The following is a 227,338-nucleotide window of genomic DNA, read 5'->3' on the forward strand; positions in this document are numbered from 1 at the left end:
GAACGGTATGTACTCCGCCCAGCCCTTCTTGCTCAACACCTCGGTGATCGCCGCGGTCAACGTAGTCTTGCCGTGGTCCACGTGCCCTATCGTACCAACGTTCACGTGCGGCTTGTCCCGCTTGAATACCTCTTTAGCCATTTTCGTTAGCGCTCCTGCTCGTGTTCCCTAAAGTTTTGCCATCTTAAAAACATCAACCGCGCCGCGCCTTTTCCAAAACGCTAAAAGAACAGCGCGCCACCACTCCGAAACATATCTGGAGCCCAAGATGGGGATTGAACCCATGACCTCTTCCTTACCAAGGAAGTGCTCTACCACTGAGCTACTTGGGCGCTATCGCTTTACCGTTAACTCCGCTTTTATGGAGCGGGAAACGGGACTCGAACCCGCGACCCTCAGCTTGGAAGGCTGATGCTCTACCAACTGAGCTATTCCCGCCCCGGCTTCAAAGCCCATCTTATATATGGTGGGGAGGGAAGGATTCGAACCTTCGAAGGCTGAGCCGGCAGATTTACAGTCTGCTCCCTTTGACCGCTCGGGAACCTCCCCGCACCAAATCCTTCTATATAAAACCCTGGCCCGCCCGGACCTGAAAAACCTTAACTGGAGCCGGCGAAGGGACTCGAACCCCCGACCGGCTGATTACAAATCAGCTGCTCTACCAACTGAGCTACGCCGGCATGGCAATTTTTAAGCCAATTTAAAAAGTAAACGTGTAATTTATAATTATTGGACTTTAAAGTCAATAAACAAAATTGATTTTTTATATTAGCCCGGGCAGGGCGATTGCCGAGCCTTGAGAGGGTTTTGGCATGACAGGTGGTGTTTTCCTTCCACACCCGGCCGCCAGCATAATAACCGCCAGCGCCACCATGGCCGCAATCGCCGGAAAACCCGCAGGTTTCACCATTTTTTCATCTCCCGACCTATCTCCTTGAGCCGGGCCGAAATCCGCCGCCGGGCGGCGCCACCGGGAGTGTTTTTACCGTCCGCCGAGTTCTGGGGGGTTATCTTCCCGGGTTTTATCCCAAGCAGGCGCCGGTCTATGGCTGAAAGTTCCCTGATGTCCAGCCCGCCGAAATCCACCCCTTTTTCCACGCATGCCCGCACAAGCCGGCCTACTATCTCGTGGGCGTCGCGGAATGGAACGCCTTTCATCACCAGCCTGTCGGCCACGTCCACGGCCGTCATGTAACCCTCACCAGCCCGTTTGGAAAGTTTAGCGGTGTCCACTTTTAGGGCCGATATGATGTCCGCCATCAGCTCCAGCATGATCACCAGCTGGTCGAACGAGTCGAACACCGGCTCCTTGTCTTCCTGGAGGTCTTTGTTATACGCCAGGGGCAGGCCTTTCATGGTGGTGAGCAGGGATACAAGGTTGCCCGCCAGCCTGCCGGTTTTGCCACGGACCAGCTCCGGCACGTCCGGGTTTTTCTTCTGCGGCATTATTGAAGAACCGGTGCAGAAGGCGTCCGGAAGCTCCATCACCCCAAACTCGTTGGTGGTGAAAATTATAAGCTCCTCGGAAATCCGGGACAGATGAACGCCGGTCATGGAGCAGGCGAAAAGGAACTCCGCTACGAAATCCCTGTCTCCCACCGCGTCCAGACTGTTTTTGGAGATGGAGTCGAACCCCAGTTTTTTCGCCACCCATTCCCTGTCTATGGGGAAATTGGTTCCTGCCAGCGCCGCAGAACCCAGGGGAAGCACGTTTATCCGCTTCCGCATATCTATAAATCGTTCGGCGTCGCGCCCCAGCATCTCGAAATATGCCAGGAACCAGTGGGCCAGCCTGATGGGCTGGGCGGGCTGGAGATGGGTGTAGGCTGGCGCGATGGTGTCCAGATGCTCCACGGCCTTGTTGTAAAGTGATTTCTGGAGACGCCGGATCTGGGCGATGGTCTCGTCCACCGAGTCCCGCATGAACAGCCGGAACGCCGTGGCCACCTGGTCGTTCCTGGACCTGGCGGTATGAAGCCTTCCACCGGCAGGGCCTATGATGGTTTTCAACCGCCGTTCCACGGCCATGTGGATGTCTTCGTCGGCATCGTCGAACTTGAAGGAGCCGGAGGTTATTTCAAGCTCAATTTTCTTCAGGCCGGTCACGATGGCGGCGGCGTCTTTTTTAGGTATTATCCCCTGGCGGCCCAGCATTTCGGCGTGGGCCAGGCTCCCGGCGATATCGTGGCGGTACAGCCGCCGGTCGAACCCCAGGCTGGCGTTGAATTTTTCCACCAGCGGATGGGTGGGTTCCGTAAACCTGCCGGACCAGGCTTTCTTTTTGTTCAACGCCCCCCTCCATCGTCAAAAAGATTTAGTATATCCTTTATTGTTCGTGATTTGCAAGAAAAGCTAGGGCATATGGGAGAGGGCGGCCCGAAGGGCCGGATGAGGGGGCATATAGTTGATATTTGCATTTTTTCACCCTCCCAAGGCCCTTCTCATCAATGGAGGGGCCTAAGCAGAGAAAACCATGGCCTGCGACCACGGGAAATCGGAAAATCGGCCGCATTAATCCTTCACACGAAAATCAGCCACAACAAAACCGAAGAGATGGCGAAATCTATCTCGTATTGGCAGAGTGGAAGACTTTACGTTGATTTGTTATAGCAGGCCCCCTTCCCTTATCCGCTAAACGTTGACGGATCGTAGTTTAAATCATTGGGGTATATGGCGAAGTAGTCCATCAATATTACGGAGCCACCCCAGGCGCGTATACCGATGTCTCCGGTGGCTATGGCCGTTCCCGCCGAATCCAATAACACTGTTTCCACAAGATACGGCTGGGTTTCCGATCCCTGGCCTGCGGTTATCTCTTCCAGGCCAAGATAGATTGAAGCCATGTTTTGATAAACATATATGTAAACCGTCCGCCACAACCCCGTCCAGTTGCCGTTGCCCCAGCGCCAGCCATTCAGCGCCGTCAACCCTGTGCGGTTCTCCGGGCAGAAGAAGGGATATGTGGTATCCGGATTTTGCGAATTGAAAACCTCACATCCCGTGGCACAGGTTTCGCTCCCCATGAAAACCTTGCGGGTGAGTAACATGCCCGCGCCGTCGTTCCCGAACACGGCAGAAAATGTGTCGCACGGGGCGATGTAACCAATGTTCATGTCGTATTGCCAGATATAGCCTGTAAGGCCGCCCAAATCCACCAGGTTGGGGTCGGCTTGGGACGGGTAGGAGGCGCGGAAATAAAGCCCGAACCCGGCGCCGGAAACCAGCTTGACCCTGGTCTTGATAAAATAGTTCTGATACCCCGCCTGGTCCGGCGCAATGTTTATCCCCTGCCGGGCGAAACAGCCCGCGGCGGACTGGCATTGGGCATAGGCGCAAGGGTCGCCCGCGCCAAGGGTGTTCAACTTGAAACACGCGGCGGTGTGGATTAATAAGCGGGTGTCACCCTGAGCCGTTATTTTCAATATACTCGCTATCCCGCCCGGTTCGGAGGGGTGGGTAATTAAGTTTAAAGTGTCTCCGCCGGACTGTGTCGTAACCGTGGCGTATGGGGTCACCACCGCATGGGCGGCGGAAGCCTGGCCGGTTTCATAATAGGTGTCCATGACATCCGTGTCTGGCTGGTCGAAGCTGTCCATAAAATACGGAGCGGAGCCTCCAGCGGGTATGGTAAGGCTGGTGGATACGGTACGGGAGAAATTGCCATCACCGGCGGCCCACCGGCCCGTGGATGTGATGGTGACGATATCATCGGTTTGGGGGTTACTGTCGGCGTCCACATAAACCGCGGTCAGAGAAAATTCCGGCCCATTCTGGCCAAGACGCATTGTGGTTCCGTCCAGGTTTTCTATAATCTGGCGGTTCGACGTGGTGTAACCCGAAACCCTCTGGCGGAACCATTCCAGCCCCGACTGGGCGGCATAAAACGCGGTCACGCTCCGCCCCGTGTCCGCCGGGGGGGCGAAGGAGGCGGAGGAAACCATAAGCGCCGCCAACCCAAGCGAGGTTATCCCCGCCATGATGATCACCACCAGCAATGCGGACATGCCCCGGTTCCCCCGCCCCGGTTTCATCTGATAACCTCGCGCCAGTTCAAATCCCTTGTTCCCGGCGGGAACACGGAGGTTTCCATCACGGCTTGGGCTCCGTTCTTTTCGCGGGTGATGGAGATTGTGAAGTGGCGAAGCTCCGGGGAATCGTCGCTGGCGGTCACGCTAAAAGATGTTACGTTGTCTGTCAAAACCACGGGGCCGGACTGGGCGGTGGTTCTGTAAAGCGCCCGGTAGGCCTGATTGAGGTTGAATGTTACAACTGCGGACTTGTCCACGCACGCTACGCAATCCATGGCGGAGGGGCGGTTAATCGTCAGGGTAGAAGATGATGCGCCCCGGGCCGGTGAAGAGACAGCCTCGCCGCCGGGAGCCTGTGGCGCGGCGGATTGTAGCTCTCTGGATATGCGTTCTAGCGCGGCTCCGGTCTCCTCCGAAATGTTGTTTTCCAGCGCGGCGGATAAATATAATCCCAGCGCATTTGAAAAATAGCCGGAAACGCCAAGCCCGATAAAGCCCAGAATAGCCATCGTCACAACCAGTTCAACCAGCGTGTAACCTTTAGCGGGGCGGGAGCGGTTCAGTAAGCGCATCAATCAAACTCCGCCAGCCGTTTTCAGGAAGGTTAGTGTGTATGTATCCCCGTCAGGCGACGAAGTAATGGTGACGGTCACCAATACGAACCCATCGGCGCAGGCGGGGTCTTGCGTCGCAAGGTCACTTGATAAACAGGTGAACGAACGGGTGGCTCTATAAGTAACGCCGTCCATAACCTTGTCGGGCATGGCGACAGGAGAGGTGGCGGCCAGGGACACCGCTTGCTGGCTCCATTGGGTTGGCGTAAGGCCCGCAAAATCCCTGGCGACAAGCTCCGCCTGCTGGCGGGCCAGGTTGGCCAGAGCGGCGCGTTTATAAAACCATTTGGAGCCCGTGGCGCGGGAGGCTGTCATCAAAGGCGCGCCGAGCGCCATTGCCGCGATGGAGATAACCATGACCGTCATGACGATCTCCACAAGGGTGGCGCCGCTTTTGTTCCGAATCATTGCGCCGAGGTCATCCCTGTATATCCGGCCACGGATACGGTTTTGGAGCCTTCGCCGGAAATTATCGTTACCTGGGCTGGCGACAAGGGTTCACCAAGCGAGTTGAAGGTTACGGAGACCGTGGTGTTGATATAAACTCCGCCACCCAGCGGGGAAAGATCACGTTCATTCCCGCCGGAGCCGTCCGCCGCCGCATCATAAGTGTAAGAGCGGTTTCCGTTTATGAATTGGAGGGAGCGGGACACGCCCCGGTTCATGGCGGACACTTGCGTATGACGTATATCCGCTTTCATCACCTCCACGGCTTCGTGAAGGCTCAATCCGCCGTTGGAAAACAATGGCGCCGCGGCCACCGCAAGGATAAACGCTATTGAAAGCGCCGCCACAAGCTCCACCAGCGTAAAACCACGGGTATGGCGAAATGGCCGCATAATGATGGCGATGTCCGTTTGTTTCCGCAAATATACTTACCCAGGCCCGCCCAGGCAATAGCCTTTACGGGTGGAAGGCTTTTTTTGGATATGCGCCCGCGGCATGACGGTATAATTGACCCCATGTTCAGGTTGATATGGGCTACGGTTTCAGTCATCGTCATTCTATTGTCCTCCGGACCCGCCTATTGCCAGAAGGTTGTGGAAGTGTTCGAGATTTATTACGGGCAGGCGGGCGACATGGCCGGGGCGGTGAAACTAGTGTTGAGCCCGGAGGGGAAGATGTCGGTGGACGAGTCGTCCAACATCATTATAGTTAACGACCGTCCCGTCAATGTGGAAGAGGCCCGCAAGCTGATAAAGAGGCTGGACAGGGCGCCGAAGAACATAAGGATAGAAGTGGAGTTTTTCGAGGAAGAGCGGATAAACTCTTTGGGGCTTAATCTGCAATGGCGCGTGGAGGGGGCGGGATTTGCCGTGGCCACTATCCCGGCGCCAGGTTCGCCGGGAGCGCAAGTGGATGTCCACCAGCTGTTAAAGAACGCGCGATCCACGAAAAAACAGTTTCTACGGGTAATGGAGAACCAGACGGGCCGGATATTCGTGGGGGAAAGCGTCCCCTTTGCCGGTTATCTTGTCCGGTATGGTTATATAGAGAAGGACGTGACATTTAAGAATGCTGGCACAAGCTTCGTTGCGCGGGCGAAAACCATAACTGGCGGAAAGATAGCCTTAAGCCTGGAGCCGGAGGTAAGCTCTTACGATGGTGGTAATAATAGCTTTACCGTTAAAAACGCCGCCACCATGATCGTTCTGGACGATCCTGGCTCGGTAGCGCTGGGTGGTGTGGATAGCGTGGAAGAATCGTTTGGCGGCTCGTTTCTGCAATCGGCTGGCGGGCGGGAGGCCAATTCAAGGTTTGTAATGGTAATCACTGTCCAAAGCGAGAAATGATGTATATAGGGCGACAATGCGGGCGTTGATCACCGGAGTTTCCGGGTTCGTGGGAGCGCATCTGGCTCGTTTGCTGGCGCGGGAACCGGGAACGGAGGTGTTCGGCGTTTACCGCGATAATCCGCCAGCGTCAACGGTTCCGGGCCGGCATTTCAAGGTGTCGCTGGAGAATCCTGAAGAGGTGGCCGGTTTAATAAAAGAAGTGGCCCCGGATGGGATATATCATCTTGCGGCGGTGTCCTTCCCCGGAGACGCGGCGCTGGACAGGGTGAACGCATATAAGAGTAATTTCATGACCGGCGTGAACCTGCTGGAGGCGGCGGCCACGCATAGCCCGAAAGTAAGATTTTTATACACCAGCAGTTCGGAGGTTTACGGGCTTGTCCGGCCCGAGGAAAACCCGCTGGCGGAAACCCGGGAGGCGCGGCCGGTTAGCGCATACGCCGTTTCCAAATACTGTCTGGAGCTGGTTTGCCGTCAGTACGCGGCCAACCCAGGCCTGGCGGTGATGATAGCGAGACCCTTCAACCATACCGGGCCGGGCCAGCGGGGAAAATTCGTTGCGCCGGAATTCGCCATGCAAATCGCCCGTATAGAGGCGGGAAAAGCCGAGCCTGTGATCCGCACCGGCAACCTGGATTCGCAACGGGATTTTACGGACGCGCGGGACGTGGTGGAAGCGTATGTAAAAATCCTGCGCCAGGGGGAAAGGGGAGAAACGTATAACGTATGCTCCGGCGGCGCTGTGACCGTGGAGTGGATTTATAAAACTCTGGTTGGATTATCTCAAACACCCCAAATCAGGCATGAACTGGACATGGGTAAGGCCCGCCCCTCCGAAAACCCTGCTATTTTCGGCTCCCGTGAAAAGTTGGAAAAACTGTGCGGCTGGCGCCCAGCCATACCACTAGAGCGGACATTGCGGGATTTACTGGAAGACTGCCGAAGACGCGTGGGTGAGGAAGGTTGACCGGCTATCATCGGCAAATTGCCATCATAATGGCCTTATAGGCTAAATTCCCTTGTTCGTGAAAGGCTTAACAGGTATCATTTGAGATTCTTTTTATCTTGAGAACAAGGGAGTATCTCGAAAAATGGCGGCCGTTATAAATGCCGGGTCAGTCCGCGTAGGGTATTTAATAATATACGATAAACAGCTGTGGCGCGTAATGGCCACGGAGCATGTTAAGCCCGGCAAGGGCGGGGCCTACGCCCAGTTGAAACTGCGCAATGTCCTTCAAGGTAACCAGACAGAGGTGAGGCTCCGCACAGAAGAGAAAGTGGAACGCGCCGCGCTAGAACAGCACGAGATGGAATACCTGTATGAGGATCCGGCTGGCTTCTGCTTCATGAACACCGAAAGCTACGAGCAGGTGTTCTTTTCAAAAGACGATCTGGCCGGGGTTCTGGAATATCTTCTGCCCAACACCAGGGTGCAGGTGGAATATTATGACGGAAAGGCCATTGGCGTAACTCCCCCCAGGATGGTGGAGCTTAGGGTGGTGGAAACCGAGCCTTCGTTGAAAACCGCCACCATCACAAGCACGCCCAAACCGGCGAAACTGGAGACGGGGCTTATCGTGCAGGTTCCGCAGTTTGTGGAGGTGGGCGAGAAAATCCGGGTGGACACCACCGAGGGAAAATACATGGAGCGGGTGAAATAGCTCCAGCCGGTATATTGCCATGAGTGATTTACTCGATTGCATTAATACAAAAAAAGCCGTCCTGGTTTGCGCCATGGCGGCTTTTTTATTTTCGGCTACGGGCGCGGCCCCCTCGGCCTTTGCCGGGCCCTCTATAAAAGTTACGCCCGCAAAACATGACCTGGGGAAAATAAATGAGGGCGACAAGGTATCACGCCGGTTCACCATAACCAACGAGGGGAACGAAACCCTGGTGGTGAAGGACGTAATCCCTTCATGCGGGTGCACAACGTCGCAGATAGACTCTAAAAATATCGGTCCGGGAGAGTCTTCCGGCGTGACGATTGTTTTCGATTCGGCGTTGCGTCCGGGGCCGTTCACCAAACAGGTGACAATTCTATCCAACGACGAGGCCCGGCCAAAGGTGGACGCGCTGATAACCGGCGAGGTTGTAAGAGCCCCGGCCCCCAGGGTAACGCTGGAGCCTTCGCTTGTCCGGCTAAACAAAGCGCCGCCGGAAAGCGTGGTGGAAGCCTGGTTCAACGTGCGAAACGACGGTTCGAAGGAACTGGTGGTGACAGGGGTTTATCTTAAGAAAGGGGTTTACGCTGTTGGAGCGCCGGTGCGGGAAAAAGCTCCAGTGGAGGCGTTCACGCTGGCTCCTGGCGGGCAGAAACCCATAATGTTACCGGTTAAAACCCCGGCCAAGGGCTTTATCCGGCTGGAGTATCAGGTTGAAACCAACGACCCCCGGATTCCAATGGCCACTTTGATCATTACCGGCGAGGTGGAAACGCCAAAGAAGTGAGCCGCGTCTTGCGGGTAAAAAAGGTTATTTCACAGGCCCCATGGCAACTCTTGGCGGTTATGCTATAATTTCCCTTCCTCAAAGGAAATGCGGGTGTAGCTCAGTTGGTAGAGCATCAGCTTCCCAAGCTGAGGGTCGCGGGTTCGAGCCCCGTCGCCCGCTCCAAAAATAAATCCCTTACAGTAATTCAGATTCCCAAATAGTTGTCGCAATCACCATTTGCCGTTTCCCCCAGGTTGCTAACCTCAATCTCGCTTCCCCGGGTCGCGTATTTCAGTCTCGCTTCCCCGAGGTCACCGTTTAACCGCGTCCCCGAGGTCGCTGACCTCGGTCTTTAAGAAATCCGTGGTCGGGCGACCACGGGGAAGCATTGGGCGACGTTGGCATCCGCGCCTGGGCCGGTTCGGTGATGTGAATGGATTACTTCGCTATTTATCCGAACGATTTGAACTACGACCCGGCCACTTTTAGCGGGTGATGTGGTGAATGTCAGGGCGAGCGAGTTATGGCGAGCTTGCCGAGCCACGAACCATGACATTCCCTCTGTCCGAGGTGGAAAACATCTCGCGGAGCGCCATTTGTCATCCCGGCCAAGCGTAGCGCGAGCCGGGATCAGAGACTCAACGGGGAATAGACGATGCCCCGATGCCTGGTCAAGCCCGGCATGACAATGTTCCCACTATTGGGGATATTCTTACCGCTTCACCGTGGTCGCCCGACCACGGATTCCTGTCGCTACTGTCGTTGTTTAAAGATGACCGGGGTCAGGCGACCCCGGTGAAGCGCAAAGAGGACATGGGGTCAGGTCTTGAAACTTGATATTTTTTCATCCAGTCAACGTTATTCAACCATATCTTTAATAACGTTATTAGCCTAATAAACCTTGCGGATTCAATCCCTCTCCACCTTTAGTTTCAAAAAGTGGGTGGCGCAGGAGATGCACGGGTCGTAATTCCTTATGGCCTGTTCCAACTGCCAGGTAAGCTTGTCTTCCGGCAGGTCCAGATATTTTGAGGTGTAGTCCGCCAAGTCCTGCTCGATTATCCGCTGGTTCTGGGAGGTGGGGGGCACTATCTTGGCCTCTTGTATTATTCCCTTATCGTCCAGCCTGTAACGGTGCCAGCAGATTCCCCGGGGCGCTTCGGAACAGCCGCAACCGGATCCGGCTTTGGGGATCAGCTCCACATGCGGTTTGGCGGGGCGCTCGTAATTTTCTATTATGCGAATGGCCTCCTCCACGGCGAACAGGGTTTCCACAGCCCTCACAACAATGCTCTTGAACGGATTGTGCACCGTTTCGCCCAGCCCAGCCTGCCTTGCCGCATCCTGCGCAACTTGCGGTAGCCTGTCGAAATTCAGGTTGTACCGGGCCATAGGGCCAACAAAATATGCCCCGCGCCCCTTGATGAACGAACGGAGCGCGTTGGAATGGGCCACGTGCTCCTCCTCGAAATGGTTCTCGTATTCGTTCAGGGCTATGTCTATCCCCTTGCTGGAGACCAGCCGCCCCTCGTTGAACGGATATTCGTCCGGATGCCGCATGCTCACATACTCGTATTCCCGCTCGAACTCCGGAAAGTTCAGCGACCCGGTGAACTTCACCGTTTGAACAGCCCCGTCCCGCGCCCATTTCAGCTTCTCCAGCAGAGGCTCCAACTCTTTTCGTTCGGGGACGCGGTAGAACCCGCCCACCCGCACGTTTACAGGATGGATCTCCCGCCCGCCAAGGGTTTGCACAATCTCGTTGCCAACCTTTTTCAGTTTCAGCGCCAGCTCCACCGCATCCCGATGGTCTTTGGCCATGTGGATGGCGCTCTGGTATCCAAGGAAATCCGGCAGGTGAAGCATGTATATGTGCAGGATGTGGCTTTCTATCCACTCGCCGCAATAGATTAGCCGCCGCAACGCCCGCAATTGACCCTCCACCTTCACCCCCAGGGCCGACTCCATGGCATGGACGGAACTCATCTGGTATGCGATGGGGCATATGCCGCAGATTCTGGCCGTGATGTCCGGCGCGTCGGTGAAAGCCCTGCCGCGCAGAAACGCCTCGAAAAACCGGGGCGGCTCGTATATGGTAAGCTTCACGCTGGCCACCTTGCCGCCGGTGACCTTTACATACATGGCGCCCTCCCCCTCCACCCGGGCCAGGGCGTCCACCTTAATCTTCATGGCTTTTTCTTTCATGGGCCTCACTCTCCTTGCGGAAAGCCTCGGAATTCGCGTTGAACCCGCGATAGGCGCGGATTATCCCGTCATCGTCCATCCCAAGGGTTTTCCACTGCCCGCTAACCGACGCCGTGTTGGGCGTTTCCATGGGGCCGAAACATCCGTAACAGCCCCGGTTGAACGACGGGCATAAAACCCCGCATCCGGTTTGCGTAACCGGCCCCATGCAGGGCGTGCCATGCCCCGCCATGACGCAAACATAGTTCTTTCGTTTGCAGTCCACGCACAGGCTGTATGTGGGTATGTTGGGCCGTCTGCCGAACAGGTATGCGCTTATGGTCTCCACCAGCTGGGTCTTGCTTATGGGGCATCCGCGTAATTCAAAATCCACCGGCACATGGTCGGCGATGGCCGTTGAGCGGGAAAGGGTGGAGATATAATCCGGCCGGGCGTACACGATGTTGGTGTACTCCTTCACGTTGGCGAAGTTCCGCAACGCCTGGATGCCCCCCGCCGTGGCGCAGGCGCCGATGGTCACTAAAAACTTCGACTGGCGGCGAACCTTGTGGATGCGTTCCTCATCGTGGGGGGTGGTTATGGAGCCTTCCACCAGAGCCAGGTCGTAAGGGCCTTTGATCACCTCGCGGGAGGCTTCAAGGAAATTGGCTATGTCTATGGCCCCGGCCACTGCCAGAAGCTCGTCCTCGCAATCCAGCAATGACAGCTGGCACCCGTCGCAGGAGGCGAACTTGAACACCCCCAGTTTTTTCTTCGCGGTTCTGGCCATGGCTCACACCTCCCGTTTTGTAAATATGTGGGAGACTTCCGAGTACCGGAACACAGGGCCGTTCTTGCAAACAAAATGGGGGCCGAACTGGCAGAACCCGCAAAGCCCCACGCCGCACCGCATGCTCCGCTCCATGCTCACCATTATGTTCCCGGCGGCCACCTGGCGCCGCGCAAGCTCCATCACGGTGTAACGCATCATTATTTCCGGCCCGCAAACAAAAGCCATGGTGTGCAGGGGGTCGAACCGCGCCTTGCCGATAAGCCTCGTCACCACCCCCACTTCCCCTTTCCAGCCATTACCGCCCCGGTCCACCGTCACTAATACATCCATGCCGGAGCGCCATTGCTCAAGCTCCTTCGTATAGAGGATGTCCTGGGCGGACCTTGCCCCATACAACAGTGTCACTTTCCCGTATTTTTCCCGGTTGGCCAGCACGTGATAAATGGCCGGGCGGAGCGGGGCCAGCGCTATGCCTCCGGCTATTATCAATACGTCATGCCCCTCGGCGTCTTTTACAGGCCAGCCGTTCCCGAATGGGCCGCGCAGACCCAGATAGTCCCCTTTTTTCAGGTCACGCATGACGTTGGTCACCGCCCCCACGGCGCGCACGGTGTGGATGATATCCGAATTTTCCGCCGGGTCGCCGCTTATGGATATGGGGACCTCCCCCACGCCGAAAACGTAAAGCATGTTGAACTGGCCGGGGCTGAATTTGGGCGGCCCGCCGCCGTTGCGGGCTGGAGCCACGCTTAAGCTGAACGTATCGTAAGTCTCCACCCACGTCTTTTTGATGACGTAAGGCTCCGGAGTCATAATGTCGCTCATTATCCCCTCTCGTTTGGCGCCCGGAAGCGCTGTCAGGCTTTCATCGCTTTGGCGCCACCGTAAAGATCCAGAAGCTGGATGTTGGCGGCGTGCAGGCTGTCCCAAAGTATGTGTGAGAACCGCTTGAACAACTCATACCCCAGGTCGTGGTCAGCCTCGCATTTGGTCCTTAAACATTTGCCGTCCAGGGCGATGGCGCGGGTAAGCTCCATGGCGCGGCCATCGAACATCCAGCGGTATGGCGGAATGAGCCACGACCAGCCCGCTATGTCCCCCTCGGATAGGGTCTGGATGATGATTGGCCCCTTATTGGGGCTGTTCAGCTCCAGCGACACCCTCCCCTGGCGGATAAGGAAGAACTGGTTGGCTTCCTCCCCCTCCCGGAAGATGTAATCCCCGGCGTTGAACCGCACGTTGGAGGCGCAACCGGTAAGAAGCTCCAGATGCTCCTTCTTCAGGCCTTGCAGAAACTGGCTTTGAGTGAGTATCGTTTCCAGCGAGCGAATCATGGCTTTATAGCCCCCCCCTGATTTTATTTGTCTCCGGAACCGTGGGCGCCAGCCGTTGAGCTTGCCCGGATGGCGGCGGCCTCTTCGGTAATGTCTATCCCCACAGGGCACCAGGTTATGCACCGGCCGCATCCCACGCACCCCGACGAGCCGAACTGGTCATGCCACGCGGCCAGCTTGTGTATCATCCATTGCCGGTACCTGCCAAGATGGGTCTGCCTTACGCTCCCGCCGTGGATGTACGAAAAATCCTTTTCAAAACAGGAGTCCCACTTCTTCCACCGCTCGGCCTTTTGGCCGGAAAGGTCCGTCACATCCTCCACGCCTGAACAGAAGCAGGTTGGGCACACCATCGTGCAGTTCGCGCAGGCCAGGCATCTTTCCGCCACCTCGTTCCAGCGCTTGTTCTCGTAACTGCCGTAGAGAAGCTCCTTGATGCCTGTGGTGTCCAGCTTTCTTCCCATCTTTTGCCCGGCGGCTTTCATCAGGGTTTCAGCTTCCTGCCTTTCCTGATCGCCCAGAGGGGAGCCGGGCAACCCGGACAAGATCACCTTCCCCATCTCCGACCCGGACAAGGCCACGAAATAATGAACGCCAGGCTTTAACACTTCCGTCAGGCAGATGTCGTAAAACCCTGTGGCGGCGGGGCCTGTATTCATGGAGGCGCAAAAGCATGTTCCGCATGGAGCCGTGCAGTTGACGGCGATTATCAAAACGTTCTCCCGCCGGGCCTGATAGGCCTTGTCGGCGAATTCGCCGCCGAAAAATATCTTGTCCTGGATTTTAAGGGCGGCCAGTTCGCACGGGCGAACGCCTATGAGGGCAAGCTTCGTTGCGGGCGGCTTTTCTTCAACAACCTTAAAACCCGCGCCATCCATGACGGCGGTAAAAAGTTTTGACCTGGGCGGGTTAAAGTATTTTTTCCATGATTGGGGGCTTGTGCCGTAACCGAAGATGGCATCGTCGTCCCGTTTAGCCAGGCGGTACCGGCCCGGCTCCTGCGCATCCCCCATGCCCACGGGCATGTCCTCCGTGGAGCCGATTTCATCATAAACGATCGCGCCGTCTCGAATGGTGGGGCCTAAAGCGGCGTAACCCGCATGGCGCAGGAAACTGAGAAGGGCGTTAAAACCTTTTATGTCGATCTTAAACATACCGCCTCCAGAACCGGATTCTCTCACAGTCCATAGACTACCCTCCCCTTTGAACAACAGGCCGAGGCGCCACTTTAAGGTGGCGGCGATCAACAAAAGCTCGTCTTCATTTTATTACTAAAAGTCACAATGCAAAGCTATTTATTGATTAAGTTTAAATTAGGAAATGAGCGTAACCATTGCAACAGCCATCGCTGGGTGAATAAAAGTTTATAACTGTTATAAACCATCTGGAACCGCGGTTCGGGTTATGCTAGTATTAAGTTTGAAGTGGGGGGAAATCATTGGGGTGCGCCACCCCGTTTGGAGAAAGTAATGAACTCTGACGATATCGATGTATCCAAACCGGTTGAAATAGCCGAGAACATCTGGTGGATCGGCTTCAACGATAAAAACGCCGGCTTCCATTGCAATCCCTATCTTATGATTGACGGTGATGAGGCAGTGGTGTTCGATCCGGGCTCCATCCCCCATTTCCCCGTGGTTTTATCCAAGCTGTGCAAGCTGGTTTCGTTCAACCAGATATCCAACATCATCGTGACACATCAGGATCCAGACCTGTGCGCCTCCATACCCAGGTTTGAGGAGCTTATTTACGGAACCGAGGGGCAGTGCAACGTGGTGGCCCATTCCCGCGCCACAATCCTCATCGCCCATTACGGCGTAAGGTCGGAGTTTTACAATATAGACCAGCACGACTGGAAGCTCACGCTAAAGTCCGGCAGGGAGTTGAAGTTCATCTTCACCCCCTATCTGCATTTCCCCGGCGCTTACATGACATACGACGCCAATAGCAAAATCCTTTTCTCTGGCGACCTGTTTGGCGGCTTCTCTTTCGATTGGAGCCTTTACGCCAACGAGTACTACATGGAGGCCATGAAAGCGTTCCACGAAAACTACATGCCCTCCAACCAGATATTGCGCCACGCCATGAACAAGCTGGACAACCTGGATATCAAGATGATCGCCTCGCAACATGGCTCAATCATCAACAAAGATATACGCAAATATATCGATGCGCTCAAGAACCTTGATTGTGGTGATTACATCTTCTCTAGCGCCGGAGACTGAACGTGAGCTATAAAATCCTTATTGACCTGGTCATCCAGAGGGAGATGGGCATAATTGGCCGCCATAAAACCCTGGAGGTCGTGAAAGATGTGGGCATTTCCACCGATGACACAGGTGAAACGTTGGAAAACGACCATACTTTTCAAATCAATGACCTTGAAAAGCTGATGACCCGGTTCAATGAAAAATACGGCCCGGTGGCTGTGATGGGATGCAAAATAGCCGTCGCCAGGAAAGCCAGGGAACAAAGCCTGCAACTGCCGCCGATTCTACGATAAACCGGTTTTATTTTTTCTCCCGTCTTCCCGTTCCACTTCTCCGGCATTGTTGGACACTGTAACAATCCCTGACATTTTCAAAATACCCTCCAACTAATTGGAAAGATACTCCTGGTCAAACTGGCTATCTTTTCTTGACTATCTTTTCCGATAGCTTGGAAGCGATATCCGCTGGCATGGCTGAAAGCACCCGGGCGGCGTTACGCTCTTTCATGGCCGAAATTACACGGACGGCGATGGCGGGATCCAGTTGCTGGATGAGAGCGGCGGCGTTTTCCGGGGCCATAGAGGAATAAGTCTTGGCAAGTTTCTGGACGGAGGTCTCCTCCAGGTCACCCCTCTGTTTTATAAGGTCGTCTATCTTGGCCTGGGTGGCCTGCAGTTCAGATATCTGCTTGTCCAGATCTGTCTGCAGGGCGTTGAGCCGCTCCTCTTTCTGTTTTAACTCCTCTTCCTTGGCGTCCAGCGTCTTCTGGCGTTTTTCCACCTCCTGAAGGATTTCAATATCCAGCGCCCCTTCCTCTATTTTTTTTGGTTTGGGCGCGCCGCCGGTTTGCAGGGTGGATTCTTTTCCATTGGCGGTTTCTTCAGCGGCTGTGGGCTGGGTCTGGGCCTCGGCGGCGCCGGGCAGGGTGAACCAGTTCAAGACGTACATGATGGCTACCACCTTTATCGTGATGGCCACCACCGCCAGCGCCAGTAACTTTTTTTTGCGTGTCATGTTTTTCCCGCCGTCTTTTTACGGCCTATGCTCCTGGATTATAGCCCCTGGAGAACCGCATAAGCGCCATCTCGTCGGCGCCTATCCTCTCCTTCCGGGACTCTTCCGCGTCATACCGTTCCCATTCCCGCTCCCGGTGGGCCTCGATGATCTTCTTCTTCTTCACCGCCTCGATGAGCTTTTGACGCTCCATGTCCACTATCTGCAAGGCCTGTTCCGCCTGTTCGCTCTCATACTTGATGTCGGTTTTGACGCCTTTCATGTACGAGTCGTAAAAAATCAGCATTCCCGCGTCCGGGGCGGTTTGCATCATATGGGTTACTTCCCCCATCACCGCGGACTTCTCATGTTCCATGTGGTCGATTTTCTCAAGCTCTTCATAATACCGGCGGTTAGCCTCGGCCAATCCCCGCTTCCGCTCGTCTTCGAGGGTTTTTCGATACCTCAGGAGTGGCTCCAGCCTGTATCTGAACATTTCCGGTATCCTACGCCAGGATGTTCTTCATGGCTTCCACGCAAGCGGGAAGCGGCGAGGACTCTTCGATCCTCTGCTTAAGGAACGTGGTCATGGCGTCTATCTTCGCCAGGGCCAGGTCTATCCTTTTATTCGAACCGGCCACATAAGCGCCGATGTTAATCAGGTCTTCGGCCTCCCGGTAGGTGGCGTATAGCTCCCTGAACCTTATGGCCAGTTGCTGGTGTTGCTGGGAGGTAACATCCACCATGACGCGGCTTATGGATGAAAGCACGTCCACCGCGGGGTAATGCCCCAGCGAAGCCAGACGGCGCGATAGCACTATATGGCCGTCCAGTATGGCCCTGGAGGCGTCGGATATGGGTTCTGAAATGTCGTCTCCCTCGATAAGCACCGTGTAAAGGCCGGTTATGGAGCCCGGCCCGTCGCACGTGCCGGCCCGCTCCAGAAGACGGGGCAAGGCGGCGAACACGGATGGGGTATAACCCTTGGTGGCCGGCGGCTCACCCACGGAAAGGCCGATTTCCCGCTGGGCCATGGAGAAACGGGTTAGCGAGTCCATCATCAACAGGACGTTTTTACCCTGGTCGCGGAAATATTCGGCGATGGCGGTGGCCACATAAGCCCCGCGCAAACGGATGAGCGGCGGGTTGTCGGAGGTGGCCACCACCACAACGCTCCGTTTCATACCCTCCTCACCCAGGTTTTTCTCTATGAACTCCCGAACCTCACGCCCCCGCTCACCTATGAGGGCTATCACGTTTATGTCGGCGTTGGTGTATTTGGCCATCATTCCCAGCAGGACGGATTTACCCACGCCGGTTCCGGCCATGATGCCTATCCTTTGCCCCATGCCCACGGTGAGCAGGCCGTTTATGGAGCGCAATCCCAAATCCAAAGGTTGTGAAATCCTGCGCCGCAAAAGGGGGTTGATGGGATCGGCGTAAAGGGAGCGCTCCTCTTTGCAAAGCAGGGGGCCCAAGCTGTCCACCGGCTGGCCCATGGAGTTTAGCACCCGGCCCAGCACATTGTTATCCACCTTGAAATTGGCGGTCTCGCTACGCACGGCTATGTGGCATCCCGGCGAGATTCCGCGCAGTTCCCCCAAGGGCATCATCAAAATCCTGTTGCCGGAAAAACCCACCACCTCGGCGCTTATGGGCTCGCCCCCTTCTTTGGGAAATATGTCGCACACGCCGCCGATGGAAAGGTCCGGCCCTATTCCCTCCACCACAAGGCCCACCACCCTGGCAACTTTGCCGGAAACCTTAATGGGGCGGCTTTTGGCTATGGCCTCGTTAAACCTGGTGAAATCCAGCTTAACCATTTTCTATTTTGCTCTCTTCTATGGCCCTAAGCAGGCTTTCCCGCATTGACTCCAGCTGGGTTTCCACCCTGGCGTCTATGGAGCCTATGTTGGTCTCCAGCATGCATCCGCCACGGGTTATCAGCGGGTCGCCCTTGAAGGTCACCTTGTCTATGTCTTCCACTTCTTTACCCAGTTCCGGCCTGAACTTTTCGGCTTCGGCCATGTCCTGGGGATTGATGTGGATAATCATATCTTCCCTGGCCTGCAGTTTTCGCACGGCGCTACGGATAACGTTCCTGATTAAAGCGGGATTTTTCTCGATCTCGTTACCCAGAGCCGCGGCGGCCACGTTTATCACAAGGTGGGCCATTTCCTCCTCGGCCTGCCCGTAAAAAACATCCCGGGCCGTCATAAGTTCTTTTACCAGGCTTTGGAACGTGGTCATCACCGGATCGGCGGCTTTCAAGCCTGCGGTGTATCCATCTTTGTGGCCCTGGGTATAGCCTTCGTTCCGCGCCTGGTCCCGGATAACTCCGGCCTGGGCCCGGGCGGCGCTGACTATTTCTTCCGCCTCGTCCATGGAGCGGCGCAGGATTTCGTCCCGGCGAAGCCCTCCTTTGTAATCAAAATCGAATCCGCCCGGAATGAACTCCGGCGGTCCGGTGGGGGCTTCTTTGTCTGGCACAAACTCCGCCGTTTTGCGGAAGGCCTCCACCTCGCTGGCCTTTGTGAAGTCCGCCAGCTGGAAGTTCCTGGCCTGTTTGGCGGCCTCGCCTTTGTATATCCTAGACAAGCTCTTCGCCTCCTCCGGCCAGCACCACCTTGCCCTCTTCCTCCAGCCGTTTTACCACCCGCAGGATGGACTGCTGGGCCTTCTCCACTTCCGACAGCCGGACAGGCGGCATCGTTTCCAGGTCTTCCTTCATCATCAAGGCCGCGCGTTCGGACATGTTGGCGAAAATCTTGTCCTTCAGCTTCTCGCTGGTGGTTTTCATGGCTACCAACAGCTCGTTCTGGTCTATCTCCTTGAGGATGGTCTGCATGCCGCGGTCGTCGATCTTTATCATATCCTCGAACACGAACATCCTCTGCCTTATGCCTTCGGCCAGCTCCGGGTTGAGCGCCTCTATCTCCGACAGCACGTTTACTTCCGTGGCGTGGTCCATGCTGTTTATTATTTCCGCCACCGACTCCAGGCCGCCCAGCTGGCTTCCTTCCATGGCTCCCGTGGTGCGGAACTCGTGGGCCAGCGCCTCGTCCAGCTCTTTTATGACGCCCGGCGGTATGCGCTCCAGCGTGGCGATGCGGTAAGTGACTTCCGACTGGAACTTCTCAGGCAGTTCTTTTATAACCAAAGCGGCGTGTTGAGGATCCAGATGGGCCAGGATTATGGCGCACGTCTGCGGATGCTCGTTACGCAGGAAAGATGCCACCGTCTTAGGATCCAGATGGCGCACCGCTTCCAGGCCGCCGCCAACGTTCTCCTCCTCACCGGCGGTCACCCTGTCCAGTATCTCCCCTACCTTCTTGGGATCCAGGGCGCTTTCCAGGACCTTCCGCAGGTACTCGCGCCCGCCCGAGGCGTAACCGCCCCGGCCCGACTCGATAAGATCCACGAACTCCTCCACGATATTGTTGAGAAGCTCGTTGGACACACTGGTCATGGTGCTCATGTACATGGAGACTTTCTGAATCTCGTTCTCGTCCATCTCGGCGAGAATTTTTGACGCCAGGTCGTCACCCACGGCGATGAGCAGGGCCGCCGCCTTCTCGGGACCCGACAGGTTTTTTCTTTCTGGACCGGCCATGGCTTTATATTCCTGTTTTCAACCTATAGTGATTAACGCCGCGATTTCAGCCATTCGCGGAGCATTTCCGCGGATGATTTCGGGTTTTCCATGATCATCTGGCGGATTTTCGCCCGGTAATCCGTTTCTTCTTCGACCCCCGGTTTTATCCCCATCCGGGCTTCCATCTGCTGGACTGTTTGCGGGAAGGCCCTCAGCTCTTCCATCTCCCGGCTGGTGGCGGTTATCCAACCCAGCACCGGCCGGATCATGAAGAGGAACACTATCAACACCAACGCCCCTATCCCTACATATTTTAATATGTCCATCATGGGCAGTCCAGATACCGCGGCTTCCTCCTCCAGCCCGGCCTCGGCGCGGGAAGTGTCGAACGGGGCTGACTGGACCGTAACAGCGTCCCCCCGGGCGGCATCCACACCGGCGGCGGTCTTTATAAGCTCTGAAAGCTGACTCAGTTCTTCGTCAGTACGCGGCTGGTATTCCTTTTCGCCAGGCTGGCCGCCTTCTTTAGTGGCGTATTTCCCATCTACAATCAATGCGATAGAAAGTTTCTTGATGGCCCCAACCGGATCAACCGAATGGGAAACCACCTCGTTTATCTCATAATTCACCGTTTCCTGGGTAGCTGTGCTTGAGGGTGGCGTTCCCGCCGTCATCTGGGCCTCTTCACCCCCCGGTACGTTACTGGCCACCCCGGGTACACCCACCGGCGACTGGGCGCCTACGGATTTATTCTCGCTTCTCTGTTCGCTCCGGGCCACCTGGCTGTTGGGGTCGAACTTTTTCTCGGTGCGCTCGGTCTTGGTGAAGTCAATCTCCGCGCTCACCCGGGTGACGGCTTTTCCATACCCCACCACGTTTTCGATCATGCTGGTGATGCGTTTCTCCAGGTCTTTCTCAACATTGGTTTTATAGTCCAGCTGGGTGGACGATAGCCGGGCCGCCTCGTCGGAGGTTTCGCCGCCGAAAAGAAGCCTGCCGTTCACGTCCACCACCGTCACGTTTTCGGGTTTCAATCCTTCCACCGATGAGGCCACCAGGTGGGCGATGCCCATCACCTGCTCCTTGTTAAGCCCGTGGCTTGTGGCCAGCTGAAGGATGACGGAAGCGGTGGGCTCCTCTTTGTCCTTGGTGAAAAGTTTTTTCTCGGGCAACGCTATATGCACCCGGCAAGACCTTACTTCTTTGAACCGGCCTATGGTGCGGGCCAGTTCGCCCTGAAGGGCGCGTTTGAAATTGAGTTTCTGCACGAAATCTGTCATGCCGAAGGTGGTTTTGTCGAATATCTCAAATCCAACGCCGCCGCCCACTGGCAAGCCCTCGGAAGCCAGTTTAAGCCTCTGTTCATGCACCATTTCGGAGGGCACCATTATGGCCGTGCCGTCGGACATGAGCTGATAGGGAATCTGCGCCTCCGACAGTTTCTGGGTTATGGCCCCGGAGTCCTCATGCGACAGGCCGGAGAAAAGCACCTGGTAGTCCGGCTTCTTGGAGAGGTAGGCCGCCCCCAATATGCCCCCCAGCGCCAGCACAGCCACCATCGCCATGGCCGCTTTCCTGGATGCGGGAAGACTCTTGTTGGCTTCCAGCAACTGGGCCCAGACTTTTTTCAGAAACTCTACCATTTATTCCTCCCGCCTCTATTACTCACTGGCTTCATCTTTCAGTTCAACCGGTTTATCTGTTATCTCTGGCCTATCTCAAGAGCCCGCTGGGCCATGGTCTTGGCGGTGTTCACCGCCGTGGCGTTGGCCTCGAACGAACGGGACGCGTTTACCATGTCCAGCATTTCCTCCATGACGTTTACGTTGGGCATGGCCACGTATCCATTTTCGTCGGCGTCTGGATGGGATGGGTCGAACACCATCTTGGGCTGGCTTTTGTCCGACTTTATCTCCACCACCTGCGCTTCGCGGATGGCGCCGTCCAGAGCCTGGCCGAACCCTCCCTCCGCCACGGGAACGGCGGAAGCCACCACCATCTTCTTTTGATAGGGCCCCCCTTCGGGCGTCCGGGTGGTGTTGATGTTGGCGAGGTTGCTGGATATCACGTTCATCCTGGTCCTCTGGAGGCTCATGCCGCTTGAGCTTATTTTCATGGCAGTCATCAGGTCCATGGCTTATCTCTCCTTATCTTCCGGCGCTTTGCAGGACGCTTGTCACGCCGGACAATTTTTTGTTGAGCGCCGCTATCATGGTTTCGTATTCCATCCGGGCCGACACCAGATTGTTCATCTCCTGGTCCGGGTTTACTGTGTTTCCATCCAGCCTGGCGCCCTCTACAACCTGGGTTATCTCGGGCTGGACGCCATTGATTCCTTTGCCCATCAACGGGTAATGCCTGGGGTTGGTTCCGGTCATGCCGAAATCTTTGCCCATGGCCGCCGCCAGGTTTTTTTCGAACTCCACGTTTACCGCTTTGTATCCAGGGGTTTCGGCGTTGGCGATATTGGCAGCCACGGAGTTGACACGGGTAACGGTCAAATCCAGCCCCCGCTGGAGATAACCCAACTCTTTTATTTTTAAAAAGTCGCCCATTTGCCAAACCCGCTGTAAATCAATAGTCAAAATCCCGGCATGCGCCGGCTTGCCGTAAAATTAAGCAATCCATGTGCCAATTGAATCCACATTCATACAATCAACCCATCTACAAGGTGGGCTTCTATTGGCGCATCACCTTATTTTTCCGCTGGATATGTATAATTTAGCGGCAATGGCATTGAAGCATTGCGCGGCGCATCGAACGAAAAATAATCCCAAATTCATTAGGCAGGCTTTTCAGCGACGGAATTTTGACAGGGATAGCTGTTTAGAATCGCCAAGCCCTTCTAAAATTGGCGGGAAACCATATGTTATAATCTTCTAATTTAAGCGTTTTCCACGAAATATGATTTTCAGCCTTTTCGGTAAGAAAAAAACTCCACCAGCCCCGGCACAACCAGAGCCGGTTCCGCAAACACCGGTTGTAACAAGCGCTCCCGAAACCACCGGCAAAGGATTGTTTGGCGGGCTTTTCAAGGGTCTTGCCAAAACAAGGCAGGGGCTTGCCCGGGGTTTCGAACGGCTAATAGGAGCCCACGCCAAGCTGGATGACGAGTTTATGGATGACCTGGAGGAAGTGCTTCTGGCCTCCGACATCGGGGTGGACATCACGAACCGCATCGTTTCAGACCTGCGGCGGGACGTGAAAAAGAACCTGCTCAAGAACACCGCCGAGGTGGTGGAATTCATCAAAAAAGAGCTTATCGCCATTATCAAGCAGGACATCTTCGACCAGGGCTCCGATTCCGATGAGAAACCAAGGGTGATTCTGGTTGTTGGTGTGAACGGCTCCGGAAAGACCACCACCATAGGCAAACTCACCGCCAAATTCACCGGCGAGGGGAAATCCGTGATTCTGGCCGCCGCGGACACTTTCAGGGCCGCCGCCATAGACCAGCTGGAGGAATGGGCGCGCCGCTCCAACGCGGACATTGTCCGCCACAACCCTGGGGCGGACCCTTCCGCCGTGGTGTTCGACGCCATCCGCGCCGCCCGGGCCCGGAACCGCGACGTTTTGATCGTGGACACCGCCGGAAGGCTTCACAACAAGGCCAACCTGATGGAAGAACTTAAGAAGGTGCGGCGGGTAATCGAGCGGGAAATGCCCGGCGCCCCTCACGAAACCCTGCTGGTGCTGGACGCCACCACCGGCCAGAACGCCGTGAACCAGGCCACCGTTTTCCATTCGGCGGCGCCACTCACCGGGCTGGCGCTGACCAAACTGGACGGAACCGCCAAGGGGGGCGTGGTGATAAACATCATGGAGCAGTTGAAGGTGCCGGTGAAACTTATCGGCGTGGGGGAAGGGATTGAAGACCTGCGCCCCTTCGACCCGCAGGAGTTTATAGACGCCGTTTTTGCTACTTCGGAACTGAAAGAGGTGGGGGCGTAATTTGCTGTCACCCCGTGCCTGCCGAGGGGCTCCCGCCTTGGCATACAAGGTTATGGTTCAACAGGCTTAATCCAGCCTTGACATGAACCATAGAATTTCACCATGACAAATGCAGGGAAGGATTCCGGGTGAGAATATCCCCAATAGTGGGAACATTGTCATGCCGGGCTTGACCCGGCATCGAGGCTTCGTACATTCCCCGTTGAGGCCCTGATCCCGGCTCGCGCTACGCTTGGCCGGGATGACAAATGGAGCACCGCGAGTTTATCGAAGGGTGACATGGAACGAGCCGCAATAAAATGTTGCGCTTCACCGGGGTCGCTGACCCAATTCCCGTGGTCGGGCGGGGCTGTTCCCCAAACCGTTTCCCGCAATGTCACCCCGGCCAAGCGAAGCGCGAGCCGGGGCCACGACCTTATATGTATTTGAAAAAAGGGCCTGATCCCGGGTCTCCGCTTGCGCTACGCTTGGCCGGGACGACATCGCTGAAACGGCGCTAAACTATTTGGGCAACAGCCCGGGGCGACCACTGGGAAGCGGTCAAGGTCATTGTTCGGCAATTTCACCATGGCAGGCTCACCCCGCCTATTCCTCCTGGATAGAACTTATGTAATAACCGTGCGAGTCCAGCTTTAGTTTCGTAAGACCCGGATGCTCCTTCTCCAGCCGCGCCAGTTCCTGTTTGGTCAACTTCATCATGTCATCCATATCGGCCAGCTCTTTCTGCTGGGCCCGGACCTGGTCCGCCAAAGCCTGGTTTTCCATTAAAAGCCCGTTATAGGCTATGGCCTGAGCAATGGTGGACTTTAACTCGTACTCCTCCCAGGGTTTGGAAATGAACCGGTATATCTCCGCCTCGTTGATGGCGCCAACCAGCTCTTCCCGGTCGGTATAACCGCTAAGGATAAGGCGGGCGGCGTTGGGCTGTCTTTGCTTGAAGGCGGCCAGGAATTTAACGCCGTTCATTTCCGGCATCCGGTAGTCGGACAAGACGAGATCGAACGTGGCCTCGTTGGCCCTTTCCAGCGCCTTGAAGGGGGAGTCGAAGGTTTCCACCTCGTAATCCTCCGCCAGCGACCGGCCCAGGGACTTTAAGATGTTCGACTCATCATCAACGACCATTACTCTGTACATATAATGACTATACTCCCATTTATTCAGGAATTATATCACCATCAGGTACCATTATTCTTCCTGACCGCGGGAAGCCAAATCTTGAACCTGGTCCCCCTGTCCGGCTCGCTTTCCACGGTGATATGCCCATCATGCTTGCTCACCACGCTATAGGCCAGCGAAAGGCCAAGCCCGGTGCCCTGCCCCACCGGCTTGGTGGTGAAGAACGGGTCGAATATCCTTTTTAAATGCTCCGGGGGTATGCCGGGGCCGTTGTCTATTATTTCCACCGCCACGCCTTCGTTTTCCATATACGTCTTGATGGTTATCAAACCGTTCTCGGTAATGGCCTGGGCGGCGTTTACGATAATGTTCATGAACACCTGGTTCAACTGCATCGGCATGCATTCCACCAAGGGTATGTCGCCGTATTCCTTTACCACCTTCGCCTTGTACTTTATCTCGTTATTCACGATGTTCAGTGTGCTGTTGAGCCCGGTGTGCAGGTCGTACAACACCCAGGTGGTGTCCGCCGTGTGGGAGAAATCCCGCAGGTCCTGAACAATATATTTGACGCGGTTTATGCCCTCCCGCGATTCGGTCATCAAATCGAAAATGTCGCTCTTTACATATTCCAGCCGCGCCTTGCGTTTTACCTCCTCTAGCCGGTCCAACTCCTCCTTGGGAAGCGCTTTTTCGGCGCCGGCGTATTCGTCCATCACCTTGAAAATGTCCTGAACGTACCTCTCCAGCGAGCCTATATTCGAATATACATACCCGATGGGGTTGTTTATTTCATGGGCCACGCCAGCCGCAAGCTGGCCGATAGACGCCATCTTTTCGGATTGTAGCAGGGCTTCTTCGGCTTCTTTTTGCTTTGTAATGTCTTCCTTGACAGCGACGAAATGGGATATGTTCCCCGCACTGTCACGCACCGGCGATATGATGGCCGCCTCCCAGAAAAGCTCTCCGTTTTTCTTTTTGTTCCTGAATTCCCCCTTCCACACCCGGCCGGTCAATATGGTGTCCCACATTCGCTTATATTCGGACTGGGTGGTATGGCCGGACTTGAGTATCCTTGGATTCTGGCCTATCAGCTCCTCAAGGTTATAACCCGTTATCTCGGTCACCCTGCAGTTTCCGTAAACAATTTTCCCGTCCACATCTGTTATAACAAACGCGGTACTGCTCTGCTCCACCGCCACCATGAGCAGTTTCAGCCGCTCCACGACGCTTTGGCGCTCCAGATGCCCCGATATTATCTCCGCGGCCACTTTCAATAAGCGCGCGTCCTCGGTGGACCACATTCTTGTCTTTTCCGTGTCGTCAAAACCCAGGAAACCGGCCAGCGAGCCGTCCCTTATGGCTATAGGCACCACGAGCAACGACTTTATGTCCTGCGCTTGTAAAACCTTTTTCTCGTCCATGGCCTCAGGCGGCATGGACTCCACATCCTGTATTATTATGGTTTCCCCTCTGTTTAACTTCTCCATCCACCATGGAAGGGTGGAAGTCTCGATACCCCTCAGGTTGGTTATCTGCGGCTCTGTCCCCTCCTTGCACCATTCATGGGTATTGTCCATAACCGATCCCCCATCCCGTATGCTGAATATGTAGGAACGGTTGGCGTCCACCGCCCTGCCGATGATCTCCAGGGCTTTCCCAATGTCCGCTTCTTCACCGGAAGCGAATAAAGCCGAGAATTCGGCTATGGCTTTTTCCAGCTTTAGCATATAGGCTGTGGTCTTTTCGGCCTGGGCTTGTTCGGTAATGTCTATTCCGGCTCCGATTATTACGGCGTTTCTCTCGGATGTGGCTGGGACAACCGTGTTTGACCATGAAATGAGCCGCTTATCCCCATCCTTGGTGAGCCATTGCCCTATATACCGTGAAGGCTTCTGGGTTTCCCTTAAGGCTGTCATCGTCATTTGGGCTTTGGAGATCTCTTCCGGCGGGATAAGCCGTTCCCAAACCTTTTCTCCGGCCAATTCCGCTGATTTATACCCTGTCAGCTTTTCGCAAGCCTTGTTAAAAGTGATTATCCGCCCCTTCTCGTCCATGGCGATTATCAGCGCGGCGGTGATGTCCAGAATGGAGGAGATGTATTTGCTCTCCCCCTTTAGCGTTTTAATGGCCTGTTTGTATTCGGTTATGTCCCGCCCATATACGTTTATGTATGCGTATTCCGGGAAAGGAACAAAAACCAGGGAAAAACTCTTATCATTTATTTCAGTTATAAGTTCCCGGTTTACCCGGGCCCTATACGCCGATAGCGCGGCTTCCCTATAGTCTTCCGGAAGCGCCACCCGATTGGCGCCTTCCCATATCCCCAGCATAAGGCCGCTGGCGGTGTTGGCGTAAAGCACAATCCCGTCCGCGTTCACGCGGAAAACCGGATTCGGGTTCTCCGACGGGAACTTGGCGACACTCATGACGGACTCTTCGGCCATCATCTTTCCGGCGCGGGTTTTCAGGGTTAAAACTCCGAACGCCAAATCCCCGGTCAGCTCCGAAAGAATCTCCATCTCCTTTTCATTAAAAACATTTTCCGCGCCGGAATACAGGGCGATAGCCCCAAGCACATTGCCGTTGTCCCTTAATGGCAGACACACCACGGACTTGTAACCTTGTTTAAGCGACACCACGGCCCATTCCGGGAACCTTGTTTCGGAAATTATGCTGTTGCATATCACCGGCGCCCCGGAACTGACAGCTATCGCTTCCGGGCATGAAACACACCCTTTGGCCATCTCGCCCATGAAACCTGTAAAACATTCCCCCGACGGGCTGGAACATTGGGAAATCCTTATTTGCCCGTTATCGTCCAGTAAAAACGCCCACGCCATTTGATACCCGCCCAGCTTAACGATGAACTCGCAGGTTTTTTGAAGCATCTCCTGCTCGGTGGAGGATCTTATGAGCATCTGGTTGGAGTTTATGACGATCTTGTAAAGGCGGTTTAAAACCTCCACCTCTTGTTGCTCCACTTTAAGGGCCTTTTCATGTTGCCTGATCAACGCGTAAAGCAACAGGGTGACGAACAAAACGAAGGTGGAGTCTTTTAAAATATGGATGGGAACAAACGGGAAAGACATTACATCAACAACCACCACCCACATATAAGCTATGAAGGCGAAAACCAGCACTATAAGGAAGGGGGACAGGGAGGGAAATAAATTGATCATCGCCTTGGCGCTTGATGAATTCTATGGCCTTAATTATATCTAATTTATTGTACCGCATGTTAAGGGAAAAGATTGCCCTGTACCGGTCAAGCCAGGAGCCCATAGTGGGAACATTGTCATGCCGGGCTTGACCCGGCATCGGGGCTTCGTCCATTCCCCGTTGAGTCTCTGATCCCGGCTCGCGCTACACTTGGCCGGGATGACAAATGGCGCACCGCGAGTTTATCGAAGGGTGATATGGAACGAGCCGCAATAAAATGTTGAGCTTCTCCGGGGTCGCCTGACCCCGGTCTTCTCCACTCCGAATAGGAATCCGTGGTCGGGCGACCACGGGGAAGCGTTCACATGGCGGCCACGGGGAAGCGACCATGTGGCGGCCACGGGGAAGCGTAAGAATATCCCCAATAGTGGGAACATTGTCATGCCGGGCTTGACCCGGCATCGGGGCTTCGTCCATTCCCCGTTGAGTCTCTGATCCCGGCTCGCGCTACACTTGGCCGGGATGACAAATGGCGCACCGCGACCCCGTTGAGTCTCTGATCCCGGCTCGCGCTACGCTTGGCCGGGATGACAAATGGCGCACCGCGAGTTTATCGAAGGGTGACATGGAACGAGCCGCAATAAAATGTTGCGCTTCACCGGGATCGGGCGACCACTGGGAAGCATATGTGGCAATGTGGCAGTGCGCCTGTCGTGGCGCCATGCGCCGCCTCGCCCATATCCGCACAGCCGTGCTATTCTTTTAGAACCCGGCGCTTGTCCGGTATTGACCAACTGGAGACAAATTGGGAATGAGCGACCGTATAATCCTGGAAACGCTGGAGACCGAGTGCATCATAGGCATTTTCGACTGGGAAAGGGTAAACCGCCAGCGGGTTACGGTGGACCTTTCGCTGGAATGCGACATCCGTTCAGCCGCCCACAGTGACGACATAAAAGACGCGGTGGATTACAAATCCCTCTCCAAAGATATTATCACCTTCGTCGAAGCCAGCGGCTATAAGCTTATCGAGACGCTGGCCGAACAGATAGCCCGGATATGCCTGGCCAGGGGCGGCGTGAAAAAAGCCACGGTGCGCGTATCCAAACCCGGAGCCGTGCGATCTTCGAAAAACGTTTCCATAGAAATAACCCGGCCTGTGGCGGCTGGAGGGGTTAAAGTGTATTTCGGGATAGGCGCAAACCTGGAGCCGGACAAGAACATCGAAAAAGCGCTGGGCCTGCTTCGCTCAAGGTTCAACGTAACGGCTGTGTCCTCGCGGTACCGCTCCCCTGCCTGGGGGGTGAAAGAGCCGCAACCGGATTACATAAACCTTGCCGTGGCCGCGGAGACCGGGCGGGACCTTTTCGCCACCCGGGCGGAGCTGAAACTTATCGAGGAGCTTTGCGGCAGGGCAAGAAACGGCGACAAGTTCGCGCCGCGAAGCATGGATATAGACCTGATCATGTATGGCGACACGATTGTGAACGAACCGGCGGTGGTTATCCCCCACCCCCACCTTTTAACCCAGCAATTCGTGTATTACCCCATGATGGACATCGCCCCGGACGCGGTTGTGCCCGGCGCCGGGAAACCGTTGCGGGAAATAACGCCCGCCTACGCCCAGGCGGAACTGCCTATAGTGCCTGTGAGTTGAAATGACAATAACTATTAAAAATGCCGCCGGGAAAACGGTGGTCAGCGGGAATGTTTTGTAAGGCGCCGGGTTGTCTTCGTCAAGTCCAGCAATGACCGCAAGGCGTCATTTACCGAGGCTGAATCTGTAAACGCTTTCGCCACATCCGGCTCCAGCATTACAATGTTTGCGCCTTCCTTCAATAGCCGCTTGTCATATTTGCCACGAACGGCCTTGGTATAATCAAAGCTATATTCGGGGCGCAATTCATCGCTGGTTACTTTCCCTTTAGCTTTCATGCCGTCTCCTTTCAAGCGCCGTTGCGGGACGAGCGCTTATTATACGAATGGCGTTACCCCGCTCCGTGTGGGAAACCACCAGTAACCGGCTCTGATTTGAGTACCCGACAGTTATAAACCTTTGCTCATCAATCGAGTGGTCCGGGTCATGAAAAGTCGCCGACAATCCATCATAAAATACTGTCACGGCTTCATCAAACGCTACACGGTGCTTTTTTAGATTTCTCTTCGCTTTGTCCCTGTCCCACTCGAAGATCATGATCAGACTTTATCACAATTCATGGGTTTTTCGCCGAGGCGGGCCGGGCCCTGTGCTGGGCCCATTGCCTTAGGGCCTCTATGTTCTCCGCCATGGTCCTGGACAGGGGCACCGTAAGCTCCATGGCGTGGCTTATGTCGGCGCTTATAAATTCGCGGTTTTCGGCGAAGGCCGTGTGCATCGCCTCCACTATGGCCATTTCTATCTCGGCGCCGGAATAACCTTTGGATTTTGCTACGAGATTGCCGATGTCGAATCCGTCCACCTTGCGTTTGCGTTTTTCAATGTGGATATTGAATATCTGGCCCCGTTCGCTGTCCCCCGGCAGGTCTATAAAAAATATCTCGTCGAACCTGCCTTTCCTCAACAGTTCCGGCGGCAGGTCTTCTATGGAGTTGGCGGTGGCGATTACGAAAACCGGCCGTTTCTTCTCCTGCATCCACGTGAGGAACGTGCCGAATATGCGAGCCGTAACCCCCGCGTCTGTGGCGCCGGAGGATTTGATGCCGGAGAAACCCTTTTCTATTTCATCTATCCAAAGGATCACCGGCGAAAGCGATTCGGCGGTGGCGATGGCCTTGCGGATGTTCTCTTCAGACGAGCCTATGTAAGACGAGAATATGCGCCCCATGTCCAGCCTTAATAGCGGCTGGCTCCACAGGTTGGCCACGGCCTTGGCGGCGAGGCTTTTTCCGCATCCCTGCACGCCCAGCAATAAAAGCCCCTTGGGCATGGGCAGGCCATAGTCCCGCGCCCGTTTGGTGAACGACGATTTACGGTCCACCAGCCATTTCTTTAAATAATCCAGCCCGCCAACGCTGTTCATGTTTTCGGAGGTGTCGAAATACTCCAGCGTTCCGGATTTGCGTATAAGCTGTTTTTTCTCGAAGAGGATAAGCTGTATGTCCCGGGAATCGAACGAATGGTCTGTAAGCAGGCATTTGGAGAAAATCCGGCGGGCCTCCGTCAACGTAAGCCCCATTGCGGCGCTCACCACCGCGTCCTTATCGTCTTCGGTGAGGGACACGGAAAGTTTCGGGTTGCGGGCGGCGAACGCCAGCGCCTCCTCCAGCACGCCGCGGATGTCCGCCCGGCCGGGCATGGGCATATCAATTATCGTTATGTCTTTCTCCAGTTCCGGCGGGGTCTTCAGCGTTGGGGAGAGGATCACCAGGGTTTTTTGCGACCGGGAGAACTCTCGCGCCAGGTCCCTCAATTTTCTAATCACCTGGTCGTTCTCCATGTAATGATGGAAATCTCGCAGGGTGATTATGGAAGACTCGGTGGAGGCCAGGGCCGTATCCAGCGCATCGGTGGCTTTTTTTGCGGGCTGGGCGGAGCCGTCGTCGCTGGTGATGGACCAGAATGACGTTTTTTTGTTCAACTCGGCGGCGATGGAGGCAATCAGTTTTTCCGCCCGCTCCTCCTCGTGGGTAAGCAGGTAAATTATCGGAAACCGGGAGCGGATCAACAGTTTCAGTTCGGTTGCAAGCTCCTGCTCGGACATGGCCCCTCGATTGAAATTGGAATTGTTCCCCGTAGGGGAAGTTTACCAGCGTCTCACAGCTCCAGGTAATCGAAATCGTTTTCCCCGGGCTTTTTTTCTTTCGGGGTGGGCGCGGGCCTGGGTTCCTTTTTCAGCTCGGGTTTAGGCTCCGGCTTCTCCGGCTCGGCCACGGCCACGCCATGACCGGCTCCGTAACAGGACACAACGCCTTTGTCCGTCACGGTAACAATGCGCGACCCGTCCAGGGCCATCTCCACAAACACCACGGGCCGGGCGGATTTAGCGCTCCACAAGTACTCACCCTGCCGGTTCAGCGCGGTCAACTCCCCATCGAACCCAGCGGCGGCTATCAATGCGCCGGATTCATCAACGCCTATGCGGACTACCTGGAAGCCCGGATTTACAGTGGTCAACTGGCTTTCGGCCATATCCACAAAACAGAAGCCCTCCTCTTTCAACGCCAGGTACACCCCCGCCCCCCTGGAGCTTACTTTAAGGTCGAAAATGGTCCTGCCCAGCGAAAGCTCGCTCACCGGGTCGAACTTCGAGTTGTAGTACCCTATCCACCCCAAGGCGCCCGCCACAAAAAACCCACCGGAGCGGGGCGCGAACCGGGCGAAGGCCACCGGCTCCTGAGTGTGCACTATCCTCGCCCGCTCACCACCGGCGCTCATCACGTGGAACCTTCCCTTGTGCGAGGCCACCACCGCCGATTGCCCCCCGGCTTTTACCGCAAGGGTCTTCCCGTCCCGATCCACGAAATGCTCCCATTCAAGCTCCGCGTCACGGGTGATTTTCATCAGCTTGCCCTGGGTGGTCAAAACGTAAATCATGGAACCGTCGGCGGTGATCCTGCTCTCCAGCGGGGCAAAATCCAGCTTGTGGTCCCACACCACGCCACCGTTTGGGTTTATCAGGGCCAGCCGGTCGCGGTTGTCGCTTATCACCACGTCACCGGAATCCCCCGCCAGTGACACAGAGTCCACAGGGCGGCAATGGGTATGCTCCCAGAGTTTTAGAAACTTCACTGAATTTGCGGCCATGGGCGTATTTTATCCCACCGGGGATTTTTAATCAGCCCTTCTTGCTCCGCGCCCGGAACGCGGTTAGACTTAATAGGCGTAAATGGAAAAAATTCGATGACAGGCGTTTTCATAACCTTCGAAGGAATCGAGGGAAGCGGTAAAAGCACCCAGATAAACCTTCTGGCCGACAGGCTTCGGGCCGATGGCTGGCAGGTGGTTGTCACCCGTGAGCCCGGCGGCACCCCTGCGGGTCAGGCATTACGGAAAATCCTGCTGGATCCGGCCACGGGATCGCTTGATTCACTTACCGAACTGTTGCTTTTCTCCGCCGCCCGGCGGGAACTGGTATCCAAAATCATAGCCCCGGCGGTTTCGGCGGGGCAAATCGTATTGTGCGACAGGTTTGCGGACTCCACCGTGGCCTATCAGGGATACGGAAGGGGGATGGACATATCGTCGATCAAATCCATCACACAAATGGTTTGCGGCGATGCTTGGCCGGACAAGACCATTATTCTTGACCTGCCGGTGGAGGATGGTTTGAAACGGGCCTCGGCGCGGTTCGCGGTGGAAGGCCATGCCGAAGCCAGGTTTGAGTACGAAGGGGTTAAATTCCATATCCGGGTGCGCGAGGGATTCCAGAAAATCGCCCAGGCCGAGCCGGAAAGGGTAACGCTGATAGGCGCCACAGGAGACGTAGAGGATGTGGCATTGAGCGTTTATGAAAGTGTAAAGCGAATCCTCCCCGCAAGGAACGCCTGACATGCTTTCGTTGTCGCAAATAGCCGGGCAGGAAGGGGCCGTAAAAATCCTCCAGTCCGCCTTGCCGCCTGGTGAACCAGCTTCGGGCTATCTTTTCACCGGCCCCGAGGGGGTTGGCAAACGCACAACCGCGCTGGCTTTCGCCCGGGCGTTATTGTGCGCGGAGAACGGGAAAGACGCCTGTGGCCATTGCGCCTCGTGCAAAAAAGCCGAAAGCGGCAACCATCCGGACATCATCATGCTGGAGCCGGAAATCCGCGATAAGAAGGTTAAGGAAGAGATTTCCATAGAGCATGTCCGCAAGCTTATCTACCGGCTTGGTTTCAAACCCTACGAATCTTCAAGGCAGGTGGTGATAGTGGAAGGGGCGGAAATGATGAACCTGCCAGCGGCCAACGCCTTTTTGAAAACGCTGGAGGAGCCGCCGGGAAGGACCGTGATAATACTGCTGGCCGTGAACGCTTTCAGGCTTCTTCCCACCATACTGTCCAGGCTCCAGAAGGCCCGGTTCAATCCATTGCCCTTCGAGACCGCCGTGGAGCTTTTCATGCGAAAGCCGGGTGTCACCGTAGAAGAGGCCGGGCGGCTGGCGGCGTTAACCCGGGGCGCGCCGGGCATGGCGGAGGAAGAAAGCATATCGGCGCTGAACCGCCACCGGGCCTATGCGCTGTCGCTGGTAAGCTCTGCCACCAGCCAAGGCTCCACCGCCGATGGGTTTAAAGTGGCTTTCGAGCTGGACAAGGCGGCGGACAAGGCCACTTTCGACAGGACGCTGGAAAGCCTGCTGGAGATAATAAAGGACCTGGCGGCGATAAAAACCACGGGCGGATATGATAAAGTTGTTAATATGGACATTGTGGAGGAACTGAGCCGTTTGGCGGCGCGTCTGCCGCTAAGAAAGCTTTTTACCGCTTACGAGGCCACGCTCGATATTTCCCGGGCACGGCGTCTAAACGTGAATCCGCTTCTGGCGGCCGGCCTCATTCATCATGAAATCAAACTGCGGTAACCGTGAAAGAAAATGACAATGCGGCGGACGGCGTGGCCGTCCCCGAAAAACCTATAGATATGGATAGCGGCTTCGAATTCACCATGGAGCCTTTCTTCGCCTCCGGCGCCGTGACCATGGATCAGGAGCCAGCCAACGCCCGCCCCGCCGGGCCGAGGGAAGAGGCGTATGTAATCGGCGTTATCAACCGGATGGGGGGCAAGGCCGCGGACTATTACTGGAACGGGCTGGACCTGCCTGTGGGGACGAAGTGCATAGCGCAGGGGGAAAACGGGCCGTTTTTCGGCGCCGTCACTTTCGCCAGAAGACCCCTTGGCGCAGTATGCCCAAGGAAAAAACCGGTGGGCAAGATTATCCGCCGCGCCACCGAGGATGACTTTAGCCGGGTTGAATCTCTTATAAAGAAAGAAAAGACGGCCATCAAATATTGCCGTGAGAGGATTTTGGACTGCGACTTGGCAATGAAGCTCACCAAAGCCCATTACACCTTCGACGGGACCAAGGCGGTTTTCTTCTTCACCTCCGAGGGTCGGGTGGATTTCCGCGACCTGGTGAAAGACCTGGCGGCCTTCACCCGCATAAAGGTGGAGATGCGCCAGATTGGGGTGCGCGACGAAGCCAAACTGCTCAACGGGCTGGGCCCATGCGGGGTGGATCTTTGTTGCGCGCGTTTCCTGAACGATTTCGCGCCGGTGTCCATCAGGATGGCCAAGGATCAGAACCTGTCACTTAATCCCGCCAAAATCTCAGGCGTTTGCGGCAGGCTCACCTGTTGTCTGGCTTACGAGCATGAGACATACAAGGAGCTGATGGCCAAAGCGCCCAAGATGAACAAGATGGTGCAGGCCCCCGATGGCAGGATTGGCAGGGTTTACATATTGAACGTTTTACAGGAACGGGTTGGAGTGCTGTTCGAGGACGGCTCCAGGGAAGAATACGGCCTAACCGAGGTTAAACCCGCCCAGAAACCTCACGGCCAGGCTTTCCAAAAACCGGAAGAAAGAACCGCCCCACCCGCAAGAAGAGAGTCGGCGGCGGATAAAACAGCCCCACGGGAACCCGTTCCCATTACGGAAACACAACCCGGAACCGAGCCGGACGAGCGGACTGCCAGGAAAAAACCCAGACGGCGAAAGAAAAAACGGGGCGGCAGAAGCGAGGGTCAGCAACCGGCTGACGGTCAAATGGAACAAAGACCGCCATCGCAAGGCCCGAGGCCGGCCCCCGGCCCTTCCGCCGGTTCCAGCCCCCCAAGCGGGCAAAGCAGGGAGGAGCAGGGCCGCCAGGGTCAGCGCCACTCCGAAAGACGGGACAGGAAATGGTTGAAACGCAGAGAAAGCCAGGGGCCGGAAGAATCTTCCGCCTCCTGACAGCGGTTTTGGCGTTTTCAGCCATAACCTTTGCCATGGCTGGCGCCGCCTACGCGGAAACGGTTTACATCGAAGGCAAGTCGGGTAAGTTCCGCTCGGGCCCTGGCACCAATTACAAGGTGCTATGGGAGGCGCCGCGTTACACTCCCGTGGAGTTTCTCGCAAAATTCCAGAACTGGTACGCCCTGCGCGACAAAGACGGCGACGTGGGCTGGGTTCACGACCAGGTGGTGGCCAAAGGCAAGGCCGCCGTGGTGGTGGCCAAGAAAGCCGACGTGAGAAAAGGGCCGGGCAAGAACAATCCCGTGGTTTTCACCGTGGAGCGGAGGTACCTATTCAAGGCGCTGGAAGAAAAGAAAGACTGGATAAAAGTGGTGGACGCCGATGGTGACGGGGGCTGGATAGCTAAAGAAGCCGTTTGGCTTTCCAGGTAAAAAACCAGCCGCCCGGTCTTTAAAAGTTAATCGGGTTTACCTTGCCGCCCGAGCGTGGATTGTAGCGTTTCACCCGGTTTCTCCCGCTGTGTTTCGCGTCGTATAACGCCTTGTCCGCCATCTCAACCAGTTCACCGCTGGATATCCCCTCTTCCGGCGTAACAGTGGCGAAGCCCACGCTGATAGTGACCGTTGTGGCGATGGTGGAGTAAAGATGGGGTATGCCCATGGCCTCCACCTCCATCCGCATAATTTCCGCCACGGCCACGGCGCCTTCAAGATCGGTCAACGGCAATATAAGGGCGAACTCCTCGCCGCCGTATCGCGCCGCCAGGTCGCTGGAACGTTTGGACTGTTCCTTTATCTTGGCCGCAACCTTTTTAATGCACTCGTCGCCCATCTGGTGCCCATAAGCGTCGTTGTAACGCTTGAAATAATCTATATCTATCATCAGCATGGAAATAGGGTGCCGCTCCCGGATGGCCCGTTTCCATTCGGAAGCCAGTATCTCGTCGAAATGACGCCGGTTGGCCAGCCCCGTAAGCCCGTCCATAACCGAAAGGCGCTCCAGGATGTGGTTGGCGTCCTCAAGCTGTTTGAGCGTCACCTTCAGTTTGCCCTTTTCCTCCTCCAGCTCTTCTAATAGTTTGCGGCTTCTCAGATGGGAGGTTATGCGGGCTATCATCTCCGCCTCGTCGAAGGGTTTGGTGATGAAATCCACCGCGCCTTCGGCGAAGCCGCGCACCACGTCCAGCTTGTTTTTGGATGAGGTGAGCATCAGCACGGGAATCCGGTAAAACTCGTCGTTCTTTTTCAGATTGTTGATGAACTCGAAACCGTCCATCTTCGGCATGTAACAATCGAGCACTATAAGGTCGGGCCTTATCTTTGGCATGGCCTCCCACGCTTCCTGCCCATTCTTCGCCGTATAAACGTTGTAACCGTTCTTCTGGAGGAAATAACGTATTATGTGCCTTGTGGTGTCGCTGTCTTCCACCACCAGTATTTTCTCGGACTTGCGTATCTTCGCCGACTCGCACAGCATCCTGATGAAGGAGTTGAGCAGGCCGGGCGAAAATGGCTTTGAGAAATATTCCACCGCCCCCGCCTCAAACCCCCGAAGGCGCAAATCGTGGGAATCCGACGCGGTGACGAAAATAACCGGGGTTTCAGCGGTCTCCGGGTAGTCCTTAAGCAGGCGGCAGGCCTCCAGCCCGCCCATCACCGGCATTTCCACGTCCATGGTGATGATGTCCGGCTTCTCCCGCCTGGCTATCTCCAGCGCTTTCTCCCCGTTTTCGGCCATTATCAGGTTGCTCCAGGTGTGGAACAACTCTTTGTGGATGGCCATCCTGGCGCCCAGGCTGTCGTCCACAATCAGTATCTTCTCCGGCCTCTTTTCAAATTCCGACCGCTCAATCCTGATAACGGTGTTGATAAGCTCGCTTTCCTTAAGCGGCTTTCTCAGGAAATGGGTGACGCCGGCGTCGAACGCCTGTTGCATTATGTCTTCGTTGAGGTTGCTGGAAAGAAGTATGGAGTATATTCCAGCCGTGGCGGGATTTCCCAACAGGCGTTTGCACAGCTCGTACCCGTTCATGTCCAGCAACACGTTGCTTGTAATGATAATGTCGGGTTTGTATTTGGAGGCCGCCTCCAGCGCGTCAAGGCCGGACTTGGCGTGGGCCACGTCGTAACCATATTTGCGCAACATGCTTTCCAGCAGTTTGCCGATGGTGCCGGACGGGTCGCAAACCAGTATTTTCTCCAGTTTTTTGCGTTTGGCGTTGTAGTTCATCAGCTCGGCGTGAAGCGTATCCTCGTTGATGAACTCCTGGGCTACAAGTATCTCCCCTATCCTCACCTTCCGGCTGGTGCGCAGGTCCAGCAAATATCGAAGTTGAGTGGCGCTTATGTATCCAAGGGAGATGGCCGCCTCCCCGAACATCATGTGTGGATGCCCCTCCATGTAGGAGAGGATTTTTTCCACGTCCAGGTCGTTGAGGTAGTTTTCTTCCCTGGCTATCTGGCCCAGCAAGCGGTTCTTGTTCTGGATGGAAAGGGCCGTTTTGTGCTGTTCAACGGTTATTACTTTCCGTTCCACCAGATAATCGCCGAAACCTTGCGCTTTCATCTCGCCCCAGTAAATGTAGTAGAGCCGATTATTTTCGATTACTGCTTGGTGGTTTTTGTTACAGGCTATTGGCCCAACCGGCAAAGGACCAAAGAAACATTAGAGTAACATCTTTTTGCAAAATACAAGCACGGTTTTTTTCAAAATTACAGGGGTATAGCTCAGGAACAGCCAAATTTATTACCTTCGCTGACGCTACCCGTAAAAGGATGGCCATTTGCGCCCCGGTTCAAGGGTATAAACGGTTTTCACAACCCCCGGCCATGGGTTAAAATCATATATAGGGAAGGGGGGGGCGGAAAATGACGCCCACACAGTTAGGGGAGAAGGAGAAAATTATCCTTCTTAAAGCCGCCCGGGAATCCATCGTAAAGGGATTCAGAGGCGCAGGAACCGAGCCGGTGGCAAATAACCTTGCGCCGTCATTGAAGGAAGCCCGTGGCGCGTTCGTGACGCTCACCATCAAATGTTCCCTGCGCGGGTGCGTGGGATATATAGAGCCCGTGGCGCCCCTTTACCAGACGGTGGCTCAAGCCGCCCAAGCCGCCGCCTTTGAGGACACCCGCTTCTTCCCCCTGACCGAAGGGGAGTTAAGCGAGGTTGAGATAGAAATTTCAGCGCTCACTCCCGCGCGGCATGTCTCCTCCTGGAGGGAAATAGAGTTGGGCCGGCATGGGATCATCATGTCCAAATACGGGCGCAGGGCGCTATTCCTGCCCCAGGTGGCCCCCGAAAATGGATGGGACCTGGCCACCACCTTAAGCCATCTATCCATGAAAGCCGGGCTTAATCCCGATGATTGGCGCGAAGGGGCCGATTTCCAGGTGTTTGAAGCGGAAGTGTTCAACGAAAAAGAAATTAAGCCGCTTCTGGCCCCGCAAACCGCCCCGGCCTGACCTTTCTGGGCGGCCCTAAACCCGCCCATTGAAAATAATCCGTTTTTCCTTTTGACAATCCCACGCGCCGCTAAATATAATTAGGGTTTCGCGGGGTCGTAGTTCAGTTGGTTAGAACGCCGGCCTGTCACGCCGGAGGTCGCGAGTTCGAGTCTCGTCGGCCCCGCCATTTCTAACTACCCAGTTCTAACCGTTAAGCTCAAAATGGCCGTAAAAACCCGGCCATTTGTCCGCCACCCCTGATTTTTCAGGCTGTAATCCAGCGTTTTATAAGCGATAATGTCCGGCAGGATAGTTATAAAAAGGCGGCTTACGGCAAATGCGCTCCGGGGGAGAGTTTCTAAAAACCATCACCATCCGCTATATCCTGGCTCTGGGCCTCTTGGCGGCTCTGGCTGTGGTGGCGTATGCTGGCGTTTATTATGTCATTAAAACCCAGGAGTATTCCGCCGAGATAATCAACCTGAGCGGCCAGCGCCGGTGGCTTTCACAAAGAGTGGCGCTTGTCGGCCTTCACCTTACCGACGACAAGAGCATAGCCAACCGCAACGTGGAGCGTAAACGGTTGGTGGAAACCATCGTTTCGCTGGAGAGTGTGCACAATTATCTGCTCAATGGGGACAACCCCATGAGCCTGAAGGCCGGGATGACCCCGGAGATGAAGTCAATTTACTTCTCCCCTCCCCACAACCTGGAAATGCGGATAAGGGCGTTTATAGATTGGGCCAAGCTTCTCGCCAAGGAGCCGGATAACAGGTTGATACATGAAAACCCGTATCTCGCCAAAATCCTTGATGCCGCCAACTCGTCCCTTCTGGAAGCGCTGGACGCCGCCGTGACCCAAACCCAGAAAGAGAGCGAGGCCAAGGTCAGGAATTTGCATTCCCTTGAAGCCTTGGCGCTGGTGGCGATGCTGGTCGCGTTGGGGATGGTGGCCCTGTTCATTTTCCGTCCCATGGCAATGGCTGTAAGCCAAAGGGCCAACGAACTGATAAAAAGCGAGAAAAAGCTTAAAGACATCGCATCCTCCCTGGGCGAGGGTGTATGCGTTATAGACAACCAGTGCAGGCTTTCATTCATGAACCCGGAGGCGGAGCGCCTTTTAGGGTGGAGCGGCGAAGAGCTTTTGGGCGCGAATCTGCACAGCGCCATCCGCGCGGACCATAATGATGAAGAAAACCACGGTAGCGCGGCCCACCCATTGTGCGAGGCCATTTTCACCGGCGAGCGCCAGAGGATTTCCGGGGAGGACGTTTTCAGGCGGCGGAACGGGGATCTGTTCTCCGTGGCCATAGTCGCCACGGCCATAGGCGATGAAGGCGCGCCTATCGGGGCGGTAATCGTGTTCCATGACATCACCGAGCGCAAAAGATTAATGGAGGAGCTGACCACCGCCCGGGACATAGCCGAGGAGGCTACCAGGCTGAAAGACCAGTTCGTTTCGCTGGTGTCTCACGACCTCCGCTCGCCGTTGAGTTCCATCACCGGCCTCCTGAAAATGATAGAGACCGATTTTGACAAGGGGGACGTGGCCCGGAGCGCCCGCCTGGTGGTAACGGCCAGGGAGAGCGTGGAAAGGCTGTTGAGCATGATAAACCAGCTGTTGAACATCAGCAGGCTCAAGACCGGCAAGATAATACCCAGGCCCGTATTTTTCGACGCTGGCAAGGCCGCCGCCTACGCTATCGGGGAGGTTTCCCACCTGGCCCGGGAAAAGGGTGTGCGGCTTATAAACGAAATCCAACCCGGTTACAGGCTTTTCGCCGATTCGGACTTGTATCCGGTGGTGTTGCGGAACCTTCTGTCCAACGCCGTCAAGTTCTGCCGGCCGGGGGATGACGTGACAATTTACAACCCTCCCGGCGAGCCGGGCGTGGTGGCCGTAAAAGACACCGGTGTTGGCATACAGGATTCCATAGTACAGAACGTTTTCAGGCACGAGGTGAAGACCACCACCAGGGGCACATCCGGCGAGGTGGGCGCGGGGCTGGGCCTTCCATTCTCCAGCGACATATTGGCCGCCCATGGCGGAACCATCACCGTTGAATCCAAACTGGGTGAGGGAAGCGTTTTCTACGCAAAGCTTCCTCCAAAACGCCCCCTGTGCCTGATAGTGGACAGCGATGAAAGCGAAAGCCGCAGGATGGCCGCCGCGCTGAACCTGATAGGTGTGGATTGCGTGGAAACCCGCGATGTGCCCGAGGCTCATATCGCCATGACCGCAAGACAGCCCGACCTGGCGGTCATATCCGTCCGGGAGGGGGCGGCCAGCGCCATAGAGCTGATAAACACCCTGGGAAGCGAGGGGGGTCTTGCGGAGCGGGGCATTATCTTGATTGACCTTAGCCCGGCGCCTCAAACCATCGACGAGATCCGCAGGACCGGCGTGCTCCACGTGGCTCGGACCAGCCTTTCAAACGCGGCCCTTATGGATCTGGCCCGGCAAATAGTGGGCTGACCCAGTCCTGGAGGCGCCGCATAATCTTTAACGCAATACTAAACCGCAAACCCGTTCTATACCGCCCCGCCTTGTGTTATTCTTTGAACCATAATGAGTGTTTTATATCGCGGGTTTAACTCAAAAACACCAGGGGGAGGTTAAAAGCCATGAATGGCAATCCTGATCTGATGAAAGAGCTGGCCGGTCTCGGGTTCCACAATCTCAACCAGGTATATAGAAATCTCACCACCCCGGCTTTATACGAAGAGGCTGTGCGGCGCAGGGAGGGCTCCATCTCCCACCGTGGGCCGTTTATAGTGCGCACGGGGCAGTACACGGGCCGGTCGCCCAACGACAAGTTCATGGTGAAAGAGGGCACCAGCGAGGCGCACATCTGGTGGGGGGAGGTGAACCAGCCCATAGACGAGAACAGGTTCGACAGCCTTCTCTTGCGCCTTACCGCCTACTGGCAGGGCAAAGACATGTTCATCCAGGACTGTTACGCCGGGGCGGATCCCAAGTACCGCCTGCCGCTCCGGGTTATAACCGAGGACGCCTGGCATTCCATGTTCGCCCGGGACATGTTCATAAGGTTCCACGATGTAACGGAGCTTGAACACCATGCCCCGCAGTTCACGGTGATAAACGCCCCCAGGTTCACGGCGGATCCTGCGGTGGACGGAACCCGTTCTGAAGCGTTCGTTATCGTCCATTTCGGCAAGAAGCTTGTGATTATCGGCGGCACAAGCTACGCCGGGGAAATAAAGAAATCCATATTCACCGTATGCAACTACATGATGCCCCGGCAAAGCGTGCTTTCGATGCACTGCTCGGCCAACATAGGCCCTCAAAGCGACGTGGCCATATTCTTCGGCCTGTCGGGCACCGGGAAAACCACCCTTTCGGCCGACCCCACCCGCAAGCTCATCGGCGACGATGAGCATGGATGGAGCGACGACGGGGTGTTCAACTTCGAGGGGGGCTGTTACGCCAAGGTGATCAAGCTCTCCAAAGAAGCCGAGCCGGAGATTTTCGAGAATACCGAGCGGTTCGGAACCATCCTGGAAAACGTGGCAATGGACAACCTTAACCGCCGGATAGATTTGAACGACGGTTCTTTTACGGAGAACACCCGGGCGGCCTATCCCATCACCGAGATCCATGTGCCCAACGCGGAGCTATCGGGAAGTGGCGGCCATCCAAAAAACATTTTCATGCTCACGGCGGACGCCTTCGGGGTTCTCCCACCCCTCGCCAAGCTCACCCACGCGCAGGCCATGTACCATTTCATTTCCGGATATACCGCCAAAGTGGCCGGAACCGAACGGGGCATAACAGAGCCTAAGGCCACGTTCTCCACCTGTTTTGGCGCCCCGTTCCTGGCGTTGCACCCCACGGTGTACGCCGACCTTCTGGGGAAAAAGATAGAAGAACACGGCGTGAACTGCTGGCTGGTCAACACCGGGTGGACCGGCGGCGCCTACGGTGTGGGCTCCAGGATGAAGATTAACCACACCCGCGCCATGCTCCACGCCGCGCTTGAAGGAAAGCTGGCCAACGCGGAATTCGTTGAAGACCCGGTCTTCAAGATCAGCGTGCCCAAAAGCGTGCCGGGCGTGCCCGACGGGGTGTTGATTCCGCGTGACACATGGCAGGACAAGGCCGCCTACGACGCCGCGGCGAAAAACCTGGCCCGGCTGTTCGCGGATAATTTTGAAAAGTTCGCTTCACTGGCGTCGGACGCCGTGAAATCGGCGGGTCCGCGGGTTTAGCCCCCACTCCCTTCTTTTTGAGCAAGTGAGGCGAGCGGGTCCGGAAGGTGGCGCAACGGAAACAAATGGCGGCGGGCTGAGGCTCATCCGGTCCGCCGCGGCGTTTTATGATTCCCTCATGGAAGACCTTTCCATGGCCGTGGAAAGGGTGCGCATCCAGACATACTGCATCGAGCATGGCCCCATAGCCAACAGGCTGGCGCAAAAGCTGGCGGAGCTGGTGGCGCGCGGCGTGCGGGTGGAGTTCATGTACGACTCCGTGGGAAGCATGAACACCCCTTTGTCCTACTTCTACCGCCTTTCTGAATCCGGCGTGCGTGTGATGGAATACCGCCCGCTGAGCATTCCCCGGAAAAATTATTTTATAGTCATAAAATCCATGTTCAGGCGCAACCACCGGAAATTCGTGGTTATAGACTCCCGCACTTATTACGTGGGTGGCATGAACATGGGGGAGAGGTTTCTGGACTGGGAAGACGTAATGGCCCGTGGCGAGGGAGCCCCAGCGCAGGATCTGCTCGAGATATTCGACAGGGTATGGGAAAAGCGGAAGAAAAAGGGGCCAGGCCCGTTGTCCATCAGGCTTTCAAAAGAGGTGGAGGCTCTGGAGGGAAGGCCCAAGCGGAACAATTACCCGATAAAAAGGCTTTACGTTTCCGCCATAAAGAAAGCCCGCAAAAGGGTGTGGATCGCCCAGGCCTATTTTCTGCCACGGCGGAAAATAATGAAAACCCTCATCCGGGCCGCCATGCGGGGGGTGGATGTGCGGGTGGTGGTGCCAGCCAGGTCGGACGTGCCGCTGGTGGATTTAGCCTCCATCGCGTCAATAATCAAGCTTGCCCGACACGGCGTGAAGGTTTACCGTTACACTCCGGCCATGTTGCACACCAAAATGGCCCTGATAGATGACGCATGGCTCACCGTGGGCACCGCCAACCTGGACTCCATGAGCCTGTACTGGAACCTGGAGCTAAACCTTGTTATCCGGCGCAGGGAAACGGTGGAGGAGGCGGCCACGATTTTCGGGGATTACTTTGAAAATTCCATTCCCGTGGACGAGGAAGCGATTAAACACATCCCCCTTCACAGGCGGCTTTTGGGGAGATTTTTACAATACTATGGCTGGATATTATAAAATATCCGGCGTATAATTTTTTCAAATCCGTCTGGTGGCTCCACCCCCTTGCCATCAACGGTATTTGCCCGCGGCCAGCTTAAGGCCGGGTTGGTGTCTTGTTTTCATTTTTCAACGATGCGACGTTTATCGTTTCCTTTAAGGTTTGTCATACCTTGCGCCCTATTTCTGGCCGCAACGGTCATATCCACGTTCTTTCTGATTGTAAGCGTCAACGAGTCCTACGACAGGACCGACAGCGAGATGGCCAGCCATGCCGGTTTTCAGGGTTCCCAAATGACGGACATACTGGAAAACTTCCTCCAGAAAGACGATTTGGAGGGCGCTAAAAGGGCATTAAGCTGGATAGGCTCCGAGAAGTTGCTAAGGGTCGCCTTTCTTGTGGACGGCCAGGACACGATAATCCTGTCCACCTCTTATGAGCGCGTAGGGAAGAAACTGGCGGACACCAGTCACGCCGGGGATTCCAATCTATTCAACAATACTCGTAAGACCTTCTCCCGCCAAACAAGCGTCAGCTCCGATGGGTATCTGATGAAATCCACATTCCCGCTTGTTATGGGCTCAAGGTTATCCTCCGGAGCCGGGACTAAAACCGGTGTGCTGTATATCGAATACGACCTTGCGGGGGCCAAAAGGGATTCGTTGAAATCGGCTTTGAAAGATTTCGTGGAGCTTACCACAATAACAGCCCTTATAAGCCTGATCACATGGGCGCTGTTCACTTTTACGCTCACCCGGCGGATCAACCGGCTCCGGGAAACCTGCGCCAGGCTGGCCGAGGGGGACATGGACGCCAGAGTTAATTTTGAAGGCACGGACGAGTTGGCCTATGTCGGTCAATCATTCGACAACATGGCCTGCAGGATCGCCGAGAAAACCCAGGCCCTGATAGAAAGCGAGCAACGCTATAAAAACCTTTTTGAGAACGCCGGTGACGCCATTTGCGTTTTGGAAATAGAAAGCGGAAAGGTCCTGGAGCTTAACCGGAGAGCATGCCAGATCAGCGGGTACTCGGCGGACGAGCTTGCGGAAAAAAGTTTTTACGATTTGTGCGCTGGCGAGGGAGGGGATTTGGACCCCCGAGACAGGCTGAAAGAGTTTATTGCGCAAAAGCCCGGGCCTGGAACGCTGAACATTGTGATCCGGCGGAAAGATGGATTACACGCCCATCTGGAGGCCGGGGCAGTAATAACCAAGATGGGTGGGCATGAGCTGGCGCTGGTGGTGGCCAGAGACGTTACTGAAAAAAAACAGGCCGGGGAGGAGCGCCTGAGGCTGGTAAAGGCCATCGAGCAGGCGCCCGTGTCGGTGATGATAACGGACACCAGGGCCAACATACAGTATGTAAATCCCGCGTTTGAGGCGTTAACCGGCTACTCGTTGGGCGAGGTAAGGGGCAAAAACCCCAGCATTCTCAAAAGCGGCAGGCACGACGCGGAATTCTACGAGAATATATGGAAAAACATCACCAGCGGCGTCCCATGGAGCGGCAGGATGGTAAACAGGAACAAGAACGGTGATTATTATCATGAAGAGGCCACCATATCACCGGTTATCGGCCCTAACGGTGACATCCTGAATTATGTCGCCATAAAGCTGGACGTGACCCAGAAGGAATACCTTGCCAAGGCCCGGGAATATTTCCGTTCCATCACCTCCCACGAACTTCGCACGCCGCTCACAAAACTGGGGTACGCCATGGTTGTCCTTGAAGCCAAAGGCCAGGACCACGACTCGAATACCGGAGAGGCGCTGGAAGTGTTGCATGAAGTTTTCTCGGGCCTGGAAAGGATAGTGTCGGCCACCACTTTGCTCAACGATATAAGCGTGGCCGATCGAAAGTATGGTTTCACAAGGCTCCATCTTCTGCCTTGCCTTTCGCGGTGCGTGGAAAAAACAAAACTGGGAATTGCGGCTGAGCGGAGGGACGTTTACATATCCATCGAGACCGGCGACACTCCGGAAGACACCCGGGTTGTCGGCAATGAGGAAATGCTCCATCGCGCGTTCGATGAGGTGATGTCCAACGCGGTGAAATATTCACCGGAAGGGGGATGGGTTCTTGTGAGCGTGGCCAATCATGGCGATATGGCGTCCATAAGGATAGCGGACAAGGGCATCGGGATGCCTAAAAAGCTTATTGAACGCATGTTCGAGCCGTTCTTTTCTATTGAGAACCCGCAACTCCACTCCACCGGCAGATACAAACACCTGGGTGGAGGCATCGGCCTGGGACTCTCCATAACCCGGATGATAATCGAATATCACAACGGGGGCATCCACATATCCAGCGAGGGGGAGGGAAAAGGCTCCCTTGTCACCATCACCCTGCCTGCAAACCGTCAGGACAGCTAAGCGGCAATCCTTGCGCGGAGCGATTGATTACACGGCCCCGGTATGTTGTAATCTAGCTTTTTAATTTTCGAGGGCTGGGTTGATAATCCTTTTCGGGACCAATTACCGGGTGGGGCAGACGGGCCATTTCGCCCATATCGCCTTACAAAGGATGGGGCACACCGTAATACCCTTCACCGCCGTTAAAGATGCCCCGGAAGACTGGATAGTCACAGGGCCGGATGTGGACGCGGTGGCCCTTTTCGAGCAAATCGGCGGAAAGGCCGACGCCTTCTTTATGGTGGAAAGCTCCACAGGCTCCCCGTTCCTGCCCCGCCGCATCGAGGAGCTTTGCATCCCCACCGCCTGCTGGTATTACGACAACTATCTCAATTTCCGGTGGAACAAGGAGGTTGTGGCGCTGTTCGATTACGGATTCTTCGCCCAGATGGGAAGGGTAAAGCAGGCGCGCTCCTACGGGATGGGGCATGTGGACTGGCTCCCATTCGCCGCCGACGAGGTGTTCCACCGCAATTTCCACATGGAGCGGGACATAGACATAGGCTACCTTGGCACCATCACGGAACAGAAAAATAAGTACTTCAGCCAGTTTGAAAAGTGCGGCTTGAAAGTGGTGACCAACGAGCGGTTTTACAGTTTCGACGAGATTGGCAAGTTCTACAGCCGTTGCAAGGTGGTATATAACATCCTGGCCCGGAGGGACTTGAACGTGCGCGCATTCGAGGCCCCCAGCGCCGGGGCGGTGTGCGTAAACCAGGGTTACATAGACGAAGGCGCCCATCTTATCTTCAAGGAGGGCGAAACCACCATGTACCACCGGTTCGCCGACGCTCCGGAAATTTGCAGGCGCCTGCTTTCGAACCCCATAGAGCTTGAACGGATGTCCCAAAAGGCCGAAGAACTGGTGCTGACCGGGCACACATACCGCCACCGGATGGAAAAAGTTTTGGAGTCTCTGGCCCGGGGGGTGTCCAACGGCCGGATGGGCAGGAGAGCCTCTTTCGCCGCTCCGGTGGCCGAGTCGCTCACCTGTGGCCACCGGGATTTTAAGTGGCGGGACAGGGCTTACGAAAAATTGGCGGAAGCGTTCCGCCGGGGGCCGCTGGGAAATGTCGTATCATATCTGTTCCGTTACGCGTTTTGGCGGATACGGGAGAAGCTGGAGAAACTCTGGTGGTCGCTTGGGAAGGCCCCGGTTTAGCGCAGGATTACATGTGAGGTTGATCTGTAAATAATGGGAATAGCTATCATCACCGGCTCCTGTGGCCTTGTGGGGTCGGAGAGCGCCCGGTATTTCGCCCGGGAGGGGTTCAATATAGTCGGGGTGGATAACGATATGCGGCGCTATTTCTTCGGCGCCGAAGCCAGTACGGACTGGAACCGGGAGCGCCTGGCTGAAGAGCTTTCGGCCCGCTATACCCATGTGAACCTGGATATCCGCGACGGCGACGCGGTGGACCGCTTGTTCAGCCAATACGGTACGGACATAAAGCTGGTGATCCATACCGCCGCCCAGCCTTCGCACGACTGGGCCGCCAAGGAGCCTAAAACCGATTTTGCCGTGAACGCCACGGGAACGCTGAACATGCTGGAGGCCACTAGAACGTTCTGCCCGGACAGCGTGTTCATATTCACCTCTACCAACAAGGTATATGGCGACCTGCCCAACAACCTGCCCCTTTTCGAGATGGAGCGGCGGTGGGAGGTGGACCCCTCGCATCCGTTCCACGAGCGGGGCATAGACGAGACCATGAGCATAGACCGGAGCAAGCATTCAATCTTCGGCGCCTCCAAAGTGGCGGCGGACGTGATGACGCAGGAATATGGCCGCTATTTCGGGATGAAAACCGGTGTATTCCGTGGGGGATGCCTCACCGGCCCGGCCCATTCCGGAGCGGAGCTTCACGGGTTTTTGTCATATCTCGTAAAATGCGTGCTGACCGGAAAGAAATACACCATATTCGGCTACAAGGGAAAACAGGTGCGGGACAACATCCATAGCGACGACCTGGCGCGGGCGTTCCACCTGTTTTATAAAAATCCCATTCCCGGCGAGGTTTACAACATGGGGGGAAGCCGGTTCTCCAACTGCTCGGTGCTGGAGGCTTTCGACATCGCGGAGAAGATCACCGGCGAGGCGGCGGTTTACGAGGTGACCCAGACTAACCGCATCGGCGACCATATATGGTACATAAGCGATATAAGCCGGTTTTGCGGGCATTACCCCGAATTCAGGCTTTCGCACGGGATAGAGATTATCATCGGCGAAATTGCGCTGGAGTTCGAGCGAAGGCTCTCCACCGGCAAATAACATGGATACGCCCAAGATGAAACTGGATCCGGGCGCGGTACGCCGCATTCTGGTCCTGCGTTACCGCTCCATCGGGGACATTATCCTGTCCAACCCTGCGCTGGCTGGTTTGCGCCGCATGTTCCCGGCCGCCAAAATCCACATGGTGGTGGACGACGTTTTCGAGGATGTGCTTTACGGCAACCCGAACGTGGACAAGATAATTTTGAGCCCCCGCAAACCCTCAGGGCCGAAATGGAAAGCGGACATTGCCATGATAAATAAACTGCGCGCCGCAAAGTATGACCTGGCGGTGGACCTGCATGGTGGCCCGCGAAGCTCATGGTTCACCCTTTTTTCCGGCGCGCGATGGCGGATAGGCCACGGGTTCCGCTGGCGCAACCGGCTTTGTTACAACATGGCCGTGCCCACGCCGGATTTTGACGACCATACATGGAGAGTGCAATACCGGGTGGTGAACGCCTTGGGATCTGCGTGGCCGGAGAAGCCGGAGTTCTTCCTGAATTTCCCGGAGAAGGCTATGGAATCGGCCCGGGCTAAAGTTGGCGAAACCGGTTTTAATTTCGACATGCCCATTGTCCTGCTTCACCCTGGCGCCAGGATACAGGTGAAACGGTGGCCCGCCGAAAAAATGGGCGCGCTGGCCCGCTGGCTGGTAGACGAGAAGGGCGCGGCGGTGTTCCTGGCTGGCTCCAAGGCGGACGAAGAAGAAATAAAAAGCATCCGGCGCGCCGCGGGCTACGCCCTTCCCTATTTCACCAACCTGAACGTGGGCGAACTGGCGGCGCTGATAAAAATGGCCAATTTAATCGTGTGTAACGACTCGGGCCCCATGCACATGGCCGGGGCGCTGAACACCCCCATCCTGGCCCTGTTCGGCCCGTCCGACCCGAAGATATGGGAGCCGATGGGAGCCGATGTGAAAGCCACAATCACCGGCGCGCCCATGGAGTGCATGCCTTGCGACCAGAAGGGTTGCCCCTATGAAGGCGCCCATTGCATGACACGCATTGAGCTGGGCGAAGTTAAACGGGAGTTGGAAAAACTGCTACCACCCCATGCCTAGGTCACGCTTTAAGCCATTCGATAAAATCCCCGAATTCGCCTTTGGGGATAACGTCTATCCCAGCCGGGGAATACCTCCATCCATAGACCCTGTTTTCTGATACCACATAATCCTCCTGGGTAATCCCCAGGTCGTACCCGCCCACCGGCGGGGTGGGAGCCCATTTATATCCGTACCGCTCCCAATCGGTCTTCGCCAGCGCCTCCAGGGCTTTCTTCTGGATTGAGGGGTCCATCTTGGCCCGAAGGGTCATGGCGCCCCTGTCTGGAACCAGCAGAGTGTTGAACAGGGGTATAACGCCATTCTCGCGGGCGAAACAGAGCACGTTCAATATCCCGTTAAAACTGTTATCAAGGTTATGGTCGTCCATCACACAGGATACCCCCAGCCGCCGGCTTTTCGCGAATCCTCTGGAAAGCGCCAGCCACAATGCGTAGGGCACATGCCCCCAGGGGGGCATTTCCCTAAACTCGCAGGGGCTCCGGGTGGCGTATATGGAAATCATCCGCTCTTTATCCAAACTGTCCAGTTTGAACACCAGCGACACATCCAGTTCGAAAAGCTCCTCTATATCCCCGCCGTCAACAAGAAGCCCGTTAGTGTAAATGACCGTGGCTAAACCGAAGGACCTGGCTTTTCTAAGAATCGGGTAGAGCTTTTTCTTTTTCAGGAAAGGCTCTCCTGGCCCTTGCAATATTATTGTTCGAACGGGAGTGGAAGATAATTCGGCAAGGGCTGTATGGATGTATCCGGCGTTTTTCTCCGGCGCCACGTCACGGTAAAATTCCATCGTTCCGCAATAGTGGCAAAGCAGGTTGCACTGCCTCCATATGAAAAGGGTTATCTCCAGCGGGCGGCCAGCGGCGGAGATCTGGGTTTCCTTATGGATGCCATGCAGTAAGGGCCGCTCCATAGGCATCTCCGCGGTTTTCATGAAAGCCTGAAAGAACCGGAAACCGGCCGGACGATATCGAAAATCTCGCTCCTCGCCTTGTCTAAATCGCCGAAGGAGAGGTTTTCCAGCGGCACGTTCGTTTCCAGATGGTAGTCCACATACAGCCCGCCTTCACGCCCCGTGGCGAACTCTTCATGGAAACGTGTGCCGGGCAAAGCGTTGGCGAAACTTACGGATATCAGGTCTGGTTTTATCCGGCCCACTATATCCACGGTTTTTGAGAGGCTTTCCCTGGTTTCGCCGGGATAGCCCAGCATGATGAAGGCGCCCGCCTCCAGCCCCGCCTTGTGGGCCATGTCGAAGGCTTTTATTACCTGGGCCGGGGTTATCCCTTTCCCCATACGGTTCAGGATTCCCTCGTCTCCCGATTCCACACCGAACATTATCCGTATAAGCCCCGCGCTTTTCATAGTCTCCAGAAGTTCATTGGATACGCAATCCACCCGTGACTCGCATTGCCACTCCACCCCAAGCTGACGCTCCTGAAGAGTTGCGCAAAGGCTCTCGGTGAACTTCCGGTTGGCGGTGAGGGTGTCATCCACGAAATGGACCATATCAACGCCGTACCGTTCCATGAGTGTTTCTATTTCTCCCGCTACATTTCCGGGGGACCGGTGGCGGAGCTTGCGTCCGAATATTTCCCGGGAACAGAAGGCGCAACCGAACGGGCAACCTCTGGATGATATGAGGGTGCCCCCGCGCCTGCCGGTTATCTGCTTGAACAGGGCAAGGTATTTTTCCATGGGCATGAGCCCGCGCGCTGGATATGAGAGGCTGTCCAGGCCGTTTATATAACCCCTGCCGGGGCCGTATGTGACGGCTCCATCATCTTGAAGGACCACGACGCCCGGAACGGCTTCCAGCCGCTCGCCATTGTTGATGGCGTTCACGATTTCGCTGAACGTCCTCTCCCCTTCCCCCAACACGCCGATGTCGAACAGGCCGGAACCCATAACCTCCATAGCCGCCACGGTAACGTGGGATCCGCCGATGACGAACCAGCCGCCGCTCCAGGTCCTTATACGTTCCGCCACGCGCCTGGCAAAAGCATAGCTAGGGGTCATGGAGGTGAAGGCGTACATGTCGTAATCGCCAAGACGGTTTATGGATCCCTCCACATCCTCCCAGCTTTCGTGAAACGACAGGTCGAGATATTCTTTTTTATAATCCCCCTCAAGATTTGCCATTACATAGGCAATGCCCAGCGGCGGCGTGGGAAAATCGGGATAGAACTCCACCCTTTCTTTCATCAGCGGCGGAGCTATGAACAGGATTTTTTCAATCCTGCGCGGCCGGGAACGTAGAACGTTACCGGACATCGTTTATCCCTTCCCCGGCGGCCATACCCTGCCCGTGATAAACCCGGTGGTTGCCTCCGTCGAAGAAAGCGTTTATCTGGCCAGGATTTATTCTGGCGGATCGGCGCAGGTAATATGGGGCGGAATTGTCGAACTCCAGCCCAAGAAGCCGCTGGTTTTCCCATAGGCCGGTGCCTGGCAAGACCCGGAGAAGGGCCACGCGGATGTCGTCCACCGGCAGGTTTTGAAGATACTCCACCCCCCGCCACACGTCGTCCATGTCGTCACCGGGCAGGCCCAGGATAAGGTCAACATTCACCCGAAAGCCATAGTCCCTTAATAGGCGCGCGCCCCGCTCGAATTTTTGCCGGTTCAACCGGCGGTGGATATTTTCGAGCGCAAGAGGATTAACGCTCTGCAACCCCGCCTGAAACTCTACAAACCCGGCCCGTCTGGCCGCACGGCAGAACTTTTCAGTCACAAGCTCCGCCATTATGTCAGCGGAAAACTCCATACCCGGAGCCCGGTTTTCTTCAACCATCCCGCACACCTGAGCGGCCCACGGCCATAGGTTGAAGATGGAGTCTATAAGTATCACGTACCGCGTTCCGGCCTGCGCCAAGGCTTTTACCTCCCCCGCCAAAGTGGCCGGGGATGCGAACCCGAGCCCTTTCATTTTTTTCGGGTAAAAACAGTAGGCGCAACGCTGGGCGCATCCCCGGTAAGTTTCCATATATGCGTGGCGGTATCTCGAAAGCTCGAACACGCCGGAGGCGTAAGGACCCGGGATGGTTTCGAGGGAAGGCTCCGGCCGGGCGCCGGAAGAAGCGTTAACGGGTTTTGAGCGGGAGGTTACGCCTGGAACATCTTCCCAGCTTTGCCCAAGAGCGAACCTGTGAAGAAAAGCCGTGAACGGCTTTTCACCCGGTCCCACTACAACCGCATCCACAGCGGTTTCCGTAAGCAGGTTTGAAAGGTTGTAAGCCTCCGGCCCACCGAGCAGGATGAATATGGATGTGTCCCTTTCTTTTATCAACCGGGCGGTTTTTACCACCCGCTCCACGTTCCATACATAGCAGGAGAACCCGGCTACCCGGGGGGCTGTGGAAACAACTTTTTGCGCCAGCGTATCCGGCGTTTCAGGCTCCAGCGCCCATGGTTCGATAATCTGGATTTCCAGCGATGGGTCATGGGATTGGGCATAGGCCTTGAGGTATCCCAAAGCCAAAGGCGGCGTGAGTGGAGCCTCCACCGATATGGAAGGATCCCGGGTATAGTCGAACCCGCCCGGTTGCGCCAAGGTTACACGCATGGATGCCGCGCTTTCATGCCGGAGCCGGTTCACTAAGGAAACTTATGGCCAGTATCTCGCACATGGAGCCGGTGTTGTTCACAAACCGGTGTGGCTCGTTTGCGGGAATGTAAAGCGCGTCGCCAGCTTCCAGCCGCGTCACGGCTCCGTCCCCGGTAGAAACATCCCCTGCCCCACGCGCGACATAATAAATCTCCGGGCACGGGTGGAAATGGCTTTCCATACTGCCCCCCGGCGCAACCAATAGCCGCCACATGTTCAGCCCCGCGTCCCCATCGCCAAACACGTTGCACCCAAGGCTTCCACCATGGAACGGTACCAGATTTATCCGTTCCACGTTCTTTACGGCAACCGTCCTGAGTTTCCGCGCCCCAGCAAATCCGTTATCAGCCATATGCCCTCTATGCGCCAGCCCCGGCGGTTATGGCCTTCTCGCGGTTATGATGTTTCTCCTGCGCGATACAAACAGGGTCGCGATCCATGATGTTGCCCGTGGCGTAATGGGACCGGGTGAGACACCCTGACCGGCATACCGTTACATACTCGCATTTGCCGCATGCGGGGCTAACATCGTCCAGCGCCCTGAACCGCGCCGATTCCATGGCGCTGGCAAAGGAGCGGCGTTTTAAATCCAAATCTTCCCATTGGCTGTAAAGATGTGTCAACGACGGGCAGGGAGCTAAAAACCCATCGTTGCTTACACATATGAAGCCATAACCAGATGGGCAATGAAAGGGCGCGTCCAGTAGAATGGCCTGGCTTACGATGGGAATGGCCACCGTTATCCTATCGGCGTATTTTTTCCTGATCCCATCCAGAAGACGCGATGTATCCACAAGGGACTGGTAAGAGTGCGCCAGCCCCCCATTCTCCCTGGCCCTGCCTGCGGGAAGGACGTTTTCGAATTTCACCACCCGCGCGCCCGCGTCAATTAACGGCTCCATTACGGCCCCGGCCTGGTGGGCGTTGGCCGCCGTTAGCACCACGTTTACCGCAGTGAAAATACCCGCGCCGCGGCATCTTCTCAATCCGTCCAGAGTCCTTTGATACGCGCCCGGCCCCCGGGAAAGGTCGTGGGCCTCATCCATCCCGTCCAGGCTGGCTATGGCGCTGTCCACTTCCAGGGAGGCCAGCCTTTGAACGGTTTTCTCCGCCAGATAAGCTCCGCTGGTGTCCAGAATCACCTTAAGGCCCCGCTCCTTGGCCCGCGCTATAAACTCCCAAATGTGGGCGTGTAGCAAGGGCTCGCCGCCGGAAAAGGAAACAACCCTCAGCCCTCCTTCGGCCAGCCCATCAATTATCTTCAAGCCATCCATTAGCCCCACATCCTCGCCGCGCTGGATTCCCTCGCCGAAATAGTAACAATGGGGGCATGACATGCCGCACTTGCTGGTGACGGTCCAAATAGCCAGGTTTGGGCCAGAACCGAAAGGCCTGTGGGCAACGCCGTTCCAGTCTTCGCTGGCGCTCACATCATGCTCCACGGCTTGATATTGTCCGTATAGTTGGAAATAACTGCATGCCACCAACTGATGGTCATCCAGCCGGTAGGTTTCCTGTTGCGCGCCATCCCCTACTTTCCACCTGGCATTCACCAAAACGAAGGGCATGCCATCGGCGGTTTTGAGCCTTGCCCCGCCCGTTACGCCAGGATGCCCTTGAATGGAGCGGGCCAGTTGTTTGCCTAGTCCGGCCATATAGCGGCCACACTCCTCCAAGGGTACATTGGACCCGTGCCAGTCCAGGCTTATCGAAAAATCCGCAAGCATTAATGCGCTCACAACTGTAACTCCTTTTTTAGCCTGTCCATCATCTCGTCTATATCCCCCATATCCAGGATTAATGGAGGGGTAAGGGTGAGGGTGTTGCGGAATATGGTGGCCACGTGCAGGCCGGCGCGCCTGCAGGAGGATACGAACCGGGTGAGGGCGGAAGTGGACAGACGTTTGGTTTCCCTGTCGGCCACAAACTCCACGCCGATAAGCATACCCGCGCCGCGAATATCCCCCACGGAGTTGTCGCTCTTTAAAAGGTCACGAAGGGCTTCTATCAGCGCCTTGCCCATGACTGCGGCGTTTTCGTGGAGTTTTTTCCGGCGGGCCACGTCCAAAGTTTTCACCGCCCGGGCGCAGGCCACCGCGTGGCCTGAGAAAGTGGTCTGCAACACCACGCCCATGGACACGAACTCCGGCGGGCAGGCCGATTCCTTAAAGACGGCCACGGATAACGGAAACCCGTTGGAGAGGGCTTTGCCCATTATCATGATGTCCGGCTGGACATCTTCCATTTCTGACGCGAAGATGGCTCCACAACGGCCAATACCGGTTTTCACTTCGTCGATGATGAGGGGAATCCTGAATTCGGCGCAAATGGAGCCGACAGCGGAAAGATAACCCTCGGGAAGCGGTATGCCCTCCTTGCCCAGAACAGGTTCAATTAAAACCCCTGCCAGCTCATCTTTATCCTTGGCAACCAGTGAACGCAGGGCTGAAACGCATTCCCTCTGGCAGTTTTGAACGGTGAGGTTGAATGGGCAACGGTAACAGAATGGGGTGGGCGCGGGAACGGGAATCACTCCCGAAAGAGCCGCCAGCCCGCTGGTTGGGAAACTTATGGGTAGCAGACCGATAGCCGAACCGTGATAGCACCGGTCCAAAACAAGCACCTTCCGTTTCCCGCCGCTTTTAAGGACAGCCATCTCCAGGGCGTGCTCCACAGCCTCGCTCCCGGAAACGCCGAACATAAACTTGTTCAGGTCCCAAGGGGCCAATATCTCTGTAAGACGGCCCATAAGCTCTACCATGGGAAAAGTGGGCGGGGTGGCGTGTTCCAGCTTCTCCAGCGCCTGAATGGTGGCTTGCGTAACCTCCGGGTGCGCATGGCCCAGGACCATGGCGCCCCAACCGGCGTCCAGGTCCAGATATTGCCCTCCATCGCAATCGTATAGCCACTTACCGGAGCCCCTCTCGAACACCGGCGGCCATAGTTCAGCCACGTAACCGGGAGATATGCCGTTGAGATATTCAGCGTAAATAAGCGACATGCGCCCCATCAAACCCCGGCGCGGGCGCCACCCATCATCCCGGCGAAAATTACCGTTAGCCGGTCGCGGATTTCATTCGTCTCCGCTTCGGTAAGCTTTATGGATTTCTGCCGCCATGGCGTGTCCACAAAGGCAGGCTCTATCTCAACAACGTCGCCAGCCTCGTACCGGGGTATGACATGAACGTGGAAATGAGGGACCTGCTGGCCAGCCACCTTACCCACGTTGATGCCGATGTTGACACCTTTTGCGCCATACTCGGTAAGCGCCCTGCCCGCGTCCACCACCATGGTCATCACTTTCCTTGCCAGTTCCGGGGCAGACACGAAGGGGTCCTGATGATGTTCCACCGGGGCGACGCATATGTGCCCCCGGGTGCGAGGAAACTTGTCCAGGAATACCGCCGTCTCCCCGTCGTTATATATTTCCAGCCCTCCGGTTTTGCCTATCACCTCCGAGCAGAACACGCACGCCATGAGCCCCCTCCTTGCCACCGGTTATTATTTTATTTCTGTTATAATATTACTATACCATTTGAAGGGCAAGACTTTTTGCGCGGTGGCTTTTTGGATGAACCCCGGCGTGATTGAGTCTTTAAGAGGGGGTTAGAAATGTATTACGGAATATGCCGGGCATGTAATCTTTTTAAATTGAGGGGGCGGCCTTTTTATAGGAAAGGATGACATTCAGAAGCTGTACTTGCGCAAAACCGGAAAGGAATAATAAAGGCCCGTGAGAATTAAAGCCTGGGGTGGCCCCGGCTGTTTTTTTCAGGCCGCCCCCTCTTCCACCAACCCGTTGAGCAGGTTCTTCTTCTTCAGCTTCTCCACCAGCGTGGTCCTGTTCAAACCCAGTAACGCCGCGGCCTTGTTTTTCACCCATCCGCAACGGTCCAGCGCCGCAAGGATTAGTGTGGTCTCGTATTTGTCCACAGCTTCTTTAAGGTTAATCCCCTCGTCGGGCAGAACGGGCTGATGGAACGAATCGTTGTTGGCGGGGACATCCAGTGGCTCGTCAAATCCGGCGGCCAGGGCCACGTTGGCTTCGGCGGCCTCTTGAGAAACATCCAGGTTTTCCCGCGGATCTGAATGCCCAGCGCCGTTCACCGGGGCGATTTGCGCGTCGCTCCGGATGACGGTAACGTTGGAGGCTTGCGCGGCCAATACAGGCTCCGCTTTTGGGGCGGTTATGATGCCCTGCTCGGCCAGTTCCTCCGGCTCGCCAACCAGCATCATGTCGCGGTAGAGCTGTTCATCCTCTTTGGGTTTTATCTGCCGGAGCTTGGCGGGCAGGTCGTGCTTCTCCAGCAGGCCTTCCCCTTTCAGCACGATGAGCCGCTCCATCATATGCTCCAGCTCTCGCACGTTGCCGGGCCAGTTATAACTTTTGAGACACGCCATGGCCTCGGCGCTCACACCGGTCACCATCCTGCTTTTAGTCTTGTTGAAATGGCGCACGAAATGGTTTATCAGCAGGGTAATGTCGCCGCCCCGGTCCCGCAAGGGGGGCAGTTCTATGGGGATAACGTTCAGCCTGTAATACAGGTCCTCCCGGAACCTTCCCGCCTCTATGGCTTTCTCCAGGTCTATGTTGGTGGCTGTAATAACCCGGGTATCAACCTCTATGGTCTTGGCCCCGCCCACCCGTTCAAACCGCTTCTCCTGCAAAATCCTCAGGATCTTCACCTGCAAGGTGGGGCTCATGTCGCCGATCTCGTCCAGGAATATGGCCCCTTTATCCGCCAGCTCGAACTTGCCTATCCTGGTGCGGATGGCCCCGGTGAACGAGCCTTTCTCATGCCCGAAAAGCTCCGACTCCAACAGCTCTTCCGGTATGGCGCCGCAGTTAACGGTTATCATCGGCTTGTCGCGCCGCACTGAATTTTCATGTATGGCTTTGGCGATTAGTTCCTTGCCGGTACCGCTCTCACCAAGCACTAAAACGGTGGAATCGTTATCCAGCAGACGGCCCACGGTTTTATAAACCGATTTCATAGCCTCGCTTTCTCCCACGAACCGGGAGAAATCCGGAGCGGTCACGCTTTTTATAACCGCCGTCTGGGGCTCTTCCACCACCTCTATCATGGCTGTCTCCAACTTTCTATCGCTTCTTTCACCGGTTGAGTCATAGGAATGGCGCTCACCGTCAACAATCTGTACAATATTGATACCAAAATATTGACATTAACGACGTTTATAAGAGCATGAAGCATAACGTACTGATTTCAGAGGATAAAATCGCAGAGAAGGTGGAGGAACTTGCCCAAAAGGTAGCCTTGGAGTTGAAAGGGCAACCAACAATTTTGGTAGGTCTGCTTAGAGGTAGCGTCGTTTTTTTGTCGGATCTCATGCGGCGGCTCTACATACACGGGGTGTTTCCCGAGGTGGATTTCATGGCGGTTTCCAGTTATAAGGAGTCGCTGGAGTCGTCCGGAATGATAGAGGTGATTCAGGACATGCGCCTGCCGGTGGAGGGTAAAACCGTTTTGCTGGTGGACGATATCGCCGACACGGGCCTTACCCTCTCGGAGGTGAAAAAGATAATCGAAAAGAAAAACCCGGCCAAACTGCTGACCTGCGTCCTGCTGGACAAGCCTTCCCGGCGGAAGACGGATTTGAAACCGGATTTTTCCGCGTTCACTGTGGATGACGTGTTCGTGGTGGGATATGGGCTGGACGCGGGCGACCGGTTCCGCTATCTCCCCTATCTGGCGGCTTTGGACGAGGAATAGCTCTCGAACCTCATTTTCCGCCCATCGGTTCGCAGAACTATCTCACCATCCATATCCGTGCGGAACACCCGCATACCAGCCTCCTCCAGCCGCTCCAGGGTTTTTTTGCTGGGGTGGCGGTGCCGGTTCATAAAGCCCACGCTTATCACGCCGGTTTTCGCCCCCACCGCCTTTAAAAACTCTTTGGAGGTGGAAGTGTCGGAACCGTGATGGGCCAGTTTAATCGCGTCGGCGCGAATGTCCATGCCGGAGCTAATCAACCAGCGCTCCACTTCCTTGCTTATGTCTCCGGCGAAGAACACCTTTCTGCCACGATACTCCAGGATGAACGCCAGGCAACGGTCGTTGGATTCCTCGTCAAACGGCAGTGGGCCGGGCGGAGGGCTTAAAACCCTTATGGATGGTCCATCGGGAAAGTCGATAAAATCCCCGGTTTTCAGCGCCCGGTAAACTCCACCGGCTCTCATTTTCTCCCGTAAAACAACGATGGGTTTGGGAACGTCTTTCTCCAGTCCATTGTCCAGAAACATATCCGCCGGTACGCTTTCCAGCAGGCCCGGCATTCCGCCTATGTGGTCGGCGTCGTCATGGGTGGCCAGCATGGCGGTAAGTTTGAGTTTCTGTTCCGCCCAAAGGATGGGCGCAATTACGCTTCTACCAGGATCGAAAGTTTCAAACCTTGGTCCCGCGTCTATGGCCATGGCGCCGCCGGGCCATGTGACCAGCGCGCAATCCCCCTGCCCCACGTCCACAAACCTTACGGTTAAGCCCTCCTCCTCCGGCTCCAAATAATGGGTCAGCAAAAGGATCGCCGCAAATCCGGTGGCGGTAACGGCCAACGCCAGCTTCTTGTAAAAGTTTTTGGGGGCTATCAACAGGATGAGCATGAACAGGTAATAGAATGCCCATGCCAGCGCCGGGGTATGCCCCACATGTTTGTAAGAGTATGGGAGCGCCGCCGACCATTCGGATATGAACGCCACGAGGCGCGTCAGGAAATCCGTCACGGCCCGCGCCCATTCCGGCCCGCCGAAAGCCCACACCATTCCCCACGGGGTGGCAAGCGAAGCCAAAGGAACAACCACCGCGTTGGACATGAAACCATAAAGCGTGACCGTGTTGAAATAATGGGCCACCAGCGGGGCCGTGCCAAGGGTGGCGGAAAAAGACACGGCAAGGAAAGACCCTAAAAGCGGCGCAAGCCGTAACGCTTTTTGAGCCAGGTTTGCGCCTGCGCCTGGCTCCCCGCCCGCGAACAAGGGCTTCCACCAGCCTTCCATGAAGGCGGAGATGAAGAACACCGCCATAAAAGATAGTTGGAAACCCACGTCGAACAGCGCCCAGGGGAATATCAGCAATATGGCCATCAAGGCCAGGGCGAAGGCGTTATAAAACTCCCGCCCTCTGCCGAGGGCCACGGCGACAAGATATGTGTCTATCATTATGGCCGAACGGAGCGCCGGAAACTTGAACCCGGTCAGCGCCGCGTACAATGTGGCCGCCAACAGAGCCGCGATGGCGGCGATTTTCACGGGAACGCCCGCCGAGACCCACGGCTGGCGAGATGGATACATCAACACAAACGCCAATAGCTTGACCGCGAAAAAACAGCTGGCGGCGATAAAGCCTATGTGCAGGCCGGAAACGGACAATATGTGCGCCGTGCCCGCCCTGGAGAACGCCTGCCGGATTTCCGGCGTTATCAACCCGTCATCCCCAAGGATAAGCGCCATGTTCAAGGCCGTGGCCAAAGGATCGGCGGATCGCAGGTTGGCCCCCAGTTTCCCCCGCAACCGCTCCAGAGGCCTGCGCCAGTTGGACAGGGTGTCTATCTTTACTATCCGCGACTGGCTGGAAACGAGGAAATCGCCATCCAGCTCCCGGTCTTTTAAATAAGCGTCATAATCCCAGCCATGGATGTTGCGGAACCCGTGGGGACGCCGGTATTTTGCGCCGGTGATTAATAACTCGTCGCCCGGCAGAAACGCTCTTGAATCGTCGTTATTGCCTTGCCGCGCATTCCAGCGGAGGAGCCCCTCTGCCTTGCCGCCGTTCACTGAAATGACCCTGACGATATACCGGACGCCTCTTGGGCGGGTTGAATCCAGTGATAGCACCTCTACAAGCGCGGTGAATTTGCCATCAGGCGACTGGGAGCGGATGTTTTCTTCAGGAATGGGGCGGTTATCGTTGGCCATGATGGCGTTAACGCCGCCTAGGAGCGCGATGAGGAAAAGGGCTTTCAACTCCAGAGGCGCCCGCCACAGAAAGAAAAAGAGAATTGTGGCGGCAAGCGCCAACACAGGACCCTCTACCGCGCCGGACCGGCCAAAAAGGATTCCGCCGGCGAAGAAAAGGGAGAAAATGAGAGCCGGAGGAAGGATTTCTCCGGCAGGTTGGTTTTTCGCCCCGTTATTTTCCTCCAAACACCCCAAATCCCCGTTTAAAGAGGTTTAAATGGTGACGGCCAGATCCCCCATCCGGCGGAACCTTCCCCGGCGGTGCTCCACCAGTTCCCTTGGAGACATGCGGCCCAGTTCCATCAAGTGGCGGCGAAGGACCCGGCGCAATATATGGGCCGCCTTGTCGTGGTCCCTATGGGCCCCACCCAGCGGCTCTTTTACGATTTCGTCTATCAGCCCTATATCCAGAAGATATTTGGGGGTTATACCTAAAGCCTCGGCGGCGTCTTCCACTTTTTCCGCGTTGCTCCAGAGAATCGCGGCGCACCCCTCGGGGCTTATTACCGAGTAAACCGAATTCTCCAGCATCAGAGTGCGGTTACCCACACCCAGCGCCAGCGCCCCGCCGGAGCCACCCTCACCGATAACCACGCAGATTATCGGGATTTTCAGGGAAGACATCTCGAAAAGGTTCCTGGCGATGGCTTCAGACTGGCCCCGCTCCTCCGCCCCCACGCCCGGATAAGCCCCGGGCGTGTCCAGCAGGGTGATGACGGGCACACGGAATTTCTCCGCCATTTTCATAAGACGCAAAGCCTTCCGGTACCCTTCCGGCTGGCCCATGCCGAAATTGCGGTGGATTTTTTCCCCGGTGGTACGCCCCTTCTGGTTGCCGATTACCATCACCGGCGACCCGTCGAACATTGTGAACCCGCCGACTATGGAATTGCAGTCCCCAAAAGCCCTGTCCCCATGTAACTCGATAAAACCCGTGGTCATGTTCCGGATATAGTCCAGGGTATAGGGCCGCAAAGGGTGCCTGGCCAGCCGGGTCCTTTGCCATGCGGTGAGCTTTGAGAATATGTCATGCCGAAGACGGTTGAGCTTCTTGTGTTTCTTCCTTATTTCCGGGGAGCGGTCCACCCCGTTAATAAGGCTCTCTTCCTTAATCCTCTCAATCTCGCCCTCAAGGGCAAGCATCGGGGACTCAAAATCAAGAATCTGAACGACCATTGGGATTTTTCTGATGTAGTAATTACAATGACCTAACCAACTAATAAAGTATAACAGATATGGTTTCTGGTTAAACCTATTTTCAAAACGCTCAAAGTTGGGTAGCTGTAACAATCGGGCACAAGGTTCCCCCGGCCCAAGGGCCAAGTCCTCCCGGAAATACCACTTTTAGAATTAACGCCTTTTGAGCTTGAACTTCGCGGGCGCGGCGAATATCATATTTTCTCATTTCATGTCCAACAGCTGGTTTAAATCATGAATCTGGGAAAGATAAGCTCATATTTCGGGGAAGGCACCACACTCCGGGGTTCTTTGAAGTTTAAAGGCGTACTCCGTTTCGATGGTGATTTTGAAGGGGACGTGATCACCGAAGACACCTTCATCGTCGGTGAAACCGGGAAAGTGAAAGCCGGGCTGAAGGTGGGCAATCTTTATAACTTCGGCCGTATAGTTGGCGATGTGGACGCCGGGAAAGGCGTTTCCCTGCATTCCAACAGCAGTCTGGAAGGGAATGTGAAAACCCCATCCCTGGTCACCGAGGAATGGGCTTTTTTCCAGGGTTCCTGCGCAATGCCGTTCCGTGAGCGGCCCGCGCCCCAGGAAAAACAGAGCGGCGGCGCCAAGACCGTTACAGCTTCGGAGTTTACCTCGCCGCTGGAGACGGGATCGGCGCCAGAGGGGGAAATTTCCGCGCTGTCTTTCTTCCTGCCGGACAAAAAATGGTTGATGGGCGGGGGTGTTATTTTTGTGATACTGGCCCTTTGGGTTATATTCAGCGGCGATGGCGGATCCAAAGAAGGCGATGTGGCTTCCCAGGCTGAAACGGAGCAATCAACCCAACCCCAACAGGCCGGAGTTGAACAGCAAGCCTCTGGCGCCATGAGCGCTGTATCCGAGCAGGACATAGCCAGGCTTAAAAAAGAAATAGAGCGGGGCGCTAAAACCGCCGAGCCTTACCTTACCCTGTCCCGCATCTACTTGGACAAGAAGGGATATAAAGATTCCATCCAAACCCTTGAGCAGGGAGTGGCCTCTCTGCCGAACAACGAAGAAATAAGGCTGTTGCTAGCCCAAATCCTGCACAGGACGGGCCGGGAGAAAGATGCCCTGAAGCATTTTGTGACCGTAGCCCAGATAAACCCGAACTCGCCCGAAGCCCTGAACAACGTGGCGTTCCAGAAGGTGGATGGGGCGTCGCTGAACCAGGCTGGTGAGCTTTTCAGGAAGGCTTTAGATAAAGACCCGGCCAATTTCCGGGCCAGGCTTGGCATGGCCATCGTTTACAGCAAGCAGGAGGAGAACGAAAAGGCTGTCAACGAATGCCAGAACATATTAAAAGAGGCCGATGATTACGCCCCTGCGCAAAACCGGCTGGCCTGGATTTTCGCCAAACAGGGGATAAACCTGCCCGAGGCGTTGAAACTTTCGGAAAAATCGTTGTCCATTTTCGACAATATCCCGGAATACCTGGATACCCTGTCGGAGGTTCATTACCGGAACGGCAACTATGAAGAGGCCGTTAACACCATCAAGAAGGCCATTGCGCTGGTGCCTAACGACCCTTATTACAAACGCCAGCTTTTCAAATTCCAGCGGTCTTTGAAAGGCTAGCCGCCCAATAAGCGGGAATTGCGGGTTAACAGGGGTTAACCCTCCAGGGCTGGCGCCATTGCGCCAGAACCTATTTTTTCGTTCCTGAACCGCTGTCCACAATAAAAACTCCCGCCGGTAGTGGAAACAAGGCTGGCGGGAGTTTATAATTAATAAAAATGGGTTAAGTAACATAACCTTGTCCTATGCGACAGGGTGGATGGTTATTTGAGGCGATTAAGCTATACCGTGGTGTGATGTGCGGGTATTAAATAACATCCTACGGGTATTGAGGGAGAACGGGCAGTTATGGGTGATTCTGCTCATACCTGCCTTGGTGATTAGCGCGGCGGCCGCAGGCCATATTTATTATGAGCGGCATCGCCCCAAGAACGAAGTCATCGTCATTGATGAAGGCGCGGATGAAGGACTGTCCGCCCGCAACGGGCTGGTAGAACAACTGCGCAAGGCCCCTTTCAACGAGTTGCTCACCGTTTATAACGCCGAAATGTCCATCTTGCGGGACACTTACACCTATTTCAACCTTCTACCCACGCTCAACGATGTCCGCCGGGAGATGGATGAGCTTTACGGCTCCGAGGACGAGAATGCCCTGCGGGAGTTTGTTATAGGCGGCTACTTTTTCTCCAGGGAGGAGTATCGCCAGGCGGCCCGTCATTACAAGCAGGCCGCAAAGACACTGGAAACCCCCTCCACTTACCTCATGCTTGGATTGGCGTTGCGCACCGTGGGGGAGGAGGTGGATTCATACTACTCCTATGTCCGCCTTATGGAACTGGGGGCCAAACTTAAAAGCAAATCAGTGATGACACGGGCTGAACAGCTTTTAGACCGGTCGGTGGGCAAGACCCAGGCCATGCTGATAGTCAGCATGATAATAGGAGCCATCATTTCAACGGGGATTGTGATAGTGATGTACATAACCTACCGGCGCATCACAAACAAGGAGAAGCGCGGCGGAATGGTTATCCCCTATTCCCAGCGCCATTTCTTCACCATAAAGATCCGCGAGGCCGATGAGACGGCGCTGGATTTTATAGAGGAAGAAATAGAAAGTGTCCGCCTCAAGGTTGTGGACAGCTTGAACGGCCTTCCCCAGGCTGAAAAGCGATGCTCATTGCTGGCTCCGGTGCGCCGCCTTTCGGATGTGCGCCGTGAACTGGCTGTGGCCCGCGCCAACGGACTCAATGGGATAAACCAGACTTTGCTGGAAAGGGAATTCTTATTGGGCGGGTTCAATTTCGCGCTGGAAGACCATTCCGCGGCCCTCCGGCATTACAACACCGCCATTGGGCTATTAAACCTCCCTTCGTTCCACATAATGCTCGCCTTAGCCCTGATGGCCTGCAGGCGGTACGATGCGGCCTCCAGGGCGCTGGGAAGGGCTTCGGCGGCGGCGGCAAACCTGAATCTGCTGGAGGACGTGGAGCCGGATACAAAAGCCGTAATGGAATTGATCCCGGTAAATGGGGGACGGAATGTTTTTTGGAAGATGGATACCGGTACTGAGTGACGGCTAACCGAGAAGGTCTTTAAGAAGAAGGGCGTATTCCTCATCCACCAAATCCCGCTTCATGCCCGAAAAATCCGAACCGGTGGTTATTTTGGTTAAAATCCACCTCTTGCGATCCTCGGAGGATTTCTTATCCACCACGGCCCGGAACTGGCGAATCATTTTATCCACCAGCTGGCGCATCTCCTGATCCCCCAGGAACGCCTTTAGGTCCACCAGGCGGTCTGTCTTGCGCCGGTGCTTGTCGGCCCGGGCGTTGGCCACTTTCTCATATTCCTCCAGCGTCTCGTCCCCATGGGAAAACTTTATGGCGTCTATTAGCCCCGAGCTTATTTCCCTGGGAATGAAACCTGGCACCGGCTGTTTTAGGATGGTTTCGCAAGTTTCTGCGTCCACCGGGAAATGACCCTCTACTCTGGAGATGATGGCCCGGCCAAGGAAGTCGGTGATCATTTTCTCCATTTCCTTGCGCTCGTTGAAATAGCGCACGGCGGCCTGGCATTGCACGTTCACTTCGTCGGCCTGGGTGGCAAGCTGGGGTTTTACCACCGCCAGCGCGTCCATTATGGCCTGCTTGGCCACCCCTTTTTGCATGAGCGCCGAGGAAAAGGCCAGAAGAGCCTTGTTGATATTGCGGGAACAGAAAGGAACGGTGATATTTTTTATAATATCGCCAATAATTTCCTCTTCAAGCTTGCCGCTTTGGCTATCAACAGACATGGTTATTGTAGATGACTTGGAAATTTAGACTAAAATATATCACAAAAATGGCCATATTGTAAAAAATCATTACTTAGGCGAGATTCCCCCGTTGGGGGTTCATTAGCGGTCAGGTCTTTACTGTGGTTATTCCATAGCGGAAAAAAACCGGGGTCAGCGACCCCGGTGAAACAAATTAAAGCCAGGGATTTTCAGGAGGGCCTAAACCCTACCACCCTTCCCCATCGGTGAATTCCGGGTGGATAAGGTCTCGCACGGAAATAACCCCTTTTATCTCGCCGTCCTCTTCCACCGCAAGGTGCCGGATGTGGTGTTTGTCCATCACTTCGGCGGCTTCGAAAAGCTTCCGGGTGGACTCTATGGTCTTCAACGGGGCGCTCATCACCTCGGAGCATTTCAGGGCGGCCGCGTCCAGCCCTTTGGCCATGATCTTGCGGACAAGGTCGGTCTCGGTGATAATTCCTGCCACTTTACCACCGTCTTCCACCAGCAGACTGCCGATTCGTTTTTCGGCCATCAGCTGGGCCACCGAGAGCGCCGATGCGCCGGTATTCACTTTTATCAGGTCAATGGCCATCCTGTCGCCAACAGTAAGCATATACCCCTCCTTAAAGTAAATCCGGCCCGTTTAAACGTCAGACCTTCAGTTTTTCGACGCTACCTTTATAACAGGAGAACGTGATGGAGTCAGTGGGGCAAACGTCCCGGCAGAATCCGCACCGGATACACCTGTCACGCTCTATAACGATGCCGGTGACCCCCTGCTCTTTCAAACCGATCCCTTCGTTGAGCCAGCGCTGGTGCTGTAACTCCGTAAGCGGCGTGATGGAGAGGCAAGCCTGCGGGCAAACATCCACGCAGTTGGCGCACATGATGCAAAGCTCAGGCTTGTAAGTCCACAGGTAGTTGCATTTGAAACAACGGCTGGCCTCGGCTATGGCCTGTTCCTTCGTAAAGCCGGTCTCCACCTCCAGGAAGGTGCTGACCCGCTTGTTGATGGCGATGGCTCCGCTGGTCTGCCTTGCGATGTCGTCGTAATGGTATGCCTTGCTTCCCGGCTCGTCCATATCCACAAGATCGTACTCCTCGCGGTTTTTCCGGGCGTAATCCCCCTTCTCCCCCCGCAGGAACGTGTCTATGGACACGGCGGCGTGATGCCCCTCGGCGATGACTTTAATGGCGTGCTGGGTGCCTGTGATAAAATCGCCCACGGCGAAAACGCCGGGGAGGTTGGTCATCCAGCTCTTCTCGTCCACAACGATGGAGCCCCAGTTAGTAAGCCGCACCCCTTTTAGACCATTGAGACAATCGCTCTCCGGCGCCTGGGAAACGGCGGGGGCCACAATATCACAATCCATGACATACTCTGAACCCTCAACGGGCACAGGTTTCCTTCTGCCGCTCCTGTCCGGTTCGCCCAGCTGGTTGCGGATAAGTTTAATGCCCGAAACGTTCTTCCCGTCGCTGGAGACAACTTCCACCGGGGCCACCAGGTAATGGAAAGTAACCCCTTCCTCCTCGGCCTCGATAATCTCCTGCTCCACCACCGGGATTTCGTCCCTGGTGCGGCGGTAAACTATATGGACTTCCTTTGCGCCCATGCGGATGGAGGAGCGGGACACGTCCATGGCGGTAAAACCGCCGCCCACCACCACAACCTTCTTGCCCGTAAGCGACATGGACTCGCCATTGTTTATCTTGTACATGAAAGTTGCGCCGTGGAATACGCCTTTCAAATCCTCGCCGGGCACGTTCAGCATGGCCGCTTTCCAGGCGCCAGCGGCGATGAGCACCGCGTTATATTCAGCCCGCAGGTCCTCCAGCATAACGTCTTTGCCGATCCGCACGCCGTAGCGTATATCCACGCCGGAGCGCCTTACGAATTCTATTTCTTTGTCTATAACTTCCCGGGGCAAACGGTAGGCGGGAATCCCATAGCGCAACATGCCGCCGCCATGTTTTTCCGCTTCGAATACTGTTACCCGGTAACCCAACTTCGCCAGGTCGTAGGCGGCTGTAAGCCCGGCGGGGCCAGCGCCTATCACCGCGATTTTTTCGCTTAACGTGGGATAGCTCGCGGCTGGCGGGTTAACCTCCCGTTCGGAATAATCGGTGGCGGCCCGTTTGAGGGTGCGGATAGCCACAGAATCGTCCACCCTCTGCCGGTTACACCCGGTTTCGCATGGATGCTGACACACCCTGGCGCAAACCGATGGGAACGGGTTGGTCTCCCGGATAAGCATGTGCGCCTCGGACCAGCGCCCCTGGGAGATAAGCCTTACGTATTCCTGTATATCCGTATGAACGGGACAATTCGTCTGACAGGGAATGTCCGCGTAGGTTTTCGGGTCGTAAAGAAAATCGTAATACCTTCTGGTCATGGAGACCTCCACAAATAAAAAAAGCTCGGCTGGAGAGGGAACGCATCGGTTTATACTAAGTATAAACCAAACAAATCCACTTAGCCAGCGGGCGTTCCGGTTCTGAACGGAACCTTCCGGTCCAGGATTCCAGCGCCCTTTAAAAATCCCCCGCGGAAGAAGTTTCCAGCTTCCGCGGGGAACCGCCTCAAATCTACTGCAAAGTTTTCAGGTAAGTCACCAACTCGGAAATCTGCTCATCCGAAAGGTTGAACTTCGGCATGAACGATTTCTGGGTGACAGACCTTGGATCCTTGAAGTGTTTCACCATCCACTCTTCTTTTCTGCGAGTGCCGACCTTGGTCAGGTCGGGCGCCAGTTTGCCGCCCTTGCCGTGGATGGTATGGCACACCCAGCAGTTATACCGCAGAACAAGCTTTTCACCTTCCGCCAACTCGGCGTATTCCGCCGGGGTGTACAGGCCGGCTATTTCCTGGACCAGGCCGCCGTGTTTCTTTTCACCCTCGGCGATCTGCAGGCGGTAACGATACTTCAACGGCACCTTGCTTTCCTTGTTGGAATAGACCCAGGTGGTAAGCATATGCGCCGTTTCTTTGGGCATCTCGAAGTTGGGCATTATGGTTTCCTCAACCCCATGCTCCGGATCCGCCGGAGATATTTTCTGCGGGTTCAGGAAATGCTGTAACGTCCACTCGTATTTTTCCTTCGCGCCTTCCACATGCTTCATGTTGTGGGTGGCCTCGAACTCGTGCTCGGTGGACTCACCGTAACTGGTCAGGTCCGGCGCCACCACCTCGCCCACGCCACGGATGGTATGACAGGACACGCATTCTATCTGGAGCGGGTTTTGGCCGGAGGCGTAATCCCTGGCGTCCAGCAACATCTCGGCGCCCTCAAGATCGGTACCCTGCCGGTAAACCTCTTCATGACACTGGGGGCACGAGGCCTGGACCATGCCAAACTGGCCGGTGGGATACATCGGTGTTTCCCAATGATGGATGTCCCGGGCATGCGCGTCAAGCTTGTTGGTGCCCAAACCTTGGCCCTGGTGACAGATCACACAACCTGTCTTGTTGAAATCGTGGACCGTGCGGCCATTCTCCAGTATGCGGGCCGCTTTATGATAGGTGAAAGGCTGGGGAGCGTCTTTCATATCCGGGTTTTCCCATCCCAAATGGCAGGATATGCACCGGTCGGCCACGCCCAGTTCCTTGTTCCATATCTGGCGGATCTTGATCTCGAATTTGGCGGCCTCTTTCCGCATTTCCGGATCCTCTTCATGAGCCACCAGCATGTCCCTGTATTTGTACTGGTACTGTTTCCATTCCGGGGTCATGTCCTTATAGGTGGTAAGGCCGAAAAGGAAAAGTATGGAGACCGAGAATATGGCGTAAAGAAGGCTCTGTTCCCGCTTCCACAGGACTATGAACCCCAGGACGTTTATTATCAGTATGGCGGCTACTATGTAATTCATCTTTTTTCTCCCCTCGCTATATGTTGAAGAAAGGGGTGGTGACTATATATTTGTAGCCGAACACCAAGCGTAATATCATTTTGCCCGCCACGCTCAAGGTAAGTAGCACGTGAACCTGGATGAGCAAATAGCGGACAAGCCCTATACGGTCCAGATAATCCTTAAGCCTGGCGCAAAGAGCTGAAGCCTGGTGAAACCTGGCCACGATGTAAGGCGCAACCATCCCGCCACCAAAGAAGATGAAAAGGATGGGCCAGCCGATGGCGTTGGGCACGTTTACCGTTTGGGCTTCAGAGACTTTCAGCGGCACGTTGGGATATGTCCAGCTTTCTCCGCCTATCGGATAGTCTATAACCGGCCAGTAGAACTCCCATGACGGCCCGCGGAACCACTGGCCTATTGCTATAAGCAAGAACCAGAGGAACAGGCCGAAGGAGAAGTAAACCACCGCGAACTTCCTTTTCGAGAAGCTGTATTTGCCCTGCTCCGCAGGGGAAATGTCCACATATGGGATAAGCACCAGACCTATTATTATCTGGGTGGGCAGTAACACCCCGGCTATCCACGGGTCAAAATAAACCAGCAGTTCCTGCAGGCCGATAAAGTACCACGGGGCCTTGGCGGGGTTTGGCGTTTTCGCCCAAGCCGCCACTTCCTCCAGCGGAGCGTCGAAAATAGCGGAGATGCCCCACAGCACCACCGTAACAAGAAGCATACTAAGGAAAACTATCCACACGAAGTTCGGCCACGAAGGCTCGCGCGGATAATCCGGCTTGTTTGAGAGCATATAGCCCGACTTCGCCACGTTCAGCTCAGACATCTGCCACCTTTCCAGTTAAGGGACAACCAATGTTAACCATATCCACGATACCGAACTAAAAACTTCCCCTTAAGCCCGCCGTTTACAGAGGCCCGGAGAACCCGTCTTTCCTCACCCGCCAGAAATGGAACACCATAAGCGCCGAGGCTATGAGAGGCAACGCCACGCAGTGCCACACATAAGCCCGGATCAGCGCGTTGGCGCCGATCCTGGTGCCGCCTATGATGGCAAACCTTATATCGTTATCGATTCGCACCCCAAGGAACTCGGAGAACGGCCCTTCAAACCCGATGAACGGCGTGGCCGAGGCCATGTTGGTGCCCACGGTAACCGCCCAGAAACCAAGTTGGTCCCACGGCAGAAGATATCCGGTGAAGGACAGCAGAAGGGTAAGCGTAAGTAGAAGCACGCCCACCACCCAGTTGAACTGGCGCGGGGCCTTGTAAGAACCCGTATAGAACACCCTGGCCATGTGGACTATAACCGAGAACACCATGGCATGGGCCGCCCACCGGTGCATGTTCCTCAATATCATGCCGTAGGGAACCATGAACTTGAGGTCTTTCATGTCGGTGAAAGCCCTGCTTTCCTCTGGCACGTAGTAGAACATCAATATGACGCCCGTCAGCGTCAGCATGAGGAAAAGGAAGAACGTGATGCCACCCATACACCAGGTGTACCCCAGCTTAAGCCCATGGGTACCAACCTTGGTGGGGAGAATGTGCATCACGAAGCTGGAGCGCATGACCGCCATGCGCTTCAACAGGGTGTCCGGATAACCGGTCCTGAAGAAAGACCGGTATATGTCGTTGTCGGTCAAAAGCCGGACAATTTTGCTTAGCAACCCCGGCTCCTGCTGTTTACCGTGTTCAGACGGCGTTTCAGCCATATCACAACCCCTTCTTAGTTATCAGGATTTACGCCTTTATCTCAAGGAAATACGGCGCCTTGGCTATATCTATCTTCTCTTCGTCGGTCCACCTGGGCAGTAGCGTGGACTTCTTATATTGAAGCTCGGGACGCTTGATGCCCAAAAGACCGGTAGTGATTATCATGGAACCGTCCGGGGCAAGCTTAATCTTCGCCCGGAACAGCGGCAATGGAGCGGGACCCGCCACCACTTCACCCTCCACATTGTAGTTGGAGCCGTGACAGGGGCATTTGAACCTCTGCTCGCCGGGAAACCAGTTGGGGGTGCATCCTAAATGGGTGCAAACGCCCACCATGGCGTAAACCCCTTTGGAACTCCTTACAATCCAAACCCTTTGCGAGCTTTTAAACCGCTCATCCACCACCACTTCGGTGGGGTTGACCGGTTTTACATACTCTTCCGGCCGTCCGGCGTTGAACGTGGTCTGGGGCTCATAAAGCACACCGGGATAAAAATACCGGGCAAACGCCGCCCCGGCGCCCGACAAGAACAGGCCTAGCGACGACCAGCCCGTTATAAGAAAAAACTTTCTCCGCGAGGGCGCGCCTTTACCCCCGGACGATTCGGAGACATGCTCGGCCATAAAATTCTCCCCTAAGGTTGCCACTTCCAAGTAAAAGCTTCTTAAACTGCAAGGGTGGCTTTTGGAATCGAAATGCCTGCCCCTTGGAAGGGGCAGGGTGTTAATTTATAACATACACAAAACTTTATGGCAAACTTTTTTTCAGGCTCGCCAAAAGCCCAAAACACATTGTTTTTTAAAGCGTATTTTAAGGCGCTGGCCTTGGTTCGGTGTGAAAAGCCTAAATTGCCCTGAATCCTTTGGAACAACGGCTCATCAAATTGGAACAGCTTATTTTTTGATTCTACCTAGTTTTTTCGAACAAGTCCATTTTTTCAATCTATAAATCCTCCTTTCGCCCTCCGGTACGATTATTGCCCCTTTATGTTTCACCGTCTCACGTTATAAAATGTCGCGTAATGAAACTGGAGAAAACACCGAACCATTCCCCTTTGGCCATAGCCTTCACGGGCCCTTCCGGTAGCGGTAAAACCACCCTTATAGAAAAACTGATTCCAGAGCTTTCTTCTATGGGGGTTGGGGTGGGCGCGGTGAAACGAAGTCATCACAGGATAGAAGTGGACCACCCTGGCAAAGATTCTTACCGGTTTCGGGAGGCTGGGGCCAATCCGGTTCTGCTATTAAGCGACGACACGCTGTTTTACGCCGAGAAACTTTCCCTCCCGCTTACGCTGGGTGAAGCGCTGGCAATGTTCGCCGGAAAGGTGGATCTTGCGCTAGTGGAGGGATTCAAGCAAGAGGCGGCACTGAGGTTTGTTTTCGCTCCCCTTGCCGATATACAGTCAAAAAGCTTACACTATGGCAATGACGTGGCCGGTTTTATAGTGGAAACCCCGGCCCCGCCGGGAACCGTGACGGATGATGGCCTGCCGGTGTTTTGCAGGGATAATCCCCGCGCCCTGGCCCAATGGATAATCCGGGATATCCTGCCGGAAAAGAAAAGGAACTAAAAATGTTAAGCATGCCCAAACTTCTTCTGCTTCTGGTGGTGGTACTGGTCCTTTTCGGGGCTTCCCGGCTCCCGGCCATTGGTTCCGGCCTGGGCAAAGGCATCCGCAATTTCCGCGACTCTTTTAAAGAGGATGAACCGGAAAAACTGAAAGACGGAAACGGCAAATAACGCCCATGCCGCTAACCCATTTTGATAAACGGGGCTCCGCCTGGATGGTGGACGTGGGAGCAAAGTCCGACACCGTGCGCGAGGCGGTGGCCGAAGGCCGGATAATCATGGGTGCGGCGACCCTTCGCCTCATAATGGAAGGCTCCGCCAAGAAGGGTGACGTATTGGGGGTGGCCCGGCTGGCGGGTATCATGGCGGCAAAAAAAACCCCCGAGATAATCCCCCTGTGCCATAACATTCCCCTTTCGTCTGTGGAGGTGGACTTCACCGTGGACGAGACCCGCTCTTGCGTGGTGGCCCGGGCGCTTGTGCGCACCACGGGAAAAACCGGGGTAGAGATGGAGGCTATCACCGCGGTGTCGGCGGCGTTACTTACGGTTTACGACATGGTAAAGTCCGCCGGGAAAGATATGACCATAACGGACATATCACTGCTTGAAAAAAGCGGCGGTAAGAGCGGACATTATAAAAAGAACAATGCGGCGAAATAACGCGGGAAAGCGGTAAAAATGACATTTGTAAAGTGGTTCAAAGCGTTTAAAACCCTGGTTCTGCCGATGACCATTTTGTGGATCGGCGCTTGCGCCTCGCTTACCGATGATTTTTCGGGCAAACATGGCGTTACCGCCCCGGCCCACTCCGCTAGCGAGGGTTCCGAAAAGATACGAACCGTAGCCGTGCTGGATTTTATCGAGGAGAAAACCGCCAAACCCTCCAACGAACCGGCAATATGCCGCATAACGGGCTTGGCGTTTGCGCCCGGAACTGTGGAGGATGGCTCTGGCGAAGTTGTGGCGGACAATTTCCGTGGAGCCCTGGGCAAGCTGGGGTATGCGGCGTTGACCAGAGAGGAAACGCTGGAGGCTTTGAAGAAATTTCCCGCCCCGGGCGATGATAATTTCGTTGCAGTCGCCGCCGAGGTGGGCAAAGCCCTGGGGGTTGAGGCTGTTGTTGTGGGCTCCGTAATGCGGTATGAAGACCGCGTTGGGGGCAAGTACATCGCTGATAAACCGGCGTCGGTAGCCTTTTCCGTGGCGGTGATAAACCCCGCGGACGGAAAGATAACCTGGAAGGCCAAGTTCGACAAAACCCAACAATCGCTGTTTTCAGACCTGACGGACTATAAAACCTTCTTCAAAGGCGGTATGGTGTGGCAAACCGCCTCCCAACTGGCCAGCCTTGGGGTGGAGAACATATTGAGCCAGTCCCCGTTCCATCCGGTGACGGAGAAGGGGCGGTAAGACTTCTCAATAGAAGTTACCCCGATTACCACCAGCTTAATCCCTCCTCCCTGTCTGCTATAATTTTAAAGATGGAGAAGTTTAAGTACGATTTTCTGGAATCTGTCCGGGACGAGATAGATAAATGCACCAAATGCGCCTCTTGCCAGGCGGGGTGCCCCACCTATGAGAACTCCGGTTCGGAAACCCTGGTGGCCCGGGGCAAGATACGGCTGGCCAAGGGGGCTTTATCCGGCGAAACGGATATCACCGGCAGGATAGCCAACGATTTCTCGCAGTGTTTGTCGTGCATGAACTGTCTGGCGTCGTGCCCATCGGGGGTGGACACCATGAAGATATTCTCCGCCATGCGGGCGGAGATAAACCGGGAAAACGGCTCGGGCCCCATCGCGGGGTTCATTTTCAAATACCTGCTCCCCTACCCGGCCCGGTTGAACATTCTGGCCAAACTGGTAGGGTTTAGCTCCCTTTTCTATAAAATGGCCCCCCGGTTCATGGCGCGGTTTTTTCCATACTCCCACGGCGGGGTGAAACGGGTCACGCCCGATTTTCTTAAAACGAACCTGCGGGCGCTGGCGGCGGAAATCAACAGCCCAAGCGCGGTGAAATCCACCGGCCCCATAAAACGGGTGGCGTTCTTCTCCGGATGCATGACAGACCTGGCCTTTCCGGAGACCGGGCTTAAAGTGATTGAAGGTCTGAAACGCGCCGGGGTGGAAGTAGTGTTCCCCAAAGAGCAGGTATGTTGCGGCGCTCCAGCCTATTACAATGGGGACCTTGCGACCACAAAGGCCCTGGCCCGGAAGAACATAGAGGTGTTAAACGCCCTCAACGCCGACGCCATAGTGTATTCCTGCGCCACCTGCGGCTCGGTGCTGGGGGAAACCTATCACCAGCTTTTCCCCGGCGACAAAATGGTGGAGGAGCTTACAGCCAAAGTTGTGGACTACCAGAAGCTATTGATAGAGCTTTCTGTGGAATCCATCATCGCCCCCCAGAACGGCGCCGGACGGAAGATTAAGGTGACATATCACGACCCCTGTCATTTAAAACGGGGCATGGGGGTGTTCCGCGAGCCGCGCAAACTGCTCAAGAGCCTGCCCAACGTGGAGTTTGTGGAGATGGAGGGGGCCGACAGGTGTTGCGGCGGCTCCGGAACCTTCGGGCTGAAGTTTTACGGCATGTCCATGGACATAGGCAAGTTCAAGGTGGACGCCATAAAGAAAAGCGGCGCGGACATGGTGGTAACCGCCTGCCCCTCGTGCCAGTTACAGTTGGCCGATTCGCTCCACCGCTTCGGGAGCGATATACCCGTGGTTCACACCGCCGATTTGGTGGACGTGGCCCTGGCCCGCGCCAGCGCCGCGCCACGGAACATAAACACCCATTCCAGCAACGAGACCAACAGCGCCGCCAGCGTAAGGGGTTGATAGCGGTCCTCGTACTCCGTAAACTCCTGCGAAGTGATGTCGGTTTTCTCCAACCCCTTTAGCGTATCCACCAGGCTGGTTAGATCCAGGCTTTCGCCGGTGGTGGCGTGGAACGCGCCGCCGGTGGCCCGGGCTATCTCTTTCAGCGAATCCGCGTCCAGCCGGGATATCACCGTGTCGCCGTTCTCATCGGTTTTATAACCCGTCACGTTACCCTTGTCGTCCGTCTCCGGCACTGGCGCGCCAGATGGCGACCCTATACCAACCGGGAAAATGACTATCCCCGATTGAGCCGCGATTTTTGCCGCCTCCGCCGCCTCCCCCTCCAGGTCCTCGCCATCAGTCACCAATATCACGGCGCGGGTTTTGGCCTTGCTCTTGCCGAAGGCCGCCGATGCGCCCCTCACCGCTTCGCCGATGGCGGTGCCGGGCACGGGCACGGCGCTCAAGTCAACACTGTCCAGAAACAGCCGCAGGGTGGACACGTCGGTGGTCAAAGGGCATTCCACAAAGCTTCTCCCGGCGAAAACCATCAGCCCCATGCGGTTCCCCTCCAGTTCGGAGATAAGCCGCGACACCTCGTGCCTGGCTCGTTCAAACCGGCTGGGCTTGATGTCTCTTGAGGCCATGCTTTGGGATGTGTCCAGCAGTATCATGATGTCTATCCCGGCCCGGGTTATCTCGGTGGGTTTCACGCCATATTGCGGCCGCATGAGCGACACAACAACAAGCGCCGCCACAACGCAAAGCGTGGCCACGGTTAAATATCCCTTGCCGAAAGGCCCGCGCTCCACAATCCTGCCCATAAGTTTCGGCGTGAACATGCTCGATAATGCCCCGGCGTTTCTCCGAAGCCCCCAAACCGCCAGCCCAGCGGCCAGCGGGATGATTAGAAGCAGGAGGGCGAATTGGGGATCGTGAAATCTCATGGCGCCACCCTCCAACGCGTGAGGGGAAGCGACAGCTCCGCCAATAGAAGACCCAGGGCTGGAATCAGCATATACATGAACCAGTCCGTATGCCGCACGTACACTTTCACGCGGATGTCGGTTTTCTCCAGGCTGTCTATCTCCTGGTATATCTTCGCCAGGGCGGTTTCATCCTCGGCTCGGAAATAGCGCCCCCCGGTAGTCCTGGCGATATTTACAAGCAACTGCTCGTCTATCTCCGTGCGCACCTTCACCCGGCGGGGGCCAAACTGCGGGTCGTTCACGGTCTGGTAATAAAGCCCCTCGCGCCCCACGCCGATGGTGTAAACCTTAACCCCCACGGCCTTGGCCAATTGCGCGGCGGTGAGGGGGTCTATGGCCCCCCGGTTATTCATTCCGTCGGTGAGCAATATGACTATCCTGCTTTTGGCGGGGGAATCTTTCATCCGGTTGGCGGCGGTGGCCAGGGCCATGCCGATGGCGGTGCCGTCCTCTATCAACCCTATGTTGGAGCTTTCAAGGAAGCTTGTGAGCGTGCCGTAATCCAGCGTGAGCGGGCACTGGGTGAACCCCTGCGCCGCGAAAACCACCAGCCCCATCCGGTCGTTCACCCTTCCCTTGATGAACTCGGCGATGACGGCCTTGGCGGCGCCCAGCCTGTCGGGTTTAAAGTCCGATGCGGTCATGGACGATGAGATGTCCAGCGTGAGCATTATATCTATCCCCTGGGAGGTTATTTCCTCCTCCCGGTAGCCGGTCTGGGGCCGGGCCAGGGCCACTATCATAAGAATCGCCGCCGTGAACCTGAAAATGAACGGCAGATGAGGCGCAACCCTGGGGGCGCGGTAAACCAGCAGACGGGTGACAAGGCGGGTGTCCGAAAACCTGATGGCCTTTTCGGGCCTGCGTTTTACATATAGCCACAACCATGGCGGCAACAGGAGCAGAAGAAGCAGGTAAACAGGGTCGGCCAGCCTCACGCCGTCTCCCCTTCCAGAATCTTCGGCGCCGTCTCCATCACAAATTTTGTGGCATTGTCCAGCGTCTCGTCCGCCAGCTTTAACTCGGGCTCGCTCTTGGCGAACTTCACCATGTCGCAGGTTTGAAGGATGCTAATGAACGCGGTTTTGCGCTTGAAATCCACATACCGTCCATCGAACCGCTCCTCCAGCTCCATGGTGGTGCTTTCCAGCGCCAGAACACCGTAACGCTCCTCCACATATTCCCTGAGGATGCTGGAGACCCGGAAGAAATGGTCCCTCCTCAGCCCCATGGCGAACAGGTCTTCGCTTTTCAGCTCCCTCAGTTTCGCCAAAGCCGTCTCGTGGGGCGGCCTTGATGGAACGGGTGGAGGGGCCACGGCGGGCGCGGCTGTTTTGTTGCGCCCCTTGAACCGGCGATACAGAAGATAGGCTATGGCCGCCAATAAAGTAACCACGATGATTGGAACCGCGATATCCCAAAAGGTCAAAGAGGTCACGGCGGGTTCTTTTATTGAGGCCTTTTTCACCTCTTCCATAACGTTTGCCCCGGCTGGGGTGACAGGCTCCACCGCGAAATTTACCGGGCCAGCGCTCTCCTCCCGTTCGGCTCCATCAGGCGATTGGATGACGTACTTCACCGGCCCCAACTCCACCGGGCCGGTGTCATACATCACTATCTCGTAGGCCACTATATGGGTTTCCATCCCGTCTGGTTCTTTCGCAGGCTCCGGCCGGGCGGTGGCGCGCAGTTCGGCGTTGGCGGGAAGCTTTATGGACGCTGGCGCCACAAGCGTCTCGCCCGGCAGGAGTTTTACGGCCAGCGTAACCTTAACCGGCAAGCCCACCTTGGTTTTCGCGGGCCCGGCGGTCAGTGAACCATCCGCATAGGCGTTCCCAGCCCACAGAATGGAAATAAGCGCAACCAGAGGGGAAAGCCTCATCGTCCTCTCCTGCGCTTTTCCCGTTGGCGGAAGAATTTCACCAGCGGTTCGATGTAAGACTCTCCGGTATCCACCGTCACATGGTCCACTCCCACCATGTTCAGGAACTTTGAAAGCTCCTCTTCCTCCACGCGCACGGCCCGGGCATACTCATCCAGAAACATTTTGTTCGAGGTGTCCACGTAAACCGCGCGCCCGGTCTCCGCGTCGCGCAGGGACAGAATGCCCGCCGGGGCCATGGTTTTCTCCATGGGATCCGTCATGCGGATGGCGATTAGGTCATGTTTTCTGGCGGTGGCTTTCACCGCTTTTTCGTACCCCTCGGCGCGGAAGTCCGACACCAGAAAGGCTATCAATTTTTTCCTTGCCACGAGGTTCATGTAATCCAGCGCTGACCCGATGTTGGTGGTGGCGCCCCGGGGCCTGAAAAACAGGATTTCGCGGATGATGCGTAAAACGTGGCTCCGCCCTTTACGGGGAGGAACGTAAAGCTCCACCTCGCCGGTGAAGACTATCAGCCCAACCTTGTCGTTATTGCGGATAGCCGAAAACGCCAGCGACGCGCAAAGCTCGGCGGCGGTTTCGGATTTGAAATTCTCTTTCGACCCGAACGCCCCTGATGCCGACAGGTCGAAAAGGATCATCAGCGTAAGCTCCCGCTCTTCGCGGAACACTTTCACGAAAGGCTCTCCCACCCGGGCGGTAACGTTCCAGTCCATGGTCCTGATGTCGTCGCCGGGCTGGTATGGGCGCGACTCGTGGAACTCCATGCCGCGCCCCTTGAAGGCGGAATGGTACTCCCCCGAGAAAAGCGTGTTCACCACTTTCCGGGCGCGGATTTCCACCTCGCGGATCTTGCGAAGCATCTCCCGGGTTACAGCGGCCTCATCCTGTCCCAAACCGGATGAATGTCTTTCAGGCGAAGGGTTCATCGCGGAATAACGCCCCAACGGCCTTTAAGGCACTTCAACGGTGTTGAATATTTTGGAGACGATATCGTCCGGCGTCACGTTCTCCGCATCCGCCTCGTAAGTGGGGATAACCCGGTGGCGCAGAACGGCGGGCCCCGCTTTCTTCACGTCGTCAGGCAAGACGTACCCCCGGTGGTTCAAAAATGCGTAGGCCCGGGCCAGCTTGGCCAGGTATATGGAAGCCCTGGGGGAAGCGCCGTATTCGATGAGATGGGCCATGTCCAGCCCATAATCCGCCGGGCGGCGGGTGGCGCTGACAACGTTTATGATGTACTGGATTATCTTCTCGTCCATGTATATCTGCTCGATGGCCTTCTTGGCCGCCAGAATCTCGCCGTGGCTTATCACCGGGGTCACCTCCGGCATAAGCCCGGTGGTGTTGCGTTTGACTATCATCAGCTCGTCTTCCTTGGTGGGGTAGTCCACCAGTATCTTGAGCATGAACCGGTCCACCTGCGCCTCGGGCAGGGCGTAGGTGCCCTCCTGCTCGATGGGGTTTTGCGTGGCCAGCACAATGAAAGGCTCCGGCAGGCGGAAGGTTTCCGAGCCGATGGTGACCTGCCGCTCCTGCATGGCCTCCAGCAAGGCGCTTTGCACCTTGGCGGGGGCGCGGTTTATCTCGTCGGCCAGGATTATATTGGTGAACAGCGGACCTTTTCGTATGGTGAAGGATGCCTCCCGGACGTTGTAGATCTCGGCCCCGGTCAGGTCCGCCGGCAAAAGGTCCGGCGTGAACTGTATTCTTTTAAACCCAAGCTGTATGGCGCGGGCCAGCGTCTGGATGGACATGGTCTTGGCGAGCCCCGGCACCCCTTCCAGCAGGATATGCCCGTCGCACAGAAGGGCCGTGAGCATTCCCTCAATCATGCCCCGCTGGCCCACAATGACCCGTTCCACCTCGCCCAACAACCTGTCAACGAACAGGGATTTTTCCTTAACCATCTCGTTGACGGCCTGAATATCAACGCTTGCCATCACGCCTCCATGAAATGCCCGAAGCCGGTTTTAAAACAAAATCGCCAATGCATTTTAAATTATGCGCCGCGCGGGTGTAAAATCATTACTTTAATCCGTTTTTTCAAGGTCAGCCAATGTATTGTATCGCCATTGTGGGAAGGCCCAATGTGGGCAAATCCACCCTTTTCAACCGTATCGTGGGCGGCAGGCCGGCCATAGTGGACGACACCCCCGGCGTCACCCGCGACAGGAACATATCCCGGGCCACATGGCGGGGCAGGTCTTTTCTGGTTATAGACTCCGGCGGGTTCGAGCCCGAAGCCGAAGACGAGATAATGGCCCAGATCCGCGAACAGGCCATTGTGGCCATCGAGGAGGCCGACACCATTTTCCTGGTGGTGGACGCCATGGCGGGCATAACCCCGGTGGACGCGGACGTGGCCATGCGGCTACGCTCCAGCGGAAAACCGGTTACCGTGGTGGTTAACAAGGCCGACGACCCCGGCAAGAACATCTATGCCCACGAGTTCTCCCGCATGGGGTTCGAAAGGATACGCCCAGTAAGCGCGGAGCACAACCTGGGTGTGGAAGACCTGTTAAGAGAGGCATTGGCGGACGTTCCCCCCGATCCGGAGGTTACCGGCGAAGAGCCCGTAGATAACGTCATCCGCCTGGCGGTGGCGGGCAAGCCCAACGTGGGCAAATCGTCCTTGATAAACCGCCTGCTGGGCTCCCGCAGGATGATGGTTAGCGATGTGCCCGGCACCACCCGCGACGCCATAGACTCCGAGTTTGAAGCCGATGGGCGCAAGTGGGTGATAATAGACACGGCCGGTATCCGCCGCAAAGCCAAGGTCACGATGAAGCTTGAAAAATACTCCGTGATCATGGCCATGAAAGCCATCGAACGGGCGGACGTGGCCCTGCTGGTAGTGGACGGGCAGGAAGGAGCCGCCATGCAGGAGGCGAAAATAGCCGGGCTCGTTGAGGATGCCGGAAAAGCATGCGTGATAGTGGTTAACAAGTGGGACGTGGTGGAGAAAGACCACAAGACCGCCATCCAGGCCGAGGAGGCCCTCCGGCGTCAATTGAAATTCCTCGCCTACGCCCCGGCGCTGTTTGTTTCGGCAAAGTCGGGCCAGAGAGTTACGAAAATACTCAAGAAAGCGGAAGAGGTTTACACCCAGTACACCAAACGGCTACCCACCTCCAAGCTCAATGAGATAGTGCGGCGGGCCGTGGAGCAAAAAGAGCCGCCGGTGGCTTCGGGCAAGAGGCTGAAGATATATTTCGCCACCCAGCCCACGGTGAAACCTCCCACGTTCGTGCTGATGACCAACATGCCCGATGACGTGCATTTCTCCTACCAGCGCTACCTTATAAACAGGATCAGGGAAGAGGGAGGGTTCGACCTCTCGCCCATCAGGATCCTTTTCCGGCGCCCGTCGGGAAGAAGGACTGGCGAGCAGAGATAGGTAATGGCGGAAAAACCGGGCCTGGCAATGGAAAGGAACGAAAAGCTATACATAGCTTTCGTGTGGCTTGGGGCCCTGTTACTGCTTTGCTTCGTCATCTGGATGGGTTACAGCCTTAACAGCTCCGTGAAGGCCGAGAACGAGCGCTCTTTCGTGCGGAACATGGGCTACCTGGCGGAGTCTTCCGCCAAATCCATCCAGATCCATTTCGAGAACATCACATCCGAACTGGTCCTGCTAACCCAACTGGACGTGATAAAGCGGAACGACCTTCAATGGGCGGACATAGTGTTCCAGCAGGAGATCAAGAAATACCATGAGCGCATAAGCCACATGATATTGCTCAACGGCCTTGGGCAGGTGTCGCTTATGATAACCAAAGACCCTGCCCCGGCTACGCTGATGCCCCACGTTAAGGAGTTTTTCGACAAAACCATGCCCGGCAAAGGCAAACAGCCGGTGTTGGTGAACATAAGCGAGAACCTTATCGTCACCCCCACGTTCCGTGGGCTGGGTGTTGGCACTCCCATATTCCAGAAGGTGGAAGCCCAGGCCCCCGGCCGCGCCCGGCCCAGCTCCATTTTCGCCACGGGAATGATTATGGCCCTGTTGGGGGCCGACGACCTGGTGGGCGAACTGCTGGAGCCAGTGCGGCTGGAGGAAAGCGGGTTCGCGTGGCTTGCGGTGGGGGGTGGAGACATCCTCGCCAACAAGAAACGGATGGAGACATTCCTGCGGGGCGCCTATGGCCCCCAAGGGACCACGGCCAAACTCCAGGCGGATTTCTCCAAGGTTATAAAAGGCGCGGCGGCGCCAGGCTGGACACGCCTTGAAGGGGAAAAACTTTCGTTCCGCACCGCCCTGGGCGGGGATGAATGGTTCGTGTCTGTGGCGCAAACTGAAATCCGCGACCAGAAATGGACCGTGGCGGTGGCGGCCCCGTCTTCCGAGGCGGCGCGCCTGTTAAACCAGAGCTTCTGGCAATCCGTGCTTCTGCTGGCGCTGGTGGCCCTTATCCTTTTTCTTGGCGGATCACTGATAACCCAGGCGGAGCGGCGGCTTATTCGCGCCGAGGAGCGGGCCTTGCACGCGGCGGAACTGGAGCGTAAAAACATCGCCCTTGAAGAGCTTAACAGGAGGATGGACGAGTTTGTGGCCGTGGTCTCCCACGACATCCGGTCGCCCCTGAACGTCATCCGGGGGTTCATAAAGCTCATCCGCTCGGCGCCGGAAGGGTCGGCTTTCGAAAGGGAGACATCTACAATGTTGCGCTCCAGCAACCGCTTGCTCCAACTGGTTAACGACATACTGGACGTGTCCAAGCTGGAACAGGGGGCGGCCCGGCTGGCGTATGACCCTATAACGCTGGACAATATCATAGAGGAAAGCGTGAAGACCATGGAGTTCGCCGCGCTGGAGAAGGAGCAGGACATCCGCATGGACCTGGGGGAGAAAACCGCCATGGACGCGGACGAGGCCAAGCTTTTACAGGTGATGAACAACCTCATCGGCAACGCCATAAAGTTCACGCCTCGCGGAGGGAATATCACCGTCACCAAACGGACCGAAAACGGCGCCGCCATAATCATGGTGTCCGACACAGGCCCTGGCATCCCGCCAGAGGAACAGAGCGCGGTTTTCGAGAAGTTCGAACAGCTGAAGATGAGCCAACAGGGTGTGGAGCCGGGCTCCGGGCTGGGACTGGCCATCTGCAAGGGTTATGTTGAACTTCACAGGGGAAACATACGGGTTACCTCCAACGCCGGGCAAGGCTCCACTTTCCATGTAAGCCTTCCGTTAAAAAGGCCGGGAAGGGAGGAAAAAAACGCTCCCGGTAGCACGTCCGCCAGCGGCGTGTCATAACGCAAGCTCCATGGCCGAAAAATCAGTCCATCTCATCATAGGCGCCGCCGGGCACATAGACCATGGCAAGACCAGCCTCATAAAAACCCTCACCGGCATAGACTGCGACCGGCTGGAGGAGGAAAAACGCCGGGGTATAACCATAGACCTGGGTTTTGCCATGCTACCCCTGCCCGATGGCCGCGTGGCCGGGATAGTGGACGCGCCGGGACATCAGCGGTTCGTCCACAACATGCTGGCCGGGGCCACGGGGATAGACATCGCCCTCATCGTAGTGGCCGCCGATGACGCGGTGATGCCCCAGACCATTGAGCACCTTTCGATAATGGAGCTGTTAAATATCAAACGGGGCGTGGTGGCCATTACCAAGGCGGACCTTGTGGACGCAGAAACCCTGGAACTGGCGCGGGCCGATGTGGCGGGGCTTTTAGAAAGCTCATCCTTCGCCGGATCGAGAATAATCCCATGCTCCACGGTTACGGGGCTCGGTGTGGAAGAGATACGGCAGGAGTTGTTCCGGCTCGCCTCCGAGCCTTCGGAAAAGCCGGTGAACGCGTTTTTCCGGCTACCCATAGACCGCGTGTTTACGATAAAAGGACACGGCCTGGTGGTAACCGGCTCCGTATATAGCGGGTCGGCCTCGGCTGATGACTGGCTGGAGGTGATTCCCGGGAATATAAAGTCGCGGGTACGAAGGGTTCAAAGCCACGGGAAAACCGTTGAATCGGTAAGCGCGGGAACCCGGGCCGCCATAAACATAACCGGCCCGGAGAAAGACGACCTGAAACGGGGAATGGCGCTGTGCCACCCTGCCATCGCGGCCGGATACACCATTTTCAATGGTGAAATAACCTGTCACCGGCTCTCCCCCCTTCCCATCGTTCATGGCCGCTCGTATTTCCTTCACGTCCACACCGCCGAGACGTTGTGCAGGGTGTTCCTGGGGTGTGAGGCGCGGGAGCTGAAACCGGGTGAAAGGTGTTTTGGCCAGGTTAGGTTCGAAAAGCCAATCCACTTGCTCCATGGTGACCGGTTCGTGCTCCGTTCATCCTCGGCGATGGAGACGGTGGGTGGAGGAACGGTTCTGCTACCCGGTGGAAAACCGTTGGGAAAAAGGAAACTGGGCGGGATGAAAAGCCTGTGGGAATCCCTCGCCCGAAAAGATTCCGGCATGAGAGCCATGATAGCCTCCACCAAAGGCGGGATGGGCGCCGGTGAGGTTGCGCGATTGTTCAACATTCCGCCAAAAGACATTCCCGGCGTCATCGGGAACACGCAGGGAATCTCCAGCTTTGAATGGAAAGGCTCCACATGGTTTTATGATGACGCCGACGGAGAACGGATAGTTTCATCGGTGGTTTCCGCCGTAGAACGGTTCCATAAACAAAACCCGGCCCTGCTGGGGATGGAGGAATCGCTGTTATACAAAACGGCGCTGGCTGGCATGGATGAATCGCTGGCGGCCTACTGGGTGCGCCGGGCGGCGCGGGATAAAAAGCTGGAGTTTGACGGCCCCTTGTTAAAGCTTGCGGGGCGTAGCGCCGTGTTCGAGGGGGAGAATGAAACGGCGCGGTTAAAATTCACCGCAGTGTTTCAGGACGCTGGGCTTGCGCCTCCCAAGCCGGAGGCGGTCTTCGAAAAACTTGGGCTAAAAAAAAGCGAGGGCTCCAAGCTGTTAAAGTCCATCCTGCAACGGGGGGACATCGTTTCCGTGGCTCCGGATTTCATGCTGGCCGGCAACGTTTACAGTAACGCCAGGGAAAAACTTGTGGCCGAGCTTAAACTGGAGGGGAAGGCGGATACGGCCCGGTACCGCGACATTCTGGGTTGCGGACGAAAGACCGCCATAGACCTGCTGGAGCATTTCGACAAGACCGGCCTTACCAAACGGGTGGACAACAAGGGAACCAGGATTCTACTGACCTTGGAAAAAGGGTAGTGTCCCGGTTTGAAAGTACAGGGGAGATTCTTCACTTACGCTCAGAGTGACAATATAAAAGCCGTTGATAACATTGTCATCCTGGGCGAAGAGCAAGCGAAGTGAAGGATCTGTCTGTTATTTGAGATTCAAACCGGGACACCACCGGAAAAAGGTAACCCTTGAAAACCTTGCAAATAATGAAATAATAGCTTTTCTTAAACTTTTAACAAACTTGCAAACCTTACAGATGGCCGAAGAGAAGGAAATCAAGCAGACGATACTTGTTGTTGACGACAACGAAGACAACGTTTTTCTGCTGGAACACCTGCTGACCGCCCAGGGTTACGCCGTCATACCCGCATACGGCGGGGAAGAGGCGATGAAAATCATCGAAACCCGGCAAACGGGGGTGGACCTGATCGTCCTGGACATCATGATGCCGGGGATGGACGGGCTGGAGGTGACCCGCCGGGTGAAACAGTCGGCGGAGCTTCGGATAATACCCATCATGCTCCTTACCGCGGGCCGGTCCAACAACGAGGATGTGGCCAAGGGGTTGGACATAGGCGCCGACGATTACCTTATAAAACCTGCGGAGAGGGTGGAGCTGATGGCCCGGGTACGGTCGTTATTGCGCTCCAAACGGCTCCAGGACGAGTTGACCGAGAAAAGACGGAAGCTGGAGGAAATGAACGACCATCTCCAGCAGTTGGTGGAGGAGCGGACCATAGAGATTCTCCTCACGCGGGACGCGGCCATTTTTGGCCTGGCCAAACTTGCGGAGAATCGCGATCCTGAAACCGGGGCCCATCTGGAGCGGATAAGGAACTATACCCGCGCGCTGGCCCAGCGGTTAAAGAAAAACCCGAAATTCGAACCGGTGGTAAACGATGAGTTCGTAGGCAAAATATACCAGTCCAGCCCCCTTCACGATATCGGCAAGGTGGGCATTCCCGATCACATATTGTTAAAACCGGGAAAGCTTACGCCGGAAGAGTTCGAGGTGATGAAAAGGCACTCGGCTATCGGAGGGGATTCGCTCGCCGCCGCCCAGCGGGGGGACGATTCAGCCGAGAACTTCCTTTCCATGGGGCGCGACATAGCCTATTACCATCACGAAAAATGGAACGGCACTGGCTATCCGAAGGGGCTGAAAGGGGAGGAAATCCCGTTGTCCGCCCGCATAATGGCGTTGGCAGACGTTTATGACGCCCTGGTGAGCAAAAGGGTTTATAAAGAACCCATGACCCACGAGGACGCCCGGGAGATAATCATGCACGGGTCAGGAACCCATTTCGACCCTGACATAGCCCAGACTTTCTTTGCCATCGAAAAAGAGTTTAAAAATATCAGGGCCGATTTCGAGGACGAACCAGTCCTGCGGCATTGAGCGTGGAGGCTCTTCTAAATGCCCAAGGAAATAACCCACTGGAGCCTGGCAAGGATAGCCGCCAAAGCCCTTGGCGAGGGAAGGGCCCGAAAGGCTATGGAGGCCAACCCTAACCTGTACCTTATCGGCGCAATCACGCCGGACACCCCTTATTACGCGCTATTTGGCGTGAAAGGGATTTTCACGCCGGTGGGAGACAATGTACACTCGGTTAACGGCGGAAACAGTTTTGAGCATGTGGGCCGGATCCTGGCCGCGAAACCCTCCGGCGCGGATGAAAACCTTGCGCTGGCCCTGGGCATAAGCACCCACATTCTCGCCGACGCGGTTTTCCACCCCATGGTCTATTATTTCACCGGCGATTACGCCGACCCGGATCCGGAACGCAGGAAAAAAGCGGTGGCGAGGCACAGAAGGCTGGAGTCGCTCATGGACATTTATTACGTCAACAAGCTTACGCCGCCCCTGGACGGTCTGCTGAAAAATATGGTAAACGCCAAGGAAGCGGCGGATTCCAACGTTGGCCGCATGCTGTCCCGTTATTTCTTCGGCGCGGAATCCAACGCGGCCCAGGCGCTGGAAGCCCTATCGCATCATTCATGGATACAACGGTCATTCTTTAGCCAGGCGGTCTCAACGCTAATTGGCGCCGCTGGTGTTTTCGGCGGACTGGACGAATACAAAGCCCTTTTTTATCCCCCTAAAGGCTCCGCGACGCACGAATTCTTCCTGACGCCCATCAGTTATCTGCACCCCGTAACCGGGGATAGGGATGAAGTGACCATGGATCAGCTTGAGCAAAGGTTCGTCAACAAGGTTTTGGATTTCTTTAGCGGCGTTGAAACAGCTTTAAGCGATGGGACAATAATGGACTTCATGGCCCATACGCGTGGCCCATCGCTGGAAACCGGTATGGCGGAAACCGTCAGACCTCCCTTCAAACATTTCGCGGATCCTTCCATAATGGCGATGTTCGACATCTGAGCATCTTCCCTCATCGTCTGTTTTCGCTACGCCAGTTGTGTCCTGAAAGAGGACTGCATTTCCCGGAAAAGTGGCCATTTGGCCACTAATAGGCCCGTTTTCCACGTTGGCGCGATGTATGCACCTTTTCATGTAAAAGGTAGTTGGGATAACCATATTGCCGGAAGGAATGGAACATGTCACGCACTACCGTGGAAACAGTAACAAACATAGTGATGGGGGCGCTGGCGCTGTTTTTCGTATGGGCGCTGACGGGGAGTTTGAACTGAACAGACGCCGTTAGAGGCGTTTATTTCCCGGGGGTAGATTTAACACCTGGGCGATGAACGTCTCCAGGATTTCCTGTTTGTCCAAGGCCGAATCCTCCGCCACTGGCACGCCGGGAGCTATCTCCATAAATACCCGGGCAAAGATGCCTTTGCCCATCACCGTGGAACCGTCTTCGGCAAGTATCTCCACATTCTCCACCCCGCAACTAGGTGACCTGCTTTTCAGCACGAGCCCCTTAAGGCTCCCACCGGTTTGGGACCATACCATGCGGGCGTAGTTTTCCAGAGGACCTGTGTATCCTACGTTGAAATTGTCCGCCAACACCGCCCTGGTTTTTTCCACCGTCCCTACCAGGCGAATTGGGGAGCGTGGCGTTGGGAGGCCTATCCCGGTTTCGGGGCACAACGGGACTAGTGTGAAGAACTCCTCCAGCCTCGCCATGAGCGGGACGTTCAGTTTATGCCCGCCATCGTAACGCACGAATTGGCCCACAAGGCAGGCGCTGACGCCTACCTTTGGTTTTTCTTTTCTAGTTTCCATCGCCAACCTTCATGCCGGAGCCGGGAATCATCGCATCGGCGCGGAAGCCCTTGAGTTTACCGGAGCGGCCAAAGCTTAGAGCGCCGGAATAGCTTTCCACGATGTCAGAGGCGATGGACAACCCCAGGCCGTGCCCTACCACCGATTCATCCAGCCTGGCGCCCCGTTTCGCGAGTTTCTCCATAAGCTCTGCCGGGCAGCCGGGCCCGTCATCCTCCACGATGATGTGAGTGCCCTCGCTAATTTCAATCGAAAGCTCCACCCCTGCCCGGGCCCATTTACAGGCGTTGTCCATCAGGGCGCCTATAAGCTCAACCATGTCCTCCCTGTCCGCCGGGGCCATTTTCTTATCGCCATTTAAGCGCCATAAAATCCTGAGGTCCTTTTCCCGGTACATTTTTTCCAGCGTGGACACAAGCTCGGGGATCTCTTTTTCAGGCTCGAACATCCCTCCCGGTGAAATGGAACCGGCCAGCCTCGCTTTCGCCAGGTTTCTTTCCACCAGTTCATGGATAACCCTTATGTTCCTGTCAACCTCCTCTCTCGCCGAAGGGCTTTGCGGGGTGGTTTGCCCATCTGAAATCTGGCTAAGAATTGAAAGAGGCGTTTTGATGGCGTGGGAGAGGTTCCCTAAAGCCTTGCGCGAACGCTCCAGCCGGGCGCTCATGATAGCGAGAAGACGGTTGATTTCCATCACCAGTGGTTTGGCCTCGGCTGGCACATCCTCACCGATGGCGGGAACCAAACCACGTTCGAGCCGCAACACGTCATCCCTGGCCCGGAACAAAGGTTTTAAACCCATGCCAACCAATATGTACTGGGCGAAGATAATGATTGCCAGCGCCCCGGCGGACATAAGGGCGTACTCCCGCCTGAAAGCCGAAAGACCCGCTTCCATGGAAGTTACATCCTCGGCTACGGCTATCCTCACTACCCTGCCCTGTTTTTGAAATGATGCGGTGAAGGTTATAAGTGTTTGCCCCTGTGGGCCTGGGGCGCGGCCTATGGACTTACCGCCCACAGGCTGGGTTTCATCGGGCAATTCCTCATCCCACAAAGAGCGGGACCGGGCCACAAAGCCATCAGACCAGATGCGGTAATAATGGCCGGAAAATGGGCGCTGATACACAGTATTTACAAGGCCGCCATTTATGGACATGGAGCCCCGCCCATCGAAAGACACCGCAGTTAGCAAGGTTTCCACGTCATGCTCCAGCCGGGACCGGGCGTAGTCTTCCGCCACCTTCCGGATGGCCCCCGCCACCACCACCCATTGGAGGGCGAACAGAATGACAAGTCCCAGCGAAAGCCCGGCGGTGAGTCTTGCCTTCAGCGACCCCATCAGGCCGCCTCACCAAAAACGTACCCCTGGCCCCGGCGGGTGGTTATCATCCCCTCGCCTATCTTGAGCCGGAGCCTTCGTATGTAAACCTCCAGCACGTTGGAGTCTTTCTCCGAATCCGCGTCATAAACCCGCTCGATAAGCGAGGAGCGCGCCAGAACCTTGCCGGGGTTGAGCATGAAATACCGTAACAGCCGGAACTCCACTCCTGTTAAAGTCTCGGTCGAGCCGTCGGCCATGGTGACACATTGGCGTTCTTCATCAAGCGTCAATCCAGCCGCTGAAAGCTTTTCGCCAGGCGTGGTGGAGTGGGACCGGCGGATAACGGCCTTTATCCTTTCCACCAGCTCCTCCACATGGAATGGTTTGCCCAGGTAATCGTCCGCCCCGTGTTTGAATCCTTCAACCCGTTCGTTCCAGGCGTTTCTGGCGGTAAGAATCAGCACCGGAACCCGGGCCCCGCGACGGCGCCAGTCCGCCAGCGCCGAAAGGCCCGGCTTGCCAGGCAAACCCAGGTCCAGGATCACCGCGTCATAAATTCCATCGGGGTCAATTTGCGCGGCGTCGGCGCCGTTGTCTATGATATCCACGGTGAAACCCTCCGCAGCGAGACGGTCCTTGAGCTTCCGGCCCAAAGATGGGTCGTCCTCCACCAGAAGGAGTTTCATTCAGCCGTCAGTCCTCTTTTTCTATGGATAAAACCGCGCCCGTTTTGGCGTCCAGCCGCATTTCCCATACCACGCCCGCCTTGTCCAGAATCTCGGCCTCGTAAACGTATCCGCCCCGCTCTTTTTCCAGCTCAACCTCTAAAGCCCTACCGGGCTTTTTCGCCAGGGCTTTCTTTAATATAGCCTCCAGTGGCAGGATGTCCCCAGCCTGTTTGAGTTTCCTGGCTTTTTCGTGCCCCTCGCCGGCCCAACTCCGCCCGGCTGGAAGGAAAATAACGGCGGCTGTTAAAACCACAACCGCCGTTAGGTTCATAATGCTTTTCAATCGTCCCATCTTCCTACGCCCGGGATGTTCACCTCATGCTCGTTGTACGAGCCTTCGTCCGCCTGCACATGGCACCGGTTGCAATGGCTGAGCGATTTCACTTTCGTGCCCGGCGAGTAGAATTTCCTGGGGATCTCGTCATGCTCATGGGTAAAGTACGGCGTTTGGCTGATACGCAACAGCGGCTCCTTGCCCCTAAGCGACTTCGTGATCCGCACAGATGTTTTATACTCTGATTTATCCGAGGCGTTGTCCGCCAGGTATTTCATTATAGCCTTGGCTTCCTCCGGCGGCAGTTCCGCGTCTTCACCAAAATGGTCCGTAAGGCCGTCCATCACCTTCCGCCAGGATTCAACAGGTAGCAGGCCAGGCTGATAGGCGAAATGGCACGAGCCGCACTCCCTTTTATAAAGGCCGCTGGTGGTTCTGGCCACATCATGCGCTCCCCGCATATTCTTTCGTGTCTCAAACGGCCCATGACCGTCATCATCTTCATGGCCGTCTCTTTCCAAACGCCCGTTAAAATCCCGCTCGGCCAGGGCCAGGCCACCGGCCAACATGAAAATCCCGCCGCAAACGGCCAGGATTATCATCGCCGTTATACCTTTTCCGCCCATTCCACTATCCTTTCCCATTTTACTGTTTCTTTATATACAGAAGTAAATCGCCCTTCTCCTGCGGCGTGCATTCCCTGCCAAGGGTCCCTTTGCAGTTTCGCTTCAGCCATTTCTCAATGAAGGCCGTATCTGTCAGCCGCTTGCGGTTCACCGACGGGGCCAAAGGCTCGATGTTTTCCCCTGTCTCCTTATGCTTGCCGGATTTTTTAAACTCCGCGTTGTGGCAGGATACGCAGGAGACCGGTTTTCCCGTGGATTTGCTTGTGAACTCCGTATTCCAGAGCTTTTCGCCGCGCCCGGCGTTGAAACTTTTCGCGCCCTCGGTTTTGTACTTGTCCAACAGGACATCCGCGGCGGCGGCCAGCGCGTATCCGGCGCCGGCGGTGAAAGTGGCCGCGACGATTAACAGACATGCCAGTAACAATCTCATAATACGTTCACTCCTTCTGAAATCCAGTTTTGTAACCGGTGATCATTGACCAAACCAGGTTCTCCCGGTGAATAACGCTTTCCAGCGCCGCCCCGGCCAAGTGGATAAAAGCCATGGCCAGCGTTGTGTTTGCGAAAAACCCGTGAATATCCTCCAGTTCGTCCTCCCAGCCCCTGCCCCGGCTGAACAGGAAGCCTAGAGGCCCGGCCATCTCCTCCGCTCCGTATGCCAGAACGCCAGAGCCCGCAGTGGCCAGAATCAGCGCCATCAGCGCTACCGCCATGGCCGCGGCGGCGGGATTGTGCCCCAGATACCGGTTATGCGTGGCCGTGAGCATCGCCGAAAGATGGGCCATCACATCGGCCGGTTTGTGCAGAAATGCCTTTATCGAACCGAACCCGTCATCCACGAATCCCCAGGCCAGACGGAAAAACACAAGCCCCGCGGCGGCGTATCCCGCGGCGGCGTGAACGTTTATAGACCCGTCCTCCGTGACGAACGCCAGAAGGAACAGGGCCGCCAGGCCCCAATGAAATAGCCTCACCGGAAGGCGCCATACTTTCACCCGTTCCGCTTTGCCCATGACTTGCCAACTCCATGGTGGATTGATCATGGTTAGAGGTTAACGGGTGAAGCTTAAGCGAATATGAAAGGAGTGTTTAGAAATTAAGGAAGGAATTGGCCAGCAGAAGCTGGGCCAGCAAAATCTTCGTGATGGTGGCGGCGGGATATACCGACGAATAACCAAGGTTGGGAATGTCGCTTCTGGCCTGTTCCAGCGCGAATCCCAGCGCGGCTGGCTGGGTGTGGATGCCCGCAACCATGCCTGTAAGGGCCCCGAAAGGTATTTTTAACAGCTTGTACCCAACAGTAAGCGCCAGCATGGACGTTGTGAATGTTATAACGGCCCCGGCGAAAAAGATTACAAGCCCGCCGCCGTCCATAAACGTGTTCACAAAACCGTATCCGGCGCGGGTGCCCACCCCCGCCAGGAACATTACAAGGCCTATCTGCCGCAATGTCATGTTGGCGCTGTACGGGATGTTCCACACCATGGGGCCAGTACGCCCCAACGCCCCCAAAACAAGACCTGCCACAAGCGGCCCGCCAGCGAAACCAAGTTTCACCTCGGTTCCGCCCGGCAACGTAATGGGTAGTATTCCCGCCAGAAGGCCCATGGCAAGCCCCAGGCTGAAGGTCATTATGTCCACCTCGCTGACGGCCCGGTAAGAATCCCCGAAAAAGGCGCTCACCTCGGCCATCCTGTCCCGCCGGGCCACCACGCGCACCCTGTCGCCAAGCTCCAGAATTGTGGAGCCAGACACCACCTCGTCGGAATCCCCCCGGCGAAGGCGCGTCACCACGGCGCAATATTTTTCGTCCACCTTCAGCTCTTTTAACTTTCTTCCCGCCACTTTCGGGTTGGAGACGAAAATGCGCCGCACCTCCAGGTCGCCCTTCTCCTGCTCTATATGCTCCGCGGAAGGCTCACCGAGGTAATGGGATATTTTTTCCAGTTCATCGTGGGGGCCAACAACCGCAACCAAATCGCCCAGCATAAGTTTGGTTTCCCCCACGGCCACGAAAAAATCGTCACTCCGTTTAACCCTGCCGAACGCGGCGTTCCACTGGTAAAGGATGAACATCTCGCGGATGGTGAGGTATGTGGCTTCGTTACGGGTGACGAGAAACGTGCGGGTGATAAGCGGCTCTTTGCCTGATATCACGTCTTTCATCTTCGCCGCCTCGGCTTCGTAATCCACCTTCCATATCCGCTGTGCCAGCGTTATGGCCAGAAGTATGCCCACCACCCCCATGGGATAGGTGATGGAATAGGCTATCACCGGTTCGGAGAGGGCCTTTTCCACCACTTCTTTTGGCGCTATGCTCTTAAGCGTCTCCAGCATTGCCGCCAGCGCCGGGGTATTGGTCAAACTCCCGGCGAACATGCCGCTGGCCAGGGTGGACTTGATGTTGAGAGCCCATGCGGCCAGTACCGTGGCCACGGTGGCGAAAAATATGGCGCCAAGGGCTAAAGCGTTGTTCCTCACCCCCTCTTTGCGGAACGACGAGGCGAAGGATGGGCCTGAAGACAGCCCGATGGTGTAAACGAAAAGCGCCAGCCCGAGGATATAAATTATCTCCGGCAGTTTCAACTCCGGGTGGAGCGACCCGAAAAGAAGCCCGGCGAAAAGCACCGCGGCCACGCCCAGGCTACAGCCAAATATTTTAATGCGCCCTAGCGGATACCCCACGGCGGCTACGATGAAAAGGTATAAAAGGGGATTGTGGGCGAGAACTTCATAAATTCCGGTCATTCTAACTTCCCCCATTCAGTGGCGGCTGTAAACTTGATTATATTCCACTATAATGGCTCCATGCGGCAATTTGAAACCTTACGCTGGTTTATATTTGGTTAATTATGGCGACACTTAAATTCTTCGCGTCCGTAAAAGACAGGGCTGGAAGAGAGGGGATGGAGGTTATCGTCTCGGCCCCCACCCCTCTAAAAACGTTCCTTGCAGACGCGGCCCGGGCTATTGGGGTGGACTCGGCCATATTGACACACCCCTCACTCTTGTTCGCCATAAACCAGGAAATGCAGGGGCTGGATGCGATGGTGACGAACGGTGACGAGGTGGCCGTCCTTCCGCCTCTTTCAGGGGGGTTATAGGCCGTGGCCAGGCTCCAGCGGGAAAATTTCGACATTGGCGCCGAGACTTCGGCGCTTATCGCAAAGAATGGAGCCTCCGGAGGAACGGTGGCTTTCATAGGGACCGCTCGGGATTTTTCCCGGGGCGAGAAGGTTGTAGCGCTGGAGTTCGAACATTACCAGGGCATGGCCCAAAAAGAGATGGAAAAACTTGAGGCCGATGCGAAGAACAGGTTCGGCGTGCTGGACTGCCTTATAATCCACCGGTTGGGCAGGATTCCCGCCGGAGAGAACATCGTTCTGATTATCGCCGTGGGCGCCCACCGCCCCGAGGCGTTCGACGCTTGTGAATGGCTGATAGACGAGTTGAAAAACCGTGTGCCCATCTGGAAAAAAGAGATCTTCGTAAACGGCTCCCATTGGGTGGAACCCCACCCTTAACCCGGCACGGCGCCGCATATGACCCAACACATAAAGACAATAGCCGCCATTCTGGCCGGCGGGGCCAGCCGCAGAATGGGACGCGACAAGTCGTTTATCGAGGTGGATGGGGTGATGATGATCGAAAGGGTAATCGGAGCGGTCAAGCCGGTTTGTAGCGACATCGTGATAATCGCCAACCAGCCGGAAGGTTTTCACCACCTAAACCTCCCTATATATCCGGACATCATCACCGGCATGGGGCCTCTATCTGGACTTCATTCGGCTTTCGCCAACACCGGCGCGGACGAAATTTTTCTTGCCGCCTGCGACATGCCTTATATAAGCCCGGCGGTGGCCGAAAAAATCCTCGCATATCCCATGAACGGTTTCGATGCGGCGATTCCTTTCGTGAACGGCCTTGAACAGGGCTTGCTGGCCCGCTACTCCACCAAGGCAATGGAACGGTTCAATGACCGCATCGCCGAGGGATCCATCAAGTTCGATGAGTTTCGCAAGGGACTACATAAAACGCTGATCGGCGAAGAGGTGTTTAAAACTGTGGATTCCGAGCTACGGTCGTTCATCAACCTCAACAGCCCGGAGGATATGGAACAACTCTCCCGAAGAAATTAGGCTAGGGTTTTTCGCATTTCCCAGGCGTCGGCTCCGTTGGGGTAATAGCCCTTGTGGATCCGCGTTTTCGTGTAACCGTGTTTCTCGTAAAACTTTGTGGCCCGCAAGTTGCCTGTGTCCACCTCCAGAACAACCTGGGACGCGCCCCAGGTTGCCGCCGCCATGTGGGCCATGGATAAGAGCAATGAGCCGACCCCCCTCCCCTGCCTGGATTGCTCCACGTCTATGGTCACAAGGTTTGCGCGGGTTTTGGACTCTTTTTTGATTATCGAAAAACCGGCCAGCCCGGCGGAATCCCCGGCCATTATCACCTCGGAGCTCTTGTCCAGCAGGTAGAAAAGGAACGTCTCCGGGTCATAAGCTATATCGGGAGGGAAAAGCGCGTTGTCCAGCTTGTGCAGGGCCGCCAGATCCGCCAGGCCGGCTTTGCGGGTAAAAACGCCTTCTGGCGCGCCACCTGGTGGAAATTCATCTCCCATGGCGCGCCGCCAGACTACTAAACGTTGAACCGGAAATGGGCCACATCCCCATCCTTGAACACGTAATCCTTGCCTTCTATGCGAAGGAGCCCCTTCTCCTTCACCGCCTGTTCAGAGCCCAGCCTGTCCAGATCATCGAAGGAAATAACCTCGGCCCGTATGAAACCCCGTTCGAAATCCGAATGGATGACCCCCGCCGCCTGAGGCGCCTTGGTACCGCGCTTGATGGTCCATGCCCGGGTCTCTTTAGGCCCGGTGGTGAAGTAGGTGATAAGATCCAGTATCCTGTACCCCTCGCGGATGAACCGTTCCAGGCCGGACTCTTCCAGCCCCAGGTCCGCCAGGAACGCTTTCCTGTCCTCGCCGGAAAGTTCCGCCAGCTCGCTCTCTATTTTTCCGCAGATGGCCACAACCGAGGCTCCGTCCTTTTGAGCCACTCCGCGCACGGCGGAAAGCGTGTCCGTCTCCCGGTTCAAATCATTTTCCATCACGTTGCAAACGTAGATGAGCGGTTTGGCGGTTATAAGGAACAGGTCGCGGTAAAGCTCCTCATCGCCCGGCTCCATAACCATCCGCGCCAGATGCCCCTCGTCCATGCTCTGGCGGAGCGCCTGGTATTTGGGAAGCCCCTCCAGCAATTTCTTGTCGCCGCTTTTCTTGCCCTTCTCCACTGCGGCTATGCGCTTGTCTATGGTCTCTATGTCCGACAGCAGAAGTTCCGTGCGGATGACCTCTATGTCCGACGCCGGATTTACCGAACCGGCCACATGGGCTATGTTCTCATCCTCGAAACATCGCACCACGTGGGCCACGGCGTCCACCTGCCGGATATGACCCAGGAACTTGTTGCCCAAACCCTCTCCCTTGGAGGCCCCGGCCACAAGCCCGGCGATGTCCACCACCTCCAGGGTTGTAGGGAGTATTTTTTCGGAGCCGGAAATCTCGGCCAGCCGGTTCTGCCGCCTGTCCGGCACGGGAACTATGCCCACGTTGGGCTCTATGGTGCAAAACGGAAAGTTCTCCGCCGCCGCCCCCGCCGCGGTAAGGGCGTTAAATATGGTGGACTTGCCCACGTTGGGCAAACCTACGATGCCACAGTTGAAACCCACTTCCTTTAAAACCTCGTATGTGTCGTTTACGGATAAAATGGTTTATTCTATCCGCTCATGACATGTTACGCAAAGAAAGTTGGCATATGAACGCCATGATACTGGCCGCGGGATTGGGCACAAGGCTTCTGCCCCACACACTAAAAAGGCCCAAGCCATTGTTTCCAGTGCTGGAACGGGATCTATTGAGGATCGCCGTGGAGACGGTTTTGAAGCTGAACCCGCACAAGATTGTCATTAACGCCCATCATCTGGCCCCCATGATAGAAGAGCGGGTGGCAAAAATGGATTACGGGGTGGAGATCATCGTTTCGCGGGAAACAGAGATTCTCGGAACCGCCGGGGGTATCAAAAACGCCCAGCGTTGGCTGGATAGTGACAACTTCGCCGTTTTGAACTCCGACGTTATCATGGAGCCGGACTGGGCCAACCTGATGGCCGCCCATGAAAAATCCGGCGCAGTCGCCACGCTGGCCTTGCGTAAAAACCCAGACCCGGTGAAATACGGCCCATTGGCGGTAAACGGCCAGGGGCTTATCACCCGCTATCTTTCCGCCACGGGGCCGGGCCATGACGGCTCTGCCGGGCTTTTAATGTTCACCGGTTGCTCCATTTTATCCCCATCCATTTTTCAGGGGATTCCCGCTGGCCGGGCTGTGGACATTTCCAAAGAGGTTTATATGCCCATGACCATGATGGGCGAGGGGCTATACGGCGTGGCGATGGAAACGCCCTGGACAGACGTGGGCACGGCGCAAGATTACCACAAGACCGTCATGGGCCTTCTTGACCGGAGAGAATCATCCCGGGACGCCGGGATAAATATGGAGCCCGGCGCGCGGATAATACCCCCTGTTTATCTAGAGCCCGGAGCGCAAATAGGGGCCAATGCCATCATCGGCCCCAGCGCGGCCATTCACGCCGGGGCGGTTATAGGCGATGGCGCCCAGGTGAAAAACAGCGTTGTGTTGCCCGGCTCTTCTCTTCCATCCGGAGCAGTGGCTGATGGAGTAATCGTTTAAACGATAATCCGGCGGCGCACCAACCGCTCGGCCAGAACGCCGAACACCGCTGTGGCCGTAACCAGGAACAGCGCGGCCATTAAAAGCCCGTTGCCGTCGCCGCCATGGAAAAAGTGGCGGATAAGGTTCACCGAGTGGGTGGCGGGCATCGCCAGCGAAAGCCATTGCACCGCTGGCGGGAACGGGTCCAGCGGGAAGAACACCCCGGACAGAAAGAACATGGGGGCGATGAACAGCGTGAAGAAGTAATTGAAAAACTCGTAGCTTGGCGCCAGCGCCGAGAAACACATGGCCCCGCCGGCGAAAACCAGCCCCGTGAAAGCCACGGTCACCATTATCCCCACAATGGAAACCGATGGAGTGTATAACCCGAACAGGGTCATTATGAATATCATCACCGCGGCGGATATTACCGATTTTGTCATGCCCCACAATATCTCCCCCGCCACCAGGTCCTGCAAGGAAACCGGGGTGGAAATGATGGATTCATAAGTGCGCTGGATGGTCATGCGGGTGTAGGAGCCGAAGGTACACTCAAACACGGCGCTGTACATGGACGAGGTGACAATCAAACCCGGCGCGATGAACTCCATGTACCGCATACCCTTGATGTCGGTGATATACGCCCCTATGCCGAACCCCATGGCGAAGAGGTACAGCAATGGCTCACCCAAGTTGCCCACGAGGCTGGGCTTGTAATATGAGCGGTACACCGCGAAATTGCGTAGCCACACATGAAACGCCCGGCGTGTCACCATTTCACATACCTCCCGGATGGCGCCCGGCGATTTTCATGAACAGGTCTTCCATGGAGGCGGGCCTTGTGGAGATAAGGCTGGCCTCCGCCAGTTCCGCAGGTATAGCGCCTGGCGCCGTCTTGAACACCAGGTAAACATCCCCGGCCCTGACAAAAGCCGCTCCCAGCCTTTTCAGGGATGGTTCCAGCTTGTCTTCCATGCCGGGCCGGGGGCGGGCCTCCACAACCGTCTCCCCCAAGTGGTCGCGCATGAGCGCATCCGGGGCTCCGGTGGCCATTATCTTGCCCATGTTCATGATCGCCAGCCGGTCGCAAAGCCTGCGGGCTTCTTCCATGTAATGGGTGGTGAGGATCATGGTCACCCCTTCGGCTTTCAGGTTTTCTATCTTGCGCCATATAACTATGCGCGCCTGTGGGTCTAACCCTGTGGTGGGCTCGTCGAGTATCAATAACTTCGGGTCGTTCACCAGCGCCCGGGCTATCACCAGCCGTCGGCGCATGCCGCCGGAAAGAACGCGGATCTTCTCCGCCCGTTTTTCCTCCAGGTGGAAGAATTTTAGAAGCTCATCGGCTTTCCGTTCCGCCTGACGGCGGGGGATGTCAAAATAACCGGCGTAGATCACCAGGTTCTGGAACACCGTAAGGTCCGGATCCAGGCTGTCTTCCTGGGGCGCCACACCGATGATGGATTTTATTTTGCGGTCGTCTTGCCCAGCCTCCATCCCGTCCACCGTCACCCGGCCAGAGGTTAAAGGCGCAAGGCACTGGATCATTTTAAGCAGGGTGGTTTTTCCGGCCCCGTTGGGCCCAAGAAAGCCAAAACACTCCCCCCGCAGGATGGAAAACGACACCCCGTCCACGGCGGCGTAGGGGCCATACCGTTTCACCACATCCCCACCCGCCACCAGCGCGTCGGCCATGATCCGCTCTAAAACCGCGCTGGGCTATTTCTTCGGGACCTTTTCCCAGTCTTTCAGAAAACGCTCGATGCCGATGTCTGTAAGGGGGTGTTTGGCGAGCTGGCCGATAACGGAGAACGGCACCGTGGCCACGTCCGCCCCCATCCGGGCCGATTCCAGCGCATGAAGGGGGTTGCGTATGGAGGCCACAATCACCTCGGTGTCGTAACCGTAGTTGGTGAATATCTCCAGTATCTGGGCGACTATCTCCATGCCGTTGTGGGAAATGTCGTCCAGCCGGCCAACGAAGGGAGACACGTAGGTCGCCCCGGCCTTGGCCGCCAGCAGAGCCTGGTTGGCGGAAAACACCAGCGTGACGTTGGTCTTTATCCCCTCGCCGGAGAGTATCTTCACGGCTTTCAAGCCCTCGGTGGTCATGGGGATTTTCACAACCACGTTTTCGCTGATCTTGGCCAGTTCGCGCCCTTCAGCCACCATACCGTCTGCCTGCAACGAGATGACCTCCAGGTTTATGGGGCCGTCCACCTCGGCCAATATCTCCCGGATCACGGTTTTAAAGTCCTTACCGGTCTTGGAGACAAGGCTTGGGTTGGTGGTAACGCCATCGATGACCCCGAGGGAGTTGGCCTCGCGGATCTCGTTAATATCAGCGGAATCGATAAATAGCTTCATTTAGGGAAATATCTCCTTGGCGCCTGTTGGAATTTAAGACGCCGGAACAGCGGCGCCAGTCATGTTTCCTGTCGTGAGTTATTATAAGAAATGCCCGGGCCCCGCTCAACTATAATGGCAGGCTAGTTGAACTGGTTTTTGGGGCGGGAAAATAGCGTTACCCGGTCTCGCCCGGCGTTTTTGGACTGGTACAAGGCTGAATCAGCCGATTTTATTATCTCCTCCGCGTCGCACCCATCGGCCGGAAACTCTGAAATTCCTATGCTCACACGGGTTTTCAGCGGCTGGCCGCATGCCTGGCCCATAACCATTTCAGATATGGAGACCTTTAGCCTCTCCATGGCCGAAAAAGCGCTATCTTTTCCTGTTTCGGGCATGATTACGACAAACTCCTCCCCACCATACCGGGCCACCACGTCTATGTCCCTTACCGCTTCCTGGATGGCCTGGGTAACGCCGCGTAAAACTTCGTCCCCGGCCAGATGGCCGCAGGTGTCGTTGAGTTTCTTGAAATGGTCTATGTCCAGCATGGCAACGGAAAACACCCGGTTAAACCTCTGGCTACGGTGTATCTCCATGGCCAGCCGGTTCTCCAGCGCCCGCCGGTTTAAGGCGCCGGTGAGATAGTCCGTGGAAGTGTCCCGCTTCAATTTGGCCACCTTGCCCAGGTTCACCCGGATGCGGGCCACCAGCTCTTCCACCTGGAAAGGCTTGGTTATATAATCGTCCCCCCCAAGCTTGAAACCCATAAGCTTGTCTTCGATGGAGGATTTGGCGGAAAGGAAAATGAACGGTATGCCAGCCCACCATCTCTCGGCCCGGATCTTTTGCAACAGCGAGAACCCGTCCATATCATTCATCATGATGTCGGAGATTATCAGGTCCGGCGTATGCTCATACATCCGGTCCACCGCTTCAAGGCCGCTGGCGGCGGTTATGACGGAATAACCCTCCTTAAGCAGGTGAAGCTCGATTAACTTGAGGGTAACGGCGGAGTCCTCCACCACAAGAATTTTTTCAACCGCCATATCAGCCACGGAAAGTATGGAATTCAAACCTAGCCCTTTTTAAGCAAGTCTGAATATTGGCTTAAAATAAATTATTAATCAAGTTAATATTTATGCCATTTAATTGCAACTTTTCGATACATTCCTCAAAGCGGTTCCATCTCCTTGAAATCCTTGCGGGCAGGCTTCCCTACGATGCTATCCAGCATATTGAGTGGCGTTACTTCCGGGCGGACAAGTTTTAACTTCTCCAGTGTCACTACATCCCCCTTGTTTATGGCGCAAGCGGCGTATATACCCCTGCGCATAAGGTGGACCTTGTTTGAGTCCGGCCGGTTTTGCGCTCCGGGTAGAGGAGCTTTTATGGCATTTTCCGCCTCTTTAATGGACTTTTTCAGCATGGAAAGCTCCTCTGGATTTGCGGAAATCTTGTGGTCGGGGCCGGGCAGGTTTTTATCTATGGTGAAATGTTTCTCTATTACCTCCGCCCCCAAGGCCACCGCCGCCGTGGCAACCGCCGTACCCAAGGTATGGTCGGAAAAACCCACCCTAACGCCCATCTCTTTTTTCAACTCAGGAATCATACCCAGCATAGCCTCCTCCGGCATGGTGGGATAATTCGATACACAATGAAAAACGCATATTTCCGCCGCGCCGTTCTTCCGCAGGAGGGCCACGGCTTGCCGCGCCTCCTCCAGTTCTCCACCGCCGGTGGAAAGATAAACTTTCCCTCCCTTCCGGGCCACGGCCGCAAGCAGAACCGGATTGTTCAGATCCATGGAGGCTATTTTGTATCCCGCCGGGTTCAGCTTCGAAAGCTCATCCACCCAGTAAACGCTGAAGGGAGTTGAAAGAAAATCCACCCCATTGGAGTCTGCGGCGTTTTTTAACATACGGTGGGCATCGGGTGAAATTTCACCAGCCTTGAAGATGGGGTACAGCTCATGGTTGGGGAAATACAGGTCATCGGCGAAGAAGGACTGGAACTTAACCGCATCCGCGCCGGATCTGGCGGCGGACTCGATCATCCTCAACGCCAGGTCCAAGTCCCCGGAATGGGAGAAACCTATTTCAGCGATAAGGTAGGCCATAACTTGCTTTTCACCTGTTTTTTGGAGCTTCGTATGCCCCGGCGCCCCTGCCGTCGGAAATGAACAGCGCACCCCGGTCTTCATTGTAAAAAATCACCGGTTCTCCATCGAAATCGGCTATTTCAGCGACCTTTATCCTGGTGAATGGGTGATCCAGGGTGATGAGCCTTGTTTTCACCCAATCTCCCTGTACGCTGGACGTGGCGGCCAGATGATACCCCTCCTGGTCCTCCCAAAGCAGTTTCACCCTGTCCAGACGGGGGATGCCGTAAAACTCCCCTAGCGTCCTGCCCCGGGCGTTGTCCACCACCATGAGTTTCCTTTCCGCCGGGCAGGTTAACGCGGGCATTTTCCCTATCATTCCCGCGCAAACGCACCCCTCAGGATATTTGAACGCCATGGCCCCGGTGGTTTTGTCCACCGCCGCCTGCCGGGCGAATAAGGTATTCCCCCCATAGGTTTCTTCAGTGGCGAAACTCAACGGCTCTTCATATTTCCACACCGCCGCGCCGGTGGAGGGGATCAGCGTCATGGAGTTGAACCTGCCGGAAAAAAGGTAAGCCCCCTCCGCCCCCGGCGCCACGGGTTTTAATCCCGCCGCCCGGGACAACGGCGCGCCATCCCTCTGGCTTATCACCCGTGAGCCATGGCCAGTAACCGAAATTATCAGCGTGTCTCTGGCGGTGGTGATAGCGGTAATCCGCCCATCCGCCGGAACGCTCCACATTTTCTTGCCGGCCTTATCGAAGGCCGTTACCTGATCGCCGCCAGCCACGGCCAGTCCGTTAGGCGTAAAAGCCCATGCCGTGGCCGGGTAGCCGGGAAGCTTGGCCGTCCACGCCAGGGAACCGTTCTTCCAGGAAACAGCCCCTATAAAACCGGAGCCGTCCTTTTTGCCGATGACAAAATATAGGCTGGAGCCTGGATCCGCCAGTATCCTCTCAACCCCCTGGGCGGCGGATATCCACAACGGTTTGCCTGTGGCGACATCAAAGGCCGTCAGTTCCCCTCCAATCAATACGGCGGCCATGTTGGGCCCGTTGAGCGTGGCTACGCTATCCGCCTTAACGCGCCATTTGGCCGGAAGTGAAACATACCCCGGCGCCGTCACACCCCCCAAAGCCGTGGCGGCCACCCGCAACGCCTCCCCTTTCAACTGATACCCGGCCAGCGACAACATGCCAGCCATAACAATCAGGGAGGCGGCTCCGATTTTCTCTTTTTGCCCCCCGTTCAGCGTAACCACCAGCGTTCCCGCCAGCCTGTCATGTACGCCGCGCCGCAGAGGGTCTTTAAACGCCGCGAGGTAGCCTATGAACGGGAATAAAGCTACTAGTGAAAGCAACAGGTATCCTGTCCGCGCCAAAGACGAGGCTGGCTTTGGCGGCTCCCCGCTCTCCGAATCCACCACAGCCACGCCGCACAAACGCTGAATTGGTGTCGCTCCCCATTTCGTTACCGGGTAATAAAAATAGCCGATGAACAAGACCGACGCCATGGTGGAGTAAACAATCTTTGAGGCTGGATACGCTTCCCACGGAAACAGGACGGTGAGAAGCGCGGCGAACATTAGGAACTCGAAAACCTTGATGGATCCCCGCAGGGCCAAACCTGCGGGCATAAGCCCTTCCGCCGGGGAATCTAGCGATGGTGTTTCCCCCGCTTTGGCCTCTTTGGGCAGGCATTCGGGGCAATAAACCCTCCCGTCGAACCGGTTATGGCAGGAAAGGCATACCGCTTTGGCGCATGCCGCGCAAACTGCCACCGCCGGAGTGTCTTTATGATTCTCGCAGACCGGAGCCGAAGGGACTATCAACGCCTCGTCCTTTTTCATCTCGCGGATTTTGAGCAGAATCTTGTTTTTCACAGCCAGGTCGAACCGGCGCTCATGGATGTCCGCCATGCGCGCCACGAAATCTTTCATGGAGAATTTCATTAAAGACCGGTCTTGCCCCGCTGTTTTATAATCGGCGGCGGCCAATAGCTCCTCCACGGGCGCGCCGGGGAAAAACTGCGCCTCGCCCATGGGGTCGGCCAATATCCACGGAGAATGGTTCGAGGCTATCGCGAACTTCTCGCCGGTTTCCCCCATGGGGGCTATCACCATTATCTCCGCCCGCTCCGATGGCGGCTCGAAAAGCGCCAAGGCGTATAATTTTCGTTCTTTGTTGGCGAAAAGCCGCTCGAACCGGCGAGGTATCAACGAATCAACCACCCGGTCCATCACGGGGATGAACCCATGGCCCCGCAAGGATGAAGTGACCCCGTTAAGCAGTTTCTTATCAATCTCCGGAGCCTTTGGAAGGCTGGTTCTGGAGTATTTCAACAACCGTCCTTTGAACGCGGGCTTTACCAGCGGCCGCCTGGTGGCGCGGCCGATGAACCATCCCGCGGCCAGGGACGCGGCGGCGGTGGCCCGGCCCCAGCCCGTTTTATCCCCGGTTTCCGCGAGGATAACATCTTTTAACTGGAAAGCGTTGAGGTTTACGCCGAACAGCTTGTTGTCGTATGGATCTTCCCGCCGTTCCTTCACTACTGTTCCGCAGGCGGAGCATTTAGCGCCAAGGACGCCTTCCGGATCCATTAATCCGCACCGGACGCAAACAATCCCCTGCCCCGTCATAGCGCCGCTCCGGACACGAAATAATAAAACGACAGGGCCACATAAGCCGGATACAAGAACAAAGGAGCAAATCCTGTGGCCACCGCCACCGCCAACGCCAGAACGCCCCCTAACGTGGCTTTTCGCTCCACCCGGGGGGTAAGAAGCCGGGGCGCGGCGGCTTTTAATATCCACCAACCGTCCAGGGGGGGGAAGGGAAGCAGGTTGAAGGCCCCCACCAGAAGGTTTATAACCGCGCCCAGGGCCGTAAGCTCCAACGCGACGAACCAGAAAGGCTCCAGGTATCCGGCCCCGGCTTTGATCGGGTCGGAAAGAGCGGCGGTGAACCACACATGGCTTTCAGGGTGGATGGAGTTATGGGCCGCCGCCAGGACCATAAACAGGATGAACATGGCGTAAGAGACCATAAAACTTGTGAACGGCCCCATACCCGCCGTTAACACCGCTCCCAAAGGCTGGCGTTTCATGTTAACCGGGTTAAAGGGAGCGGATTTCGCCCAGCCGAACACCACACCCCCGGCAAGATATGCAAATAGCGGGACAACCGCGCTACCTATCGTGGAGAAATGGCTCAAAGGGTTCAACGTCACCCTGCCGGATTTCAATGCGGTGTCGTCCCCCAGAAATAGGGCGCACACTCCATGCCCCAGTTCGTGAAGGCTCAACGCCAGCCAAACCGTATAGAAAAGCGAAAGGTACAGAAGCCACGGGGTTGCCGCCGAGTCCGGCCCGGCCACCCCCCTTATCGCTATAAGAAACAGTGGGAACGCAACCCACCCGGACGCGTAGATTTTCGTTTTCCGCCCGGCGGCCCCAATCAATCCGGTGATGATCTCGATGGGAGATGTCGTTTCCACCTGCGCCTCATGGGCGCGTTTCATGGCCGCTACGCTTTCTTCGAGCCGCTTGTTGTCTTCGGCGATCTTGAGCATAAGCGCGGCCTGCGCGTTTCCTGGCTCCAGCTCAATGAGCTTCTTCAAAAACCCTTCCCCCTGGGCGTACCGTTTACGCTGTATATGGAGCATGGAGGCCTTTAACAGGGATTCCCTGTGGGACGGGTCTATCTCCAGTATTTTTGTATAGGCCGCCAGAGCCTCGTATAAAAGGTTTTGTCTGGAGCAGGCGGTAGCCAAAGCCTGGAGGATATCAATGTTCCGCGGGACTTTATCCGAAGCGGCCCGGAATTTTATGACGGCGGCAGGATATTTCTTATCGTTAAAAAGCGCGGCTCCTTCAATGAGAAGTTCCTTGGCCTGTAAATTCGCTTCCCTTTCATCGCCGGCTCCGGCCTTTAATTCAACCTTGGGAGAGGCGCCAACGGCCTTGCTATCCTTTTGTGGAGCCCCTATTGTTCCGGCGGCCGGCTGTGGAGGGAATATCAAAGAGTTGCCGCATTTGACGCAACGGGCCCTAATTGAACCATCCGGAGACTTCACGCCGCCGGAGAAGCTCTTGCTTCCGCAATAAGGGCACTTGCTTTCTGACCCCGCCAAACCACTTAACCCGTTAAAGTTTTCAGGCTAGGTTATCGTATGCCATAAGGCATTGGGATTCAAGCGCCAGCGGTCCACCAGGCGCAAAAAAACCGGGCCGTCTAAAAAGACGGCCCGGCGCGTTATGGCGTGGGGAAAACCCCTTATTGGGCGGGCTGGGCCTCCGCCGCCTTGCGGGTGCGTTTCTTCGGAGCGGCGGACTCGTCTCTGTCTACAAGCTCCACGATGGCCATGGGAGCCGAATCGCCTACCCTGAAGCCCAGCTTGTAAATGCGGGTATAGCCGCCGGGCCTGTCTTTGTAGCGCTCTGCCAGCGGGCCGAACAGCTTGGCCACCACGTCTTTGCCGCGGACGAAAGACAGCGCCTTGCGCCGGTGGGCCAGAGAGCCCTTCTTGCCCAAAGTGACCATCTGCTCGGCCACACGGCGAAGCTCTTTGGCTTTGGGCAGGGTGGTGGTTATCCTCTCGAACGCCAGCAGGGAGCTAACCATGTTGCGGAACATGGACACCCTGTGGCTCGTTGTCCTGCTGAAATGCTTTTTCTGCTTTAAATGACGCATCCTAAACCTCTATTCTGTTCACCAGGGCGGGCCGTTACAGGCTAACCGAACCCTGTTCGAGCATTACCAGCTCTTCCCTGTACTCATCGATGTTCATGCCAAGGTGGAGCCCCATCCCTTCAAGGATTTCCTTTATCTCGTTGAGGGACTTGCGCCCGAAGTTCCGGGTCTTGAGCATTTCCTGGTCGGTCTTGCCCACAAGCTCCATAATGGTCTTTATGCTCGCGTTCTTCAGGCAGTTATATGAACGCACCGAAAGCTCCAGTTCCTCCACGCTTTTGCGCAGATTTATGGCCACGCGCAACCTGTCCTGGTTGAGCACTTTCGTGGGCAGTTCCTCCTGCTCCTCGAAATTTATGAAAATCTGCAGATGATCCTTAAGGGTCTTGGCGGCTTGGGCCAAAGCGTCCTCCGGCTTTATGGAGCCGTTGGTGGTGACCTCCAGGATCAGCTTGTCGTAATCGGAAGACTGCTCCACGCGGGTTTTTTCCACGCGGAAGGCCACTTTAAGCACGGGGGAGAACACGGAGTCCACCGGGATCACGGAGATGTCCCAGTTGGGGTTCTGGTTCCGCTCGGCCGGGGCGTAACCCCTGCCGCGCCGCACTATCATCTCAATCTTGAGCTTCGCCTTATCCTCGGTAAGGGTTGCGATGTGCAGATCCTTGTTGAGGATAGTAACGCCGGCCGGAGCCTCGATATTACCCGCTTTCACCTCTCCTTTTCCGCTGGCGGAAAGGATAAGCGTTGCGTCGTCATCGGTGTCTTTGTGGAGCACCAGCTGTTTAAGGTTGAGGATGATGTCGGAGACATCCTCCACCACCCCGTCAATGTTGGAGAACTCGTGATGCACCCCCTCAAACTTCACCGCCACCACGGCCGTCCCCGGGATAGAGGAAAGCAGAAGCCGACGCAAAGAATTGCCTATGGTGGTGCCGAAACCGCGTTCAAATGGCTCGGCCACGAAAAGGGAATAGTTTGTCTGTTTGGTTTTTGGATCGATCTCCAGCTTTTTAGGCTTAACCAATCCCTGCCAGGCCGTTTTCATGCCACCTCCTAGTGGGTAATATATCTTCCAAAGAGTCCGACTACTTGGAGTACAACTCCACTATCAACTGCTCTTGTATGGGCAGTTGCACGCTATCTCTCGAAGGCATGTCGCTCACCACGCCGCGAAGCGCCGCCCTGTCCAGCGATAGCCAGTCAGGCACCTGGCTGTCCGACTTTTTCTCCAGGTTCGAGGCGATAACAATAAGCTTGTCGCTCCCGGCGCAAACGGTGATCTGATCACCTTTTTTCACGCGGAAAGAGGGTATGTCCACCTTCCGGCCGTTCACCATGAAATGCCCATGGCGCGCCATCTGCCGGGCCTGGGACGGGCTGGAGGCGAAGCCCAGCTTCACCAGCACGCTGTCCAGCCTGGTCTCAAGAAGCCGAAGAAGGTTCTCGCCGGTAACGCCGCGAATCCGCTCCGCCTTCTCAAAATAGCCCCGGAACTGACGCTCCAGGACACCGTATATCCTCTTGACCTTCTGCTTTTCGCGAAGCTGAAGGCCGTATTCTTTCATTTTGCCCCTCATCTGGCCGGCCATGCCAGGCGGATAGGCGCGCCTCTCTACGGCGCACTTCTTGGACAGGCAACGCTCTCCCTTCAAGAAAAGCTTCATACCCTCGCGCCGGCACATGCGGCAAACGGGGCCAACGTATTTTCCCAAAACCTTCTCCTTCCAGACTCCAGTAAAACCTGTCCGAGCGTCAGACCCTGCGGCGCTTGGACGGCCTGCAACCGTTATGCGGGATAGGGGTGACGTCTTTTATAAGATCCACCTCAAGACCGGCGGCCTGCAAGGCCCGAACCGCCGCCTCGCGCCCAGCGCCGGGCCCGTTAATGAACACCTCCACCTTCCGCATCCCCATTTCTATGGCTTTGCGGGCGGCGTTCTCCGCCGCCATCTGCGCGGCGAAGGGGGTGCTCTTCCGGGAGCCCTTGAACCCCTGCGCGCCGGATGACGACCAGGCCACCACGTTCCCCGTAGGGTCGGTGATGGTGATTATGGTGTTGTTGAACGTGGACCGCACATGGGCCACGCCCACGGCGCCAACCTTCTTAAGCCGCTTTTTAGGCGCGGCCGCCTTCACCTGCTTTTTCTCTGCCATATCCCGTTTTTTCGCTAAACCGTTAACCGGCCCGCCGCCATATGGCGGCCATCAGCCGAAAGCTACTTCTTCGCTTCCTTGCGCCGCCCAGACCCGGCGGTTTTCACAGGGCCCTTGCGGGTGCGAGCGTTTGTCCTGGTGCGCTGGCCCCGTACCGGAAGCCCCTTGCGGTGCCTCAGGCCACGGTAACAACCTATGTCCATCAGGCGCTTTATGTTCATCTGCACGTCGCGGCGCAGATCGCCCTCAACCTGGTGCTGTTTCTCTATGATGCTCCTCAGGTTGTTCACGTCGTTCTCGGTCAGGTCTTTAACCCTGATGTCGCCGTTCACGTTGGCGTCTTTCAATATCTTCTTGGCCGTAGCGGGGCCTATCCCATAGATGTAGGTCAACGCCACCTCAACCCTTTTGTCCCTCGGGATGTCGATCCCAGCGATGCGGGCCATATACTCTCCTTACCTCGTTCCCTCTGGAAAAACTAACCCTGTCTTTGCTTGTGCTTCGGATTTTCGCATATCACGCGTATCTTGCCGTTGCGCTTTATTACCTTGCACTTGTCGCAAATGGTCTTTACAGACGATCTTACCTTCATAAAATCACCGCCTCTTGGCTTACTGATATTATCCGCGTCGAAAAAGGGTTATTTTAACAGACATAAATTAAATTACACAACATTATTTTTGTGAAATACTTAAAATCTCGTATCCTTCGGCGGTTACGGCCACGGAATGCTCAAAATGGGCCGATAAAGCGCCGTCGGAGGTCTTCACCGTCCACCCGTCCCGCAATATAACCACTTCCGCCGTTCCGGCGTTTATCATGGGCTCTATGGCCAGCACCATCCCTTTTCTTAAGGCCGGGCCGCGCCCGGGCCGCCCGAAATTGGGCACCTGCGGGTCCTCATGGGGCTGGGAGCCTATCCCATGCCCCACAAATGATGTGACCACGGAAAAACCCTGGCTCTCCGCGTGGGTCTGCACGGCGTTGGAAATGTCTGAAACATGGCCGCCGGGCCGTATCTGGGAGATGCCTTTCATCAGCGCGTCCCTGGTGACTTTTATAATCTTCCCGGCCTCCGGGCTTACGGCGCCCACGGGAAGGGTGCGGGCGGAGTCGCCATAATAGCCATCCTTCTCGGCTCCCAGGTCCAGCCCTATTATGTCCCCTTCCTTCAGCGCATAACTGCCCGGGATGCCATGCACCACCCCCTCGTTCACCGCCACGCAAAGGGCGTTGGGAAAACCGCGATAACCTTTAAACGAGGGTCTGCCCCCCATTTTTTTTATTATTTTTTCGGCTTCCCTGTCCAACTCCGCGGTGGTGACGCCCGGGCGGACAATCTCTTCGAGCCTGTCCAGCGCCGCGGAAACGATCTGGTTGGCGGCGCGAATCTTGTCTATCTCTTCGTCTGTCCTGTAATTTATGGCCATCAGGACGAAAGCGTTTCCATCACCTGCCTGCTCACTTCATCAATGGCGGCGGCTCCGTCGAACATTTTGTATTTTCCACGCCCCTCGTAAAACGACCGGAGCGCCTGGGCCTGCTGGCGGTAAACCTCGAACCGTTTGAGGATGGTCTCTTCCTTGTCGTCGTCCCGCTGATACAGCTGGCCGCCGCACCTGTCGCACACGCCTTCGCTTTTCGGCGGGTTGTGGGTTATGTGGAACATCTGGCCGCACTGTTTGCACACCCTCCGGCCGGTGAGCCTGTCCAAAAGCAAAGACGGCTCCACGTTGAAGTCGAGCACGTAGTCCATCTCCGCGCCTAGCTCGTTGAGGGCCACGCACAGGGCCTCCGCCTGTTTTACCGTGCGGGGGAACCCGTCCAGTATGAAACCTTCCAGGCAGTCCGGCTGGGTGATACGGTCGTTTATTATGCCTATCACCACCTCGTCGGGCACAAGCTCCCCGGCGTCCATATACTTCTTTGCGGTCAGGCCCATGGGGGTCCTGTCCTTGATTGCCTGACGGAGAATGTCCCCTGTGGATATCTGGGGAATGCCGAACCTGTCCGTGATGATCTTGGCCTGCGTGCCCTTGCCCGCCCCCGGCGGACCCAGCAATATCAATCGCATTTCAAGCGCCTCCGCCTGAAGTGAATAATTACCTGCGGCTCCTTATCGCGCCCTTTTTGACGAACCCCTCATAGTTCCTCATAACAAGGTGCGACTCCACCTGCGCCATCGTGTCCATCCCCACGCCAACCACTATCAAAAGCCCGGTGCCGCCGAAATAGAACGGCACGTTAAGCTGTGATATTAGCACGTCGGGGATAATGCAGACGACCGACAGGTATATTGCGCCGGCGAACGTAAGCCGGGAAAGCACTTTGTCTATATACTCGGAGGTGGGCTGGCCGGGCCGGATGCCGGGGATGAACCCGCCCCATTTTTTCAGGTTTTCCGCCACATCCGCCGGGTTGAATATCACCGCGGTGTAGAAGTAGCAGAAGAAGAATATGGCGCCGATGTATATCATCTCGTAAACCAGGTGGCCCGGGCGGAGCATGTCCGTCACGCCGGCGAGCCAGGGAGCGGCCGAGGCGCTGATGAAATTGCCCAGGGTCGCCGGGAACATGATGATAGACGACGCGAAAATCGGGGGAATGACCCCGGAGGTGTTAAGCTTCAGCGGCAGGTGGCTCTGCGTGCCAGCCACCATCCTGCGGCCCACCTGGCGCTTTGCGTATTGTATGGTGAGCCTGCGCTGGGAAGACTCCATGTAAACGATACCGGCGATAACCACGGCCATCATCGCCACAAGCCCCACCATCACCACCGCGTTCAGCTGGCCGATGCTGATAAGCTGGAACGTCTGGATCAAGGCGGTGGGCATGTCCGCCACTATGCCGGAGAATATTATCAGCGATATGCCGTTGCCTATGCCCCGCTCGGTTATCTGCTCGCCAAGCCACATAAGGAACGCCGTCCCAGCGGCGAGGGTGACCACCGTCAAGATCCTGAAACCCCAGCCTGGGTTTGCTATAACAAGCTGGCCCGCCGGGGATTTTAACGATTCAAGCCAAAGGCAGATGCCAAAACCCTGTATGCTGGCCAGCGCAACGGCGCCGTACCTGGTGTACTGGGTGATTTTTTTCTGCCCCTGCTCCCCTTCCTTCTTCAGCTTTTCCAGGGTGGGTACAACCACCGTTAGAAGCTGGATGATGATGGAGGAGCTGATGTACGGCATGATACCCAACGCGAATATGGTGGCGTTGGAGAAGTTTGAGCCGGTGAACATGTCGAAAAACTGGAACATGGTCCCGGACATGTTGCGGAAGAAGTCCGCCAAGGCGGCGGTCTCCACCCCCGGAACGGGGATGTGGGAGCCGATGCGGTAAACCGCCAACATCCCAAGGGTGAAAAGGACCCGGTTCTTAAGCTCCGGGATGTTGACTATGGCGGCCAGGCCCTGACCCAGCACGGCCTACCCTACGGAGGTCTTGCCGCCCGCCTTCTCTATCTTGGCGGCGGCGGATTTAGAAAACACCGCGGCTGTTACGGCGACGGGCTTGGTTATCTCGCCCCGGCCCAGCACTTTCACTTTACCCTTCTCGGAAGCTTTTATAACGCCCTTCTCCACCAGGGTGTCGGGCGTAACTTCGCCGGAAAGGCCAAGCTTTTCGATGGTGTCCAGGTTGATCACCACATAATCTTTTTTAAAGATGTTGGTGAAACCGAACTTGGGGAGCCGCCTGGAAAGGGGCATCTGCCCGCCTTCAAACCAAGGCGGAACAGTTCCGCCGGAACGGGCCTTTTGACCCTTGTGACCTTTGCCGGAAGTGCCGCCGTGACCGGAGCCACAGCCCCTTCCAACCCTTTTCCTACTCTTTCGAGAGCCGTTTGGGCTTTTTAGATTATGCAGTTTCATTGCCACCCGCCATGGAAGACTCGGCCCTGGAGAGCCGTATTTCTTTGATTACGCTCGGGCTGTACAGAAGCTTCAAAGCCTCCATTGCCGCCCTGGCCATGTTGTTCTGGTTGGAGGAGCCCAAAGACTTGGTGAGGATGTCTTTCACACCCGCCGCCTCCAGTATGGCGCGCACGGCGCCGCCGGCTATAACGCCGGTACCGCGGGAGGCCGGTTTCATCAAAACCTTGCCAGCCCCGAAATTACCCGTAACTTCATAGGGGATGGTGGAGTCGTGGATATACACCTTGACCATCCTCTTCTTGGCGCTGGCCACCGCCTTGCGGATAGCCTCCGGCACTTCGTTGGCCTTGCCGGTGCCAAGCCCCACACGGCCGGCCCTGTCGCCCACCACCACCAGGGCGGAGAACGAGAAGCGCCTGCCGCCCTTGACCACTTTGGCCACGCGGTTTATGTGGATGACCTTGTCAATGAACTCTTTGTCACGCCCGTCGGACGCTTCATCGCCGCGTGTCCTGCGGCCAGCCCTGGCTCCGTTCACATCAATATCCCTTTTTCTCGTATTGCGTCCGCCAGATCCTTAACCCGGCCGTGGTAGATATACCCGTTCCGGTCGAACACAGCTTTTTGAACGCCAATCTTGGACGCCCGCTCCGCCAAGGTAGCCCCGGCCCACTTGGCCGCGGCGGCGCTTTTGCCTTTTACGGCCGCGTCCTTCTCCTGGGAAGACGCCGCTACCAGAGTTTTCCCCGCCACGTCATCTATCAGCTGAGCGGAAACGTACTTGTTGCTGAAAGTGATTGAAACCCTCGGCCGCTCCGCGGTGCCACTGATTCTTTTGCGAATCCGCGCTTTCCTGGCGGCTCTCCTGTCGTTCTTCTCTCTTAAAACGCTGTCCATCGCGTGAACCTTAAAAACCTGCTTTTATGTTACGTGGTTACTTGGACGCGGCCTTGCCGGCTTTGCGCCGGATGGTCTCGTCCGAGTACCTTATGCCTTTACCTTTGTACGGCTCCGGCTTCCTTAACTTCCGGATGTTGGCGGCTATGAGCCCCACAGCCTCTTTGTCCACGCCCACCACCGTAAGCTCGGTGGGTTTGGGGACGTTGAAGGTTATCCCTTCGATAGGCTCTATGTCTATCGGATGGGAGTAACCCAGCGTGAACTCCAGCCCTTTGCCCTTGGCCGCCACGCGGTAACCCACGCCCTCTATGAGGAGGGTTTTGGAGAAACCTTTGGAGACGCCCTCAACCATGTTGTTGATTAACGCCCTGGTGAGGCCGTGCAAAGAGCGGTTCTCCCGCTGGTCGTTCGGACGCTCAACGCTGAGCTTGCCGTCAGCCAGAGAGACCTTCATGTTGGGGTGGACCTGCCTTGAAAGCTGGCCCAGCTTACCCTTTACGGTCACATTCCCGCCGTCGATCTTCACATCGACACCCGCCGGGACATCTATCGGTTTTTTGCCAATCCGTGACATTTGCTTATTAAGCCTCTAACTACCACACACAACAGAGGACTTCGCCGCCCACACGGGCTTCTTTGGCCTCTCTGTCTGTCATGATTCCCTTGTTCGTGGAGAGGATGGACGTGCCCAGCCCCTTCTGCACCACCGGTATGTCGTCCACCCCGGAATAAACCCTCATGCCGGGCCTGGACACCCTCTTGATCCCGCGGATGGCGGGGATGTCTCCGGAGTACTTGAGATAAATCCTCAGCTCACCCTGCTTGTTGTCGCGGATGATCTTGAACCCGCGGATGTAACCCTCCTGCCTGAGCACCGCGGCAAGCTCCGCCTTCAGGCCGGAGGAAGGGAGCGACAGTTTGTCGTGCCGCGCCATAACCGCGTTGCGTATGCGGGTCAGCATGTCCGCCACTGGATCAGTAATGTTCATTTTTTCGCCCTACCTTTACCAACTGCTCTTTGTGACGCCGGGAATCTTACCCTCCAGCGACAACTTGCGGAAACACAGCCTGCACAAGGCGAACTTGCGCAGGTACGCGCGCGGCCTGCCGCAACACTTGCACCGGGTGTATGCGCGCACCGCGAACTTGGGCGTCCGCGACTGCTTGGCTATCATGCTTTTCTTGGCCATTTTATAAAAAACCTCGTCAGTTGCGGAACGGCATGCCAAGGCTCCGCAAAAGGCTCTTGCCCTCGGCGTCGGTCCTGGCGGTCGTTATTATGGATATGTTCATCCCTTTTATCTTCTCCACCTTGTCGTATTCGACCTCGGGGAAGATCAATTGCTCTTTTACGCCCAGGGTGTAGTTGCCATGGCCGTCGAAAGCCTTGCCGGAAACCCCCTTGAAGTCCCTTATCCTGGGGATGGCCGCCACTATGAGCCTTTCCAGGAACTCGTACATCCTTTCCCCGCGGAGGGTAACCATCACGCCGATCCCAAGCCCCTCGCGGAGCTTGAAGTTGCTTATCGCCTTCTTGGCGGAAGTCACCATCGGCTTCTGGCCGCTTATGCGGGTGAGGGTGTAAACCCCGGTCTCGATGATCTTGGGGTTGGCCGTAGCCTCGCCCAGGCCCATGTTGATGACGATTTTCGCCACCCTGGGGGCCTGCATTACGTTCTTGTACCCGAACTCCTTTATCAGGGCGGGCGCCACTTCTTTCTTGTATCTGTCTTTTAGCGCGGCCATATCCTGCTCTTTACACCAGGTCCAGCATCTCACCGCACTTGCGGCAGACGCGGACTTTTTTGCCGTTGTCGAGTATCTTGTGGCCAATCCTCACAGGCTTTTGGCATTTCGCGCAGAATATCTGCACGTTGCTGGCCTGCATCTTGGCCTCTTTCTCAATGATTCCGCCCTGGCGCTGGCGCTGGGTGGGCTTCTGGTGACGTTTTACAACGTTCAGCTTCTCCACTATCACGCGCCCTTCTTCGGGAAAAGACTCGAGGATGCGCCCCTTCTTGCCCTTCTCCTTGCCAGCGATAACCATCACCACGTCGTCTTTCTTCAGTCTCAGCTTCACGCTCTTACCTCCGGTCATCACAGCACCTCCGGAGCCAGAGAAATGACCTTCATGAACTGCTTGGCCCTAAGCTCCCGGCCCACGGGGCCGAAAATGCGGGTGCCGATCATCTCATGGTTGTCGTCCACAAGCACCGCCGCGTTGTTGTCGAACTTCACGTATGTGCCGTTCTCGCGCCGCAACTCTTTCTTAACCCGCACAACCACCGCGTTCTTCACCACGCCTTTTTTTATGTTGCTCTCCGGCATGGACTCTATCACCGCAACCTTGATGACATCCCCTATGCTGGCGTAGCGGCGGTGGGAACCGCCGGCCACCTTAATGAGCCGCACTCTGCGGGCGCCTGAATTGTCGGCGACCTCAAGCACGGTATGCAACTGAACCATCGCTCTACGTCTCCTCTAACCTACGCTACGCTCAAGGATGGCGCCAAGCCTCCACCGCTTATTCTTGCTCAGGGGCCTCGTCTCGACGATTCGCACCTTGTCGCCTATTTTCAGCTCGTTCTTCTCGTCGTGAACGTGATACCTGCTGGACATGGTGACTATCTTCTTGAACTTGGGGTGCGCCACGCGCCGCTCCACTTTCACCACGGCAGTCTTGTCCATCTTGTCGCTCACCACGACGCCGACCCTAACCTTCCGGTAGCCTCGCTTGTTCTCTTCCATACCTTCTTTTTAAATCCGCTAACGCCCCTAAGGCGGTTAACCTTTGGCCAGGCTCTTTTGCCGGAGCGCGGTTAGCGCCCTGGCTATATCTTTTCGCGCGCCCCTAATCTTGGCCGAGCTGTCCAGCTGGGCCGTGGCGTGTTGAAACCTCAGTTTCATGTAGGACTGCCTGAGATCCTCAAGCTTCCTGCCAAGCTCTTCGTTTGAAAGCTCCTTAAATTCGACAGCCTTCACAGCGCAAAGCTCCTTTCTTCCTTGTTAAGATACCGCGTGGCCATGGGCAGTTTGTGCGCCGCCAGCCGCATGGCCTCTTTGGCCACCTCAGCCTCCACCCCGTCCAGCTCGAACAGTATCCTTCCCTGCTTGATCCTGGCCACCCAGAACTCCGGCGCGCCTTTACCTTTACCCATCCTCACTTCGAGGGGCTTCTTGGTCAGCGGCTTGTCCGGGAAAATGCGTATCCATATGCGCCCGCCACGCTTCACATGGCGGCTTATGGCGATACGGGCCGCCTCTATCTGCCGGTTGCTTATGAAACCGGGCTCCACGGCCTGAAGGGCGAACTTGCCGAAGCTTATGGACGAGCCGCGCCAAGCGGTGCCCCTGTTCCGCCCTTTCTGGCGTTTGCGGTATTTTACTTTTTTAGGCGTCAACATGGCGGTTACTCCTCAAAATCTTCGCCTGCCGCCGCTTCATCTTCTGCGACAGCTTCGCCTATGCCCATCTCCGCCTTGGCGGCCTCAACGGCTTCCTCAATCTGCCGCTGGCTCCTCAGCTTCCTCTGCTCCTCCAGCCTCCGGGCGTCCTTGCCGAAGTAAACCTCGCCGCGGAACAACCACACCTTCACGCCAATGATGCCGTAGGTGGTTTTCGCCTCGGCGAAACCGAAATCGATGTCGGCCCGGATGGTGTGAAGGGGAACGCGCCCCTCGCGGTACCATTCCATCCTGGCTATCTCGGCGCCCGCAAGCCTGCCCGAGGCGTTAACCCGGATGCCTTTGGCGCCAAACCGCATCGCGGTGGACACGGCCTTTTTCATGGCCCGGCGGAACGCCACGCGCCGCTCCAGCTGGAGGGCTATGTTCTCCGCCACAAGCTGGGCGTTTATCTCCGGCTTGCGCTCTTCTTTTATGTTAAGGAACACCTCACTGCCGGCCAGCATCTTCTGGACCTGGCTCTTGAGCTTGTCAACCTCCTGGCCCTTTTTCCCGATGATGATGCCGGGCCTGGCGGCGAATATGTTCACCTTCACCTGCTTGCCCTTGCGCTCCAGTTGCACGCTGGACACGCCGGCGTGATAAAGCTCTTTCTTTATGAAAGCGCGCAATTTAAGGTCGCTATGCAGGTTGTCGGCGTAGGAACCCTCGGCGTACCAGTTGGATTCCCACTTCTTGATGATGCCGAGCCTAAACCCCAGCGGATGCGTTTTCTGACCCATTTTTTTTCCTGTTCTCCTAAGACAGAGCCGACTTTCGTCAGCTCTCCTTTTTCTTACGGGGCTTTTTTGGTTTGGCCTCGGCGGCCGCGGGCTCTTCAGCTTTAGGGGCCTTAGCAGCTTTCGGGGCCTTTGGAGCCGCTTCCTTCTTCACCTTCTTGGCGGCCTTCTTGGCCTTCATGGCCTCAAGCTTGGCCCTGGCTTCTTCCTTGGCCTTGAGGTTCTCGCGAACCACAATGGTCATGTGGGCGGTGGGGCGGCGGATAACGTCCGCCCGGCCGCGGGCGCGCTGTATCTGCCTGCGAAGGGCAGGGCCCTGGTTCACCCATACCCGCCAAACTTCGAGGACATCTATGTCCTCCACCTTCTTGTTGTTCTCGGCGTTGGCCACGGCGGAGTCTAAAAGTTTCAGCAGAAGGGCCGCGCTCTTCTGGGGCGAAAAGCTCAAAAGGCTTTTCGCGTCCGCCACGCTTTTGCCGCGGATCATGTCCGCCGCTAGCCTGGCCTTCTGGGCCGACACCCTTGTAAACCGCAGGGTGGCGCTGGCTTCTATCGCTTCCATAAGGCTTTTGTCTAAATCCCGTTAAAACCTAAATTCAAAACTCTATGCAGGCCGGAAAGTTACCGGCCCCGGCGTCGTTTTCGCCATGGCCGCCTGCCAACCGGAAAAATAGTAAGTTTATTTTTGCGGCGAGGCATTGTCAATAATTTTTTCAAGCTTTTTTAACAGACGGGGGCTTGCGGCTTGAAAAACATGGCTCAGCCCTCGCCCCCGGCGGTGAAGAACGACACGGCGTAAAAGGCGATGGCCAGGATAATCAGCCCGGAAAGGCCCGTTACAAAGCTTAAGCTTTCGGAAAGCCCCCCGAAGAGCGCCCCGAAAAGGTTATACGCCAGCGCCCTGGAGGCGGCGGCGGCCCCGTTGAACGATTTGGCGAAAAGATACCCGATAACCACAAACGGCGCCATGTACAGCGCCACCACCCAGTTGCTGGTAAGCGGCAGGAAATACAGCCCGGCAAGCGCCACGAAAAGAACGCCGTACAGGACAGGATAGCCCACCCTGCCCGCGCTCTTTATGAATGTGGCGTTGGCGGCCAGGATGGCCGCCAGGATGAGCGATATCACTATGGAGCTTACCAGCCATGTGGTTCCCCAAAAGAGGGCGAAACGGCTTATAACGGAAACCTCCAGCAGGAGGAACCCGGCGCCCAGGGCCGCAAAATGGATGTCATTCCTGCGGGGCTTGCCGAAATAAAACCCGTAAATTAAAAGGAATATGGATATCAGCAGGGCCGAAACCAGAAGGTGCAGTTTTGGTATGGAGCGGGACTGGACGTATAAATAAGGCCAGTCGTCGGTCTGGGGCTTGGCGTCCAGGTTCTTGTAAACTTCCACGGCTTTTGCGCCGAACTCCACCCGCCTGGAAAGCATCGGATCCGCCTTAACCTTGTCCATTACCAGCTTCTCATCCTCGCTGGCCAGGAAATATGTCCCACCCGTCCCCTGGATGAAATGCCTGGAATAGGCCTGTATCACCACAGGCGGCCTTCCGAACTGCTGATTGATCATCTTGTATATCTTGGAGCCTATCCATGGGTAATTCACCTGGAACGACAGGGCCAGGACGCCGTCCGGCTTCAGGTGGCGGCGCATATCGCCCACGCTTTCGGTGGTGTACATGAAGCTGTCCAGGTTCGTGTTGGAGAAGCTGGAGGTGAGGGTGTGGGAGTCCAGCAGACCCAGGATTATCAGGTCGTATTTCCTGTCGGTGTCGCGCAGGAAATTCCTGGCGTCGTTGTTCACCACCGTCACCCTCTCGGAGCCATAAGGGTTTTCGGGGTGGTATTTCCTGCCCAGGGAAATGATGGTGGGGTCTATCTCCACGGCGGTGACCCTTTTGGCTCCGGCCCGCAGGGCCCCAGCCACGTCGTTGCCGCCGCCGGAGCCAAGCACCAGCACGTCGTCCAGCCGGTTCGGGAAATTATATGGCAGGTCGTAATAGTGATACCTGTCCAGGGCCGGGGGGAACGGGTCCGGATGGGCTTTCCTGTTCTTGTCCGAAAGGTCGAGCATGTAAAGGTAGAGCGTGTTATTGGTCTGAAGCTTTTTGTACTCGATTATTTTTGTATCCCCGCTGGAGGCGTTGTACCTTACGCCAAACTGGTGAAGGGAGATTTTCTGGTATGGCGACCATATCTGCTCCAGCGGCGCCAAGGCGGGGACATGGTTTAGCGCCATGATCATTATCATGGCCGAAACGGCGACGGCCAGGCTCTTCTGCGTGTCCCACCGCCAGAGGGCGAAAATTATCGCGGTGGCTATCAAATACCAGAGAGTCGGCGGGGTGGTCTCGAAACTCAGGCCCGCGAAGAACCACACCCCTATCAGCGACCCTGCGATGTTGATGGAGTAGTCCAGTATCCTGTTCTGCGACCGGTCGAATATGTCCGACAGCGCCTGCCCCAGGGGGGCCATGGATATTATCACCGCGAAGAACAGGGTGGTGAGCATCAGCAGGCCAGCCATAGCCCGTATAACATCATTGTGGGCCATTTCCCACATGTTGAAATCGCCCAGGTTCAGGAAGTCGGAAATCTGGTAAAAACCGGTGATCGGATGGGTGGTGACTGCGATGAACGTTATGCACCCCAGGGTAACAAGCGGGCTGAGCCTTGGTTTGTAAAGGTAGCCCACCCCAAGCCCGAGGAACGCGCCTATGAGGGTGAGGTTCTTAAAATAGGCGAAGATCCGTATCTCACTGCCCAGATGGCGGATGAGCATCACTTCGATATAGAGGCTCAAGAGGCTGATGATGAACAGCGCAACCCTGTCATTGGAGAAGAGTTTCCTCAACTCGACTTCGCTTCTGAACAATTGAACCTCCCTTTTACGCTAGTATGCCCCGCCCTTTTTGGGCAAAGTTACTTTTATAAACCAACATTGCGCCCATATAAAGATATTTCTGGCCCTGGTTCCCGGATAAATCTGTGGAAAAACCGTGTCATGCCGAGCCCCTCGGCAAGCTCGGGGTGACAATCCACCTCTTGTCATGGTGCGCCTGCCGAACCATGGCTCTTGAATGCTTCCCCGTGGTCGCCCTTTAACCGCTTCCCCGTGGTCGCTGACCACGGTTTCCTTCCCCCCTAGAATCTCAGGGTGACATTTCTCAAGCCTCTTTAAATCTTACCCGGAAATTATGGATCTCAAATCCAGACAAGAGCATGGAGGATGTTTGTCAGGCGCCCCATCCGGTTTTATACTGGCGCATAGCGCCCTGATGGAAGGCAGGCGCTCCTGATAACCGCCATCCATTACAATGGTTATGGATTTTTTATCTACGCCGTATTTTGATGGGGTAACCAGGCGCTGAAAATGATATTATGTTTTGACATATTCTGATTCAACCACGCTGGCTTTTTTAATACATGGAACTCTGGAGTTTTTATTTTTTCGCCAAACTGTTCCTTTATTACAAGGAATACATAAAGTTTGACGTCACCTATAACCTGCTTTTCGCACTTTTCCTGACCATCCCCATTCCGGAGAAAATCAGGTTCAGGGGGGTCATTGTTACCGGCCGGGTGGCGCTGGGAATCATACTGGCCATATCCCTTCTCTGGCACGATTCGTGGCTCCCGCCGCCTACCGAGGGCGCCAGCTTTTTGATGTCCCAGGGAATTCCATCCACCGAATACATCTACAGCTTCCTCATGAGGTTTTATAACCCCAAGGTGTTCATGCTTATCGGGGCGATTTTTTCCTTCTGCTGGCTGGCCAACAAGTTCCTGAAAATGTCCACGCTGGTGCTTATTTGCATCATGTCGCTGATCCCGCTAAAGGTTTTCGGTGAGCCTAACAGCCAGGAGCTTACCCAAACGGTGGACGCGTTTTTCGATTCGGAGACCACCCGGGTGACAAGATATGAAAAGCCCGAGGCTGGCCATCCGGATTTTGACCTGGTAATTCTCCATGTATGCTCCCTGGCATGGGCGGACATGGTGGACGTGGGGATGGACAAAGATCCCTTCTTCCGGCAGTTCAATTACCTTTTCACAAACTTCAACACGGTCACCACCTATTCCGGCCCGTCGGTGATCCGTCTGCTCCGGGGCAATTGCGGCCAGCAACGGCATGGGGATATCTATTCGGAAGCGCCCAGGGAGTGTTACATATTAGAAACTTTCTCCGACGTGGGTTTTAAGAATTACGTTACCCTCAACCACGATGGCAAATACGGCTCATTCGCCGAGGAGATAACGAATAACCACGGCCGCCCCGGCCCGATGAACCTTGCGGGTCTGCCCGTACAGCAGAACATGTTCGACAACTCTCCCATATACGACGACTATTTCACCCTGAGCCGGTGGTGGGAGAACAGGCTGGTATCCGGCGAGAAGGCGGCGGCGGTATATTACAACACCGTCACCTTGCACGACGGCTCCCACTGGGTGGGCCAGAAGGAATGGTGGAAGGGGGATAGGAAAGCCCAATACCAGGAGTTCCTCACAAAACTCTTCAAGGATGTCACCCGTTTCATAAACCTGCTTTCCTCCTCCGGGCGCAACGTGGTGGTGGTGTTCGTGCCGGAGCACGGCATGGCGCTGAAAGGGAGCGTTATACAGGCCCCCGGATTAAGGGACATACCCCTGCCACCCATCACAAACACCCCTGTGGCCATTAAACTTATCGGCAAACAGTTTAACGGCGAAAAGGTCCACCAACAGGTAATAGACGCGCCAACCAGCTACCTGGCCATTACAAATATAATTTCCAGGTTCGTGGAGAAAAGCCCCTTCACTCCGGAGGGTATGCCCGGCAAGACCTTTACCCACACCATCCCGCAAACCGATTATGTGGCGGAAAACCAGAGCGCCATGGTGGTAAAAAGTGAAATGAAACATTTCTTTTTCGGAAAAGAGAAAAAGTGGATTGAACTCTCGGACTATGAGATAAAATAGGCCCGTCTTCCAAACCCCTGTATTTTCTTTTACGGATGAACCTTATGATTGCGCGCCCTGTTCGCTGGCTAGTCACGCTACTTGCGGTAGTCCTCTCCTCCCCCCAGGCTTACGCCTATGAGATTCACGGCCTGCCCGGCTCCAGCTGGGGTCTTTTAAGTTACGACAACGACCAGATCAGCGGTTCTGGTGTCCAGGGCTTTGTAAACCAGGGGGTGGACTGGTTCGTTCTGCCAGGCGATATAACAGTTAACACCTTCGTGGAATACCGCCACCGTTCCCGCACCCACAACCAGAGATATTACGACGCAGGCGGCCCGGCCGTGGGGCTGGATCTGCATATATCCGTAGTGCATGTGGGGGTGGACTATTACTGGGAGAACCTGCCGGTTTTAGGCGAAAAGTCTGAACGGGCGCAGGCGTACGCCACCACTTTTATCGAGTGGGACCTGGCTCAGGAAAATCATCCAACGTGGTTCGCCGCGCTACCGGGCTCTTTCTGGGGCGCGATAAGCTACGATAACGACAAAATCAGCGGCTCCGGCGTTATGGGCTTTATCAACCAGGGGATAGACTGGATAATCCTGCCGGGAGATATCGCCGTGAACACCTATGCGGAATACCGGCACCGCTCCCGCAACGAAAACCAGAAGTATTATGACGCCGGCGGCCCTGCCGTGGGGCTGGAACTGCGCAAATCACCTGTCCGGTTGGGGGTGGACTATTATTGGGAACGGCTCCCGGTTTTGGGAGAAAGCTCCGAGCGGGCCCAGATCTATTTTGGCTGGTATTTTGACTGGAACTTGAAATAACGGATAACAGGCGAAGTCATCCACCCCCCGGAGCCGGAGGGAACACATCTCCCGTCAAGACCCATAAAGGGCCTTTGTACCGGTGAATCCGGCGCTTAGGCTGATTTTTTGTAATCGCTCTTGCTCTGGGAGCAGGAGGAACATGCGTGGTTGGAGTCCCGCCCGCACATCATGCAAGACCAGGAGCCCAGGTAATACCGTAAAATCCCGCCGCAATGCGAACAAGTCTTCTCTTTCTTCTTCATCGAATCCGTCGAGGTTACCATCGTACACCTCCCAAGTTAGGGGTTGCGTTTGCGCCCGTTACTTCTTGAGAACATGGTATTTGCAAAAAGCAAGCCTCATTTTTCAACGGGCTTCCAGATATTTGTATCTCCATGTTTTTATGAGCATTACGGTAACAGGACCAGCTTTTACTTAAACGCTTTATAACTACAAATATTTGACACATCGCCAAAATTTGGTAGCCTCACCCTGAAGAAAATGCCTATACTGGCCATATGGATGTCTTAACGGAAAAAGCTGAAAACAGCGGGCTTTTAACCATATTGCAATGGCCGGACCCCGTTCTATTTAAAAAATCCGAGCCGGTGAATAGCGTCACTGGGGATATCCGCTCCCTTGCGGACCGTATGGCGCAAACCATGCTGGCCGCGCCGGGGCTGGGGCTGGCGGCGCCGCAGGTGGGCGTATCGAAACGTCTCATAGTTGTCGTCTCTCCCGAAGACGGGGCCAAACCTTTCGCCATGGTGAATCCGGAGATACTCGAAACCGGAGAGGCGGTGATGGACGAGGAGGGGTGCCTGAGCATGCCTGAAATCTACGCCTATGTGGAGCGGCCGGAATGGATTATCGCCAGGTACACAGACATAAACGGCGACACACAAACCGTCCGCGCCGAAGACATCATGGCCCGGTGCATAGCCCACGAGATAGACCATCTAAACGGCGTCCTTTTCTGGGATCACCTGGGCTTTATGAAGCGGGACTGGCTTAAACGCAAGTTCAAGAAGATGAGCCGGTAATCGGGTATGCCCGCTCCAATCCGCGTGGTGTTCATGGGGACGCCGGATTTCGCCGTCCCAACCCTCGAGGCGCTGATAGAACATCCATCATTCGATGTTCTGGCCGTTGTCACCCAGCCGGACAAACCCAAGGGCCGTGGCAAGAAACTGGCCCCGCCGCCGGTAAAAGAGCTGGCGCTGGCTCACGGGATACCCGTGTATCAGCCGGTGAAAGCGCGGGAGCCGGAAAATGTTGAGCTGTTGAAGGCGCTGGCGCCGGATTATCTTGTGGTGGTGGCCTACGGGCAGATTCTCCCTTTGTCCATTCTATCCATCCCCAAACTGGCGCCGGTGAACCTGCATGCCTCGCTCTTGCCCAGGTGGCGCGGCGCGGCGCCTATACATCGCGCGTTTTTGGCGGGGGACTCCGTCACCGGCGTTTGCGCCATGATCATGGCCGAGGGGCTGGACACCGGCGACACGCTGGGATGCAAAAGAACCGAGATCACGGACGAGGACACCGTGGGCAGAGTTCATGACCGGCTGGCGCAATCCGGCGCCGTGCTGATGGCGGAAACGCTATTGAATTATAAAGACGGCCTCATCACCCCGGAAAAACAGGACGATTCGAAATCAACATACGCCGCAAAACTGACGGACGCGGATTTCGTCATTGATTGGAGCCAGCCAGCCCCGGCGGTGAGTTTGAAGATCCGCGGCCTGTCCCCATGCCCCGCCGCCGTCACCAAACTTTCCGGCGGGTTGATAAAACCGCTGTTCGCCCGGGTACCGCAGGTTTCCGGGATTGTTGGAGCGCCTGGCGAAGTTCTTGATACAAGCGCGGAGGGAATAACCGTGGCCTGCGGCGAAGGGGCGATAGTGATTACAGAGTTGAAACCCGAGAACCGCGGCCCCATGACCGCCCATGCCTACACGCTGGGCCACAAGGTTTTGAAGGGCGAACGGTTCGGGGAGTGAATGTAGCCCTCAACTTGTCATGGCAAGCCAGACGAACCATGACATCCCCGGCGAAGCGTAAGCTAAAACACGGAATCAAGTATTCAGTTCCGAAGGCACGAAGCCATGATGCAGGGTCAAGCCCGGCATGACACGATTTTACCACCGAGGTGTTATCACCTCGATTATTCAATTTTCATAACCGCAAGGTGATTAAAGCTCGCGGAACGGAAACGTGGCTCCAGAGTGGTGTATCATGAAGATCATCATTAAGGCATCATTGTCGGGGAATGAAACTGTCCCAAAAATACGATACGTCCGGTCTGATTGAAGACCAGTTTGAGCCGGGTTCACGGGGTCGTGTTTTAAAAAATCTTCTCCGCATAAAGAAAAAGCGGGAAATGGACGCTGTGGAGGCTGTGGAGCATAGCCGGGTCTTGCCTGAAATTCTGGGTAAATACAGCATGGTTCACCGATTTACCGCAAAAGACATATGCGATATTCACAAAGCGTGGTTTGGTTCCATCTATCCTTGGGCAGGACAATATCGCAAAGTTAACATTAGCAAGGGCGGATTTCCGTTTGCCGCCGCCAAATATGTTCCAGGTATGATGCATGAGCTTGAAAATGATTTTTTGAGCAAATTCACCCCATGCCGGTTTGCAAAAATAGAGGACATTGCAAATGCAATCGCGGTTGTACACGTGGAACTCGTGCTAATTCATCCATTCCGGAAGGGAAACGGCAGGAGTATTTTGCGGCCGTGAGAGCCGGCCTGTCTCGCGATTTTAAACCGATGCAGAAGATATTCACGTCTGTAATCGCGGGCAGGACATTAAAGATACGCGGGAAGAAATTCAACGGCTATTTTGGCGGCGGTTCCGCCCCGGGTTTTGGCCGTGGAGACGGTACTGGCTCCGGTTAGGATGGGTATGTGATTAGCTTTCCATATTTTAAAACCATCCTTGTATCCGTTTTTTCCAATATTTGGTGTCCCATTTCTGTCATGCTTTCTGTCACTCGGACTCCCTCAATAGATGTAGATGACACAACAGATGTGAACAACATTTTCTCCCGTTTGTCAGCATCCCTTAGGTAAGGATTCCCTTGCAGAATTGATTTTTTCATCATGACAATAGAATACACCAAATATATTTTTCCCGGAATTCAAAAATAATCGTTATCCATTAGCGCGCTTCCTTCTTTCATGTCAGCCATGCCAAATAAACATCCACTATCCACTATCCATTTCCCATCTCCTTCTGCTCTTGGGAGCCAGGAGAAACATGTTTTTTCGCTGATTGGAGGCGTTTTTCAACGCGAATTCTTCTCTACAACAACACCACCGTCACTCCCTCGTTCCCCTCTATATCCCGCTCGCGGGACAATGCGGGGCATCTTTCCAGTATCTCCCGGGTGTCCGCGTCGAACACGCTCCAGTTCTCGCCATAAACGAACAGGTTTATAACCCCCTCGCTCTTGCGCCGCCGTAACGATTTTCTCACCCCGTCCTTTATCTTCCCGCCAACGCCGGTGGAGCCGTAGCCGTGGATTATCTTTACCACCTTCACGCCATCTTTTTTGGCGCGTTCCAGCTCGCGTATCAAACGCCGCCGGGCCTCGTCCACCGTGGGCATCCCCTCTTTTATGTTCATCACCCGCGTTTTTTCGCCCGCCATGTTTTAAAGCAATCCCCCGGCGGCCTTGTGGGCCATGGCCACCGGCTCCGGTAGCCTTCGGCCCCGGGCGCATTCCAGAATTATTTTTATGGCGCCATCCAGGTCTATCTTGTCCCCCACAGAGATAAACACCGGTTTCACATTGTCCCGGGTTCTAACCACGGCCCCTATCACCTCACCTTCATGGACAAGCCTTGAAATGGCCCCCCTCTCCGGCGCCGGGTCCTCATATTCCCCCACAAGCCGTGACTTGGCGCAACCGATAGTGACCGCACCGGCCACCACACCCAAGTGACAAGCCAGGCCAAACCGGCGTGGATGGGCGTACCCTTGCCCATCCACGATGGCCGCGTCCGGCAAGGTTTTCAGCTTGCGCCACGCCTCCATGATCACCGGTATCTCGCGGAACGCCAGAAGACCCGGGATGTACGGGAACTCCACGGGCCGTTCCGCCAATGCGGTTTCCACCAGCGCAAGCTCGGGGTATGACAGTATGACCACGGCGGCCCGCGCTAAATCCCCCTTCACGCTCACGTCCACCCCGGCGACATGGCGGATGGGTTTTCCAAATGGCTCTATCACAAGCCGCGCGCGGAGCTTTTGCTGAAGCTCCATGGCCGTTTTGGGGTCTAATCCCGCATAGTCGAAATTAAATTTCATCGGGCGCAAGTTTGTAAATTTTCAAAGTTCTGTCCACCGGGTCGCCGGGCCGGGCGGCAAACACCGCTTCGGGCGCGCCGGTTAATTTTACGCCCGGGATGTCGTCGCAAACCAATATAGCGGAAGGCTCCGGCCATCTGGATTTTATGATACCCCGCAGGCTATCCCCATGTTTAACGCTTATCACCGGAATTTTGGCCGGGTAAAGGTCGAAATAACGCTCCGCCGGGCCGCAGAACAGCGCCGAGCCATTCTCCGCACCCTCAAGCCATTGGGCCATGTTGAAAACTGGCGGGGTTTTAATTACCGGGTCATGGCGCAATACGTTACCGCCAAGCAATAATATCAACGCCAGCGCCGTGAAAGCTTTAGGCCAGCGGTTAAACAGTGGTAGCGTGAGAATGACCGCCACCGGCGCGAATGGCAGGAAGTGACGGGTTTTTGAAACGTTCTGCCCAGCCATGATCCATATGGCATACAGCGCCGCTCCGGCGATTAGCATTTTTATGGCTACGGCCACTTTTTCGTTACCTCTAATCCAATAGTAAGAAGAGGCCGCCAGCAAAATGATCCATACTGCGTTTATCAGTCTAAACCCTTCGAAGCCAATCACGCCCAGGGCCTGCGCCAGGTTCATGCGCCAGTCATAAAACCTGTGGGACGAGCCGTTAGTGGAAGTGATGGCCCCGCCCCAATCGAAAAAATGGCCGTAAACGAAATCAAAGGCGGTATCGGCCAGTTGGGTCGGGCCTATAACGAAAACCATCACCGGTAGCCAGACAAGGATTCCGGAGCATATCCCGGCAAGATGGTTTTTAATTCCGCTATTCCGGTATGCGTAATAAACACCCGCAACGGTGAAAGGCCACCATGAAAGCCTCACGCCCAGTAACAACCCTGCGGACAAGCCCGACAGGAACCAGTCACGGGGGCGAGGCTTGCAATTTTTTAACGCAGCCATCCAAAGCAAAAGAACCAGCAAAGCCAGCGGCTCGGAAAATATTTTCCCGGAATAGGATGTGAAAATACCCGTCCCCGCCAAAAGAGCCGAGGCGGCGATTCCACCCCATGCGCCCGTTTCGGATCTTGCTATGCAAGACACTACCCACACCGACAACGCGGAGGCGATGATGGATACCAGCCCAAGGGCCAGTTCCGGCGATGGCGCCCACAGCGCAATAATCTTGCCCAGAGCGACATAGACCGGGTATCCGGGAAAATGGGGTTGATGGAAAACCGGGTTGTAATCCTTAACGCCCAGGATAAAATTGACCCCGTCTTCATCGTCGGGAAGGAACGATGCGGATGAATAGGCGATAAAACCCGCATACGCCGCCAGCGCCAGCGTCATCAGCGCCGGGATGAATCCGTTCCGTGTATCCTGGCTGGTCAATCCTTGCGCCGGTGGTTTAGATATGGCGTCCTCTTATGCGGCCACGGACCGGGTTTCTATAACACCGGCCCGCCCATTATCGTCCATGCGGATTTCGAACCTGGAGCCTCCAAGATAATCGCTGGCCCATTTCCTGCCCATGAGCATGGCCGTGTCCATGAAAACATATTTGAAAAGCCCTTGCCGCCCGGCGGTATCCAGGTTGCGCAGTGTGGAAATAGCGGAAAGCGCCCCATCAACCTTTTTCCTGTAACCCATGTCATACCGTGGATATGCATGGGAGGCGCAGGTTGAAAAGCATCCAGTAACATTGCGGCGCAGGTTAAACCCAAGCCGCGCCAGGTCGTTTAAAACCCTTTCCAGCAGAGCCCCGTCTTCCATCCGCCAGGTGGCGTCCCCCATGTTGCAGGGGATTTCCACCATTACCGATGTGCGGCCCTCAGGCGCGCTTTCCGGGCTTCGGCGTTTGGGCTCCTGGATGCGGGTCATTATGATGTCCGCGTCCGGAGTGTACATCCAGGTGTTTTCCGACAGGTTTTCGACTCCATCCAGTGTGATGTTCAAAAACCTCAAGGCGCGCCACGGAAGTTTTATATCGGCGGTGTTGGTTGACGCAAGCTGGGCCAGTTCGTCCAGCGGAATGGTGGAAAGAAACCGGGAGCCTTCAACTTCCATATCCGCCCCGCGCCGGTTCATGCCCACGGCGCGGACCTCTCCGTTACGGATTATCAGCTTTTCAACCCTGGCGCCGGTGATTACCGTCCCTCCCAAACGCTCTATCCCGTCCCTCATCCTCTCGAAAATCTCGCCGATGCCGCCCGCCGGATAAAGGTACGAAACGGCGTATGTCCTTGGCGCGAACCTTCCCTTGAGCATGGATTTGGCCACGGCGTCCAGCGCCGAGATTAAGGATATGCGCTGTCCCGCCCAGTCCGAAGAGAGGTTCGACGCGGGAACACCCCAAAGTTTTTCCGTGTATTGTTTGAAGAACATCAGGTTCAGCGGCCTGCCGAACCGCTCGTCCACCCAACGCTCAAAAGAGCCTTCCGGAGCCGCTGATTTCCGGAGTTTAAGACGGCCCGCCATATAGCCCCCCAGAAACCGCGCGTTTTCGCGGAAGGATGAATTGGCGATGACGTCGCTAATGTTTATGGGATAGTCGTACTGGCGATCTTTAAACATGATCACGCTTTTACGCTGGCGGGTTAGCAGGCGGTGGCCCATGAGGTTCTTGATGTCTTCCACCAGCGCCCGGTCACTGGAGATGAAGCGGTGCCCTCCAAGGTCGAACTGGTACGGGCCCCGGCGGACGGTTTTGCATAGCCCGCCGACAGCATCTTCTTTCTCGATAACGGTGACTTTAACCCCGTTCCGGGCCAAATCCCAGGCGGCGGTAAGCCCGCACGGCCCGCCGCCCAGAATCACTACACCCATAACCGGATCACCAGAACGCCACCGCCTGGAGCATCACAGCGTCGTCTTGAACCTCTTTGGCCTTCTCGGTGTTCCACTGGTATTCGGCCTTCAACTGGATGCCGTCCATCACGTGCCCCACGATACCGATGGAGGTTTCGGAGCGCAAGTTGTCCGTCACCTTCTCGTCGTAATCGTACTGGCCATACCGGGCGGCCAGTTCCACAATGGGGTGTATGAGCGAGCTAACCTGCACGTAATAGCCGGATACCTCTTTATCCAGCCCCGCCAATGACGAGGCCGCTTCGTCCTTTCCGGTCACATATTCCGCTATAAGGACAGGCGCCCAGCTTATTCCGGTGACTGTGTCCGTATCCGCCCGGAGGTGGAGGCCAAGCCTGTCTGATTTATAAAGGTCAAGGTCGTCCCATTTGCCGGAGATATATGAACCGCCAAAGTTGATCCCGTCTATGAAACGGTTGAACATGAGCCTGACGCCCACCGATTTTGAATCGTTCCCGCCGCTGGAGTTGTCCCGGGAGACACCGCCGTTCTTGCCGTCACCATTCACCACATACAAGTCCATCTCACCGGCGCCGTTCACCACGTAAGCCCCGCCGATGCCCACGTCCGACCAGGTGCCGGGGATAACCTTCCCCTTGTACATGACCTTCGGGCGGGAGACCAGCTTGTTCTTGTGGCCCGGATAACTGTAATACTCGATGCCGAATGGAACGTAAAACACGCCCATGTAAACATCGGTCATATCTATGGGGCTTATTCTGAGCGTGGCGCTGTCTATCTTTATCTTGCCGGAGCCGCCGGTGACCGCCGCGCTGTTCTCCACCTTGGGCGCATGCTCGTATTCCACCTCGCTGGACAGGTAAGCCCTGTCGTTGAGCTTTACGCCCATCCAGACAGTGATTTTGTGGTTGTCGAACGTCCTGTGGGCGCTTTGCTGGTCGGTATATTCGAACTGGTAATAACCGTGCCACGCTATCCTGTCCTGCCATGAGGATGGCTGGGCGGTGGCGGTAACGTCGAAAGCGGGCGTGGCTTCGGATTGCGCCAGCGCCGGAATCGAGGAAAGCAACAGAACCGCGGCGGCGGCCATAAAAGCTCTCATCGCCTGAAAATTCCGGTTAGACAGAAGCATGACTTCTCCCTTCTTTATTCAAATCCCGGTTAGCAAAAACGGGCCGCCAACACCTTTATGGCGGCTCGATCACTTAAACCCGGGAAATGTTCGCTCAATAAGGTTTTCAATAGTTTTCACGGCCTGCTCCCCGGCTACCGGGTCGGCCGCTTTTTTACCAACACCAAACACGCCTGGGTTGCCCATGGCCACTAACGCCTTGTCAAACTGTTCAAGTATCGCCTTTGAACGTTCGGGGCTCTGTTTTTTAACGTTCCCGTCCAGAACGTCAAGGTAACTCTGGCGCGCCATTGCCAAACGGGATTTGGATGTCTTGAAATTCCCCTCCCCATCTTTCAAGTTGCGCCACAGCTTTTCCCTTATGGAGAGGTAAACCATATTGGCCAAATGCGCCGCGGTTGCCGAAACGTCTTTCTTCGTAACCGAATCCCTGATTTTCGGAACCAGCTTGTCCGCTTCGAACAGGTGCCCCTTCTGAAGAGCCACACCTTCATCCGCAAGTTTTACCACGTCCCCCCACTGGCCAGCCCTGGCTGACGAAACGGCGGACTTGAAAATGGTGGCCATGGGGTCTTCTTTTTCACCATAGCCGTATGCGAAAGCGGAGGATGCGTAAAAGAACACGGAAAGGATTAGAAAATAGAAGCCGGTACGCGCCCTTAAAAGGTCAAGCTTTCCTGGCTTCATTCCCTACTCCTCTGTGATCCCTGGTGAATATGAACCATGCGCCCGCCAGATAGCCCAAATATGCCAAGGCCTGCAAGGACGACGGTGAAGAGTTATAACCGAACAGGGCTTTTAAGAATATGCCAAACTCGCTTTCATCGGACAAAAGCCAGCCGATGTCAAAAAGATGGCCGGTCATCAGTGGCAGGAAGCTTATGTCCTGCATTATCCCTATCATGTTCGCCAGAAGCCCGGCGGCGATTAGTATAATCAGCCCGCCGGTTATCTTGAAGAAGGTCTTAAGCGGAAGGGATTTCATGCCCAGGAAAATCATGGCCGTAACGGCAAGGGCCAGCGCCAAACCCAAAAGCCCGCCGTAGAACACATCCGAACCCATACTTTCCCCATATAGGGCGCCAAGGAAGAGGACCGTCTCAAACCCCTCGCGAAGCACGGCAAGATAGGCCATGAACGCCAGCGCGAACATGCTACCGGCGCTTATGGCCTGCTCCAGCTTCCGCTCCACCTCGCCTTTGACGCTTCCGCTGTTCCTGCTCATCCATATGACCATGTAGGAAAGCACCGCCACCGCAAAGCCCATTATTGAAACTTTTATATACAGCTCGGCGGCGGAATTTTCAAACCCGCTCATGAAAACCTGAATGCCCACCGCCAGGACAAACGCCGTTACAATACCCAACCCTACACCGGTGAAAATCCATTTAAACAGACCTTTAAGGCCGGAACGGGAAAGGTAGGAAAGAATGATCCCCACCACCAGGAAGGCTTCCAGCCCTTCCCGGAACGTGATAAGCATACCGCCAGTCATTTAAAGCAAAACCTCCCTGAAACACCACTGCGACGCCCCTCTGGCATGCGCCTTGTCGATATTGATAATGAATATCAAAAACGATAAGGCCGGTCAAGGTTTTTCTTTTTTCGAAGGGACGGCCTAATCGGGAGAAGCATTCTATTGTTAACAGGGGTGAGGTTGGCGCCAGTGACTGGCGGTGGTTACCGCCACTTTAATATGGTTATATTGACAATTGCCCGACAGTTTTTTATATAATGTCCGCTTTGAGCCGATAATCGCTATTGGGAGAGTGGGTACCCGGTAAAATGGATGCTGAAGAAGACGCATGTTCCGGCGGCGCAACGCCATCCTCAATATGCCTGAATTTTTTACAGCCCCACACCCTCACCTTAAGACACCCCGAACAAACAACCAGATAACCATCAAAAACCTCCGGAAGTAGCAGACAAGCCTTGGACATTTATTTTCTTTCCATTGCGGTGATAACCGGCTCCGGGTTCATTTCCCTTATCGCTACCCGGAACGGCAAAGCGGCCACTGTAATTGGCGCGTCGGGAGCGGTGGCTGGGTGTCTGCTTGGCCTTTATTCAGCAATAAACGCCCTTTTGGGAGGTGGGTTTTCATATAAAGGCTACTGGTGGGCGCCCTTTGGCTCTCTGGCGTTGAACGTGGACTCGCTAAGCGCGTTTTTCATGCTACCCCTGTTCACCGTGTGCGGAGTCGCGGCGGTTTACGGCGCCGGATACCTTTGGCATGACGCGGGAAAAAGGAGACTCGGGCCTCCCTGGTTTTTCTTCAACCTCCTGGTGGCCTCCATGGCTGTGGTCACGGCCGCCGCCAACGGCGTGCTTTTCCTGGTGGCGTGGGAAGTGATGTCCATCGCCTCCTTCTTTCTCGTGATGTTCGATCATCACAAGCCGGAAACAAGACACGCCGGGTTCGTTTATCTTGTGGCCACCCATCTGGGGGCGGCCTTTATTTTCGCCCTATTCGCAATCCTGGCCAGCGGCGCGGGCTCGCTGGACTTCGCGGATTTCCAGGGTGGCCTGACACCTTGGACGGCCACGGCGATATTCATATTGGCATTGATAGGCTTCGGTTCCAAGGCGGGGGTTGTTCCCTTCCACGTATGGTTGCCAGAAGCCCATCCGGCGGCGCCCAGCCATGTATCCGCCGTCATGTCGGGTGTGATGATAAAAATGGGTGTGTACGGCATTTTCCGTACCCTCACTTTCCTTGGCGCCCCGGAAATATGGTGGGGCGGGTTACTGTTGGGTATAGGCATTGTCTCCGGGCTTTTCGGGGTGATAATGGCGATGGGCCAGCGGGACATAAAACGGCTGTTGGCCTATTCAACCGTAGAGAACGCCGGGATAATCCTGTTAGCTACCGGGCTGGGGGTGATGGGGGTTGCCAACGGGAGCGCCACCCTTTCGGCTCTGGGTTTCGCCGGGGCGTTTTTCCATATATGGAACCACTCGCTTTTCAAAAGCCTTCTTTTCATGGGGGCCGGAGCCGTGTTACACGAAACCGGCGAGAAGAACATGGAAAAACTGGGCGGCCTTATAAAGAGAATGCCTTATACCGGCGCCCTGTTCATTTTCGGCTCCGTGGCCATTTGCGGATTGCCCCCTTTAAACGGTTTCGCCGGGGAGTTCATCATTTACCTTGGGGCGTTCCACAGCCTGTCGGCCAAGACCGGATTGATTGTGGCCTCAGCTCCGGTAGTAGCCATCGCCGGGCTGGCGGTTATAGGAGGCCTGGCGGTGGCGGTGTTCGTTAAAGCCGCCGGGGTGGTTTTTCTTGGTGAACCAAGATCCTCTCAGGCCGGACAGGCTCACGAGCCGGGCCTGCGCATGACCGGCGCCATGACGGCTTTGGCGGCGCTCATGGGTTTCACAGCCCTTTTCGCCCCGGCTTTTCCCAGGTTCATTGCCGGCCCTGTATCCATGATGACGCGGCAGGACATGCTGATATCAGTGGAAACGCTGGAATGGGCGGGGCAATCGCTGTTCAGCGTTAACGCCGGGTTGATACTTACTTTGGTAATTATCGCCGGGGTTACGCTGATTCGGAAAGCCGCGCTGGGTGAAAGGAACGTGCGGCGGGCCATCACTTGGGACTGCGGTTATTCCGCCCCCACCGCACGGATGCAATATACGGGCTCATCATTCTCCCAGCCTGCAGCCGATTTTTTCGCCATCACCTTGCGGCCTTCCAAAAAACTCGACATGAAACAAACAATCTTCCCCGAGGGCGCCTCTTTCTCCTCATCTGTCAGCGACGTGGTGGACGAAAAGCTGTATGGAGGGTTGTTCAGGCAGGGTGAAAAGCTGGCCATTGGCGCTCAAAAAATAAAGGCCATTTACGCCAACACCTATATTTTCTACACCGCCGGGGCGCTTATAGCCCTGCTGGCGTGGGGATTCGGGGTGTTCCAATGAGCTATTCCGCGGGCTTTTCGCTGATTACCCCAATCTTCGCGTTCGCCCTATCCCCGCTTATGGTTGGCATAATAAACAGGACCAAGGCGGCCTGGGCAGGCAGGCAGGGCCCGCCCATACTTCAACCTTATTACGACCTGGCCAAGCTCACCGAGAAGAGCGCCGTTTACAGCAAAACCGTATCCTGGGTGTTCTTGGCGGGTCCCATCGCCGGGTTTTCCGCCATGGCCGTGGCGGCAATTTTAATGCCCTTCGGGGGCCTGCCCTCGCCCTTGGCTTTTGAGGGGGACATTGTTCTGCTGGCTTACCTTATGGGGCTTGCAAGGCTTGTAACCATCCTGGCCGCCATGGACACGGGCTCCGCCTTCGAAGGGATGGGCGCAAGCCGCGAGGCTTTCTATTCGGCGTTGGCGGAGATAGTCTTCTTCCTGGCCTTATGCGCCCTTACATGGCAGACCGGCTCCATTTCCATGTCCGGCATATTGAATTTCGACGGCCCCCTTAACGGGCCATCCACGGCCCTGCTGTCGGCGGCGCTTTTCGTGGCGGCGCTGGCCGAGAACGCCAGGATCCCGGTGGACGACCCAAACACCCACCTGGAGCTGACCATGATCCACGAAGTGATGGTACTGGACCATTCCGGGCCGGACTTTGCGCTGATCCAGTATGGACAGGCCATAAAGCTTTGGATATTCTCCGCCCTGCTGACACAGATACTTACCCCCCACGGCGGGGGGACGCTGTTAACGCTGATATACAACATCAACATGATGCTGGCGATAGCCATTTTCATCGGCACGGTGGAATCCACCATGGCCCGACTAAGGCTTGTGAACGTGCCGCAGTTTCTAATCGGGGCCGCGGCGCTGTCGGCCCTGAGCGTGATTCTTCTTTTAAGGTGAACCAATGATGAACGTGGCGCAGATATGGCCGGCGCTGATGAACCTGGTGTTCATGGCCCTGCTTATATCCAGCCTTTACCTTTTGGGCACAAGCCGAATAGGCGCCCTTATCTCCACCGCCGGGGCGCAGGGTGTTCTGCTGGCCGTTTTGCCGCTGTTCCCGCAGGTTGGGGAGTTTTCGTATCACGCCATATTGCTGGCCGTGGCTTCCGGCCTGATAAAGGGGGCTCTCATACCGTGGCTTCTGCTGTACGCCCTGCGGGACGCGAACATAAAACGGGAGGTGGAGCCTTATGTGGGCTATTCGCTTTCACTGGCCATGGGGGTGGCTTTTATCGCCATTTCTTTCTGGTTCGCCGCGAAGATAGCCGGAGTGGATTCCGATGGGGCCACCGCTTCTTTCGTGGCTGTGGCCATCTCCATGACCCTTTGTGGCCTGTTCATCATCGCAAGCAGGAAGAAGGCCCTCACACAGGTTATAGGTTACCTTACGCTGGAGAACGGCATATACGTGTTCGGCGTCTCCCTGGCGGCGCACCAGCCCTTTGTGGTGGACATGGGCATTTTCCTCGACGTGTTCGTGTTCGTGTTCGTGGGGGGCATAGTGGGTTTCAGGATTAACAGGACGTTCGACAGCATAGAGCAGATCGCCGAAAGCGAGGAAGAGTCATGACGCTGGCCATTGTGCTGACTCCAGCGCTGGCCGGCGTGGCCGCCCTTCTTATCAATTGGGACAAGGCCCGCCGCAAACTGCTGGTGGCCGCCGCCGCCGCCCATTCCATCCTGGTGGGCTCCATGTGGCTGGAAGGGCCCAGCCGTGACCAGTCCCTTTATTTCGCGCTGGATCCGCTGGGATTATATTTCATCACCATCACCTCGACGCTTTTCATGGCCGCTTCCATTTACGGGGCGGACTACCTGGCGCGGGAGGATAAACACCGCCGGCCCGATTTCGAGGACGGCTCCCTTTTTTCCAACCAGCCGGAAAAGTTTTTCACGGGGTTTTTGCTTTTGTTCCTTTCGGCAATGAGCTTTGTGGCGGCCAGCAGGCACCTGGGCATGATATGGATAGCCATTGAATGCACCACGCTGGTCTCGGCGCCGCTTATCTATTTCCACCGGCGCCTTCCCGCGCTGGAGGCCATGTGGAAATACCTGCTGGTCTGCTCGGTTGGCATAGCCTTGGCCCTGCTGGGGGTTTTTTCCATGGCTACCGCCGCCGTAAAAGCGGGCGGGCCCCAGGCGTCGTTGTCTTTGGCTGGGCTTGCCAGCCTGGCCGGAAGCATGGACCACGCATGGCTGAAGATGGCGTTCATCTTCCTGTTCGTGGGGTTTGGCACAAAGATGGGTCTGGCGCCGTTCCACATGTGGCTTCCGGACGCCCACGGGGAATCCCCCTCGATGGTGTCGGCGCTTCTTTCAGGATCCCTATTAAACTGCGCGTTCCTGGGAATACTCAGGACCCATCAAACCCTGCTGGCGGCTGGCATGGCCGATTTCACCGGCCCGATTTTCATCAGCTTCGGCCTTTTCTCCATGCTGGCGGCGGCCATCTTCATAATCCGGCAGGAGGATTTTAAGAAAACCCTGGCCTACTCTTCCGTGGAGCATATGGGCATACTGGCGCTGGGGGTGGGCATTGGGGGCGCGGGCGTATTCGGCGCCATGTTGCATGTGGCGGCCCATTCGCTCACCAAGGCGTCGCTTTTCATGACCGCCGGGAACATTCTGGGTTACTTCCGCACCAAGAACCCGGACATGGTAAAAGGCGCCATAAAAGCATTGCCGGTGTCAGGTATTCTTTGGGTCGGGGGTTTTATGGCCATCACCGGAGCGCCCCCCTTCCCCACTTTCATAAGCGAATTCACAATATTAAAGGCCGCAGTGGACGGCGGATACCTCTTCACAGCCTTCGGCTACCTTTTCCTGCTGGCGGTGATATTCATCGGGATGGCCGTGGCGTTTCTACCCATGGCTTATGGCGACCCTACGGCTCCGTCCAATTTCAACATTAGGACGGAATCCAGCCTGTCTTACCTGCCCCCGGCCATTTTGCTTCTGTGCGGCCTCACGCTCACTTTCTATATGCCCCAGGCGTTTATAGACACGCTCCACCAGACGGCCGCCATGCTGGGAGGCGGGTTATGAGCGCGCAAAAACCTTTAATAGTTAAAAACGGCGAGGCGTGGCCGGTGGAAATAATCCCGCTCATGCCTTTTGATAATTTCGCATCGGCGGTCCTGGATGAAATAGCCGGAGGCGGCAGGATAGTGTCCATGTTCGCCGCGCCGGGGAACGGGGCGCGCCCTGTTATTTACGCCGCGCTGGCCAGGGACAAATCCAGCGACATAGCGGTTTTGGCCTGCCAGCCTGGCGCGCAATACCGGTCCCTTACGCCCGACGCGCCGCAGGCCCACATGTTCGAGCGGGAGATATACGAAACCTGGGGTATTAAACCCGAGGGGCATCCGTGGTTAAAACCGGTCAGGTTCCCCGGCAAGAGCGGCGGACGTAACGTTGGAGTGGCGGATTTTTTCCGCGTTGAGGGGGAAGAGGTTCACGAGGTGGCCGTGGGCCCCGTTCACGCTGGTGTGATAGAGCCGGGGCATTTCCGGTTCCAGTGCCACGGCGAGAAGGTTTTCCATCTGGAAATATCATTGGGCTATCAGCATCGCGGGGTGGAGGCTTCGCTTTCGGGCGGGCCGGACAAAACCGCGCTGGCAAGGATGGAGACCGTGGCTGGAGACACCACCATAGGCCACGCCACGGCCTATTGCCAGCTGGTTGAAGGGCTCATGGGCGTTACAGCGCCGGACCGGGGGGGCGCTATCCGGGCCATGGCGCTGGAGATGGAGCGGTTAGCCAACCACACGGGCGATCTTGGAATGTTGTCGCAGGATATCGGTTATCTGCCTCCCTCGGCCTTTCTGGGCCGGTTGCGGGGGGATTTCCTTAACCTAACCCAGGTTATATGCGGAAACCGGTTTGGGAGGGGGCTTGTAATCCCGGGCGGCGTCCGGTTCGGGCTGGATGAAAAAATGACCGCCGATGTCCTTGGCGGTTTGAACAAGCCTGGCAAGGAGGCCATGAGCGCCGCCCGCCTTTTATGGAACAAACCTTCGGTTCTGGCGCGGTTTGAGAACACCGGAACGGTGTCGCTGAAAGATTGTGAGGCGCTAGGGCTGGTGGGCCCAACCGCCCGGGCCTGCGGGGCGGACAGGGACGCGCGGCGAGACCACCCGGTTGGCGCTTACGCCAGTAAACCCGTCACGGTGGCAAATTGGGGCTCCGGCGATGTTTTCGCCCGCGCCATGGTGAGGCTTTTGGAGATGAAAAACTCCTTGGCGTATCTCACCACTTTATTGAACGAATCGCCCGCTGGCGCGTTGACAACGCCTGTGGGCGCAATCAAACCCCACCACATGGCCATTTCCCTGGTGGAGGGATGGCGGGGCGAAATATGCCACGCCGCCATCACCGGGCCCGACGGCCGGTTCAGCTGTTACAAGGTTGCAGACCCTTCGTTCCATAACTGGACGGGGCTTGCCATGGCCCTGCGGGGTCAGGAAATTTCCGACTTCCCGCTGTGCAACAAAAGCTTCAACCTGTCCTATTGCGGTTTCGATTTGTAAAGGCTGGATGGAATGATTAAAGAGCTTTTAGAACGGCTCCGGCAGGGTCATAAGACCACCGCTTTCCCCAAGGAAAGCCCCCAAATGCCCGAAAGGTTCCGGGGCGCCCCGGCGCTCTCGCCGGAAAAATGCGCCGATGGCTGCGACGCATGTTCGAAAGCCTGTCCGAACGGGGCCATAAGCCTTGAAGGGGGGTTGAAGGTGGACTTGGGGCGGTGCATATTCTGCCCGGATTGCTCCGAGGCTTGCGCCAGCGGCGCCATCCGATACACGGTGGATTTCAGGCTGGCCGTCTCTAAAAGAGAGAACCTAACCGTAGGAGCCGGGGGCATTTCCCTGGCCCAGCCCATTCAGGAGGAACTGCGGCAGATTTTCGCCCGGTCGCTGAAACTCCGCCAGGTCAGCGCCGGGGGTTGCAACGGATGCGAGGCGGAGATAGCCGCCACCGGGAATATCATTTTCGATTTGGGCCGGTTCGGTATCCAGGTGGTGGCCTCGCCCCGCCACGCCGACGGGCTTATGGTGACAGGGCCGGGAACAGCCAACATGAAACTGGCGCTGGAGAAGACCTACGAGGCCACGCCTGGCCCGAAGATAGTTATAGCCGTGGGCTCTTGCGCGTTGAGCGGCGGGCCGTTCCGGAACCTGCCGGAACAGTCCAACGGCGTTGAAGGATCGCTCCCGGTGGATCTTTACATACCAGGATGCCCGCCCCATCCGTTGACCATTCTGGATGGGCTGTTAAGGCTTTTAGGAAGATTGGACGATTAATTAACGTTGGGGTTTGGTGGTGTCCCAGTTTGAATCTCAAATAATAGACAGATCCTTCACTTCGCTTGCGCTTCGTTCAGGATGACAATGTTATCAACGGCTTTTATATTGTCATTCTGAGCGTAAGTGAAGAATCTCCCCTGTACTTTCAAACTGATTTTGCGCCGCCTCCTCAAAATTGCCCGTGTGCCCCAGTATTTCCAGCTCCTTTGCGATGGCCACAACCTTGAGGGCGTAAAACTGCGACGAAGACCCTTTTAGCTGATGCGCCATGAGGCAGAGGTTTTTGGAGTCGCGCTCACTGATGGCCTTTTCGATGCTGGCTATCTGTTCATACCCGCGATTTATGAACACCCGCGCCAGTTCCTGGATCTCATCGGTGGAAAACACCGGGCGCAGGGATGATATGTCGAACAATGGTTTGCGGCCCGGCCCAAGTTCCGGCTCCGGAGCGGGCGAGGGGGGGGCGGCATGCGGTTTCCCGGCGCAGGACTCCACAAGCTTGCGCATTTTATTGAACAGCTCGTCGGAGTTTATGGGTTTGGTCACATAATCGTCCATCCCCGCTTCCAGGCATTTTTCCATGTAACCTGGCATCACATGGGCGGTGACGGCGCATATTGGTATGCGGGCGCCAGATTCTTTTTCTATTTCCCGGATTGTGGCCGTAGCCTGGAACCCGTCCATCTCCGGCATCTGGACATCCATCAGGATAAGGTCGTAATCCCCCTCGCGCCACATCTCCACCGCCTGGCGGCCTGTCTCGGCCACATGCGCCTTGTGTCCTTTGCCTTCAAGTATCAAAAGGGCCAGCTTCTGGTTGAACGGGTTGTCTTCCGCCACCAGCACGTTCAGATGAGGACTCCCCTTGGCGCCGCCGTTTGCGGGGGCGGGTTTTGCCTCCTCTTTGATTCTGTTAGCCCCGGTGGCCCGTAAAAGGGCTTCGTAAAGCCTGTTATGGATCACCGGTTTGGGCAGATAGGCGTCCACCAGGCCAGGCTCCATTTTCAACGCTATATCGCTGGCCTCGGCGAGCGTGACCAACGCTACAACACAAAGCGATGGCGACCGCTCTTTAAGTTTTCCCAGCATAGCCGCGCTCCGCTCCGTCCCATGCCCCAGATCCACAATCAGCGCCGTATCACGCCCGTTTCCGTTCACCGCAAGCATGGCTTCATCCATCGTGAGGCATTCGGCCACGGACAGCCCCCAGTGGCGCAGATGCCCGGTGATGGAGGCCATCACCTTCGCGGAAGGATGGAGCGCAACCACCCGCAACCCATCTTTTAGCCCGGCCCGGGGCTTCTCCTCTTCGGAGGCCGTTTCCATTGGAATCTCAAACTTGAAATCGCTCCCCTGCCCCTGGGCGCTATCCACCCAGAGCCTTCCGCCCATTATCTCCACCAGTTTGCGGGCCATGGTGGCCCCCAGGCCCGCCCCGCCCCGGCGGCGGGTGCAGGAGCCGTCCACCTGGTAAAAACTTTCGAAAATGGATTCCAGGCTCTCGGCTGAAATCCCTATGCCGGTGTCGCGCACCGAAAAACCGATAACCTTTTTGCCGTCCCCCCTGGTAAGCGTGGACACGCTCACCAGTATCTCGCCCCGCTCGGTGAATTTGACGGCGTTGCCCGCCAGGTTTTTTATCACGTTCCGCAGGGCCGCCGCGTCGCCGGACACCAGCCCTGGCAGGTCCGGCTCGGTATTCACTATAAATTCCAGCCCTTTCTTCTGCGCCTCCAGCGCCGGACCCTTTATGGCCTTTTCCAGCTCGTTGACCAGCGCGAAGCTTTTGCGCTCCAGCCTGTACTCTCCGGACTCTATCTGGGAGAAATCGAGGATGTCGTCCACCATGGAGAGGAGCGCGTCGGCAGAGGAGCGGATTATCTCCAGCTGTTCCACCCTCTCTTTATCGGAACGGGAGTTCAACGCCAGGCCGGCCATGCCTATCACGCTGTTTAACGGGGTGCGAAGCTCATGGCTTATGTTGGCCATGAATTCGGACTTGGCCCGGCTGGCCCTCTCCGCCGCCTCCCGGGCCTTGATTATCGCGCCCTCGGCGTTTTTGGCCGAGGTGATGTCCACCACCAGGATCATGGCCCCCGCGAAAGCGCCGTCCATCATTATCGGCACGCCCTTAATGGAAATAAAAGCCCCTTTCCCGTACCGGCTGGTGAAAGGCGTTTCCAGTGAAACCGGCGCCCCATCAGCAAGCCTGTCCAGCACCCACGTCAACCCGGCGTTGACGATGGTGGGGATTTCAGACATTTTCACCCCCATGGCGTAATACTCCTCCCCTTCCGGCACGCCGATGATGCGCTTGAGCTCCGGGTTCATGTACACCACCCTCAGCTTCTCGTCGAGGTTCAGGATACCGGCGGGGGAGTTTTCCAGTATGCTGTTGTTGAACTCCAGAAGGGATTTCATTTCAGCTGTGGCCCGCGTAAGCGCCTCTTCGGTGGCCCTGCGGGTGACAACTTCCGCTTTCAGCCCCTTGTTAAGGGATTCCACCAGGTTCTTCTCGTTGGAAAGCCGCTCGGCGAGCCGGGCATAGTCCATACTCATCCGCATGTGGCCGGTGATCATCTTGTTTATGCGGAAAGTCAGGCCGGACATGAGCCCCACGTACAAGATGATGGAAGTCCCCAGCGCCATATATATGGCCCCGCCGAGATGGAAGCATACCGCCGCAAGCGGGATCAGGGCAGGTAACGAATAAGCTATAAACCCCTTAAACGAAGGCGAGTAGGCCGGAACTGAAGCGGCCACAAGGCCTGCGGGGACAATGACCACCAATATTTTCAACACCGGCCCGCCCATCAGGAAAAGATAGGCCGCCGCCGAACCCCACAAGATCCCGGAAATGAAAGCTCCCAGGGCATGGCGGTTAAACCACTTTTTCGCGGCTGGCTCCACGGGCCTGGCGTTGTTATAGAGCGCCCGGTCGAGCCCTCTGAACACGGACAGGACGGTGAAAAGGGCGAACCAATATATTATGGGAGCGCGGTCCTCCACGCCGCCAAGGCTGGCCACCAGCGTCACCAGCGCGGCGCATCCCCATGTGCCGATTATGGCTATCGGCAATTGACGGTACAAAAGCTCCAACTGGTCTTCCAAAACGCAGTCGGGCCTGTTGTTTCGCCCGTCACTTTCCGTTGTCAACCAGCCACCCCCATTTTGCAAACGACAACTTATTGTCCACCATAAATAACCAACCAAGCCCAACTTTGTGATTTTACCATGCCAGGGCCGCCCAAGCTCAATGGATTCATATAAGAATATTTTACTTTGGACCATCGGCCATTTTCGCGTCCGCCGGGCCAGATACGGCCCAGCATAACTGGCCCCATTTGCCTCTCACATTCCCGTTGCGCAATCCCCCCGGGCGCCCGGATTTTTGTTAGTATCAATCGTTATGAGACGAAAGAAATCGTTACCGGCCCTTATAGTTTTCGCCATCCTGTCGGCCATAAGCCTGTTTATCAGCCAGCAGGGGGATGGAAGCGAGGAAAAAGCCATCGTGACCCGGGTGGTTGACGGCGACACCATGGTGGTGATGCTCAAGGGCATGGAAAGGAAAGTGCGCCTGCTGGGGGTGGACACGCCGGAAAAAGACGGCCCCTACACCAGGGCGGAGCCTATGAACCGGGAGGCCTCCATGCGGGCCGCCGAACTGGCCCAGGGGCAGGCCGTAACGTTGACCTATGGCGGCGCAACCTTGACAGACAAGTACGACCGCCTGTTGGCCTACGTCACCCTGCCCGACGGGAGGGTGTTGAACGAAATACTTATCCAAGAAGGGCTGGCCGAGGCGATCCACAAATTCAAATATACTGAAAAGGCGAAGTACCACCTGCTGGAGGCCCGGGCGAAATCAGCCTGCGCGGGCCTATGGCGATACCGTCCCCCATGTAGCGGCAAGGGGAAATACCGGTAAAGACAGTCGTTCTGAATGGAAGTTTGGCCCGTGATGTATCCGGAAAATATCAGACGGTAACCGTGAGAAGCGTTAATGGTCATGGCGATGATGCATGTCGGGGAAATGCGTGTGGATATGGGATATCGGCTCGTGACTGTGAAGGTGGCTGTGTTTCGCGTTGAACGGCGCTGACTCATCATGCCCATGTTGGTGATGATCATCGTGAATATGCTCGTGCTCGTGTTCCAGCCCTTCGTGCGTGTGTTCGTGGTTATGTCGTTCGGTGAGGTGTAGCCAGACGCCCAGCGCCATGAGCGAACCCGCTATCAGTAACCGATGGCTGACCGGTTCGCCCAGAAGCGGAATTGCCAGCGCCGCGCCGAAGAATGGCGCTACGGAAAAGTAGGCGCCAGTTCTGGCCGCTCCGAGATGACGCAGGCCAACAACGAACAACACCAGGCTTACCCCATAGGCAAGCCAGCCGACCAGCATCGCTCCCGCGAGGTTGGGTAAAGGCGGCCACTTGGCGCCAAGCGATAAAGCGAGCGCCAGGTTTACGCCTCCCGCCGCCAAGCCCTTGATTGTAGCGATCCATGTCGCATCGGCCAGTGACACATTACGAGTGAGGTTATTATCTATACCCCACGCCAAACAGGCCCCTAAAACAGACAAAGCTGGCCAAGCGCTGGAAAACCTGACTTCTTCCACTGGCCAACTGAGCGTAACCGCTCCGGCGACTATGGCGGTCATTCCCAACGCGATACGCTTATCGAAGTTTTCGCGAAAGGCGAACCATGCCAGAAGCGCTGTAAATACACTTTCGGCGTTGAGCAGTAGCGATGCGCCCGACGCGGGCATGGCGGTAAGTCCAAACATCAATAGCACCGGCGCGGCTACGCCGCCAGCGAGAATTGCGCCCGCTAGCCACGGCCATTCAGCGGGTGGTAACTTCCCCGCTGGCGCTTGGCGCGCCAAGCGGTATAGTAAAAGACCCGCCCCGGACCCAAGATATAGCAGGCTGGCCAGCAACCACGGGTTGATACTGGACAGTAAACACTTGGCCAGCGGCGCGCTACCGCCAAACAAAAGCGCCGCTCCCAGAACGGCCAGTACGCCAGGTTGGCGCAAACTCCGTTTCCAGCTCATTACCGCCATTCGTTAGCGCAACAAAAACCGGCCAAAGCCAATGTGTATCAAAAGCGTTCAACAACTCTACAGCGAACGCAACAGCGCCGTAAGCTCTTCCGGGCTGTTCACGGGTGGATGGCACGTTCCACGGTAACATACCAGCGCTCCGGCCCCTTCCGGCAGGGCCGCGCTGAAAACCCCGGCCCGCTTTATAACCAGGTGGGGCATATAAACCCCTTTGGCCGCTTTGAGCATTCGCGCCGCCTTATCCCCCTCCGCCACCGTTATCTGGCAGGAGTCCGACATGATGAAATCCATCAGATGGATGGATGAAGCGTAAAACAGCGCGTGTTGAACCGAATCTTTTGAAACCAGGTTCAAAGCCATCCGGGCCGACTCCTCCAGTTCCCGCGCGCCAATATGATGATAGAGCCTGAAGTCCCCATAGGCCATGGTCATGACCGGCGAGGGTGAAGGAGCGTCTTGCGTTGGTTTCACCCGGTTTGCGGACACTATGGGGTCTGCGCCGCTCTCCGCGTCGAAATACCCGCCAACAGGGTCGCCGAACTTTTCCCATGCGGCTTTCCTGATGGACATGGCCTGCTCAAGATATTTTGTTTCGCCAGACGTTTCATACATATCCAGCGCCGCCATCAGCATGCACGCGTAATCGTCCAGCAATCCGGCGGCGCCGGAACCCAGCGAGCGCGCCACGCCGGAAACAAAGTTGTTATTATCCGTGGCGAACCTGTCGAAAGCCCGCCGGGCGTCTTGCCACAGGGTGTAATCGCCTAGAAAACCGCCAGCGGCCAGGAAAGCGGAGATGAACATGCCATTCCAGTTTGTGTACATAGTGGTGTCCACAAACGGCATCTTGCGTTTGGCCCGCGCTTCTATCATTTTCCGCCTGGCGTTTCCGAACGTCCGCTCAACCTCGCCCTGCTTAATTTTCATGGCCGCCGCTATTGATTCGAAAGGTTCGACAACGCGCAGTACGCACCGGGCGGGGTCGTGGCCCATGTCCCCCTGCTCCCGGAGGCCGTAACGCCTGCGGACAATCTCCAGCTCGTCGCCGGAAAGCGCGGCGGCGGCCTCGGCCGCCGACCAGGTGTAATGATCCCCGTCGTCGTCCAGGTTGATGTCCGCGTCCTGGCTGGCGTAAAACCCGCCCGCCGGGTCCATCAGCGTTTCCCGGGTGAACCTGGCGGTTTCCCTGGCGGCGTCCAGAAACTTTTCTTCACCAGTGGCCGAATAGGCGGCTGAGTATATTTTCAATAGATCAGCGTTGTCATACGCCATTTTTTCGAAATGGGGGACGCCCCAGGTTGCGTCCACGGAATACCTGTGGAATCCGCCCGCCAGATGGTCCCGCACGCCGCCATCGGCCATTTGCCGCAGGGTGTGACGCAGGACGCTCCCCAGCTCTTGGTCCTTGTCCGCGCGCCACAACGCCATTATCGTCATCAACGCCGGGCAATGGAAAAACTTGGGGGCGTTGCCGAACCCGCCATTGAGAGGATCGAAACCGCGGGTCATATGGTTAACAGCCGCGCTTATGGTATCGGAGGATATTCGTATCTGGTCTCCGGATTCCGGCGTGGTTTCCGTCAGCGCGTCATAAAGCTCTTGCGCCGCCTGGTCCACCTTGTCGCGGCTCTCCTGGAAAAACTCCGCCACTTTCGTTAGCACCGTGGGGAATCCGGGCCGTCCTATCATGTTCTCCGGCGGGAAATAGGAGCCGCCATAGAAACATTTTCCATCGGGCGTAAGGAACGCGGTTAGCGGCCATCCCCCCTGCCCGGAAAGGGCCGACACCATGCGCTGGTATCTCAGGTCCAGGTCCGGGCGCTCGTCCCGGTCAACTTTCACCGCAACGAACCGTTCGTTTATTATTTGCGCGGTATCGGCGTTCTCGTAGGATTCCCTGTCCATCACGTGGCACCAGTGGCACCACACGGCGCCGATGTCCAGCAATACCGGTTTTGACTCCCGCCGGGCGCGCTGGAAAACCCCATCGCCCCAGGGCATCCAGTCCACCGGCTGATGGGCGGCGGATTTTAAATACGCGCTTTTCTGGGCCCCAAGCTGGTTCATGGCATTTAATCCTCCCGGTTAATGCCGAATTCCTTCATCTTCCGGTGAATGGTGCGGGCGTTCACCCCCGCGGCCCGGGCCGTTTCGGTGATGTTCCAGTGATGGCTTTTGAGCGACTCCAACAGGTATTTTTTCTCCGCCTGGGCCACCACGTCCTGCAACTCCAGCGCGCCGGAACCGGGCTCCGCTGTCTTTGGCGGAAAGTTGTCCTGCGGGATGTCCACTTTTTCCACCACCGGCCCCCGGGTAAGGATCACGGCCCGTTCCACCAGGTTGCCAAGCTCCCTTATGTTGCCGGGCCAGGAGTAGCGTTTCATCCGCTCCAGCGCTTCCGCCGAAAATCCGGCGATATTCTTCCCCATGTCGCGGCTGAATTTCTGAAGGTAATGCTCGGCAAGGTATTTGATGTCCCCCGCCCGCTCCCGCAATGGTGGCAAATGGATAGGCACCACGTTTATCCTGTAATAAAGGTCTTCGCGGAACCCTCCTTTTCTCACAGCCTCTTTCAGGTCCAGGTTGGTGGCGCAAATGTAACGCACGTCCACCTTTATGGTGTCGTTGCCGCCCACGCGGGTTATTTCACCCTCCTGGAGGGCGCGAAGTATCTTCACCTGCATGGCAGGGGAAATGTTGCCTATCTCGTCGAGAAACAGGGTGCCCTTGTCCGCCAGCTCAAACTTGCCTATGCGCCTCTGCTCGGCCCCGGTGAACGCCCCTTTCTCGTGGCCGAAAAGCTCGGTCTCCAGAAGGGTGTCGGTGAGGGCGCCGCAGTTTATGGCCACGAATTTTTTGCCTGCCCGTTTGGACGCCTGGTGGATGGCCCGGGCCACCAGCTCTTTGCCGGTGCCGGTCTCCCCGAAAATGAGCACCGTGGAGCTGGTGGGCGCCACCGACTCCATCAGCCTGAACACATCCGACATCTTCTCGTCCCGGCTGATGATGTTGGAGAATTCTTCCGTAGCCGAAAGGTCCCGCCGCAGGTCGGTGACATCGCGGATTATCTCGATTACCCGATCAACCTTGCCGGAAGGGTCGGTAAGGGGGAATACGGAAACCTCTTTGAACCTGGTTTCCCCGCCGATGTTGGCGGTAAAAGTGTTGAACGCGGGCTGGCCGGTGTTGAACGTTTGCGTTACCACGCAGTATGAGCATTCCACTTCGCTGTTGTAGAACGCCTCGAAACACTTCTTGCCTTCGCGCGCCAGCTTCGCAAGCGGCTGGCCCGCTATAAGAAGCCCGGCCCGGTTGGCGTAGATGACCCTGTATTCGCGGTCTATTATCTTTATGGAGTCGCGGATGCCGTCGAGCGCTTCTTTTAAGAACTCCCCGGAAAGCTCCCCCGGCATCAACACTATCCGCTCGTTAACGCTCATTTATAACGCGCCCATCCCGTCATTAATCATCCCGGCCGTGACATGGGCGCCATTCATGGGGTCCGGCGCCATGCCGCATAAGACCTTAAGAAGCGCCGCCAACGCGGGCTCCAGGCTCTTGCCGAAAAACTCATCCCGCTCAAGACAAAATGACGGAACAAGTTTTCTTATTCCATCCTCTAATACATTGTATTCTACGAAATCGTTCCGCGGTGTATAAAGAATGGGCCTGCCTGCCGCCGCAATTTCGGCGCAAAGCCCGTAGCCAAGCTTACCTATCACCACGTCCGCGGCCATCACCAGGTCTTCGTGGGCCACCTTCGCGCCGTCGAAACTTATCGTCCGGCCGGACCTGCCGGGCGTCCCTCGAAGAGTCAATAACTCCATGGAGGTGACGCGATCCTCCAGCCCCGTGTAAAAACCCTCGGCCCCGATACCGCCGAAAGACACCAGCGCGTATTTACCATTCTCGTCCAGCCCCAGGCTCCTCCTGGCATCTTCCCGGCTTTTGGCGGAGCGGCGGGCTATCAATGGTATGTCAACCACGTTGCTATAAGGCTCGAATCCGCCGGAAAAAGGAGTTCTCAAAATGGCGTCCGCCTCTTTGTATATCCCGGTTAGCAGGCTGGATATGATGTCGAATTTCGGATATTTTTTAGCGTAATCCTTAAAAATCCAGTCCCACAGGAAATTGGCGACCACAAATGTTGGAACCCCCAGCCTTTTCCCAACCGCCACTCCCAATGGAGAAATGTCCGCCACCACCGCCGAGGGTTTTATGCGGCTTACATGGCGGAACTCGGCCTCTAACAGCCCGTCGAAAGAGGTTAGCATGGAGGCGTACCGGCTGTATGTGGCGGCGAAATCGGTGGTGAAACAGTCCGGCTGGGAAGGGCCCTGGTCCACCTCCGCCCGTTCCACCGTTACCTTTTCCGCCAGCCCGGCGGAGCCCCGAAGGAACAGGAATTCCGGCGCGGTGGTTCTCACCACAACCCTGTGTCCAAAAGTCAGCGCCAGCTCGCCTATCACCTGCGAAGCCCTGGCGGCATGGCCAAACCCATGGCCGGAAACGTAAAAAACTGCCGTGCCCATAACCCCTGGCTGATTTAAAGCTGAAAGGGTAACACAATTGTGGATAACCCGGCGTATGCCCCGGGGTTATTGTGATAAAATCATCACGCTTTATTCAATAACGCTTTGGTTTGGGGAATCATGCTTTTCAGTCAATCAGCGCTCAAAAGAATCTTCACGGGGACGCTGGTGGCGTTCGTTATGGCCACGGCGGCGGCCAGCGCGCAATCCACCTTGAACGAGGACGGGAAGCGCACAAAGCAGTACCGCGCCAAGTCCATAATCTATTCGGCCTCCCCATCCGCGATGACCATCGAGAAAAAGTTCAGCTCCAGCGTTGAGATAAACGTGGCCAGCGGCGTGCGGAGTTTTTATTTCAGGAACGACTTCGGCGGCGACAAAAAGGCCAACACCTCGGCGCAGGTGGCCTTGTCCGGCCAGTCCGCCGGGTTTGCGGTGTACGATTACGCCGGAACTCGCCTTGTGGAATACACAAACGGCAGGAACACCGGCCCCGCGGCGCTGTTCGAGATAAAATCGCCCAACGGCCTAACGCGGATACGCTGGTTTTTCGGGACGCAAGACATAGTCAGCATCGTGGAAAGCTACGGGATGGACGGGGCGCTGGCTTATTCGGAAACCACCTATTACGCGCCGCAATAGCCGCTGGCGCCGTTCCCCTGCGCGGCCAATATCCTTTGGTCAGAAAGCTTAACGGCCGCTTCCCAAAACCGTTTCCGGGAAAGGCCGGTTGTGGCGCATCCATCCTCAAGTCCAACGCCGGCCGGCCGGCATGTGACAGCATTCACCAACGCCGCTTCGTCCCCATCTATCCGGCAGGGGGTGAAATAGCGGTTGAACCGGACCAGAACTCCGCCATCCAAGGCCATTGTCATTCCAACCGCCGGGCTTAAACTGAACCGTGCCATCTCCATCAGGTGACCGGCTATGTTATCTGTCAGGGTTATCTTTTCATCACCTATATATGCGGTCGCCACCTTGCGCGTCACCGCCAGCTGCAGGATCCGCTCCCGGCCGCATGGCATGTTAAAACCCCGGCGGTCGTCGGTGACGACCAGCGCCGGTTCCCGCCATGGAGCCGCAGGAACGGCGAAACGCATGGCGCCGAACAGCCCCCGGCGCAACTGGCGGTGAGCGGGCCCATCCCACGCCGGGACCATCCGGCTTACGGTTCCGGCAAGCACACCCCATCCATCGCTTCCCACAGCGTCAAGAGAGGCGCCCGCCGGACACATGTCCCAGGTGACGAACACCGGCGCCTGCTCGGCTTTCATGGAACCGTCGAGATTGCGGGCCAACTCCCCCATTCCGGCCTCCATGGCGGAGGCCCGGGTTATATTCAGAAGTAGCGCGGCGCAGGTTTCCACATCCGCGTTAGCGCCGGGATCGGCCACGCCTGCGGCCCTTGCGGCCGCCCGCAACGTTTCGGTTATCCGCCATCCTACAGCCTCCGGATATGCCAGGGCGGCGTAGAATACGGCCGCCCTAAACCATGCGGCGGCGGCGGTTACAAGGTCGCCTTCGCCATGGGCGAGCAATCCTTCGCTCAGGTTTAAATAGACCGCGTCCACCTCGTTCCAGCTTCCCCGCGCGGTGTCAAAAGCGCGGCTGTAATACTTCCGCGCCGCCTTGCCGTCCCCGGTCTTGCGCATGAGCCGCGCAAGGTTGAGATAATTAATGTACTCCATGTGCCAGTCTTTAACGGCGCCGGAGGAGAACAGGCCCTCGATCTTTTTTTCAATGGCCACGGCGTCTTCCATGGCGCCAAGCCTCATCCGGTTAAGCGCGTATATATTGAGAAGGTAAACCTTGTTTATGTCATTGTCGGCGTAATCCAGGAGTTCTAACGCTTTTTCGAAATGTGGCTGGGCCTCCCCGGGCCTGTGGCTCATGACCAGCCCCCAGGCTTTCTGCCAGAAAAGGGTTCCGGCACGTTCCGGCGCCAGCCCTTCTGGCGGATCGGCTTCCTCTCCCGCCTCGTGAAAACGGTGGGTTGCGATACGCATCCATTGGTATTGCTCGATGAACGCGGCGCGGCTTGCCCCGTTCGGCGCGGTCTGTAGCGCCCGTTGGATGAGCCGCCGGGCGATGTCGCCTCCACCTTCCTGTAACCGCCGCCACGCCTCGGCTACAAGCGCGCCGTAATCTGGATGTCCTTCGGGCAGGGCGTAATTCCAGAAGGCGTAAAGCCAGCCTATCCGCCGCGCCATGGGCAGACAGGACTGGAGGATTGACGCAGGCCATTGTCTGGGCGGCTTGCGGCGCTCGGGTGGAACAAGAACCCAGCCGTGGGAAAGGCGCAGTCCATAAAGGTCGTCCGGCGCGCCTTCGGCCACAAGCTGTTGAGCCACAGCCGGATCGATGGCGCCGGGGATGAACGAGTAATAGTCTGCGGGCGCGGCCTGCGCGGTGGATGCCGCAATTGTCGGGTGGCCATCATCCAGAAAACGGATTTCCACGCCAGTTAGTGAAACGGCGTCACCCGGCGCAAAAGCGATTAACAACCGGTGTTTGGAGTCCCTGACACCCTGGGCCAGAGCCGCGATGAAACGCTCGTTATCCTCCCCCCACCCTCCGTCATAACGCGGCGCGAGTATCAGAAAAGTGGCTGGCGCCGCGGCAACCGCTTCGTTGAGCGTGGTTTCAGCCCGGCATAACGCGTTGATGAGGGTGGCGCCTCCACGATTCTCCACGTCTATCCAGAAGCCTATGCCGGAGCCTCTGGAATCTTCACTCCCCTCAGCGGGCAGGCTGACGCCTAGTTGACCGAGAAACTCCCGGGCCACCTGCTCGCTCCGCCAGGCGCCAAGGGTCAAATCGGCCACGAACAATGACGCGTCGGGAGAAGTGTACCGGCGCAGACCATCGAGTATGTCTTCCAGTGTGGCGGCCCGAAAAGCGTCCAGCCCGGGAATGCAGGGAAGCCGGGAAATGGTCATTGGCCGATTACACCATGGCGCCTTCGCCCGCGCCGCCCCGTTCCCCCACGCTGACCACATACACGGTGGACTGGGACAGGCCGTCCAGATCCAGGGCCTCGTCGGCCTCCCGGTCAACATAGCCGCCGATATTCAGAGAGGCGAGGCCAACGGCCTCCGCCGCCAGGTTGATATTTTGCGCCACATGCCCCGCCTCCAGAAGAATGAACCGATAACCCCGGTCACGGTACTTGAACACCGTCCGGTTGAAGAGCGCGGTGATGAAAAAGGTTACCGGGGCAGTGGCGGCGATATCGGCCTGCATAAGCGAGCCGAGAGCTTTGTTGACGGCGGTTTCCCCGGCTATCCGCTCGGCTTGTTGACGAAGGGATTGATAATGGTAAAGACCGGGGGATAACCCCTCAACCGCGCGCGCGGCGAAATAAATTTCCAGAGGGAAAAGCCCGCCGCCGGAGGGGGCGTTCCGGAAAGCCCTGCCGAATCCTGTCTCCTGGGCGGTCCTGTTGACTCCGTACCCATAGTAAAGCAGGGCGCCAAGTTGCGGGAGGGTAACTGGCGCGCCGGAAAAGGAGCGGGCGGAATTGCGGCGGACAATGGCGTCGGCCAAGGACAGCGTTGGAACTGGAAAGGCCCCCGGCCCCGGAAGGGGCGTTACCTCGGCGGTCTCGTAACTCAACGACTCGGACATCTGCGCCATAACCGCCACCACCGCCTCTGTGGGAACCGGAAAGTCCAGGCGGGACAGTTTGGTGTTCTCGTGGAACAGCTCCCATAGGGCTGTGGTCAAATCTTCGCCGGTCATGCTCATGAGCGACTGGGAGGTGATTGACACTGTGCAAGCTCCTTTTTAGTCTGGATTCGTTATGGATATGGATGCGGGTACATATTGTCTCCCCGCCCCGGGTCAAAAGGAGCATGTCCCATCCGTTCCGGCGCTTCCAACAGACGGCGCCCGCCCAAGGCCCTGTCGCTGTGTCCCATGAACATAGGGTGCAGACCGGGTACGATGGCCCTAACCACCGCGAAACCGGCGTCGGCCACATCGGGTGTTGTCAGTTCCGCAAGCAGGGTTCGATGCCCCGCCGCGCCGAGGGCGTTCACCATTTTTGCGAGGATCGTTCCGTCCACGTCCCCTCTGTTGGCCAGCGGGGTCACATCGTCGAACTCGATCCTTCTTTTGGAGGCGAACAGGAAATCGGTCAGCGGCAGGCGGTCCTGCCGGGACCAGAAGAGGAGGTGGTCCTGTTGTGCCTTCACGTTGAAATCGTTCCCGGGAGCGGCGCTGAGGGCCTTGTCGGTGGAAAACCGTTTCACCAGATGGGCGTAGCGCCGGGTATGGGCCAGTTCCTCCAGGCTCTTGCGGGCGGCGCTTTCAGGATCCGGCTCGGTGGAAGCGGCCACGATGAACGCCGGCTCGCCGGGCCGTTCCGAGCGGATGGCGGAAAGTATGGTGGGGATGCCAAGATCGGTGGTCAGGTCGAACATGACCACTTCCAGCCCCACCGACTCGAACCGGGTGACCAGGTCGTAATTATAGTCGCTGAGGGATTCCACCATGATGCGGGGCGGAGCCAGCATCGCCTGCCAGTGGAGCATCACGGAATCCCGCTCCACCACTTCGCATATGGCCGATATGGCGGCCTTCACCGGGTTTACATGGCAGGCCAGCCCGGTGGAGATGGGCTGGGCCACGGGCGCGTCGCGCCGGCCGTCCCCGTGGGTGTGGTAAAAGTACGGAACATAGACCATCCCTGCCGGAGCCCATACCACCTCGCCGGTGGCGGCGTCGGCCATGGGGCTCCAGCGCACGGTGGTATCCTCGGTGAACGGGACATAGACAAAGCCTTTACGAGCGTACTGCTCCGGACTGTGCAATGCGAAAGAGGCCGGATCCACACAGTTAAACCCGGCGGCGGCGGCCGAGGTCAGTGGAAACTCGTCCATGTCGAAAATCGCGCCACAATAGCGCTCCACCGCCTCCCCTACCGCCTTGGCGGCGGCTGTTACCACATCGGCGGCGGCCCCGCCGGAGTTGGCGAAATTACGTTGCCCGCAGAAGGCGCGGGTGTTGGACGCCAGGGCATAAACATGGCTGAAACGGGGCGCCCCCGGTGACAAGGGGGATTCGTGCAATGTCTTGATAATGCCCGCGCGGTTATCCACCAGCCGGGAAAGGCTGGCGGTGAACCTGGTTCGCCAGTCGTGTACGGCGCCGTTACGCATCTGGCACCCCCGAAAGCTCCTGCAACCGCTGGATCAGCGAGTAACCGCCGTCGAATTCCTCCTTCTGGATATTGAAGGGGGAGCGATATTGGCCGTTCCCGCAAACCGGGCACCGGGGAATTTTATATACGGTGTGGCGCCGCACGGCAGTGGCCACCAGATCCATCTCGGTGGCGGTTCCCTTCCGCCAGAGCCAGGGGAAGTCGAAGAAACGGGTCAGCTCCATCACTGCGGCGTCGGCGGCCATGGGGGCCATGGTGGGATGCAATGGGGCCACTAACTGCCCCGCGAAAGCCTGCGCGTCCAGCGCGCGTAACGGCGCGGGGGCGGTGAGATTGGCGTTTTCCCGGACCAGGAGGCATTCAAGGCACGGGGTCTCTCCCGGCGCCACCAGCGGGCCGATCAAGCCTGTTCCACGGTTTACTGTTACCGGCAGAAAAAATATCTTCTCCGCCACGGCGTAACGGTTCCAGTCACGCAAGATGGCGGGACCGCCAAAATCGCAGGTGCCCACCATTGCGCCTGGTGAGCTTTCCCCTTCCTTCCATCTGCTGTAAGGAACCGGCGCGCTTACGCCGCCGGGCCACCGGCCGCCATCAAGGTCTGGCTCATCCCCCTTGCCGAACATGGTAAGGTTGCGTAACAAGGGGAAATCGACAACCGTAACGTTCCGCGCGCCCCCTTCGGCCAGCGCCGCCACCATCCGGCGGGAGATTCCGTTGAGGCCGATGATAACCACCGGCGTCCGGGCGAGCCGGCCAGCTTCCGGGCCGCCGTTGACGCCGAGGGTCCAGTAAAAAACATCCAGGGCCGACTCCTCCGCCGGGGCGGACGGCCCGGATCCATTGACAGGGACCAGTATCCTCTTGGCCTTCAGCGCCGACACAAGCCGGTTAACCGCATCGGCGTCGGCGGGCGGAAAGAGGGCCGCCAGTTCCGCCGCCGTTATACCTTCCGGATCCAGCGCGGCGGTCATCAAGCGGCGCGCCGCTTCAGCGGCCTGCTCCCCCTGGGCCACAAAGCTTGTAGCCCCGCGAGAGATGATAACGCCCCCATCCACCGGGGTCAGTTGTGTGGGCAGGCAACGCAACCGCCGCCCGCCATCGTTTTGGCCGGTCATGGTTTATTCATCCTTTCCGGGCGACCACTCGCGTGGAGCCCCACAATTCGTAATAGGCGCGCATGAACGCCTCCTTCGGCATCGCCGTGGCTGTCACCGGATGTTGCAGATCGAAAAGTTCCCAATTGGGCCGGCCACCACTAACAGTTTCAGTTATCGCGGAAAAGTCGGTGAGCAGGTCTGAACCGGGTAACGGGGTGAGGACGCTGAAGATCGGGTTTTCTATGTTATGGCGCTGGATGTACCGGGCCAGCCGTTTAAAATCCTTGGGCTGGTAATCGGTCCCTACGATGAACAACGGAAATATTTCCACCCCGATCCTTCGGGCCACCATGAACGCCTCTTCCACCTGGGAAGGCTTGATCCGTTTATTAAAACCGTCCAACTCCTTTTCGGTCACCGCTTCCACCCCCATGGAAACCCCCACCAGCCCCGCATCGCGCCATTTGGCGACAAGCTCCGGGTGGCGGGTCATCGTGTCCGCCCGGCAATATGACATTATCTTCTTTTTGATCCCGGCGGCGATGACGGCGTCGGCGAGCCGCTCCATTCTTTTACGGTCTGTGAAGGGCTCGTCGTCGGTGAAAAAAACATACTCTTCCTGTATGCCGCCCAGTTCTTCCACGACACTGTCGATATCGCGGGCCATATAGGCGCCGTCCATAAGCTTCCATAGAGCGCAGAAGTTGCACCTGAACGCGCATCCAACCGAGGTGGCCATGAGCGCCACCGACTCGAAAGCGCCCATCCGGTAACAGCCTCGGTCCGCTGGATTCATGTCCCTGGCGGGGAGGGGGAGCAGGTCTGGCGCGCGGGATGGCAATTTGTGGCCGTTGACTGGTGTGAACAACCCGTCCATCCCCTTCCGGATCGCCCCCTCTGCGCCGCTGGCAGGATCGCTATCGCCCATCGCCAAACGCTTTAGTGTTCCTGCGAACTGGCGGACTCCTTCGCCTCTAAAAATCATGTCCACCGATGGATGCATGAAATCTTCTGGAGCCACAGTTGCGTGGTGTCCGCCTACGGCTGTCAAACAGCCTGGCCGGAGCCGCTTGACCGTATCGCATACCTCCCGGGCCCTGTAAACATGCATGGAGTAACCTGTTGTCCCCACCACGTCTGGCTCGAATTCAATGATTGCGGATTCCAGACGGTCTGGCCAGAGACGCAAGTCGAGAATACGGGGTATGTGGTCGTCTTGTTTGCAGGCGGCGGCCACATATTCTAATCCCAGCGGCTCACAACGCCATTGGAACGGATTGGGATGCCCCTCAGGATCCGGAGGGTGAACCATTAAAACCTTGAGTTGACGCATTCAGGCATACCTCGACCGGCGAAAGGGAACCACGGCGCCGTACGCCGGGCGCACTCCGGGGAAGAGCGCGCAATACGGACTGTCTGGTACGCGCCCTTCAGCCCCCCCTTCGCTCAAACCTTCCGTTACTGCTGTTCGTTAACGGGATCCGCCTGGGCGGCGGCGGTGCAACAACAGCATGGCGCGGTGCTACAACAACAACATGCTACTGTGTCCATGACGGATGGGTCGTATCCTCCCGTTCGGGCCATGCGCGACCCGCTTGCGCCGTTGGTACCGTAGTAATTGTCGAACGCGCTCTCTATTGATTCCAGATCGGCCACCGAAAGCGACTGGTAAATTGCGCTCCCGCCAAGCAAAGACGCGGTCTTGTACCTGTCGGACTCGCGAAGGTTGAGCAGGTCGCTTTTCGTCAACTGGGCGGCCGTTGCTGTAAGCAACGAGGCGCTGGCCGTGTCCATAAGGTCGCTTATGGCGGTAGAATCTGGCAACGTACCGCCGCCAGAGGCGGTCGTACTGCTGTCTGAACTTGAACAGGCGGCTCCAGCCGCCGCCCCCACCGCGATGGCCGCGGCGGTCTTCACGAAACCGGGATTTACGGTTTCACTCGTATCTTTCGTTTGATCGGACATTCCAGCCTCCTTGACCTGACCATCCTGACGTGACCCAGTCACCGGACGGACGGGGATTGTCAATCGCGCGCCGAATCGGCCTGGGCGGCGGCGGTGCAACAACAGCACGGCGCTGTGCTACAACAGCAACACGCGGTTGTGTCCATTACGGACGGGTCGTATCCGCCGGAACGGGCCATTCGGGCGCTGGATGAGCCGGGATAGGTGCCGTTTTGCATGTCAAAGGCTTCTTCGATGGATTGAAGATCCGCCACAGTCAGTTGCATGTGCGCCCCCGTAAGCAGGGAAGCGGTTTTATATTCGTCTGCCTGCCGCAGATTCAGAAGATCGGCTTTAGTAAGGGCGGCGGCGGTTGCGGTAAGCACTGAGGCGTTGGCGGCGTCCAGCAGGCTGGTAATGGGAGTGGAGTCCGGCAACGAGCCGCCACCGGAGGCGGTTTGCGCCAGAGCGGGCCTGCTGGAGCCTTCAGTGGCAAGCCCCGCTATCGCCCCCAGAGTTGTAACCGCGGCGGTTTTTATAAAATCGCGGCGACCGAAAGTTTTCCCCTCTTCATCTTTATTAGACATCCCCCTTCTCCTTATATGTATAGGATAGAAACCCTACCATTCGGCGCAGGACGATACGGCATGCCCTGATCATTGCGGTAAATTTATACAATATTAAATATATTGTCAATTATTAAAAATTTATTTTACGTGAAGGCTGGTGAGGTGGCGGAAAGTGGGGCCTAACTCATGAAACTATTTCGCCAATTCATTCTCATTTCATTTTTCAAACACCTGGGAAGCCTAATGCAATTCACGTTTGAAAATATGAACTATAACCAGCGGGAATCCATTCCCCATCCGCTTTTACGCGCTGTATTGACAGCCTCTAATGGTAGCTACTATCATCTTACGCACGGCATACCCCTGGAAAAAGAGGCGAAATTACCGCTATTACGAATTCATGATTTCACTGGCTAGATTTTAGGCGGGCTAGGAGAACCAACGCGCATAACTTTAAGGGACCGTTCTGGCGGAGAGAGAGGGATTCGAACCCTCGGTAAGGTTTTACCCCTACACACACTTAGCAGGCGTGCACCTTCGGCCAACTCGGTCATCTCTCCGGCGCGAACTCGGGATTATAGCACAACACCGGGCCTGGCAGTATATAATGGCCCGGTTTTTCATACAGTCAATAAATCAAAGGTAAAAATGAGCGACCAGTTGACCGGAAAGCCCATATCCGCCTCCCGCACGGTGATGAGCCAGCTTATGATGCCAAACGACGCCAACATGGCCGGATTCGTCCACGGCGGCGTTCTTCTATCCATCGCCGACAAGGTGGCGTATGTTTGCGCCTGCAGGCATTCGGGCAAATACTGCGTCACCGCGTCGGTGGACGAGGTGCATTTCCGCACGCCCGTCCATGTGGGGTCACTTGTATCCTTCCACGCCTCGGTGAACTGGGTGGGCAGGACTTCCATTGAGATAGGCATCCGCATCACCAGCGAGGAGATGACCACCGGCAATGTGGTCCACAGCAATTCCTGCTACTTCACCATGGTGGCGGTGGACGAAAACGGCAAACCATCGCCGGTGCCCGCGCTGATACTGGAGACCGGCGATGACAAACGGCGTAACGAACAGGCGAGAAAAAGAAGGGAATTGCGGTTACAGCACCGGGGGTGAGATTGTTCCGTGGTTGGCGCGACCTTAAGAACCGTGGTCAGCGACCACGGGGAAGCGTAAGCAAGACCAATGCACATTTAATATCATCCAGGTAATTATTTACACCCCCTCCCCCTCCGCGTCCGCGCCGTCCAGTCCCAGGGCGTAAACCATGCTATGGATCTCCACGGCAAACCAGTCCTTGAACATTTTCAGCGTGCGGTCTTTCGGCCAGTCCGATTCCTCTTCCCACCAGCCCGCAAGCTCCAACTCGAATATGATTTCGTAATCACCATAAACATGGTCCAGCGCGTCGTTCATGGAGTCGTATGATGGGATGATAAATGTCATGCAGTCTTCGCCCAACTGGGCCAGCGTAACACCCTTGACCGGATCGGGAAGCGCCTCCAGCCAGTCTAAAAACGGCTTCCTGGGTTTCACCACGGCCACCATGCCATCCACTACCCGCATACTATTCTCTCCTTAAAGCGTCCACGGGATTCAACTTGGAGGCTTTCCACGCAGGATACCATCCGAAGAAAATCCCCACGAACAACGCCACCGAGTAAGCCAATATAACTGATTGGGGCGACACATAAGTCTCCCATTGCGAAAACCGGCCGATCATGTGGGACACCCCGTAACCAAACAGGACGCCTATCACGCCCCCCACGCCGGACAATGTGGTGGACTCCACCAAAAACTGTTTGAGTATGTCGCTCCTGCGGGCCCCGATGGCCTTTCGAAGGCCTATTTCCCGGGTGCGCTCGGTAACCGTAACCAGCATGATGTTCATAATGCCGATGCCGCCGACCAATAGCGATATGGCCGCCGTGCCGCCCAGCAAATAGGTGAAGGTGCGGGTGATCTCCTCCATGGATTTTATGATTTCAAGCTGGCTACGCACATGGAAATCGTTTTCCTCACCCTCCATGAGGTGATGGCTTTTACGGAGAAGTTTCACCACATGGTCCATCACGTAGTCCATATCCTTTTCGTCCTGCACCTCTATGGCGATCTCGTTTATATACCGCACCCCCACCAGCCGCCGCTGGAAGGCGCTTATGGGGATCAATACCTGGTCGTCGGCGTTGTACCACCCCATCTCCCCTTTCTCCGCCATAATGGCCACAACCTGGAAGTTGACGCCGTTTATCTTCACCATGTTCCCTATGGCGGGCAGGCCGCTGAAAAGTTTATCGGCCACTTCACTGCCCAGGGCCACAACGCGCCGCGCCCCGGCCACGTCCTGAGCCGTTATGAACCGGCCGTCCCCCACGGCGAACCCCCGCGCCTCCAGGTATTCCGGCGTCACGCCGATTATGTTGGTGGCGGTGTTTCGGGCGAAATATTTTATCTGCGCGTTCTGGTACACCGACGGGGCCACGTAGCGTATGCCGGCCACATGTTTTTTCACAAGCTCGGCGTCGTCCAGCGTCAGGGTTTGGGCGGGCGCCCGGCGCACATGTCCCCGCTCCAGAAGGCCGGGCCGCACGATTAACAGGTTTGTTCCAAGGTTTTTTATCTTGCCCACCACGTCCCGCTTGGCGCCTTCGCCCAGGGACACCATCGCCACAACCGACGCCACGCCAATGATGACCCCCAGCATGGTGAGCAACGACCTTGTGAGCGCTCCGCGAATCTCCCGCAGGGCGACTTTAATGATAATCTTCAGCATATTCCCGCTGATTTCATGGCGATCCTGGCGGCGCCCAAAATGCCCGCGTCATCGCCCAACGCGGCTTTGGTTATTTTCAATTTTGTCTCGTTGAGGGTGTAGGCCATTTTTAAAGCTTCACGCCGCATGCCCGGCTCTATAAATGCCAGGGCCTCTGCCATTCCGCCGCCTATAACCACATTGGCCACGTCCAGCGTGAGCGCCACGGCTGATAATATCCGGCCAAGACACGCGCCAGCCTCGTCGAAGATTTCGCGGCACAGCGGGTCGCCCTCCCCGGCGCCACGGGCTAAAAGCCTGGCGTCCACTTTCCCCACGAAATCTCCGGCGGCGGTCCGGATCCAGATGGCGTCGTTCTCGTAAAACCTTTCGTGCGCGGTTTTCATCACGCCGCTGGCCGAGGCGTAAGCTTCAACGCAACCGTCCCGTCCACATCCGCAAACTCTACCGGGCTTGCCCGAAGGCAGATGCCCCAGCTCCCCCGCCATGCCGGACGAGCCATGCCACACCTGCCTATTGAGGACTATCGCCCCGCCAACCCCGGTGCCAAGGGTGAGCATCGAAAAGTTTTCCCATTCAGCGGCGGCGCCTATCCACCCTTCGCCTGCGGCGGCGGCGTTTGCGTCGTTCTCAAGATACGCTGGAACAGCCACCATGGCGCTTAAATCTTCCGCCACTTTCGCGTTTATCCAGCCCGGCAGGTTCGGGGAGTATGTAACCACCCCCCGTTTAAAATCTATGGCACCGGGCACGGCCAGGCCAATGGCCACAGGCGCGAAGCCGGAAACGCCCATCACGGTTTTCACGGATTCGGCTATCCGTTCAATAACGGAGCGGTACCCATCCTGCGCGCCGGTAGGGCGTTTATCCCGCGCCAGCGTACTCCCTTCCGCCGACACAATGGCGGAGCGGATATTGGTCCCGCCCAGGTCCACCCCTATAACAAGCCTACGGTTTCCCATCATTTTTCCACGCCGGATTATAATTAAGCCATGCATTCCAGCCGACTCTGATATAGAATATACACTTTTTGGCTGAATTCGGACATGGAACGGATAGAAGGTTTCTTAATTATAGACAAGCCGCAGGGCATTACCTCCGCCGACGTGGTGCGGGTGGTGAAAAAAGCCCTGAAGGTTAAAAAGGTGGGTTACATCGGCACGCTGGACCCTATCGCCACCGGGGTATTGCCCGTGGGCATAGGCAGGGCCACAAAGGTGTTCCCGTTCCTGGAAAAGATGGACAAGGTGTACGAAGCCACCATGACCTTGGGCTCCGCCACCGACACCCAGGACAGCACCGGCGCAGTTACCAGCCAGGCCGATCCTTCGGGCATAACCGATGAGATGGTGAAAGAGGCCATGGCCGGGTTTACGGGGGAGATCCAGCAAATACCCCCCATGTACTCCGCCAAGAAGATAGACGGCGAAAGACTTTACGACCTGGCCCGGCAAGGCATAACCGTGGAACGCAAACCGGTTACCGCCCACATCAAGGAGCTTTCCTTCATAAGCAAGGAAGGGAACGTGGTAAGGTTCACCGCGAAAGTCTCCACCGGGTCATATATACGCACGCTGTGTAACGACATCGGCGAAAAACTTGGGGTTTACGCCCATCTTTCCGGCCTTATCCGCGCCGCCACCGGCCATTTCACGCTGGAGAATTCCATCCCGCTGGATGAGTTGAAGGAAGGCGGGTTTGAAAAGGCCCAGGAGCGGATACTTTCTTTGTCCGACGGGCTTTCGAACCTTTCAAAGGCCGTGGTTATCGCCCATGCTGTTGACCGGTTGAGGAACGGCATGCCCGTGTCCGTATCGGAAGTGGCCACGTATGAAGACGCGCCTGGAACCGGATATGTGCGCATTGTGAATAAAACCGGTGAGCTTATGGCCATCGGCATGAAGACCGGCATCCCTATGGCAGGGTTCCCGTTCACCACAATCCAGCCGAAAAAGGTTTTGCTGTAACAACGAGCCGCCGGGGAGTGGACTGCACCACTGGTTTGAGTCGCTGGTGATGTACAAATCTTCGAGATGCTTCGCTCCGCTCAGCATGACAACAACAGATGCCTTTGAGAGTCATGTCATTCTGAGCGTCAGCAAAGAATCTCCACAACTAACCCCCCCTCAAATGGTTCGACAGCCGTTTTCGCTACGCCGGGGTCGCCCGACCCCGGTTTTCAGCGCACAAGACAGCGCCCGTGGTCCGGCGACCACAGGGAAGCAATATGCCATCCCTGGCATTGTCAGGCTGAGCCCTTCGGCTCCGCTCAGGACAAGCTCTGCCGAAGCCTGCCTGAGGAGCGCATTATCCGTCATGGTTCGTGGCTCGACAACCTCGCCATGACAGGCTTGTATGGTTTGACACCATGACAATTAAGCGTGTCACCCTCCCCTGCCCCTCCCATCGAAGGGAGGGGGCGCAGAGCAGAATCAGGGGTCAACATCGGTGTATGCGGTGGTAGATTGTTCGGCCTTTTTGCCAGGTGGGGCATTCTTCGCATCACGGGAAATTGGTGTTGGTGAAGAGCCCTGGGTGAAGGAAAAACCGGACAGCGGAGAAAAGCATTGACATGAAAATAAATTAGTATAATTTAGCAATACTATTAATATTAACAGGGAGGACGGCCGTGGCCTTGCACATCGTAAACGGGATTGTGACAACAAACAGACAGTCTGGGGCGGTACTAATAGACCTTTTTACCAACAGGTTGCAATCGGGTGATGGAAGCATAGACCCCCAGGGAGAAGACAGCAATGTTATAAAGTATGGCTATTCCGGGTCATGCAAAGGGTTCAAATCAATATCGAAGACCGTATCTATAAGATGGGCCCGCTTATATGACACCACGGGGGGTGGAGGTCACTCTGAAGGCTGGAATATAAATGACCGGATTATAGACAAAAGAAACCTGGAAATATCATGGGAAACAGCTGGTTCGGCGGAGCTTAAAGAGATATCTTACATGGTCATAGCTGAGGTGGATGATGGGGCTCATGCTCACTAAAATGGCCCCCCAAAAAGCGAAGGTGTTGCGGGGCGGATAAGTTTTAATCAAACCCTCAGCTTGGCTTTTTTCCAGCGGGATATTGGGCCGAGGGCGAGCACCGTATAGGCGCCGTCTTTAAGTATTCCCTCGGCCAAACCGTTCACTTTTTCGGGGGTCACGTCCTCTATCTCGCTTATCATCTCTTCGTGGGTAAGGGCGGTGTTAAGGTACATTTTCTGGCTGGCCATCTGGTACATCCGGGACGAGGGGGACTCGAACGACATCTTCAACCCGCGAAGATGCATCTTCTTCGCGCGCGCCACTTCTTCCTCGCCGGGCGGCTCTTTTAACAGCCTGCTCAGCTCGCCGTGCAGGGCTGTCCACATTTTCTCCAGAAACTGGGGCGAGCAGGCGACGTAAACGCCGAATATGCCCGTTTCCACAAACTGGTCGAAAAAGCTGTGGATGGAATATGCCAGGCCCATCTCCTCGCGGATCTTCTGGAACAGCCGGGATGAAGCGCCGCCGCCAAGGACGGTGTTTAAAATCGCCAGCTCGTTCCGTCTTTCGTCCGCCATGGAAAGGCCCGGCCCGGCCATGATGAGATGCGCCTGTTCCAGCGGGCGTTTTATAACGTTCACCGTGTTTTTGGTGACCAGTTCCGGGAACGAGCGGGAGGCTATCCCCTGGGGCAACCCTCCAAAATATTTATCCACCAGTTGCGCAAGCGCGCCAATCTCCACCCCGCCGCTGGCGGTAACCAGCATGAACGGGGGGCGGTAATAACGCTCCCGCGCGTCTTGAAGGTCCTTTTTGGTTATGGATTTTACTGTACCCACGGTTCCTGTTATCAGCCTGCCCAACGGGTGGCCGCTCCACCGGGTGGGGTAAAGCTGGTCGAAAATGTTTTCGGCGGGGCTGTCTTCCCCCATCTTGATTTCTTCGAGGATCACATGCCGCTCCCGCTCAACCTCGTCGTCGGGGAATACGGAGTTGAGCATGATGTCCGCCACCAGGTCGAAAGTCTGCTCAAGGTTCTCGGCCAGGACATGGGCGGAGTAGCAGGTATATTCGCGGGTGGTAAAGGCGTCCACATGGCCGCCAAGTTCGTCTATCTCAACGTTTATGGAGCGGGCATCGCGCCGGAGGGTGCCCTTGAAAACCAGATGCTCAAGGAAATGGAAAAGCCCAGCTTTCTCCGCCGTCTCATCGCGGGATCCGGCGTTTATCCAGATCCCGAACGAAACGGAGCGGAAAAAACTGTTAGTTTCGCAAATTACGGGGATGCCGTTAACGGCGGTTGAATCTATCACCCCGTCCGCCGCCACCGCCGCCGCGGCTGTCCCTATGGCCGCCGGGGCGCCTTTCCCGGTCACCCGATGGCCGCCGGGGCGCGCGTTCGCCGCCTTCGCCCTCTTCGCCGCCCTCTTCACCGGCCATAGCCTCGCGGCGTGACAGCCGGATTTTACCGGACGGGTCAATCTCCAGCACTTTCACCAGCAGTTCCTCGCCCAGCGAAAGCACGTCGTTCACCGACCCGACGCGGTAGTTGGCCAGTTCGCTGATGTGGCAAAGCCCCTCGGTGCCGGGGAAAATTTCTATGAACGCGCCGAAATCCACGATCCGTTTCACGGTTCCCATGTAAATCTTGCCGGGCACCGCTTCCTGGGTTATGGAGTTGACCAGACGCAGGGCATGGTTCAGCTGGTCCCCATTGGTGGAGGCTATGATAACCGAGCCGTCGTCTTCTATGTCTATCTGGCAACCGGTTTCCGCCACGATGCCGCGGATAACTTTGCCGCCCGGCCCGATGAGCGCGCCCACCTTTTCCGGGTTGATCTTGATGGTATGGATGCGCGGGGCGTTGCGGTTAAGCTCCGAGCGATGGGTGGACAGGGCCTCGTTCATCTTGTTGAGGATGTGCATCCTGCCTTCCCGGGCCTGTTCCAGCGCCTGGCGCATAATGTCCACCGCAAGGCCGCCTTCAATCTTGATGTCCATCTGCACGGCGGTGATACCATTGCGGGTACCGGCCACCTTGAAATCCATATCGCCCAAGGCGTCTTCCATGCCCAGGATGTCGGAAAGGATGGCAACCCTGTCGCCCTCTTTCACAAGGCCCATGGCTATGCCGGCCACCGCGCCCTTTATGGGGACGCCCGCGTCCATAAGGCTCAACGAAGCGCCGCAAACCGAGGCCATGGAAGATGAACCGTTGGACTCCAGTATTTCAGACACCACCCGGACGGTGTAAGGGAACTGCTCCTGGGTAGGCACCACAGGCTCGATAGCCCGTTCCGCCAGAGCGCCGTGCCCAATCTCGCGCCTGCCGGGGCCGGAAAGGCGTTTCACCTCGCCCACGCAGAAGGGGGGGAAGTTATAGTGGAGCATGAACCGGCGGATGACTTTGCCTTCCAGCCTGTCCTGCATAAGCTCGTCCTGCCCGGTGCCTAGCGTGGTGGTGACCAGCGCCTGGGTTTCGCCACGGGTGAAAAGCGCCGAACCATGGGTGCGGGGCAGAGCGTCCACCGCTATGGTGATGTCGCGGATATCTTTTGTGCCGCGGCTGTCGGCGCGAAGGCCTTCTTCCAAGATCATGTGGCGCACGAACCGCGCCTGGAACGCCTCGAAGGCGCTTTTAAGGGAAGCGGCGCGGCCCGCGTCTTCAACGCCGCCGAGAATCTCCGTTATCAGGGTTTTGCGGTAATCTTTTATGGCTTTTGAGCGCTCATGTTTACCCTTGGTGAGAAGGGCTTCGCGGTATTTGGCGCGGTCCACCCTCTGCTCGATAAGCGCCTCGTCCTCGTTCACCGCGGGCGCGGCCACTTCCATCTTGGTTTTGCCAGCCCTGGCGGCCAGATCTTTTTGCATTGCGCACAGTTTCTTCACCCAGCCATGGGCGAACTCCAGCGCCGCCACCAGGTCTTCCTCGGAAATCTCGGAGCCGCCGCCTTCCACCATCACCAGCGAATCCTCGGTGCCGGAGACGATAAGGTTCATGTCCGACTCGGCCACCTGTTTCAACGTGGGGTTCACCACAAGCTGTCCGCCAACCCGGCCCACCCGCACACCCGCCAGCGGGGTAAAGAATGGGAGGGGGGAGATCATAAGACAGGCCGAAGCGGCAGTGATGCTCAACATCTCGGTGTCATGCTCATAGTCGAAAGAGAGCGGGTGGATGATAACCTGCGTCTCATTGCCGTAGCCTTCGGCGAACATGGGGCGCACGCTTCTGTCCACCAGGCGGGAGATCAGCGTCTCCCTGTCCGACGGCCTGGTTTCGCGTTTGAAGAACCCGCCGGGTATCCTGCCAGCGGCGGCTATCCTGTCCCGGTAATCCACAGTGAGGGGAAGAAAATCCCCCAGGCCTTCCCGGGGGCTGTCTTCGGCGGATACGGTGGAGAGGATAATGGTTTCCTCATATCCCACCACAACGGAGCCCGCCGCCTGTCTTGCCAGGACGCCTGTTTCTATAAACAGCGTTTTATCGCCTATTTGTAACTCTACTCTTTCTGCCTGCATTTTCTGTTTCCTTTTTCGTGTGTGATTCGCCCAAGCGGGGTTAGCCGTGCGAGTGTGGATGGGCGGAAGCCTTGGCGCGGGATTTTACTAAACCCGCGCGCGGCAATATGGTGGTGTGACGCCGGCATTCGCCCCGAAGGGAGGCCCGGCTACCTGCGGATGCCAAGAGCCTCTATTATGGCCTTGTACCGCTCGAACCTGGTTTTCTTTATGTAGTCCAGCAAACGCCTGCGCTGGCTGACCATTTTAAGAAGGCCCAGGCGCGAATGATGGTCTTTCTTGTGGGTCTTGAAATGCTCCGTGAGGGTGTTTATCCGCTCGGAGAGAAGGGCTATCTGCACCTCCGGGGAGCCAGTGTCTGTTTCCTTGCCGCGGAATTTTTCGATTATTTCCGTCTTCCGCTCTTTCATAAGAGCCATGGTTTTTCCTTACCTCTGCTTGTGTCTTGTTTCTTTTTCCGTCTAGAATCCATTAATTCTATATAAACAGGCCACGGATTGCAAAATTTTTTTGGGATCCGGCGCATTGCGCAAGCTTGGTTAAGCCCGGCAGGCGTTTTTCCGGGCCACCCAACCTTAAAAAATGTAAAATGTCTCCATCCTGTTGAATGATTCCAGATACTTATAATATGTGTAATATCTTCCGGGACCTGGCCACTAATAAAGGTTAGCCTATGTGACTGGATTCACAAGGGCCTTCCATAAGACGCTGTTTTAGGGAAATATCGTAATCAACCCTTCTGGAGGTAATTATATGAAACGGTTCCTTATCGTCTCAGCAATGGCGCTGGCTATGGCCGCATCTTCTGCGCACGCCACAGGTTTCGAGGTGGACTCCGCCCATACCCGCGTCGGGTTCGCGGTGAAACACATGGTGATAAGCACGGTTCAGGGCGAGTTCGGAAAGTTCACCGGCTCCTTTGAGCTGGACGCCAAAGACCAGCTGACCCGGGCCGAGGGCAAAGTGGATATGACCAGCATAAACACCCGGGAACAGAAGCGGGACGACCATTTGAAAAGCCCGGATTTTTTCGACGCCCAGATGTACCCGGAAATGACGTTCGTCTCCAAAATGGTTACGGCCAAGGGCAAGAAATACACCGTGGTGGGCGACCTCACCATTAAAGGGGTCACAAAGAGGGTGACGCTGACCGGGGAGATGAACGGGCCCATAAAAGACATGATGGGAATGAAACGGGTTGGGTTTCACGCGGAAGGGACCATAAACCGGAAAGACTTCAACGTAAGTTTCCACAAGGCGCTGGAGACCGGAGCCCTGGTGGTGGACGATTTGGTCCAGATTGTCCTGGACGTGGAAGGGACCGCGAAAAACTAGGCTTAGCTATTATTGGCTGAACCCTGGTTGCGGCCACGGGGTAAGCCTCGTGTCACCCGTCGAAGGATGGCTACCACCCTTGTTGTCATGGTACGGCAGGCCATGACAAATGCAGGGAAGGAGTCCGGGTGAGAATATCCCCAATAGTGGGAACATTGTCATGCCGGGCTTGACCCGGCATCGGGGCTTCGTCCATTCCTCGTTGATGCCCTGATTCCGGCTCGCGCTACGCTTGGCCGGGATGACAAATGGCGCACCGCGAGTTTATCGAAGGGTGATATGGAACGAGCCGCAATAAAATGTTGCGCTTCACCGGGGGCGCCTGACCCCGGTCTTCTCCAATACGCACAGGAACCCGCGGTCGGGCGACCACGGGGAAGCGGCCTTGGAAGCATACATGCCCGAATCAAGATCCCCCACCCGGTGGGGGCATCACCCACATCACCCGGCGCCTCCGCTACTTTTCCTTCGATAGTGCTATAATCACCATCTTTTAATTAATCCCGGAACAGTAGCGATTCAGATGGAATATAAAGAGTGGCCATACGTTGAAGCCGCCCGGATTGTGGCGCGGCTTGAAAAGCTTGGCAGGAAAAAAGTGACCGTGGAGACCGGTTACGGCCCCTCCGGCCTGCCCCACATAGGCACCTTCGGCGAGGTGGCCCGCACATCCTTCGTGTTGCAGGCGCTTAAAACCATCGCGCCCGAGGTGGAAACCCATCTCATCGCTTTCTCAGACGATATGGACGGCCTGCGGGAGGCGCCCCAGAACGTGCCCAACCGCGAAATGCTAAAAGAGCATCTGGGCAAACCACTAACCTCCGTGCCGGACCCTTTCGGCGAGGAGCCTTCGTACGCCCATTACATGAATAAAAAGCTGAGGGAGTTTCTGGACTCCTTCGGGTTCACATACGAGTTCCGCTCTTCCACCGAGCAATACCGCTCCGGCGCGTTCAACGAGGCGCTGAAAGCCGTGATGGACAATTACGACGCCGTAAAAGAGCTTTTCACCGCCACCATAAGCGAGGACAAACGGGAGGCGTGGAGCCCGTTCTTCCCGGTCTGCGAAAATTGCGGCAGGATATACTCCACCCGCGTCACCGGTTACGACACGGCCGCATACACGGTCTCATACGCTTGCGACGCGCCCGCCGAGGGAAAATATAAAGCTTGCGGCCATCATGGTACGGTGAGCGTTTTAAACGGCACATGTAAAGTCGGCTGGAAGGTGGACTGGGCCTTGCGCTGGCGCGCCCTGGGCATAGACTACGAAATGCACGGCGAGGATTTGATGGAGTCCGGCAGGTTGTCCAGCCGCATCGTGAAACTATTGGGTGGCGAGCCGCCGGAACTTTTCAAATACGAGCTGTTCCTGGACGAGCAGGGGCGCAAAATATCGAAGAAAATCGGCAACGGCGTTTCCATAGACCAATGGCTACGCTACGGCCCGGTGGACTCGCTGTTGTACTTCATGTATCTAAAACCCCAGCAGACCAAGAAAATGGGCCTGCCGTTACTGCCGCAGATAATAGACCAGTACCTTGAGCTGGTGGGCGGGTACGACGGCACGCCGGATTCCCCTGCGCCTTTCGTGATGCGTCTCTCCAAAGGCGCCCACGCCGAGAAGGTGGAGGGAGGGAAGCTGGTGACCTACTCCATGATCTACGACCTGATACTGGCGCTGAAAGAGGACCATCCGGCCATAGTGCGGGACTATCTGTTGAAGTACCAGCCCTCCATCGCCGGGAACATACGCTATTACGACGAGCTAATCGAGAAAGCCCTCATATTTTACCGCGAGGTGTACCTGCCCCAGCACGTGGATGAGGAGCCGGGCAGGGAACTTGACGAGGCGCTTTCGGCCCTGCTTGCCGGGCTTGAGTCCATGAAAGCCTCCGGCGCCGCCGCCGAGGCCGACGCCATCCAGACCCTGGCGTTTACCGTGGCCAAGGAGCGGGAAATAAAAATGAAGGACTGGTTTAAAATCCTTTACCGGGTGTTCCTGCGCCAGTCTTCCGGGCCGAAGATAGGCAGTTTTGTGGCGCTACTGGGGTTCGACAAAGCCATCGAGAGATTGTCGAACCATTTAAAGGGGGCTTAGTTTAGTCCCGCATTGCCATCACCCTTCGACAGGCCATGACAAATGAAGGGAAAGGGTCCGAGGCTCGAACACATCGGACAGCGGGCCGCGGCGCGATATTAGGTGGTGTCCCAGTTTGAATCTCAAATAATAGACAGATTCTTCACTTCGCTTGCTCTTCGCCCAGGATGACAATACTATCAACGATTTGTATATTGTCATTCTGAGCGTAAGTGAAGAATCTCCCCTGTACTTTCAAACTGGGACACTACCCATTTTCCCATTAATTCGATTTTGGCCTCGGGCCGGATGGATCACGATATATTCCAACAGCCACCGGCTAAGGACCGTGGCCGGGCGACCACGGGGAAGCATTTAAAGGGCGACCCAGGCGTAGCGAAATGTAAACGTTCCCTTTGTATGTGACAATAAAAAACCGCAGGGAAGTTATTCCCCCGGGGCTGTTTCTATAAATGGAGTAATTGGGATCAGATCCTTAATCGTGACGTTTTCGCCGCTATTAAGTCGCTATAATTTCACCCGCCTGAAGCGTGGATACCACATTGGATCCCCCCTATATGCCAATTGAAACGGCAATCCCAACCCCCTGTTGACTACAAGAGACAAGTGAAGTAGATTCAAGGAAGAGCGATTACGCGGTGAGAGTGTTAGGGAACTTGCCGCAGGGCCGGACGCCGGTTAGGGCGCGCCGGAGAGTTTAGATAAAACGGCGTTCCGCCGGAACAGGTTTGAATACGAAATTACAGGAACAGCCCATGCCCAAAGCCAAAGACATAATGAGTTCGAACGTGCTTACTGTTTCGCCGGACATGTCGGTGAGGGAACTGGCGGCCAAACTGATGGAACGCAACGTTTCCGGCGCCCCGGTGCTGGACGATACCGGCAACCTTTTAGGCATCGTCACCGAAAGCGACCTGGTGGAACAAAGAAAACACCTTCACCTGCCCACGGTTGTCACCCTGTTCGACTCGGTGATGGCTTTCGAGGGGCATTTCGACCTGAAAACCCAGATGAAAAAGATGCTGGGCTCCAAAGTGGCGGACATCATGAGCGGTGAAGTGACCACCGTAAAAGAAGACGCCGACATGGAAGACATCGCCACCATCATGGCCGAGCAGAAAAGACATCTGATACCCGTGATGCGCGGGACTGCGGTGGTGGGCATTATAGGCAAGGCGGACATCGTCCGCGCCATAGTTAAAGGCAGTTAGCTTTAGCCGCTCACTACGGCGGCCCGTTAAAACCCGGCCAGCCTTTTCATTATGGGGCAGTTACCCTCATCGCATAAAACAAACGTGTACATAAACTCCTCCAGGGGGACAGTTTTGGCGTCTATCCCGCTGGGCTGGCCTTTGGCCGAAACGTACTGCAACCTTACTTTCTCCTGCCCTTCCACCTGCGTGGCCCAGTAACAGTTCTGCCCGCCGCCTATCACATTCACCTGTTCGTGATAATGCCCGTTTATCTGGCCGTCTATAAGTTGCGCCGTGGGTTCGCCCTCGGTGGAATATACTTTTTGCGTGGCCCGTCCATGGAACGAAACCCCGCCTGTGGATGGCGCTTTGCCGCCATTGCCAGGGGCGGGTTTGGACGGGGCTTTTACCGCGGCGGATTCCAATGAAACCGGTCTTGGCGCCGGTTTGTCCGCCGCTTTGGCGCCGGGTTTGGCCGCAGGCGCGGGGAAAGCGAAGGATTTTATTACCGGAGGCCTGCTGGAACCCACCAATGTTTCCACTTTGGCGTTCAGGGCTTCCTTGCTGAAAGGCTTCAACAAGGTTTCATTGGCCCCATGTTTTGAGGCCAACGCCAACGCCTCCGCGTTTTCCTTTGTGGTGGTGAAAAGCACCGCCAGCTGGTCCGGGGCGAACCGGCGCCGCAAGTCGAATAAAAACCGGGCCCCTGCCCCGCCGTCCAGCCCGGCGTCCAGCACCAGAAGGTCCAGATTGCAAACCTCCTTGGGAGCCGCGCCACCCAACAGGCCGGACATGCCAGCGTTGCTGGATACGTTGCTGTTTATGATCATTTCCGCATCGGCCCTTTTCGCGGCTTCGAACACGTTGGGATAGCCGAGCCTGTGCAGGAGTATGGAGATAACGTGGAGGCTTTTTTCGTCCGAATCGGCGATGAGTATCTTGGTCTCTTCTTTCGGCTTGGCCATGCTAACTCCTTACTGAAACCTTGTACTTAGCCCAATAACGGTTTCAGCTCCGAAAGAACGTCCACCGCTTTGTCCAGATGCCCCTCGGTGTGTCCCGCAGTTACCGACATGCGAAACCTGGCGGTTCCCTTAGGCACCGTGGGTGGCCGTATGGCAGGGATGTGTGTACCTTTCGATAGCAAAAAACCTTGAGCTTTTGTTACATCCGCTTCCCGGCCCACAATAATTGGAACAATTTGTGACTGCGTGCGCCCAATATCATAACAAAGTTCTTTCAGTTTTGAAACAATTTTATCTACGTTGCGCCACAGCAGGGCGCGAAGCCTCTCGCCTTCTGGCGATTCGATGATGTCCAGCGCCGCCGTGGCGGCGGAGGCAGTGGCCGGAGGGGCGGCGGTGGAGTATATGAACGACCTGGAGTAGTTAACCAGCCCGTTTATAAAGGTTTGGCTGGCGGCCACCACTCCACCCATGCCGCCAAATGCTTTTCCCAGGGTTATTATGTGGATGTCCACCATATCCTCCACCCCCGCCAGGTGGACGACACCTTTCCCCCCAAGACCGAACAGCCCCACCCCATGGGCGTCATCCACCATGAAGAGCGCCCCATGTTCCTTTGCAATAAGCGCCAGTTCTTTCAATGGCGCCAAGTCCCCATCCATGGAGAAAACCCCCTCGGTGGCCACAAGCCGCCTTCCGCCGGGGCCGGGTGGATTGGCGCAAAGGATTTTCCTCAGCGATTCCGGGTCGTTATGGGAGAACCTGTGCAGGGAGGCTCCGGAAAACCGGGCGCCGTCTATAATGCTGGCGTGAAGAAGCCTGTCGGCGTAAACGGCGTCGTGGCGGCCTAATAAAGCGGTTAAAACCCCCACATTGGCGGCGTATCCAGAGGAATATAGCAATGCCGCAGGTTTTGAAAGGTAGGCCGCTATCCTGTTTTCAAACTCTTCATGGGGCGGCGTATGGCCGGTGACAAGGCGTGATGCGCCGGATCCCCATCCGTATCGCTCTACGGCGGATACCGCCGCCTGTTTCACCGCAGGGTGGCGTGTAAGGCCGAGATAATCGTTGGAGCCGAAGGATATTACAGGGGAACCCTCGATAAGCTCTATCCCATCGGCGCCGGAAGGATCATGAAGCCGGAGACGGCGCAGAACCCCTTCGCTTTCGGCTTTTGCAAGCTCCCGCTTAAAAGGCTCCCAAGGTTTATGGCCCACTATTTTTTCACGGTAAGTTCCAGGTCGGCGATCAATTGCAGGTCATCTTCGGCGGGCCTGCCGCAGGTGGTAAGGTAGTTGCCCACCATGGTGGAGTTGGCCCCGGCGGCGAACATGAGGCTTTGCAGGTCCCGCAGGTTCTTTTCCCGCCCGCCAGCCACCTTTATATCCTTGTCCGGCAGTATCATCCGGTAAGCGGCGATGATCGTGAGAATCTCGAAAGGTTTTAGAGGGGGCATGTTTTCCAGCTTTGTGCCCTTTATCGGGTTCAGGAAGTTTAGAGGTATGGAATCCACATCCAACTCTTTTAACGTGAAGGCCAGCTCCACCCTTTGCTCCGGCGTTTCCCCCATGCCGAAGATACCGCCGCAACAAGCCCTCAATCCGGCCCGTTTGACCACCCGCACGGTCTCCACATCCTCCTCATAATCGTGGGTGGAGCATATCTGCGGGAAGAACGACCGGGCGGTTTCCAGATTGTGGTGATACTCCAACACACCCGCGTTTTTCAGCTCCATGGCGGTACTCTCGTCTAGAATCCCCAAGCTGGCGCACCGGTGGATACCAACGGTCTCTTTCATTTTCCGCACTGCGGTGAGGATGGAATCCAGCTCATTTTTGCCGGATGCTCCCGTATATCCATAACCAGAGGTGACTATGCCGTATTTGTGGGCCCCCGCCGAGAGGGCCGACCGGGCTCCGTCGAGTATGGCGTCTGTCGAGACCAGATTGAACCGGGGCGAGTCCGCGGATGAGTGGACTGATTGGGCGCAGAAAGCGCAGTCTTCCGGGCACCCGCCGGACTTGGCGTTGATTATGGAGCATAGCGATATTTCCACCCCTTTGAATTTCCTTCGAATCCGGTTGGCGGAGGCTATAAGGTCGAATATATTGTCGGGGCTGGTTTTCATCACCCCCACAGCTTCGTCCCACGTGAGAGGCTGGTTGGCCAGAGCTTTGCGCTCCACATGGTTTATAAACTCCCGCGTTCCAGCAGGGGAGGTGTTTATCATCATGGTTTCAGGCATTTTATGTAACCGGCGATTTGTAAAAGCCCATATTATAAACCGAGGGGGGCCATTTTGGCGCCGCAGTTTGCGGAATTTGAGTTTTTAGTACACTTTTTTACTTACATTCTAAAGTTTTGTATTATTATTTTAGGAAAAAGGGTAATAAAGAAGGCATCTAGCCTGCTTTTACATTCTATACGCTTGAAAGCCAACTGAACCGTTTTTCAGGAGCCGTACCCGCAGTGGACAAGGAACTCAGTGGCCCCATTGTCTTGACAGACCTTGGCGTGAGCATGATGGTGCGAATGCCTGAATTCCACTATCTCTCCCGGGACGACATTAAATATCTCGCCAGGAACGACCCCAGGGTTTACAAAAAAGGGGAATCACTACTCTCCCCCGGTGATGGGGATATGAAGACCATGGTCATCCTGCTGGCCGGGTCGTGCAAAATAGAGGTCCACACGCGGATTTGCGGCAAACCCGCCATAGTGTGCATCGAGAAGGTAAGCGCCCCGGCGGTGCTGGGTGAAGTTACCAGTTTTTCGTCCAGCAACGTTCGCCGCTCGGTGGATGTGATAGCCGCCCAGCGGAGCATCGCCATATCCATACCATCCTCAATTTTGCTGGAATGTTTTTCCCACGCCCGCGTGTCACTACCGCAAATCCTATGGGGTTTCGCCCGGCTTGGGCTGGCCAGGCTGAAAACATCGCAACAGCATCTGGAAACGCTCTTGTCCAGGTATATAAAAGTTGACGGAGTTAAGGGACCTGAACTGGACGAGGAAATACAGGAGCTGGAGTCGGTAATAGGGCTGGAAGACATGAAGGCCGGAGCCGAGGTTGGCGAGGGTGTGTTCGACAAGATCGGTGAGCTTTTAAATAAAATAAACCACGCGCTTGCTTTTGCCTGTTATCTGGATCAAACGCCGGATTACAGGCTGGAAAAAGACATCCCCACAGAGTTATACGAAAAAGCGGGCGTTTCCACCTTGGCCCGCGAGGCTCTGGAGATACCGGAAAACCGGGGCAGGACCATCCGGGAAGCAGTGGCCTGCGCCATGGTCTCGCTTCCCGCCGGCAAAAGGCCCCCCATCCAGGATTGGCGCAGTTACCTGGAGGCGCTTATCACCGCCGCAGAAGACATCATGTCCATCATTCCCGACATGTTCCGCTATAACAACCGCCGCAGGGTGCACCCCGGTAGCGACAAAATGATAGAAGGTTTTTTAAACCGGGTGGAGCAGGAGTTCGACAGGGCATGGAACGAGGCCATAACCCGGTTCGGCGTGAAACCGGCGGAGGAAAGCAACGAGGACGACATCAAAGACCTTTCTTATCTTGGAACCTTTTTCCTTACCAGGCTGGAGGGGATAAAATTCAGGCAGACGCTGGATTTTATGGAACCAGGCGGCCAGCAGGAGTATCGCCCGAAAGATGAGCAGTTGCGGGACAGGGCCGCCATCGAGCTTTACAACACCTTAAGCGCCCACCCGGTCATGAAGATACTTATCAAGAAACTTCTGGATACCAAGGTGATAGAGGAGAATTCCGGGGCGGAAAAGAATGACAACCTCGTGGGCCTGCTTTGTCTTGCGTACAGGCACAACTACCCGGCGTTAGTCGATGAGCCGAACAGGATAAGCGTATAAGCGCTTATCCCCGCCGTTAAACTTCAACCCTGTAATTCCACCCAAACGGATCCTGCTTTTTCCCGTACTGGATGGCGGTTATCTCCGTGAACAGCCGCTGGGCAAGAGGTCCGGTTTTCCCCTCGTTTATCTCCATCAGGCGCCCTTCGTATTCCAGCGCTCCCACCGGGGCTATTACCGCCGCCGTGCCGGAGCCGAACGCTTCGTCCAGCTGGCCTGTGGCGTGGGCGGCCGTCACCTCTTCCATGGATAGCCTGCGCTCCTCCACGGAGATACCCCAGCTTTCCAGAATCCTGATCACCGAGTCCCGCGTCACCCCGGCGAGGATGGAGCCGTTCAGCGAAGGCGTAACCACCTTGCCGCCGATCTTGAAGAAGATGTTCATGGCGCCCACCTCCTCAACGTAACGGCTCTCGCACGAGTCCAGCCATAACACCTGGGAATAGCCCGCCTCCCTAGCCTCCTTGGCGGCCAGAATGCTGGCGGCGTAGTTTGCCGGGGTCTTGGCGGCGCCCAAACCACCCCGCCCGGCGCGGGCGTATTTACCGCACACGCGGATTTTCACCGGCGCAAACCCTTCGGGATAATAAGCCCCCACCGGGGACAGGAACATCACGAGGGTGAATTGGGACGATGATTTAACGCCGATAAAAGGCTCCGACGCGAACATGAGGGGCCGTACGTACAAAGCGGTGTTCTCCGCCCTGGGCGCCCATTCGTGATCCAGCGACAGCATGATTTTCAACGCTTCCACCAGCGTTTGCGGTTCCACCGGGGGCATGGAAAGGCGGTCGGCGGAAAGGTTGAGCCGTTCAAGGTATTTATAGGGCCTGAACACATTGAACCCTCCGCTGGCTGAGCGGAATATTTTAAATCCGTCGAACACTGTCTGCCCGTAATGCAGGGCCAGTGTGGCCGGATCCAGCGACAAGGGGGCGTACTGTTCCACCACAGCGTCGCCCCACCCCTCCCCTTCAACCCATTCCATGCGGAACATGTGGTCGCAGAAGAACCTGCCGAAACCCAGGGCGTTCTCGTTATCCGGCTTCTTGCGCCGTCCCGGTGGGGGAACCTGGGCGATAGTTATTTGCGTTGTAGCGTTACCGGTAATTTCCATATCCATACCTGTCAAGCCTTGGCTTCGTATTGTTTCATCATCACCTGCTGGGTGGTAATAAGCCCTCCGCAACCGGAGGCGGCCATGATTTTATCCACCACCAAAACGAATGCGTCTATTTTCACCGGCTCATCGGTGACGCTCACCATCACCGGGAGGTCTTCCGAAAGGCGGAGGACCCTGGCGGTGTGCATTTTGCCGCCTTGGCCGTAGCCTTCTATGCCCCGGTACACTGCCCCGCCCATCAGGCCTGCCTTTTTAGCATCTTCCAGTATTTTTTCATAGACCGCCACGCCATCCACCGTGTCCGCCTCGCCAACATATATCCTTATGGTGGCCGCAGGTTTGAACCCGTCCATCACACAATCCTCCCGGCCACCATGCCCGCCCAGGAGGCTGTCAGGCAGATAGCCACAGTGCCAATAATATTCACCGCCGCTTTCATGGCCATTCCGTCCCTCATAAGCGCCAGGGTCTCGAATGAAAAGGTAGAGAACGTCGTAAATCCGCCCAACACGCCCACTGTTAGCAAAAGCTTTATTTGGGGCGGCATGGTGAAACGGGCTTCAGCCATTTCCATAAGGAGCCCGATGAAAAAACAGCCGATGATGTTGACGGCTAACGTTCCGTAAGGGAACGCCGCGCCGAACTTTTCATAAACCGCGCCGGAAACAAAGTACCGTAAAGAGGATCCTATGGCCCCGCCCAAAGCCACCGCCATGTATTGGGACATAGGGTTTACTGATTACATCCCCGCCGCCAGCGAGTTTAACCCCGCCGCCAGGTTTTTCAGCCGCTCCGCTGTGGCGCCCGGCATAACTATGGAAAGCTCCTCTATGGTGGCGGCCCGCTCGGTTATATTCACCTTGGCCTGGGCGCGCCGTTGCAACTCCAGAGCGCTTTTCAGGTCCGCCAGGGAAGCCTTGGTTTCGCTTATGGCCGACTGGTTCACCTGCACCGCGCTGTCCAACGCGGTTATGGAAGACGAATTCCTGCCAGTGGCCACGCCTAAAACCAGGGCCGCCAGCAACGCAATGGCGGCCATCGTCACTGAAACGTAAGAAAGCGATATGGGCGGCATGGCGCCTTTAAGCAATTTGGATGGAGCGGTTGGCTCCTTTTTCGGCGGGACAGGGGCCGCCTCCGCTACCGGAGCTGTGGAATCCTCATCCTCGTCCGCCTCATGGGCGAAACCTTCCGGCTCACTGGCGGAAGCGGGTTGAGGCGTCACCAGCGACAACCTTCCCCTGTCTTTTTCAGCGGACTTTTGTTCTTCACCGGCCGTTCCGCCGGAGAGGGAGGACAGGACCTCATCAAAAACTTCCTGGCTTATTATGGAAATGGGGCTTTTCACTTCCACCCCGCGCCTGGCCAGAAGCCCCATGTACTCCTCAACGGGCATGTTAAGCTTCCTGGCCGCTTCATAAACCCTGATCTCGCTCATCGTGACTCCGGGTGTTGTACAAATTACTTTAGATTCATAATGATACCCCAGTTTAAAGCCGCCTCACAACCGCCCGGCAACATAAATATTGAAACACCCGCCCATGAAACGATAGAATTATCTGGAAACGTTCCATTTTCTATAACCGGCAGGAAGTTTGATGAGCGAATCCGAAGAACAGCAAACCGATACTGAAGCCACTAAAAAGATCGAAACACCACAAACAAGACGGCCTACTGCGCGCAAGGGCGCCCAAACCAAGTTTTTGGCGGGGTCGCTTATTATCGTGGGCGCCATAGGTTACCTGATATACACCGGCATCCAGGCCAGCGGCTCATATTATAAAACCGTGTCAGAAGTAACAGCCTTGGGTAGCCGGGCCTCCAACATGTCATTAAGGCTGGAAGGGAAAGTTGTTCCCGGCACCATCGAGCGTGACACTTCCAACTTGAAGCTTAACTTCCATATCACCGACAAATCCAAGAAAACCATTCCCGTTTTCTACGAAGGGATTGTGCCGGACATGTTCCAGGACAACATAGATGTAGTTGTAGAAGGCAAGCTGGCCGACAACGGCAAGTTCGTGGCCACCAAACTGCTCACCAGTTGCCCATCCAGGTACGATGCCGCCAAGGAAATGAAAAAGCAGTCTATATAACCTTTTATAATCCACCCCCGGGCCAGTCGCAAAAACCGGCCCGGTTTTTTTAACGGCGTAAAACCATGAATGAAATCGGCGAGTATTCTTTACTTTTAGGCCTCTGCGTAGCCTTCTATTCGGTGACCGCCGCCCTATTAGGCGTGAAACTTGGCGTAAAACCCATGGTTAAAAGCGCCGAGTACGCGCTGAACACGGTGTTCGCCCTGCTGACACTAACCTCCATGGCGCTGATATACGCCCTTTATTCCAACGATTTCTCACTGGAATACGTTTACAGCTACACCAACCGGGACTTGGGATGGTTTTACCGGATAACCGCCTTTTGGGCGGGGCAGAAAGGCTCCCTGCTCCTGTGGGCGTGGATGCTGGGGCTTTTCTCCACGATAGTGGTGTTCCAGAACCGCCACAAGAACCGGGAGCTAATGCCTTACGTGGTGGCGGTCATCGCCACGGTTCAGGCTTTCTTCGGGCTTCTGATGAACGTGGCGTCGCCGGTGTTCGAGCGGATGCCGGTATTGCCGCCGGACGGGCACGGGCTAAACCCCATGCTCCAGAACCCCGGCATGATATTCCACCCTCCTTCCCTTTATGTGGGGTTCGTGGGTTTCACCATACCTTTCGCCTTCGCGGTGGCGGCGCTCATGACCGGCCAGCTTGGCGACGTGTGGATCCGAACCACCCGGCGGTGGACGATTTTTTCATGGATATTCCTGACCCTTGGCAACCTGCTGGGGGCCAATTGGGCCTATGTGGAGCTGGGCTGGGGCGGTTATTGGGCCTGGGACCCTGTGGAGAACGCCTCGTTCATGCCGTGGCTCACCGGCACCGCATATCTGCATTCCGTGATGGTCCAGGAAAAGAGGGACATGCTCAAAACATGGAACATGACCCTAATCTCCCTCACGTTCATCCTCACCATATTCGGCACGTTCCTCACCCGGTCTGGGCTTATTTCGTCTGTCCACTCCTTCGGCGAGTCCACAGTGGGCACATATTTCGGCGTGTTCCTGGTTATCATCATCGCCTTCTCGATATGGATGATAATGTGGCGGCTACCAATGCTTAAAAGCGCCAATTCGCTGGACTCCATGCTGTCCCGCGAGGCGTCATTCCTTTTCAACAACCTCCTTCTGGTGGGCGCGGCCTTCACGGTGTTCTGGGGCACCATGTTCCCGATGATATCCGAGCTTGCGCGGGGAGAGAAGATAACCGTGGGCCCGCCATTCTTCAACCAGGTGATGACCCCCATAGGGCTTACCCTGCTGGCACTCACCGGCCTGTGCCCGCTTATAGCATGGAGAAAAGCCAGCGTGGCCAACGCCAGGAAAAACTTCCTGACGCCTTTCGTCATTACAATCATGGGTTCCGCCGCCATCGGGGCTTCGGGGGTCACCGAGTTTCTTCCCTGGCTCTCCTACACCATCTGCGTATTCGTGGCCGCCACGATAATCACGGAGATCATCAAGGGGATTAAAGCCCGCGCCACTTCCGGCAAGGAAAACTTCGGCAAGGCGTTCTTGAACCTTTTCTGGAAGAACAAACGCCGGTATGGCGGGTATGTGATCCATCTGGGCGTTATCATGTGTTTCGCCGGGTTCACAGGGGCATGGTTCAACGTGGATAAAGAATTGAGCATGTGGCCTGGGGACAAGCTTATGATAAAGGACTATACCCTCACCTATTACAAGTACGACTATTCCAAGCCAAAAGAGACCGTGGAAGAGGCCGTGGCCACCATGCTGGTGGAAAAGAACGGCGAAAAACTGGGCTACGCCTACCCGGAACGGAACAATTACTACATGAAAGGCATCCGTGGGGACATGACCCCGCAACAGACCTCGGAAGTAGCCATATACTCCACCATGCTGGAGGATGTTTACATAATTTTCGCCTCGTTAAACGAAGACGGCTCCGCCACTTTCAAAGCCCATATCAACCCCATGGTCAAATGGTTATGGATAGGCGGGCTTGTGATGAGCGCCGGGGCCATTTTCAGCATTTGGCCGGACCGGCGGGAGAAAAAACGGTTCGATGAGCGCCATATGGCCGGGATGGCTTAAAGCCCCCGCCAGGGCGGGCGGCCATTGCGGGCCTCAGGCTGTTTATTCAAGGATTTTAAGGCTCCGGTTGTTTGGTAGTGTCTCAGTTTGAAAGTACAGGGGAGATTCTTCACTTGCGCTCAGAATGACAATATAATAGCCGTTAATAACATTGTCATCCTGAGCGAAGCGCAAGCGGAGTGAAGGATCTGTCCATTATTTGAGATTCAAACTGAGACACCACCGGTTGTTTTTCAATATTGACAACAACCGGCGTATTGTTTAGACTTTACGGTTTCTAACGTATTTATTGTTAGTAGGTTCATTTTAAGGTACCGGTTTAATGAAACAGAGCATGAAAACTTACTCGGCCAAACCGGCGGAGTTTACCCCCGACAAGGCGCGGTGGGTTCTGGTGGACGCCGAGGGCAAGACCCTGGGGCGGCTTTGCGTGAAAATAACAGACGCCCTTCGCGGCAAGGACAGGCCCACTTTCACCCCCCATGTGGACACCGGCGCGTTCGTGATTGTCATCAACGCGGACAAGATCAAACTGACCGGATCCAAGCTGGACGACAAAATATACTACCATCACACCGGGTTCTGGGGGCATTTGAAGTCCGCCACCGCCCGGGAGATGCTGGAAAGAAAACCGGAGGAAGTTATCCGCGAAGCGGTTTACGGAATGTTGCCCAAGAACATCCTCAGCCGCTCCATCTTGAAGAAACTCAAGGTGTATGGCGGCTCCGCTCATCCGCATGCGGCTCAACAGCCCGTTCCAATGGAGTTTTAGAGAATGGCCAACACTGCTGACAATCGCCCTTACGCCACCGGCAGAAGGAAAACCGCCACCGCCCGCGTGTGGTTGACGCCCGGCGAAGGCAAAATAACGGTGAACAAAACCACCGCTAAAGACTATTTCAAGCGCGAGACGCTGGACGCCATGATCGCCAAGCCTTTGGCCTTGGCCGGGCTGACGGGCAAGATGGATGTTTACAGCACCGTTGTAGGCGGCGGGCTGGCCGGCCAGGCGGGCGCCTTGCGGCACGGCATCGCACGGGCTATCGAGCAGTACGACGCCGGTCTGCGCGCGCCTCTCAAGAAAGCCGGGTTCATCACCCGTGACCCCAGGGAGAAAGAGCGTAAAAAACCGGGCCGTAAACGGGCTCGTAAGCGCTTCCAATTCTCCAAGCGTTAGTATTCCGTCTTCATACCCCCGCGGATGGAGACATCCGCGGGTTTTTTTTTGGGCGGTGACATTATTTGGCCACCGCCTTTTAAAAAAGGTGTAACGATGATCGATGCAGGCGTTTTCGGGGCCACCGGATACACCGGCCAGGCCCTTCTGGATATATTGCTTTTCCACCCAGGCGTTAATGTGACGGCTCTGGCCTCCGGCTCTTCCGCTGGAAAAACGCTGGCCGAGGTTTTCCCACAATATTCCGGCTTAAAACCGCTGGTCTTCCAGGAACCCAACGCCCCGGCCATGGCCGAAATGGTGGATGTGGTGTTCCTGTGCCTGCCTCACAAGGAGGCCATGGCGGTGGCTCCGGTTTTCCTTGAAGCCGGGAAGAAGGTTTTCGACCTTTCGGCGGACTTCAGGCTGAAAGACCCCGCCGTGTACGAGCAATGGTACAAAACGCCCCATTCGGCGCCCCGGCTTTTGGAGTCCGCCGTATATGGCCAGCCGGAGACCAGAAGGGGCCAGATAGCGGCGGCGGATTTGATAGCCGTGCCGGGCTGTTACCCCACGTCGGCCATCCTTGGTCTGGCCCCGGTGATCGATATGGGCTGGTTGAACAGGAAAACCATCGTGATCAACTCCGTCTCCGGCGTATCCGGCGCCGGGAAGAAGCTGGAATCCCAGTATATGCTGTCGGAGCTGGAGGGGAATTTCTTCGCCTACGGAGCCCCAACCCACCGCCACACCCCAGAGATCGAGCAGGAGCTTTCGTTGCTTGCGGGGGAGAACGTGATAGTCACGTTTATACCTCATCTTCTACCTACAACCCGGGGGATATATACCACCATCACGGCGGACCTTCTGGCGCCCGTATCGCCCGGTAAAGTGTTCGAACGGTATGTTGAATATTACCGGGACTGCCGTTTTGTCCATGCCCGGGAAGGGTTCCCGCAAATGAAATGGGCCGTGGGCGGCTCCAACTGTTTCGTGAGCGCTACCGTGGACGAGCGGGCCAACAGGCTTATTGTCACCTCCACCATAGACAACCTGCTTAAAGGCGCCGCCGGGCAGGCCGTGCAGTGTTTCAATATCCGGCACGGGCTGGACGAAGCCGCCGGTTTGCGTTGACGCTCTCCTGATTTTCCGGCGGAACTTCCCTATAATATCCAACATCCTTTTCTTCAGGAGGGCGTAATGAGCCTTAGGACCGGCGTTACCTTCGCGGAAGGCTACCTTGCGGGCGGAACCCATTGCGGGGTCAAGAAAGACGGCGCATCCAAAGACCTTGCTATCATATTGTCTGAAAAGCCTGCGGTGGTCTGGGGTGTGTTCACCACCAACCGCATCACGGGCTCTTCGGTGGTATGGAGCCGGGACTGTTTGAAGTCGCGCAATGTGCAGGCCATAGTTGTAAACTCCGGCAACTCCAACGTACTCACCCGGCAAGGCTACGCCCATACCCAAAGGATGGCCCGGGCCGTTGCTAAAAAGGCTGGAGTTAAGGAAAGCCAGGTGATTGTGGCCTCCACTGGCGTTATCGGCCAGCCTCTGCCCATAGAGAAGGTGGAGATTGGTATAGAAACGCTATTCCCGCAAATCTCCGCCGAAGGCGGGGCTGGGGCGGCTGAAGCCATCATGACCACCGATATCCGGCAAAAGATAATGGACGCCACGCTATCCATCGGCGGAAAAACCGTAAAGGTGGGCGGGTGCGCCAAGGGGGCCGGGATGATATCCCCATCCATGGCCACCATGCTGGCTTTCGTCACCACCGACGCGGCGCTTACGAAACCCGTGATAAAAGACCTGACCAGGCGGGCATGCGAGATGTCTTTCAACCGCATCACCGTGGATGGTGACACCTCCACCAGCGATATGTTCGTGATAATGGCCAATGGGGCCTCCGGAGCGCCGCTTATCGATAAACCCTCGGGTAAACGGTATGACGAGCTGTTGGGCAAGGTTACCGGGGTGTGTCAGCACCTGGCCCACGAGATAGTGCGGGACGGTGAGGGGGCCACCAAATTCGCGGTGATAAAAGTTACCGGGGCTGTTACAGGGAAAGCGGCCAAACAGGTGGGCATGAGCATCGCCAAATCGCCTCTGGTGAAGACCGCCCTGTTCGGGCAGGACGCCAACTGGGGCAGGATACTTTGCGCCGCAGGTTATTCCGGGGTAAACATGAGCGCGGAAAAGCTGACGCTGAAAATCGGCGGGATCACCGTATTCGCCAAGGGAGGGCTTGCCAGGGACGACTGGGAGACAATCGTGGCCCCCAAGCTCAAAGAGCCGAATGTGGAGATCAGCCTGGACCTTGGCATGGGCGGGGCGCAGGCGGAGGTATGGACGTGCGACCTGACATACGACTACATCCGCATCAATGCCGACTACAGGACATAATTGATATACGCCGACAATCCCGTCACGGGGCGCCTTGTGCGTAAGGTGAACCGGTTCCTGGCGCTGGTGGAGGTAGAGGGGGAAATAGTAAAGGCCCACATCCCCAACAGCGGCAGGCTTACGGAGCTGATGACCACCGGCCATGAGGCGGCGTTATCCAAAGCGCCGCCCGGCTCCATGCGCAAAACCGCGTTCACCCTGCGTTCCGTCCATCACAACGGCCGCTGGGTTTGTGTGGACTCCACCATTCCCAACCGGCTGGCTGAGGAGATGGCCCGTTCGCGGTCCATAACGTTGTTTGAGGGGTATGACACTGTCCGGCGGGAAGTAACGGTTGGCCATCACCGGTTCGACCTTATGCTGACTGGCGCCAACCGAAAACCGTTGCTGGTGGAAGTAAAATCGGTAACGCTGGTTGAAAACGGCGTTGCCATGTTCCCCGACGCGCCCACCCAACGGGGCCGCTCCCATCTGGAAACGCTGACAAGGCTTTTGGGCGAAGGTTATAACTGCGTCGCGCTTTTTATTGTCCAGCGTGATGACGCTAAAAGTTTTACGCCCAATACCAGGACGGACCCGGAATTTTCGAAGGCGCTGATGGAAGCTTCATTAGCCGGGGTTTGCGTTAAAGCGTTATGGTGCGAGGTAAACGAGAGGGAGATTACCGCAAAAGGGGAATTGCCGGTTAATTTATAGAAACCGTGGTCAGGCGGCCACGGGGAAGCGCTCTGGAGGGCCGGGCGGCCATGGGGAGTGTGTGGAACGCTACTAACCCCGCTTCGGCGCCAGTTCAGCGTAAATCCTCTCCAGCCGTTCCATTACCAGGTTCATGTCGTACAGGCTCGCGGCTTTTTTGCGGGCGGCTTGCCCGATGTTCTGGCGCAAATCCGGAGATTTCAGCAGTAATAATGTTTTCTCCGCCAGAGAAGCCGGGGCCTTCGGTTCCGCCAGCAGGCCGCACCGGCCGTTGTCGAGCATTTCAGGGGTTCCGCCGGAATTTGTCCCCACAATGGCTTTGCCCATGGCCATGGCCTCCAGACAGCCCAGCGAAAATGTTTCATGATGGCTGGGCAGGATATAAACGTCCAGCCCCGCTAGATATGGCGCCGTATCCTCCGCGGGGCCGGTGAACACCACGGAGCTTTCCAGCCCCAGCTCTTTCACCCTGGCTTCCAGGGTGGGCTTGTATTTGCCCGCCAGTTCCGGGGTCTCATCGCCGGTGAGGGCCAGCAGAGCGCCCGGTACGCTCTCCACTATCTTAGGCATGGACTCTATCATTTCCATCTGACCCTTCAACGGATCCAGCCGGCTTATAACACCAATAACCGCCCTGTCCGCTTCCACACCCAGCTTTTTGCGTAACCAGCCGCTATCCGTTTTCGCCGGGTTGAACCGCGCAAGGTCCAGCCCATAAGGCAACACTTCCACCCGGTCACCGGCCACGGGAAGGTTTTTTATGATGTTATTGCGCATTTCCAAAGACGCAGTCAAGATCCGCCCAACCCTGCCGTACTCTAACCGGTGGTAATAATCTTTCTTCGGGCCGGGCACATACATGTAACTTGAGAACAACAGCCCAACGCCTTTTATCCCCAAAAGCGCCGGAACCGCCAGCCCCAAGTCAGCGGAATGATGGACATGGACCACATCCACATTCTCCCGCCTCACGGTTTGCCTGATGAACCGCATGGCGCCAACGTCTATGTATTTAACCGGATCCAGGGTGAACGTTTTGATGGACGTAACCTGTGTGAGCGCTTCGGCTGTGGGGGAACCGGTTCGCGCCAGAAAGATATTTTTATGCCCTTTCGCCGCCATGCGCCGGGCCTGTTCCATGGCGTATCGCTCCAGCCCGCCATAACCGCGGGTGAAAAGGACGTGGAGGATGTTCATTGCCTTGAGGCGCCGTTGGACGCGAATTCCCTGGCTCGGGCCCGCGCCCATTGGTCGGTCAGTAGCGCATCAGCCAGGGTTTTGATAGGGGCCGGCTTGTGTTCGTTTAGCGTTTTTTCCACAAGCCTTGCGATGTCCAGAAACCCTATGCGCCCGTTTAAAAACGCTTCCACCGCCACCTCGTTGGCCGCGTTGAGCGCCGCCGGGGCGGAGCCGCCGATTCGCATTGCCTCGTAAGCTAATGCCAGCGCCGGGAACCGGGCAAGGTCCGGTTTTTCAAAAGTGAGCGTTCCCATGGTGGCAAGATCCAGGCTGGTCAAATCCAGCTTTGTCCGTTCCGGGTAGCCGAGGGCGAAAGATATTGGTGTCCTCATGTCCGGCAAACCCATTTGGGCCATCACCGACGAGTCGTGGAACTCCACCATGGAATGGATCACCGACTGCGGATGGGCCACCACGTCTATCTTTTCCGGAGGCAGGTTGAACAGCCACCGCGCCTCTATTACCTCCAGCCCCTTGTTCATCATGGTGGCCGAGTCCACAGTGATTTTCGGCCCCATGTTCCAGTTTGGATGCTTCAACGCTTGCTCTGGTGTAACCTTTTCCATATCCGCAATGGCGGCTCGCAGGAAAGGCCCGCCGGAAGAGGTAAGGATAAGCCTGCGCACGGTTTTCATCTTCTCGCCACGCAGGCATTGGAATATTGCCGAATGCTCACTGTCCACAGGGATTATCTTCACCTTGCGTTTGCGGGCTTCGCGCATCACCAGGCCGCCCGCCGCCACCAGCGTCTCCTTGTTGGCCAGCGCTACGTTCTTACCCGCGTAAACCGCCGCCAGCGTTGGGGGCAGGCCCGCCGCGCCCACCATGGCCGATAGCGTCAGGTTGGCGTCTGGATGGGCGGCGCATTCCATGGCCCCCTCGGCGCCTGCCATGATTTTCGTTTTGCGCCCCACAAGGTCTTTCAACTTCCTGGCGGTGGAAGCGTCCGCCACGGAGACCATCTTGGGGCGGAATTTTTCCACCTGCGCCGCCAGCCTGTTGATATTTGTGCCCGCCGCCAGCGCCACCACTTTGAAAAGTTCCGGATTGCGGGAAATGATGTCCAGCGCCGCCACGCCTATGGAGCCGGTGGAGCCCAGGATGGATATTTTTTTCATCGGACCCCAGCCACGTAAAGGAGATAAACAAGGATAGCAGGGCCCGTGAACATTATGCTGTCAAGCCGGTCCAGCGCGCCGCCATGGCCGGGGATGAGCCTGCCAGAGTCTTTAACCCCCATTTTTCGCTTGATGGCGGACTCCGCCAAATCCCCCAGCGGCCCCACCACGCCCACAATCAACCCAATCATGGCCACGTTAACTATCCCCAGGCTTTGCAGGAAAAAATGGGCGAAGCCCAACGCCCCGGCCATGGAGCCTATGAACCCGCCAACAAAACCTTCCACGGTTTTCTTGGGGCTAACCTTGGGCATAAGAGGGGTTTTCCCGATAGCCCGGCCAGTATAGTAGGCGAAAGTGTCGCAAAACCCGTTGGCCAGCGCCAGCATGATGATCAATAGCGCGCCATCGGGCATTTGCCGGATTAATGGAAGCGTGGCCAATGTCAGCCCAACATACAAAGCGCCGAACACCGTGTTGGACGCGGAGCGGTAACTGTTATCCACCCCGGAGCATATCACCGCGCATCCGAATATCAGCATGATCGTGAGCGGAATGAACGCGGCCATGGATTCATAAAGCCCGAGGCTTGCAAGCGTAAAAACGCCGAGGCCGGTTATAAGGCCCGGCCCGGTCATGGAAGGCTCGCCACCGGCCTTGAGCATCCCGTAAAACTCCACGAGGCAGGCCATGGCGAAAAACGCGGTGACAGCGGTGAAAAGCGCCGGCGAGCCGTAAAGCGTTACGCCGATGATAAGGGAGGCCAGCGCCAGGCCGCTTATGAATCTTGTCATGTTATGGAACCTGGCCTTTCCCGCCGGTTACCTGCTCGGTAGTCTTGCCGAACCTGCGCTCCCGTTTGCCGAAGGCGGCTATGGCTTCCGCCACGTCATCATCGCCGATATCCGGCCACAGCTTATCGGTAAAGAAAAGCTCGGTGTAAGCGGTTTGCCACAACAGGAAATTGCTCAGGCGAAGCTCGCCGGAGGTGCGTATCAACAAGTCCGGGTCGGGAAGACCAGCGGTGTCCAGATAGGTGGAGAATGTGTCTTCATTGATAGACTCCGGCTCAAGCCGCCCTTCTTTAACTGCCCTCGCCATGTTGCGGGCGGCCCTTACCATTTCGTCCCGGGAGCCGTAAGAGAGCGCCAGGGTGAACACCATGCCCTTGTTATCGCGGGTCCGTTCCATGGCCCCCAGCACCGCCTCCCGCGCGAAAGCAGGAAGCGTATCCAGCGTTCCGATGGCGTTAAAGCGGATATCCTCCCTGAGCATCCTCTCAAGCTCCCTCTCCAGGTATTCTTTAAGGATGTTCATGAGCGCCCCCACCTCATCGGCGGGCCGTTTCCAGTTTTCGGAGCTGAAGGAATATAAGGTGAGCGCTTCCACGCCGATCTTGCGGCAATAGGTCACCACCCTGTCCACGGCCTTCACCCCGGCCCTGTGGCCGGCGATGCGGGGGAGGAACCTTTTGCGCGCCCAACGGCCGTTGCCGTCCATGATGATGGCTATGTGCCGGGGAAGGCGGGCGGGATCCAGTCCGGCGGTCGGGCCATCTTCTGTCATAAGGATTAGATTACCGGCGGCTACCGGTCCATGATCTCCTTTTCCTTGGCGGCCGTCTTCTTGTCCACGATGGCGATGTGCTCGTCTATTATTTTCTGCACCTTGTCAGTGGCCTTGCGGGCGTCATCCTCGGAAACGGCCTTGTCTTTCTCCAGCTTTTTAATCTTTTCCACCCCGTCGCGGCGGATGTTGCGGAGGGCTATCTTGGCCTCTTCGGCCAGTTTCTTCACATGTTTTGTAAGCTCCTTGCGCCGCTCCTCGGTGAGCGAGGGCATGGAGATGCGGATCACCTTGCCGTCATTGGTGGGCATCAGCCCCAGGTCGGACATCATGATGGCTTTTTCTATGACCGGCACAAGCTTTTGCTCCCAAGGCTGAATGGCTATGGTGAGCGCGTCGGGCGTGGTGAGCGAGGCCACCTGGTTAAGCAGGCTCATGGTGCCGTAATAATCCACCTTGATACCGTCCAGCAGGCCCAGGGAGGCCCTTCCCGTCCGGACACCGGCAAGCTCTTTGCCCAGGTGGTCTATAGCGGTGTCCATCTTGCGTTTGACTTCGTCGTACACGTTGTCGAGCATCGTACAATCCCCCACTTAAGACAATGCGGCCCCGCCGGACGGCGGCAGGCCATGGATTTTTCAGGCCCCTCGGACTATGGTGCCGATACTTTCGCCTTTTAAGACCCTCGTTATGTTGCCAGGCACGGTCATGTTGAAAACTATTATAGGCACCTGGTTGTCCATGCAAAGGGAAATGGCGGCGGCGTCCATAATCTTCAGGTTGTTTTTAAGCACATCTATGAACTTAAGCTCGGTGTACCGGCGGGCTCCGCTAACCTTCATCGGGTCGGCGTCGTAAACCCCGTCCACCTTGGTGGCCTTTAGTATCACGTCGGCCTGGATCTCCATGGCCCGCAGGGAGGCCGTGGTGTCCGTTGTGAAATATGGATTGCCGGTGCCTCCGGCGAAGATTACCACCCGCCCTTTTTCAAGATGGCGGACGGCCCTCCTGCGCACGTAAGGCTCGGCCAGCTGATGGATGTCTATGGAGGTGAGCATACGGGTCTGGCAGTCTATCTGCTCCAGCGCGTTCTGCAAAGCCAGGCCGTTTATCATGGTGGCCAACATACCCATGTAGTCCGCCGTAACCCGGTCCATCCCGGCTTCGGAGGCCACTGAGCCGCGGAAAATGTTTCCACCGCCCACTACCACCGCAATCTGCACGCCAAGATCGGCGGCGTCTTTTATCTCCTGGGCCAGGTGGCGCAGGGCGTTAACTTCCAAGCCCTGCCGGCCTTTCTCGGCGAACGCTTCACCGGTGACCTTGAGCATTACACGCTTAAACGGCAGACCTCCGTTACCCATCTAGATGTACGCTCCTCCCCCAGTCCGCTTATTCACCCAATTGAAGCCGCGCGAAACGGGCTATGGAAACCTGCCCGCCGAGTTCCTTTGAGGCCGAGGCCAGCAACCCGTTTATGGTGACATCCGGGTTTTTCACGAACGCCTGTTCCATAAGACACACTTCCGAATAGTATTTTTTCACCCGGCCCTCAACGATCTTGGGCAGGATGTTTTCTGGCTTGCCGGATTCCCGCGCCTGGGTCTCGAAAATGGCCCTTTCCCGCTCCAGGGTTTCCGCAGGTACGTCCGCTGAGGTGAGAGCTATCGGGGAAGATGCGGCGATGTGCATGGCCAGGTCTTTGCAAAGTTCGGCGAACTTGTCTTTCCCGGCGATCCCGGCGGAAGCTGAGGAAACTTCCACCAGGCACCCAATGGAGCCAGCGCCATGAATGTAAAGGCCAAACCCGCCGTTACCGGCCAGGTCGAACCTTACTCGCCGCCCGGCTGTGATGTTCTCGCCCAGTTCGTGGATCTTCGCGTTCACCTCGTCCTGCACGGTTTTACCGGCCAAAGGCTGGGCCAGGAAAGCCTCGTCGCTTCCGGCCACGGGCGAGGCGGCCACATGAGCGGCCAGGTCGCGCGCCAGTTTCTGGAAAACGTCGTTGCGCGAGACGAAATCGGTCTCGCATTTTATCTCGCAAAGGGCGGCGGTCCCGCCGGATACGAAGCCAGCTATGGCTCCTTCCTTGGTGGAGCGGTCAGCCTTTTTGGCGGCCTTGGCGGCTCCTTTTTTCCTCAGGAAATCGAGAGCGGCCTCCATATCGCCGCCGTTTTCGTTGAGGGCCTCTTTGCATTCCATGATCCCGGCGCCGGAACGGGCGCGCAGGTCTTTAACCATGTCTGAAGTGATGACTGCCATTGTAATATCCAATCCCTCGCAATATGGCGCCACGGCCTTGATAATGCAGGCCGCGGCGTTAACAATACCTGATAATAGGCCCCAAGGCGGTTAGGCCTGGGCCGCCCCACCCTCGCCAGCCTGCTCCTTGGCCACGGCCGCGTCTTTGTCCTGGGCTCCACCCTTGTTCTGGGGTTCGGCCTGCTTTTTCATGGCCGCCTTTTCCTCGGCAAGGGCTTTAAGCCGCATCTCGAAGTTGGTCTTACCGGCCATATGGGCTTCGGATATGGCGCCGGTGATGAGCTTTATGGATTTCAGGGCGTCATCGTTGCCCGGGATTACGAAATCAATGCCGTCCGGATCGCAGTTGGTGTCCACGATGGCGATAACCGGGATGTTGAGCCTCCTGGCTTCGTTCAACGCGATGCGCTCGTTCTTGGTGTCTATGATGAACATGGCGTCGGGAAGTTTGTCCATGTTCCGGATGCCGCCAAGGTTCTTCACCAGCTTTTCGCGCTCTTTGGCCAGTTTGACCACCTCTTTTTTGGAGAGGGCTTCGAACGTGCCGTCCTCGGCCATGGCGTCCAGCTCTTTCATGCGCGCCACGGAGCGCCGGATGGTCTCGAAGTTGGTGAGCATGCCGCCAAGCCAGCGCTCTATCACAAAAGGCGATTTGCACTGCCCGGCGTTTTCCACGATAACGTCTTTGGCCTGGGGTTTTGTTCCCAGGAACAGGAGGGTACCCCCGTTTGCGCCCAGCTCATGGGCGAATTTCACCGCTTTCTGGAACAGTTTGAGGGACTTCTGAAGGTCTATTATATAAATGCCGTTACGAGCCCCGAAGATGTAACGTTTCATCTTGGGGTTCCAGCGCTTGGTCTGGTGGCCGAAATGTACGCCGGCCTCCATCATCTCCTGAAGAGTTACTTCCGCCATTTTCCTAAAAATCTCCAAATACCCAGGTTGATCCTCTGTTTTCGTCATCTCCATCCCGCGTTAACGGCCTTGCCGCAAGGCCACACCCAAGCGGGCGGATCGGAAAACATGTGTTTTTGCGCCGCGGTCCCGTAATAAGCTCCACGGCTTGAACATATTATTAAACCATATCATGTGAGGGTTTAGCAACAGTAGCCAGGAATAAAAATAACAAAATTAACCTACAACCCATGCAGGTTCGGTTACAATTGTCACTTTTACCGGCTCCGTCTGGCTGGGGGCGCGGCAATTCATACTTGTAAAATTACGAAGAGGCAACCGTTTAAACAATGGCGGGCGAGTACATTTTCACCATAAGCGGGCTTTCAAAGGCTTATGGGCAGAGAGTAGTTCTGGACAACATAAACCTCTGCTTCTACCACGGGGCCAAGATTGGCATCGTAGGCGAGAACGGCTCGGGTAAATCCACCCTGCTTAAGATCATGGCGGGGGTGGAGACCAATTTCAACGGCACAGCCCAGCCTCTCAAGGGGATACAGATAGGTTACCTTCCGCAGGAACCCATGCTGGATCCCTCCAAAAACGTCCGCCAGAATATCGAGGAGGCTTTCGCCCCCATAAAGACCCTTATAGCCGAGTATGAGGCTTTGAGCGAGAAAATGGGGGAAACCATGGCCGACGACGAGATGGAAAAGGCCATCGAGAAAATGGGGAGGCTCCAGGACAAGATAGAAGCGCTAAACGGCTGGGAGCTGGACAGGCAGGTGGAACTGGCCATGGACGCGCTGATGTTACCGCCGGACGACATGGACGTAACCAAACTCTCCGGCGGCGAGCGGCGGCGGGTGGCCTTGTGCCACCTGCTCCTGCAAAAGCCGGACATCCTGTTGCTGGACGAGCCCACGAACCATCTGGACGCGGAAACGGTGGAATGGCTGGAGGGCGCCCTGCGCGAATACCCGGGCAACGTGATAGTGGTCACCCACGACAGGTATTTCCTGGACAACATCACCAAGTGGATACTGGAGCTGGACAGCGGCAAGGGGATACCTTTCGAGGGAAACTATTCATCGTGGCTGGAGCAGAAATCCGCCAGGATGGCGCAGTCGGAAAAACAGTCATCCAGCCTTCGCAAACACATGGTAAAAGAGCTGGAGTGGATTCGCTCCGCCCCTGGCGCCCGCCGGTCCCAGAACAAGGCCAGGGTAAGGGAATACGAAAAACTGGCCGCCTCCGCCCAGAAGGGGGTGGACGTGAACTCGCTTGACATCCAGATAGCCCCCGGGCCCGCATTGGGCGAGCAGGTGGTGGAGTTTAAGGGAGTCTTCAAAGCCTATAACGGCGGGGAGCTTATAAAGGATTTGAGCTTCATCGCCCCCCGTGGCGCCATAGTGGGCATTATCGGCCCCAACGGCGTGGGCAAGACCACCCTGTTCCGCATGATAGTGGGGCAGGAACAGCCTACGGCTGGCGAGGTCGCCATTGGGCAGACCGTGGCGCTTTCGTATGTGGATCAGCACAGGGACGACCTGGATGGCTCCAAGACCGTATATGAAGAGCTGTCGGGCGGGGCGGAGTTCATAGAGATGGCCGGGCGGCAGATAAACTCCCGCGCATACGCGGCCCGGTTTAACTTCCGCGGGCCGGACCAGCAAAAGAAAGTGGCCAACCTCTCCGGTGGCGAGCGCAACCGGTTGCATCTGGCGAAGCTTCTGCGTCGCGGCGGCAACACTCTTCTGCTGGACGAGCCCACAAACGACCTGGACGTTGCCACCCTTCGCGCCCTGGAAGACGCCATTATGGAGTTTAACGGGTGCGTTTTCGTGATAAGCCATGACCGGTTCTTCCTGGACAGGATTTGCACCCACCTCATCGCCTTCGAGGGGGACTGCAAAGCCCGATGGTTTGAAGGGTCTTTCCATGAGTACGAGGAAGCCCGGCTAAAGGAGCTGGGTGGCCGGGACGAGAAGAGGCGGAGCAGATACAAAAGGCTTCCGCTTTAAGACGGGCATGGCGCCTGTCTGCGGCAAGCTGAAGGCTGAATGGCGATGAAAGGTCTTTTGGAGCCTCTTGGGCTGGTGTTCGGGGACATCGGCACCAGCCCCATCTACACCCTTACGGTAATATTCCTGCTGTTAAAGCCCACCGAGGCCAACGTGCTGGGTGTGCTTTCTCTTGTTACCTGGACTCTCATAATCCTCGTATCCGCCCAATACGCCTGGCTGGCCATGAGCCTTTCAAGGGAGGGCGAGGGTGGCGCCATTGTGCTGAAGGAAATTCTGCTCTCCCACTTGAAGCCGGGGCGGAGAGCCGTTTTTATCATGATCCTCTCCTGCGTAAGCGTTTCGCTGATGATAGGCGACGGCGTGATAACCCCCGCCATAAGCATTTTAAGCGCCGTGGAGGGCACGCGGCTTATCCCGGCTTTCAGCGACCTGGGCCAGGACAAGCTGATAATAGCCTCGGCGGCCATAGCGGTAGCGTTATTCCTTTTCCAGCGGCATGGCACGGAGAAGGTGGCCGGAGCCTTCGGCCCGGTGATGGTGGTGTGGTTCCTGGCCCTTGCCGTGTCTGGAATCGCCTCCATATCCACCATGCCCAAGGTGCTTTCCGCGGTAAATCCTTATTACGCGGTAACGTTCTTCGCCAATCACGGCATCGCCGGATTTTTCATTTTGGGCGAAGTTATCCTTTGCGCAACCGGTGGTGAGGCGCTATACGCGGACATGGGGCATATCGGCGCCAAGCCGATAATAAAGGCCTGGCGGGTGGTATTCTTCGCCCTGCTACTAAATTATTTCGGGCAGGGGGCATATCTGCTTCAAAACCCCAAGGCCGGGAACATCCTTTTCGAGATGGTTTATTCTCAAGCGGAAGTGGTTTACATCCCATTCCTGTTATTAAGCGTCATGGCAACCATCATAGCCTCGCAGGCCATGATAAGCGGCATGTTCTCCATAGTGTTCCAGGGGATCTCCACGAACATATTCCCCCGGATGAAGGTGGATTTCACCTCCACCCGCCTGCGCTCGCAGATTTACATCGGTTTCGTGAACTGGTTCCTGCTGTTGTCGGTCATTTTCATAATGATGGAGTTCGGCGAGTCCGCCAAACTGGCCGCCGCCTATGGCATAGCCGTTTCCGGAGCCATGACCGTTACCGGAATAATGATGACCTGGATTTTCATCATGAGGCGCGCATGGGTGAAGGCCGCGGCGGGCTTTGTGATAATGGTGGTGGACTGGGCTTTCTTTACAGCCTGCATGACCAAGATACCCCACGGTGGCTACTGGTCGCTCCTCATCGCCTCCGCCCCGCTTACGATGATTCTCATTTACATCTACGGCCAGCGGCGGCTGTACCGCTCCATGCGGCCGGTGGAGATGGGGCTATTCCTGGACCAGTTCAAAATGCTGTACTCCGCCAGTAGCAGGATAAAGGGCACCGCGCTTTATTTCATCCGCGACACGGAGAGGATACCCCCGTATATCCTGCATACCATGTTCAAGAACGGCATTATTTACGAGGACAACCTTTTCGTTTCCGTGAAAACGCTGGAGACCCCGTTCGGCGTGAATTATTTCTTCCGTGGCGGAATAGCCGACGGGTTGAGGGTGTTCGAGATCAACCTTGGGTACCAGGAGGTGCTGGACCTGGAGAGCATCCTGCGCAAGTCGGGCATCAACGAGAAGACAATTTTCTACGGAGTGGAGGACATCGTAACGAAGAACTTCATCTGGAGGATCTTCGCGCTGATGAAAACCCTCTCGCCGGCCTATGTGAAGTTTTACAAGCTCCCGTCAAACCGCCTGCACGGCGTGGTGACGCGGGTGGATATGTAGAGCTGGTTGACACTAGCGGCCCAGGAATATACAAAACAGGATGAAGCTTTTCAGCCCAAATCCTTAATCATTTTCCTTATAGTTTCGGCGAGGGGTTTAACTTTATTTGCGCAAATCCAAAAAACCTGTTCGGCGTCAATATCGAAGTAATGATGGGCTATTATATCCCGGAAACCAATTGCGCCTTTCCAATCAATTTCAGGATACCTGGAAAGCAAGCTACCCGATGTAATCTTGTCGATATGTTTCAAAGCCTCACCCATTGCGGCAAACCGCATACAGATGCTGTCCATTTTTTCCTTCCCGGCAGGGGAGTCCGTGAAATCGTTTGCAGCATGAATATGGGCGGAACGGTTTTGTATGGTCTCCAGGGCTTCGTCTATTTGCTGGAGAATGGATATAACAAGGCTCCTGTCAAACATACAATCCCTCCTGCTCTATCCTTTTTTTAAGAAAGGGGTTCATCCGGTCACGCACCCGGATAATATCGACATGTTTCCCGACAAGGCTTTCGATATCCTCCTTGATGTGCACCAGCGCAAACGCGTCTGGAGTACTCGTCTTCACGCAAATGTCCACATCGCTATCAACATGGGCCTCATCCCTGGCGACAGAGCCAAAAACGCCTATCTCAAGAATTCCGTATTTTTCAGCGTAGCGCCGCTTGTAATCGCGCAGAATATCAAGAATTTCCTCTCTTCCCATGTCACGCTCCGATATTGGCCATCAGTAAAGCCATTGTAACGCTTCAGCTCCGCAGGGTTCTTCTTTTATTGAGCCGAGGTATCCATCACGAGCGTCACCGGGCCGTCGTTCACCAGGGCCACTTGCATGTTGGCTCCGAACACGCCGTTCTTTACGGAAACGCCCAGCTCTGAAAGTTTAGCCGAAAACGTATCCACCATCGCCCTGGCTTCATCGGGCGGGGCGGCTTTGTCGAACCCCGGCCTTCTCCCCTTCCGCCAGTCGCCCAAAAGGGTGAACTGGCTAACCACAAGCGCCTCGCCATTCACTTCAAGAAGCGACAGGTTCATTTTCCCTTCCCTGTCGCTGAACACCCGCAGGTTGGCTATTTTGCCAACCAGGTAATCCGCCTGCTCCAGTGAATCCCCTTTGGAGGCGCCAAGCAGTATCAGCAATCCATGACCAATGGCGGCCACCTCCTTCCCCTCCACAGATACCGAGGCGGTTGTGACACGCTGGACCACGGCAATCATCCCCTGCCCCGTTTAAGTTTGTTGACGATCCGGTTCTTCACCGCCACGGCTTCCGTGGAGCCCAGCGCCAGCATGGTTCCGTAATAAACCGCCGTGCCCAAAGCCACCGCCACCATCAGGTGCGACGCCCGTTCCAGCAGGGGCGCGCCGTAGCTGAAAAGATAATGGGCGTATGCGGTTATAACGCCCCCCATCACAGCCGACGCGAGCGCCATCATCGTTAGTGACCGTACTATTTTCTTGCCGTCTATGGGGCCGATCTTTTTCCTCAAGAGCCACAGCAGGACGCCCATGTTCACGAACGACGCCAGCGATGTGGCCAGGGCCAGCCCGCCGTGGGCCAGCGGCCCCATGAAGACAAGACATAAAGCCACGTTGACAACCATGCACCAAGCGCCAATCCTTGTGGGGGTTTTGGTGTCTTTCAACGCGTAGAAAGCCCCTACCACCACCTTTACTCCGGAGAAGGCAGGAAGCCCTATGGCGTAATAGATAATGGCCAGCATGGTTCCATATCTCGCCGCCGAGTCGAACTCACCCCGCTCGAAAAGCACGTTGGCTATTGGCCCTGCCAGCGTCACAAGCCCCACCGTAGCTGGCATTGCTATAAAAAGCGTGAGCCGGAACGCATGGGACATAAGCTCCACCAGTTTCCCGCCCCCCTTGGCGACGTCGAGGGACATGGCCGGGAGCGACGCCACCCCAACCGCCACCCCAAACACCCCCAACGGGAATTGCACCAGACGGTTGCCGTAATATAAGTACGATATGCTCCCCTCCGGCAGAAGGGATGCCAGCAGGGTATCCACGAAAGTGTTTATCTCCGCCACCGCCATTCCCACGGTGGCCGGGGCCATGAGAAGGCCTATCTTGCGGGTGTCGATATCCTTGAAGTCGAACGAAGGGATGAAGCGCCACCCCATCCTTTTCAGCTCCCACAACTGCATCCACAGTTGCAGAACGCCCCCAAGCATAACGCCCACGGCCAAGGCTACTGTTGGCTCCTCGAACCAGTCCCGCATCAAAAGGGCGCAGGAGATTATGCTCACGTTTAGCATGGTGGGCGCGGCGGCTGGGATGAAGAACTTCCCCATGGAGTTTTGCATGGCCATAAGCACCGCCGCAAGGGACACGAACAAAAGGTACGGGAACATTATGCGGGTAAGGAGCGTGGTAAGCTCGAAGGTGTGTTGGCTTACCGTAAACCCCGGCGCCATCACCTTCACAACCCACGGGGCGGACAAAACCCCGGCCACCGACACCACCGCCAGCGCCACGCCAAGGATGGATACTATGTTGCACGCCAGGGCGAACGCCCGGGGCTTGCCCCCTTTTTCGTAAACCTCGGTGTAAACCGGCACGAAAGCGGCTGTCATTGCCCCCTCGGCGGTGAGCCTTCGCAGAAGATTGGGAATGCGGAACGCCACGAAAAACGCGTCCGCCGCGGTGGTTGCCCCGAAGAGGTGGGCGATGAGCATGTCCCGCGCGTACCCGATAACCCTGGACACAAGGGTGGCGGCGCTCACCACGCCGGCGGCTTTTATTATCTTTTCTTTTTGGGATTCAGGCGCCACGCTGACCGCTTAGCGGAATCACTCGGCGCTGTAAGCAAAACCGGCGGCCACGGCGTCGGGCGCGGCTTTTCGCAAGTGGGCCGTCACGAAATGTTTTATATCCTCGGCGGCGGACATGGTGAGGGCCTGCCGGGCAACCTCCCGGGCATCCGCCACGCTGATGGAGCGTATGAACTTTTTCATCCGCGGGATGGAGTGCACATCCATGGAAAGCTCCCGTACGCTACCCATTCCCATAAGGAGGAAGGCCGAAATAGGGTCGCCGGACATCTTGCCGCACACCGACACCGACAGGCCAGCCTTCGCCGCGGCGCTCATGGTCTGCGATAGCATCCTCAGGATAGTCGGGGAGAGGGGCTGGTATAGATAGGCCACCCGCTCGTTCATCCTGTCTATGGCCATGGTGTATTGGATAAGGTCGTTGGTGCCGATTGAGAAAAAGGAGCAATGCTTGGCCAGCTCATCGGCGATTATCACCGACGACGGGGTCTCTATCATTATCCCCACCTCTATATCCTTGTCGAAAAGGTGGCCCTGAGCGTTCAGTTCCCCTTTCACCTCGCCAAGGATATAGTTTGCGTGGATAAGCTCCTCCGGCATGGTGATTAGCGGGTACATTATCTTGAGTTTCCCGAAAGCCGACGCCCGCAGGATAGCCCTAAGCTGGGTGCGGAACACCTCGGGCTTGCTGAGACAGTAGCGGATGGCGCGCAGGCCCAGGGCCGGGTTGGGCTCCACCTCGAAATAATCGCCGCCTGTGGCCAGCTTGTCGCCGCCTATGTCCAGCGTCCTTATGATGGCGCAGTGGGGCGCCACGGATTGGGCCACTTTCTTGTAATCCTCGAACTGTTCCTCCTCATCCGGCCATTTTGTGCGGTGGATGAAAAGGTATTCCGTGCGATAGAGCCCCACCCCCTCCGCGCCATGCTCGGAAAGATGGGCAAGGTCCTGCGACGATTCTATGTTGGCCAGCACCTTCACCTTCTCGCCGTCTATGGTGGTGGCGGCAAGATGTTTCTGGGCGTGGAGCTCCTGGTCGAAATACAGATATCTCTGTCTGCGTTTAGTGTACTTAAGGAACTGGTCCTTGGCGGGCATGTGAACAACCTCGCCCAGGTTCCCGTCCACAATTATCGGGTCGCCCGAGCGCACCCTCTGCGACAGGGTTTTAAGGCCCACCACCGCCGGAATGTCCATGGAGGAGGCTATTATCCCCGCGTGGGAGGTTTTTCCGCCAACGTCTATGGCGAACCCGATGACCTTGGCGGGGTTCAGCTGGATGGTGTCCGCCGGGCTCAAATCGTGCGAAACGATGATAACAGGCTCCGTAAGGCTGGCCAAAGAAACCGTTTCCCCCTGGATGAGCCTTCTTTGGATCCTTGTGATAACCTGCTCTATGTCGTTGAGCCGTTCGCGGAAATACTGGTCCTTTATCTTCGAGAAACTGGCCTGGTATTTTTCCAGCAGGCTTTTGAGGGCCCATTCTGCGTTACAGCTTTTGGACTCTATTATCCCCTGCACCTCTTTTAGCATGAGGGGGTCGTTCAATATCTGTATGTGGGCGTCGAAGATAAGGGTGGGGATGTCCATCTCCGATTCGCTCCGGGCCGTCTCCGCCAGCTCCGAAAGCTCCGCGCGCAACTGATCCACGGCGCTGTGGAACCTGTCTATCTCGGCGTCCAGCTCATCTTCATGCAGGATATGCTCCAGCACGCATATCATGTGCCGGTCCAGCACATAGGCTTTCCCTATGACTATCCCGCTGGAAGCCGGGATGCCGAAAAGGACGTTCTCTTCCGCCGGTTTATGCGTATGGCCGTCCATCAGGTCTCCCCGAAATTGGACTGGATAAGGGAAACAATCTCACTCACCGCCGCCTCGCCGTCTTCACCCGTGGCCTGGATGGAAAGTGTGTCGCCGTTCTCGGCGCAAAGCGAAAGCAGTTCGGTTACCTGCCTGCAATCCGCCGCATCGCCCCCTTTTACAAGCCTTATGTCGCTTGTAAAACGCATGGCTGTCTTGGCTATGGCGAACGCCGGGCGGGCGTGCAAACCCCATTTGTGGGTAAGCGTCAGGGTCTTTTCCACTTTCGTCTCCGAGCCGGTCATCTTCTTCCCGACAAAACCTCCGAAGCCACGAAGATGTTGTTCCTGCCATAGTCCCGCAAACGCTGGGCCTTTTCCTTCAATGACAGGTTGTCCTCCATGAGCGTGGCGTGGATGAGCAGGGGAAGGTTCACCCCGGCCACGATCTCCATCCGCTTGTCGTCCATCATGGACATGGCTATGTTGGAGGGAGCCCCGCCGAAAAGGTCGGTCAGCACCACAACGCCCCCGTCCCCATCGCCCATCATTTCATTTATGGCCTGCTCCACTATCTGCCGGGCCATGTCCACCTCAACGGCGTGGTCCACCGCCACGGCCCGGAACGAAGGCTGGGGCCCGGCGATAAACTCCAGCGTCCTCAAAAGCTCCGACGCCAGCGCGCCATGGGCTATGAGCAGGTATCCGGTTTTCATGACGGCTCCCCTCCGTTCATTCCGAGGTTTAGTGGCGTCTTAACCCAGGTTCTCATCTTCTTCCGCCAGGATGGGGTAAATTAGCGAAGGGTCTTGCGCCTCTTCCATCCTGCTCCGGAACCGCTCGCTCTTAAGTAGCCTGGAAACCCGCGCCAAAGCCTTTAAATGGGCCCCCGTGGAGTTTTCCGGCGCCAGCAGTAAAAACACCAGCTTCACCGGCTTGTCGTCCACGGAGAAATACTCCACCCCTTCTTTGGACACGCCAAAAGCCCCGGTTAACTCCTTTACCCCGGCGGTCTTGGCGTGAGGTATGGCCACCTCGTCCCCTATCCCGGTGGAGCCCAGCTTCTCCCGCGCCAGAACGGCCGCAAGCGCTTCTTCGCCGCCGGAGATAGCGCCGCTTTCCGCCACCAGGGCGCACAATTCCCCCAATATTTTTTCCTTCCCGCCGGAAAGGAAACCCCGCAGGCAGTTTCCTTCCGGGAGAAAATCCGTTATCCGCATCCGCCCGGCTTGCCGCTACAGGTTTGTCAGGCTTCGGTGGCCCTGATCCGCTCTTCGCCGGCGCCCCGTTTTTTGTCCTGAACCTTGCCTTTGAACTTGTTGGCCTGACGGTCTATCTTGTCCATCACGCTGTCTATGGCCGCGTACATGTTCTCGTTGCGGTCCTCCCCATGCAGATCCACCCCGTTGGCGTGAATGGTTACCTCGGCTATTTGCGAAAGCTTCTCCACCTTCAAAATAACGTGGGCGTTGATCGTGGTGTTAAGATATCGCCGGACCCGGTTCACCTTCTCCTCGGTGTACTCCCTCAGGGCGGGGGTTATCTCTATGTTGTGTCCAGTTATGGTTATCTGCATGACTTCGCTCCAATTCTCGAAAAGTTAAAGGAACAGCTTCTTCCGCTTGGAAGTGGACGGTATCATCAGTTCCTTGCGGTATTTGGTCACCGTCCGCCTAGCTATTTTCACGTCCCTGCTCTGAAGCAACTTGACCAACTGATCGTCCGTGTAGGGTTTGGACGAATCCTCCTCCTTCACTATCTTTTTTATCATTTCCTTCACCCGGACGGAAGACATGTCGTTACCTAAATAAGAGCCGACCGCCGAGTGGAAAAAGAACTTGAGTTCAAACAGCCCCTGCGGGGTGTGAATGTACTTGTTGGTGGTGACGCGGCTTATGGTGGATTCGTGCATCCCTATGTCGTCGGCCACATCCTTGAGTATCAATGGCTTGAGATAGTTCATGCCCTTGTCCAGAAACTCCCGCTGGAACTTCACCAGGGAGCGCCCCACCTTCAGCATGGTCTGCCTTCTCTGTTCGATGCTCTTGATAAGCCAAATGGCCGAACGGAATTTATTTTCCACATAATCCCTGGTGGACCGGTTATCCTCGCTCTTGTTTTTGAGGATGGACTGGTAATACTGGTTGATGTGGAGCTTGGGGATACCCTCGTCGTTCAGGAACACCTGGTAATCCTCATCAACCTTCACAACGAAAAGGTCCGGGGTGATGTAATGGGTCTCCTCCGGGTTGTATTGAAGGCCGGGCTTGGGATCCATCTCGCGGATGGTCCGCACCGCGTCCACCACGTCGTCAACTTCCGCATCCTCGGCTTTGGCTATTTTGGGGAAATTTCGCTCATCCAGCGCGGAGAGGTATTTGAGCACCAGCGTTTCCACCAGCGTGCCTTTCAGCCGGTTGCTGTACACCTGCAGAAGCAGACATTCCTTCAGATCCCGGGCCGCTACGCCAGGAGGGTCGAAACTCTGAACCAGGATAAGCGCGTCCTCAATCTCATCCACCGAAACGCCCGCCTCCTGGGCCAAAGCCTCCAAGGGCTCTTCCAGATACCCTTCGTTGCTTATGTTGCCAATTATGAGGTCCCCCAGCCGTTTTTCCTCCTCCGATACTGCGGAGCAGTTCAACTGCCATATAAGGTGCTCTTCAAGGCTTTCTTTCTGGCGGAGGGTGTTTTCAAGGCTGGGACGCTCAACGAAACCGTCCCCGGAGCCCCCTTCGTAAAGGTCGGACTGCATGTAAGCGTCCCACTCTATGTCATCCTGGGCTTTTTGGGGAGCGGCGTCTTCCAGCGAAGCCTGTTCCTCATAAACCTTGTCCGCCTGGCCGGGAAGGGGCGATTCCTGGTCCACAACCGGCTCTAACGGCTCTTCCCCGGCGGCGGCCCGCGCCTCTTCCTGTTCCTCCTCGGTTTCCTGTAACTCCTCCAGAAGCGGATTCTCTTCCAACTCCGCCCGGATGGCCTGCAGAAGCTCCAGCCTGGTCATGGGCAAAAGCTTGATGGCCTGTTGCAACATCGGTGTCATCACCAGACGTTGCGCCATGCGCATCTGGAGCTTCATTTCAATACCCATAGGGTCTTAATCAACCTTTAAGTCTGTTGTGTCAAAAAGCGGCAATATTGCTGAAACCTGATGGCGCCAGACAGCTTAACCAAAAATTATGCCACAGGCGGTAGTTTGGCTTCGGAACGTTTCTTGCCAGCCGGTAATGCTGAAAAAACAAAACCCCGTTATTTCAGCCAGTTCTATTTTAGCGAAAAATTCTGGCCAAGGTAGATATTTCTTGCCCTTTCGCTTTGCGCGATCTGGGTTGGAGCCCCCTCTTCGATGATTTTACCTTCGCTTAAAATATAGGCCCGGTCGGTGATGCAGAGGGTGTCCCTAACGTTGTGGTCGGTAATTAGAATGCCTATACCCTTTTCCCTCAGTTTCAGCACCAGCCCCTGTATGTCGGCCACGGCTATGGGGTCAATCCCGGCGAATGGCTCGTCCAGAAGGATAAACGAAGGGTCGGGACAGAGGGCGCGGGCTATCTCCAGCCGCCGCCGCTCGCCGCCGGAAAGCGACAGGGCGATATGGTCCGAAAGGTGGAGGATGCCGAACTCGTCCAGCAGGCTCCGGGCTTTCTCTTCCCGCTCCCTGCGGGAGAAGGGAAGGTTTTCCAGGATGGCCATTAGGTTTTCATAAACCGTAAGCTTCCTGAAAATGGAGGGTTCCTGTGGCAGATAACCTATACCTATCCTCGCCCGGGCGTACATGGGCATATGGGTGATGTCTTCACCATTGTAGGTAACCTTCCCCTTGTCGGCCCTGGCCAGCCCCACCACCATGTAAAAAGTGGTGGTCTTGCCAGCCCCGTTGGGGCCTAGAAGACCGACTATCTCCTGGTTGGTCATGGAGATGGAGACGTCGTCCACCACTTTTCTGCCCCGGTAAACCTTGGAGAGGTTCTCGGCGCTCAATGTTTTTTCAGCCGGTTCGCTCATTTCTTCCCGGAGCCTTGCGACGCTTGAGCGGGCTTTTCGGAGGGTTTGGCCTGACCAGCGGGTTTTTGTTCCTCTTTCTGGTACAGGATAACTTTGGCCGGGGCGCCCTGGCCGCTGATTATCTCCATGTCTTCCCTGTCGAAATAATAAATCACCTTCTCGCCGGTGGCCGTGTTCTTCCCCTGGGTCAGAACCGGGTCCCCGGTGAGCACAACCGTGCGGCTGTCATCGAAATAGTTGGCCTTTTTGCCGGTGGCCACTTTGTCTTTATGGGTTATTTTAACCGAACCCAAGGCTTCCATTTCCCTAAGTTCGTTCTGGGCGTCGTCGGAAAAAACGTGCATCTCTTCCGACTCCACCACAAGCTTCCCCTTCACCGCCACCACATCGCCGAAAAACGATATCTTGTTGCTCTTGCTGTCGGACACCATACGCTGGGATGTGATTTGAAGCGGGGCCTTCTTGTCTTCCTGGTCATCCTGAAAAACCCCGGCCGCCCCTTTTTTGCCCTTTGGCTCTTCCTTTACAGCGCCAGCCGCCAAAGCGTTCAAAGGATATAGGCCGCCCCAGGCCATTAGTAAGGACAGCGCCGCAACTACGATAAATCTCATTTATTCTCCGGGAAGAACACCGCGTTCACGTCGTTTAATATCTCCACGGTCTTGTCATCCATTTTAGCCGTCATGCCTTTTCCGGTAAGGGTGAACCGCTCACCGAATACCCTCACCTGGTCATCGGTGTGGATTTCCCTGGAAGCGTTTATCCATTGGGCGTTCTCAGTTATCAGCGCATTGCCGGATCCGTCCCGCGCCAGCACGCCGCCAGTGGCGTATATGTCTTTCTCGGGGTTCTTCAGGGTTCCCCGGCGGGCGGTAATAATCACCGTGCCATACTCGCCGGAATACGAGACCACGGTAAAATTCTCCATATCAATGCGGGACTCGTCCAGAGCCACCGACGCGGTTTCCGCCACCAGCTCCAGGTCCTCCTTGTTCTTCATTTTCTGGGTCAGCCGCACACCGCGCAATGTCATGGCCTCTTCGGTCAAAACCAGCGGGGACTTTTTCGACAATAATCCGCCGGACACCCCAAGAAACAGCCAGCCCGCATAACCAGCCGCCAAAATGACGATGGCGGTAACAATTAATTTAATCATGCCCGCCAGCCCGGTCCGCCTACCATCCGTCAGCTGGCCAGGCGGCCATGGATTCCCGCCGATTCAAAAAGACGGCTTGCGATTTCAATGAACTCCACCCTGGCAGTAATGGTAAGTAGCCGCTGGGTCTCTTCCAAATCCTCGATCTTCACCCGGATGAATTCCAGGGATTCCACGTAAGTGAGCCGCTCGGCCCATTCCACAATGGTAACCCGGGCTCCGGAATCCTCGAAAAGCCCGATTGTCTCAATTTCCTCATCGCTTTTCAAGCGATACAGGTCCGCATGGCGGATGGGCGGCGTATGGGGATAGTCATTAATCAGGGTGAATGTGGGGGAACGCACTATGACCGCCTTCGGCAACCCAAGCCCACGGCAAACGCCTTGGGTGAGTACGGTCTTACCCGCCCCCAAATCCCCTTCCAGCAAAACTATATCGCCGGTTTTCAAAACGTTACCCATCAGCTCACCTATTTTTCCGGTCGTCTGCGGGCTGGTGGAAAGGAGGGAAAGCGCCCCGGTTTTGTTCGTCACAGCAGGTTTAACCCTGGGTTCCAGCCGGTAGGACGGCGAGGGTAGTGGGGAGGATTATGGTGAATGTGGAGCCTTTTCCAAGCTGGCTCTCCACGGTAATAGCGCCGCCATGGGCCTCCACCGCCATTTTGCAAAAGGTAAGCCCCAAGCCGGATGAAAACCTCTTACGCCGGTCGCCACCTTGGTAAAACTTGTCGAAAACCCTCTCAAGGTTATCCTTATCCATCCCTACACCGGTATCCGCCACGGAGAGAACCACTTTGTCCTTTCCTTCACTTCGGACCGATACTGTTATCCGCCCCCCCTCGCCCGTATGGTTATTGGCGTTAGCTATCAGGTTCCAGATTACCCGCCCCAGTACAGCCTCGTCCACCATGGCAAGAAGCGATTCCCCGGCGGTTTCAAAAACCACTTTCTTATTCTCCCGGGCGGCCATACCCGAGGCTTTTTCCGTCCGGTTTTTCGCCAAGGCCACCACGTCTTTTGATTCCTGTTGCAGGCGGAACCGCCCTTCTTCCATCTTGCTGATGTCCAGGATGTCCATGATCATCCCCATCAATTCACCGGCGGCGATGTCTATTGTTTCCATCAGTTCCTGGCCAAACTCGTCAAAAGCCCTGTCTTTCAGGATGGATAGATTCCCGGTAATCTCCATCACAGGCCCTTTTAAGTCGTGCACCAGCATGTTGGTCATGGTTTCCTTGAAACCCTGCAATTCAACAAGTTTGGCATTCAACTGTTGAAGGTTGTTCCGGTCTTTCTGCACTTCGGAGGTAAGTAGGGCGGTTACTATTATCCCTGAGATGGTGGATAGCAGGAACTCGTCGTCATCCGAGAAACTGCTCAGATCAGGTTTGTCGGTGACGTTGATGACGCCGATGGCCTCGCCCTGGAAATTTATGGGCAGGGTAAGGAAATGAGAGCCTTTATATTCCTGCCGGTCGCCCTGGTGGCTTTCCCGCCGCGCTCCCAGGTTTTCCACCAATATGGGCCTGTGTTCCCGTACGGCGATAGAGGCTACCGCCTGGGCCGTTAAAGGCTGGGTTACACCTATCAGGGAATGGTTCGTGGCGGCCCGCACCACCAGCGTGTTCCCCTCCAAGAGCATTATGGAGCCGCGTTCGGCCCCCACGGCCGCCAAAGCCATTTGAAGGACATGGTTCAGGTTCGTCTCCAGGCTTTCGCCGGTGGAGGCTATCTGCCGGGCCGCCTGGGCCACGGTTTCAAGAAGCCGCACCCTCTTTTCATAGGCATGCTTCCGCAGATGATCCATCGCCATTTCCGCCAGCATGGGGAAAAGCTGGGATCCGCCGGCAGTCCGTTCTTTTGGCATCACCAGCGCGTCGCCAGGTTTTACCTTTTGCGCCACGTCCACGGATAAGGGACTGAAGAAACATATGGTAAACGGCCGGGCCATGGCCGGGATCTCCCCCATGGCGTAAAGGTAACGCCCAGCCTCGGCGTGATCCATGTCCAGTATCAGCAAGGCGGCGCCGTCCGGATTGTCCACCATCGCCGAATTCTCCGGGCTTGTAACCGGAGAGACACGCCAGCCGATGCGCGCAAGCCCGGAACTGACTATGAGCGAGAAACTCTCGTCCCCGGTCAAAAGCGCCGCGTGGCGTTCCGCTGAAATTTGAGTCATGATCTAATATATGCGCAAGCCGTGTCCGGGCGGGTAATTTTAATTTATTAAAGGATTTTAATGGCTATCCCTTCGCCGCTCAACGTTATTTTAATCCGCCATGGCCAAACCACCGGCAACCGTGACGGTGTGGCCCAAGGGCAAACAGACACCCCTTTAACGCCTGAAGGGGTAAACTCCACACTTATAAAGGCAGGTAAGGTTGGAAATATGGCCTTCGATAAAATGTACTCCAGCGACCTTAAAAGGGCCGTGGAGACGGTGGAAATCCTGCGGGGCGTCCTGCCCGGTTTGCCCCAGGTGGAATATGACCCGGATTTGCGGGAAATAGATTTCGGCGACCTTTCCGGCAAACCAAAAGAAGAGATAATGCCGCAAATCCTTCTCCACAAGGCCTATCCCGGGTTGCGATATCCGGGCGGTGAATGTGGGGATGATCTTTGGCGGCGGGCCACACGATTCTTCAACAAACTGGCAAACGGTGGCTCATCCGGCCCGGCGCTGGTGGTTACCCATTACGGGATAATGGAGACCGCCGCGAGAATATTTAATCTTGTTCTTCCGGACGCGCCCGTTCACGTTGGAGATGAGGATGTATGGAAGATAACGCTCCACGGGAACTTTTCAGCGCGGCTGGAGGTTTTATAGACAGGAAGCGGATACGGGCTGAAAAATAGCTAAGAAACCGTCATCTTTCCCGGGCGCATGTGATGAATCATCAGTTGTTGCTGATTCTGTTCTACATAACGCTTGCCATATTTTTCCTTGCCGCCATGCTCATGGCCGTTCACCAATGGCGCCAGGCGCGCAGGCGCGAGGAACTGTTGATGGGTGTGATCATCGCCCTCAACGAACTCATGGAGCTCAAAGACGGCTATACTGAGGGGCACTGCGCCCGCGTAAAGCGGTGGGCGCGGGATGTTGGAGGCGCTCTGGGCTTAAAACGCGGGGAGATTGATGAAATCGCCATCGCCGCCATGATTCATGATATTGGTAAAATTGGGGCGCCGGACGAGATCCTGCGCAAACCTTCCCCCCTCACTGAAGGAGAATACGCGGTAATTAAAACCCACCCCGCGCTTGGAGCCAAGGCGTTACACTCCCTGCAGTGGTTTGTGCCGATGGCCCGGATAATAAAACACCATCACGAGCGTTATGACGGCGCGGGATATCCCGATGGCCTGCAAGGAGAGGGAATTCCCGTTGGAGCGCGCATTGTGGCGTTATTGGACGCCTATGATGCTATGACTTCCAACCGCTCATACCGCCCAGCCATGGAGAGGAAAAAGGCTTTGGCCTTCATCCGTGAAGGGCGCGGAACGCAATTCGACCCGAAAATAACCGACATATTCCTTGCCATCCTGGAAAATGGGGGGAAATTGAGCCATGATCCTGTTTGCGGAATGGCGGTTAAAGAAGATATCTCCATTGTTTACAAGGGCCGTAGCTACTATTTTTGTTCCAGGACCTGCCGGGAGGAGTTTGAAAATAAACCTGAAAAATATGGACGGTGAAATAACCGGAATGACACCAGACTATTCCTCCGTTTTAGGATCTGCCGCTGGCGGCCCTATTTTTTAAAATAGAGTTTGTATATCAGATGGCATCTGCTTTTGGCGCCAGCTTTGCGCATTATGGATGCAATGTGTGTCTTAGCCGTCTTCTCGCTAATAAAAAGCTTTTCGCCGATTTCACGGTTGGACAATCCCATCAATGTGAGGCGGGCGATCTGCCCCTCTCTGGCGGTGAGGGAGTATTTGCTGGTCATTGGAAACGCGCCATTGTCCTCCGCGCCCGGCGCCTTTGCCCGCAAAACAACGCCGGCAAACGCGCTGGCGATGGCCGGTGCAACCAAAGTGAGCGCCGCTTTCTCCATCCGGGTATAGTCACTGGCGCCCGGCGGCCTGTGAAACGCCACCGTGCCTGTGGTTTGGCCGTGAAACACCGCGTTCAAAACCATGGTTTGGCACAGACCCATCGGCTTGAAAAAATCCTGATAATACTCGCTGTCGAGGAACGACGATTTTTTGACCACATCGTTTTCCGAAAATCCAATATTGTTAAAGCGCGGATCGCCCACAGTATTCAATACAGGGCTCACGCTGAAATAGCGTTCGTTATACCGCTTGATATTTTCAGCGCTGTCGCCGATATTTTTTGTGGCGAAAAAGTCCGGCAGGGGGGCAAGGGTTAAAGGGTCCTGGGCGTACAGCGCCGCCGTTTCGTGGGGAACAATGGAGCCCGCCTGTTTGAAAATCACCTCCGTCAGATCATCCATGGTCCTGGTTTCCGACAGATCATTGGCCAAACGCCAGGCCTTCCTTAACGTTGCGGCGGGCAGCTTGCGGATCGTTTGCCTGATATTCATTACACTATCCATCCGGGTGGATAAGCATAATTTAAACTATTTTTTGATAAATACAAGCTGAATTATTTCAAAAGAATAGAGCCTGAAACAAAGATAAATCGTCAAAAAATACAACTTTCGGCGTATTCATTTTATTGATTGGATTGAATAAATTAACAGCGACGGTAAATCCCATTGCCGGGGCATTGCGGAATTAATAAGCGGATATTTCTTGTCATTGCGCTGTGTACGCAGGGGGCTATATGAAAGTCGAATTGGCGCTTTCCAAGGGTATCAGATGTCTGGCGATATTGTCATTGGCGTTGGCTTTGACAGTGGCCCCTGCCCACGCCACCACCTTTACCGTCAATGACACAGGCGACGCCCATGACGCCAACCCCGGCGACAACATCTGCGCCACAGCCACCTCGGTGTGCACCTTGCGCGCCGCGATTGATGAAGTGAACATGGCCGCAGGCGGCCACACCATCGTTATCCCCTCCGGCACATACACTATCACCGGCGCTTTAGGCGACGACCTTAACGTTAGCGGAGACTACGACATAAGGGATAGCGTCACCATCACTGGCGTTGGCGGGCCAATATTGGATGGCGGAGCTTTGGATAGGGTGTTTCACATCACCGGAGCCTATGTTGTGTCCATCACAGGGGTTACGATCCAAAACGGCAATTCTGGAACCGGTGGTGGCATATACAACCCCAGCGGGACAGTGACAATTTCCTCATCCACCATCAGCGGTAATACCGCCGCTGGTATCTGGAATAGTGGGACAGCCACTATTTCCTCATCCACCATCACCGGCAATAACGGCTCTGGAATCTACAACAGCGGAACCATGACATTGACCAACGCCACCATCAGCGGCAACCAGTACACGGTGTCCAACGGCGGCGGCGTGATCGCCTCAGCGGGCTCCATTACTTTCACCAATTGCACCATAACCAACAACAGCTCCATAACCGCCGACGATGGAGTTTACAGGACAGGCGGAAACATTACGTTTAATAACACCATCATTGCCAATAACGGAGATGGTAACGATTGCACCGGCATCCCCGGCGGTTCGTCCACCGGGTACAACCTGGACAGCGACAACACTTGCAACCTTACAGCAGGGACGGACATCCCCGGTTCGGCGCTGGCCAACCTTGGCGCTCTTGCCGATAACGGCGGTTCTACGCAGACCCATGCGCTCCTCACAGGCAGCGCGGCAATAGACGCTGGTGATTGCAACGGCGGGGCTGTCACAACCGACCAGCGCGCCGCGCCAAGGCCATATGGATCAGCTTGCGACATCGGGGCGTATGAGTATGGAGCTGTGGCTTCGGCGAGTGGTTCTTCATCGTCTGCTTCCCCCACCGCCGGTTGCACCGACTATCACGCCACAAACTTTAATCCCGCCGTTTCCATTGATGACGGGTCTTGCATATTCCCCGATCCTGATCTGGGCGATGTCTCGCAATCGGTAAGTTTTGGCCCGGTGGCGATGACCAGAAGCTCGACGCAGACCATCGTCATAGAGAACGGCGGCCCCATATCCACATACATCTACGGCGTGGACATATCGGGAAGCGGGTTCACGATTGTCAGCGACACTTGCACCAACCAGCCGGTGATACCGGGCCGGTCATGTGAAATCGTTGTCTCTTTCAATCCCGGCGCCGAGGGTGGTTTCACAGGATCGCTGGAGGTTTGGACGAACAACGCAAAATATTATCCGTTGACCATCGCGTTGAGCGGTTCCAGCTCTGGACTTCCGCCCACAGAGCCAGCGCTGATGGCGCCAGGCGACGGCGAGACCATTACAGGGACATCGGTGACGTTGCAATGGACTCCCGGCCAGGCGCCTGACGGCGGCCCGGTGACCAACAAGGTTTATATTTGCGAATCGGCGGACTTTACCGGATGTTCAGAACCAGCGGCGACTGCGCGGTCATCTGGCGCGGCGGTTCCAGCGGCGTTTGTGGTGGTGATGGGGCTTCTGGCGCCGTTGGGGATGCGGACACGGCGGGGGCGGACATTGATGATTGCGTTCATGCTTGTAGCGGGATCCGCGTTTGCATCCTGCGGCGGCGGATCGTCCAAACCTTCCGAAACGCCCAGTTCGTCCGGCTCCATGCAATACACTGCCAAAGGGCTCAAGGCGAATACAACCTACTATTGGAAAGTGGCGACGGAAAGCCAGGAGGGCGCTTCTTCCGAAAGCGCCGTTTACAGCTTCACCACAGGTGGATGAGAGGAAGAGACGCGCCGGAGAGATTCCCGCGCGGTATGCGGAGGGTAATCATGACACACCACTTCAGGTTCTGCTTGATCCACTTGAAGAACAGCTCGACTGCCCTGTCAAAATGAAATCTCGGAGCGAGTTTTATCAGTTCCGAGAACACGGTTCCTATTTTGGTCTGGCCTGATCCTACTTTTCTGGCAATGGGTCTACTCAAACTCATTATCCGGTAGAAAAAGCGCTTCAGGCCAGACCAGCTAAACTTTTACCGGACAGTAGTGATCTAAATTAGGTAGTGTCTCAGTTTGAAAGTACTGGGGAGACTCTTCACTTACACTCAGAATGACAATATAAAAGCCTTTGAAAACATTGTCATCCTGAGCGAAGCGCAAGCGGAGTGAAGGATCTGTCTGTTATTTGAGATTCAAACTGGAACACCACCCTAAATTAAATATGATGTTTTCTCGTGATGCCTTAAAATGATGATGGGAATAATTTGGCGCAAAGTGACATGACTAGCGATAAACTGGCCGCGAACACACAGACGACCCCGGGCATGACCATGTCGTTGTTCGCCGTGGCGGAACATGGCGTTAAAATTTCCCCGCCCATGAAAACCACCAGCCTGATAGGTTTTGGAAACCGGCTGGATCATTTCCAGGCCCGCATAGGCTGGCGGCGGGAAGGCCACAGGGTTGCGCCGGGGCTGTATGAACTGGGGGCGCCTGGGAAAGAGTCGCCGGTGTTTGTCACCGCCAACTACACTTTGAGCTTCGACGCTTTGCGCTCCTCCCTTTCCGGGATGGACGCTTACATACTTGTACTGGACACCAAAGGGATAAACGTTTGGTGCGCGGCGGGCAAGGGAACTTTCGGCACGGAAGAGCTTGTCCATCGGGTGAAAGCCGCGGGTCTTAAAGCGTTGGTAAACCATCGCAAACTGATACTCCCCCAGCTTGGCGCCGTGGGGGTGGCGGCCCATGTGGCGAAAAAGAACTGCGGATTCAAGGTGGAATACGGCCCTGTCCGCGCAAAGGACATAAAGGATTATCTGGAAAACGGGGCGGCGCCGGAGATGCGCCGGGTCAATTTCGGATTGATTGACAGGCTCACGCTTATCCCCGTGGAGTTCAAGCATTTCTTCATCCCCATGGTTATCGCCTCGGCGGTAATGTTCGCCCTGGCGGGAACCACCGGCGTTTTGGCGGCGCTTACGGCGTTCACCGGCGGACTGGCGCTGTTCCCGGCGCTACTGCCTCACCTGCCATTCAAAAACTTTTCTTTGAAAGGTTTTGTATTGGGCGTCGCGCTGGCTTTGCCATTTACTGTAATGGCTTTGATGAACGAAACAGACGCGCTGACCGGCGCCGGATGGGCATTGGGTTATCTTCTGGCCATGCCACCGGTGACGGCGTATCTGGCTCTGAATTTCACAGGCTCCACCACCTTCACGTCTGTGACCGGCGTTAAAAAGGAGATTTCCATCTACACGCCCATTCTGGCCAAGCTGGCCGGGGCTGGCACGGTTATGATGGCGATATTGGCCGTGTCGAGGTATTTATGACCACGCTTTTTAACAGTTACTATATCGAGAACACGCTGGAGTTCAACGCGGACAAATGCGTCAATTGCGGCGTATGCGTAATAGTATGCCCCCATGCCGTTTTCGCGGAAAACGGGGGTGTTGTAAGCGTGTCTAAAAAATCCGCGTGCATGGAGTGCGGCGCCTGTATGAAAAACTGCCCCGTGGACGCAATAAAAGTGGACGCGGGGGTTGGATGCGCCAGCGCCATGATATACGCGGCCATTTACGGAGGCGAACCCACCTGCGGTTGCGACAGCGAAGGGAACCAGGCGGGGTGTTGCTGATCCTACCCTAAGCAGGCGTACAACGCGGCGTACCGCTCAATCGAAACATCCTCGGGCCTTATGGAAGGCGCAACGCCAGCCTTTTCACAGGCAGTTTCAAACTCCTCCGCATCGGGCCACAGGTTCTTCAGATTATTCCTCAACGTCTTCCGGCGATGGACGAACGCCTTGCCCACAAACTCGAAAAACGCATCCTCATCTTTCACGTCCACCGGTGGCGATTGGCGCGGAACCAGCCGTATCACCGCCGAGTCCACTTTGGGGCGGGGCCTGAAAGAGTCCGGAGGAACCTGAAACATAAACCGGCGTTCGCAATGATATTCCAGGTATATGGAAAGGGAGCCGTAATGAGGGTCGCCCGGCCCGGCGGTTAGCCTTTCGGCCACCTCTTTTTGGGTCATCAGCGTCATGGAGGTGATGCGCTTTTTATTTTCGATGAACTTTTTTATAAGTGGCACGGAGACGGAATAAGGAAGGTTTGACACAACGCGATATGGAGATTCCACGGAGCCGTAATCGAAATAAATGGCGTTACCCCTGATAATGACAAGATTGGGGCGGGCGCCCATTTCCTGTTTCAGCCCGTCGTAAAGCTCCACGTCCAGCTCCACGGCGGTAACATGCGCCCCGGTGTTCAATAATCCCTCGGTCAATATCCCCCGGCCAGGCCCCACCTCCAACACTCTGCTGTGCGGGACTACTCCCGATTCGGACACTATCCGGGCCACAACGGAACCGTCCACCAGGAAACATTGCCCCAGTTTTTTTTGTTTGTGCGCGTACCGCCGCATGGGCATTAAAACCGCCCGCGCAAAATGGAAATGGCGGTCATGATGGCATGGGCCATGGGCGCGCCATCGGCCAGGTTTTTCCCGGCGATGTCGAACGCGGCGCCATGATCCACCGACACCCGCAGGATTGGCAGGCCCAGGGTTATGTTAACCGTCTTGCCAAACCCCAGCGCCTTTACGGGAATCAACCCCTGGTCATGATACATGGCCAGCGCCACGTCGTATTTCTCCAGCGCCCTGGGGGTGAACATGGTATCCGCCGGATATGGGCCGGAAACTTTCATGCCTTTGCGTTTTGCAATGGTTATAGCGGGAGCGATTATCCTTTTCTCCTCATCGCCGAACAGCCCCTGGTCGGAAGCGTGGGGATTCAAACCGCAAACGGCTATTGTCGGGCGTTTGCCGGTCATGCGTTTCATGGAACCGTCTATTATCGTCATGAGGCCCGCCAGCTTGGCGGAATCCAGCGCCCCGGGCACATCCTTTACAGCAACATGGGTTGTTGCAACCACCACTTTTAAGTTTGGGGAGGCCAGCATCATGGCCACTGGAATATCGCCGCACATTTCCGCCAGGAACTCGGTGTGGCCGGGGATGTGGTAACCGGCGAGGTTTACCGCTTTCTTGTGGATCGGCGGGGTTATCAGCGCATCGTATTCCCCGTCCAGCGTGGCCGCCGCCGCCACCTCCAGCGACACCATGGCCGCCGCCCCCATCTTTTTGCTCACTTTGCCGAAATCCTGGCGTTTAAATCCCATCTCCAGAAGCGGCAACACCCGAAGCCCGTCATCGGCCCGTTTTGCGGCGCGGGAATCGATCACCCTCACGCCGGAGCCGGTAGAACGGTTGAGTTCCTCGAAATAGGCAAGGTCACCGAACACGGTAAGGCAGTTGCGCGCCGGTTTCGGAAGGAGGCGAAAGGCTTTTAGAACCACCTCCGGGCCTATGCCCGCAGGGTCGCCCAAAGACACGGCCAGCTTGATATTTTTCATAATTTACGTTTTGGAACGGGCGCGTCACAGCAAGGTAACGCGCAAAAAAGATAAATGTTTCCCTGTCATTTTACCACTGCTGGAAAAGTTAAGGCCACTTTATGGTTACAGCTGGGTCATTCTTGTAATATATTTTCACTTGATGACTGATACACAAAACACAAATTTGGCCGCCCCATCCCCTGCGCCGTATCATAACTCGGTTACGGCAATCAACCGGGCTTGTGACGACCACTCGCTGACCGAAGCGGCGAAGACGGTGGCCCACCAGTCGCTTTTCATTACAGGCCACGACCTGGCCGTCATCAGGATACATTCCCCTTCCGGAGCCGGTGTGGCCTGCGAGGCGGACGTTAACGGGGCCGTCCTTTGTTTCAGCGGGCTCAATGCGCCCGCCGGTTGCGCCTGCGGCGACGCCTTACGGGGTGAGCAGACATTCTTTGACGGCTGGGCCCTATCCAGCCATTGCAAGGAAAGGGGGCTGGATAATGTTCTTGTAACCCCCGTCATGGCTGGGTCCGAAACAGCCGGGTTGCTTCTGACGGCCGGGAAAACCGGAAAACCAATTTCGGCGGAACAACGAGAGGTTGTAAAGAACGTCTGCAACCTGCTGGGTGACGCGATAGACAGAATAAAAAGCCACAAGCTGGACAAAAACCGGGCCGCGGACCTGGAAACACTCAACCACATAGGCCGTTTGATAGTGTCCCGGCTGACCCTAAAAGAGATGGTCCGGGAAATCGTGGCCGACCTGGGGCATGTGCTGGAGACCGACGAAGTTAACGTCATCCGGTACGATTCCAAAAAACTGGAGCTGAGCTTTCTGGCCAGTTTTTTCGCCGACGGCTCAAACCTTTCCCGTCCGGAGGTTTATCCCCTGTCCGACGGGATGAACAGCTGGATTATAAAAAACCGCAAACCGCTTCTTATAGGCTCCGGCACTGTGGAGGAATGCGAGAAGCTGGGTATCCGCCATGGTGGAAGGCCTGCCCGGTCCTGGCTTGGGGTCCCCATTTTCTATAAGGATGACATTGTTGGTGTGCTTTCTGTTCAAAGCTACAACAAGGATAACCTGTACGACAGCCGCTCCACCGACCTATTATCGGCGGTAGCCGCCCAGTGCGCCGTGGCCATGGAAAACGCCAGATTGTACGAAGAAGCGCTGGAGCGCGAACTGGAGAAGGAGCGGCTTTACTTCTCCCTTACCCACGACCTGCTCTCGCTGGTGAATCCGGTAGCGGGATTCGCCAAGCTTCTTGCCACCTTGCCGCCCGACGAGCCTTTGGAAAGCGTCCGTAAACTGGCAGGCTCGGTGATAAAGTCTTCCGAGCGGATAACACGGTTCGTAGAGGACATACTGGTTTACGCCAAGATGAAGTCCGGCAAGCTGGCGCTGAACATAGAGCGCCGCGACGTTATCTCAACGCTGACGCTGGTGGTTGCCAGCCTGATGCCAGAAGCGCGGTTCCGCAAATTGATGCTTAGCGTTAACGGACACGAAGTTGCCGATGGGCGAATACCAGCCCTGGAGCCTATAGAGGCGGACTTCGACGCGGGCCAGATGGAACGGGTTTTCTTTAACCTGCTGGGCAACGCCGTAAAATACGCGGCTTCCAGCATTTCCATGGAAGTGGCGGCTGAGGATACCAGGGTGACATGCCGGTTTTCCAATGACGGGGACGGGGTGGATGAAAACCAGGTGTCATGTTTGTTTGATGAGTATTACCAGGGAAGCTCCAGAAATAAAGGAGTTGGGCTAGGACTTCCTACCGTGAAAAGGATTTTGGAGATGCATGGCGGGCAGATAGGAGCCGAATCGGGTAAAGGCAAGGGTTTCACTATCCAGTTTGAATGGCCACGCACATTGTCGGACAGGCAAAACCTGAAACAGCCCAGCCCCAGGGCGCTGTAGCGCGGAATGGCGGGTGTGGCCATAAGTCCTTTATCGCCGTGGCGGATAAAGGTAAAATGGCGCAGTTCCATGCGGGCGTGATCGCCGCCCGGTTTTAACCGCATTATCTCTGAGGGACAGTGAAAGACAGCATCCTGGTGGTGGACGACGACCTGGGCTCGCTCCAGATGGTGGAGCAGTTTCTAAAACTCAAGAAATACGAGCCGGTCTGTTGCCTTACCTACCGCGACGCCAAGAAGGAGCTTTCGGAAGAAAGCAAGTTCTCCGCCGTGGTGCTGGATTATTTCCTGCCGGACATCACGGGGCTTGAAATGATGAAAGATATCCACCAGGCGGAACCGGAACTGCCCGTGATAATCCTCACCGGCTCCCGTGAGGTGAAAACCGCCGTGGAATGCGTGAAACATGGCGCGTTCCATTACCTGGTAAAACCCGTGGATCCGGACGAGCTTTACCACGCCGTGGAAAGCGCCATAAGGACCCAGGAGCTCATCCGCGAAAACCGGCGGCTGAAAAACGATCTGCGCGCCCGGTACAAGTTTGACACCATCGTTGGCGCCTCCGGCCCCATGGTGGAGGTGTTCGACCTCATCAACCGCGCCGCAAAAGTGCGCTCCACCGTGCTCATTACCGGTGAGACCGGTTGCGGCAAGGAGCTTGTGGCCCGCGCCATCCATTACAATTCCGACCGGGCCGAAAAACCGTTCATCAAGGTGAACTGCGCGGCGGTTCCGGAAACGTTGCTGGAGGCGGAGCTCTTCGGCATAGACAAGAACGTGGCCACCGGGGTGGATGCGCGCATCGGCAAGTTTGAGGCGGCCAACGGCGGAACGATATTTTTGGACGAGATAGGCGACATGGCCCTGGCCACCCAGGCCAAGGTTTTACGCGCCATGCAGGAGAGGGAAATAGAACGGGTGGGAAGCCATTCTCCCCGCAAGGTGGATATACGCATCATCGCCGCCACTAATCGGGATTTGGCCGTAGCCATAGAGGAAAAACAGTTCCGGCTGGACCTTTTTTACCGGCTGAACGTGCTGGTGATTGCCCTGCCGCCGCTCCGGGAACGTTGGGAAGATGTCCCTCCGCTGGTGGACCATTTTGTAAAAAAGTTCTGTTCCGAAAACAACATTCCAGTAAAGACCATGGATCCTGAGGCTATGGACCGGCTATTAATCTACTCCTGGCCGGGCAACGTGAGGGAGCTGGAGAACACCATTGAACGGGCCGTGGTGATGGCCGACGGGCCGGTTATAGAGGAGAGGCATCTGCCCCCGGTCATATCCAGACAGGGGCCGCCAATCGCATTCGAGCCGGAGCCGGACAAACCCGTGCGCGACCTGGAAAAAGCCGTGGCCGATTACGAGCGGAGGATAATCGTATCCTCCCTGGAGCGGTGCGGGTGGCGTCAGAACAAGGCCGCCGCCGAGCTTGGCGTTACCGAACGGAGCATGTGGTACAAGATAAAGAAGCTGGGGATAGAGGTAAAGAAAAGCGCCGAAAATGGCGATTAACCGCTAGTACAGCAGTTGACCTTCCCATACGATAACCGCGTGCCCGGTTAGAAGAACCCGGTTCCCTGAAATCTCCACGAAAAGCTCGCCGCCCCGTTTGGACACCTGCCTGGCGTTGAACGCGGTCTTCCCCAGTTTGCCAGCCCAATAAGGCGCCAGCGCGCAATGGGCCGAGCCTGTGACCGGATCTTCGTTTATCCCGGCGGCGGGCCCAAAGAAGCGTGACACGAAATCCACCCCCGGCTCCTCCCCCATGGCGGTGACTATAACGCCGCGCATGGGTATTTTCGAGAGGGCCGAAAAATCGGGATTGGCCGATTTCACGTCCGGAGCGCAGCAGAGCTCCACCAGGTAATCCGGCCCGGCTTTCACAATAGCCATGGGGGAAAGGACGCCCAGAGCCTCCACAAGTTTCGGTTGGAGCTCGCATGGCTCCGGCGTTATCAGCGGGAAATCCAGGGTTATCCCCCTTTCGGACATGCTGGCTTTCAGATTGCCGCTTCTGGTGTTAAATATTATCGGCGCGCCCTTGTCCGCGTATCCCTTCTCCCATAGCGCATGGGCGGAAGCCAGCGTGGCGTGGCCGCAAAGGTCAACCTCCACCGTGGGGGTGAACCAGCGCAGGTTGAATTCGTTATCGCCGGTTTTTATCAAAAACGCGGTTTCCGAAAGGTTCATCTCCGCCGCAACGGCGCTCATCCATTCATCCGGCGCGGGTTTTTGAAGGGGGCACACCGCCGCCGGATTGCCCGAGAACGGCTTGGTGGCGAAAGCGTCTACGCAGAGAATGGGAATTGCCTGCATAATAAAAACCTTTTAAAAAATCATCCCAGTTTTTCCTTCAGCCTCTCCCTGGTTTCCTTCCCCATGTTATCAAACCCGCGTTTGATATGCTTTTCCCATCGGCGTTTCAGCAACGCTTCATAGGCGATGTTTATATCGCCAGGCCGGGTTTCCAATAATACGCTGAACAGGCTTTCGGCTTGAAGCAGGTCTTTTTTTGCTTTTACTTGCGAGGACACATCGCGCCGATCGGCCAATATCAGCTTGTGGAAAGCGAATCGCGCCGGATTCGGAACCCGCACGGCCACCGCTGTTGACGATAAGATTGCGGCTTGAACCGAATCGTCCAACAGATAATCCAGGAAACGAAGCGGCATGGCGCTCACGCCGCATCCAGGAAGGCTTTTTGGATGGGGAACTGGACGGCCGGTTTCCGGAGTTAGTATGTCTATTATTATCCGCTTCTTCCTGTGAATGTACGATGTGGGAGGATATTTGGGATTTAATCCGGGGATAGGTGAATAGCCCATTTCTTCTATCACCTTGCCGATTCCCGGTTTTGTGGCTATAGCTATGCGGTCCGGAGCCGCCATGTCCACATCTCTTGTTTTAAGCGCCTCTTTTTCCCACTTAACCCCCAGTATGTTGCCTAATGCGGCAAAAGCATGGGATCCCACTAAAACTCCGCCCCCCCGAAACCAGCCGCTTTCAGAGAAACGCATCATCACCGCCTCGGAGCCTGGATCGCTTCTCAAACAGCCTCCCGCTAGAGCCATTGCGGTCAGCCGTTCAAGTTCCCGCCCCATGCTCCGCCAGGTCTCCACCAGTTCCACCAGCTCGCCAGCCGCCTCGCCCAGATAGAACTGCTTCTGCTTTCCGTCAACGGAGTATTGATGATACAGGTATGAATGCCCCTTGACCCCTTTCTTAACAAAAGAACCGTACATCATACCTGCGGGATACGCCCACAACGTCTCTACTATCTGCGCGTAAAGCGTTTGGGATTCGACAATCTGCCGACGGATCATGCCAACCTTGGTTATCATTATTTATTATGTTTAATGATAACCGGGAATCCGGAATCAGGCAAGGTCCGATATATGGCAGGAAGCAGAACAAGAATACAGAGTAAATGACCAAGGCATAAATTATTTATTTTATTACTACCAGCAGTTCATTTTTCCTCACCTGTAATTGGTGAACTGCATGTCTATTCCCAAATCCTCCTTCTTCACGGCGGCGCTATCCGTAAAGCACACAGCCGCCTGGTTGCCCGAGAACGGCTTGGTGGCGAAAGCGTCAACGCAGAGGATGGGAATCATTATTTAGTTACATGTACCGCATGAATTCTTCAACGGTAAATCCGCTTTTACGAATTAATCCACGAAGCAGACCGGGAGCTAATTCTTTGTGATTAGGTACCGAAAGGGTGGCCCTTGAGTCGTGAATGATAATCATGTGACTTCCAGTCTGATGGTCGAGTTTATATCCCAGTTTGGCGAAAGCCTTTAGAGCGTCCTTACCGGAAATATTGGCGAGGAGCCCCATTCACACCGTAACCTCGCCAAGGAAGATGTCAGAGAACTCCTGCCGCTCGATGTTTCCTTTTTTCTCTTCGGCGGTCAACCAACCCTTAATCGCGTCCTTTATGTTCTCCAGAGCCTCATCCATGGTTTTCCCCTGGCTCATGCACCCGGGGAGC

227 protein-coding genes and 7 tRNA genes (1 of these 234 cut by a window edge) are annotated in these 227,338 nt (G+C 56.3%); 75 read left to right on the plus strand and 159 right to left on the minus strand.

Features of this window, described 5'->3' with window-relative positions:
• From tuf to HY751_03505, 11 genes are all read right to left on the minus strand, one after another.
• Positions 1-141 (minus strand): elongation factor Tu (tuf, locus tag HY751_03455; protein MBI4665452.1); only part of this gene is annotated, 141 nt, incomplete at its 3' end.
• A 116-nt stretch (positions 142-257) separates the two neighbouring features.
• A tRNA-Thr gene (locus tag HY751_03460) sits at positions 258-332 on the minus strand.
• A 30-nt stretch (positions 333-362) separates the two neighbouring features.
• Positions 363-438: transfer RNA gene (locus HY751_03465), tRNA-Gly, on the minus strand.
• Positions 439-464: 26 nt separating this feature from the next.
• Positions 465-549 (minus strand) — tRNA-Tyr (locus tag HY751_03470).
• Positions 550-604: 55 nt separating this feature from the next.
• A tRNA-Thr gene (locus HY751_03475) sits at positions 605-680 on the minus strand.
• Positions 681-763: 83 nt separating this feature from the next.
• On the minus strand, positions 764-910 hold the full coding sequence (locus tag HY751_03480; protein ID MBI4665453.1) for a hypothetical protein: 147 nt from the start codon (positions 908-910) through the stop codon (positions 764-766).
• Positions 904-2,289 carry an argininosuccinate lyase gene (argH, locus tag HY751_03485; GenBank protein ID MBI4665454.1) on the minus strand — a complete coding sequence of 462 codons (1,386 nt, stop codon included), beginning with the start codon at positions 2,287-2,289 and terminating at the stop codon, positions 904-906. The genes HY751_03480 and argH overlap by 7 nt, the downstream gene beginning before the upstream one ends.
• A 335-nt stretch (positions 2,290-2,624) precedes the next feature.
• Positions 2,625-4,031, minus strand: coding sequence for a hypothetical protein (locus HY751_03490; protein ID MBI4665455.1), 1,407 nt, complete (start codon positions 4,029-4,031; stop codon positions 2,625-2,627).
• Entirely contained in the window at positions 4,028-4,600 is a 573-nt protein-coding gene (locus HY751_03495) for a prepilin-type N-terminal cleavage/methylation domain-containing protein (GenBank protein ID MBI4665456.1), read from the minus strand. Before HY751_03495 ends, HY751_03490 begins: the two co-directional genes overlap by 4 nt.
• A gap of 3 nt (positions 4,601-4,603) precedes the next feature.
• Positions 4,604-5,050: a type II secretion system protein gene (locus tag HY751_03500; protein ID MBI4665457.1), complete on the minus strand. Its 447-nt coding sequence runs from the start codon at positions 5,048-5,050 to the stop codon at positions 4,604-4,606.
• Positions 5,047-5,481, minus strand: coding sequence for a prepilin-type N-terminal cleavage/methylation domain-containing protein (locus tag HY751_03505; protein ID MBI4665458.1), 435 nt, complete (start codon positions 5,479-5,481; stop codon positions 5,047-5,049). Before HY751_03505 ends, HY751_03500 begins: the two co-directional genes overlap by 4 nt.
• Before the next feature lie 123 nt (positions 5,482-5,604).
• Between HY751_03505 and HY751_03510 the strand changes: the two genes are divergently transcribed.
• The 5 genes from HY751_03510 (at position 5,605) to HY751_03530 (ending at position 9,051) form a co-directional block, all read left to right on the plus strand.
• Positions 5,605-6,435: a hypothetical protein gene (locus HY751_03510; GenBank protein ID MBI4665459.1), complete on the plus strand. Its 831-nt coding sequence runs from the start codon at positions 5,605-5,607 to the stop codon at positions 6,433-6,435.
• 16 nt (positions 6,436-6,451) lie between these two features.
• Positions 6,452-7,405, plus strand: coding sequence for a GDP-mannose 4,6-dehydratase (locus HY751_03515; GenBank protein ID MBI4665460.1), 954 nt, complete (start codon positions 6,452-6,454; stop codon positions 7,403-7,405).
• A gap of 124 nt (positions 7,406-7,529) precedes the next feature.
• Positions 7,530-8,099 carry an elongation factor P gene (gene efp, locus HY751_03520; protein MBI4665461.1) on the plus strand — a complete coding sequence of 190 codons (570 nt, stop codon included), beginning with the start codon at positions 7,530-7,532 and terminating at the stop codon, positions 8,097-8,099.
• A gap of 19 nt (positions 8,100-8,118) precedes the next feature.
• A complete protein-coding gene (locus HY751_03525) occupies positions 8,119-8,886 on the plus strand; it encodes a DUF1573 domain-containing protein (protein ID MBI4665462.1) in 768 nt (255 codons plus the stop codon).
• An 89-nt stretch (positions 8,887-8,975) separates the two neighbouring features.
• A tRNA-Gly gene (locus HY751_03530) sits at positions 8,976-9,051 on the plus strand.
• Positions 9,052-9,777: 726 nt separating this feature from the next.
• Here HY751_03530 and HY751_03535 read toward each other — a convergent pair.
• Genes HY751_03535 through HY751_03555 form a run of 5 tightly spaced genes read right to left on the minus strand, consistent with a single transcriptional unit; the run spans position 9,778 to position 14,333 of the window.
• Entirely contained in the window at positions 9,778-11,073 is a 1,296-nt protein-coding gene (locus HY751_03535; GenBank protein MBI4665463.1) for a Ni/Fe hydrogenase subunit alpha, read from the minus strand.
• A complete protein-coding gene (locus tag HY751_03540; GenBank protein ID MBI4665464.1) occupies positions 11,048-11,842 on the minus strand; it encodes an oxidoreductase in 795 nt (264 codons plus the stop codon). Before HY751_03540 ends, HY751_03535 begins: the two co-directional genes overlap by 26 nt.
• 3 nt (positions 11,843-11,845) lie before the next feature.
• The gene (locus HY751_03545) at positions 11,846-12,670 is read right to left on the minus strand and encodes an FAD/NAD(P)-binding protein (GenBank protein MBI4665465.1); all 825 of its coding nucleotides are present in this window, start codon (positions 12,668-12,670) and stop codon (positions 11,846-11,848) included.
• Positions 12,671-12,702: 32 nt separating this feature from the next.
• Positions 12,703-13,179, minus strand: a complete 477-nt coding sequence (locus HY751_03550; protein MBI4665466.1) for a cyclic nucleotide-binding domain-containing protein — start codon at positions 13,177-13,179, stop codon at positions 12,703-12,705.
• A gap of 23 nt (positions 13,180-13,202) precedes the next feature.
• On the minus strand, positions 13,203-14,333 hold the full coding sequence (locus HY751_03555) for a 4Fe-4S dicluster domain-containing protein (protein MBI4665467.1): 1,131 nt from the start codon (positions 14,331-14,333) through the stop codon (positions 13,203-13,205).
• A gap of 315 nt (positions 14,334-14,648) precedes the next feature.
• Here HY751_03555 and HY751_03560 point away from each other — a divergent pair, with 315 nt between their 5' ends.
• Complete coding sequence (locus HY751_03560; GenBank protein MBI4665468.1) at positions 14,649-15,404, plus strand: MBL fold metallo-hydrolase; 756 nt, start codon at positions 14,649-14,651, stop codon at positions 15,402-15,404.
• Positions 15,405-15,406: 2 nt separating this feature from the next.
• The gene (locus HY751_03565; protein MBI4665469.1) at positions 15,407-15,682 is read left to right on the plus strand and encodes a hypothetical protein; all 276 of its coding nucleotides are present in this window, start codon (positions 15,407-15,409) and stop codon (positions 15,680-15,682) included.
• A gap of 124 nt (positions 15,683-15,806) precedes the next feature.
• On the opposite strand, the gene HY751_03570 is transcribed toward HY751_03565, so the two are convergent.
• From HY751_03570 to flgB, 8 genes are read right to left on the minus strand one after another with little or no spacing between them, the layout of a single operon-like run.
• Positions 15,807-16,403 (minus strand): hypothetical protein, encoded by a 597-nt coding sequence (locus HY751_03570; protein MBI4665470.1) that lies wholly within the window; start codon positions 16,401-16,403, stop codon positions 15,807-15,809.
• Positions 16,404-16,428: 25 nt separating this feature from the next.
• Positions 16,429-16,878, minus strand: a complete 450-nt coding sequence (fliJ, locus tag HY751_03575; GenBank protein ID MBI4665471.1) for a flagellar export protein FliJ — start codon at positions 16,876-16,878, stop codon at positions 16,429-16,431.
• 10 nt (positions 16,879-16,888) lie between these two features.
• Positions 16,889-18,205: a FliI/YscN family ATPase gene (locus HY751_03580; protein MBI4665472.1), complete on the minus strand. Its 1,317-nt coding sequence runs from the start codon at positions 18,203-18,205 to the stop codon at positions 16,889-16,891.
• A complete protein-coding gene (locus HY751_03585; protein MBI4665473.1) occupies positions 18,198-18,980 on the minus strand; it encodes a hypothetical protein in 783 nt (260 codons plus the stop codon). Before HY751_03585 ends, HY751_03580 begins: the two co-directional genes overlap by 8 nt.
• Positions 18,973-19,995, minus strand: coding sequence for a flagellar motor switch protein FliG (fliG, locus tag HY751_03590; protein MBI4665474.1), 1,023 nt, complete (start codon positions 19,993-19,995; stop codon positions 18,973-18,975). Before fliG ends, HY751_03585 begins: the two co-directional genes overlap by 8 nt.
• Before the next feature lie 32 nt (positions 19,996-20,027).
• Entirely contained in the window at positions 20,028-21,620 is a 1,593-nt protein-coding gene (gene fliF / locus HY751_03595; GenBank protein ID MBI4665475.1) for a flagellar M-ring protein FliF, read from the minus strand.
• Positions 21,621-21,679: 59 nt separating this feature from the next.
• Positions 21,680-22,111 (minus strand): flagellar basal body rod protein FlgC, encoded by a 432-nt coding sequence (gene flgC / locus HY751_03600; protein ID MBI4665476.1) that lies wholly within the window; start codon positions 22,109-22,111, stop codon positions 21,680-21,682.
• A gap of 13 nt (positions 22,112-22,124) precedes the next feature.
• Positions 22,125-22,532, minus strand: coding sequence for a flagellar basal body rod protein FlgB (flgB, locus tag HY751_03605; protein ID MBI4665477.1), 408 nt, complete (start codon positions 22,530-22,532; stop codon positions 22,125-22,127).
• Between the two features lie 349 nt (positions 22,533-22,881).
• Between flgB and ftsY the strand changes: the two genes are divergently transcribed.
• Positions 22,882-23,928, plus strand: a complete 1,047-nt coding sequence (gene ftsY, locus HY751_03610) for a signal recognition particle-docking protein FtsY (GenBank protein ID MBI4665478.1) — start codon at positions 22,882-22,884, stop codon at positions 23,926-23,928.
• Positions 23,929-24,513: 585 nt separating this feature from the next.
• Here ftsY and HY751_03615 read toward each other — a convergent pair.
• The gene (locus HY751_03615) at positions 24,514-25,062 is read right to left on the minus strand and encodes a response regulator (protein MBI4665479.1); all 549 of its coding nucleotides are present in this window, start codon (positions 25,060-25,062) and stop codon (positions 24,514-24,516) included.
• 41 nt (positions 25,063-25,103) lie between these two features.
• Positions 25,104-28,226 carry a PAS domain S-box protein gene (locus tag HY751_03620; protein ID MBI4665480.1) on the minus strand — a complete coding sequence of 1,041 codons (3,123 nt, stop codon included), beginning with the start codon at positions 28,224-28,226 and terminating at the stop codon, positions 25,104-25,106.
• Positions 28,227-29,017: 791 nt separating this feature from the next.
• On the opposite strand from HY751_03620, the gene folK reads away from it, so the two are divergent.
• Positions 29,018-29,863, plus strand: coding sequence for a 2-amino-4-hydroxy-6-hydroxymethyldihydropteridine diphosphokinase (gene folK / locus HY751_03625; GenBank protein ID MBI4665481.1), 846 nt, complete (start codon positions 29,018-29,020; stop codon positions 29,861-29,863).
• 41 nt (positions 29,864-29,904) lie between these two features.
• Here folK and HY751_03630 read toward each other — a convergent pair whose 3' ends face one another.
• The 4 genes from HY751_03630 to HY751_03645 are packed head-to-tail and all read right to left on the minus strand — an operon-like array spanning position 29,905 to position 32,950.
• Complete coding sequence (locus tag HY751_03630) at positions 29,905-30,141, minus strand: hypothetical protein (protein MBI4665482.1); 237 nt, start codon at positions 30,139-30,141, stop codon at positions 29,905-29,907.
• The gene (locus tag HY751_03635; protein ID MBI4665483.1) at positions 30,131-30,400 is read right to left on the minus strand and encodes a BrnT family toxin; all 270 of its coding nucleotides are present in this window, start codon (positions 30,398-30,400) and stop codon (positions 30,131-30,133) included. The genes HY751_03630 and HY751_03635 overlap by 11 nt, the downstream gene beginning before the upstream one ends.
• Before the next feature lie 19 nt (positions 30,401-30,419).
• Positions 30,420-31,907 carry an AAA family ATPase gene (locus HY751_03640; GenBank protein ID MBI4665484.1) on the minus strand — a complete coding sequence of 496 codons (1,488 nt, stop codon included), beginning with the start codon at positions 31,905-31,907 and terminating at the stop codon, positions 30,420-30,422.
• A gap of 53 nt (positions 31,908-31,960) precedes the next feature.
• The gene (locus tag HY751_03645; GenBank protein MBI4665485.1) at positions 31,961-32,950 is read right to left on the minus strand and encodes a PQQ-binding-like beta-propeller repeat protein; all 990 of its coding nucleotides are present in this window, start codon (positions 32,948-32,950) and stop codon (positions 31,961-31,963) included.
• Between the two features lie 96 nt (positions 32,951-33,046).
• On the opposite strand from HY751_03645, the gene HY751_03650 reads away from it, so the two are divergent.
• From HY751_03650 to HY751_03665, 4 genes are read left to right on the plus strand one after another with little or no spacing between them, the layout of a single operon-like run.
• Positions 33,047-33,694: a dTMP kinase gene (locus HY751_03650; GenBank protein MBI4665486.1), complete on the plus strand. Its 648-nt coding sequence runs from the start codon at positions 33,047-33,049 to the stop codon at positions 33,692-33,694.
• A gap of 1 nt (position 33,695) precedes the next feature.
• Positions 33,696-34,703 (plus strand): DNA polymerase III subunit delta', encoded by a 1,008-nt coding sequence (holB, locus tag HY751_03655; protein MBI4665487.1) that lies wholly within the window; start codon positions 33,696-33,698, stop codon positions 34,701-34,703.
• A gap of 2 nt (positions 34,704-34,705) precedes the next feature.
• Positions 34,706-36,073, plus strand: a complete 1,368-nt coding sequence (locus HY751_03660; GenBank protein ID MBI4665488.1) for a hypothetical protein — start codon at positions 34,706-34,708, stop codon at positions 36,071-36,073.
• Positions 36,074-36,081: 8 nt separating this feature from the next.
• Positions 36,082-36,507, plus strand: coding sequence for an SH3 domain-containing protein (locus HY751_03665; GenBank protein MBI4665489.1), 426 nt, complete (start codon positions 36,082-36,084; stop codon positions 36,505-36,507).
• Between the two features lie 19 nt (positions 36,508-36,526).
• On the opposite strand, the gene HY751_03670 is transcribed toward HY751_03665, so the two are convergent.
• The gene (locus HY751_03670) at positions 36,527-38,641 is read right to left on the minus strand and encodes a response regulator (GenBank protein MBI4665490.1); all 2,115 of its coding nucleotides are present in this window, start codon (positions 38,639-38,641) and stop codon (positions 36,527-36,529) included.
• A 302-nt stretch (positions 38,642-38,943) separates the two neighbouring features.
• Here HY751_03670 and amrA point away from each other — a divergent pair, with 302 nt between their 5' ends.
• The 9 genes from amrA (at position 38,944) to waaF (ending at position 50,619) form a co-directional block, all read left to right on the plus strand.
• Positions 38,944-39,537, plus strand: a complete 594-nt coding sequence (amrA, locus tag HY751_03675; protein MBI4665491.1) for an AmmeMemoRadiSam system protein A — start codon at positions 38,944-38,946, stop codon at positions 39,535-39,537.
• A 92-nt stretch (positions 39,538-39,629) separates the two neighbouring features.
• Positions 39,630-39,706 (plus strand) — tRNA-Asp (locus tag HY751_03680).
• A gap of 150 nt (positions 39,707-39,856) precedes the next feature.
• Positions 39,857-41,995, plus strand: a complete 2,139-nt coding sequence (locus HY751_03685) for a PAS domain S-box protein (GenBank protein MBI4665492.1) — start codon at positions 39,857-39,859, stop codon at positions 41,993-41,995.
• Between the two features lie 170 nt (positions 41,996-42,165).
• Positions 42,166-43,749: a phosphoenolpyruvate carboxykinase (ATP) gene (gene pckA, locus HY751_03690; protein MBI4665493.1), complete on the plus strand. Its 1,584-nt coding sequence runs from the start codon at positions 42,166-42,168 to the stop codon at positions 43,747-43,749.
• A 25-nt stretch (positions 43,750-43,774) separates the two neighbouring features.
• On the plus strand, positions 43,775-44,884 hold the full coding sequence (locus HY751_03695) for a hypothetical protein (GenBank protein ID MBI4665494.1): 1,110 nt from the start codon (positions 43,775-43,777) through the stop codon (positions 44,882-44,884).
• 117 nt (positions 44,885-45,001) lie between these two features.
• The gene (locus tag HY751_03700; protein ID MBI4665495.1) at positions 45,002-47,242 is read left to right on the plus strand and encodes a PAS domain S-box protein; all 2,241 of its coding nucleotides are present in this window, start codon (positions 45,002-45,004) and stop codon (positions 47,240-47,242) included.
• A gap of 79 nt (positions 47,243-47,321) precedes the next feature.
• Complete coding sequence (locus tag HY751_03705) at positions 47,322-48,443, plus strand: glycosyltransferase (protein ID MBI4665496.1); 1,122 nt, start codon at positions 47,322-47,324, stop codon at positions 48,441-48,443.
• 33 nt (positions 48,444-48,476) lie between these two features.
• Positions 48,477-49,553 carry an NAD-dependent epimerase/dehydratase family protein gene (locus HY751_03710; protein MBI4665497.1) on the plus strand — a complete coding sequence of 359 codons (1,077 nt, stop codon included), beginning with the start codon at positions 48,477-48,479 and terminating at the stop codon, positions 49,551-49,553.
• Position 49,554: 1 nt separating this feature from the next.
• On the plus strand, positions 49,555-50,619 hold the full coding sequence (gene waaF, locus HY751_03715) for a lipopolysaccharide heptosyltransferase II (GenBank protein MBI4665498.1): 1,065 nt from the start codon (positions 49,555-49,557) through the stop codon (positions 50,617-50,619).
• A gap of 1 nt (position 50,620) precedes the next feature.
• On the opposite strand, the gene HY751_03720 is transcribed toward waaF, so the two are convergent.
• The 8 genes from HY751_03720 to HY751_03755 all read right to left on the minus strand — a co-directional run bounded on the left by HY751_03720 (position 50,621) and on the right by HY751_03755 (position 59,311).
• On the minus strand, positions 50,621-51,553 hold the full coding sequence (locus tag HY751_03720; protein ID MBI4665499.1) for a radical SAM protein: 933 nt from the start codon (positions 51,551-51,553) through the stop codon (positions 50,621-50,623).
• On the minus strand, positions 51,550-52,893 hold the full coding sequence (locus HY751_03725; GenBank protein MBI4665500.1) for a radical SAM protein: 1,344 nt from the start codon (positions 52,891-52,893) through the stop codon (positions 51,550-51,552). The genes HY751_03720 and HY751_03725 overlap by 4 nt, the downstream gene beginning before the upstream one ends.
• A complete protein-coding gene (locus HY751_03730) occupies positions 52,883-54,184 on the minus strand; it encodes a B12-binding domain-containing radical SAM protein (protein ID MBI4665501.1) in 1,302 nt (433 codons plus the stop codon). The genes HY751_03725 and HY751_03730 overlap by 11 nt, the downstream gene beginning before the upstream one ends.
• 13 nt (positions 54,185-54,197) lie before the next feature.
• Positions 54,198-54,578 carry a cupin domain-containing protein gene (locus tag HY751_03735; GenBank protein ID MBI4665502.1) on the minus strand — a complete coding sequence of 127 codons (381 nt, stop codon included), beginning with the start codon at positions 54,576-54,578 and terminating at the stop codon, positions 54,198-54,200.
• A 7-nt stretch (positions 54,579-54,585) separates the two neighbouring features.
• Positions 54,586-55,965 carry a radical SAM protein gene (locus HY751_03740; protein MBI4665503.1) on the minus strand — a complete coding sequence of 460 codons (1,380 nt, stop codon included), beginning with the start codon at positions 55,963-55,965 and terminating at the stop codon, positions 54,586-54,588.
• Positions 55,962-57,227 carry an aspartate aminotransferase family protein gene (locus HY751_03745; GenBank protein ID MBI4665504.1) on the minus strand — a complete coding sequence of 422 codons (1,266 nt, stop codon included), beginning with the start codon at positions 57,225-57,227 and terminating at the stop codon, positions 55,962-55,964. Before HY751_03745 ends, HY751_03740 begins: the two co-directional genes overlap by 4 nt.
• 8 nt (positions 57,228-57,235) lie before the next feature.
• On the minus strand, positions 57,236-57,703 hold the full coding sequence (locus tag HY751_03750; GenBank protein ID MBI4665505.1) for an HIT family protein: 468 nt from the start codon (positions 57,701-57,703) through the stop codon (positions 57,236-57,238).
• A 294-nt stretch (positions 57,704-57,997) separates the two neighbouring features.
• Positions 57,998-59,311: a sigma-54-dependent Fis family transcriptional regulator gene (locus tag HY751_03755; protein ID MBI4665506.1), complete on the minus strand. Its 1,314-nt coding sequence runs from the start codon at positions 59,309-59,311 to the stop codon at positions 57,998-58,000.
• Between the two features lie 119 nt (positions 59,312-59,430).
• On the opposite strand from HY751_03755, the gene hpt reads away from it, so the two are divergent.
• A complete protein-coding gene (gene hpt, locus HY751_03760; protein MBI4665507.1) occupies positions 59,431-59,958 on the plus strand; it encodes a hypoxanthine phosphoribosyltransferase in 528 nt (175 codons plus the stop codon).
• Here the strand turns inward: hpt and HY751_03765 are convergent.
• Positions 59,931-62,258 carry a DNA internalization-related competence protein ComEC/Rec2 gene (locus HY751_03765; GenBank protein ID MBI4665508.1) on the minus strand — a complete coding sequence of 776 codons (2,328 nt, stop codon included), beginning with the start codon at positions 62,256-62,258 and terminating at the stop codon, positions 59,931-59,933. The two genes, hpt and HY751_03765, sit on opposite strands and share 28 nt — an antisense overlap.
• 153 nt (positions 62,259-62,411) lie before the next feature.
• Positions 62,412-63,374 carry an acetyl-CoA carboxylase carboxyltransferase subunit alpha gene (locus tag HY751_03770; GenBank protein ID MBI4665509.1) on the minus strand — a complete coding sequence of 321 codons (963 nt, stop codon included), beginning with the start codon at positions 63,372-63,374 and terminating at the stop codon, positions 62,412-62,414.
• Positions 63,375-63,629: 255 nt separating this feature from the next.
• Here HY751_03770 and HY751_03775 point away from each other — a divergent pair, with 255 nt between their 5' ends.
• The gene (locus HY751_03775; protein MBI4665510.1) at positions 63,630-64,985 is read left to right on the plus strand and encodes a tetratricopeptide repeat protein; all 1,356 of its coding nucleotides are present in this window, start codon (positions 63,630-63,632) and stop codon (positions 64,983-64,985) included.
• A gap of 238 nt (positions 64,986-65,223) precedes the next feature.
• Positions 65,224-66,498 (plus strand): hypothetical protein, encoded by a 1,275-nt coding sequence (locus HY751_03780; protein ID MBI4665511.1) that lies wholly within the window; start codon positions 65,224-65,226, stop codon positions 66,496-66,498.
• A gap of 3 nt (positions 66,499-66,501) precedes the next feature.
• Here the strand turns inward: HY751_03780 and HY751_03785 are convergent, their stop codons facing one another.
• The 7 genes from HY751_03785 to HY751_03815 all read right to left on the minus strand — a co-directional run bounded on the left by HY751_03785 (position 66,502) and on the right by HY751_03815 (position 73,407).
• Positions 66,502-67,218, minus strand: a complete 717-nt coding sequence (locus tag HY751_03785) for a hypothetical protein (protein MBI4665512.1) — start codon at positions 67,216-67,218, stop codon at positions 66,502-66,504.
• Between the two features lie 208 nt (positions 67,219-67,426).
• Positions 67,427-67,816 (minus strand): CBS domain-containing protein, encoded by a 390-nt coding sequence (locus tag HY751_03790; GenBank protein ID MBI4665513.1) that lies wholly within the window; start codon positions 67,814-67,816, stop codon positions 67,427-67,429.
• A gap of 37 nt (positions 67,817-67,853) precedes the next feature.
• A complete protein-coding gene (locus HY751_03795) occupies positions 67,854-69,599 on the minus strand; it encodes an FAD-dependent oxidoreductase (protein ID MBI4665514.1) in 1,746 nt (581 codons plus the stop codon).
• A 193-nt stretch (positions 69,600-69,792) separates the two neighbouring features.
• Complete coding sequence (locus HY751_03800) at positions 69,793-71,073, minus strand: c-type cytochrome (GenBank protein ID MBI4665515.1); 1,281 nt, start codon at positions 71,071-71,073, stop codon at positions 69,793-69,795.
• 16 nt (positions 71,074-71,089) lie between these two features.
• Positions 71,090-71,893, minus strand: a complete 804-nt coding sequence (locus tag HY751_03805; protein ID MBI4665516.1) for a hypothetical protein — start codon at positions 71,891-71,893, stop codon at positions 71,090-71,092.
• Between the two features lie 82 nt (positions 71,894-71,975).
• Positions 71,976-72,782 (minus strand): cytochrome b N-terminal domain-containing protein, encoded by an 807-nt coding sequence (locus HY751_03810; protein MBI4665517.1) that lies wholly within the window; start codon positions 72,780-72,782, stop codon positions 71,976-71,978.
• A gap of 28 nt (positions 72,783-72,810) precedes the next feature.
• Entirely contained in the window at positions 72,811-73,407 is a 597-nt protein-coding gene (locus HY751_03815) for a Rieske 2Fe-2S domain-containing protein (protein ID MBI4665518.1), read from the minus strand.
• 398 nt (positions 73,408-73,805) lie between these two features.
• Between HY751_03815 and mobB the strand changes: the two genes are divergently transcribed.
• From mobB to HY751_03840, 5 genes are all read left to right on the plus strand, one after another.
• Positions 73,806-74,357, plus strand: coding sequence for a molybdopterin-guanine dinucleotide biosynthesis protein B (mobB, locus tag HY751_03820; protein MBI4665519.1), 552 nt, complete (start codon positions 73,806-73,808; stop codon positions 74,355-74,357).
• A 2-nt stretch (positions 74,358-74,359) separates the two neighbouring features.
• A complete protein-coding gene (gene tatA / locus HY751_03825; GenBank protein ID MBI4665520.1) occupies positions 74,360-74,527 on the plus strand; it encodes a twin-arginine translocase TatA/TatE family subunit in 168 nt (55 codons plus the stop codon).
• Positions 74,528-74,532: 5 nt separating this feature from the next.
• A complete protein-coding gene (gene moaC, locus HY751_03830) occupies positions 74,533-75,018 on the plus strand; it encodes a cyclic pyranopterin monophosphate synthase MoaC (protein MBI4665521.1) in 486 nt (161 codons plus the stop codon).
• An 18-nt stretch (positions 75,019-75,036) separates the two neighbouring features.
• Positions 75,037-75,768, plus strand: a complete 732-nt coding sequence (locus tag HY751_03835; protein ID MBI4665522.1) for a hypothetical protein — start codon at positions 75,037-75,039, stop codon at positions 75,766-75,768.
• Between the two features lie 71 nt (positions 75,769-75,839).
• Entirely contained in the window at positions 75,840-77,198 is a 1,359-nt protein-coding gene (locus HY751_03840; protein MBI4665523.1) for a (Fe-S)-binding protein, read from the plus strand.
• Here the strand turns inward: HY751_03840 and HY751_03845 are convergent.
• The 5 genes from HY751_03845 to HY751_03865 are packed head-to-tail and all read right to left on the minus strand — an operon-like array spanning position 77,087 to position 82,000.
• Positions 77,087-78,127, minus strand: a complete 1,041-nt coding sequence (locus HY751_03845) for a VWA domain-containing protein (GenBank protein ID MBI4665524.1) — start codon at positions 78,125-78,127, stop codon at positions 77,087-77,089. The genes HY751_03840 and HY751_03845 overlap by 112 nt on opposite strands.
• Entirely contained in the window at positions 78,124-79,107 is a 984-nt protein-coding gene (locus HY751_03850; GenBank protein ID MBI4665525.1) for a VWA domain-containing protein, read from the minus strand. Before HY751_03850 ends, HY751_03845 begins: the two co-directional genes overlap by 4 nt.
• Positions 79,104-80,051 (minus strand): hypothetical protein, encoded by a 948-nt coding sequence (locus HY751_03855; protein MBI4665526.1) that lies wholly within the window; start codon positions 80,049-80,051, stop codon positions 79,104-79,106. Before HY751_03855 ends, HY751_03850 begins: the two co-directional genes overlap by 4 nt.
• Positions 80,048-80,983: a DUF58 domain-containing protein gene (locus HY751_03860; protein ID MBI4665527.1), complete on the minus strand. Its 936-nt coding sequence runs from the start codon at positions 80,981-80,983 to the stop codon at positions 80,048-80,050. The genes HY751_03855 and HY751_03860 overlap by 4 nt, the downstream gene beginning before the upstream one ends.
• A 24-nt stretch (positions 80,984-81,007) precedes the next feature.
• Positions 81,008-82,000, minus strand: coding sequence for an AAA family ATPase (locus HY751_03865; GenBank protein MBI4665528.1), 993 nt, complete (start codon positions 81,998-82,000; stop codon positions 81,008-81,010).
• Between the two features lie 113 nt (positions 82,001-82,113).
• On the opposite strand from HY751_03865, the gene der reads away from it, so the two are divergent.
• The 5 genes from der (at position 82,114) to HY751_03890 (ending at position 89,612) form a co-directional block, all read left to right on the plus strand.
• Positions 82,114-83,454: a ribosome biogenesis GTPase Der gene (der, locus tag HY751_03870; GenBank protein MBI4665529.1), complete on the plus strand. Its 1,341-nt coding sequence runs from the start codon at positions 82,114-82,116 to the stop codon at positions 83,452-83,454.
• Positions 83,455-83,457: 3 nt separating this feature from the next.
• The gene (locus HY751_03875; protein MBI4665530.1) at positions 83,458-85,317 is read left to right on the plus strand and encodes a sensor histidine kinase; all 1,860 of its coding nucleotides are present in this window, start codon (positions 83,458-83,460) and stop codon (positions 85,315-85,317) included.
• Between the two features lie 10 nt (positions 85,318-85,327).
• Positions 85,328-87,256, plus strand: a complete 1,929-nt coding sequence (selB, locus tag HY751_03880) for a selenocysteine-specific translation elongation factor (GenBank protein ID MBI4665531.1) — start codon at positions 85,328-85,330, stop codon at positions 87,254-87,256.
• A 229-nt stretch (positions 87,257-87,485) separates the two neighbouring features.
• Positions 87,486-88,628, plus strand: a complete 1,143-nt coding sequence (locus HY751_03885; protein MBI4665532.1) for a two-component system response regulator — start codon at positions 87,486-87,488, stop codon at positions 88,626-88,628.
• Positions 88,629-88,646: 18 nt separating this feature from the next.
• On the plus strand, positions 88,647-89,612 hold the full coding sequence (locus HY751_03890) for a zinc dependent phospholipase C family protein (GenBank protein MBI4665533.1): 966 nt from the start codon (positions 88,647-88,649) through the stop codon (positions 89,610-89,612).
• Positions 89,613-89,891: 279 nt separating this feature from the next.
• Here the strand turns inward: HY751_03890 and HY751_03895 are convergent, their stop codons facing one another.
• The 8 genes from HY751_03895 to HY751_03930 form a co-directional block, all read right to left on the minus strand.
• Complete coding sequence (locus HY751_03895; protein ID MBI4665534.1) at positions 89,892-90,422, minus strand: DUF523 domain-containing protein; 531 nt, start codon at positions 90,420-90,422, stop codon at positions 89,892-89,894.
• Positions 90,412-91,764: a sensor histidine kinase gene (locus HY751_03900; protein MBI4665535.1), complete on the minus strand. Its 1,353-nt coding sequence runs from the start codon at positions 91,762-91,764 to the stop codon at positions 90,412-90,414. Before HY751_03900 ends, HY751_03895 begins: the two co-directional genes overlap by 11 nt.
• The gene (locus tag HY751_03905) at positions 91,764-92,432 is read right to left on the minus strand and encodes a response regulator transcription factor (GenBank protein ID MBI4665536.1); all 669 of its coding nucleotides are present in this window, start codon (positions 92,430-92,432) and stop codon (positions 91,764-91,766) included. The genes HY751_03900 and HY751_03905 overlap by 1 nt, the downstream gene beginning before the upstream one ends.
• A 7-nt stretch (positions 92,433-92,439) precedes the next feature.
• A complete protein-coding gene (locus HY751_03910) occupies positions 92,440-92,766 on the minus strand; it encodes a PepSY domain-containing protein (GenBank protein MBI4665537.1) in 327 nt (108 codons plus the stop codon).
• Positions 92,754-93,374: a diheme cytochrome c gene (locus HY751_03915; protein ID MBI4665538.1), complete on the minus strand. Its 621-nt coding sequence runs from the start codon at positions 93,372-93,374 to the stop codon at positions 92,754-92,756. The genes HY751_03910 and HY751_03915 overlap by 13 nt, the downstream gene beginning before the upstream one ends.
• A 19-nt stretch (positions 93,375-93,393) precedes the next feature.
• A complete protein-coding gene (locus HY751_03920) occupies positions 93,394-93,804 on the minus strand; it encodes a DUF1924 domain-containing protein (protein ID MBI4665539.1) in 411 nt (136 codons plus the stop codon).
• 7 nt (positions 93,805-93,811) lie between these two features.
• Positions 93,812-94,387, minus strand: coding sequence for a cytochrome b/b6 domain-containing protein (locus HY751_03925; protein ID MBI4665540.1), 576 nt, complete (start codon positions 94,385-94,387; stop codon positions 93,812-93,814).
• A 76-nt stretch (positions 94,388-94,463) separates the two neighbouring features.
• On the minus strand, positions 94,464-96,113 hold the full coding sequence (locus tag HY751_03930; GenBank protein ID MBI4665541.1) for a transporter: 1,650 nt from the start codon (positions 96,111-96,113) through the stop codon (positions 94,464-94,466).
• 113 nt (positions 96,114-96,226) lie between these two features.
• Between HY751_03930 and HY751_03935 the strand changes: the two genes are divergently transcribed.
• From HY751_03935 to HY751_03945, 3 genes are read left to right on the plus strand one after another with little or no spacing between them, the layout of a single operon-like run.
• Entirely contained in the window at positions 96,227-96,478 is a 252-nt protein-coding gene (locus HY751_03935) for a MoaD/ThiS family protein (protein ID MBI4665542.1), read from the plus strand.
• A gap of 3 nt (positions 96,479-96,481) precedes the next feature.
• Positions 96,482-96,898, plus strand: a complete 417-nt coding sequence (locus HY751_03940) for a molybdenum cofactor biosynthesis protein MoaE (GenBank protein MBI4665543.1) — start codon at positions 96,482-96,484, stop codon at positions 96,896-96,898.
• Between the two features lie 18 nt (positions 96,899-96,916).
• Positions 96,917-97,513 (plus strand): molybdenum cofactor guanylyltransferase, encoded by a 597-nt coding sequence (locus HY751_03945; protein ID MBI4665544.1) that lies wholly within the window; start codon positions 96,917-96,919, stop codon positions 97,511-97,513.
• Here HY751_03945 and HY751_03950 read toward each other — a convergent pair.
• Positions 97,510-97,992, minus strand: a complete 483-nt coding sequence (locus tag HY751_03950; GenBank protein MBI4665545.1) for a GNAT family N-acetyltransferase — start codon at positions 97,990-97,992, stop codon at positions 97,510-97,512. The genes HY751_03945 and HY751_03950 overlap by 4 nt on opposite strands.
• 17 nt (positions 97,993-98,009) lie before the next feature.
• A complete protein-coding gene (gene ychF, locus HY751_03955; protein MBI4665546.1) occupies positions 98,010-99,101 on the minus strand; it encodes a redox-regulated ATPase YchF in 1,092 nt (363 codons plus the stop codon).
• 86 nt (positions 99,102-99,187) lie between these two features.
• On the opposite strand from ychF, the gene HY751_03960 reads away from it, so the two are divergent.
• Positions 99,188-100,123, plus strand: coding sequence for an NDP-sugar synthase (locus HY751_03960; protein MBI4665547.1), 936 nt, complete (start codon positions 99,188-99,190; stop codon positions 100,121-100,123).
• Here HY751_03960 and HY751_03965 read toward each other — a convergent pair.
• The 31 genes from HY751_03965 to HY751_04115 form a co-directional block, all read right to left on the minus strand.
• Positions 100,120-100,881: an ABC transporter permease gene (locus HY751_03965; protein ID MBI4665548.1), complete on the minus strand. Its 762-nt coding sequence runs from the start codon at positions 100,879-100,881 to the stop codon at positions 100,120-100,122. The two genes, HY751_03960 and HY751_03965, sit on opposite strands and share 4 nt — an antisense overlap.
• 1 nt (position 100,882) lies before the next feature.
• The gene (locus HY751_03970; protein MBI4665549.1) at positions 100,883-101,800 is read right to left on the minus strand and encodes an ABC transporter ATP-binding protein; all 918 of its coding nucleotides are present in this window, start codon (positions 101,798-101,800) and stop codon (positions 100,883-100,885) included.
• Between the two features lie 24 nt (positions 101,801-101,824).
• The gene (fsa, locus tag HY751_03975) at positions 101,825-102,472 is read right to left on the minus strand and encodes a fructose-6-phosphate aldolase (GenBank protein ID MBI4665550.1); all 648 of its coding nucleotides are present in this window, start codon (positions 102,470-102,472) and stop codon (positions 101,825-101,827) included.
• Positions 102,473-102,594: 122 nt separating this feature from the next.
• Positions 102,595-103,500, minus strand: a complete 906-nt coding sequence (locus HY751_03980) for a diguanylate cyclase (protein ID MBI4665551.1) — start codon at positions 103,498-103,500, stop codon at positions 102,595-102,597.
• Between the two features lie 125 nt (positions 103,501-103,625).
• Positions 103,626-104,570, minus strand: coding sequence for an N-acetylneuraminate synthase family protein (locus HY751_03985; GenBank protein ID MBI4665552.1), 945 nt, complete (start codon positions 104,568-104,570; stop codon positions 103,626-103,628).
• A 10-nt stretch (positions 104,571-104,580) separates the two neighbouring features.
• Entirely contained in the window at positions 104,581-107,154 is a 2,574-nt protein-coding gene (locus HY751_03990) for an RDD family protein (GenBank protein MBI4665553.1), read from the minus strand.
• A 35-nt stretch (positions 107,155-107,189) separates the two neighbouring features.
• A complete protein-coding gene (locus HY751_03995; GenBank protein MBI4665554.1) occupies positions 107,190-108,326 on the minus strand; it encodes a site-2 protease family protein in 1,137 nt (378 codons plus the stop codon).
• A 503-nt stretch (positions 108,327-108,829) separates the two neighbouring features.
• Complete coding sequence (gene rplQ, locus HY751_04000; protein MBI4665555.1) at positions 108,830-109,246, minus strand: 50S ribosomal protein L17; 417 nt, start codon at positions 109,244-109,246, stop codon at positions 108,830-108,832.
• Between the two features lie 34 nt (positions 109,247-109,280).
• A complete protein-coding gene (locus HY751_04005; GenBank protein ID MBI4665556.1) occupies positions 109,281-110,294 on the minus strand; it encodes a DNA-directed RNA polymerase subunit alpha in 1,014 nt (337 codons plus the stop codon).
• Positions 110,295-110,334: 40 nt separating this feature from the next.
• On the minus strand, positions 110,335-110,961 hold the full coding sequence (gene rpsD / locus HY751_04010; GenBank protein ID MBI4665557.1) for a 30S ribosomal protein S4: 627 nt from the start codon (positions 110,959-110,961) through the stop codon (positions 110,335-110,337).
• Between the two features lie 40 nt (positions 110,962-111,001).
• On the minus strand, positions 111,002-111,403 hold the full coding sequence (gene rpsK / locus HY751_04015; GenBank protein ID MBI4665558.1) for a 30S ribosomal protein S11: 402 nt from the start codon (positions 111,401-111,403) through the stop codon (positions 111,002-111,004).
• A 62-nt stretch (positions 111,404-111,465) separates the two neighbouring features.
• A complete protein-coding gene (gene rpsM, locus HY751_04020) occupies positions 111,466-111,849 on the minus strand; it encodes a 30S ribosomal protein S13 (GenBank protein MBI4665559.1) in 384 nt (127 codons plus the stop codon).
• Between the two features lie 32 nt (positions 111,850-111,881).
• Positions 111,882-111,995, minus strand: coding sequence for a 50S ribosomal protein L36 (gene rpmJ / locus HY751_04025; GenBank protein MBI4665560.1), 114 nt, complete (start codon positions 111,993-111,995; stop codon positions 111,882-111,884).
• An 82-nt stretch (positions 111,996-112,077) separates the two neighbouring features.
• Positions 112,078-112,833, minus strand: a complete 756-nt coding sequence (gene map / locus HY751_04030; GenBank protein ID MBI4665561.1) for a type I methionyl aminopeptidase — start codon at positions 112,831-112,833, stop codon at positions 112,078-112,080.
• Positions 112,833-113,477, minus strand: coding sequence for an adenylate kinase (locus HY751_04035; GenBank protein MBI4665562.1), 645 nt, complete (start codon positions 113,475-113,477; stop codon positions 112,833-112,835). The genes map and HY751_04035 overlap by 1 nt, the downstream gene beginning before the upstream one ends.
• Positions 113,478-113,505: 28 nt before the next feature.
• A complete protein-coding gene (gene secY / locus HY751_04040) occupies positions 113,506-114,825 on the minus strand; it encodes a preprotein translocase subunit SecY (protein ID MBI4665563.1) in 1,320 nt (439 codons plus the stop codon).
• 3 nt (positions 114,826-114,828) lie between these two features.
• A complete protein-coding gene (gene rplO, locus HY751_04045; protein MBI4665564.1) occupies positions 114,829-115,272 on the minus strand; it encodes a 50S ribosomal protein L15 in 444 nt (147 codons plus the stop codon).
• The gene (gene rpsE, locus HY751_04050) at positions 115,259-115,744 is read right to left on the minus strand and encodes a 30S ribosomal protein S5 (protein ID MBI4665565.1); all 486 of its coding nucleotides are present in this window, start codon (positions 115,742-115,744) and stop codon (positions 115,259-115,261) included. Before rpsE ends, rplO begins: the two co-directional genes overlap by 14 nt.
• Before the next feature lie 65 nt (positions 115,745-115,809).
• On the minus strand, positions 115,810-116,172 hold the full coding sequence (locus HY751_04055) for a 50S ribosomal protein L18 (GenBank protein MBI4665566.1): 363 nt from the start codon (positions 116,170-116,172) through the stop codon (positions 115,810-115,812).
• A gap of 37 nt (positions 116,173-116,209) precedes the next feature.
• Entirely contained in the window at positions 116,210-116,749 is a 540-nt protein-coding gene (gene rplF / locus HY751_04060; protein ID MBI4665567.1) for a 50S ribosomal protein L6, read from the minus strand.
• A 19-nt stretch (positions 116,750-116,768) separates the two neighbouring features.
• Complete coding sequence (gene rpsH, locus HY751_04065; GenBank protein MBI4665568.1) at positions 116,769-117,164, minus strand: 30S ribosomal protein S8; 396 nt, start codon at positions 117,162-117,164, stop codon at positions 116,769-116,771.
• Positions 117,165-117,179: 15 nt separating this feature from the next.
• Entirely contained in the window at positions 117,180-117,365 is a 186-nt protein-coding gene (locus tag HY751_04070; protein ID MBI4665569.1) for a type Z 30S ribosomal protein S14, read from the minus strand.
• 16 nt (positions 117,366-117,381) lie between these two features.
• Entirely contained in the window at positions 117,382-117,921 is a 540-nt protein-coding gene (gene rplE, locus HY751_04075; protein ID MBI4665570.1) for a 50S ribosomal protein L5, read from the minus strand.
• Positions 117,922-117,931: 10 nt separating this feature from the next.
• Entirely contained in the window at positions 117,932-118,249 is a 318-nt protein-coding gene (locus tag HY751_04080) for a 50S ribosomal protein L24 (protein MBI4665571.1), read from the minus strand.
• 23 nt (positions 118,250-118,272) lie between these two features.
• Positions 118,273-118,641, minus strand: a complete 369-nt coding sequence (gene rplN / locus HY751_04085; GenBank protein ID MBI4665572.1) for a 50S ribosomal protein L14 — start codon at positions 118,639-118,641, stop codon at positions 118,273-118,275.
• 15 nt (positions 118,642-118,656) lie between these two features.
• Positions 118,657-118,923 (minus strand): 30S ribosomal protein S17, encoded by a 267-nt coding sequence (gene rpsQ / locus HY751_04090; GenBank protein MBI4665573.1) that lies wholly within the window; start codon positions 118,921-118,923, stop codon positions 118,657-118,659.
• A gap of 36 nt (positions 118,924-118,959) precedes the next feature.
• Positions 118,960-119,157 (minus strand): 50S ribosomal protein L29, encoded by a 198-nt coding sequence (gene rpmC / locus HY751_04095; GenBank protein MBI4665574.1) that lies wholly within the window; start codon positions 119,155-119,157, stop codon positions 118,960-118,962.
• Complete coding sequence (gene rplP, locus HY751_04100) at positions 119,154-119,579, minus strand: 50S ribosomal protein L16 (protein MBI4665575.1); 426 nt, start codon at positions 119,577-119,579, stop codon at positions 119,154-119,156. Before rplP ends, rpmC begins: the two co-directional genes overlap by 4 nt.
• Before the next feature lie 5 nt (positions 119,580-119,584).
• Positions 119,585-120,361 carry a 30S ribosomal protein S3 gene (gene rpsC / locus HY751_04105; protein ID MBI4665576.1) on the minus strand — a complete coding sequence of 259 codons (777 nt, stop codon included), beginning with the start codon at positions 120,359-120,361 and terminating at the stop codon, positions 119,585-119,587.
• A 37-nt stretch (positions 120,362-120,398) separates the two neighbouring features.
• A complete protein-coding gene (gene rplV, locus HY751_04110) occupies positions 120,399-120,920 on the minus strand; it encodes a 50S ribosomal protein L22 (protein MBI4665577.1) in 522 nt (173 codons plus the stop codon).
• 197 nt (positions 120,921-121,117) lie between these two features.
• Positions 121,118-123,235 (minus strand): methyltransferase domain-containing protein, encoded by a 2,118-nt coding sequence (locus tag HY751_04115; GenBank protein MBI4665578.1) that lies wholly within the window; start codon positions 123,233-123,235, stop codon positions 121,118-121,120.
• A gap of 551 nt (positions 123,236-123,786) precedes the next feature.
• On the opposite strand from HY751_04115, the gene bcsG reads away from it, so the two are divergent.
• Together bcsG and HY751_04125 are read left to right on the plus strand one after the other, a co-directional pair.
• Positions 123,787-125,319 carry a cellulose biosynthesis protein BcsG gene (gene bcsG, locus HY751_04120; GenBank protein ID MBI4665579.1) on the plus strand — a complete coding sequence of 511 codons (1,533 nt, stop codon included), beginning with the start codon at positions 123,787-123,789 and terminating at the stop codon, positions 125,317-125,319.
• Positions 125,320-125,363: 44 nt separating this feature from the next.
• Positions 125,364-126,131 (plus strand): hypothetical protein, encoded by a 768-nt coding sequence (locus HY751_04125; GenBank protein ID MBI4665580.1) that lies wholly within the window; start codon positions 125,364-125,366, stop codon positions 126,129-126,131.
• Between the two features lie 95 nt (positions 126,132-126,226).
• Here the strand turns inward: HY751_04125 and HY751_04130 are convergent, their stop codons facing one another.
• Positions 126,227-126,397, minus strand: coding sequence for a hypothetical protein (locus HY751_04130; protein MBI4665581.1), 171 nt, complete (start codon positions 126,395-126,397; stop codon positions 126,227-126,229).
• Positions 126,398-126,631: 234 nt separating this feature from the next.
• Between HY751_04130 and def the strand changes: the two genes are divergently transcribed.
• The 3 genes from def to HY751_04145 all read left to right on the plus strand — a co-directional run bounded on the left by def (position 126,632) and on the right by HY751_04145 (position 128,859).
• Positions 126,632-127,156, plus strand: a complete 525-nt coding sequence (gene def, locus HY751_04135) for a peptide deformylase (GenBank protein MBI4665582.1) — start codon at positions 126,632-126,634, stop codon at positions 127,154-127,156.
• A gap of 6 nt (positions 127,157-127,162) precedes the next feature.
• On the plus strand, positions 127,163-128,113 hold the full coding sequence (locus tag HY751_04140) for a methionyl-tRNA formyltransferase (protein MBI4665583.1): 951 nt from the start codon (positions 127,163-127,165) through the stop codon (positions 128,111-128,113).
• A 269-nt stretch (positions 128,114-128,382) separates the two neighbouring features.
• A complete protein-coding gene (locus HY751_04145; protein ID MBI4665584.1) occupies positions 128,383-128,859 on the plus strand; it encodes a Fic family protein in 477 nt (158 codons plus the stop codon).
• A 564-nt stretch (positions 128,860-129,423) separates the two neighbouring features.
• On the opposite strand, the gene HY751_04150 is transcribed toward HY751_04145, so the two are convergent.
• The 7 genes from HY751_04150 to HY751_04180 all read right to left on the minus strand — a co-directional run bounded on the left by HY751_04150 (position 129,424) and on the right by HY751_04180 (position 135,888).
• Complete coding sequence (locus tag HY751_04150) at positions 129,424-129,771, minus strand: Smr/MutS family protein (protein ID MBI4665585.1); 348 nt, start codon at positions 129,769-129,771, stop codon at positions 129,424-129,426.
• A 3-nt stretch (positions 129,772-129,774) separates the two neighbouring features.
• Complete coding sequence (locus tag HY751_04155) at positions 129,775-130,431, minus strand: endonuclease V (GenBank protein ID MBI4665586.1); 657 nt, start codon at positions 130,429-130,431, stop codon at positions 129,775-129,777.
• On the minus strand, positions 130,421-131,824 hold the full coding sequence (locus HY751_04160) for a glycosyltransferase family 39 protein (GenBank protein ID MBI4665587.1): 1,404 nt from the start codon (positions 131,822-131,824) through the stop codon (positions 130,421-130,423). The genes HY751_04155 and HY751_04160 overlap by 11 nt, the downstream gene beginning before the upstream one ends.
• Before the next feature lie 33 nt (positions 131,825-131,857).
• On the minus strand, positions 131,858-133,258 hold the full coding sequence (locus tag HY751_04165) for an FAD-dependent oxidoreductase (GenBank protein MBI4665588.1): 1,401 nt from the start codon (positions 133,256-133,258) through the stop codon (positions 131,858-131,860).
• 7 nt (positions 133,259-133,265) lie between these two features.
• Complete coding sequence (locus HY751_04170) at positions 133,266-134,363, minus strand: hypothetical protein (GenBank protein ID MBI4665589.1); 1,098 nt, start codon at positions 134,361-134,363, stop codon at positions 133,266-133,268.
• Between the two features lie 99 nt (positions 134,364-134,462).
• Positions 134,463-135,080 carry a hypothetical protein gene (locus HY751_04175; GenBank protein ID MBI4665590.1) on the minus strand — a complete coding sequence of 206 codons (618 nt, stop codon included), beginning with the start codon at positions 135,078-135,080 and terminating at the stop codon, positions 134,463-134,465.
• Positions 135,061-135,888, minus strand: a complete 828-nt coding sequence (locus HY751_04180) for an FTR1 family protein (protein MBI4665591.1) — start codon at positions 135,886-135,888, stop codon at positions 135,061-135,063. Before HY751_04180 ends, HY751_04175 begins: the two co-directional genes overlap by 20 nt.
• A 437-nt stretch (positions 135,889-136,325) precedes the next feature.
• Here HY751_04180 and HY751_04185 point away from each other — a divergent pair, with 437 nt between their 5' ends.
• Genes HY751_04185 through HY751_04210 form a run of 6 tightly spaced genes read left to right on the plus strand, consistent with a single transcriptional unit; the run spans position 136,326 to position 143,622 of the window.
• Positions 136,326-138,317: a hypothetical protein gene (locus HY751_04185; protein MBI4665592.1), complete on the plus strand. Its 1,992-nt coding sequence runs from the start codon at positions 136,326-136,328 to the stop codon at positions 138,315-138,317.
• Entirely contained in the window at positions 138,314-139,219 is a 906-nt protein-coding gene (locus tag HY751_04190; GenBank protein ID MBI4665593.1) for an NADH-quinone oxidoreductase subunit H, read from the plus strand. The genes HY751_04185 and HY751_04190 overlap by 4 nt, the downstream gene beginning before the upstream one ends.
• Before the next feature lie 4 nt (positions 139,220-139,223).
• Entirely contained in the window at positions 139,224-139,892 is a 669-nt protein-coding gene (locus HY751_04195) for a hydrogenase (protein MBI4665594.1), read from the plus strand.
• On the plus strand, positions 139,889-141,367 hold the full coding sequence (locus tag HY751_04200; protein MBI4665595.1) for an NADH dehydrogenase FAD-containing subunit: 1,479 nt from the start codon (positions 139,889-139,891) through the stop codon (positions 141,365-141,367). Before HY751_04195 ends, HY751_04200 begins: the two co-directional genes overlap by 4 nt.
• A complete protein-coding gene (locus HY751_04205; protein ID MBI4665596.1) occupies positions 141,364-142,851 on the plus strand; it encodes an NADH-quinone oxidoreductase subunit C in 1,488 nt (495 codons plus the stop codon). Before HY751_04200 ends, HY751_04205 begins: the two co-directional genes overlap by 4 nt.
• 12 nt (positions 142,852-142,863) lie before the next feature.
• Positions 142,864-143,622, plus strand: coding sequence for a hydrogenase (locus tag HY751_04210; GenBank protein ID MBI4665597.1), 759 nt, complete (start codon positions 142,864-142,866; stop codon positions 143,620-143,622).
• Positions 143,623-143,733: 111 nt separating this feature from the next.
• Here the strand turns inward: HY751_04210 and HY751_04215 are convergent, their stop codons facing one another.
• On the minus strand, positions 143,734-146,781 hold the full coding sequence (locus HY751_04215; protein ID MBI4665598.1) for a response regulator: 3,048 nt from the start codon (positions 146,779-146,781) through the stop codon (positions 143,734-143,736).
• A 253-nt stretch (positions 146,782-147,034) separates the two neighbouring features.
• Here HY751_04215 and HY751_04220 point away from each other — a divergent pair, with 253 nt between their 5' ends.
• Entirely contained in the window at positions 147,035-147,556 is a 522-nt protein-coding gene (locus HY751_04220; protein ID MBI4665599.1) for a thermonuclease family protein, read from the plus strand.
• A 72-nt stretch (positions 147,557-147,628) separates the two neighbouring features.
• On the opposite strand, the gene HY751_04225 is transcribed toward HY751_04220, so the two are convergent.
• The 4 genes from HY751_04225 to HY751_04240 form a co-directional block, all read right to left on the minus strand.
• Positions 147,629-148,684, minus strand: coding sequence for a DMT family transporter (locus HY751_04225; protein ID MBI4665600.1), 1,056 nt, complete (start codon positions 148,682-148,684; stop codon positions 147,629-147,631).
• 66 nt (positions 148,685-148,750) lie between these two features.
• Positions 148,751-150,760 (minus strand): thioredoxin domain-containing protein, encoded by a 2,010-nt coding sequence (locus HY751_04230; protein MBI4665601.1) that lies wholly within the window; start codon positions 150,758-150,760, stop codon positions 148,751-148,753.
• A gap of 5 nt (positions 150,761-150,765) precedes the next feature.
• Positions 150,766-152,133: a sigma-54-dependent Fis family transcriptional regulator gene (locus HY751_04235; GenBank protein ID MBI4665602.1), complete on the minus strand. Its 1,368-nt coding sequence runs from the start codon at positions 152,131-152,133 to the stop codon at positions 150,766-150,768.
• Complete coding sequence (locus tag HY751_04240; protein ID MBI4665603.1) at positions 152,134-153,225, minus strand: hypothetical protein; 1,092 nt, start codon at positions 153,223-153,225, stop codon at positions 152,134-152,136.
• 120 nt (positions 153,226-153,345) lie between these two features.
• On the opposite strand from HY751_04240, the gene HY751_04245 reads away from it, so the two are divergent.
• On the plus strand, positions 153,346-153,867 hold the full coding sequence (locus tag HY751_04245; protein ID MBI4665604.1) for a hypothetical protein: 522 nt from the start codon (positions 153,346-153,348) through the stop codon (positions 153,865-153,867).
• Here HY751_04245 and HY751_04250 read toward each other — a convergent pair.
• The 8 genes from HY751_04250 to HY751_04285 all read right to left on the minus strand — a co-directional run bounded on the left by HY751_04250 (position 153,852) and on the right by HY751_04285 (position 162,562).
• A complete protein-coding gene (locus tag HY751_04250; protein MBI4665605.1) occupies positions 153,852-156,164 on the minus strand; it encodes a tetratricopeptide repeat protein in 2,313 nt (770 codons plus the stop codon). The genes HY751_04245 and HY751_04250 overlap by 16 nt on opposite strands.
• A gap of 7 nt (positions 156,165-156,171) precedes the next feature.
• The gene (locus HY751_04255; GenBank protein MBI4665606.1) at positions 156,172-156,996 is read right to left on the minus strand and encodes a SagB/ThcOx family dehydrogenase; all 825 of its coding nucleotides are present in this window, start codon (positions 156,994-156,996) and stop codon (positions 156,172-156,174) included.
• 29 nt (positions 156,997-157,025) lie between these two features.
• A complete protein-coding gene (locus HY751_04260; protein ID MBI4665607.1) occupies positions 157,026-158,387 on the minus strand; it encodes a YcaO-like family protein in 1,362 nt (453 codons plus the stop codon).
• Entirely contained in the window at positions 158,380-159,507 is a 1,128-nt protein-coding gene (locus HY751_04265; GenBank protein ID MBI4665608.1) for a TOMM precursor leader peptide-binding protein, read from the minus strand. Before HY751_04265 ends, HY751_04260 begins: the two co-directional genes overlap by 8 nt.
• Positions 159,508-159,514: 7 nt before the next feature.
• Entirely contained in the window at positions 159,515-160,822 is a 1,308-nt protein-coding gene (locus tag HY751_04270; GenBank protein MBI4665609.1) for a cobalamin B12-binding domain-containing protein, read from the minus strand.
• Between the two features lie 125 nt (positions 160,823-160,947).
• Complete coding sequence (locus tag HY751_04275) at positions 160,948-161,454, minus strand: hypothetical protein (GenBank protein ID MBI4665610.1); 507 nt, start codon at positions 161,452-161,454, stop codon at positions 160,948-160,950.
• Positions 161,455-161,513: 59 nt separating this feature from the next.
• Positions 161,514-162,020: a twin-arginine translocation signal domain-containing protein gene (locus HY751_04280; protein MBI4665611.1), complete on the minus strand. Its 507-nt coding sequence runs from the start codon at positions 162,018-162,020 to the stop codon at positions 161,514-161,516.
• Between the two features lie 449 nt (positions 162,021-162,469).
• Positions 162,470-162,562: transfer RNA gene (locus HY751_04285), tRNA-Ser, on the minus strand.
• Between the two features lie 88 nt (positions 162,563-162,650).
• Here HY751_04285 and HY751_04290 point away from each other — a divergent pair.
• The gene (locus tag HY751_04290; GenBank protein ID MBI4665612.1) at positions 162,651-163,127 is read left to right on the plus strand and encodes an acyl-CoA thioesterase; all 477 of its coding nucleotides are present in this window, start codon (positions 162,651-162,653) and stop codon (positions 163,125-163,127) included.
• Between the two features lie 99 nt (positions 163,128-163,226).
• Here the strand turns inward: HY751_04290 and HY751_04295 are convergent, their stop codons facing one another.
• The 3 genes from HY751_04295 to HY751_04305 are packed head-to-tail and all read right to left on the minus strand — an operon-like array spanning position 163,227 to position 165,749.
• Entirely contained in the window at positions 163,227-163,577 is a 351-nt protein-coding gene (locus HY751_04295; GenBank protein ID MBI4665613.1) for a hypothetical protein, read from the minus strand.
• A 1-nt stretch (position 163,578) separates the two neighbouring features.
• Positions 163,579-164,784: an ABC transporter permease gene (locus HY751_04300; GenBank protein MBI4665614.1), complete on the minus strand. Its 1,206-nt coding sequence runs from the start codon at positions 164,782-164,784 to the stop codon at positions 163,579-163,581.
• Positions 164,778-165,749, minus strand: coding sequence for an ROK family protein (locus HY751_04305; GenBank protein ID MBI4665615.1), 972 nt, complete (start codon positions 165,747-165,749; stop codon positions 164,778-164,780). The genes HY751_04300 and HY751_04305 overlap by 7 nt, the downstream gene beginning before the upstream one ends.
• An 81-nt stretch (positions 165,750-165,830) precedes the next feature.
• Here HY751_04305 and truB point away from each other — a divergent pair, with 81 nt between their 5' ends.
• Together truB and HY751_04315 are read left to right on the plus strand one after the other, a co-directional pair.
• Positions 165,831-166,751 carry a tRNA pseudouridine(55) synthase TruB gene (gene truB, locus HY751_04310; protein ID MBI4665616.1) on the plus strand — a complete coding sequence of 307 codons (921 nt, stop codon included), beginning with the start codon at positions 165,831-165,833 and terminating at the stop codon, positions 166,749-166,751.
• 668 nt (positions 166,752-167,419) lie between these two features.
• Positions 167,420-167,791 carry a hypothetical protein gene (locus tag HY751_04315; GenBank protein MBI4665617.1) on the plus strand — a complete coding sequence of 124 codons (372 nt, stop codon included), beginning with the start codon at positions 167,420-167,422 and terminating at the stop codon, positions 167,789-167,791.
• 47 nt (positions 167,792-167,838) lie between these two features.
• Here the strand turns inward: HY751_04315 and HY751_04320 are convergent, their stop codons facing one another.
• From HY751_04320 to rpsO, 3 genes are all read right to left on the minus strand, one after another.
• Positions 167,839-169,149 (minus strand): insulinase family protein, encoded by a 1,311-nt coding sequence (locus tag HY751_04320; GenBank protein ID MBI4665618.1) that lies wholly within the window; start codon positions 169,147-169,149, stop codon positions 167,839-167,841.
• On the minus strand, positions 169,064-171,295 hold the full coding sequence (gene pnp / locus HY751_04325; protein MBI4665619.1) for a polyribonucleotide nucleotidyltransferase: 2,232 nt from the start codon (positions 171,293-171,295) through the stop codon (positions 169,064-169,066). Before pnp ends, HY751_04320 begins: the two co-directional genes overlap by 86 nt.
• A 149-nt stretch (positions 171,296-171,444) precedes the next feature.
• Positions 171,445-171,714, minus strand: coding sequence for a 30S ribosomal protein S15 (rpsO, locus tag HY751_04330; GenBank protein MBI4665620.1), 270 nt, complete (start codon positions 171,712-171,714; stop codon positions 171,445-171,447).
• 334 nt (positions 171,715-172,048) lie between these two features.
• Here rpsO and HY751_04335 point away from each other — a divergent pair, with 334 nt between their 5' ends.
• The 3 genes from HY751_04335 to HY751_04345 all read left to right on the plus strand — a co-directional run bounded on the left by HY751_04335 (position 172,049) and on the right by HY751_04345 (position 175,942).
• Positions 172,049-172,630, plus strand: coding sequence for a polyisoprenoid-binding protein (locus HY751_04335; GenBank protein ID MBI4665621.1), 582 nt, complete (start codon positions 172,049-172,051; stop codon positions 172,628-172,630).
• A 523-nt stretch (positions 172,631-173,153) separates the two neighbouring features.
• A complete protein-coding gene (lysS, locus tag HY751_04340; GenBank protein MBI4665622.1) occupies positions 173,154-174,731 on the plus strand; it encodes a lysine--tRNA ligase in 1,578 nt (525 codons plus the stop codon).
• Positions 174,732-175,459: 728 nt separating this feature from the next.
• The gene (locus tag HY751_04345) at positions 175,460-175,942 is read left to right on the plus strand and encodes a CBS domain-containing protein (protein MBI4665623.1); all 483 of its coding nucleotides are present in this window, start codon (positions 175,460-175,462) and stop codon (positions 175,940-175,942) included.
• A gap of 26 nt (positions 175,943-175,968) precedes the next feature.
• Here the strand turns inward: HY751_04345 and HY751_04350 are convergent, their stop codons facing one another.
• Genes HY751_04350 through bioB form a run of 3 tightly spaced genes read right to left on the minus strand, consistent with a single transcriptional unit; the run spans position 175,969 to position 179,119 of the window.
• On the minus strand, positions 175,969-176,889 hold the full coding sequence (locus HY751_04350) for a response regulator transcription factor (protein ID MBI4665624.1): 921 nt from the start codon (positions 176,887-176,889) through the stop codon (positions 175,969-175,971).
• Positions 176,890-176,915: 26 nt separating this feature from the next.
• The gene (locus HY751_04355) at positions 176,916-178,106 is read right to left on the minus strand and encodes an 8-amino-7-oxononanoate synthase (protein ID MBI4665625.1); all 1,191 of its coding nucleotides are present in this window, start codon (positions 178,104-178,106) and stop codon (positions 176,916-176,918) included.
• The gene (bioB, locus tag HY751_04360) at positions 178,106-179,119 is read right to left on the minus strand and encodes a biotin synthase BioB (GenBank protein MBI4665626.1); all 1,014 of its coding nucleotides are present in this window, start codon (positions 179,117-179,119) and stop codon (positions 178,106-178,108) included. The genes HY751_04355 and bioB overlap by 1 nt, the downstream gene beginning before the upstream one ends.
• Before the next feature lie 239 nt (positions 179,120-179,358).
• Here bioB and HY751_04365 point away from each other — a divergent pair, with 239 nt between their 5' ends.
• Positions 179,359-180,768, plus strand: coding sequence for a hypothetical protein (locus HY751_04365; GenBank protein MBI4665627.1), 1,410 nt, complete (start codon positions 179,359-179,361; stop codon positions 180,766-180,768).
• 16 nt (positions 180,769-180,784) lie between these two features.
• Here HY751_04365 and HY751_04370 read toward each other — a convergent pair whose 3' ends face one another.
• From HY751_04370 to HY751_04385, 4 genes are read right to left on the minus strand one after another with little or no spacing between them, the layout of a single operon-like run.
• Positions 180,785-181,885, minus strand: a complete 1,101-nt coding sequence (locus HY751_04370; protein ID MBI4665628.1) for a branched-chain amino acid aminotransferase — start codon at positions 181,883-181,885, stop codon at positions 180,785-180,787.
• Between the two features lie 11 nt (positions 181,886-181,896).
• A complete protein-coding gene (locus HY751_04375) occupies positions 181,897-182,244 on the minus strand; it encodes a DUF190 domain-containing protein (protein ID MBI4665629.1) in 348 nt (115 codons plus the stop codon).
• Complete coding sequence (crcB, locus tag HY751_04380) at positions 182,244-182,618, minus strand: fluoride efflux transporter CrcB (protein ID MBI4665630.1); 375 nt, start codon at positions 182,616-182,618, stop codon at positions 182,244-182,246. The genes HY751_04375 and crcB overlap by 1 nt, the downstream gene beginning before the upstream one ends.
• A gap of 12 nt (positions 182,619-182,630) precedes the next feature.
• Positions 182,631-183,329: a translation initiation factor IF-2 N-terminal domain-containing protein gene (locus HY751_04385; GenBank protein ID MBI4665631.1), complete on the minus strand. Its 699-nt coding sequence runs from the start codon at positions 183,327-183,329 to the stop codon at positions 182,631-182,633.
• 160 nt (positions 183,330-183,489) lie between these two features.
• Here HY751_04385 and HY751_04390 point away from each other — a divergent pair, with 160 nt between their 5' ends.
• The 7 genes from HY751_04390 (at position 183,490) to sfsA (ending at position 190,308) form a co-directional block, all read left to right on the plus strand.
• Entirely contained in the window at positions 183,490-183,987 is a 498-nt protein-coding gene (locus tag HY751_04390) for a cytochrome c maturation protein CcmE (protein ID MBI4665632.1), read from the plus strand.
• 65 nt (positions 183,988-184,052) lie between these two features.
• The gene (locus HY751_04395; GenBank protein MBI4665633.1) at positions 184,053-186,050 is read left to right on the plus strand and encodes a heme lyase CcmF/NrfE family subunit; all 1,998 of its coding nucleotides are present in this window, start codon (positions 184,053-184,055) and stop codon (positions 186,048-186,050) included.
• A gap of 334 nt (positions 186,051-186,384) precedes the next feature.
• Positions 186,385-186,822 carry a 50S ribosomal protein L13 gene (rplM, locus tag HY751_04400; GenBank protein MBI4665634.1) on the plus strand — a complete coding sequence of 146 codons (438 nt, stop codon included), beginning with the start codon at positions 186,385-186,387 and terminating at the stop codon, positions 186,820-186,822.
• A 3-nt stretch (positions 186,823-186,825) separates the two neighbouring features.
• Positions 186,826-187,227: a 30S ribosomal protein S9 gene (rpsI, locus tag HY751_04405; GenBank protein MBI4665635.1), complete on the plus strand. Its 402-nt coding sequence runs from the start codon at positions 186,826-186,828 to the stop codon at positions 187,225-187,227.
• Between the two features lie 96 nt (positions 187,228-187,323).
• A complete protein-coding gene (locus HY751_04410) occupies positions 187,324-188,340 on the plus strand; it encodes an N-acetyl-gamma-glutamyl-phosphate reductase (protein ID MBI4665636.1) in 1,017 nt (338 codons plus the stop codon).
• A 66-nt stretch (positions 188,341-188,406) separates the two neighbouring features.
• A complete protein-coding gene (gene argJ / locus HY751_04415; protein MBI4665637.1) occupies positions 188,407-189,612 on the plus strand; it encodes a bifunctional glutamate N-acetyltransferase/amino-acid acetyltransferase ArgJ in 1,206 nt (401 codons plus the stop codon).
• Positions 189,613-189,648: 36 nt separating this feature from the next.
• A complete protein-coding gene (gene sfsA, locus HY751_04420) occupies positions 189,649-190,308 on the plus strand; it encodes a DNA/RNA nuclease SfsA (GenBank protein MBI4665638.1) in 660 nt (219 codons plus the stop codon).
• A gap of 72 nt (positions 190,309-190,380) precedes the next feature.
• Here the strand turns inward: sfsA and HY751_04425 are convergent, their stop codons facing one another.
• From HY751_04425 to rpsB, 8 genes are all read right to left on the minus strand, one after another.
• Positions 190,381-191,505 carry a glycosyltransferase family 4 protein gene (locus HY751_04425; protein ID MBI4665639.1) on the minus strand — a complete coding sequence of 375 codons (1,125 nt, stop codon included), beginning with the start codon at positions 191,503-191,505 and terminating at the stop codon, positions 190,381-190,383.
• Entirely contained in the window at positions 191,502-192,665 is a 1,164-nt protein-coding gene (locus tag HY751_04430) for a 1-deoxy-D-xylulose-5-phosphate reductoisomerase (protein MBI4665640.1), read from the minus strand. The genes HY751_04425 and HY751_04430 overlap by 4 nt, the downstream gene beginning before the upstream one ends.
• A complete protein-coding gene (locus HY751_04435; protein ID MBI4665641.1) occupies positions 192,662-193,459 on the minus strand; it encodes a phosphatidate cytidylyltransferase in 798 nt (265 codons plus the stop codon). Before HY751_04435 ends, HY751_04430 begins: the two co-directional genes overlap by 4 nt.
• 1 nt (position 193,460) lies before the next feature.
• A complete protein-coding gene (locus tag HY751_04440; protein ID MBI4665642.1) occupies positions 193,461-194,231 on the minus strand; it encodes an isoprenyl transferase in 771 nt (256 codons plus the stop codon).
• 20 nt (positions 194,232-194,251) lie between these two features.
• Positions 194,252-194,809, minus strand: coding sequence for a ribosome recycling factor (frr, locus tag HY751_04445; protein ID MBI4665643.1), 558 nt, complete (start codon positions 194,807-194,809; stop codon positions 194,252-194,254).
• Positions 194,810-194,869: 60 nt separating this feature from the next.
• Positions 194,870-195,595 (minus strand): UMP kinase, encoded by a 726-nt coding sequence (locus HY751_04450; GenBank protein MBI4665644.1) that lies wholly within the window; start codon positions 195,593-195,595, stop codon positions 194,870-194,872.
• A 28-nt stretch (positions 195,596-195,623) separates the two neighbouring features.
• Complete coding sequence (locus HY751_04455) at positions 195,624-196,493, minus strand: elongation factor Ts (protein ID MBI4665645.1); 870 nt, start codon at positions 196,491-196,493, stop codon at positions 195,624-195,626.
• Positions 196,494-196,583: 90 nt separating this feature from the next.
• Positions 196,584-197,408: a 30S ribosomal protein S2 gene (gene rpsB / locus HY751_04460; GenBank protein MBI4665646.1), complete on the minus strand. Its 825-nt coding sequence runs from the start codon at positions 197,406-197,408 to the stop codon at positions 196,584-196,586.
• Positions 197,409-197,737: 329 nt separating this feature from the next.
• Between rpsB and ettA the strand changes: the two genes are divergently transcribed.
• Entirely contained in the window at positions 197,738-199,411 is a 1,674-nt protein-coding gene (ettA, locus tag HY751_04465) for an energy-dependent translational throttle protein EttA (GenBank protein ID MBI4665647.1), read from the plus strand.
• 45 nt (positions 199,412-199,456) lie between these two features.
• Positions 199,457-201,250 (plus strand): KUP/HAK/KT family potassium transporter, encoded by a 1,794-nt coding sequence (locus HY751_04470; protein MBI4665648.1) that lies wholly within the window; start codon positions 199,457-199,459, stop codon positions 201,248-201,250.
• Positions 201,251-201,300: 50 nt separating this feature from the next.
• Here HY751_04470 and HY751_04475 read toward each other — a convergent pair whose 3' ends face one another.
• From HY751_04475 to HY751_04545, 15 genes are all read right to left on the minus strand, one after another.
• Positions 201,301-201,672, minus strand: a complete 372-nt coding sequence (locus HY751_04475) for a DUF86 domain-containing protein (GenBank protein ID MBI4665649.1) — start codon at positions 201,670-201,672, stop codon at positions 201,301-201,303.
• Entirely contained in the window at positions 201,665-201,955 is a 291-nt protein-coding gene (locus HY751_04480; GenBank protein ID MBI4665650.1) for a nucleotidyltransferase domain-containing protein, read from the minus strand. The genes HY751_04475 and HY751_04480 overlap by 8 nt, the downstream gene beginning before the upstream one ends.
• 65 nt (positions 201,956-202,020) lie before the next feature.
• Complete coding sequence (locus HY751_04485; GenBank protein MBI4665651.1) at positions 202,021-202,467, minus strand: D-tyrosyl-tRNA(Tyr) deacylase; 447 nt, start codon at positions 202,465-202,467, stop codon at positions 202,021-202,023.
• Complete coding sequence (gene murJ, locus HY751_04490; GenBank protein MBI4665652.1) at positions 202,464-204,041, minus strand: murein biosynthesis integral membrane protein MurJ; 1,578 nt, start codon at positions 204,039-204,041, stop codon at positions 202,464-202,466. The genes HY751_04485 and murJ overlap by 4 nt, the downstream gene beginning before the upstream one ends.
• Positions 204,042-204,059: 18 nt before the next feature.
• Complete coding sequence (ptsP, locus tag HY751_04495) at positions 204,060-205,865, minus strand: phosphoenolpyruvate--protein phosphotransferase (protein MBI4665653.1); 1,806 nt, start codon at positions 205,863-205,865, stop codon at positions 204,060-204,062.
• Positions 205,865-206,149: an HPr family phosphocarrier protein gene (locus tag HY751_04500; protein ID MBI4665654.1), complete on the minus strand. Its 285-nt coding sequence runs from the start codon at positions 206,147-206,149 to the stop codon at positions 205,865-205,867. Before HY751_04500 ends, ptsP begins: the two co-directional genes overlap by 1 nt.
• Positions 206,146-206,559, minus strand: a complete 414-nt coding sequence (locus HY751_04505) for a PTS fructose transporter subunit IIA (protein ID MBI4665655.1) — start codon at positions 206,557-206,559, stop codon at positions 206,146-206,148. Before HY751_04505 ends, HY751_04500 begins: the two co-directional genes overlap by 4 nt.
• 39 nt (positions 206,560-206,598) lie before the next feature.
• Positions 206,599-207,063: a PTS sugar transporter subunit IIA gene (locus HY751_04510; protein MBI4665656.1), complete on the minus strand. Its 465-nt coding sequence runs from the start codon at positions 207,061-207,063 to the stop codon at positions 206,599-206,601.
• Between the two features lie 26 nt (positions 207,064-207,089).
• On the minus strand, positions 207,090-207,419 hold the full coding sequence (gene raiA, locus HY751_04515) for a ribosome-associated translation inhibitor RaiA (protein ID MBI4665657.1): 330 nt from the start codon (positions 207,417-207,419) through the stop codon (positions 207,090-207,092).
• Positions 207,420-207,443: 24 nt separating this feature from the next.
• Positions 207,444-208,934 (minus strand): RNA polymerase factor sigma-54, encoded by a 1,491-nt coding sequence (gene rpoN / locus HY751_04520; protein MBI4665658.1) that lies wholly within the window; start codon positions 208,932-208,934, stop codon positions 207,444-207,446.
• A 173-nt stretch (positions 208,935-209,107) separates the two neighbouring features.
• Positions 209,108-209,848, minus strand: coding sequence for an LPS export ABC transporter ATP-binding protein (gene lptB / locus HY751_04525; GenBank protein ID MBI4665659.1), 741 nt, complete (start codon positions 209,846-209,848; stop codon positions 209,108-209,110).
• Entirely contained in the window at positions 209,845-210,459 is a 615-nt protein-coding gene (gene lptA, locus HY751_04530) for a lipopolysaccharide transport periplasmic protein LptA (protein MBI4665660.1), read from the minus strand. The genes lptB and lptA overlap by 4 nt, the downstream gene beginning before the upstream one ends.
• Positions 210,456-211,004, minus strand: a complete 549-nt coding sequence (gene lptC, locus HY751_04535; GenBank protein MBI4665661.1) for an LPS export ABC transporter periplasmic protein LptC — start codon at positions 211,002-211,004, stop codon at positions 210,456-210,458. Before lptC ends, lptA begins: the two co-directional genes overlap by 4 nt.
• Positions 211,005-211,033: 29 nt before the next feature.
• Positions 211,034-211,465, minus strand: coding sequence for a tRNA (adenosine(37)-N6)-threonylcarbamoyltransferase complex ATPase subunit type 1 TsaE (tsaE, locus tag HY751_04540; protein MBI4665662.1), 432 nt, complete (start codon positions 211,463-211,465; stop codon positions 211,034-211,036).
• A gap of 79 nt (positions 211,466-211,544) precedes the next feature.
• Entirely contained in the window at positions 211,545-213,182 is a 1,638-nt protein-coding gene (locus HY751_04545; GenBank protein MBI4665663.1) for a GAF domain-containing sensor histidine kinase, read from the minus strand.
• A gap of 60 nt (positions 213,183-213,242) precedes the next feature.
• Here HY751_04545 and HY751_04550 point away from each other — a divergent pair, with 60 nt between their 5' ends.
• On the plus strand, positions 213,243-213,830 hold the full coding sequence (locus tag HY751_04550; GenBank protein ID MBI4665664.1) for a histidine phosphatase family protein: 588 nt from the start codon (positions 213,243-213,245) through the stop codon (positions 213,828-213,830).
• A 62-nt stretch (positions 213,831-213,892) separates the two neighbouring features.
• Positions 213,893-214,696: an HD domain-containing protein gene (locus HY751_04555; protein ID MBI4665665.1), complete on the plus strand. Its 804-nt coding sequence runs from the start codon at positions 213,893-213,895 to the stop codon at positions 214,694-214,696.
• A 56-nt stretch (positions 214,697-214,752) separates the two neighbouring features.
• Here the strand turns inward: HY751_04555 and HY751_04560 are convergent, their stop codons facing one another.
• Complete coding sequence (locus tag HY751_04560; protein ID MBI4665666.1) at positions 214,753-215,160, minus strand: hypothetical protein; 408 nt, start codon at positions 215,158-215,160, stop codon at positions 214,753-214,755.
• Positions 215,161-215,792: 632 nt separating this feature from the next.
• Here HY751_04560 and HY751_04565 point away from each other — a divergent pair.
• From HY751_04565 to HY751_04575, 3 genes are all read left to right on the plus strand, one after another.
• On the plus strand, positions 215,793-217,787 hold the full coding sequence (locus HY751_04565) for a choice-of-anchor D domain-containing protein (GenBank protein MBI4665667.1): 1,995 nt from the start codon (positions 215,793-215,795) through the stop codon (positions 217,785-217,787).
• A gap of 550 nt (positions 217,788-218,337) precedes the next feature.
• Complete coding sequence (locus HY751_04570; GenBank protein MBI4665668.1) at positions 218,338-219,339, plus strand: carbon monoxide dehydrogenase; 1,002 nt, start codon at positions 218,338-218,340, stop codon at positions 219,337-219,339.
• Positions 219,336-219,644 carry a 4Fe-4S binding protein gene (locus HY751_04575; protein MBI4665669.1) on the plus strand — a complete coding sequence of 103 codons (309 nt, stop codon included), beginning with the start codon at positions 219,336-219,338 and terminating at the stop codon, positions 219,642-219,644. The genes HY751_04570 and HY751_04575 overlap by 4 nt, the downstream gene beginning before the upstream one ends.
• Positions 219,645-219,646: 2 nt before the next feature.
• Here the strand turns inward: HY751_04575 and rsmA are convergent, their stop codons facing one another.
• Positions 219,647-220,435 carry a ribosomal RNA small subunit methyltransferase A gene (gene rsmA / locus HY751_04580; GenBank protein ID MBI4665670.1) on the minus strand — a complete coding sequence of 263 codons (789 nt, stop codon included), beginning with the start codon at positions 220,433-220,435 and terminating at the stop codon, positions 219,647-219,649.
• A gap of 5 nt (positions 220,436-220,440) precedes the next feature.
• The gene (gene pdxA, locus HY751_04585) at positions 220,441-221,427 is read right to left on the minus strand and encodes a 4-hydroxythreonine-4-phosphate dehydrogenase PdxA (protein ID MBI4665671.1); all 987 of its coding nucleotides are present in this window, start codon (positions 221,425-221,427) and stop codon (positions 220,441-220,443) included.
• A 142-nt stretch (positions 221,428-221,569) separates the two neighbouring features.
• On the opposite strand from pdxA, the gene HY751_04590 reads away from it, so the two are divergent.
• Together HY751_04590 and HY751_04595 are read left to right on the plus strand one after the other, a co-directional pair.
• Positions 221,570-223,339 carry a GAF domain-containing protein gene (locus tag HY751_04590; protein ID MBI4665672.1) on the plus strand — a complete coding sequence of 590 codons (1,770 nt, stop codon included), beginning with the start codon at positions 221,570-221,572 and terminating at the stop codon, positions 223,337-223,339.
• A 119-nt stretch (positions 223,340-223,458) separates the two neighbouring features.
• Positions 223,459-224,853, plus strand: a complete 1,395-nt coding sequence (locus tag HY751_04595; GenBank protein ID MBI4665673.1) for a sigma-54-dependent Fis family transcriptional regulator — start codon at positions 223,459-223,461, stop codon at positions 224,851-224,853.
• Positions 224,854-224,856: 3 nt separating this feature from the next.
• On the opposite strand, the gene HY751_04600 is transcribed toward HY751_04595, so the two are convergent.
• The 5 genes from HY751_04600 to HY751_04620 form a co-directional block, all read right to left on the minus strand.
• Positions 224,857-225,657, minus strand: coding sequence for a PhzF family phenazine biosynthesis protein (locus tag HY751_04600; protein MBI4665674.1), 801 nt, complete (start codon positions 225,655-225,657; stop codon positions 224,857-224,859).
• 20 nt (positions 225,658-225,677) lie between these two features.
• Positions 225,678-226,682, minus strand: a complete 1,005-nt coding sequence (locus HY751_04605) for a nucleotidyltransferase domain-containing protein (protein ID MBI4665675.1) — start codon at positions 226,680-226,682, stop codon at positions 225,678-225,680.
• Between the two features lie 138 nt (positions 226,683-226,820).
• A complete protein-coding gene (locus tag HY751_04610; protein ID MBI4665676.1) occupies positions 226,821-226,958 on the minus strand; it encodes a PhzF family phenazine biosynthesis protein in 138 nt (45 codons plus the stop codon).
• Positions 226,959-226,965: 7 nt separating this feature from the next.
• Positions 226,966-227,184 carry a type II toxin-antitoxin system HicA family toxin gene (locus HY751_04615; protein MBI4665677.1) on the minus strand — a complete coding sequence of 73 codons (219 nt, stop codon included), beginning with the start codon at positions 227,182-227,184 and terminating at the stop codon, positions 226,966-226,968.
• Positions 227,185-227,338: the 3' portion of a type II toxin-antitoxin system HicB family antitoxin gene (locus HY751_04620; protein MBI4665678.1), read on the minus strand. It continues 65 nt past the right edge of the window; only the last 154 of its 219 coding nucleotides appear in the window; the start codon falls outside the window, past its right edge; its stop codon occupies positions 227,185-227,187.

It is taken from the genome of Nitrospinota bacterium (assembly GCA_016208975.1).
GTDB lineage: Bacteria > Nitrospinota_A > UBA7883 > UBA7883 > JACRLM01 > JACQXA01.

What these genes read in the sequence shown, in the direction of transcription:
- HY751_03480 (MBI4665453.1), bottom strand. Translation starts at nt 910, where the DNA reads ATGGTGAAACCTGCGGGTTTTCCGGCGATTGCGGCCATGGTGGCGCTG.
- HY751_03490 (MBI4665455.1), bottom strand. Translation starts at nt 4,031, where the DNA reads ATGAAACCGGGGCGGGGGAACCGGGGCATGTCCGCATTGCTGGTGGTG.
- HY751_03495 (MBI4665456.1), bottom strand. Translation starts at nt 4,600, where the DNA reads ATGCGCTTACTGAACCGCTCCCGCCCCGCTAAAGGTTACACGCTGGTT.
- HY751_03500 (MBI4665457.1), bottom strand. Translation starts at nt 5,050, where the DNA reads ATGATTCGGAACAAAAGCGGCGCCACCCTTGTGGAGATCGTCATGACG.
- HY751_03505 (MBI4665458.1), bottom strand. Translation starts at nt 5,481, where the DNA reads ATGCGGCCATTTCGCCATACCCGTGGTTTTACGCTGGTGGAGCTTGTG.
- HY751_03510 (MBI4665459.1), top strand. Translation starts at nt 5,605, where the DNA reads ATGTTCAGGTTGATATGGGCTACGGTTTCAGTCATCGTCATTCTATTG.
- HY751_03515 (MBI4665460.1), top strand. Translation starts at nt 6,452, where the DNA reads ATGCGGGCGTTGATCACCGGAGTTTCCGGGTTCGTGGGAGCGCATCTG.
- efp (MBI4665461.1), top strand. Translation starts at nt 7,530, where the DNA reads ATGGCGGCCGTTATAAATGCCGGGTCAGTCCGCGTAGGGTATTTAATA.
- HY751_03525 (MBI4665462.1), top strand. Translation starts at nt 8,119, where the DNA reads ATGAGTGATTTACTCGATTGCATTAATACAAAAAAAGCCGTCCTGGTT.
- HY751_03535 (MBI4665463.1), bottom strand. Translation starts at nt 11,073, where the DNA reads ATGAAAGAAAAAGCCATGAAGATTAAGGTGGACGCCCTGGCCCGGGTG.
- HY751_03540 (MBI4665464.1), bottom strand. Translation starts at nt 11,842, where the DNA reads ATGGCCAGAACCGCGAAGAAAAAACTGGGGGTGTTCAAGTTCGCCTCC.
- HY751_03545 (MBI4665465.1), bottom strand. Translation starts at nt 12,670, where the DNA reads ATGAGCGACATTATGACTCCGGAGCCTTACGTCATCAAAAAGACGTGG.
- HY751_03550 (MBI4665466.1), bottom strand. Translation starts at nt 13,179, where the DNA reads ATGATTCGCTCGCTGGAAACGATACTCACTCAAAGCCAGTTTCTGCAA.
- HY751_03555 (MBI4665467.1), bottom strand. Translation starts at nt 14,333, where the DNA reads ATGTTTAAGATCGACATAAAAGGTTTTAACGCCCTTCTCAGTTTCCTG.
- HY751_03560 (MBI4665468.1), top strand. Translation starts at nt 14,649, where the DNA reads ATGAACTCTGACGATATCGATGTATCCAAACCGGTTGAAATAGCCGAG.
- HY751_03570 (MBI4665470.1), bottom strand. Translation starts at nt 16,403, where the DNA reads ATGACACGCAAAAAAAAGTTACTGGCGCTGGCGGTGGTGGCCATCACG.
- fliJ (MBI4665471.1), bottom strand. Translation starts at nt 16,878, where the DNA reads ATGTTCAGATACAGGCTGGAGCCACTCCTGAGGTATCGAAAAACCCTC.
- HY751_03580 (MBI4665472.1), bottom strand. Translation starts at nt 18,205, where the DNA reads ATGGTTAAGCTGGATTTCACCAGGTTTAACGAGGCCATAGCCAAAAGC.
- fliG (MBI4665474.1), bottom strand. Translation starts at nt 19,995, where the DNA reads ATGGCCGGTCCAGAAAGAAAAAACCTGTCGGGTCCCGAGAAGGCGGCG.
- fliF (MBI4665475.1), bottom strand. Translation starts at nt 21,620, where the DNA reads ATGGTAGAGTTTCTGAAAAAAGTCTGGGCCCAGTTGCTGGAAGCCAAC.
- flgC (MBI4665476.1), bottom strand. Translation starts at nt 22,111, where the DNA reads ATGGACCTGATGACTGCCATGAAAATAAGCTCAAGCGGCATGAGCCTC.
- flgB (MBI4665477.1), bottom strand. Translation starts at nt 22,532, where the DNA reads ATGGGCGACTTTTTAAAAATAAAAGAGTTGGGTTATCTCCAGCGGGGG.
- ftsY (MBI4665478.1), top strand. Translation starts at nt 22,882, where the DNA reads ATGATTTTCAGCCTTTTCGGTAAGAAAAAAACTCCACCAGCCCCGGCA.
- HY751_03615 (MBI4665479.1), bottom strand. Translation starts at nt 25,062, where the DNA reads ATGTACAGAGTAATGGTCGTTGATGATGAGTCGAACATCTTAAAGTCC.
- HY751_03620 (MBI4665480.1), bottom strand. Translation starts at nt 28,226, where the DNA reads ATGATCAATTTATTTCCCTCCCTGTCCCCCTTCCTTATAGTGCTGGTT.
- folK (MBI4665481.1), top strand. Translation starts at nt 29,018, where the DNA reads ATGAGCGACCGTATAATCCTGGAAACGCTGGAGACCGAGTGCATCATA.
- HY751_03630 (MBI4665482.1), bottom strand. Translation starts at nt 30,141, where the DNA reads ATGAAAGCTAAAGGGAAAGTAACCAGCGATGAATTGCGCCCCGAATAT.
- HY751_03635 (MBI4665483.1), bottom strand. Translation starts at nt 30,400, where the DNA reads ATGATCTTCGAGTGGGACAGGGACAAAGCGAAGAGAAATCTAAAAAAG.
- HY751_03640 (MBI4665484.1), bottom strand. Translation starts at nt 31,907, where the DNA reads ATGTCCGAGCAGGAGCTTGCAACCGAACTGAAACTGTTGATCCGCTCC.
- HY751_03645 (MBI4665485.1), bottom strand. Translation starts at nt 32,950, where the DNA reads ATGGCCGCAAATTCAGTGAAGTTTCTAAAACTCTGGGAGCATACCCAT.
- HY751_03650 (MBI4665486.1), top strand. Translation starts at nt 33,047, where the DNA reads ATGACAGGCGTTTTCATAACCTTCGAAGGAATCGAGGGAAGCGGTAAA.
- holB (MBI4665487.1), top strand. Translation starts at nt 33,696, where the DNA reads ATGCTTTCGTTGTCGCAAATAGCCGGGCAGGAAGGGGCCGTAAAAATC.
- HY751_03670 (MBI4665490.1), bottom strand. Translation starts at nt 38,641, where the DNA reads ATGAAAGCGCAAGGTTTCGGCGATTATCTGGTGGAACGGAAAGTAATA.
- amrA (MBI4665491.1), top strand. Translation starts at nt 38,944, where the DNA reads ATGACGCCCACACAGTTAGGGGAGAAGGAGAAAATTATCCTTCTTAAA.
- HY751_03685 (MBI4665492.1), top strand. Translation starts at nt 39,857, where the DNA reads ATGCGCTCCGGGGGAGAGTTTCTAAAAACCATCACCATCCGCTATATC.
- pckA (MBI4665493.1), top strand. Translation starts at nt 42,166, where the DNA reads ATGAAAGAGCTGGCCGGTCTCGGGTTCCACAATCTCAACCAGGTATAT.
- HY751_03700 (MBI4665495.1), top strand. Translation starts at nt 45,002, where the DNA reads ATGCGACGTTTATCGTTTCCTTTAAGGTTTGTCATACCTTGCGCCCTA.
- HY751_03710 (MBI4665497.1), top strand. Translation starts at nt 48,477, where the DNA reads ATGGGAATAGCTATCATCACCGGCTCCTGTGGCCTTGTGGGGTCGGAG.
- waaF (MBI4665498.1), top strand. Translation starts at nt 49,555, where the DNA reads ATGGATACGCCCAAGATGAAACTGGATCCGGGCGCGGTACGCCGCATT.
- HY751_03720 (MBI4665499.1), bottom strand. Translation starts at nt 51,553, where the DNA reads ATGAAAACCGCGGAGATGCCTATGGAGCGGCCCTTACTGCATGGCATC.
- HY751_03725 (MBI4665500.1), bottom strand. Translation starts at nt 52,893, where the DNA reads ATGTCCGGTAACGTTCTACGTTCCCGGCCGCGCAGGATTGAAAAAATC.
- HY751_03730 (MBI4665501.1), bottom strand. Translation starts at nt 54,184, where the DNA reads ATGCGTGTAACCTTGGCGCAACCGGGCGGGTTCGACTATACCCGGGAT.
- HY751_03735 (MBI4665502.1), bottom strand. Translation starts at nt 54,578, where the DNA reads ATGGCTGATAACGGATTTGCTGGGGCGCGGAAACTCAGGACGGTTGCC.
- HY751_03745 (MBI4665504.1), bottom strand. Translation starts at nt 57,227, where the DNA reads ATGTCGCTTATTTACGCTGAATATCTCAACGGCATATCTCCCGGTTAC.
- HY751_03750 (MBI4665505.1), bottom strand. Translation starts at nt 57,703, where the DNA reads ATGGCGTGCGTGTTCTGCTCGGAGGTGATAGGCAAAACCGGAGGGCTG.
- HY751_03755 (MBI4665506.1), bottom strand. Translation starts at nt 59,311, where the DNA reads ATGATAGAGGTGGTGGAAGAGCCCCAGACGGCGGTTATAAAAAGCGTG.
- hpt (MBI4665507.1), top strand. Translation starts at nt 59,431, where the DNA reads ATGAAGCATAACGTACTGATTTCAGAGGATAAAATCGCAGAGAAGGTG.
- HY751_03770 (MBI4665509.1), bottom strand. Translation starts at nt 63,374, where the DNA reads ATGGTCGTTCAGATTCTTGATTTTGAGTCCCCGATGCTTGCCCTTGAG.
- HY751_03775 (MBI4665510.1), top strand. Translation starts at nt 63,630, where the DNA reads ATGAATCTGGGAAAGATAAGCTCATATTTCGGGGAAGGCACCACACTC.
- HY751_03785 (MBI4665512.1), bottom strand. Translation starts at nt 67,218, where the DNA reads ATGTCTGTTGATAGCCAAAGCGGCAAGCTTGAAGAGGAAATTATTGGC.
- HY751_03790 (MBI4665513.1), bottom strand. Translation starts at nt 67,816, where the DNA reads ATGCTTACTGTTGGCGACAGGATGGCCATTGACCTGATAAAAGTGAAT.
- HY751_03795 (MBI4665514.1), bottom strand. Translation starts at nt 69,599, where the DNA reads ATGACCAGAAGGTATTACGATTTTCTTTACGACCCGAAAACCTACGCG.
- HY751_03800 (MBI4665515.1), bottom strand. Translation starts at nt 71,073, where the DNA reads ATGAATTACATAGTAGCCGCCATACTGATAATAAACGTCCTGGGGTTC.
- HY751_03805 (MBI4665516.1), bottom strand. Translation starts at nt 71,893, where the DNA reads ATGTCTGAGCTGAACGTGGCGAAGTCGGGCTATATGCTCTCAAACAAG.
- HY751_03810 (MBI4665517.1), bottom strand. Translation starts at nt 72,782, where the DNA reads ATGGCTGAAACGCCGTCTGAACACGGTAAACAGCAGGAGCCGGGGTTG.
- HY751_03815 (MBI4665518.1), bottom strand. Translation starts at nt 73,407, where the DNA reads ATGGCCGAGCATGTCTCCGAATCGTCCGGGGGTAAAGGCGCGCCCTCG.
- mobB (MBI4665519.1), top strand. Translation starts at nt 73,806, where the DNA reads ATGAAACTGGAGAAAACACCGAACCATTCCCCTTTGGCCATAGCCTTC.
- tatA (MBI4665520.1), top strand. Translation starts at nt 74,360, where the DNA reads ATGTTAAGCATGCCCAAACTTCTTCTGCTTCTGGTGGTGGTACTGGTC.
- moaC (MBI4665521.1), top strand. Translation starts at nt 74,533, where the DNA reads ATGCCGCTAACCCATTTTGATAAACGGGGCTCCGCCTGGATGGTGGAC.
- HY751_03835 (MBI4665522.1), top strand. Translation starts at nt 75,037, where the DNA reads ATGACATTTGTAAAGTGGTTCAAAGCGTTTAAAACCCTGGTTCTGCCG.
- HY751_03840 (MBI4665523.1), top strand. Translation starts at nt 75,840, where the DNA reads ATGGAGAAGTTTAAGTACGATTTTCTGGAATCTGTCCGGGACGAGATA.
- HY751_03845 (MBI4665524.1), bottom strand. Translation starts at nt 78,127, where the DNA reads ATGAGATTTCACGATCCCCAATTCGCCCTCCTGCTTCTAATCATCCCG.
- HY751_03855 (MBI4665526.1), bottom strand. Translation starts at nt 80,051, where the DNA reads ATGAGGCTTTCCCCTCTGGTTGCGCTTATTTCCATTCTGTGGGCTGGG.
- HY751_03860 (MBI4665527.1), bottom strand. Translation starts at nt 80,983, where the DNA reads ATGAACCCTTCGCCTGAAAGACATTCATCCGGTTTGGGACAGGATGAG.
- der (MBI4665529.1), top strand. Translation starts at nt 82,114, where the DNA reads ATGTATTGTATCGCCATTGTGGGAAGGCCCAATGTGGGCAAATCCACC.
- HY751_03875 (MBI4665530.1), top strand. Translation starts at nt 83,458, where the DNA reads ATGGCGGAAAAACCGGGCCTGGCAATGGAAAGGAACGAAAAGCTATAC.
- selB (MBI4665531.1), top strand. Translation starts at nt 85,328, where the DNA reads ATGGCCGAAAAATCAGTCCATCTCATCATAGGCGCCGCCGGGCACATA.
- HY751_03885 (MBI4665532.1), top strand. Translation starts at nt 87,486, where the DNA reads ATGGCCGAAGAGAAGGAAATCAAGCAGACGATACTTGTTGTTGACGAC.
- HY751_03890 (MBI4665533.1), top strand. Translation starts at nt 88,647, where the DNA reads ATGCCCAAGGAAATAACCCACTGGAGCCTGGCAAGGATAGCCGCCAAA.
- HY751_03895 (MBI4665534.1), bottom strand. Translation starts at nt 90,422, where the DNA reads ATGGAAACTAGAAAAGAAAAACCAAAGGTAGGCGTCAGCGCCTGCCTT.
- HY751_03900 (MBI4665535.1), bottom strand. Translation starts at nt 91,764, where the DNA reads ATGGGGTCGCTGAAGGCAAGACTCACCGCCGGGCTTTCGCTGGGACTT.
- HY751_03905 (MBI4665536.1), bottom strand. Translation starts at nt 92,432, where the DNA reads ATGAAACTCCTTCTGGTGGAGGACGACCCATCTTTGGGCCGGAAGCTC.
- HY751_03910 (MBI4665537.1), bottom strand. Translation starts at nt 92,766, where the DNA reads ATGGGACGATTGAAAAGCATTATGAACCTAACGGCGGTTGTGGTTTTA.
- HY751_03915 (MBI4665538.1), bottom strand. Translation starts at nt 93,374, where the DNA reads ATGGGCGGAAAAGGTATAACGGCGATGATAATCCTGGCCGTTTGCGGC.
- HY751_03920 (MBI4665539.1), bottom strand. Translation starts at nt 93,804, where the DNA reads ATGAGATTGTTACTGGCATGTCTGTTAATCGTCGCGGCCACTTTCACC.
- HY751_03925 (MBI4665540.1), bottom strand. Translation starts at nt 94,387, where the DNA reads ATGGGCAAAGCGGAACGGGTGAAAGTATGGCGCCTTCCGGTGAGGCTA.
- HY751_03935 (MBI4665542.1), top strand. Translation starts at nt 96,227, where the DNA reads ATGGCGACACTTAAATTCTTCGCGTCCGTAAAAGACAGGGCTGGAAGA.
- HY751_03945 (MBI4665544.1), top strand. Translation starts at nt 96,917, where the DNA reads ATGACCCAACACATAAAGACAATAGCCGCCATTCTGGCCGGCGGGGCC.
- HY751_03950 (MBI4665545.1), bottom strand. Translation starts at nt 97,992, where the DNA reads ATGGGAGATGAATTTCCACCAGGTGGCGCGCCAGAAGGCGTTTTTACC.
- HY751_03960 (MBI4665547.1), top strand. Translation starts at nt 99,188, where the DNA reads ATGAACGCCATGATACTGGCCGCGGGATTGGGCACAAGGCTTCTGCCC.
- HY751_03965 (MBI4665548.1), bottom strand. Translation starts at nt 100,881, where the DNA reads ATGGTGACACGCCGGGCGTTTCATGTGTGGCTACGCAATTTCGCGGTG.
- HY751_03970 (MBI4665549.1), bottom strand. Translation starts at nt 101,800, where the DNA reads ATGGCCGACGCGCTGGTGGCGGGTGGGGATGTGGTGAAACGGTATGGC.
- fsa (MBI4665550.1), bottom strand. Translation starts at nt 102,472, where the DNA reads ATGAAGCTATTTATCGATTCCGCTGATATTAACGAGATCCGCGAGGCC.
- HY751_03980 (MBI4665551.1), bottom strand. Translation starts at nt 103,500, where the DNA reads ATGGCGGTTGAAAAAATTCTTGTGGTGGAGGACTCCGCCGTTACCCTC.
- HY751_03985 (MBI4665552.1), bottom strand. Translation starts at nt 104,570, where the DNA reads ATGGCCTACCTTATCGCTGAAATAGGTTTCTCCCATTCCGGGGACTTG.
- HY751_03990 (MBI4665553.1), bottom strand. Translation starts at nt 107,154, where the DNA reads ATGGATCCGGAAGGCGTCCTTGGCGCTAAATGCTCCGCCTGCGGAACA.
- rplQ (MBI4665555.1), bottom strand. Translation starts at nt 109,246, where the DNA reads ATGCGTCATTTAAAGCAGAAAAAGCATTTCAGCAGGACAACGAGCCAC.
- HY751_04005 (MBI4665556.1), bottom strand. Translation starts at nt 110,294, where the DNA reads ATGAAAACGGCCTGGCAGGGATTGGTTAAGCCTAAAAAGCTGGAGATC.
- rpsK (MBI4665558.1), bottom strand. Translation starts at nt 111,403, where the DNA reads ATGGCAGAGAAAAAGCAGGTGAAGGCGGCCGCGCCTAAAAAGCGGCTT.
- rpsM (MBI4665559.1), bottom strand. Translation starts at nt 111,849, where the DNA reads ATGGCCCGCATCGCTGGGATCGACATCCCGAGGGACAAAAGGGTTGAG.
- rpmJ (MBI4665560.1), bottom strand. Translation starts at nt 111,995, where the DNA reads ATGAAGGTAAGATCGTCTGTAAAGACCATTTGCGACAAGTGCAAGGTA.
- map (MBI4665561.1), bottom strand. Translation starts at nt 112,833, where the DNA reads ATGGCCATAAATTACAGGACAGACGAAGAGATAGACAAGATTCGCGCC.
- HY751_04035 (MBI4665562.1), bottom strand. Translation starts at nt 113,477, where the DNA reads ATGCGATTGATATTGCTGGGTCCGCCGGGGGCGGGCAAGGGCACGCAG.
- rplO (MBI4665564.1), bottom strand. Translation starts at nt 115,272, where the DNA reads ATGAAACTGCATAATCTAAAAAGCCCAAACGGCTCTCGAAAGAGTAGG.
- HY751_04055 (MBI4665566.1), bottom strand. Translation starts at nt 116,172, where the DNA reads ATGGACAGCGTTTTAAGAGAGAAGAACGACAGGAGAGCCGCCAGGAAA.
- rplF (MBI4665567.1), bottom strand. Translation starts at nt 116,749, where the DNA reads ATGTCACGGATTGGCAAAAAACCGATAGATGTCCCGGCGGGTGTCGAT.
- rpsH (MBI4665568.1), bottom strand. Translation starts at nt 117,164, where the DNA reads ATGAACATTACTGATCCAGTGGCGGACATGCTGACCCGCATACGCAAC.
- HY751_04070 (MBI4665569.1), bottom strand. Translation starts at nt 117,365, where the DNA reads ATGGCCAAGAAAAGCATGATAGCCAAGCAGTCGCGGACGCCCAAGTTC.
- rplE (MBI4665570.1), bottom strand. Translation starts at nt 117,921, where the DNA reads ATGGCCGCGCTAAAAGACAGATACAAGAAAGAAGTGGCGCCCGCCCTG.
- rplN (MBI4665572.1), bottom strand. Translation starts at nt 118,641, where the DNA reads ATGGTTCAGTTGCATACCGTGCTTGAGGTCGCCGACAATTCAGGCGCC.
- rpsQ (MBI4665573.1), bottom strand. Translation starts at nt 118,923, where the DNA reads ATGGAAGAGAACAAGCGAGGCTACCGGAAGGTTAGGGTCGGCGTCGTG.
- rplP (MBI4665575.1), bottom strand. Translation starts at nt 119,579, where the DNA reads ATGTTGACGCCTAAAAAAGTAAAATACCGCAAACGCCAGAAAGGGCGG.
- rpsC (MBI4665576.1), bottom strand. Translation starts at nt 120,361, where the DNA reads ATGGGTCAGAAAACGCATCCGCTGGGGTTTAGGCTCGGCATCATCAAG.
- rplV (MBI4665577.1), bottom strand. Translation starts at nt 120,920, where the DNA reads ATGGAAGCGATAGAAGCCAGCGCCACCCTGCGGTTTACAAGGGTGTCG.
- bcsG (MBI4665579.1), top strand. Translation starts at nt 123,787, where the DNA reads ATGGAACTCTGGAGTTTTTATTTTTTCGCCAAACTGTTCCTTTATTAC.
- HY751_04125 (MBI4665580.1), top strand. Translation starts at nt 125,364, where the DNA reads ATGATTGCGCGCCCTGTTCGCTGGCTAGTCACGCTACTTGCGGTAGTC.
- HY751_04130 (MBI4665581.1), bottom strand. Translation starts at nt 126,397, where the DNA reads ATGGTAACCTCGACGGATTCGATGAAGAAGAAAGAGAAGACTTGTTCG.
- def (MBI4665582.1), top strand. Translation starts at nt 126,632, where the DNA reads ATGGATGTCTTAACGGAAAAAGCTGAAAACAGCGGGCTTTTAACCATA.
- HY751_04140 (MBI4665583.1), top strand. Translation starts at nt 127,163, where the DNA reads ATGCCCGCTCCAATCCGCGTGGTGTTCATGGGGACGCCGGATTTCGCC.
- HY751_04145 (MBI4665584.1), top strand. Translation starts at nt 128,383, where the DNA reads ATGAAACTGTCCCAAAAATACGATACGTCCGGTCTGATTGAAGACCAG.
- HY751_04150 (MBI4665585.1), bottom strand. Translation starts at nt 129,771, where the DNA reads ATGGCGGGCGAAAAAACGCGGGTGATGAACATAAAAGAGGGGATGCCC.
- HY751_04155 (MBI4665586.1), bottom strand. Translation starts at nt 130,431, where the DNA reads ATGAAATTTAATTTCGACTATGCGGGATTAGACCCCAAAACGGCCATG.
- HY751_04165 (MBI4665588.1), bottom strand. Translation starts at nt 133,258, where the DNA reads ATGGGTGTAGTGATTCTGGGCGGCGGGCCGTGCGGGCTTACCGCCGCC.
- HY751_04170 (MBI4665589.1), bottom strand. Translation starts at nt 134,363, where the DNA reads ATGAGAGCTTTTATGGCCGCCGCCGCGGTTCTGTTGCTTTCCTCGATT.
- HY751_04175 (MBI4665590.1), bottom strand. Translation starts at nt 135,080, where the DNA reads ATGAAGCCAGGAAAGCTTGACCTTTTAAGGGCGCGTACCGGCTTCTAT.
- HY751_04180 (MBI4665591.1), bottom strand. Translation starts at nt 135,888, where the DNA reads ATGACTGGCGGTATGCTTATCACGTTCCGGGAAGGGCTGGAAGCCTTC.
- HY751_04190 (MBI4665593.1), top strand. Translation starts at nt 138,314, where the DNA reads ATGAGCTATTCCGCGGGCTTTTCGCTGATTACCCCAATCTTCGCGTTC.
- HY751_04195 (MBI4665594.1), top strand. Translation starts at nt 139,224, where the DNA reads ATGATGAACGTGGCGCAGATATGGCCGGCGCTGATGAACCTGGTGTTC.
- HY751_04200 (MBI4665595.1), top strand. Translation starts at nt 139,889, where the DNA reads ATGACGCTGGCCATTGTGCTGACTCCAGCGCTGGCCGGCGTGGCCGCC.
- HY751_04205 (MBI4665596.1), top strand. Translation starts at nt 141,364, where the DNA reads ATGAGCGCGCAAAAACCTTTAATAGTTAAAAACGGCGAGGCGTGGCCG.
- HY751_04210 (MBI4665597.1), top strand. Translation starts at nt 142,864, where the DNA reads ATGATTAAAGAGCTTTTAGAACGGCTCCGGCAGGGTCATAAGACCACC.
- HY751_04220 (MBI4665599.1), top strand. Translation starts at nt 147,035, where the DNA reads ATGAGACGAAAGAAATCGTTACCGGCCCTTATAGTTTTCGCCATCCTG.
- HY751_04225 (MBI4665600.1), bottom strand. Translation starts at nt 148,684, where the DNA reads ATGAGCTGGAAACGGAGTTTGCGCCAACCTGGCGTACTGGCCGTTCTG.
- HY751_04230 (MBI4665601.1), bottom strand. Translation starts at nt 150,760, where the DNA reads ATGAACCAGCTTGGGGCCCAGAAAAGCGCGTATTTAAAATCCGCCGCC.
- HY751_04235 (MBI4665602.1), bottom strand. Translation starts at nt 152,133, where the DNA reads ATGAGCGTTAACGAGCGGATAGTGTTGATGCCGGGGGAGCTTTCCGGG.
- HY751_04240 (MBI4665603.1), bottom strand. Translation starts at nt 153,225, where the DNA reads ATGGGCACGGCAGTTTTTTACGTTTCCGGCCATGGGTTTGGCCATGCC.
- HY751_04245 (MBI4665604.1), top strand. Translation starts at nt 153,346, where the DNA reads ATGCTTTTCAGTCAATCAGCGCTCAAAAGAATCTTCACGGGGACGCTG.
- HY751_04250 (MBI4665605.1), bottom strand. Translation starts at nt 156,164, where the DNA reads ATGACCATTTCCCGGCTTCCCTGCATTCCCGGGCTGGACGCTTTTCGG.
- HY751_04260 (MBI4665607.1), bottom strand. Translation starts at nt 158,387, where the DNA reads ATGCGTAACGGCGCCGTACACGACTGGCGAACCAGGTTCACCGCCAGC.
- HY751_04265 (MBI4665608.1), bottom strand. Translation starts at nt 159,507, where the DNA reads ATGACCGGCCAAAACGATGGCGGGCGGCGGTTGCGTTGCCTGCCCACA.
- HY751_04270 (MBI4665609.1), bottom strand. Translation starts at nt 160,822, where the DNA reads ATGCGTCAACTCAAGGTTTTAATGGTTCACCCTCCGGATCCTGAGGGG.
- HY751_04275 (MBI4665610.1), bottom strand. Translation starts at nt 161,454, where the DNA reads ATGTCCGATCAAACGAAAGATACGAGTGAAACCGTAAATCCCGGTTTC.
- HY751_04280 (MBI4665611.1), bottom strand. Translation starts at nt 162,020, where the DNA reads ATGTCTAATAAAGATGAAGAGGGGAAAACTTTCGGTCGCCGCGATTTT.
- HY751_04290 (MBI4665612.1), top strand. Translation starts at nt 162,651, where the DNA reads ATGAGCGACCAGTTGACCGGAAAGCCCATATCCGCCTCCCGCACGGTG.
- HY751_04295 (MBI4665613.1), bottom strand. Translation starts at nt 163,577, where the DNA reads ATGCGGGTAGTGGATGGCATGGTGGCCGTGGTGAAACCCAGGAAGCCG.
- HY751_04300 (MBI4665614.1), bottom strand. Translation starts at nt 164,784, where the DNA reads ATGCTGAAGATTATCATTAAAGTCGCCCTGCGGGAGATTCGCGGAGCG.
- HY751_04305 (MBI4665615.1), bottom strand. Translation starts at nt 165,749, where the DNA reads ATGATGGGAAACCGTAGGCTTGTTATAGGGGTGGACCTGGGCGGGACC.
- truB (MBI4665616.1), top strand. Translation starts at nt 165,831, where the DNA reads ATGGAACGGATAGAAGGTTTCTTAATTATAGACAAGCCGCAGGGCATT.
- pnp (MBI4665619.1), bottom strand. Translation starts at nt 171,295, where the DNA reads ATGCAGGCAGAAAGAGTAGAGTTACAAATAGGCGATAAAACGCTGTTT.
- rpsO (MBI4665620.1), bottom strand. Translation starts at nt 171,714, where the DNA reads ATGGCTCTTATGAAAGAGCGGAAGACGGAAATAATCGAAAAATTCCGC.
- HY751_04335 (MBI4665621.1), top strand. Translation starts at nt 172,049, where the DNA reads ATGAAACGGTTCCTTATCGTCTCAGCAATGGCGCTGGCTATGGCCGCA.
- lysS (MBI4665622.1), top strand. Translation starts at nt 173,154, where the DNA reads ATGGAATATAAAGAGTGGCCATACGTTGAAGCCGCCCGGATTGTGGCG.
- HY751_04350 (MBI4665624.1), bottom strand. Translation starts at nt 176,889, where the DNA reads ATGGCCAAGCCGAAAGAAGAGACCAAGATACTCATCGCCGATTCGGAC.
- bioB (MBI4665626.1), bottom strand. Translation starts at nt 179,119, where the DNA reads ATGATAAACACCTCCCCTGCTGGAACGCGGGAGTTTATAAACCATGTG.
- HY751_04370 (MBI4665628.1), bottom strand. Translation starts at nt 181,885, where the DNA reads ATGGAAATTACCGGTAACGCTACAACGCAAATAACTATCGCCCAGGTT.
- HY751_04375 (MBI4665629.1), bottom strand. Translation starts at nt 182,244, where the DNA reads ATGGACGGGTTCAAACCTGCGGCCACCATAAGGATATATGTTGGCGAG.
- crcB (MBI4665630.1), bottom strand. Translation starts at nt 182,618, where the DNA reads ATGTCCCAATACATGGCGGTGGCTTTGGGCGGGGCCATAGGATCCTCT.
- HY751_04385 (MBI4665631.1), bottom strand. Translation starts at nt 183,329, where the DNA reads ATGAGCGAGATCAGGGTTTATGAAGCGGCCAGGAAGCTTAACATGCCC.
- HY751_04390 (MBI4665632.1), top strand. Translation starts at nt 183,490, where the DNA reads ATGAGCGAATCCGAAGAACAGCAAACCGATACTGAAGCCACTAAAAAG.
- HY751_04395 (MBI4665633.1), top strand. Translation starts at nt 184,053, where the DNA reads ATGAATGAAATCGGCGAGTATTCTTTACTTTTAGGCCTCTGCGTAGCC.
- rplM (MBI4665634.1), top strand. Translation starts at nt 186,385, where the DNA reads ATGAAAACTTACTCGGCCAAACCGGCGGAGTTTACCCCCGACAAGGCG.
- rpsI (MBI4665635.1), top strand. Translation starts at nt 186,826, where the DNA reads ATGGCCAACACTGCTGACAATCGCCCTTACGCCACCGGCAGAAGGAAA.
- HY751_04410 (MBI4665636.1), top strand. Translation starts at nt 187,324, where the DNA reads ATGATCGATGCAGGCGTTTTCGGGGCCACCGGATACACCGGCCAGGCC.
- argJ (MBI4665637.1), top strand. Translation starts at nt 188,407, where the DNA reads ATGAGCCTTAGGACCGGCGTTACCTTCGCGGAAGGCTACCTTGCGGGC.
- HY751_04425 (MBI4665639.1), bottom strand. Translation starts at nt 191,505, where the DNA reads ATGAACATCCTCCACGTCCTTTTCACCCGCGGTTATGGCGGGCTGGAG.
- HY751_04430 (MBI4665640.1), bottom strand. Translation starts at nt 192,665, where the DNA reads ATGAAAAAAATATCCATCCTGGGCTCCACCGGCTCCATAGGCGTGGCG.
- HY751_04435 (MBI4665641.1), bottom strand. Translation starts at nt 193,459, where the DNA reads ATGACAAGATTCATAAGCGGCCTGGCGCTGGCCTCCCTTATCATCGGC.
- HY751_04440 (MBI4665642.1), bottom strand. Translation starts at nt 194,231, where the DNA reads ATGACAGAAGATGGCCCGACCGCCGGACTGGATCCCGCCCGCCTTCCC.
- frr (MBI4665643.1), bottom strand. Translation starts at nt 194,809, where the DNA reads ATGCTCGACAACGTGTACGACGAAGTCAAACGCAAGATGGACACCGCT.
- HY751_04450 (MBI4665644.1), bottom strand. Translation starts at nt 195,595, where the DNA reads ATGGGTAACGGAGGTCTGCCGTTTAAGCGTGTAATGCTCAAGGTCACC.
- HY751_04455 (MBI4665645.1), bottom strand. Translation starts at nt 196,493, where the DNA reads ATGGCAGTCATCACTTCAGACATGGTTAAAGACCTGCGCGCCCGTTCC.
- rpsB (MBI4665646.1), bottom strand. Translation starts at nt 197,408, where the DNA reads ATGGCGGAAGTAACTCTTCAGGAGATGATGGAGGCCGGCGTACATTTC.
- ettA (MBI4665647.1), top strand. Translation starts at nt 197,738, where the DNA reads ATGGCGGGCGAGTACATTTTCACCATAAGCGGGCTTTCAAAGGCTTAT.
- HY751_04470 (MBI4665648.1), top strand. Translation starts at nt 199,457, where the DNA reads ATGAAAGGTCTTTTGGAGCCTCTTGGGCTGGTGTTCGGGGACATCGGC.
- HY751_04475 (MBI4665649.1), bottom strand. Translation starts at nt 201,672, where the DNA reads ATGTTTGACAGGAGCCTTGTTATATCCATTCTCCAGCAAATAGACGAA.
- HY751_04480 (MBI4665650.1), bottom strand. Translation starts at nt 201,955, where the DNA reads ATGGGAAGAGAGGAAATTCTTGATATTCTGCGCGATTACAAGCGGCGC.
- HY751_04485 (MBI4665651.1), bottom strand. Translation starts at nt 202,467, where the DNA reads ATGATTGCCGTGGTCCAGCGTGTCACAACCGCCTCGGTATCTGTGGAG.
- ptsP (MBI4665653.1), bottom strand. Translation starts at nt 205,865, where the DNA reads ATGGACGGCCATACGCATAAACCGGCGGAAGAGAACGTCCTTTTCGGC.
- HY751_04500 (MBI4665654.1), bottom strand. Translation starts at nt 206,149, where the DNA reads ATGACCGGCTCGGAGACGAAAGTGGAAAAGACCCTGACGCTTACCCAC.
- HY751_04505 (MBI4665655.1), bottom strand. Translation starts at nt 206,559, where the DNA reads ATGAAAACCGGATACCTGCTCATAGCCCATGGCGCGCTGGCGTCGGAG.
- HY751_04510 (MBI4665656.1), bottom strand. Translation starts at nt 207,063, where the DNA reads ATGCGGATAACGGATTTTCTCCCGGAAGGAAACTGCCTGCGGGGTTTC.
- raiA (MBI4665657.1), bottom strand. Translation starts at nt 207,419, where the DNA reads ATGCAGATAACCATAACTGGACACAACATAGAGATAACCCCCGCCCTG.
- rpoN (MBI4665658.1), bottom strand. Translation starts at nt 208,934, where the DNA reads ATGGGTATTGAAATGAAGCTCCAGATGCGCATGGCGCAACGTCTGGTG.
- lptB (MBI4665659.1), bottom strand. Translation starts at nt 209,848, where the DNA reads ATGAGCGAACCGGCTGAAAAAACATTGAGCGCCGAGAACCTCTCCAAG.
- lptA (MBI4665660.1), bottom strand. Translation starts at nt 210,459, where the DNA reads ATGAGATTTATCGTAGTTGCGGCGCTGTCCTTACTAATGGCCTGGGGC.
- lptC (MBI4665661.1), bottom strand. Translation starts at nt 211,004, where the DNA reads ATGATTAAATTAATTGTTACCGCCATCGTCATTTTGGCGGCTGGTTAT.
- tsaE (MBI4665662.1), bottom strand. Translation starts at nt 211,465, where the DNA reads ATGGGTAACGTTTTGAAAACCGGCGATATAGTTTTGCTGGAAGGGGAT.
- HY751_04545 (MBI4665663.1), bottom strand. Translation starts at nt 213,182, where the DNA reads ATGACTCAAATTTCAGCGGAACGCCACGCGGCGCTTTTGACCGGGGAC.
- HY751_04550 (MBI4665664.1), top strand. Translation starts at nt 213,243, where the DNA reads ATGGCTATCCCTTCGCCGCTCAACGTTATTTTAATCCGCCATGGCCAA.
- HY751_04555 (MBI4665665.1), top strand. Translation starts at nt 213,893, where the DNA reads ATGAATCATCAGTTGTTGCTGATTCTGTTCTACATAACGCTTGCCATA.
- HY751_04560 (MBI4665666.1), bottom strand. Translation starts at nt 215,160, where the DNA reads ATGGGTCTGTGCCAAACCATGGTTTTGAACGCGGTGTTTCACGGCCAA.
- HY751_04565 (MBI4665667.1), top strand. Translation starts at nt 215,793, where the DNA reads ATGAAAGTCGAATTGGCGCTTTCCAAGGGTATCAGATGTCTGGCGATA.
- HY751_04570 (MBI4665668.1), top strand. Translation starts at nt 218,338, where the DNA reads ATGTCGTTGTTCGCCGTGGCGGAACATGGCGTTAAAATTTCCCCGCCC.
- HY751_04575 (MBI4665669.1), top strand. Translation starts at nt 219,336, where the DNA reads ATGACCACGCTTTTTAACAGTTACTATATCGAGAACACGCTGGAGTTC.
- rsmA (MBI4665670.1), bottom strand. Translation starts at nt 220,435, where the DNA reads ATGCGGCGGTACGCGCACAAACAAAAAAAACTGGGGCAATGTTTCCTG.
- pdxA (MBI4665671.1), bottom strand. Translation starts at nt 221,427, where the DNA reads ATGAAAAATATCAAGCTGGCCGTGTCTTTGGGCGACCCTGCGGGCATA.
- HY751_04590 (MBI4665672.1), top strand. Translation starts at nt 221,570, where the DNA reads ATGACTGATACACAAAACACAAATTTGGCCGCCCCATCCCCTGCGCCG.
- HY751_04600 (MBI4665674.1), bottom strand. Translation starts at nt 225,657, where the DNA reads ATGCAGGCAATTCCCATTCTCTGCGTAGACGCTTTCGCCACCAAGCCG.
- HY751_04605 (MBI4665675.1), bottom strand. Translation starts at nt 226,682, where the DNA reads ATGATAACCAAGGTTGGCATGATCCGTCGGCAGATTGTCGAATCCCAA.
- HY751_04610 (MBI4665676.1), bottom strand. Translation starts at nt 226,958, where the DNA reads ATGATTCCCATCCTCTGCGTTGACGCTTTCGCCACCAAGCCGTTCTCG.
- HY751_04615 (MBI4665677.1), bottom strand. Translation starts at nt 227,184, where the DNA reads ATGGGGCTCCTCGCCAATATTTCCGGTAAGGACGCTCTAAAGGCTTTC.